Here is a 215,666-nt window from a genome sequence, read left to right as displayed (position 1 = left end):
TGATCAGGTTGATAGGTTCGAGGTGGAAGCATGGTGACATGTGGAGCTGACGAATACTAATAGATCGAGGACTTAACCATATAATATGTAGCAATGTTATCTAGTTTTGAAGGAATATGCCTTCATAGTTTGGTGATGATGGCAGAGAGGTCACACCCGTTCCCATACCGAACACGGAAGTTAAGCTCTCTAGCGCCGATGGTAGTTGGGACCTTGTCCCTGTGAGAGTAGGACGTCGCCAAGCAAGAACCTAAGTTATTTTGACTTAGGTTTTTTTGTGTTTATTTTTATTTACCGAATGCTATAATCCGTAAATTTAATAAAGCTACAGACGAAAAAAGAATGAAGTAGAGACTCTTTAAAATAATAGTAATGATTTTTTGTGTTCCTGATTTTCCTAATGTCGCTAAAGTAATACTTAAAATAGGACACATTATTTCTATCATAAGTATATATTTTAAATAATGAGATGCTATAAATAAATATTTAATAATTACAGAAATTACTGCAATAGAGAAAAATAAATAGGATAATAGCAAAGTTCTTTCTTTAACAGTTATCCTCCTTAGAAATTAAATCGTTATAATAATACAAGAGTGTATATATTTTGATTAAAAACATACTGAAGTGCTATTTAAACGATAAATACATAAAATAGATCTCTAGAAATATATATTCTAATTCCCTTTTCTTCTTGTATATAGTTGCAATTCTTCTTTTGAATATAACTAAAACACGAACGTTATTGACTGCTAATAAAAAAACATTCGATTATTTATTGACATTGTTTATGAAATATTGTTAATATAGCCATAGAAACAATAATATAAGACCTCATATAATCGCGGGGATATGGCCTGCAAGTCTCTACCTAACGACCGTTATTCGTTAGACTATGAGGGAAAGTCACTCGGTATTTTTCTATTCACAAGGGATACGTATGCCTGAGTAGAGCGCTTTCTCTCATAGTAAAAGAGAAACTGTTCTATTTCAGGCTTTTTTTATTTGAATCGGGGGGATTCTAATATGAAATCACTAGTTGGAGTCATAATGGGAAGTACGTCAGACTGGGAAACAATGAAATATGCTTGTGACATTTTAGATGAATTAAATATACCGTATGAGAAAAAAGTTGTATCCGCTCATCGGACTCCGGATTATATGTTTGAATATGCAGAGACGGCTCGTGAACGTGGATTGAAAGTTATTATTGCTGGAGCTGGTGGAGCAGCACATTTACCAGGAATGGTTGCAGCGAAGACAAATCTTCCTGTAATTGGAGTTCCAGTTCAATCAAAAGCATTAAACGGCTTAGATTCATTATTATCCATCGCCCAAATGCCAGGAGGTGTTCCAGTTGCAACTGTTGCAATTGGTAAAGCCGGTTCAACGAATGCTGGATTACTTGCCGCACAAATACTTGGATCATTTCATGATGATATACATGATGCATTAGAATTGAGACGAGAAGCGATTGAAAAAGATGTGCGTGAAGGTAGTGAGCTAGTATGAAGAGAATCATTTTACCTGGAAAAACAATCGGTATTATTGGAGGCGGCCAGCTAGGAAGAATGATGGCATTGGCAGCTAAGGAGATGGGATATAAAATTGCTGTTTTAGATCCTACAAAGCATTCACCATGTGCACAAGTTGCTGATATTGAAATTGTTGCACCATATGATGATTTAAAAGCAATTCAGCATTTAGCAGAGATAAGTGATGTTGTCACATATGAATTTGAGAATATTGATTATAGATGTTTACAATGGCTTGAAAAACATGCGTACTTACCACAAGGTAGTCAGTTGTTAAATACAACACAAAATCGTTTTACAGAAAAGAATGCGATTGAGAAGGCTGGGTTACCAGTAGCAACGTATAGATTAGTTCAAAATCAAGATCAGCTTACAGAAGCAATTGCTGGGTTATCATTCCCTTCCGTCTTAAAAACGACGACAGGTGGATATGATGGGAAAGGGCAAGTTGTTTTAAGAAGTGAAGCTGATGTTGAGGCAGCAAGAAATCTTGTGGATAAAGCAGAATGTATTTTAGAGAAATGGGTGCCTTTTGAAAAAGAAGTATCAGTTATTGTGATTCGTAGTGTAAGTGGTGAAACAAAAGTGTTTCCAGTAGCAGAAAATATTCATGTAAATAACATTTTACATGAATCTATCGTTCCAGCTCGCATTACAGAAGAGCTTTCTCAAAAAGCAATTGCGTATGCAAAGGTACTTGCGGATGAATTAGAACTTGTGGGAACACTAGCTGTAGAGATGTTTGCTACAGATAATGGTGAGATTTATATTAATGAATTAGCGCCAAGACCTCACAATTCAGGACACTATACACAGGATGCATGTGAAACGAGTCAATTTGGTCAACATATTCGAGCAATCTGTAATTTACCTCTAGGAGAAACAAATTTGTTAAAACCAGTTGTCATGGTAAACATTTTAGGCGAACATATAGAAGGGGTCCTAAGACAAGTGAATAGATTAACCGGGTGCTATTTACACTTGTATGGAAAAGAAGAAGCAAAAGCACAGCGAAAAATGGGGCATGTTAATATTTTAAATGATAATATTGAAGTCGCTCTAGAAAAAGCGAAGAGTTTGCATATTTGGGACCATCAAGAACAACTGTTGGAGGGAAAAAGATGATTAGTCGTTATACACGCCCTGAAATGGGTGCGATTTGGACGGAAGAGAACAAATTTAAAGCGTGGTTAGAAGTTGAGATTTTAGCTTGTGAAGCATGGGCTGAGCTTGGCGATATTCCAAAAGAAGATGTTAAAAAAATTCGTGAACATGCATCATTTGATATTGATCGTATTTATGAAATTGAAAAAGAAACACGTCATGACGTAGTTGCATTCACTCGTGCTGTATCAGAAACGCCAGCATTAGGCGAAGAACGTAAATGGGTTCATTACGGTTTAACATCTACAGATGTAGTAGATACAGCATTATCTTACATCTTAAAACAAGCGAATGAAATTATATTAAAAGACTTAGAGAACTTTGTAAGCATTTTAGCTAACAAAGCGAAAGAGCATAAATACACAATCATGATGGGAAGAACACACGGTGTTCATGCAGAACCAACGACATTTGGTTTAAAACTTGGTCTTTGGTATGAAGAGATGAAACGTAACGTAGAGCGTTTCAAACAAGCTGCTGATACAGTTCGTGTTGGTAAACTATCTGGTGCGGTTGGTACATATGCAAATATCGATCCATTCGTAGAAAAATATGTTTGTGAAAATTTAGGATTAGAAGCAGCACCAATTTCAACACAAACATTGCAACGTGATCGTCACGCACACTACATGTCAACACTTGCACTAATTGCAACATCTATCGAAAAGATGGCAGTTGAGATTCGTGGTTTACAAAAGAGTGAAACACGTGAAGTTGAAGAAGCTTTCGCAAAAGGTCAAAAGGGTTCTTCTGCAATGCCACATAAACGTAATCCAATTGGTTCTGAAAATATGACTGGTTTAGCTCGTGTTATCCGCGGTTATATGATGACAGCTTACGAAAATGTTCCATTATGGCATGAGCGTGACATTTCTCACTCTTCGGCAGAACGCGTAATTTTACCAGATGCTACAATCGCATTAAATTACATGTTAAATCGCTTTGGTAATATTGTTAAAAACTTAACTGTATACCCAGAGAATATGAAACGCAATATGACAAGAACATACGGCTTAATTTATTCTCAGCGCGTAATGCTTACACTAATCGACAAAGGTATGGTACGTGAAGAAGCTTATGATATCGTACAGCCTAAAGCGATGGAAGCTTGGGAAACACAAGTACAATTTAAAGAGCTTGTAGAAGCTGATGAGCGTATTACAAGCAAGTTAACACAAGAAGAAATTAATGAATGCTTCAACTATGAGCATCATATGCAACACGTTGATACAATCTTTGAACGCCTTGGATTAAACGAAGCGTAAAATTTCATATGGCACAGAATAGAGTCATTCTGTGCCATTCTTTATAAAAATATTATTCACATTTTTCAAACTACAGGGGGCTTGCGAAATGCAAAAGCTAGAATTGCTGTATGAAGGTAAGGCAAAAAGAATTTATCGTACAGAATCAGCAGATATGGTTTGGGTAGAGTACAAAGATAGTGCGACTGCTTTCAATGGGGAGAAAAAAGAGACGATTACAGGAAAAGGTCGTTTGAACAATGAAATTACAACTTTATTGTTCAGAAAGTTACAAGAAGTGGGAATTAAAACACATTTTGTTGAGAAGTTATCTGAAACAGAACAACTTGTTAAAAAAGTGAGTATTATTCCTTTAGAAGTTGTCACAAGAAATGTAATTGCAGGAAGTCTTTCAAAACGATTAGGAATGGAAGAGGGAACTGTACTTGCAGAACCAATCGTAGAATTTTACTTCAAAGATGATGATTTAGGAGATCCGCTTGTAACGGAAGATCATATTCGTGTATTAAACGTTGCATCGCCAGAGCAAGTAAGTGTATTACGAGATATGGCTCTACAAATCAATCAAGTGTTGATTGATCATTTCGCAAGCTGTCGTGTAAGATTAGTAGATTTCAAATTAGAGTTTGGTGTAACGGAAGAAGGAGAAATCATTTTAGCGGATGAAATTTCACCAGATACTTGCCGTTTATGGGATGAAACGAGCAATGAAAAGTTTGATAAAGATGTATTCCGTCGTGATCTTGGAAATTTAACAGATGCTTATGAAGAGATTTTAAAACGTTTAGGGGGAATTTCACATGTATAAAGTTAAGGTATATGTAACATTAAGAGAAAGCGTATTAGATCCACAAGGAACAGCAGTAAAAGGAGCACTTCATAGTCTTTCATTCACAGAAGTACAAGACGTTCGAATCGGAAAGTACATGGAACTAACAATTGATAAATCTGTATCTGATTTAGATAGCAGGGTAAAAGAAATGTGTGAAAAACTATTAGCGAACGTTGTAATGGAAGACTTCCGTTATGAAGTTGAGGAGGTTGTCGCACAGTGAAATTTGCCGTAATAGTATTTCCGGGTTCGAACTGTGATGTCGATATGTTCCATGCAATTAAAGATGAGCTTGGCGAAGAAGTAGATTACGTTTGGCACGATACAGAGAATTTAGATGAATATGATGCAATTCTACTACCAGGTGGATTTTCTTATGGTGACTACTTACGCTGCGGTGCTATCTCTCGCTTTGCTAATGCAATGAAAGCAGTGCAAAAAGCTGCTGAGCAAGGAAAGCCGATTTTAGGTGTATGTAATGGATTCCAGATTCTTGTTGAATCAGGATTACTACCAGGAGCATTAATAAGAAACGAAAACTTAAAATTTATGTGTCGCACTGTTCAGTTACGTGTTGAAAATAATGAAACGATGTTTACATCACAATATGAAAAAGATGAAATAATTAATATTCCAATCGCGCATGGTGAGGGGAATTACTATTGTGATGAAGCGACTCTTAAACAATTAGAAGAGAACAATCAAATCGCATTCCGTTACGTAGAAAACCCTAACGGTAGCGTTTCAGATATTGCTGGTATTGTAAATGAAAAAGGAAATGTACTTGGTATGATGCCGCACCCAGAGCGTGCTGTAGATGAATTACTTGGCGGTGCTGAAGGGTTAAAAGTCTTTCAATCTATCTTAAAACAGTGGAGGGAAACATATGTCGTTAATGCTTGAACCAAATCCAACACAAATTAAAGAAGAGCGTATATATGCGGAAATGGGGTTAACAGACGAAGAGTTTGCCATGGTTGAAAAGATTTTAGGTCGTCTGCCAAATTATACAGAAACAGGGTTATTCTCTGTAATGTGGTCTGAACATTGTAGTTATAAAAATTCAAAACCAGTGCTTCGAAAATTCCCAACAACAGGTGAGCGTGTTCTACAAGGGCCTGGGGAAGGTGCTGGAATTGTAGATATCGGTGATAATCAAGCAGTTGTATTTAAAATGGAAAGTCATAACCATCCTTCAGCTATTGAACCATATCAAGGAGCTGCAACAGGTGTTGGTGGTATTATTCGTGACGTATTCTCTATGGGAGCACGTCCGGTAGCTCTATTAAACTCACTTCGTTTCGGTGAATTACAGTCACCACGTGTGAAATATTTATTCGAAGAAGTAGTAGCAGGAATTGCAGGATACGGTAACTGCATCGGTATTCCGACTGTTGGCGGCGAAGTACAATTTGATCCATGTTATGAAGGAAATCCACTTGTAAATGCAATGTGCGTAGGTTTGATTAACCACGAAGACATTAAAAAAGGGCAAGCACATGGTGCTGGTAACACAGTAATGTACGTAGGAGCATCAACTGGTCGTGACGGTATTCATGGTGCAACATTCGCGTCGGAAGAACTATCTGAAAGCTCAGAAGCGAAACGTCCAGCGGTTCAAGTAGGGGATCCATTTATGGAAAAACTTCTTATTGAAGCGTGTTTAGAATTAATTCAATCTGATGCACTTGTTGGAATTCAAGATATGGGTGCGGCTGGTTTAACATCATCATCTGCAGAAATGGCAAGTAAAGCAGGAATGGGTATTGAAATGTACTTAGATGATGTACCACAGCGTGAAACAGGAATGACACCATATGAAATGATGCTATCTGAATCACAAGAGCGTATGTTAATTGTCGTGAAAAAAGGTAGAGAACAAGAAATAGTAGATTTATTTGAGAAGTATGGTCTTGCAGCGGTTACGATGGGGAAAGTAACAGAAGATAAAATGCTTCGTTTATTCCATAAAGGTGAAAAGGTAGCTGAAGTTCCAGCAGATGCTTTAGCAGAAGAAGCACCAATTTATCATAAGCCATCAAAAGAAGCAGCATACTTTGCTGAATTCCAAGCAATGAAAATGGAAACGCCAAAAGTAGAAAATTATAAAGAAACGTTATTCGCTTTATTACAGCAACCAACAATTGCAAGTAAAGAGTGGGTATACGATCAATACGATTACCAAGTTCGCACAAGCACAGTTGTTACGCCAGGTTCAGATGCTGCAGTTGTACGTGTACGCGGTACAGAAAAAGGATTAGCAATGACGACAGATTGTAACTCTCGCTACATTTATCTAGACCCAGAGATGGGCGGTAAAATTGCAGTAGCAGAGGCAGCGCGTAATATCGTATGTTCTGGCGGAGAGCCACTTGCAATTACAGATTGCTTAAACTTCGGTAACCCAGAAAAACCAGAAATCTTCTGGCAAATTGAGAAATCAGTAGACGGTATGAGTGAAGCTTGTCGCACATTACAAACACCAGTTATCGGCGGAAACGTATCGATGTATAACGAGCGTAGTGGTGAAGCTGTATATCCAACACCAACTGTTGGGATGGTCGGACTTGTGCATGACTTAAAACATGTAACAACACAAGAGTTTAAGCAAGCTGGTGATTTAGTGTATGTAATTGGTGAGACGAAAGCTGAGTTTGGCGGAAGTGAATTACAGAAAATGATTCACGGCAAAATTTTCGGTCAATCACCAAGTATCGATTTAGATGTAGAATTAAAACGCCAAAAACAAGTATTAGAAGCAATTCAAGCTGGTCTTGTTCAATCTGCACATGATGTTGCTGAAGGTGGTTTAGCAGTTGCGATTTCAGAAAGTGCAATTGGTGCTAAAGGCTTAGGTGCTACTGTGAAATTAGATGGAGAAGCAACAGCAGCATTATTCGCTGAATCACAGTCTCGCTTCGTGATAACTGTAAAACGTGAAAATAAAGAGGCGTTTGAGAAAGTGGTAGAAGCAATCCAAGTTGGAGAAGTAACAAGTACAAATGAAGTAACAATTCATAATGAAGAAAATGAAGTATTACTTACAGCAAATGTAGATGAAATGAGAAAGGCTTGGAAAGGGGCAATCCCATGCTTGCTGAAATAAAGGGGTTAAACGAAGAATGTGGCGTTTTCGGAATTTGGGGGCATGAAAATGCAGCACAAGTTTCATACTACGGATTGCACAGTTTACAGCACCGTGGGCAAGAAGGCGCAGGCATTGTCGTAAATAATGGGGAAAAAATCGTCGGTCACAAGGGGTTAGGTTTAATATCAGAAGTGTTTTCAAGAGGTGAGCTAGAAGGATTAAATGGAAAATCAGCGATCGGACATGTACGATATGCAACAGCTGGTGGAAGTGAAGTTGCTAACGTTCAACCATTGTTGTTCCGTTTTTCCGATCATAGTATGGCGTTAGCTCATAACGGAAATTTAATTAACGCAAAAATGCTTCGTCGTGAATTAGAAGCAGAGGGCAGTATTTTTCAAACTAGTTCAGATACAGAAGTACTTTTACATCTTATTAAACGTAGTACGAAAGATTCTTTAATTGAAAGTGTAAAAGAAGCTTTAAACAAAGTGAAAGGTGCGTTTGCGTATCTTTTACTAACTGGAAATGAAATGATCGTTGCATTAGATCCGAATGGGTTCCGTCCGCTTTCAATTGGAAAGATGGGGGATGCTTACGTTGTAGCATCTGAAACATGTGCTTTTGATGTAGTAGGTGCAACATACATTCGTGATGTAGAACCGGGTGAATTACTTATCATTAATGATGAAGGAATTCACGTAGATCGTTTCACAAACGATGTAGAACATGCAATTTGTAGTATGGAATACATTTACTTTGCACGACCAGATTCTAATATTGCAGGCGTTAACGTTCATGCAGCACGTAAGAATATGGGGAAACGTTTAGCGGCAGAAGCTCCTATTGAAGCAGATGTTGTTACTGGTGTACCAGACTCTAGTATTTCAGCTGCGATTGGCTATGCGGAGGCAACAGGTATTCCATATGAGTTAGGATTAATTAAAAATCGTTACGTTGGACGTACGTTTATTCAACCTTCTCAGGAACTGCGAGAGCAAGGGGTTAAGATGAAGCTTTCCGCAGTAAGAGGTGTAGTTGAAGGGAAACGAGTTGTTATGATTGATGACTCTATCGTAAGAGGAACGACAAGTAAACGAATTGTTCGTATGCTTCGTGAAGCTGGAGCGACAGAAGTTCACGTAAGAATTGCTTCACCACCTCTGAAATATCCATGTTTCTATGGCATTGATATTCAAACGAGAAAAGAATTAATTGCAGCAAATCATACAGTAGAAGAAATCCGTGAAATGATCGGAGCAGATTCTTTAACATTTTTAAGCGAAGATGGATTAGTAGATGCAATTGGACGTCCATATGAAGGGAAATATGGTGGCCTATGCATGGCTTACTTTAATGGGGACTATCCAACAGCTCTTTATGATTATGAGCAAGAGCTTTTAGAAAGTATGAAATAAGAAAAGTGAAACAAGCTTCTACTTCTTTTGATGTAGAAGCTAGCTCCTTTCTTAAAATAGCCCGCCCTGGATGGGGAGAAATTAAAAGACGAGGTGTAAATAACGATGGCGAATGCATATAAGCAAGCAGGAGTAGATATTGAAGCTGGATATGAAGCGGTATCTCGCATGAAAAAACACGTACAAACAACTATGAGAAAAGAAGTACTAGGCGGTTTAGGCGGTTTTGGAGGTATGTTTGATCTATCAAAATTTGCATTAGAAGAACCTGTATTAGTATCTGGAACAGATGGCGTGGGAACGAAATTGATGCTCGCTTTTATGGCAGATAAACATGACACAATTGGTATTGATGCAGTAGCAATGTGTGTAAATGATATTGTTGTCCAAGGAGCAGAGCCGCTTTTCTTCCTTGATTATATTGCTTGTGGTAAAGCTGAACCTAGTAAAATTGAAAACATCGTCAAAGGTATATCAGAGGGCTGTCGCCAAGCTGGTTGTGCATTAATCGGTGGAGAAACAGCTGAAATGCCAGGAATGTATTCTACGGAAGAATATGATTTAGCTGGTTTTACAGTTGGGATTGTTGATAAAAAGAAAATTGTAACAGGTGAAAAGATTGAAGCTGGTCACGTGCTAATTGGCTTAGCATCTAGCGGTATTCATAGCAATGGTTACTCTTTAGTACGAAAAGTGTTACTAGAAGATGGGGAACTATCTTTAGAGCGTATTTATGGCCGCTTAGAACTACCTCTTGGTGAAGAATTATTAAAACCAACGAAAATTTATGTCAAACCTATTTTAGAACTATTGAAGAAACATGAAGTATACGGTATGGCGCATATTACAGGTGGTGGATTTATTGAAAATATTCCACGCATGTTGCCAGAAGGAATCGGTGCCGAGATTGAACTAGGATCTTGGGAAATTCAGCCGATCTTTAGTTTGCTTCAAGAAGTTGGAAAACTGGAAGAAAAAGAAATGTTCAATATTTTTAACATGGGTATTGGTATGGTAGTAGCAGTGAAGGAAGAAGATGCAAAAGATGTTGTTCGTCTTCTTGAAGAGCAAGGAGAAATGGCTCGTATTATTGGACGTACTATACAAGGAGCTGGCGTTACTTTTAATGGGGGCACAGCACTATGAGTAGATTAGCAGTTTTTGCTTCTGGAAGCGGATCTAACTTTCAATCTCTCGTTAATGCGGTAGAAGAAAAAAGATTGGATGCAGAAATTAGTTTATTAGTATGTGATAAACCAGAAGCACGCGCTGTTGGACGGGCAAATTATCATCATATTCCGTGTTTTGCTTTTTCAGCGAAAGCATATGAGTCAAAAGAAGCATTTGAAAAAGAGATATTAAAGAAGCTAGAAGAATATGAAATTGATTATGTTATTTTAGCTGGATATATGCGGTTAATCGGGCCGACGTTACTAGAAGCATACGGCGGGAAGATTATTAATATTCATCCATCATTACTACCGAGCTTTCCGGGTAAAGATGCTGTCGGTCAAGCGTTAGAAGCAGGTGTGAAAGTAACTGGAGTAACAATTCATTATGTAGATGCAGGTATGGATACAGGGCCAATTATTGCGCAAGAAGCAGTGGTTGTTTCTGAAGGGGATACGAGAGAAAGTTTACAAAAGAAAATTCAACAAGTTGAACATAAATTATACGTAAATACAGTGAATCAAATTGTTCAGTCTGTGAAAGAATCAACTGTTAACTAACATACAACCAGGGGTGAAGGATAAATGAAAAAGCGTGCATTAGTAAGTGTTTCAGATAAAACAGGAGTAGTAGAATTTGTTAAAGGGTTACTAGAACAAGGGATTGAAGTTATTTCAACAGGTGGTACGAAAAAGTTATTAGAAGAAAACGGTTTACAAGTAATTGGTATTTCTGAAGTAACTGGTTTCCCTGAAATTATGGATGGCCGTGTGAAAACGTTACATCCAAATATTCATGGTGGTCTATTAGCAGTTCGTGATAATGAAACACATGTAACACAAATGAATGAATTAGGTATGGAGCCAATTGACTTTGTTGTTGTTAACTTATATCCATTTAAAGAAACAATCGCTAAGCCTGATGTAACATTTGCTGATGCAATTGAAAATATTGATATCGGTGGCCCGACAATGATTCGCTCTGCTGCGAAAAATCATAAATTCGTATCTGTAATTGTAGATCCAGTAGATTATGATATTGTGTTAGCAGAACTGAAAGAGAACGGTGAAGTAGCAGAGGAAACAAAACGTAAACTAGCAGCGAAAGTATTCCGTCATACAGCAGCGTATGATGCGTTAATTTCTAACTACTTAACAGAGCAAATGGGTGAAGAAAGTCCAGAAACATTAACTGTGACATTTGAGAAAAAGCAAGACTTACGTTATGGCGAGAACCCACATCAAAAGGCAACTTTCTATAAAGCGCCATTCGCAGCAACTTCTTCTGTTGCATACGCAGAACAATTACACGGTAAAGAATTATCGTATAACAATATTAATGATGCAGACGCAGCACTTAGCATCGTAAAAGAATTTACAGAACCAGCAGTAGTAGCAGTAAAACATATGAATCCATGTGGTGTTGGAGTAGGAACTGATATTCACGAAGCATATACTCGCGCTTATGAAGCAGATCCAGTATCAATTTTCGGCGGTATTATTGCAGCAAATCGTGAAATTGATAAAGCTACAGCAGAAAAGTTACATGAAATTTTCTTAGAAATTGTTATCGCACCTTCGTTCTCGCAAGAAGCTTTAGAAGTGTTACAAAGTAAGAAGAACTTACGTTTATTAACTATAAATATTGAAAAAGCGACAAGTGCAAGCAAAAAACTAACTTCTGTACAAGGTGGACTTCTCGTTCAAGAAGAAGATACGTTATCATTAGATGAAAGTACAATTTCAATTCCAACGAAACGTGAACCTTCAGAGCAAGAATGGAAAGATTTAAAACTAGCTTGGAAAGTTGTAAAACATGTGAAATCAAACGCAATTGTTTTAGCGAAAGATGACATGACAATTGGCGTCGGTGCGGGACAGATGAACCGTGTAGGTTCTGCAAAAATCGCAATTACACAAGCTGGTGAAAAAGCACAAGGTAGCGCACTTGCATCTGATGCTTTCTTCCCAATGCCAGATACATTAGAAGAAGCAGCAAAAGCAGGAATTACAGCAATCATTCAACCAGGCGGATCAATCCGTGATGAAGATTCTATTAAAGTGGCAGATACGTATGGGATTGCTATGGTGTTCACTGGCGTACGTCATTTCAAACACTAATAGAGGATGTTTAAAAAGTCCGGTCGATAACCTTTTATTGATATGAAAAAGCAAACTAGGAGCATAGCTTCTAGTTTGTACTTATTTAATTATTGGGGGATGAAATATGAATGTTTTAGTAATTGGCCGCGGTGGGCGTGAGCATGCTTTAGCTTGGAAGTTTGCACAATCTGAAAAAGTAGAAAAGGTATATGTAGCACCAGGTAATGAAGGTATGAGAGATGTTGCAACACCAGTTGATATTGATGAAAATGATTTTGATGCATTAGTTTTATTTGCAAAAGAGAATAATGTTGAGTTAACTTTCGTTGGACCAGAAATTCCGCTTATGAATGGAATTGTTGATTGTTTTAAAGAAGAGGGACTTCGCGTATTTGGTCCGAATAAAGCGGCTGCTGTTATTGAAGGTAGTAAAGCTTTTACAAAAGAGCTTATGAAAAAGTATGATATTCCAACTGCGGCGTACGAAACTTTTACAGATTATGAAGAAGCAGTACAGTACATTCAAAAAGTTGGTGCACCAATCGTTATTAAAGCTGACGGCCTAGCTGCGGGTAAAGGGGTAACGGTAGCAATGACGCTTGAAGAGGCATTACAAGCTGTGAAAGAAATGCTACAAGATGTGAAATTCGGCGCGGCAAGTAAGAAGATCGTTATTGAAGAGTTTTTAGATGGACAAGAATTTTCATTAATGGCATTCGTGAATGGAACAACTGTACATCCAATGGTAATCGCCCAAGATCATAAAAGAGCTTTTGATGGTGATAAAGGTCCAAATACGGGCGGAATGGGTGCATATTCTCCAGTACCACAAATTCCAGAATCAGCAGTTCAAGAAGCGATTCAAACCGTATTACATCCAACTGCTAAGGCGATGATTGCAGAAAACCGTTCGTTTACAGGTATTTTATACGCAGGTCTTATTTTAACAAATGATGGTCCGAAGGTAATTGAATTTAATGCACGCTTCGGTGATCCTGAAACAGAAGTTGTATTACCTCGCTTAGAAAATGATTTAGTTGACGTATGTAACGCTGTATTAGATGAAAGTGAACTAACGTTACAATGGTCAGAAGAAGCTGTAATCGGTGTTGTACTTGCTTCTAAAGGATATCCAGAAGCATATAAAAAAGGTGATATTATTAGTGGACTAGATGCACTGCAAGATGTGATTGTTTTCCATGCAGGTACAGCAATGAAACATGGGGACTTTGTAACGAACGGTGGCCGTGTATTATTTGTTGCTTGTAAGGCAAATAGTTTACAAGAAGCAAAAGATAAAGTATATAAAGAAATCGGTAAAATTGAGAGTGATGGTCTATTTTATCGAAGTGATATAGGATATCGTGCAATTGGGCATGAGATGACGAAAAGTTAATATGTAAAAATCCCGCTGAGGAATCAGCGGGATTTTTTATGCATCTTTATCTTTTTTTAATTTCCCTTTTTGCTTTGCCATTTCTCGAAGTAAATACTCGATGTGTGCATTGACGCTACGAAATTCATCATTTGCCCATTTTTCGATGACTGCGTGTAATTCAGGATCAATACGTAATGGAAAGCTTTTCTTTTTAGCCATAATTACTTATAGCCCTTAGTATAGGCTTCCTGTATTAATAACTGGTTGCGCACCTTTATCTGAAACGATGGCAACTAATAAGTTGTTTACCATATTTGCTTTACGCTCGTCATCGAGTTCTAGTACGCCTTCTTCATCTAACATATGGATGGAATCTTTCGCCATCTTCACAGCACCTTCAACAATTTCTTTTCTAGCAGCTAATACTGCTTTTGCTTGCTGGCGTTGTAGCATTGCATGGGCAATTTCTGTTGCGTAAGCTAAGTGCGTTAAACGAGTTTCTAATACTTCTACACCAGCAATTTCAAGACGCGCCTCTAACTCACGTTTTAATTCTTCAGAGATTTCTTCAGTATTTCCGCGTAACGTAACGCAGGTTTCATCTTGGAAATTGTCATAAGGATATTTTGTTGCAACATGGCGGATTGCCGTTTCGCTTTGAATTTCTACAAATCGATCATAATGTTCAACACCAAACATTGCTTTTGCAGAATCAACAACTTTATATACGATAACAGCTGCAATTTCAATTGGATTTCCATCAACGTCATTTACTTTTAATTTTTTACTGTTAAAGTTTTCAACACGTAAAGATACAGTTTGACGGAATGCGAACGGAATCGTTAAAAATAAACCGTTTTGACGAATTGTTCCTAAATAATTACCGAAGAACGTAATAACCTTCGCTTGATTCGGTTGAACAATACCGATACCTGTAGCGAGAACTGCGGCTAATATAATAGTTAGTGCCGCTCCTATGAAAATTTCTTGTGCAAGGAAAAATACACCGATAGCAGCTAAAATCAAAATTCCAATAATACCGAGAAAACCATTTACATAAAATACTTGTTTTTCTTTCATATGATCGCCTCCTGATATAAAAATGATATCACTTTTATATCATTTTAAGCAAGAGGTATGCACCTAATTTTCTGAATTTTATTGATTGATATCTTTTATATACATTTTAAGGTCGAAAAAGAGAATGTACGTTCTGTTTTATGGTAAAATAAAGAAGACTTAACCGCCCACTGCAGCAGCTAAGTCCCTTTGAGAGCATCTTGCATCGTGACAAATGATTCAAAGCGGTTTTGCCAGGATTATATTTTCAATCGCTGACTCAATCTCTTTGTCAGAAGCGTCATAACTTCCTTTTGACTTTGGCTTGTCATGAGTGGAAGTTTGATTCACTTCTTCTTTAGCATGTCCTTTTTCAGCAAAATTCATGCTAGGCATTTTAAATGCCCCCATATTCATGTATTTTCCGAATTTCCACATTTCAACAACAGGGCAGAAACGAACAATTCCTTCTGCAACTTTCATTGCACCAATCCATAGAAAAATGTTAGACCAAGTGCACCACGGCTTGCGTACAAGTTTAGTTGCACTACATCCGAAGAGGACAAGCCCAAGTGTAATTCGAATTAGAGCGTTTATTGTCCCGATATTTTGCTTCATTAGAAAAACACTCCTTTTTATGAAAGTTGAAATAGATAATACTATTTCTTTTATTAGTATCCCGTTTGATTTTTGGGATATGTAATCCAACATTTGACGTGGAAAAAGATGTTGGAATGTGCGTGTGTGTAAGTAACTTTTTTTGTTATAATGAAAGAATGCATAAAAGGAACTTCAAAATTAAATCCTCTAGTTTAAAAAATATGGAAGAGGTAATTCCAAACTTAATTCTCCGTTTTAAACAAATATTTAAGATGAAGTTAAAACAATAATGATGAAAATAAACTGTTATTTTGAACAGAAATATATATAACTAGAGAAAAGGAAGGGTGTTTTCATGTACGATATTTCCGGTTGGAAACATGTATTTAAGCTTGATCCAAATAAGGAGTTAAGCGATGAACATCTAGAAATGATTTGTGAGTCTGGAACTGATGCGGTTATTGTAGGCGGAAGTGATGGAGTTACAATTGATAACGTATTACACATGCTAGTTAGCATTCGTAGATATGCAGTTCCTTGTGTATTAGAGGTTTCTGATGTAGAAGCAATTACACCAGGATTTGATTTTTATTACATCCCAAGTGTTTTAAATAGCCGAAAAGTAGAATGGGTAACAGGTGTTCATCATGAGGCATTGAAAGAATTTGGGGATATTATGGACTGGGACGAAATTTTTATGGAAGGGTATTGTGTTTTAAATCCAGAAGCGAAAGTAGCCCAGCTTACAGAAGCGAAATGTGATTTAACAGAAGATGACGTTATTGCATATGCTCGTTTAGCAGACAAGTTATTACATTTACCGATATTTTATTTAGAATATAGCGGTACGTATGGAGATGTTGAACTTGTTAAAAATGTAAAAGCAGAATTGAAACAAGCTAAGTTATACTATGGCGGTGGTATTTCTAATGCAGAACAGGCGAAAGAAATGGCACAATATGCTGATACAGTAGTTGTTGGAAATATTATTTATGATGATATAAAATCGGCGTTAAAAACAGTTAAAGCAGTAAAAGGAGAGTAGGTGCAGGCGTATATGAGTATGACAGATAGATTATTAAACGGTTTAAATCCACAGCAACAAAAAGCAGTCCAAACAACGAATGGACCACTTCTATTAATGGCAGGTGCAGGTAGTGGTAAGACACGTGTGTTAACACATCGTATTGCGTATTTACTTGGTGAAAAAGGTGTAGCACCATGGAATGTACTAGCTATTACCTTCACAAATAAAGCAGCTCGTGAAATGCGTGAGCGTATTGATACACTTGTGGGACCAGAAGCAGAAGATATTTGGATTTCGACGTTCCACTCTATGTGTGTACGTATTTTACGACGGGATATCGATCGTATTGGTATTAATCGTAACTTTACAATCTTAGATTCAGGCGATCAGCTAACTGTAGTCAAAAAAATTATGAAAGAGCGCAATATTGATCCGAAGAAATTTGAGCCGCGCTCTATTTTAGCGGGTATTAGTAATGCGAAAAATGAACTGTTATCTGCGGATAAATATGCAAAAAAAATTACAATGGCTGATCCATATGAAAAATTAACGAGCGATGTATACACAGAGTATCAAAAACGTCTTTTGAAAAATAATTCATTAGACTTTGATGATTTAATTATGACCACGATTCAGTTATTTGAACGTGTTCCAGAAGTATTAGAGTTTTATCAGCGTAAGTTCCAATATATTCACGTTGATGAGTATCAAGATACGAACAAAGCGCAATATCTTCTTGTTAAACATTTGGCAGCGCGTTTTAAAAATCTTTGCGTTGTAGGTGACTCTGACCAGTCTATTTATCGCTGGCGTGGTGCAGATATTTCTAACATTTTGTCGTTCGAAAAAGACTATGAGAATGCACAAGTAATTTTGTTAGAACAAAACTATCGTTCGTCACAAAATATTTTAAATGCAGCGAATGCTGTTATTGAAAAAAATACAAATCGTAAGCCGAAGAAATTATGGACAGACAATCAAGTTGGAAGTAAAATCTCGTATTATCGTGCTGCAACTGAAAAGGACGAAGCGTATTTTGTTGCGAAAAAAATTCGTGACGATATTCAAATGGGGAAACGAAAATATACTGATTTTGCAGTGTTATATCGTACGAATGCTCAGTCTCGTATGGTCGAGGAGATTTTCCTTAAATCTAACATTCCGTACAAAATTGTCGGGGGTACGAAGTTCTACGACCGTAAAGAGATTAAAGATATTTTGGCGTACTTACGTTTAATCGGTAATCCAGATGATGAAATTAGTTTTGCACGTATTATTAACATGCCAAAGCGTGGTATTGGTGCGACTTCTATCGATAAAATTATTAATTACGGTGTGCAAAACGGAATTTCATTAACTGCTGTATTTGATGAAATTGAGCATGTTGGAGTAAGTGCAAAAATTACAAAGGCAGTAAAAGAATTTGCGAATTTATTAAATAACTGGGTAAATATGCAAGAGTATTTATCTGTTACAGAATTAGTAGAAGAAGTTATTGAAAAAACAGGATATCGCGATATGTTGAAAAATGAACGTTCTTTAGAAGCGGAAGGTCGTTTAGAAAACTTAGACGAGTTCTTATCTGTTACGCAAACATTTGAATCTCAAAGCGAAGATAAGAGCCTTGTTGCATTCTTAACAGATTTAGCACTTGTTGCTGATATTGATCGTGTAGATGAAGACCCAACTGCTGGTGAAGAAGTTATTTTAATGACGATGCACTCAGCGAAAGGATTAGAGTTCCCGGTTGTGTTTATTGTTGGCTTAGAGGAAGGGATATTCCCTCATACTCGTTCTCTTATGGAAGAGGATGAAATGCAAGAAGAACGTCGTCTTGCTTATGTAGGTATTACCCGTGCAGAAGAAGAGCTATATTTATCTAACGCGCAAATGCGTACTTTATTTGGTAGAACAAGTATGAACGCTGCGTCTCGATTCATTACAGAAATCCCGACAGAACTAGTGGAATCATTAAATGAAACAGCGCCAAAGCGTGAAACATCGTTTGGTGCAAAAGGCAGAACGGCAAGTAGCGGCAAAACGACAATCACAACGACAACACGCTCTCGTTCAGCTTTCGCGCGCCCTGCAGCTAAGACGACAGGCGGCGAACAAATTGGCTGGGCAGTAGGAGATAAAGCTTCCCACCAAAAATGGGGAGTCGGTACAGTTGTAAGTGTAAAAGGTGAAGGTGATGCAAAAGAATTAGATATTGCATTCCCAAGCCCAATTGGTGTTAAACGTTTGTTAGCAAAATTTGCACCTGTGACGAAACAATAGAAAGGAATGAGGATATGTCAAAAGAGATAGCAAAAAAACGTATAGAAGAACTGCGTGATTTATTAAATACATTTAACTATCAATATCACGTATTAGACAATCCTTCTGTTTCTGATGCGGAATATGACCGTAATATGCAGGAGCTTATAAAATTAGAAGCAGAGAACCCAGAGTTTATGAGTGAAGATTCTCCCTCCGTTCGCGTTGGGGGGACTGTTCTTGATATATTTGAAAAAGTAACACATAAGTCACCAATGTTAAGTTTAGGAAATGCATTTAACGAAGGAGATTTACGTGATTTCGACAGAAGAGTACGTCAAGGAATTGATGGTGCGAATGTAAGATATATATGTGAATTAAAAATTGACGGGCTTGCCGTTTCGCTTCATTATGAAAAAGGACGCTTCATTCAAGGGGCGACACGTGGTGATGGTGTAACGGGTGAAGATATTACTCAAAATTTAAAAACGATTAAAGCTATCCCACTTCGTTTAAATGAAGAAGTAACGTTAGAAGCACGAGGCGAAGCTTATATGCCGAAGCGTTCATTCGTTAAACTAAATGAAGAAAAAGAGCAAAATGGAGAAGATGTATTTGCGAATCCGCGTAATGCAGCAGCAGGTTCAATACGTCAACTTGATCCGAAAATTGCAGCGAAGCGTAACTTATCTATGTTTGTGTATGGTCTTGCGAATGTAGAAGAAAAAACAATTCCATCACATAGTGAATCGCTTGATTTCTTAGGTGAACTTGGATTTAAGACAAATCCAAATCGCCGTACATGTGAAACAATTGAAGAAGTTATAGCTTATGTAGAAGAATGGCAAGAAAAACGTCCGCATCTTGATTATGAGATTGATGGAATCGTTATAAAAGTAGATGATGTTGCCCTTCAAGAAAGTCTAGGAACTACAGCGAAGAGTCCAAGATGGGCGATTGCTTATAAATTCCCGGCTGAAGAAGTTGTAACGAGATTAACAGGCATTGAATTAAGTGTTGGCCGAACAGGAGTTGTAACACCGACTGCAGAACTAGAGCCAGTGAGAGTTGCTGGTACGATTGTTCGTCGTGCTTCTTTACATAACGAAGATTTAATTCGTGAAAAAGACATTCGAATTGGTGACTACGTTGTTGTGAAGAAGGCTGGAGATATTATTCCTGAAGTTGTGAACGTTATTTTTGATAAGCGTACTGGTGAGGAAGAAGAATACCGCATGCCAACTCATTGTCCAGCATGTGAGAGTGAACTTGTTCGTTTAGAAGAAGAAGTAGCACTTCGTTGTATAAATCCAACTTGTCCTGCTCAAATTCGAGAAGGGTTAATCCATTTCGTTTCAAGAAATGCAATGAATATTGATGGACTTGGAGAACGTGTCATTACACAACTCTTTGATGCTGATTACATTCGTACATTTGCTGATTTATATGCATTGACGAAAGAGCAATTATTACAGTTAGAACGTTTTGGTGAAAAATCAGCAACAAAATTAATACAAGCAATTGAAAATTCTAAAGAAAACTCGTTAGAGCGATTATTATTTGGTCTTGGAATTCGCCACGTTGGAGCGAAAGCAGCACGTACATTTGCAGAGCACTTTGAAACGATGGATGAGCTTGTAAAAGCAACGGAAGAAGAACTAAAAGCAATTAATGAAATTGGCGAAAAAATGGCTCAATCTGTTGTGACATATTTTGATAATGAAGATGTATTAGAGTTATTACAGCAGTTTAAAGAGTATGGCGTGAATATGACATACAAAGGTATAAAAATTGCAGATTTACAAAATGTTGAATCTTACTTCGCAGGAAAAACGGTTGTTTTAACAGGTAAGCTAGAAGTTATGGGGCGAAGTGAAGCGAAGAAGAAGATTGAGGCATTAGGTGGAAAAGTAACGGGAAGTGTTAGTAAGAGTACGGATTTAGTTGTTGCAGGTGAAGCGGCTGGTTCGAAATTAGCACAAGCGGAGAAACATAATGTTGAGGTTTGGAATGAAGAGAGGTTCTTACAAGAGCTAAATAAGTAAGAGGTGCAAACTTACCATGAAAAAAATAGCATTAGCGGTATTAAGCCTTGGCCTACTTGTAAGTGGGTGTAGTGCAGGTGCCGACAAAGATGAAAAAGTGGCTGAGAAATCGGGGAAAGCAAAAGAACAATCAGTTGTTCCAAAATACGCTATTTCGGATGAATATTATAAGACGACTATTCCATTTGATGGTGGAAATGCACGTGGTTTAGTGGTGCAAGGGTTAAATAGTCGTCTTGATATAGATGAATTTGAAACAGGGTTAATGCGAATTGCAAAAGAATCATTTAGTACGAAAGATAATTTTTTAAAAGGCGGAAAAGCTCTAGATACTCAAACTATACAGATGCTTGTTAAAAGAAAACGTACAGATGCTGAACAAAAGGAACTAGAGGACAAATTAAAAAAAGATGCAGTTAAATTTCCTAATATAGGATTAAACCCTGCATTAGGAACAGGATCCGAATCACTAGAAGTGAAAAATAAAAAAAATCCAATATATATTTCAAATATTTTAGAGCATGATTATTATGTGAAAAAAGGCGATAACGGCGAGGAACGCGTTGGTATGGTAGTTGGATTAGCAATGAATTCTGTTCAATATTTTAACGAAGAGCATGGTTATCCACGTGAAGCTGCAATCCCGGATGAAAAGATGTTAGCTGAAGGGAAAAAAATGGCGCAAGAAATTTTGAAAGTCATACATCAAAAAGAACCTGAAACCAAAAATATTCCAATAACATTTGCGATTTATCGCCAAGCTCCAAAGTCTTCGCTCGTGCCAGGTAACTTTGTTTCTTATGCGAATGTTGAAAAAGGTAGTGAAACGGTTGAAGATTGGCAACAAATTAATGAAAAATATTATTTGTTCCCATCAGAGCAAGCGAAAACAGATAATAAACGTGAAGACCTTGCAAGAGTATCCAACTTTAAGGCAAAACTAAGCGATTATTTCCAAGGCGACTATACAGCTGTTATTGGTACTGGTATGTATAGAGATGATGAATTAAGAGAAATGAAGCTTGATATTCCTGTCCAGTTTAATGGAAAAGCTGAAATAGTTGGTTTTACACAATATGTGGCAGGGCTTGTTATGGAATACTTCCCGAATTATATGAAAGTACAAGTAACGATTAAATCTGTAGAACGCCCAGAAGCTATTATTATACGTGAAGCAAAACAAGATGAACCACTTGTGAAGATTTTAGATTAAATATGAAGGCTGTTCCTCTATGGAACAGCTTTTTTTCTTATGTAATTTTGTTATAATTTAAAATGTTGTAAAAAATAGGGGTAAGGGGTAAAGCTCATGGAAGAATTAAGTTTTCAAGTCATTATTTTATTAATTGCATTCGGTTTTTTAGCAGCTTTTATTGATTCCGTTGTTGGAGGAGGAGGGTTAATTTCGCTTCCTGCGCTTATGTTTGTTGGCTTATCGCCAGCTTCGGCAATTGCAACGAATAAATTAGCGGCAACAATGGGGACGTTTACGAGTGCGATGTATTTTATTCGATCAGGAAAAGTTGATTTTAAAATTGTAGGAAAGTTAATCCCGTTAACTATTGTTGGAGCTGTTGCAGGTGCTTTAGTAGTAAAATTTATTCCACCGGATATTTTACGCCCATTAGTACTTGTAATGTTGGTATTTATTGCTATTTATATTATTGCAAAAAAGAATTGGGGAAGTGTGTCTACCTATAAGAAGATGACGCAAAGAAAAACATTAATATTTTTCTTTGCTATTTTAATGATAGGATTTTATGATGGATTTTTTGGACCAGGGACAGGATCGTTTTTAATTTTTGCATTTTTATTAATTGGCTTGGATTTTATTCAAGCGGCAGCATCTGGAAAACTTTTGAACTTTGTTAGTAATATTGTATCTTTAATTACTTTTTTATTTTTAGATATAATTCATTTTGAATACGGTATTATCATGGGATTATCAATGATCTTAGGTGCTTATTTTGGATCGAAGTTTGCGGTTCAAAAAGGTGTTGGATATGTAAGGACTTTATTTTTATTAGTTACTATATTATTGATCGGGAAAAATGTTTTGGAATATACTCATATTTTGTAGATTCATACGCATGTATGAATCTCTTTTTTTTATTATATTTTAAAAATTTATTAATTTTTAAAATATAAGTCTAGGAATATTTGAATAAATCTAAATTATCGTGTAGAATAATGTTGTAAAATGTAAACGTTTTTCTAAGGGGAGGCTAAAAAAAATGGTAGTAGCATACAAACATGAGCCATTTACAGATTTTTCAGTGGAGGCTAACAAATTAGCGTTTGAAGAAGGTTTAAAGAAAGTAGAATCTTATCTTGGACAAGACTATCCATTAATTATTGGGGGAGAAAAAATCACTACAGAAGACAAAATTGTTTCTGTAAACCCTGCAAATAAAGAGGAACTTGTTGGTCGTGTTTCAAAAGCAAGCCGTGAGTTAGCTGAAAAAGCAATGCAAGTAGCGGATGAAACATTCCAAACTTGGAGAAAATCAAAGCCAGAAATGCGTGCAGACATTTTATTCCGTGCTGCAGCAATCGTTCGTCGCAGAAAACATGAATTCTCTGCTATTCTTGTAAAAGAAGCAGGTAAGCCATGGAATGAGGCAGACGCTGATACAGCAGAAGCAATCGACTTTATGGAATATTATGGTCGTCAAATGTTAAAATTAAAAGACGGTATTCCAGTAGAAAGCCGTCCAATTGAATATAATCGTTTCTCTTACATTCCATTAGGAGTAGGTGTTATCATTTCTCCTTGGAACTTCCCATTCGCAATTATGGCAGGTATGACAACAGCTGCTTTAGTTTCTGGTAACACAGTATTACTAAAACCAGCTAGTACAACTCCTGTAGTGGCAGCGAAATTTATGGAAGTATTAGAAGAAGCTGGCTTACCAGCTGGCGTAGTAAACTTCGTTCCAGGTAATGGTTCTGAAGTTGGTGACTACTTAGTAGATCATCCTCGTACACGTTTCGTAAGTTTCACGGGATCTCGTGATGTAGGTATCCGCATCTATGAGCGTGCAGCGAAAGTAAACCCAGGACAAATTTGGTTAAAACGCGTTATCGCTGAAATGGGCGGTAAAGATACAATCGTTGTTGATAAAGAAGCAGATCTTGAATTAGCAGCTAAGTCTATCGTTGCATCAGCATTCGGATTCTCAGGACAAAAATGTTCTGCATGTTCTCGTGCAGTAATCCATGAAGATGTATATGATCATGTATTAAATCGTGCTGTTGAATTAACAAAAGAATTAACAGTTGCTAACCCAGCAGTATTAGGTACAAACATGGGTCCTGTTAATGACCAAGCTGCATTCGATAAAGTAATGAGCTATGTTGCAATTGGTAAAGAAGAAGGTAGAATCTTAGCAGGTGGCGAAGGAGACGATTCTAAAGGCTGGTTCATCCAACCAACAATCGTTGCTGACGTTGCAGAAGATGCTCGCTTAATGAAAGAAGAAATCTTCGGACCAGTAGTAGCATTCTGTAAAGCGAAAGACTTCGATCATGCACTTGCAATTGCAAATAATACGGAATACGGTTTAACAGGTGCTGTTATTACTAACAACCGTGACCATATTGAAAAAGCACGCGAAGACTTCCACGTTGGTAACTTATACTTCAACCGTGGATGTACTGGTGCAATCGTAGGTTACCAACCATTCGGTGGCTTTAACATGTCTGGTACAGACTCTAAAGCTGGTGGACCTGATTACTTAGCACTTCACATGCAAGCAAAAACTACTTCTGAAACTTTATAAGAAATAGTAGAGGAGCTCTTCACAGAATGTGAAGAGCTCCTTTTAAAATTGAAATCCTATATATTACCATCGTTCGAAGGGAATGAGCTAAAACCTATTAATAGCGGGATAAACATGTGAACAGAAATAAAATGATGAGAAAAGTTGACTTATTAGTCATATTTTTTAGTATTCATTTTGAGAATTTCCTGTATAATACAATTTGAAAGAAAATCTATGGTTCGACAAGGAACACTCCTTTCGGTTTTGCTCACTGAAAGGAGTGTTTTTTTATGTAGCTAAAAATTCTTGCGTGCTTATTACATTTGCATATACGCCATTTAAACTAGCTAAAATTGTATTGTGAATGTAAACAGCTGGTATAGTAGCGTTCTTAAAAGACAGGTCTTTTGTAGCACAAGCATCATGTATAACGGTACATTGAAAGCCAAAATCGAATGCAGCCCTTACTGTAGCATCGATACACATATGAGTCATCATCCCACATACAACGACATGTTCAATATTTAAACGTTTTAATTGCTCTAGAAGATTAGTTTCTCGGAAGCTATTTGGATAATGTTTGACTATAACTGTTTCTTCTCTAAGTGGACGTACGCTTTCGTGAATATGTACACCTTCTGTATTAGGTAGGAAAAAAGTAGCGTCATCTTTTATAGCTACGTGTTGGATATGAAGAATAGGTTCGCTGTTTGTTCTAAAGTGTTGTAATAACTGATTAGCATATTCGCTTGCTTCTACTGGATTACGCAATTCCATCTTTCCATTTGGAAAATAATCGTTTTGAATATCGACGAGTAAAAGAGCTGTTTTCATATATTTATCTTCCTCCGAGTTTCATATTCAAATAAATTTATTCAATTCGTAGAGAGGATTCTCCTGTTTAAAAATATGAGGAAGAAGAATTTTAAATAACCTTGAAAGTTACTATTTTCTCATGAATTTTCATCTGAAAATTTTAATAAAGGAATAATTAATATTTTTCTAAAAAATGTATTGACTCTTATTATTCTGAGTTCTATAATGAGAATTAATTAAACGACAATTAAATCGATACATTCTTATCCAGAGAGGTGGAGGGACTGGCCCTACGATACCTCAGCAACGGGTTTTTTTAATACCGTGCTAACTCCAGCAAGCCATATAAAGGCTTGGAAGATGAGAAGATGTGAATGAGTACATATAAGTGCTCTCCTTCTTATCTTTATGGTTGATAAGAAGGAGAGCACTTTTTATTTTACCTCGAAAGCTCTGCTTCAAGTTTTTACAGCATATAGGAGGGGAAAAAATGATTTCTTTTAACAATGTAAGTAAAGTGTATGAATCAGCTGGGCAATCTGTTCATGCGGTGGAGGATGTAACATTATCAGTTGAGAAAGGCGAAATTTTTGGCATTATTGGTTTTAGTGGCGCTGGAAAGAGTACGTTATTACGCTTAGTAAATATGTTAGAGAGACCGACGGCAGGAACGATTTCAATAGATGATAAAGATATTACATCATTATCGACGAAAGAATTACGTAAACTGAGACAAAGAATCGGAATGATTTTCCAAAGTTTTAATTTATTTAATTCAAGAACAGTATTTGGAAATATTGCTTATCCATTAAAGTTAGCGAAAGTACCAAAGAATGAGATAAAAGAAAGAGTAAATGAACTGCTGAAGTTTGTAGGGTTAGAAGATAAAGCAAACTATTACCCAGAGCAGCTATCAGGTGGACAAAAGCAGCGTGTGGGCATTGCTAGAGCACTTGCGACATCGCCAGATATTCTTATATGTGATGAGGCAACATCAGCCTTAGATCCAGAAACAACGACAGAAATTCTAAACTTATTAAAGAAAGTAAATAGAGAATACAATTTAACAATTCTTCTTATTACACATGAAATGCATGTTGTGAAAGAAATTTGTCACCGTGTAGCTGTAATGGAGAAGGGAAAAGTTATTGAAGAAGGAAAACTGTTTGATGTTTTCACGCAACCAAAAACAAAGACGACTCAAAACTTTGTACGTTCTGTCATTAATGATCATTTACCGGAAAGTGTTCTAGCGAAAATTCAAAATGGTGGTCAAATTTATCGTCTAACATTTACTGGTGAGGAGACAGGACAGCCGGTACTATCATATATCGCAAAAAACTATAACGTCGATGTAAATGTACTGTACGGAAATATTATTGAACTTCAAAATGTGCTATTTGGAAATCTTCTTGTAGAGTTGCAAGGGGAGCAGAGGGAAATTCAAAAAGCATTACAACATCTAAGACTGCAAGTGCAGCTGAAGGAGGTAGAAGCTCATGCGAGTTGATTGGAGTATATTTTGGCCGCGCATACTAGATGCGACGGGGGATACCCTCTTAATGGTAATTGTAACCCTTATATTCGCTACAATTCTTGGTATACCTCTAGGTTTACTTTTATATGTAACGAGAAAAGGAAACTTTTTAGAAAATAAATGGGTCTTTTCTATTCTTAACATCATAATTAATACAATTCGTCCGGTACCATTCATTATCTTTTTAGTAGCCTTAAGTCCACTAACAAGAAGTGTTATCGGAACGACGATTGGAACAGCAGCGGCAATTTTCCCGATGACGTTAGTCGCATCAATTGGTATTGCTAGAATGGTTGAAACAAACCTTGTTTCCGTTCCGAAAGGAGTAATTGAGGCAGCACAAGCAATGGGCGCCTCGCCAATTAGAATCGTTTTTGAAATCCTTGTACCAGAAGCGTTAGCGCCATTAATCTTAGGTGTCACATTTATGACAGTTGGTTTAATTGAATTTTCTGCAGTTGCTGGGCTTGTCGGTGGTGGCGGTCTTGGTGATTTAGCAATGACATATGGTTATCAACGTTTTGATACATCAGTTATGTTCGTAACGGTCGTGTTACTTATTATTCTCGTACAGATAGCTCAAAATTTAGGGAATTACTTTGCGAAAGTCTTGTTACGCAGATCATAAAAAGGAAGAGAGGAAAAGAAAATGAAGAAAATTTTAGCATTTGCATTATCAGCGATTGTAGGAGTCTCAGCATTAAGCGGCTGCTCAAGTGGAGACACGGGTGCAGGAGCGAAAGAAAAAGTAGTTCGCGTCGGTGTAACTGGAACGGATGGAGACGCTTGGGAAATTTTGAAGAAAAAAGCTGAAAAAGAAGGGATTAAGATTAAACTGGTGGAGTTCTCCGATTACACAACGCCAAATAAAGCGTTAGCTGATGGAGATATTGAACTAAACTCATTCCAGCATATTGCGTTCTTAGAGCAATTTAAAAAGGAACATAAGTTAGATATTACAGCTGTTGGTACAACACAAATTGCACCAATGAGTTTATACTCTGAAAAATATAAGAAATCAAATGAAATCCCAGATGGTTCAGAAATTGCAATTCCAAACGATCCAACCAACCAAGCACGTGCATTAAAACTTCTTGATGCAGCTGGATTATTAAAGCTGAAAAAGGATTTTGGTCTATTTGGAGATCCAAGTGGTATTGCTGAAAATCCGAAGAAATTAAAAATTACACCGGTTATCGCACAGCAAACACCTCGTGTGTTAAAAGATGTAGCGGCATCAGTTATTAATAACGGTGTTGCTGGTCAAGCTGGATTAGATCCAGCGAAGGATCCTATTTTCTTAGAAGATCCAAAGAATGAAAATGCGAAGCCTTATATTAATATTTTCGCAGCTCGTACGAAAGATAAAGATGATCCAACACTGAAAAAAGTAATTGAATTATACCATTCAAAAGAAGTAACAGATGCAATTAAGAAAGAAACAAATGATGGTTCAATTTCAGTAGATCTTTCACTTGAGGAGCTTGAAAAAATCGTAAAATAATGATTGGGTTTAATGGACTAACAGAAGGAACCCCTCCGCTGTTAGTTCGTTCAACATATAAACTTAACAAACAAACCCTAATTCTGTACCTTCCAATTTTGTATAACGTAGAATCCAATGTTTGTTAAGTAGAGTAATGGACCAGGAGTTTTCCTGGTCTTTTTTTATGAATGAAAATAGCTAGCGAACAGTAAGGTAATCCAAATTATAATGGGATAAGAAAATAAGCTGAAAAGGAGTGTAATTACGAATTGCTTTTGATGAATTAAGTGTTTTTTGGATAAAAAAAAGAAAATAGAAAAGAGAGTAATGAAAAATGCTGATATTACGCCGGGGTTATAGGAGCGATAAATGAAAAACAAAATAATATGTTGAACAGAGTTAAAGAAGATGGCCCCTTGTATAAAAATAATCCAGCATATAGAAGACAAGAAGTTAAGTTGATATAGAAAGACGATAAGTAATACAAAGATTGTTAATACGGAAATGGCAATGAAAAATTGTTGGCTAGTTATAAGACGGATTGAAAATTGATTAGCAAGATATTGTGGCATTTGGAAAGCTTCTTCAAGGTTATGAATGAAAAATAATAAGGGAATGATCCAGAGTATAGTAGTGGAATGCTTTTTCATCAACTTACATCACTCCAATAAAGTATAGAAAGCCTAAAAAAGGCTCTCTATACAGAGATAGTTATTCAATTATGATATTTTTTAAATTAACTTCATGATGATCTCGTTCTTTCGGATAAGCAGCTAGCTCCTCTTGCAAAATATTTAATATTTGCTTAGCTGATTGCTGGATTGGATTAGGTAGCTCTTCTAATATATGCATCCCGACTTTTACTTTTGTACGAATTACCCTTCGTAGTAGTTCCTCATGCATGCACTACACCTCCAAACCGAATGTTTAGTATATCTTCTTCAAATTTTGCCCCTTGAATAGAAAGGTGTGTTAACGTTTTTGGCAATGTAATATTTCGTTTCACAGAGCCAGCTCGAATAATTAGCTCATCACCTTTTTGATTTAATGAAAGTTCACTTTTGTTTGAGAAGGGAATAGAAAGAATGAAAATATAATCATCGCCATCTTTTCTTACATATTGTGTGCGGCCGTTAAATTTCACTTCAGTAGGACAATGATCAGTTTTAAATAAAGCATCTCCTACACGCTCTAACATAGGTAAACCAACAACTTCTTGTTCAAACATTGGAGCTTCGTAAATAGGAAGTGGATCAAAACTATTTTGAATTAATGTTTTATATTTCTTTTGCGTATCTTTCCATGCTTGAAAATAAGGATCGGTGACGGTGTTAGGGATGACGCGATTAATCATAATGGCATCTACGTTATAATCGTATAAATTTAAATAAGTAAAGCTACGCTGAGCTTCTTTAATGACCATTTTTTCAGGATTTACAACGATGCGGATACTTGTTACTTCTCGGTTTGATAAAATATCTCTCATTTCTCCGAGCTGTTCAAGTGTATTTGTTAATTCGTCCATAATATCATCGGTTGGAAGAGGGACACCAAGGAGTGGTTGAGCTACAGGACGAACGACTTTTAAAACTTTTCTTTTAATAGGAAACAATTTTTCCATCCACCAGCCGAGCATGTCTGGAAAGCTTAGCATTGCTAATGTTTCTCCTGTTGGAGCACAATCAATAATGATAACATCATATGTGTTTTGTTTATAATAATCGAGTACGCGAAGTAAGCTAATTAAATCTTCCATACCAGGAAACATCGTTAATTCTTCTGTTGTAATATCATCGGCTGCTTTGGAAGTGAAGAGTAGTGTAATATATTTCTGTAATTTTCCCCATCCTTTTTCCATCTCATAAATCGTATTAATTTCTTGTGCCCACAAATTTTCACGAATTTCTAATGGCTCAGAAGATAGCTTTATACCAAATGAATCTCCTAAACTATGAGCGGGATCTGTACTCATGACTAAAGTTTTTAATCCTTGTTTTGCGCTTTGAATTGCTGTTGCTGCTGAAATGCTAGTTTTTCCTACGCCGCCTTTACCTGTATACAAAATAATTCTCATCATTCATATCTCCTTTGTTTCGAACATCGAATATTACGAGTGTCGAAGTAAATGATTGAATAAAAACCCAGATAGGGTTTTATTCAATCGGAATGTTTTTCATTTTAGGTGTAGAAACTTTTTCTTCTGTTTTTTGCTGTGACGTAGCAATGTGATTCATAATCTTTTGGAAGATTTGTAGTAAGAATGCTTTTTCTTCTTCTGACAATGCTTCTGTCACTAAGCTAAAGTAGTGGGCTGCATTTTGTTTTACTTCTTGAACGAGCATTACGCCGTTTTCTGTTAACCGAATTAATACAATACGTCGGTCGTTTTCATCACGGTAGCGCTCAATATATCCCTTTTTTACAAGGCGATTTACAACGCCCGTCGTTGTACTCATCGGTATATCAAGAAGGTCAGCAATTTTCGTCATTGTAATATCTGTATTTCGTTCCATCCAAAGTAAACAAAATACTTCTGTTTTAGAAAGTGTTAAATCTAGGCTTACCCATTCTTCAGGATAGAAAAGTTTCTTGGCGTTATCTAGCAGTAAGTCTAAAAAATGTTCATATTGCAACAATTAATGCCACTCCCGTATATTTCGAGGTTCGTAATATTTATTTTTATTTTATGTAGAATAGAAAAAATTGTCAATGATTTTAATTATTTTTTCAGATTAGACAGAAAACTTCCTTTAAAATAGTATTCTTTTATGATAGATTTATAAATATAAAACTAGAATTTACATAAAAATCCATCATGGTAAATATACTTATCTATAATGGGTATACAGCTAACGAGGGGGAGAACGATGAGAAGACGTAATACGCAAGCGTTCACATTTTTAGCATGGACTTCATTTGTTTGTGCGCTTTCAGGTATGCTAATTGGGATTTATACGTTAGATGAAACGCTTAGTGTAAAAGGATACTATTTAATTGGAACATTATTTTTAACGATGTCTTGTTTTGTATTACAAAAAACAATTCGTGATAATGAAGAAGATAACGAGAGATTTCCAAAAAATAAACCGTTAGATAAAGAGTAAATTGTAAAGAAAGGCATTTGCCTTTCTTTTTTTATGTAAAAATGGCGTAAGTACTCTGTGTTGACTTGCTTGAAGTACTGAAAATTTGGTATCATCAATAGTATTGTAGATTGAACGATATATTATGGAGGTGGCCTAGCCGTGTCAAGAATTTCCGTTGAGAATGTAAAGCACGTAGCACATTTAGCACGTCTTGCAATTACTGATCAAGAAGCAGAAAAATTTCAAAAACAACTAGATGCAATTGTTACATTTGCAGAACAGTTAAATGAATTAGATACAACAGATGTAAAACCAACAACTCATGTATTAACTATGAAAAATGTTATGCGTGAAGATGTACCAGAAAAAGGTTTACCAGTTGAAGAAGTATTAAAAAATGCACCGGATCACAAAGATAATCAAATCCGTGTTCCAGCAGTATTAGAATAGAGGAGGGGAATTTCGATGTCATTATTTGATCATTCAGTATCAGAGTTACATAAGAAGTTAAACAACAAAGAAATTTCCGTTACGGATTTAGTAGAAGAATCTTACAAACGTATTGCGGATGTTGAAGATAACGTAAAAGCCTTTCTTACATTAGATGAAGAAAATGCACGCGCAAAAGCGAAAGAATTAGATGCAAAAATCGGCGCTGAAGATAATGGTTTATTATTCGGTATGCCAATTGGTGTAAAAGATAACATTGTAACTAACGGTCTTCGTACAACTTGTGCAAGCAAAATATTAGCAAACTTCGATCCAATTTATGATGCGACAGTTGTGCAAAAGCTAAAAGCTGCTGACACAATTACAATCGGTAAATTAAACATGGACGAGTTCGCAATGGGTTCTTCAAATGAAAACTCAGGATTCTACGCTACGAAAAACCCATGGAACTTAGATTACGTTCCAGGCGGATCTAGTGGTGGTTCTGCAGCAGCTGTAGCAGCAGGAGAAGTACTATTCTCTCTAGGTTCTGATACGGGTGGTTCTATCCGTCAGCCAGCTGCATATTGCGGTGTTGTAGGTTTAAAACCAACTTACGGACGCGTATCTCGTTACGGATTAGTAGCATTCGCATCTTCACTTGACCAAATCGGACCGATTACACGTACAGTAGAAGACAATGCATACTTATTACAAGCTATTTCAGGTATTGACCGAATGGATGCAACTTCTGCAAACGTTGAAGTTGGAAACTATTTAGCTGGTTTAACAGGCGATGTTAAAGGTTTACGCATTGCTGTACCGAAAGAATACTTAGGCGAAGGTGTTGGCGAAGAAGCTCGTGAGTCAGTACTAGCTGCTTTAAAAGTATTAGAAGGTATGGGTGCAACTTGGGAGGAAGTATCTCTTCCACACTCTAAATACGCTCTAGCAACGTATTACTTACTATCTTCTTCTGAAGCATCTGCTAACCTTTCACGCTTTGATGGCGTGCGTTACGGTGTTCGTTCTGATAATGTAAATAACTTATTAGATCTTTACAAAAACACACGTAGTGAAGGTTTCGGTGATGAAGTTAAACGTCGTATTATGCTTGGTACATTTGCTCTTAGCTCTGGTTACTATGATGCATATTACAAAAAAGCACAACAAGTACGTACATTAATTAAGAACGACTTTGAAAATGTATTTGCTAACTATGATGTTATTATTGGACCAACAACACCAACTCCGGCATTTAAAGTGGGAGAAAAAGTTGACGATCCAATGACAATGTATGCAAATGACATTTTAACAATCCCAGTAAACTTAGCGGGTGTTCCAGCGATTTCAGTTCCATGTGGATTCGGTGCTAACAACATGCCACTTGGTCTACAAATCATTGGTAAACACTTCGATGAAGCGACAATTTACCGCGTTGCACATGCGTTTGAGCAAGCAACAGACTATCATACAAAAAAAGCAAGTCTGTAAGGAGGCGAGCATAGATGAATTTAGAAACAATTATTGGTTTAGAGGTTCACGTTGAGTTAAAAACAAATTCGAAAATTTTCTCTGCGAGTCCAACAGAATTCGGAGCGGAGCCAAATACACAAACAAGTGTAATTGACTTAGGATACCCAGGGGTACTTCCTACTTTAAATAAAGAAGCAGTTAACTTTGCGATGAAAGCTGCAATGGCATTAAACTGTGAAATCGCAACGGAAACGAAGTTTGACCGTAAAAACTATTTCTATCCAGATAACCCGAAAGCTTACCAAATCTCTCAATTTGATAAGCCAATTGGTGAAAATGGTTGGATTGAAATCGAAGTAGACGGTAAAAAGAAACGTATCGGTATTACACGTCTTCATTTAGAAGAAGATGCTGGTAAATCAACGCATACAGCTGATGGTTCATTAGTAGACTACAACCGTCAAGGTATGCCTTTAATCGAGATCGTATCTGAGCCAGATATGCGTACGCCAGAAGAAGCATATGCATACTTAGAGAAGTTAAAATCAATCATTCAATACACTGGTGTATCTGATTGTAAGATGGAAGAAGGTTCCTTACGTTGTGATGCGAACATTTCTCTTCGTCCAGTTGGACAAGAGAAGTTCGGTACAAAAGCGGAACTGAAAAACTTAAACTCATTCACTTACGTACAAAAAGGTCTTGAGCACGAGCAAGTGCGCCAAGAAAAAGAACTGTTATCTGGTGGTATCATCCAACAAGAAACACGTCGTTATGATGAAGCAACGAAGAAAACAATCTTAATGCGTGTGAAAGAAGGATCTGACGATTACCGTTACTTCCCGGAGCCAGACTTAGTTGAACTTTACATCGATGATGAGTGGAAAGAAGCAGTTCGAGCTTCTATTCCAGAACTTCCAGATGCACGTAAAGCTCGCTACGTTGCAGAACTAGGCTTACCAGCTTATGATGCACACGTGTTAACATTAACGAAAGAGATGTCTGATTTCTTTGAAGCAACTGTTGCAGACGGTGCTGATGCGAAATTAACATCGAACTGGTTAATGGGTGAAGTACTTGCATACTTAAACAAACAACAAAAAGAATTAAAAGACGTTGCATTAACGCCTGCTGGTTTATCTAAAATGGTTCAATTAATTGAAAAAGGTACAATTTCTTCTAAAATCGCGAAGAAAGTATTTAATGAATTAATTGAAAAAGGTGGAGACCCAGAAGAAATCGTTAAAGCGAAAGGTCTTGTTCAAATTTCTGACGAGGGTACACTTCGTAAAGTTGTAACAGAAATTCTTGATAATAATGAGCAATCTATCGAAGACTTTAAAAACGGTAAAGACCGTGCAATTGGCTTCTTAGTTGGTCAAATTATGAAAGCTACAAAAGGACAAGCAAATCCACCGCTTGTTAACAAAATCTTACTTGAAGAGATTAATAAGCGATAATAGTAGTAACTTTTAAAGATTAAGCAGAAAAACACCCGTACATGGGTGTTTTTCTAGGTTAATCAAACGTTTGTTTAAATGAGACAAAATCGTTTAAACAAACGTTTGATTAACTGTCAAAAGTGGAAAAATGTTTGTATAGCAACTATGGTATGATAGTTGCAAAAAGGTGGGAATAATGATAAATCTAAACATAGAGGTTTTTTTCATCTCATGAAATAATAGATAGTTATTATTCGTTATATGTAAATTTTTATGGAAGAATGGATAGAAATAAAGTGAAACTTTAATCAGTGGGAGGTTCATCCAACACTGATTATTAGCCCTCACCAATCGGGCATTTACTGCCCGCAAATAGCGGGATAAATTTTGGAGTCAAATAAAAAACCATTGAAATGAATATTTACTTTTGATGGACTACACGAATCGGGTTCTTACTGCCTGTTTGAGCGGGATAAAAGAAGGATAGCAAGATGAGAGGAGGTAGGCATGGGAATACTGAATAGAAGTTCAGTATGTTCTTTTTCGATACATAAAGAAATTTCCTGTGCTAATAAATGATGAAGCGAGCAAGAATTATTTATAATCCTACTTCTGGGCGTGAGCTATTTAAGAAGAGCTTACCAGAAGTATTACAAAAATTAGAACAAGCTGGCTATGAGACATCTTGTCATGCGACAACGGGTCCTGGAGACGCTACTGTGGCGGCGAGGCAAGCTGCGGATCGTAAGTTTGATGTTGTTATTGCGGCTGGTGGCGACGGTACATTAAATGAAGTAGTAAACGGTTTAGTTGGGCATGAATTCCGTCCGAAATTTGGAATTATTCCAGTTGGAACGACAAATGACTTTGCACGTGCAATTGGTGTACCTCGTTCTATTGAAGAGGCAGCAGATATTATTTGCGAAGGAAAAACAGTGCCATTAGACCTTGGTAGAGCGAACGATACATATTTTATTAACATCGCTGGTGGCGGTCGTATTACAGAATTAACATACGAAGTACCGAGTAAGTTAAAGACAGTATTAGGGCAGCTTGCTTATTACCTAAAAGGTATCGAGATGTTACCATCATTGCATCCGACATATGTTGAAATTGAGTATGATGGAAAGTTACTACAAGAAGAAATTACGATGTTTTTAATTACGAATACTCGTTCAGTAGGTGGATTTGAAAAGGTAGCACCGTATGCATCTATTAACGATGGGTTATTTGACCTATTAGTATTGAAAAAAGGTTCTATCGCTGATTTAATTAAAGCAGCAACACAAGCACAACGTGGTGAACATATTAATAATCCAAAAGTGTTATATACACAAGCGAACCGAATTAAAGTACATTCACCAGATAAACTAATGATTAATTTAGATGGTGAGTATGGTGGAGATGCACCGATGGAATTCGAAAATATATATCATTGTTTAGAACTATTTGTTCCTGAACATCAAGAGGATGCCCTGTAAAGGCATCCTTTTTTACTTTGTTAAAATGAATTGTAAATTGGGAGTTAGTTTGATTTTTATGGTATTTTTACAATTCTTTTATTTTACATCCATACTTTATTGATACACTGGAAGAGATAAGAAATGAGAGGTAGGGTGCTATGGAGAAGGTAAAGGCGATATTATTTGATAAAGATGGGACATTAATGGATTTTCATTCAATATGGATAAAAGTAGCTGAAGAACTTGTAGCTGAATGTATAAGTTTATATCATTTACCAAGTACAATGCGGCAGACCTTATTAGAAGAGATTGGTGTAGAGGGAGCATTTGTTAATCCAAGGAGTGCAATAGCTGCTGGAACAAGCCTTGATGTAGCGAAGGGGCTTTGTAATTATATTGAGTCTGCTAGAGAAGAAGAGATGCATCAGTGGGTAAGTGAGAAGTTATTTTCCCTTATGTATGAGCATCGTTCGCATATGAAAATGACAGCAGACTTACCGAAAGTGTTACAGGCATTAAAAGATAAAGGATTTATATTAGGGGTTGTCACGGCGGATGATTTCGCACCAACAGAATTATTTTTAAAACAATATAAGTTGGAGAACTTTTTTGATTATATTATAGCCTCGGATACATTCCCTGCGCAAAAACCAGATAAAAAGATTATAGAAGTGTTTTGTGAGAAATTTAATTTAGAATCATGTGAGGTTGCGGTTGTTGGAGATACGCCAACTGATTTACATTTAGCTAAAAATGGCGATTGCTATGCAATTGGGGTGCTATCTGGTACAGGAGACCGTCCAACATTAGAACCACTTGCTGATTTAGTGTTAGATTCTGTTGGAGAGTTTATTTCTCAATCGGGTGAGTTTTTCTGGGAGAAAGAAAAGTCTAATGTGTAAGGAAAATAAGTCTATAAAGACTCTTAATGAGTCTTTATAGACTTATTTTTTATGCCTGGATACAAAGAATATAGGATAAATGCTAGAAAAGAAAGTTGGCATATATTTTGCAATAAAAAGAGAAAACAATGTAAAGAAAAGGATGGGGTACGCAATGAACACAAAAAAATTTGCTAAAGTAAATGAACAAATTCCAGGACCGAAAGCGGCATCTTTATTAGAACGCCGTCAAAATATAGTACCAAAAGGAGTAAGTAACGGCATCCCAACGTTTGTACAATCTGCCAATGGTGCTCTTGTAACAGATGTTGATGGCAATCAGTACATTGATTTTGCAGGAGCAATCGGGACAATTAACGTAGGGCATTGTCATCCAACGGTTAAAGAAGCGCTCCATAAACAAGTCGATCAATACATTCATACTGGATTTAACGTCATGATGTATGAGCCATATATTGAATTAGCAGAAAAGCTTGCGGCATTGGCACCAGGAAGTTTCGATAAGCAAGTCCTGTTTTTAAATAGTGGTGCAGAAGCAGTTGAGAACGCGGTGAAAATCGCTCGTAAATATACGAAGAGACCTGGTATTATCGCATTTTCTAAAGGTTTCCACGGGCGTACATTAATGACAATGACGATGACAAGTAAAGTGAAGCCATATAAATTTGGGTTTGGTCCCTTTGCTCCAGAAGTATATAAAGCGCCATTTCCATACGAATACCGTCGCCCAGAGGGATTAACGGAAGAGCAGTATGATGATTTTATTATTGAAGAGTTTAAGAACTTCTTCATATCGGAAGTAGCACCAGAAACAATTGCAGCTGTTGTAATGGAACCTGTTCAAGGGGAAGGTGGATTTATCGTCCCAAGTATGAAATTTGTTCAAGAAGTACGCCGCATTTGTTCAGAGAACGGCATCTTATTTGTAGCGGATGAAATACAAACAGGCTTTAGTCGTACAGGAAAATATTTTGCAATTGATCACTATGATGTCGTTCCAGATTTAATTACAGTGTCTAAATCATTAGGTGCTGGTGTACCGATAAGTGGTGTCATTGGACGTAAAGAAATTATGAATGAGTCTGCACCAGGTGAACTTGGTGGAACGTATGCAGGAAGTCCATTAGGATGTGCGGCTGCATTAGCTGTTCTCGATGTAATAGAAAATGAGAAATTAAATGATAGAGCGATAGAATTAGGAAAAGTCGTAATGAACCGATTCGAAGAGATGAAAAATAAATATCATTGCATCGGTGATGTGCGTGGGTTAGGCGCAATGTGTGCATTTGAGGTCGTTCAAGATCGTAAGACGAAAGCACCTGACAAAACGTTAACGGCTAATCTATGTGCAGAAGCAAATAAGCGTGGGTTACTGTTATTATCAGCAGGGACGTATGGAAATGTTATCCGTGTGTTAATGCCTTTAGTTATTACAGATGAGCAACTTGAAGAAGGTTTAACAATAATTGAAGAATCATTGCAAGCTTGTTATGAGCAAACAAACATCGCTCGCGTTTAAAAACTGAAGTATAAATAGCAAACATTCTAGCTGACTCTATATTAAATGCAGAAAATTCACTTTATAATAAAGGTAGTGAAGTGGATCGATGGATTTGAAGTTAGGGGTGGCTAGGATGGTTGCAGAAAAGGAACGAGTGTTAATGGATTTAAAAGATGTATTTGAATATGCGTTTGACGAAATTTTTGTTACAGATGAGCAAGGAATCGTTGTGCGTGTAAATAGTACATGTGAAAGGCACTACCAACTAGCTGCAGAAGAGTTAGTTGGTAAGCATGTAAAAGAACTACAAAAGGATGGAATCTTTTATCCATCAGCGACATTAGAAGTGATTGAAAAAAAGAGGCCAATTGAACTCGTTCAAACGACAAAATCAGGAGAGTATTTACACGTTCGTACAAGGCCTGTTTTTGATGATGAGGGAAATTTAAGAAGAGTGATTAGTTATTCTCGCGACCTTACTGAACTCTATCAATTACGTCAAAAGGTAGAGGAAATGGATAATCAGCTAAAAACATATAAAAAAGAATTAAGAGAAACATATGAGCATGAAGGACTTATTTTTAAAAGTCTAGCTATGCAAAAAATAGTCGATACAATCAAAAAAGTATCTGTAGTGGATAGTACTGTTCTCGTTTTAGGCGAGACTGGAGTAGGAAAAAGTCGATTAGTACGCCATTTACATGAAGTGAGTCACCGTAAGCATGAAAGTTTCTATGAAATTAATTGTGCGGCATTACCAACTAATTTAATTGAATCGGAGCTTTTTGGATATTCAGGTGGATCTTTTACAGGTGCGAATCGTGAAGGGAAAAAGGGACTATTAGAATCCGCGCATAAAGGAACTCTTTTTTTAGATGAAATCGGTGAAATGCCGCTTGAAATTCAAGCGAAGCTTTTGCAAGTATTGCAAGAAAAAACATTTCGTCCTATAGGCGGAAGAGAATTAAAAAAAGTAGATGTTCGAATTGTGGCGGCAACAAATAGAGATTTAAGCGAGATGGTGAAACAAGGAACATTTCGGAAAGATTTATACTATCGTTTGAATGTCATTCCAATTGCAATTCCCCCGCTTAGGGAAAGAACAGAAGATATTTTGCCGCTTATTTATCATTACTTGCAGCACTTTAATAAAAAGTACGGACGTGATGTGAAACTAGCGCCGAGTACGTTACAAATGTTTGTTGGATATCCGTGGGAAGGGAACAATAGAGAAATAGAGAATGTAATTGAGAGAATTGTTATTACTGTTGATGATGTTGTAACGGTAGAGGATTTGCCACTCTCTATGCAAGAGGCTGCAGTTGAACAATCGGGGCAAAGCCTTTATAAAATGCTGGAAGAGGTAGAGAGAAATATAATTCTTAAAGCGTATAAAACGTATGGATCAAGTTATAAAGTGGCTGAGTTTTTGCAAATTAGTCAATCTGCTGCTACTAGAAAAATTAAGAAGTTCATAGAGGAGGAAGAAAACATTGGATAAAAAGGCGACTTTCGTAAGTATAGATAAAAAGGCGATGTATATAAATGGTGAGTGGATTACACTACAAGAACAAATTGAAGTAAATAATCCTGCGACGAAGGAAATATTTGCAACTGTACCAAAAGGCGGAGTAACAGAGGCAAAGCAAGCTGTTGATGCTGCACATGAAGCTTTTAAAACGTGGTCTAAGTTAACGGCAGCAGATCGTGCCACGAAGTTAAAAAAGTGGTTTACGCTTATTGATGAAAATAAAGAAGAGATCGCAGCGATTATGACGAAGGAACAAGGAAAGCCGTTTGCAGAAGCGCTTGGTGAAGTAAATTATGCAAATAGTTTTGTTGAATGGTATGCAGAAGAAGGGAAACGTGTGTATGGTGAAATGATTCCTGCTTCTCATCCGAATAAGCGCATTTTAGTTACGAAGCAACCAGTTGGCGTTATGGCAGCTATTACACCTTGGAACTTCCCGGCAGCTATGATTACGAGAAAGGTAGCCCCAGCGCTTGCAGCAGGCTGTACAGCCGTTGTGAAACCGGCGAGTCAAACGCCATTAACTGCATTGAAATTAGCTGAATTAGCCCATGAAGCAGATATTCCAAAGGGCGTAATCAATATCGTAACAGGTAGTGCAAAAGCAATTGCTGATACATGGATGGAAGATAGTCGCGTTCGAAAAGTGTCCTTTACAGGGTCAACGGAAATCGGGAAAGAGTTAATGGCTAGTGCGGCGCAAACGATGAAAAAAGTTTCGCTTGAGTTAGGGGGTCACGCTCCGTTTATCGTAATGAATGATGCGGATTTAGATAAAGCAGTAGAAGCGGTGATTGGTTCGAAATTCCGTAACGCAGGACAAACGTGTATATGTACAAACCGAGTATTCGTTCAAGAAGAAGTATACGAAGTATTTGTAGAGAAGTTCCAAAAGGCAGTAGGGCAGTTGAAAGTAGGAGACGGTTTCGGTGACGGAACGACTGTCGGGCCACTTATTGATGAGAATGCAGTTTCAAAAGTACAAGAACATATTGAAGATGCTATTCAAAAAGGTGGAACAGTTTTATATGGTGGTCAAAAGGTCGTAGAGTTAGAGGGACATTTCATTCAACCGACTGTAATTGGGTTGGCAAATGATACGATGCTTTGTATGAATGAAGAAACATTTGGGCCAGTGGCACCAGTTGCGAAATTTAAAACAGTTGATGAAGTAATCGAACGTGCAAACAATACACCATACGGTTTAGCTGCGTATATTTTCACGAAAGACATTAGCCAAGCATTCCAAATTAGTGAAGCGTTAGAGTACGGTATTATCGGTCTAAACGATGGTCTTCCATCAGTTGCACAAGCACCATTTGGTGGATTTAAAGAAAGTGGTATCGGTCGTGAAGGAGGCCATTTCGGCATCGAGGAATATTTAGAAATTAAATATATTTCATTGGGACTATAAGTAGTATACTAGAATCTCTATAAGGTAACAGAGAAGGAGATTCTAGTATGGTATATTGGCTATTATTACTTGTTACAATTATTTTTGAAGTAGCTGGAACAATTGCGATGAAACTATCAAATGGTTTAACAAAGCTCGTTCCAAGTGTACTGATTTTCGTGTTTTATGGGATTTGTTTCAGCGTGTTTGCCATCGTTGTGAAAAAGATTCATTTAAGTATTGCTTATGCTATTTGGTCTGGCGTTGGAACATTACTTATTACAATCATTAGTGTGTACTTTTTTAAAGAGCATATTAGTTTATTTCAAGCATTTTGTATTCTTTTTATTGTTTTGGGTGTCATTGGGCTTAAGGTTTCATCGGCATCATGAAAGCTATCTTTTGTAGAAGATAGCTTTTTTCTATTTGTGCAGTTAGCAATTAATACGACAAAATATGACAAGAAAGAGTAAAGCGTTTTGTTATGATACATATGAAATATTGTCTTATGTGGAGGAAAGAGTATGTTAAAAAAGGTAAGTCAAATTGTTTTAATTTTTGGCATAGCTTTTAGTTTAAGTGCTTGCACTGAGACTAAAGATAGTAATGAAAGTAAACAAGAAGATGTTCAAGATAAAGTGTATAAAATAGGGGAGACAGTAGACGTAGATGGTTTGCAAGTAACTATCGATTCAGTTAAATTAGGATATCCGGATTATGATGAGAATAAAAAGAAAGAGGAGATTTTGGGGATTATTTTCAAAGTAGAAAATAATAGTAAAAAGGAAATACCTTTTGCATTTTATGAATTTGAGATTACCGATAAGAAAGGTACAAGATTTAAAGAATATAATAACCCTGATAGCTTTATTAGTAAAAAGTTAGCACCAGATGAAAAAATTCAAGATATCATGCTATTTGACGTAGCGAAAGAAAATACGTATATCGCTACGTATAGACCGGAGTTTACGCATGAAAATAGAACGATAAAATTTGAATTGAGACCAAATAAATAAAGAAACACATTGGATTATCCAATGTGTTTCTTTATGGTAATAAATTTAAAACGCCCAGTTACCTTTACGGAAGATAGGCTCATGTCTGCCATCAGCAGTAATACCGTCAATATCAAGCTCAGCTGATCCAATCATGAAGTCGTTGTGTGTGATACTAGCGTTTGCGCCGTTTTCAGCAAGTTCTTCTTTAGACATTGTTTTTCCGCCAACTAAGTTAAATGCATAAGCATTTCCGATTGCAAGGTGGCAAGATGCATTTTCGTCAAATAGTGTATTGTAGAATAAAACATTTGTGTTTGAAATTGGTGAGTCATGAGGTACTAAAGCTACTTCTCCTAAGAAGTGAGAACCTTCATCTGTTTCTACTAAATGTTTTAAAGCTTCTTCACCAGCTTCAGCTTTATAGTCTACGATACGCCCGTTTTCAAATGTTAACGTGAAATTATCGATAATATTACCTGCAAATACTAACGGTTTTGTACTAGAAACTTGGCCGTTTACACCTGTTTTAAGTGGCATTGTAAATACTTCTTCAGTTGGAATATTAGCCATAAATGGTACGTTCTTTTCATTTAAGCTACCAGCACCAGCCCATACATGTTTTTCTGGAAGTTCGATTGTTAAATCTGTTCCAGGACCTGTATAGTGAAGAGCTTTATAATGCTTTTCGTTTAAGTAATCCACTTTTGTATGTAATGTTTCATCATGTTCTTTCCATGCTTCTACAGGATTTTCTAAATCAGCACGAGTAGCTTTGAAAATAGCATCCCATAACTTTGCTTCTTGTTCTTCTGGCGCTACGTCAGGGAATACTTTCGCAGCCCATTCTTTCGTAGGAACAGAAATGACACACCAACTTACTTTATCTGCTTGTACGTAATCACGGTATACTTTCATTGCTTCTCCAGCTACTTTATGAGCTGTTGCAATACGCGATGCTTCTACACCTTTTAATAAATCAGGGTTTTCTGCATAGATAGACATAAATGCAGCGCCTTCTTTTGCTAATTCTTCACGAGCATGTGCTTTCCAAGATGGAAATTCAGCGAAAGCTTCTTCAGGAGCTAGATCGAACTTTAAGCGTGTTAACGTCTCATCATTCCAATCTACATATACGTGTTTTGCACCAGATTTATATGCTTTTTCTGTAACGAGGCGTACAAATTGTACAGCTTCAAGAGGTGCACTAATTGATAAAGTTTGTCCAGGTTGAATATTAACACCAACATTAACTGCAAGAGCAGCATATTTCTCTAACGTTTGTTCAAATGACATATGTATAATCTCCTTTAATTTGAAAGATTTCTTACTATATATAATACAAGAAAATTCTAAAAATATATATAAATATAAAGTAAAAAGAGAGCTCAAAATGTATTGAGCTCTTACATTTACTTAATTGAGGAAGCAAACTGCTCTACAGTCGTTGTATGGTGTATACGAACGCGCTTCATCTTTAACAATTCATCAGGTTCACCCTTCGTAATGAATTGCCCAGGCTTTGTCGTCGTCGCAAATTGATAATACTTCTTCGTTTCTGCAACACCCTTATCATCTACATGACCGAATGGATAAGCAATCGCGATAACAGGCTTACCTGTTATTTTTTCTAGCTTTTCTTTTGAACCTTTTAACTCTTCCTCATAGTTTGTAATTTTCGGTAAGTCTGCATGTGTTGCAGTATGAGATTGCACCGAGAAAATGCCGGAATTAACCATTTCTTTTATTTCAGAAGTAGACAATGCTCCTTCTACATCAACGTTATCAACAATCATATATTCTGTTGCTGCCGGTTTAAAAGTATCATCTTTTAGCTTTTGTAAAACGCGAAATGCATTCATATTATTTTTCATACCGTCATCAAATGTAACGAAAATCGGCTTATTTACTTTATTTATATCGCCCCAGCGTTCAAACGTTAACAGCGTATAACCATTGCCCTTTAAATGTTTCATTTGTGCTTCAAAGTTAGCTGGTGATACGAATAAGTCTTTAATACCTTGACCATGATAATCATCAATTGCGTGATACATAAGAACAGGAACCTTTTGTTCGAAAGTAATAGTAGATTTCGTAAGCGGGATTGTTTTCCCATCTTCTTTCATTCCTATTGCTTCAATTTGGAACTCACCGCGTTTTCCTTCAAATTCCTTTATATCAAAAGGAAGTGTGAATTGTTTCTCTTTTTCTTTAGAAGAAAAAGATTTAGCACGTTCCTTTCCATCAGCTGTGCGCCAAATTTTATATTGTACTTCATTTAAAGAATCTTTTAAGTCTGTAATATGAATACTTGTGTTTGTAGATTCGTGTGTGATGGGAGTATAAGAAATTTTACCTTGTTCTTGTAGAGTCTCTTTTTGTATAGCTACTTCTTGAACCTTTTTCTCTTTTTTAGGTTCTTGGCTTACATTGCTAGTATTGCAGCCTGCTAGAATGGCAGACGTACATAAAGCAATTGCTGCGTATTTTCTCATAAAAATCACCTTCTATTGTGTAGTATGTTGCATATTGACATTAAAATCCCCACCGCTATAAGAGTGGTGGGGATATACCCTTGTTCATCATATCATTTGAAGAAAATGAGGGGAATATGATTTTTAGGAGGCTATTAAGGTAATAGATTAGTGACTTTGAATAGATGTATTTTTTTGTTTCTTATTAGAATTAATAATAATATAACCGACTACAAAGATAAGAGGAATAATGAAGACATAGATAGGCATTCCCCATACATAATAGCTTTTCAGCGTTAAGACTAGTAAATGTAAGAAATCGAAAATTGCGTGGGCTTTCATAATATCCTCCAATGGTTTTTTGAAAATTATAACATTTTTAACTTGTTATTTGTATAATTTGGAAAGTGATTTAAGCTAATTTTAAAGTAAGAAGAATACATATTAATATGCAATTTTGCATAAGAATATGTATTTTATTAAAATATAAAGATTTTATACTATAATGAAAACCGCTATAAAACTAAGTAAGAATAATGTATGGAGTGGAGAATAGAAATGAAATATAAAAAAATAATATATATCTTTTTCATATCGCTATTTATAGTTGGTTGCCAAAGTGAAGTGAGTAAAGCGAATAGCGTGGAAGAGTATATTCCATCGCATCTTATGAATGCGGAAGTGACGGCGGATATTATGACACTAGAATTTTCTTATGAGATAAAAGAGAAATTAGAGAAAATCGGAAATAAAATGAGCAATAGTATTACAAATAATTTAGATTGGTATTTGAAGTATGCCGAAGAAGAAATTATACCGAAAAAAACGTTTCCTTATCATCAAAACTTAGGTATTACAAAAGAAGAATATGATTTTATGATAGATAAAATGGATAATGCAGAATATATAAATACCAAAGACGGAAAACTCTTTTTTAAAAAGAAAGATCATGAAATTCAAATTCTCTCTGATGAAAATTTGAAGCTAATTAAAAATATTCGAATTGATACAGAGAAGAATACAATTAAAACTCCTTTGGGAGAATGCGAATATGAAGGTGAAATAAAGGCGTCGGATGAACAAAAAGCTACTGGTCCATGGAGTGGGAAGATGTGGACTTTAAAAAGCGATGGATTACTTTATCATTTTTCATTAGGAAAGTTAAAAAACATAAACAAATCTATCATTTACATTTCAATAAAAGGTATATATAAAGATAGGATTATCAATACAGAAGAAGCAGTTGAATTTCACTCGGTTTCATAAAGCATCAAAAAAACACCTTACTCGTTAAAGTAAGGTGTTTTTTTATTAAATAAACAATCCAGCGATTGTCGCAGATAAAATAGAAGCAAGTGTTGATGCAAATAGCATTTTCCAACCAAATTTAGAAACAACGCTTCCTTGCTTTTCAGAAAGGGCACGGATTGTACCAACGATTGCACCAATTTGGCTAATACTTGCGAAGCTAATTAAGAATACTGTAACAATTCCAACTGTACGTGGAGCTAATGTTGTAGCTGTGTCTTTTAAATCAAGGATTGCTACAAACTCATTTAAAACAATCTTCGTACCCATAATACCACCAGCTGGGATAATATCTTGAGTTGGAATACCCATTAAGAATGCGAATGGAGAAAGTACGTAACCGAAGATTTGTTGTAAAGTAACAGCATGTCCCATTGCGCCTGAAGCTGCACTAATTACGTAGTTTACAACTTCCATCACACCGATAAAGGCGATCATTAATGCGGCAACGATACCAGCTACTTTTAAACCATCAAGCGCACCGTTAATCATTGCGCCGATAAAGCTGTCTCCGAATAGAGTTCTATCAAATTTCTGAATCACTTCATCTTCTTTCTTCGTATCAACTGGTGTTAATAACGAACAAACGATTAAGCTTGAGAATAAGTTTAGCGGAAGAGCTGCCAGTACGTATTTTGCATCTAACATCATTACGTATGATGCTGTAACAGAAGCAGAAACGGAGCTCATCGCAGAACAACAAATGATAAACATACGGTTTTTATTGAAATGCTGTAAATCGTTTTTAATAACGATTAACGCTTCACTTGAACCGAAGAATACAGAGTTTACTGCGTGGAATGACTCAACACGTGGTAAACCAGTAATTTTTGAAATAGCACCGCCGACAACGCGAACGATGAATGGTAAAACACCTAAATAACTAAAGATTGAAAGTAGTGCTGAGAAAAATACGATAATTAATAATACGTTTAAGAAAAAGACAAAATCTCTGTGAATTCCATTAAAGAGAAAATCGACACCTGTCGTACCAAGTTTAATTAGTTTGTTGAAAACTTTACTAATGAAAATAATGATTTGTTGACCAATCTTTGTAGCAAACATAAACCAACCGATTAAAATTTGGAAACCAATCATAATTGCAATTGCACGGAAGTTGATTTTACTTTTGTTGTTTGACAAAGCAAAACATAAACCTAACACGGCAATAATACCGATAATGCTCATTACATATTGCATGTAGTTGCCCCTTTCAGAAGTTCGTATAAAGTTTGTACATAAAACGCTCGTTATATTACTAAAAATAAAGGAATGAGGTTTTATGTCATACGTAAGATGTCTGACCTTTTAGAAAAATAAAAATAAAAAAAGACCCATATGGATTCACTTTCATCTATGAGAGAAAGCTAATCAATATGAGTCCTTTTTTGCGCATAGGCTAATATTCATTAGTTTTCCCCATAGTCCAGCAATTTAAGGTTGCCGGGTAGAAACTCTCGATCCATATTATCAAGTATATATGAGGTAACATCGTCCGTATTAAATTAGTAGTAGCGTAACATTAACAGAGAAGTATCGTCAATAGCTTTTTTTCTTCCAATAGAAAAAGACCATATAAGTATGATAAAATGTAACGCAGTGTTATGAAAAAGAGAGGTCGGAAAATGAGTACTAAAATGACGCCACCAGTTGAGAAAAACGAGTTTATAGATGTAGTATTTGAAGATTTAACACATGATGGTGCCGGTGTTGCGAAAGTAAAGGGCTATCCTATTTTCGTTAAAAATGGATTACCAGGTGAAGAAGCGCAAATTAAAATTATTAAAGTGAAGAAAAACTTTGCATTTGGTCGTTTAATGAAGCTTCATACAGAAAGCCCATATCGTAAAGATGCTGAATGCCCAGTATATAATCAGTGCGGCGGTTGTCAGCTTCAGCACTTAACTTATGAAGGACAATTACAAGCGAAAGAAAAACAAGTACGTGACGTTATGCAGCGTATCGGAGGACTAGGTGATGTTCCTGTTCATCCTGTACTTGGCATGAAGAATCCGTGGGTATACCGTAATAAAGCACAAGTACCAATCGGAGAACGTGAAGGCGGACTTGTAGCTGGTTTTTATCGCCAAGGAACGCATGACATCATTAATATGGAATCATGCTTAATTCAGGCAGAAGAAAACGATACATTAATCCAAGAAGTAAAACGTATTTGTGAAAAGCACGGTATCACTGCGTACAACGAAGAGCGTAACAAAGGAACACTTCGTCACGTAATGGCTCGTTACGGACAACTAACAGGGGAAATTATGCTTGTCTTCATTACGCGTACAGCAGAATTGCCGAACAAAAAAGCAATTATTGAAGAAATTGCAGCGAAATTCCCAGAAGTAAAATCAATTGTTCAAAACGTAAATACGAAGCGTACGAATGTAATTTTCGGAGACAAAACGACAGTACTGTACGGATCAGAATACATTTATGACTTTATCGGTGACATTAAATTTGCGATTTCAGCACGTTCATTCTATCAAGTAAACCCAGAGCAAACGAAAGTGCTTTACGATAAAACGTTAGAATACGCAAAATTAAATGGTAACGAAACAGTAATCGATGCCTATTGCGGAATCGGATCAATCTCGTTATTCCTAGCGCAAAAAGCGAAAAAAGTGTACGGCGTTGAAATCGTCCCAGAAGCAATCGAAGACGCAAACCGAAACGCAGCACTAAACAACATGACAAACGCTGAATTTGGCGTAGGAGAAGCAGAAGTAGTCATTCCAAAATGGTACAAAGAAGGCGTAATCGCCGACACAATGGTCGTAGACCCACCGCGTAAAGGCTGTGACGAAGCATTACTAAATACAATCATCGACATGAAGCCAAACCGCGTCGTATACGTATCGTGTAACCCAGCAACATTAGCACGTGATTTAAAAGTACTAGAAGAAGGCGGATATAAAACACAGGAAGTACAACCTGTTGATATGTTCCCGCATACGACGCATGTGGAGTGTGTGGCTTGGCTTAAGTTGGTATAATAGGAAAGCAGTTGATATAGGGGAAATCTATACCACCTGCTTTTTGGTTTACAAAAATACCATTCATAAGCGATTTTAGTTAAAATAAATATTGCTGATTTTCACAAATTATAAATTGAGATTTTGAAATTGTATTCATAGTGAGAGGATTTGAATTTGAAATGATAGATAATTTTTGGCGTGAATTACCACGACCATTTTTCGTACTTGCACCAATGGAAGATGTGACAGACGTTGTTTTCCGTCACGTAGTAAGTGAAGCAGGTCGTCCGGACGTATTCTTCACAGAGTTTACAAACTCGGATAGCTATTGTCATCCAGAAGGTATGAAAAGTGTACGTGGCCGTTTAATTTTTACAGAAGACGAACAGCCGATGGTGGCACATATTTGGGGAGACAATCCCGAATACTTCCGTCAAATGAGTATTGGTATGGCAGAACTAGGATTTAAAGGCATCGATATTAACATGGGTTGCCCAGTACCGAACGTTGCATCAAGAGGAAAAGGTAGTGGCCTTATTCTACGTCCAGACGTTGCGGCAGAACTTATCCAAGCAGCAAAAGCGGGCGGACTACCTGTCAGCGTAAAAACACGACTTGGCTTTAAAGCGTTAAGCGAGTGGGAAGATTGGTTAACGCACATTTTCAAACAAGATATTGCAAACCTTTCTATTCACTTACGTACAAGAGAAGAAATGAGCCAAGTAGATGCGCATTGGGAACTAATTCCGGAAATTAAAAAATTACGTGACCGTATCGCACCAAATACGTTAATAACAATCAATGGAGACATCCTTGATCGTAAAATGGGGCTGGAACTTGCTGAAAAATACGGCATTGATGGCGTAATGATCGGACGAGGCATCTTCAAAAATCCATTTGCTTTTGAAAAAGAGCCAAGAGAGCATAGCAGTAAAGAGCACCTAGATCTTTTAAGACTACAACTTGATCTTCAAGATCAATATGCAGAAGTACTGCCACGCTCAATCACAGGGCTTCACCGCTTCTTCAAAATTTATGTAAAAGGCTTCCCTGGAGCTGCTGAATTGAGAAATCAATTGATGAGTACGAAATCGACTGATGAGGTGCGTGCTTTGTTGGATAAGTTTGAGGATAGTGTTGGTGTGGCTCAGGATAGTGAGACGGTGTAATACTTTGAAGATAGAGGGAAATGGATTGTATTAATTTGTGGGTAGTTATTTTATTTAGTTTTGAGTTTTTTTGTGAATGTAACTTTTTTTGTTGATACAGTCTGCTTGCTGAAAAAAGAAGTCTTTGAGAATATAATGAACTAACGAATACTCGTAAGGAGAAAAATGACAAGAGCTGGAGTAGAGTACATTAGGCTCTATCGAGGTATGAAATGTAATCTGAATAATAGACAGAAATAAAAAATCTCTTTATTTGAGCATGGCCATCAAGTTAAGAAAATGTATGATTTTTATCTAAATAGGACCTCCTTACATGCAGAGTGCATGTAAGGAGGTCCTATTTTATGTTCAAATTAATTAATTTAACAGCGGAAAAATTAAATCTAAATTTCCGATTATAAAAATATTGTTTTTCGACTTCTTTCGACATAATTTATAAAGTTAATTATTTAGTATTGGTATGAAGATCTTTTGAATAATAGTTATTTTTAAATATTCGATAATAATTTTAGAGTACTGTGGAATTTTCTTCTGATTTGAAGATTTTTTCTTATAGGAGCTACCAGAATTTTTTTATTTTAATTGGAGGGAAATTATGAAGAAAGTATTAATAGCTTTACTTACAGCAGGATTAATTACATCGGGTTGTCAAAAATCAACAGAATCAGTACCAACAAAAGAAGTAAGCCAAAATGTTAAGCAAGATGAGAAGAAAATTATGACGAATGAGAGCAATGATATTTCGACTTCAAATTTAAGTGGAATAGCAATGTACCTAAAAAAAACTTATCGACTTGAAGATTTAGAGAGAACGCTTTCATCCCCAAGAACAAAAGAGGAAACTAGATGGTTATATGTAGATAATTATGCTAAATATACATTTGAAAGTGATGGGAAAATTATTAATCATATTAAGATTGAATTATTAGAGCCAAAAGATTTGAAGTATAAGGATGCCTTCAAATTATTAGGTCTTGATATTATGTTAGGTACTAAAATTGAATCAGAAGGCACTGAGGCGGAAGGGTATGCAAAATATGATGTTCGAGGAAATGATGCGGAAAGTGTGCAGATTGAGAAGTTTTCAGGAACTGGGGGCGGTAGCATATCTGTAAGTGTGGATGGGGCTTTCAAAAATAAAGAAGGTACTGTTTGGTTGGATTGTGACCGGGATGGTAATGTGAAATTTATTGAAATGAATTATAAGGGTAAGGCGGTAGGAAATGAAACAAGTGTTGCTAACGAGAAATTAGAACCCTTTGATGCAGAGGCAGGATCGGAAGTAGGAAAGAATATTGCAAATATAAAAGTTTATGATACGAAGGATTTACTTATTGAACAAACCGGATTAGCCCCATTTTTATTTCAAGCAACGCTGTATGATAATCCAAATATGTATTATACAGCTGATTTTCCGATAAAAGTTCGAGTTGATAATAAGTCTACGGTAGAAGAAGCTGTGAAAATCGGAAATGAAATTAACAATTTAGTGGTAAGTGCTGTAAATAAAAAGTTTCCACATAAAAATTTTAGAGTCAAAACGTACATTTATCATACAGAATTGGATTCATCAGGTAATTTTAATGCTACTACATCAAAAAAATTGAAAATAATAGAAAATTAATATGTGAAACTTTGGGGATTTGATTTTAATAATAGGGCAGGGAGAAATAAAATAATGAATTGTACAGCATGTAATAAGAAATTATTGAAAACAAATAAGTACTGTACTAGTTGTGGTACAGAGAGAATAAATTTGGATGAATCAGAAGAACTATTTGATAATGGAGAATTCCATAACGATATTACGCCCCAAAATAGAAATGATAAAAACATAAAATTAATAAGAATTGCAAAAAAATCTCCTTGGTACGTGTGGATAATTGGGATTGTGTTTATAGTTATATTAGTTAACGTTCTAATTCAAAATAATAGTCCACAAGAAACAGTAAAAGGCTTTTTTAAAGCTCTTGAATCAAGAGATTTAAACAAAGCAGGTGAGTATATACATCCGAGTCTCCCTTGGGATGTAGAAGCTGGAAAACGTATTGGAATTCCAAAAAATGCGTCAATAGATATATTAAATATAGAAGAAAGAAAAGTTGGAGATAGAGCAAAATTAAAAGTTACGATAGATATCTCTCCAAAACCTTTATACGGCCCTAATCCTGACAATATTACTATTGATTTGAAGAAAGTTGACGGAAAGTGGCTAATTTATGATATGCAATAGTCTCCTATATGGATAAAATTCATCGAAACCCATAAACTCTAGTTTGTATAGAAGAAATATAACAATGTAAGAGACGAGCAGTGTATTTGAGGAATCAATGCACTGCTTTTATAGTTAACAAATATAAAATAGAATGTAGATCTAATGAACTAAGAAAAAATGAACCGAAAAGTTACTGTAACCCTTCTATAGAATCAAATTATTGCTTGGATTGTAGTATAGCCTCTATAATCATAAATTTGGTTAAGACTACAAAACCTCCCCCTAAAATGTTAAAGTAGTAACTTAACGACATTAATTTACACATGCTAAAAGCATTACTATAATCAACATTTCAGGAGGAAACCCAATGGCAATGAGCAACAACGATATATTAAAAAGAGTACGATACGCTTTAGATATAAAAGATATAGATATGGTAGAAATCTTTAAACTAGGCGGGATGGAAGTAACGAAAGAAGACGTAGTTGATATGCTTACAAAAATAAAGAGAGCTCCTCAGCATGAAGCTGAAAATGATGAGGTAGCTGAAGATGAGTACGTAAAAACATGCGATATGATGATGTTAGAGGCATTTTTAAATGGATTTATTACTTTAAAAAGAGGAAAGCAAGATCCGAAACCAGGGCAGCCTGCACCTGTACAGAGCAAGGAGAGTGCCAATAACCTTCTTCTAAAGAAAATGAAAATCGCACTATCTTTAACGAGTGAGGATGTACTTGATATATTAGATAGCGTAGGCGTTACGGTAACAAAAGGAGAGTTAGGCGCTCTATTAAGAAAGAAAGGCCATAAAAATTACAAAGAGTGTGGCGATAGATACGCAAGGAATTTCATTAAGGGATTAGGTGTAAAGTATAGAGGATAATGAGTTCGTTAAAGCAGTAAATGATATAATAGGTAGAGTAGGACGTTCGTATCCTACTCTTTTTTATTTGTAAAAATACTATGCCAGGTGATGAAATGGTACATACATATTTAGGTGAGACAATTAATTTTCATATAACTTATAAGAAGAAAAAGTCCGTGCGTCTTTTTGTGGATTCGTATGGAAATGTGGAAGTGCAGGCTCCGAAAGGGACACCTGTTGAATACTTAGTTCAGTTGCTAGAGGAAAAGTGGGATTGGATTCAGACAACACGTAAGGAAATGGCGGAGCGAGCGCGTGGACCACAGGAAAAGGATTATGATCAAGGAGAGGGCTTTTTGTATTTAGGGAATACGTATCCGATACAGATTTCCCAAGATGCAAGCATTGAGCAAGACAATGCGATTTTTGAAGGGGATAAGTTACATATTTATGTGAAAGAGCTTAAGGATGAGAAAATACAACAAGCTTTAAAACGATTTTACTATAAGCAGTGTAAATCTTTAGTAGAGAAGAGTATTAAAGTGCATCAAAGTAATTTCAAAACAAAACCACGTTCTATTCGTATTACAGATAGTAGTCGTACTTGGGGTACTTGCGATTCGAATTTACAACTAACATTCAATTGGAAGCTAGCAATGGCACCACAGCGAGTAATTGACTATGTGGTTGTTCATGAAATGTGTCATATGGTTCATTTAAATCATGATCGATCTTTTTGGCGTCTTGTCGGGAAGATAATGCCTGATTATAAAGAAATGGAGAATTGGTTAGCGTTATCTAGTTGGAAGATGACGGTTTAGGAAGGGATATCGATTTTTGTCTGTAAATCGATATTTCTTGTCGAATCGTTGATATATTGTGAGTTTTGATAGATATATTTTAAAAATCGTTGATATATTGTAAGTTATGATAGATATATTCGAAAAATCGTTGATATAATTTCATTTACCACAGGATTGTTCAACAAATCGAAAAGAGAAGAGGTCACAGCAGACATCTCCTCTTTTCGAGTATATAGATTATCGCCCAAACTTCACAATGAAAGTATCTGCTGTTTTCTCCATCTCATACCCACGATACCCCTCCGAAAGCAAAGCCTGCTGTCCACTAGCATCACTCATTAGAATACTTTGAATATCCGTCCAATCGCTTTCTTTATCTCCGCGCAATTTCTTCACAAAAACATACCGCAGACTACCACCATACTTCTCCTTTAGCGCAGCAATCGCCATCCCTTGCGCAAACTTATCCTTCAAACTCGGGATGTTAAAAGGAGCAACGGTGCAGCATACATAATCATATTTGCTATCTTCTTTTTGCAATTCGTCCATGATGACGTTTGCTAATATTTTTTGCATACCATTTCCTCGGCAGTTCGGATGAACGTTTGAGATTTCTTGATAGATGACGCGGTGCAGTTCACTTTCTGATAGACCAATATCAAGCCCTAAATGTTCATCGTCGATAGGAGGGACGAGTAGAGCGCGAAATGCGATGAGTTCGTTTTCGATAAAAGCACCGATCATCATGCCGTTTCCTTCTAGAATGTATTGAAATTCTTCTTGTGAGAGTGGTTGTAAACGACTTTTATCTTCTAGTGCTTCAACTACAATGTTTTGTAGTGATAAAATTTGTTCGATGTGCTCTAGTGATAGTAATGTAACGTGAAATGATTCGTTATTTTGTTTTAATGTTCCTTCGTATAGAACCGTCATATGATAGTCCTCCTTTAGCGTACAACGTCTTGAAAGACGGTTAGTTCTTGTAATGTATCTTCGTTTATTTCAATGCCGAGTCCGGGCTTTTCGTTTAAGCGAATGAATGGTACGTCGTAATGTAAGTTTCCGATGTCTTTTGTGAATTTTAATGGCCCTGTTAGCTCTACGCTCGTAATGATTTTTTTTGAGAAAGCGACATGGAATCCTGCGGAAGAGGCAACAGATGATTCGACCATTGATCCCACTTGGCATTCAATGCCTGCCATTTCTGCTTGATGAGCGAGCTTTACAGCTGGATATATGCCGCCGCATTTCATTAGTTTTATATTTACTTTATCAGCAGCTTCTAATTTAATAATTTGGCGCATTTCACGAGAACTTTTTAATCCTTCATCAATCATAAGCGGGAGGTCTGTTTTAGAACGAATATGAGCCATGGCATCAATATCGTCCGCGATAACAGGTTGTTCAATCCAGTCAATGTTTAAATGTCCTAATGAACGTAGTGCTGTTAATGTGTTTGCGCTATTTTTCCAGCCTTGGTTTACATCAACGCGAATAGCGATGTCATTTCCTACACGTTCTCGTACAACTTCAATACGTTTCACATCTTCTTTTACATTTGTACCAACTTTCATTTTGAAAGATTGGTAACCTTTTTGAATCATAGAAGCAGCTTCTTCAGCCATGTTTTCTGGATCGGCAATACTTAAAACATGAGTGACAGGGAATTCTTCATGGTAGCGCCCGCCAATTAATTGATATACAGGTTGATTTAGTTTTTTGCCCATTATATCAAAACAAGCAATATCAATTGCGGCTTTCGCTGTTGGAACACCGTAAATTGTATTGTCCATCATGTCGTGTATTTTTTCGATATTCATTGGATTTTGCCCGATTAGAGCAGGGGTTAGCGTATGTTTTAAAGTATAGAAAGTACTTTCCCATGATTCACCTGTGACGTGATCATCAGCAACGCCTTCACCGTAACCGATAATACCTTCATCTGTTTCCATTTTGACGATAATAGAGGGCATATCAGAATAAGAGCCATAACTAATAACAAACGGATTGCGAAGCGGTAAACGAATTGCGTAAAGATGAATAGCTGTAATTTTCATTGAATAGAGACCCCTTCCTGTTTACAATAGTTTTATACATTTGATATAGTTGACGTTAAATAGTCGTTAATTAATGATAAGGAGTTAGAGAAAATGATGATAAAAATTGCAGTTGTCGGTTCAAAGGAGTTTATGGAGAACCTTTTTCCTATTGCTCAAAAATTAGAAGGAATAGAAATTGATCCATATATTTACCTTCATCCGGCGGAATCTTCTGAACTATTAAAGTGTTTAAAGCCTTGTGATGTCATCTTTTTCTCAGGTGCTTTACCTTATTATATGGCAAAAGAAATAAGAGAACAATTACAAATTCCAAGTACATACTTACAGCAAGACGAGACAACTGTCGCATCTTCAATTCTTTCTATCATGTATCATCAAAGTATTCAACCACATAACATTTCCATCGATTTAGTAGACCTCTCGTTTATTACAAATGTGTTCCATGATATCGGTATAAAAGAAAGTCCGCAAGTGTTGGATTATGAAAATATGCTGTGGAGTAAGGATGAGATAAATAGAGTTATCGATTTTCATGTAGCTAAATATCAATCTGGAGAGGCTCATTTAGCTTTAACTAGTATTCACGCTGTTTACGACGAGCTTCAAAAAATAGGTGTTCCTTCAGAGCGTATGATTGATCCAACACAATCCGTTATACATGGGCTAAAAGATGCAAAAATAAAAGCTGAGTTAGCAAAAAGCTATTCAGCTACTGTTGGTGCTTGTATTATTTCTTCCTTAGAATTACGAACGAGTTTGCTTGAAAAACTAGATGTCATTTCAAAAGAGCTACGTGGTTCATTTAAACAAGTGGATGAAATGACATGCATTTTGTATACAACTCGTGGTGATATCGAATCAATTATTAAAACAAATGCGATAGATAACTTGTTTGCGAGCGTAGAAGGAACGATAGCTATTGGATTTGGTTATGGGAAAACCGTGAAAGAAGCGGAGCAAAATGCAAAAATTGCTCAAAGTTTTGCAAAGAACAATCCAATAGATCGTTGTTTTTATATACTAACAAGTGATAAAGATTTGTTTGGTCCGTTCCCGAAAGAACAGAGAGTACAAAGTTTGAAAAATGATAATCCGGAACTAATGAAAATAGCGAAGGAAACGAAGCTTAGTCCGGCCAACTTGTCAAAAATCATTCAATTTAGTCAATCGCACCCGTCATTGAAGTTTACAGCAGCTGACCTTTCTGAGTATTTACAAGTGACTCGAAGATCGACAGAAAGGTTGTTAAAGAAATTAGTTGATTACGGGTATGCTCATATTTGCGGCGAGGAAATGCCCTATCAACAAGGGCGACCTCGCGCACTATATGAACTGAATTTACCGCTATTTTTAAGCTTCTAGTTGAGCTTTTTGTTTCTTTAGTAGTTCTGCTTTTTCAATGTCTGATAGTTTTACAATTGTGAAGCCTGTTATACCATAAATGATTGAGATAATAGGTACGATGAAATTTAAAATAGCATAAGGGGCATATTCAAATGCACCTACGCCAAGTGTAGCGAGAATAAATACACCGCACGTATTCCAAGGAACGAAGACAGAAGTTAATGTTCCGCCATCTTCTAATGCTCTGGATAAGTTTTTTGAATGTAGTCCTTTTTCCGTGTATGCATTTGCGTACATTCTTGAAGGGACAACAATTGAAATATATTGTTCAGAGCAAGTAAGGTTTGTTGCAAAACAAGATGCGATAGTAGAAGCGATAAGCCCTTTTGCTGATGTTGCTAACTTTAAAATTTGATTTACAATTGAGCGAAGAATACCTGTATGTTCTAATACTCCTCCGAAAGTCATAGCGACAATTGTCATCGAGACTGTATTCATCATCGAATCTAAGCCACCGCGGTTAAATAGTTCGTCTACTAGCTTGTTTCCAGTGTCTATAACAAATCCAGCTTGGAGTGCACCGACAGATGCTGAGACAGAACCACCTTGAATAAAGACTTGTGATAAAAATCCTAAAATAATACCGACGAGAATCGCTGGTATAGCAGGGACCTTTTTAGCGACCAATACCATAACGACTACGGGTATAATGAGTAGGAAAGGTGAGATAACAAAGTTTTGTTGCAATACTTGTAACGTTTGATCGATGCTCTTCGCATCAATATTGTTAGCGCCGAAGCTTCTTCCTAAGACCGCGTAGACGATAAGAGTAATAATTAAACCTGGAACTGTAGTAAATAACATATGACGAATGTGTGCGAATAAATCTGTATTTGTTAATCCTGCGGCTAAGTTAGTTGTGTCTGAAAGCGGTGACATTTTATCGCCAAAATAAGAGCCTGAAATAATGGCACCAGCAACCATTGGAGCTGGAATTCCCATACTTAGGCCAATTCCCATTCCAGCAACACCAATTGTGCCCATTGTAGACCAAGAGCTACCAATTGCTAATGCTACGATAGAACAAATGACGGTAATGGAAACTAAAAATAGTGATGGAGTTAAAAGTTTTAAACCGTAATAAATCATCGTTGCGACGATTCCACCGCCAATCCAAGCACCAATTGTTAAGCCAACAAGAATAATAATGACGATAGCGGGTAATGCAAGACGAATCCCTTTATACATTGCTTCTTCAAGATCATTCCATTTGTAACCGTAACGCCAAGCGACAATAGAAGCAACGGTTGTACCAATAATAAGTGGAACGTGAGGGGTTTGTTTTAATACAACAATTGTAACCATCATAACTGCAACGGTAATGATAATAGGGATAATCGCTATTCCAAAAGGTATTTCTTTTTTCATAAAGTTCCTCCTTGTTACGTATGTTTGTTTGTATTTTTAGAATTGTCGTAAAATAGACGTTTATTAGGTTATGATAACTAAAAGTTTATGTAAGCGTCAACATAAAAAACAGAAAATAAGGAATGTTCTAGTTGTTTGTTTAGTTTGTAATATAAGTGCAGAGTAAGCTTTTTAAGTATTTAAAAATAAATAATTGACTTTTTTCTTAAAATTCAATATGTTCATAAAAACATCTGTTTTTCATAAGTATAATTAACCCGAATCGTTTGTAATGTGGGAAGGAGACTGGAACGTTGAAAACATTAGAACTACAAGAGCGCTTAACGGAGATTTTTCAGCATTTACACGAAAACCCTGAAGTAAGTTGGAAAGAATATGAAACGACAGCGTATATTACTGACTTTTTAAAAGAAGAAGGAATTTCATATAGAACATTTGATGATTGTCCAGGTGTAATTGCTGAGATTGGAGGCGGGAATCCAGTTATTGCGATTCGTGCTGATATGGATGCACTTTGGCAAGAAGTAAATGGAGAATTTAAAGCGAACCATTCATGTGGCCATGATGCTCATATGACCATTGTAATGGGACTTATTTTACAATTGAAAAATATGAGATGGAAAAGTGGTACGGTTAGATTTATTTTTCAGCCAGCAGAAGAGAAGGGGAATGGTGCTTTGAAGATGGTGGAGAAAGGTGCTGTAGATGATGCTAATTTCTTATTTGGCGTCCATCTAAGACCAATTGAAGAACTATCTTTGAAACAAGCAGCCCCATCTATTCGTCATGGAGCAGCAGGATTTTTAGAGGGTATGATTCATGGGGAGGATGCACACGGGGCAAGACCACATCAAGGTGTGAATGCAATTGATGTCATTTCCATGATTAATATCGGTTTGAAAAATATTTGGCTGCCACCGCAAAGTTCTTATTCAGTAAAAATGACGAGATGCCAAGCGGGTGGTGATAATTTAAATATTATTCCGGGAAATGGTCATTTCAGTTTAGATGTAAGAGCAGAGAGTAATATACTATTAGAAGAATTAAAGAAAAAGATTGAGCATGTAATAGAATCAGCTGCATCGATGGGATCAAAAACTTCATACGAATGGATGGATCTTGCACCAGGAGCAGAGGTTTCCGAAGAAGCAGAGCGCTTTATGCGTAAAGGTATTCTCGAAGTGTATGGGGAAGAGAGATGCACAGGGCCTCTCTATACGACAGGAAGCGATGATTTCCATTACTATACAGTGAAAAGACCACATTTAAAAGCTGTCATGCTTGGACTAGGAGCAGACCTACAACCTGGATTACACCATCCGTATATGAGGTTTGATCATAGTTGTATTATGGATGGGGTAGAAATATTGAAACAAACTGTATTGAAAGTGTTAGAAGACAGGGGCTAGAGAGCTCCTGTTTTTTTGTCGTGAATTGTCGGCAAATCGATATATTTGAAAAAACGTTGATATATTTTGAGTTATGATAGATATATTGAGAAAATCGTTGATATATTTGAAGTTACGATAGATATATTAAGAAAATCGTTGATATATTTGAAGTTACGATAGATATATTAAGAAAATCGTTAATATAATTTCACGTACCTATTAATTTGATGAAAAATGAGCCTCCAGTACATGGTGTATAATAATAAGTACCATTTTTTAATAGGAGAAAACGAATGAACGAACAATATTACGATGCAGTTTTACATATAAAAACAGTCGGTGAGCAAAAAGGGTTTAACAAGTCTATGCATTATCATCGCTATGAACCGACACCGTATAGCGGGTTAGATGAGTTATTGAATCAATATGAAATACGAAGTAGCGACCGAATTGTAGACTTTGGGTGCGGAAAAGGGCGATTAAACTTTTATATGCATCATAAATGTGGTGCTTCAGCAGTTGGAATTGAAATGAATGAAGAGTTTTATAAAGAAGCGATGGATAATCGAGATCGTTATGCACGAAAGGCACGAAACAGTAAGGGGAAAATTCAATTCCAATGTTGTTTAGCGCAGGAATATGAGATTGATCCACATGATAATAGGTTTTATTTCTTTAATCCATTTTCTATACAAGTGTTTATGAATGTAGTAAATAACATTTTGCTTTCAGTAGAAGAAACGGGGAGAGAAGTGGATATTATTTTATATTATCCTTCTGAGGACTATATTTTCTTCTTAGAAAATCAGACTGCGTTTGAGCTGAAGAAAGAAGTTAGATTGCCAGGTGCTTATGAGAAGAATGGGAATGAGAGGTTTTTAGTTTATAGATTGGAGTGTTAATGTATGGGGGCTTGGGGAGTAGCAATATTATCAGACGATATTGCTGAAGATATTAAGTTACTGTATAAGGATTTGTTAGCAAATGAATATTCAAATGAGGACGCAAGTAGGATTGTAATTGAGGAATACAAGAATGAATTAGATAATGAAGAGACTATTGTTTTTTGGTTAGTATTTGCTTCCATACAATGGAGGTTAGGGAGACTTCAAGAGAATGTTAAGCAGGAGGCATTGCAAATAATAGAAAGTGGTGCAGATTTAGCCCGTTGGGAAGAAGAACCTAAATTACAGAAGAAACGTGAAGTAGTTTTAAATAAACTAAGAGAGCAGTTACATTCTCGGCAGCCAGAAGCTAAAAAAGTGCCGAAAAGATTTATAGCTAATACTTCTTTAAAAGCAGGTGATGCTGTTAGTTATGAATTAGTATCAGGGAGTTGTATTATTCTTAAAGTCATTGAGATTATTGAGGAATGGCACGGAGATAGGTATCCTCTATTTGAAATATGTGACTGGGAAGGCAAAGAAGTTCCTTCAAAGGAACAAATTAACCAATTTGGTTTAAAGAAAAGGATTTATGAAGATGGAAAGCAAGAAATGATGAAACTTGCTATTTATCCTTCAGGAAAAAGAGATAATCCAACTAAGAGAATGCAAATAGTAGCAGAAAATGTAAAAGTAGTATTGAATGTAGGTACACCTTATACAGTAATGAGTTGGAAGGAACTTGATAACTATTTACATGAAATATAATAAAAAAGACGCGCTACCAATAGGTAGCGCGTCTTTTTTATTAGTTACGGATTAAGTAATCAAATGCACCTAAAGCTGCGTTTGCACCTGAACCCATAGAGATGATGATTTGTTTGTACGGATTATTTGTACAGTCACCTGCAGCAAACACTCCTGGTACGTTTGTAGCGCCGTGCTTGTCTGTTACGATTTCACCGCGAACGCGTTCAACTGTTTCGCCTAACCAGTCTGTGTTTGGTACAAGACCGATTTGTACGAATACACCTTGTAATTCAACGTGATGAACTTCTTCAGTTTCACGATCGATGTAAGAAATACCGTTTACTTTATCAGTACCAGTGATTTCTTTCGTTTGAACGTTTTTCAGAACAGTTACGTTTGGTAAGCTGTTAAGACGCTCTTGTAATACAGCATCAGCTTTTAATTCTGGCATGAATTCAAGAACAGTTACGTGCTTAACGATACCTGCTAAGTCGATAGCTGCTTCAATACCAGAGTTACCTCCGCCGATAACTGCTACGTCTTTTCCAGTGAATAATGGACCGTCACAGTGTGGGCAATATGCTACACCTTTATTTTTGAACTCAGCTTCACCTGGTACGCCAACATTACGCCAGCGAGCACCTGTAGAAACGATTACGCTCTTACTTTTCAGAATAGCGCCGTTTTCAAGTTCCACTTCAATAAGTTCTTTTTTCTCTAAACGTTTCGCACGTTGTAGATTCATTACATCGATGTCGTATTCTTTTACGTGCTCTTCAAGGCTTGCTACTAGCTTAGGACCTTCAGTCTTTTTCACGCTGATGAAGTTCTCAATGCCCATAGTATCCATTACTTGACCACCGAAGCGCTCAGCAACGATACCAGTGCGGATGCCTTTACGTGCTGCGTAAATTGCTGCACTTGCACCAGCAGGGCCGCCACCAACAACAAGAACATCGTATGGATCTTTATCAGAAAGCTCTGATGCATCTGGACCGTTACCCATTTTAGCTAAAATTTCTTCAAGTGTCATACGACCGCTTCCGAAAGATTCGCCGTTTAGGTAAACAGTTGGTACTGCCATAATGTCTTTGCTTTCTACTTCCTCTTTGAATGCAGCGCCATCAATCATAGTATGTGTAATACCAGGGTTAAGAACGCTCATTACGTTAAGAGCTTGTACAACATCAGGACAGTTATGACAACTTAGGCTGATATAAGATTCAAAATGATATTCGCCTTGAATGTTTTTAATTTGATCGATTAATTTTTGTTCAACTTTTGGAGCGCGTCCACTTACTTGTAGTAAAGCTAACACTAATGATGTAAATTCGTGTCCTAATGGAATACCAGCGAATACGACACCAGTGTTTTCACCAGGGCGGTTTACGCTAAAGCTTGGTGTTCTCTCTAATTCAACTTTTTCTACTGTAATCTTAGATGACATAGTAGCTAATTCGTCTACTAGAGCTAACATATCTTTAGATACGTTATCGTCTCCTGCGCTTACTTTAAGTAAAATATCGTTCTCCATTAATTGAAGGTATTGGGATAGTTGTGTTTTTATATCTGCATCTAGTATCATTTTGATCGAACTCCTTAGATTTTGCCTACAAGGTCAAGGCTTGGTTTAAGTGTTGCAGAACCCTCTTGCCATTTAGCTGGGCAAACTTCACCTGGGTTGTTACGTACGTATTGAGCAGCTTTAATTTTGTTAACAAGAATGCTTGCGTCACGGCCGATACCGTCAGCATTGATTTCCATAGATTGGATAACGCCGTCTGGATCGATGATGAATGTACCACGAGCAGCAAGACCTTCTTCTTCCATTAAAACGTTGAAGTTTGTAGTGATTGTGCGAGTTGGGTCACCAATCATGATGTACTCGATTTTGCCGATAGTTTCTGAGCTATCATGCCATGCTTTGTGAGTGAAGTGAGTGTCTGTAGATACAGAGTATACTTCAACGCCTAAGTCTTTTAGAGTTGCGTATTGGTTTTGTAAGTCTTCAAGTTCAGTTGGGCAAACGAATGTGAAGTCAGCTGGGTAGAAACAAACTACACTCCATTTTCCTTTTAAACTTTCGTCAGTAACTTGGATAAATTCTCCATTATGGTAAGCATTAGCTTTAAACGGTTTTACTTCTGTGCCGATTAATAACATGTTAAAATTCCTCCTAAATGTTGGTTTTGAGCATCAAAAAATAGTGTGCTCATAAAATATATTTTTTAATTAACTATAATAATTCTAATTCGATATTAATTATCATATAGAAGTGGTTATTTTGTCAAGAGAATAAACCAACTTTATACCAATTTAATTAATATTTATTCTCAATTAAGACTAACAGGGAATGGAAAGGTAATTTTAAGTCTATAAATTTTAGATGAGTAGTTGAAAGTTTAGTGTGTATGTTAGAGATAGTGTGTAAGTTTAATTTCTTAGGAAGGAAATATTTCTTAGAAGTTATGTATTTGAAAAGGAACTGCTTATTTCTATTTTACAAAGAATTGTGCGATAAATAAAATAAAATAAAATGAATCGAAATCTTTTTGAACAATTTTTGTCATCTCAAATATATAATTAGGAAGTATATTACGATGATAGTTAGAAATATTGACTCAAAGTGCTAACGAGATATAATAAAACCTAGATATACCTTTCAAAAAGAAGAATACATATTTATAGGATGAAAAAATTCAACCTATTATTTTTTATAGCTTTTAGAAAACGCTTACAATTGGTGTGGAGGGGAAACCATGTCTAAGTTCACAAAGTATTTTTTAATGGAAGCTAAAGATGTGATTGCATATGTGAAAGAGAAATTATCTAAGTTTGAACATGCAAAGGGGTTACAGTGTAAAGAAATAGGTGATGGCAATTTAAATTATGTGTTCCGCGTTTGGGATGAAAAAGAGAACATGTCTGTCATCGTAAAGCAAGCTGGGGATACAGCTCGCATTTCAGATGAGTTTAAGTTGTCGACGAATCGTATTCGTATAGAATCAGATGTTTTGCAGTTAGAGGATGAGTTAGCACCTGGACTTGTTCCTAAGGTGTATTTATTTGATAGTGTGATGAATTGTTGCGTAATGGAAGATTTATCGGATCACACAATATTACGTACAGCACTTATAAATCATCAAATATTTCCGAGGCTTGCGGATGATTTAACTACTTTTATGGTAAATACACTTTTGTTAACATCGGATGTTGTAATGAATCATAAAGAGAAGAAGAAACTTGTGAAGAATTATATAAATCCTGAATTATGTGAGATTACAGAGGACCTCGTATATTCAGAACCATTTACAAATCATAATAAGCGTAATGAGTTATTTCCGTTAAATGAGGGATGGATTAGGGAACATATTTATAGTGATAAAGAGCTTCGTATGGAAGTAGCGAAACGTAAATTTTCTTTTATGACGAATGCACAGGCATTACTTCATGGTGATTTACATACTGGTTCTGTTTTTGTAAGAGATGATTCTACAAAGGTTATTGATCCTGAGTTTGCTTTTTATGGACCTATGGGATATGACGTTGGGAATGTAATGGCGAATTTAATGTTTGCTTGGGTGAATGCAGATGCAACGATGTCACCTGGAGCTGAGAAAGATACGTATATGGATTGGTTACAAACTACGATGGTAGAGGTAATTGATTTATTTAAGCAGAAGTTTTTAGGTGCTTGGGATATTCATGTGACCGAGATTATGGCGAAGGAAGAAGGCTTTAGCGAAGTCTATTTGCAATCTGTATTAGAGGATACAGCTGCAGTGACAGGTCTGGAATTAATTCGCCGTATTGTTGGATTAGCGAAAGTAAAAGATATTACTTGTATTGGGAATGAGGAAGCACGTGCTAGAGCGGAGCGAATTTGTCTTCAAGTAGCGAAGGGTTTTATTTTACGAGCGAATCAATATAGAACGGGCACAAGTTTTGTAGAAACGTTAAAAGAACAGTCAATGCACTACGCGAAGTAAGGGGAGAATATGATGGAAGAGCAATTAATACCAATTCAGTGGAAAGATGATGCTTTAGTTTTGTTAGATCAAACGTTATTACCAAATGAAATTGTCTATGAATCTTTTAAAACAGCTGAAAGTGTGTGGGATGCGATTCAAGTAATGAAAGTACGAGGTGCACCCGCGATTGGTGTTTCAGCTGCTTATGGAGTGTATTTAGGGATAAAGGAATTTGCTGAAAGTACGGAAGAGGGATTTATGGATGAAGTAAGAAAGGTATGTACATACTTGGCGACATCAAGACCGACTGCCGTAAATTTATTTTGGGCACTTGAAAGAATGGAAAGTGTAGCGACAGATAATATTCATTTATCAATCTCACAGCTGAAAAATAGATTACTAGAAGAGGCAAAAGAGATTCATAGAGAAGATGAAGAAATTAACCGTCAAATTGGAGAACATGCATTAACATTATTCCATGATGGAATGGGAGTATTAACACATTGTAATGCTGGTGCGTTAGCGACAACTAAGTATGGTACCGCGACAGCTCCCATGTACTTAGCGAAAGAAAAAGGATGGGACTTAAAAATCTATTCTGATGAAACACGCCCTAGATTACAAGGTTCAACGTTAACAGCATTAGAACTGCAGCGAGCAGGCATTGACGTTACTGTTATTACAGATAATATGGCAGCTATGGTCATGTCACAAGGGAAGATTGATGCGGTAATTGTTGGATGTGATCGTGTGGCAGCAAATGGTGATGTAGCAAATAAAATTGGCACATTAGGCGTATCTATTTTAGCTAAGTACTACAACATTCCGTTTTATGTAGCAGCGCCAACACCGACAATTGATTTAAAGACATCGACAGGAAAAGAAATTCCGATTGAAGAAAGAGATGCTTCTGAAGTGATTAATCGCTTCGGACAATATTCTGCTCCGAAAGAAAGTAAAGTATATAATCCAGCATTTGATGTTACTCCACATGAAAATGTAACAGCGATTATTACAGAAAAAGGGATTGTAAAGGCACCGTTTACGGAGAATTTAAAAAAGCTATTTCAATAAGTAGATAAATGTAAAAGTCAGTCATCATAAGCTTCATACTTAGGGGGATGTATATGTTATTACAAAAAGAAAGAGAAGAAATTGTAGCGTATGGAAAGAAAATGATTTCTAGTGGTTTAACAAAGGGAACGGGCGGTAATATTAGTATCTTTAATCGTGAACAAGGTCTTGTTGCGATTAGCCCAAGTGGTTTAGAGTATTATGAAACAAAGCCTGAAGATGTAGTTATATTAAACCTAGATGGTGAAGTAGTAGAAGGAGAGAGAAAACCATCAAGTGAATTAGATATGCACCTTATTTACTATAGGAAGCGTGAAGATATAAATGCGCTTGTGCATACACACTCTCCTTACGCGAAGACGATTGCATCATTAGGATGGGAGCTTCCTGCTGTATCGTATTTAATTGCTTTCGCAGGACCGAATGTGCGCTGTGCACCGTATGAAACATTTGGTACGAAGCAATTAGCGGAGGCTGCTTTTGAAGGCATGATTGATCGCCGTGCTGTTTTACTTGCAAATCACGGTTTAATTGCTGGTGCAAATAATATAAAAATGGCGTTTACTGTTGCAGAAGAGATTGAGTTTTGTGCTCAAATTTATTATCAAACGAAAAGCATTGGGGAACCAAAGCTATTGCCAGAAGATGAGATGGAGAATTTGGCGAAGAAGTTTGAAGGGTATGGGCAGCAGTAGAATGAAACAAAAACACCCTCAAGAAATCTTGAGGGTGTTTTTTAAGCTTTTTTAAGCAACAAATACATAAAGTAAGGAGCCCCAATTAAAGCAACGACAATACCTGCTGGAATGCCATTAGGATCAACGATATTTCGTCCGATTGTATCTGCTAATAATAATAGCCATCCGCCGATTAAAAGGGCGATAGGCATGAAGATTTGATGTCTTGGACCTACTAAAGATTTCGCGATATGAGGAGCCATTAATCCGATAAAGCTAATTCCTCCTGTTACGGAAACAGCTGCGGCTGCAAGTGCAACGGCTGCAACTAATAAGTACCTGCGTTCTTTTTCAATTTCAATTCCAACGCCAATTGCGACTGGTTCGTTTAATGCTAAAATGTTTAATCGATTTGCTTTATAGAAAACAAACGGAATGAATACGATTAACCATGGGAGCATTGCTAAAACGAAAATCCAGTCATCTCCCCAAATATTTCCGGCAATCCATTTTGAGATAAAGTCCACTTTCATACGATCAGCGGATGAAATAAGGACAATCATCGCTCCAGATAGTGCAAATGCAAAACCGATACCAGTTAATGTTAATCGTATTGGTTGAAGTCCAGTTGATTTACTATATGAAAACACGTAAATTAGAACAGCTGTCAGAAATGCCCCAATAAATCCAACGACAGGTAGTAAGTAAAGAAATGAACCTACGTCTATTGGAAAGTATAAAAAGAAAATAGCAACAGCAACACCAGCCCCAGAGTTAATACCAAGAATACCAGGTTCAGCTAAATCATTTCGGGTAATTCCTTGCAGAATAGCCCCTGATAAAGCGAGAGCCATACCAGCTAATAATGTAATGACAATTCTAGGTAGTCTTAAAGAGTATAAAACAAACTCCTCTTTAAAAGTCCCTTGCCCCATTAATGTTGGGAGTAGTCGATCATAAGATAAAGATGCTGAACCAAGTCCCATTCCAACTACAATGGTTGTGATGATTACTATAAGTAAAGCGAGTATAATGAGACGCTGTTTTCTTAAAATAGATTGCATCATGAGAATGTTTTTCCTCCTTTACGTACAATGAATAGGAAGAATGGTAACCCTACAATCGCAACAATTGCCGCAACTGGTGTTTCGTATGGAGCGTTAATAGTACGTCCGATTGTATCTGCAAGTAGCATAAAGGAAGCTCCAGCAATTGCTGACATCGGTATAACAAATCGGTAATCTGGACCGACAATTGGGCGTACCATGTGAGGTACCATTAAGCCGATAAATGCCATATTTCCAACAAGCGCTACAGATGCACCTGCAAGTAAGATAATAATGATAAATAAAATAGTTTTAATAACAATAATTTTTTGACCTAGTCCAATAGCCACTTCTTCACTGAAACTAAGAACTGTCAATTTTTTTGCTAGTAAGATAGCGATAAAGATACTAATTGAAATGACTGGAATAATAATTTTTAATTGGCTCCAAGTTGTTCCAATTACGCCCCCAGCAGTCCAAAGTGATACATCTTGTGAAATTTTAAAGTAAATGCCGATTCCTTCTGAAATTGCGAGTAGAAATGCTGAAACTGCAGCGCCCGCTAATACAATTCGAAGAGGAGAAAGGCCGCCTTTTTTCACCATACCAATTCCAAATACCATAATTGCGCCAATTGCAGCACCGATAAAGCAAGCTAATGTTAAGTAAAGATAGCTGATGGAAGGGTTGAAAGCAAGTGTCAGTGCAAGCGCAGCATTTGCTCCACCAGATAGCCCTAATAATCCAGGGTCCGCAAGTGGATTTCGTGTTAATCCTTGCATAATTGCCCCAGAAACGGCTAATCCAGCTCCTACAAAAATAGCAGCAACTTCACGTGGTAAACGTATTTCTCGAATAATAGATATTTTGTCTCCTTTAGCGGAGGAAGTGAGTGCTAACCATACATCTTTTATCGAAGTATCTGCAGCACCTAATACCATTGCAACCATAAAAATAAGAAAGAATGCAATTAAGCTTAAAATTAGTTTGTATGTAAAAGCTATAGAACGTGGATTGTCATGATCTTTTGTCATTCGTTTCACATCTTTTCTGTTCATAGAATAAAGGAAGAGGAATTCTTAAATTAAGAATTCCTCATGTTTGTATTATTTACCAAGAAAGCTCTTCTTGAAGAAGTCTAGTTGGAAATCTAATGTAAGTGGATCATTGAAATAGAATTCCATCATGTTTGCTTCATATACGCGATTATTTTTTACTGCTGGGATGTTTTTATATGATTCTGTCTCTTGGAATGAGTTATCAGTATCTTTGTTTTTACTTACGATTAAGTAATCACCAGCAAATTCAGGTAATACCTCAGTAGATAATGCGTAGTAACCTTCTTTTAATGCTTTCTCTTTTACTTTTTCAGGCATTTTTAATTTCATTTCTTGGTACAGGATTTCTGTTCCACGGCCCCAGTTCTCGCCGTATACATAAAGCTGTTTGTTGAAGTTTTCTACAACAGAAACTGTTGCATCTTCACCGATTTTTGCTTTAATTTCTTTACCAGCTTCTTGTGCACGTTTCTTGAAGTCATCAACCCAAGTTTTTGCTTCTTTTTCTTTATTTAATAACTTACCGATTTCTAAATGCTGTGTTAAGTAATCAACTTTTCCGTAAGTGTATGTTACAGTAGGCGCGATTTTCTTTAACTTATCGACATTTTTAACATTTGATAAACCGATGATTAAATCTGGATTTAGTTCAGCGATTTTTTCAACATTTTCATCAGATACTTCAGCAACATCTTTAAGTTTGCTATCAAAACGTGGGTTTTGTTTAGACCATGAATCTACCCCAACAAGATTTACACCTAATGACATTACGTTACCAGCGAATGATGATAATACAACAACGCGTTTTGGATTTGCAGGAACTTCTACTTTTTTACCATCTTCAGATTGGTATGTAATTGTTTCTGATTTGCTACCTTTTGCATCGTTCTTTTTGTCTGTAGAGCTATTGCTACAAGCGCTCATAACAAGAACGAAAAGGACTGTTAGTGAAATAAATAACTTTTTCATCGTCTTTCTCCTTTAACATAGATGATATGTGTATACAATAATTTGTTTAACTGCAATCTTTTTGAAATAGTAGTGGTAATGCAAAAAAATTTATTAAAAATCTTGAATATGAGATTTTATAATATAGTAATAACCATATTAATGAAAGAAGATGTAATCTCAAATTTGCTAATTATTAACAAAATGATAATGATTATCACTATTGATTCTTTAAATAATATAATTTTATATAGGTGTATTGTCAATAGTAATTTTGATTGTAAATTTTGCGGAAACAGGTTATATTTTATTGAGAATGATAATCAACGATTAATAGCTGAGGAGTGAGCACGAATGAATCGAGAAGAATTGTTTGATGTAACCGTGATAGGCGGAGGACCTGCAGGGCTTTATTCAGCTTTTTATAGTGGACTCAGAGAAATGAGAACGAAAATAATAGAATTTCAACCACATTTAGGTGGAAAAATACATGTGTATCCGGAAAAAATGATTTGGGATGTAGGAGGACTATTGCCAGTTACAGGTGATAAGTTAATTGAACAACTTGTACAGCAAGGGTTAACATTTAAGCCGGAAGTTGTATTAGATACAAAAGTAGAATCGATTATTCGTAATCAAGATGGTACTTTTACATTAAAAACAAGTACTGGCGAAGAACACTTTTCAAAAACAGTTATTGTCGCAACAGGAAGTGGTATATTGAAACCGCAAAAGTTATCTATTGAAGGTGCTGAGCGATTTGAAGTATCGAATTTAAATTATACAGTTAAATCTTTAAAGCGTTTTAAAGGTAAAACAGTTATTATTTCCGGTGGAGGCAATTCTGCTGTTGATTGGGCAAATGAATTGGAACCAATTGCGAAAAAAGTGTATGTAACTTATAGAAAAGAAGAATTATCTGGTCATGAAGCACAAGTAAAACAACTTATGAACAGCTCAGCGGAGTGTTTCTTTAATACATCGATTACAAAATTAATTGCCGGTGATAATCATGAAGCGATCGAATATGTAGAATTAACAAATCATGAAACAGGTGAGGTTTCTCATTTACCTATTGATGAAGTTATTATTAATCATGGATATGAACGCGACATTACATTATTAGAAAATAGTGAGTTAGACGTTGCAATTATAGATAATTATTATATTGCAGGTAATGCAAATAGTGAGTCTTCAGTAGATGGATTATATGCTGCTGGAGATATTTTAAAGCACGAAGGGAAACTACACTTAATTGCAGGTGCATTCCAAGATGCTGGAAATGCTGTGAATAAAGCAAAGCAATTTATCCAACCAGATGCAAGTGAGTACGGAATGGTTTCTTCTCATAATGAAGTATTTAAGAAGAGAAATCGCGAACTGATTAAGCAGATGATAAAATAATAAGGAACAAGTATACCCCCACATACTTCTCTATTCAAATGGATGAGAGATGTACGTGGGGGTTTTCCTGTTTACTATATTTTCAATCATTATAATGACACCGGTTTCATCAGTTCATATGATATGAACATTTTATTGGTAAAGCATCCTAGAAAACAATTTAGATATGTTTTGCTTACGCAGAACATGGCTAAATTACGCTGTCCCTTTAGCGCGTTCATTAGGAAATGGCATATTTAGTATAGAAGCAATATACTGTTTTCCGTGTTTTCGAGCCAATGATTCTAATATTTGACGGACGCGTTTTGTAAGATGGCCTTGTTTTTTGATGGCTTCACAATATGCGTCATAGAAAGCATATTTAGCCCAAAGGAAATCATCTTGTTGGAATAAGAAATGATTTTTGTACCATTCACCAATTGTATGATAACAATTGTTTTCATGTATTGCTGTGCTTTGAGAAAGAAAACGATCAGATAAAGATACATTCAAATGAGAAATTGTGTTTTCTGTTTCAACTTGTAGTGTTTTTTCTAACATTGTAATGATGTGACGAGTAGCCATATGTTAACTCTCCTTTGTGTAAATGGGTAATACCATTCTATATTTAAAAAATTCTTACTATATAATACTATACAATATATGGAATGCATCTACCTGCTTTTTGAACTGCATTTACAAAATCTTTTTTATTTGTTTACAAAAATAAAGTAAAGTAAGATACAGTATAGATGAAAAAATAATAAAGGAATGAACGCATTGTATATAACAGTAGAAGAGACTGCGGAGTATTTGAATTTACCAAAATCGTATATTGAAGAGTTAATTCAGCAAAAGAAAATTCGTGCGCTATTCGATGGAGAGCAATATTTAGTAAATAAAGAACAATTTAATACACATTTAGAACAAATGGAGAAATATAAGCAATTAGTGGAAGAAATATTGAACGAACCAATTCCAGAAGATATGGATGTTAAAGACGAAGATTAAACTATGGAAAATCCCTTATGAAGATATGCAGAAATGTATATTCATAAGGGATTTTTTGTTTGAAGATATCAAAAACATAAGGAGTTCTTAGCCTTTCTTCAAATTTTGATAGGTAGTAGTCTACCATGTTAAAAGCATATTTTTTTCTAGCTAGGACAAACATAGAGAACGTAACCTGTACAGATACATATACTATCAGTGCAAAAGCTTATAAATTAATGGAAGGGGTTTTCTCGTGAGTTTATTTCATTGTGATTTTCTGAAAGACTTAATTGGATCTTTTGTGAGAGTAAACAGGGGTGGTCCAGAATCTCAAAAAGGGACAATAGTCGCTGTATGTTCGGATTACTTTGTATTAAAGAATGAAAAAGGAGAGCTCTATTACTATCAGATTCGTCATCTGAAAAGTATTACAAAAAATGTGAAAGATTGTAAAGCAGATGATTGCAGATGGTTGGAATGTGAATGTGAAGATGACTTTGAAAAGTTACTTCAAAGCTTCAAATATTGCTGGGTGAAAATTAATCGTGGTGGCCCAGAGAAAGTTGAAGGTATTTTACAAGATGTTTCTTGTGAATTTGTGACACTAATTGTAAAAGAAGAAGTTATATTAGTTGCAGTATCTCATATTAAGAGTGTAACAGTACCTTGTAGAGAGAGCGAAGAAAGCGAAAGTGAAAGTAATGATTCAGGTCGAGCTCGCGCACAAAGACAGTCAAGAAGAGGAAGATAATAAGAAAGGAGGATACAAATTTGGAAAGTATATTATGCTGTGAACAAATTAAAGGCTTAGTCGGTGAGACTGTAAAAGTAAATCTTCGTGGACCAGAGAGTCGAGTGGGGGTACTTGTATCGTTAGGAAGAGATTACCTTACATTACAACTTCCTCTTGGTGAATTAGTATATTACCAATTGAAACATGTGAAGAGTCTAGTTAAGAAAGTGAAAGAAAGTAAATGTGGCGATGGCTATGTTTCATGTTTCTGCTCTGATGATGATACTTTCGTCGATGTATTACGTGACTTGAAGTATAAGTGGGTAAAGATTAACCGTGGCGGCCCAGAGTGTGTAGAAGGCCTATTAAGTGAAGTGCATGAAGAATGTATTACGCTAGTAAACGGTGATGAAGTTATTTATATCATTAATTATCATATTAAGAGTGTGAGTCAAGTAGTGAAATGTAAAAAGAATGAAGATGAATAATGTTTAATAAATAAGAGGGGCATTATGAGGGAAAGAGAAGAACAATTTCTTATTTCGATAGTATGAAAAGGAATTACTTACTATTAAGACAGAACATTGCCCTGATTATTTTTTTGAAACGGAAGATAGGAAAGCTGAAATTCATAGGAAGGAGGATATAGATGAATGAGTTAAACAAAAGTATTGGGGAAAATATATATGTTAAATTAATCGGTGAAAAAAAGGTTTAAAGGTATATTAATAGACGTAGGAAATGACATTATTGTTCTTTACAATGGACAAGACTATGTATATATATCTTTATATCATGTACAATACTATAAATTTTTAAGACCACATGACGAAGACATACTAAAACCAGATGTTGATTCTGTAATTAAGAGGGAATCCCCTTCAATTTCTTTGAGAAAAGTATTAAGTACTTCTAAAGGGATTTTTACAGAAGTTTATGTAGCAGGAAATGCTCCAATACATGGTTATGTTACAAGTGTGATGAACGACTATATTGTTTTTTATAGTCCGGTTTATAAAACGGTATATATATCTTTAAAGCATTTAAAATGGTTAATTCCGTATAAAGAAAACCAAGTACCGTATGCCCTCAATAAAAATGAACTCCCCGTAAATCCGTTAAATATTACATTAGCTAGAACATTTGAAGAACAGCTTATTAAAATGACTGGGAAAATTATGGTGTTTGATTTAGGTGAGGAGTCCAATAAAATTGGAAAAATGGCGAAAATTGATGAAGGTCATATTGAAATATCAAAAGCACGTGATGCAAAAATGTATGTGAATATTCAACATGTAAAATCCGTCCATTGTCCGTAGATTAGTTGGAAGGGCTGACTTTTTCTTTTATATGCAGAAGAAAAGGTCGAGCCTATTTGTTTTAGTTTAATTTGAAGATGAGGGGAAAAATGAATTGAATATAAACATAGTATAGTGTGATTTTTTAAAAGGTAACTTTACACTAACTTATAAAAATTGTGTACGAGCTATCTTTTTATGTATTCAATTTATTTTTTGAGGAGGAGCTGCTCAACTAATTTATTAAAGGGGTTTTGTTTGTGGAGCAGTTTCCGAATTCGTTATCAATTACATTGCTTGGTAGTGCTGGTGGAGCAGCAAAAGCAGTTTTAGCAATTTTAAATCAAGCGATAGCAAATGAAAAAGATCCAATTTATGAAGTATTAAAGAATGCCAAATTTCATTTGGTGGATATAAAACAAAAAGATAGGACTTATTATGATGAGTTGTTTTCGAATTTGAAAAGTCAATTATATTTATATGAAATAAACCTTCAAAATGTAGTGGAATTTAAACAACATTTAAAAGAAAAAAGAACGAGTGTTGTGATTGATGTTTCAGGGGCAGATACAATTAGAGTATTAAGCTGCTGTAATGAACTAGGAATTTGTTATATTAACTCAGCCTTGGAAAATGAGGCAGTAGATCAGGACGATAGCTTAATCGGCTTTCAGCTTACGGAAAGATATACAAGGTTTGAGAAGGAGAAAGAGAAATTTACAAATACAAAAGCGATTATAGGTTCAGGTATGAATCCAGGTGTTGTTCAATGGATGGTTGTTGAGCTTATGAAGGAACGACCAAATGAAAGGCCAAGAGCATGTTATATTGTAGAACATGACACATCGTTTTTGAATGATACAGCACTTATAAAGCCACATACACTTTATGCTTCATGGGCAGTAGAGCGATTTTTAGATGAAGCAATCTGGAGTTATCCGATGTATATGAGTCATCATCGTCCTCTTTACTTTTATGAAGATGTATATGCTTCAGAGTATAAAGTGAAGTTAGGAGAAAAAGAATTCTATGGTTGTTTAATGCCACATGAGGAAGTATTAATTTTAGGGAAAAACTTTAATATGGAAGTTGGTTTTCTTTACCGAATTAATGAGTATACAACAAATATAATTAGACAGAACTTAGATCAAGTAGAAGATTTATGGAACTGGAATCGTAAAGTGTTTAATCCAGCGGAAGAAGAGGTTGCTGGAGAGGACTTGGTCGGTGTGTTACTCGTTTATGAAAATAGTGAGACATATATGTATAATGTGATGAATAGTAGCCAAGTTTTTCGTAAATATAAAACGAATGCAACGTATTTTCAAGTAGGGTGCGGGATTTATGCGGGCTTGTCCAGTTTACTTTTAGATCAATTTGAACAAGGTGCTTATTACGTTGAGGAGTTGTTATTAAATACAGAAAGTAAGTACGGTGAGTATTTAAATTTATATATGAAGGATTTTGTAATAGGGCATAATAATTTTACGGATGGATTGTTACATGACAGGGTAAGATGGATGTAAGTTGTTACCAAAAGGAAGGAGAGATCTCCTTCCTTTCATTATTATAAGGTTAAATATTGCCCTGAAAGCAATTTCATACTTATACTTTAAGGAGATAACAATGAAAGTTTTTTGTATCGATCAAGGGGAGTTTTTATATGAATAAATACAAGAGCTTGATTTATGAAGAAAGAAGAGCCTTAAAGGTATTTATATTATTATTTTATATTATATTCTTTTTATATGACGCTATATATTATTTTGTATATCCTGCTATGAATATTAGTGGAACAGCGGTAGGTTGGCCAGAAGGTAGTCTTGGGATAGGTGTGCCTATATTTGTAATAGCATTATTTCCTATTTCTATATATCTTCAAAAAAGAGGGTATGTATATTCTGTAAAATATTTATTTTTATTTGGGTACATGTTTATCAATCTTGTGAATAATTTAATGATTTATTTGCGAACGGATAGACCTTTTGAACATGGTAGTATGGTAGAAATGTTATTAATTTTATTTGCCCCAGTTTTCGTGAATAGAAAATACTTTTATTTAGTGTCCTTTAGTGTAATTGGAAAGTACGTATTTTTCACATTGCTATTACAAGATTTAAAAGTGGTAATTCCACTTGTTTTATGTATATTCTATTTCATTATTTCACATTCTTTATTAAAACGATTTCAATCTTATGTAAGAACAGTGGTTGAAATGATGAACAATATGAAAGAGACGGAAAATTTAGCTGTGATTGGGACTATGTCTACAACAATTGCCCATGAAATTCGAAATCCGCTAACAGCGTTAAAAGGGTTTACGCAAATGCAAAAAGAAAGAAATCCAACTGATACGATGAGCTACGACATTATGCTACAAGAAATTGAAAGAGTCAATGGATTTGTTAGTGAATTGATGTTGTTAGGAAAACCAAAGCCAACAAATTATGAAAGGTGTAATATACGAGACATCCTTCTATATGTTGTGCATCTAATGGAAAGTTATGCAACGCAATATAGAGTTAAATGTCATTTACAAGTAGATGGGAATTTACCGGCTATAAACGGTGATGATAAGCAATTAAAACAAGTGTTATTAAATATCATTAAAAATGGAATAGAATCAATGCCAGAGGGTGGGGAAATTCATATCCGTGTATATCAAAAAACGCAAGGACATTTGTGTATTTCTGTTGAAGACCAAGGATTTGGTATAGAGAATGAGAAGTTAGAAAAAATCGGCAAGGCGTTTTACACAACAAAGGAGACTGGTACAGGACTTGGATTAATGATTACATATAAAATTATTAAGGAACATCAAGGGAGTATCACGATCCAAAGTAGTGTAGGAGTAGGAACGAAAGTAGAAATTTTTTTGCCGACCTTTTAATGTATTGGGAGAAAAGATTTTTCAGAAAAGTGTTCTTGTTGTGTAAATATAAACATTTTATAAAATGTTTCAAGAAGGGTTTTTTTTATAAAATACTTCGTTTATAATGGAGGAAAATATCGACATGAGATTGATTGCTCATGTAGCGGTTCAGTAGTGTTATGAAAAGATAAGAAGGGGTGCACACGCATCCTTTTTTCTATGCAGATATTATGAAAGAGGTGGTATGATGGAATTAACATTAAATTCGACTGTATGTTTACACACGATTCAATTTCGAAAAGAGCAAAAGAATTATATTGTAAAAGATACAATTACAGGAGAAAAATATGAAATGCCGCCACTTTGGATTGATGCATTGGCAATGATGCGTGACGGTTTTTTATTGGGGGAAATTGAGGATAAATTAAAAGAAGAGTATCCATCCGAAGAAGTGAATATGTTAGCATTCACGAGGCAACTGTTAGAACTAGAACTTGTTGAAATGGTAGATGGAGAAGAGATAGCTTGCACAAAGAAGAAAGAGATAGATTGTTTAGCTTGGGTGCGTCCTCGTGTGGAACAATTCTTTCTTAATTTAAATAGAAAATATAGAAGCAAAGACCAGTAGTGGCCTTTGCTTTTTTTATAGGCTGTGTTTAAAAAATAACAGCAAATGCTCTTGCGAAAGCACCGTCACTATTTTTAATTTTTAAAGGTGCTGCTGAGAAAAAGAAACGTTTTGCTTCGATAGCATCTAGATTTGTTAAGTTTTCAATTAAGTAAATATCATTCCCTAGTAATATGTGATGAATCGGTGATGTTTCTGTTGTGACTTCATCAGGAGAAATGAAATCTAAACCGATAGATTTTACTTTTAATCGCACTAGTTCTTTAGCTAATTCTTCAGAAAGATAAAATGCTTCCTTCTCATAAGCTTCTGTATTCCATTTTGTGGATAGATTAGAATGAAAAATAACAATATCACCTTCTTTTATGTCAGTATTATGCAATACTGTCTTAGGTAATTTTCGCTCTTGAATATGTGTTACATCTATAAGAACAGCTTCACCTACAAATTGATCCAGCGGTAATTGATCGATGGTCGTTGCGCCTGAAATAAAATGCGCAGGAGCATCACAATGCGTGCCAACATGAACGACAGAATGAAAATCTGTAACTTGATATCCTGATTCTTCAACACTTGTAACAGCTTCTAGTTGTATTTTAGGTGTTCCAGGAAATTGAGACATATTATTTTCAAATGTTTGTGATAAATCAATTACTTTCATTTTACATACCTCCAATATATGTTTTTCAAATAATAAAAAGCTCATCCTTCAGTATCAAGAAAGATGAGCTTTACATGCTAGTTGAGTTTTATCTTCCAAAATGCATTGCATTTTGCAGGAATTAGCACCTATTCAGTTTGTATAAACTGAGGTTGCTGGGCTTCAAAGGGCCGGTCCCTCTGCCTCTCTTGATAAAGAAGTATTCAGTTTTTAAAATCGGAATTTTCCGATATTTAAATTGTAATTCATTTCCTTTTTGCGTGCAATACAAAATAGGTATTCACCCAAATAAAGCTGCTCGCATATTGTAGCTTATGTAAATAGAATGCTGCGAAGGAGTGAGTGCAGTGACAGGAAATGTATTAAATTATTATGCTGGTGGTAATACAGCTAGGGGATTTCACAATTTATACGAAGAGAATTTAAAAGGATTAGACAGATTATTTATCTTAAAGGGTGGCCCAGGAACGGGAAAATCTTCTTTAATAAAGGCAATAGGTCGTGAATGGATTGAAAAAGGATATGATATTGAATTTTTACATTGTTCTTCTGATAATAAATCGGTTGATGGTGTAATTATCCCACAATTAAAAGTAGGAATTGTTGATGGGACATCGCCGCATGTTATTGAGCCAAAAATGCCAGGAGTTGTTGAAGAGTATATAAATTTAGGAATTGCTTGGGACTCAGATAAACTAAGAAAGCAGAAGTTAGAAATTGAAAGATTTGTTTCAGAAGCAAGCAAAGCTTTTCAGTCTGCTTACGCACGTTTTAAAGAGGCATTGGTTATACATGATGAGTGGGAGAAGATATATATTGATAATATAGATTTTAATAAAGCAAATGAACTAACCAATCAGCTAATCCAGAAATTATTTGCAGATAAAAGCGGGAGACAATCGCTTGTAAAACATCGTTTTTTAGGAGCTGCTACACCGAAAGGAGCAGTTGATTTTGTTCCTAATTTAACAGAAGGGTTACCACATCGTTATTTTATAAAAGGGCGCCCAGGCTCTGGAAAATCAACGATGCTCAAAAAGTTAGCTAAGGCAGCTGAAGAAAAAGGGTTTGAAGTTGAAGTATATCATTGCGGATTTGACCCGAATAGTCTTGATATGGTTATCGTAAGAGAATTAGGTTTTGCAATTTTTGATAGCACCGCACCACATGAATATTTTCCAAGTCGCGAGGGTGATGAAATTATTGATATGTATGCCCTTATTGTTACGCCAGGGACGGATGAGAAATATGCGAAGGAAATTCGTGATGTTTCCATTCAATATAAAGCAAAAATGAATGAGGCGATGTCTTTCTTAGCGAAAGCAAAATCGATTCGTGATAAATTAGAACGAATTTATATTGCTGCTATGGATTTTTCAATAGTAGATGCATATAAAGAGGAGATTCAAAAAGAGTTTGAACGAATTGCTGCTACTGTAATTGAAAAGCAACAATAGACGTTTCATTAGGCTGTCAGTAATTTCTGACAGTTTTTTTAGTATGTAGTAAAATTAATAGTGTATTGTCGAATTTCCAGGGAAATAATCAAAAAATGGAGATGTTATGAAATGAGAGAGAAAATCGAGTTGGAGTTAGAAAGAATTGAAAAAGAGAATGATGTAAAAATTTTATTTGCGGTGGAATCAGGGAGTCGTGCTTGGGGGGTTCCATCGAAAGATAGCGATTATGATGTTAGGTTTGTTTATATACATCCGGTAGAATGGTATTTATCAATTCATGACAAACGAGATGTAATTGAATATCCAATTAGTGATGATTTAGATATAAGTGGTTGGGATATTAAAAAGGCGTTGCAACTATTCGCGAAGTCGAATCCTGCTTTACTTGAGTGGATTCGATCACCAATTTTTTATTCGAAAAACTCTAATTTTCCAGAACTACTTCAACAGATGAGTGAGAAGAATTTTGATCCAAAAGCAACGATATATCATTATTTACATATGGCGTCGAAAAATTATCGTGAATTTTTGCAAGGTGAGAATGTAAAGCTGAAAAAGTACTTTTATGTATTACGTCCCATTTTAGCTTGTAAGTGGCTAGAAGAGAAAACGACTTTACCTCCTGTAGAGTTTGACCGATTAATTACAGAATTATCATTAGAACGTAGCGTATTAGATGAAATTGAAAAGTTGTTAATAAAGAAAAAAGCAGGTACTGAATTAGATGTTGGATTGAAAATTAAGGTGCTAAATCAATTTTTAGAAGAACAAATTCATTACTATCAGCAATATGTAAAAGGAATTGAAAAGGGATCAGGAATCGATATTGAGAGTTTAAATACATTGTTTCGAGATATGTTGTTTGAAGCATATGAAAAAGAGCACAAGTAAGTTTGTGCTCTTTTTATTTTGTAGGAATGAAGAAAACAGATATAGCTGCGATAAGACCTGCAAAGGAGAATAAGTAAAAATTCCATGCTAAGTCATATTGCATTGTCATAATAATACCGACGAGAATTGGGCCAGCAATTGCACCAACTCGGCCAAGCCCCAGTCCCCAGCCTAAGGAGGTAGCTCGGATATGTGATGGGAAGTATTGTGTTACATATGCATTTAATATTTGAGTAATACCGACTGATCCAAAACCAGCAAGGCCAATTAAAAGATAAATGATTGTAACAGATGGTTTGATTGTTAATAGTCCGATACATATGGCTGCCATAAGATAAGAGATGCTAATAACAATTTTTGCTCCTATACGATCAGCAATTGCTCCAGCGAATAATGCGCCGATAGCTGCGGTAATATTTAGCATAAGTAGAAATGACAGACTAGACCCAAGAGGATATCCTGCCTGGCGCATCATCTGTGGTAACCAAGTGTTTAAACCATATATTAAAAACATTCCCATTATATAAGTGATCCAAAAAAGTAGCGTTGCTTTTATGTATTCTTTTGAGAATAAAGTAAAAAATCCATTTTTCTTTCGTATAATAGATGGGTCTTGATGAGTTTTATCTTTTACATGAAATTCAATTTGAAAACGATTAAGAATTTGGTTCACTTCTTCTTGGCGATTACGTGATAATAAAAATTGAATGGACTCGGGTAAATAGCGAATAATGAAAGGAATGAGGAGTAGTGGAATCATTCCGATACCAAACATAATTCTCCATCCGAAATCTTCTAACATAAGCATGGACAAAATAGCACCTAACACGATACCTAAAGGATAGCTAGTAAACATAAGAGCATAAATAAAAGATTGCCTTTTTTTGGGTGAATATTCAACAGTAAGTGCTGAAGCTGTTGGGATAACACCGCCTAATCCGATTCCTCCTATAAATCGAGATAATCCAAATAACTCAGGAGAAGGAGCGATAGCCGCTAAACCCATTGTGATAGAAAAAAGTGCTAAACAGCATATAAGCGTCCATTTACGCCCAATTAGATCTGTAATCGTTCCAACTAGAATAGCTCCAATAAACATCCCAAATAAAGCATAGCTTGCAATTGTACCAGCATGCGCTGGTGATAGCGCCCAGCTTTTGTCTTCTAGGAGCTTTGGTAGAACGGCACCGTAAATACCTAAATCATATCCATCAGCTAAAATGGCTAGCCAACAAATAAAAACAACAAGTTTTGTAATAGAGCTTGGAAAGATAGTTTCTGTAGATTCTAGATGAGGTGGAGCTGAAGGTTGCATAATATTCACCCCTTTTAATTTGTAGATGAATATATTATTTTATTTAATGTTAATATTTTCCTCCTTGTGTCGAATTTTATCTGAAAAGGGTTTATAACAAATAAAGAAGTTCAACAGTAATTTTGTTGAACTTCTTTATTAGTTTACTCATTATCAACTCGTTTTAACGGTTGATCTGCTGGGCCTTCAATAACGTCCCCCTCAATAGAAAAACGAGAACCGTGGCAAGGGCAATCCCAAGTACAATCACCATTATTCCATTCAACTTCACAGCCGAGATGTGTACAAGTTGTATCGACGATATGTAATTTTCCTTCTTTGTCTTTATAAGCACCTGCTCGTTTACCGTTAACATGTACGACAGATCCTTCACCAACTTCGAGATCTTCTGCCTTACGTAATGCGGTTTCAATCTTTCCTTCAATTAAATGTTTCGCAACATCAATGTTTTGGGAGAGGAACGTTTTTATATCTGGATTTGCATGGAAGCGTGATGGTGCATACAGTTCTTTATAGGGACTGTGAACTTTTAGGATGGAGTCCTTCAGTAGGTGAGCGGCAGCAGTTCCAGTTGTCATTCCCCATTTGCGATATCCAGTTGCAACAAATATATTTGGATTTCTTTCGTTAATATGTCCGATATAAGGAAGCTTATCTAGAGTGATTAAATCTTGTGCTGACCATCTATAAGGAACTTCGTCTATTCCAAAAGTTGCTTCAGCAAAAGAATAGAGTGCTTCATAATGAAGCATCGTATTTATTCCTTGTCCTGTTTTATGACTCTCTCCGCCAATCAAAATTAATTTTTCTCCATTGTTTGTTATATAGCGTAAGGAGCGCTTTGGATCATCGATACTTAAAAACATACCACCTGGATACTCCGTTTTTGCTTTTATTGCAAGAGCGTAGGAGCGTTCTGCGTACATTCGCGTAAAGAAAAAGCTATTCGCATCATAAAAAGGAAAATGTGAACAAGAGACGACATATTCACAAGTGATATGATGGCCCTCTTTTGTAATTATTTGTGGATAATCTCCCTTTTCCACATCCATAGCTGTTGTTTGTTCGTAGAGCTTTCCGCCCATCTCCACAAACTTTTCTAAAAGTGTTTTTAAATAAAGAAGGGGATGGAATTGTGCTTGATTTTTCATTACAAGCGCAGATTGTACTGGAATAGGAATCGATAGAGATTGAACATAGTCACAAGGTATATTTAATTTTTGATAAGCTTCATATTCTTTCGTTAAATTTCTTAATCCGTTATCGGTAGTTGTATATAAATATGAATCTTCATTTGAGAAATTACAGTCGATTTTATATGTTTGAACAGTTTCATTTATGAATTGTAGAGCCTGATTATTTGATTCATAGTAAAGCCCGGCCTTTTCTACACCGAAATGATTTATTAATTCATCATAAATAAGATCATGTTGTGCTGTTACTTTCGCTGTTGTATGCCCAGTTGTTCCATTTAAAATACGACCAGAATCAATTAAAACAACATCGATGCCTTCTTTTGCAAGTAAATAGGCGGTAGTAATACCTGTAATACCAGCACCGATAATAGCAACTTTCGTCTTTATATTTTCGGATAAACGAGGGAAAGTAGGAAACTGAGTAGATTCAATCCAATAAGATAGCGGCAGTTGTGGAAATGTATCACTTGTCATTGCGGAAACCTCCTGATTTTAGAACAATTTTCCTTTTAATATTTCCATATTATATGAAATTCATGTGTGTTGTTTTAGAAGTAGTCTATTTTTATTAAAAGAGGTTATAAATTATTTTAATATAATTAATTAGATGGGGCATTATGAAGTGGTAGGATTTATATAAAACTAAATTCAAGGGATTCTGTTTGTTGATTACATAGGGAGTTATTGAATGAGATAGAGTCTATGGCGTTTAAGAAAATGTCTATATATAGTGGGTAAATCCTTATGGAATCTATACATTTTCTTTAGTGAAATAAAGTATGATTATAAAAATATAACCACCTTTTATTACTAGGTCATAAAAGGTGTTGACAATATAGAAATTCTATTGTTATGATTCATCATGTGGAAAGGTTGATAGAGAGTAAAAAGAGAAATGTTTTTCATTGATAATAAAAGCGAAAAATAAGTGACGATAGAGTGAGTATATTTTCCTTATAATAGATGCTTTTTGGATCATCTAGTAAAATCAATCTGGAAGCAAGAATTGATATATGTAAGTTGCGCAAGGCGCGGCATAAGAAAGGAGCAAAAGGATGAAGGAGCTTCATACGTTTGGGTGGTATGCAGCACGTGTATCACCACATTTGCCGAAAAAAGCATTTAAACCAGTGCCTACTCGTTTATTTGGTGGACTGGCTTATTTGCTTGTGGCATTGGCGGGGTTAATATCGATTGGTGTATTTGAATTGAATGTGTGGGCGAATCTAGGAATTGCGATTGTTCTTGGGTTATGTTTTGCTTCACTAGGATTTTTAGGGCATGAAATTTTACATGGAACTGTTGTAAGAAAGGCATGGCTTCGTGACTTCTTAGGCGCGATTGCATTTATGCCATTATCAACAGGGCCAAAGCTTTGGAGAAAGTGGCATAATGCAACGCATCATGTTCATACACAGCATGAAGAGAATGATCCAGATGCATGGCCGACACTTGAGAAACTTAAGAAGAGTAAGTTTTTGAGTTGGGTATATCGTATGCCTTTACATGTACGTTCATTCTTTAGTTTTCTGTCACTAACAATTCAATTTACATTGCATTCGACTCGAATGTTCTTTCATTTTATAAAAGAGTTCAAGTCATCCAATCAAAAATCTGTATGGCTTCAACTTCTTTTGCCTTGGACAGTTTGGATTAGTTTATTGTTTATTATGGGACCTGGAAAATGGTTATTTGCATATGTCATTCCGTTGTTAATTGCTAACTTTATTGTAATGGCATATATCGCAACAAATCACCGCTTAAATCCAATTGTTCCAGTAAATGATCCGTTAGCAAACTGTTTGTCAGTAACAGTGCCGCGCTGGGTAGACGTTTTACATTTCAATTTCTCATATCATACAGAACATCATCTGTTTCCCGCTATGAGTTCTAAATACTATCCGTTAGTAAAAGAGAAGATTAAAGAAATGTGGCCGGAACGCTATCATGAGATGCCGATGACAAAAGCTTTGGCAGCGCTATGGAATACACCACGTGTGTATTATCAAGGAAGTGAATTAGTGGATCCGCATAGAGAGCATTTCTATGGTTCTTTAGGAAATGGACTAGATCCTCATAATATTTCATATCGTGAGGAACATATAGAAGAAGAAAAGAGTATTAAAAAAGTAAATCAGTAAAAATTAATATATTTTTGCAATGAAAAAGCAAGCCATCTCAGGCTTGCTTTTTCTTATAAAGAAACTTCCTTTTTGTTCCTTTTATGGACTTGGACGGAGTTAGTTTCTTTTCGTTGTAGTCGTTTTTCTAAAAGATTAACAAAATAAGTAAATAGAAGAACAAGTATGAGATAGTATGCACCAACGATTATGTAAGTATCTAATTGTTGGAAATTACCTGCTGCAATTGATAAACCTGAACCCCATAATTCGGACATTCCTACATAAGCAACAAGTGAAGAATCTTTTAATCCGATAATAAATTGGTTTCCTAGAGGAGGAAGAGACAGACGAAATGCTTGTGGTAATATAATTCGTCGCATAGCTAAAGGATAAGGCATGCCTAAAGAGCGAGCTGCTTCTAATTGTCCCCGGTCAACGGATTGAATAGATCCACGGAAAATTTCCGTAATATATGCTCCGTTATGAATTGCTAAAGCGATTGCACCTGCCCAAAAAGGGGTGAAAACAACAACGGATGTAATTCCAAAATAGAGAATGGCAATTTGAACAATTAAAGGTGTACCACGAATAATAGCAATGTAGACATGAGCGATACTATTTAAAACTTTATTGTTAGAGATTCGAAAGAAAGCGAATAATAATCCAATTAATGAACCGAGTACTAGGGAAGTTAATGTTAATTGTAATGTGACAATAGTAGCCTTTAAGAGTGTGGGATAGGAAGAGATAAAAATTTCAAACATGCGTTTCACCTCATATTGTATGGATTTTAGTAGAGAATGAAATGCCCCACATAAAATGAACATTTAATCAGTGGGGCATTGTTTATGAATCTTTTGAATGGCTAACTTACTTCGTTTTTTCCTCTTCACCGAGAATATTACGCCCGAACCATTTTTTACTGATCTTTTCATACGTACCATCTTTAATGATTTCATCTAACGCTTTATTTACTTTCTCAACCATTTCTTTATCATCTTTGTGAATAGCAATTCCCATTTCATCAAGATTTAATGGTTTTCCGGCTTCTTTTATCTTCGATTTTCCTTCTTTTATCATACGTAGACCAACCATTTGATCCGTAATTACTGCGTCAACACGCCCAGGCTCTAAGTCCATAAGAGCAGTAATATCGCTGTCATATTCTGTGATTTGATCTGTATATTTTGCAACAAGATTTTTAAAGGTACTAGCTTTTACAACACCAATTTTCTTACCTTTTAAATCTTCTGGAGAAGAGATAGCGGTATTCTTTTTAGCCACAAAAATTTGGGCGCCAGAGCGATAGTACGGATTTGAGAAACTAACAGCTTTTAAGCGCTCCTCTGTAATTGCCATACTACCCAGTATTACATCATATTTCTTCGCTTGAAGACCTTGAATCAGCGTTTCCCATGGGTTTGTAACGGGCGTAGCCTTCATGTTCATCTTTTTAGCAAGAGCTTCACCGATTTCTACATCAAAGCCGACAAGTTTGCCGTCATTTTCTTTATAGTTAAAAGGTTTGTATAATCCACTCATCGCATAGCGAAATTCTTTTTCACTATTTGATGAAGTAGTAGAGCTTTCTTTGCTACAAGCTCCTAGTATGAAGGATGTACATAGTGTAATGCTCGCAACAATGGTTAATAGTTTTCTTTTCATAAAACCCCTCCTATATATTGATCATACGGATGGTTTTTTAGTATGTTATTGAAATTTTTTATTTGGATGATTAGTTGTGCACCGTATGAATGTATTCTTTTTCGTTTGAAACAAAAGTTACATTATAAAACGTTGCGTAAAAATTGTTTTGCCCGTTCATGTGATGGAGCTGAAAAGAATTGTACTGGCGGAGCATCTTCTACAATCTTTCCATCGTCCATAAAGATGACGCGATCAGCTACATCTTTTGCGAAATTCATTTCATGAGTAACAATAACCATTGTCATCCCTTCTTCAGCAAGTTCTTTCATAACTTGCAATACTTCTCCAACAAGTTCAGGGTCTAAAGCTGAGGTAGGCTCATCAAATAGCATAATCTTAGGGCTCATTGCAAGAGCTCGTGCAATGGCAATGCGCTGTTTTTGACCACCTGAAAGAAGATGAGGAGTTACATCCGCTTTATCTTGAAGGCCGACTTTTTGGAGAAGTTGATTTCCAATATCCTGTGCATTTGCTTTCTCTAATTTTTTTACGTGAATAGGTGCTTCTATGATGTTTTCTAGTGAGGTCATATGAGGAAAGAGGTTAAAGTGCTGAAAAACCATACCGACATTTTCACGGACTTTATTTAAATTTGAATGCTTTGGATCAATTCGCTCACCTTGTAAGTGAATTTCGCCTTCATCGTACATTTCTAAAAAGTTAAGACAGCGAAGTAATGTACTTTTACCAGAACCACTGGCACCAATTAAAACAACAACTTCTTTTTCCTTTACTTCTAAATCAATTCCTTTTAACACATCAAGTGAACCGAATGATTTTACTAGATTTCGAACTTGAATCATACAAAACCCCCAGTTAAAAATATATTTTACAAATGTTGCCCTGTATTTCTGTTATTAGTCATAAATTGTCAGAATCCTTTATTTTTTTCGTGCAATTTGATATTCAAAGAAATAATGATTTTTAAAATCTCTATATCCTTCTATAATGAAAATATGGATAATAATATATAGGTAGTATTTATATTGCTTATAAAAAGGGGGAAAGGGAAGATGGAAAAAGAAAGAAAAACATTTTCTTTTGGATTACGTACACAACTTATGCTATTCACTACAGTTTTAGCTTTCATTACATATTCAACAAGTATATTTTTTATTTACGTGATATACGATTATTTTCAAAGTTATGTAAGTCAAACTGTATATAATATTATCGTTATGTTATTAGGGGTAGTATGGTCTGGAATTTTAGCATATGGAGCAGCCGTATTTTTAATTAAACCGCTTCGCAAGTTAGAGGAAGCGGCAAGAAAAGCAGCTGAGGGTGATATTCGTGAAGATGTTCCATTACCGAAGACAGATGATGAAATTAAATCTTTAAGTGTTGCATTTAATATGATGTTAGGAAACTTAAGGGGCATGGTAAAAAATATTGATACAACATTTTCGTATACAAATAATCAAGTACAGCAGATTAGAAAACAAACAGGCGAAGCAACGAGACAAGCGCAAGGTGTATCTGAGACACTTGCAGAGATTTCTTCAGGCGCTGAGCAATCAGCGGCATCAATTCAAGCAATTGTTTCTGCTGTTGATACAACGACTTCTATTGCAAGTGAAGTAGAAGAAAAAGCGAAGCAGTCTGATACATTGTCTTCAGAAATGGTTGAAGCTTTAGGGCATAGTACTCGTGTCTTTACGTCTTTAATTCAAGGTATTCAAACATTGGCAAAAGAAAATGAAGATTCAATGCAAAATGTACAGAAGTTAGAAGAACGAATGAAACAAGTAGAACATATTGTGTCTGTTGTGAGTGCGATTGCTAGCCAAACGAATTTATTAGCACTAAATGCTTCTATTGAGGCAGCTCGCGCAGGAGAGCATGGAAGAGGCTTTGCGGTTGTTGCGGAAGAAGTACGTAAACTTGCTGATGAAAGTGATCATTCTGCAAGAAACATATCGCAGTTATTACGGAATATGCAAGATGAAGTACAACAAGTTGCAATGAAAATGACAGAACAAGTGAAAATAGCTAAAGAAGAGGCGAAACGTGGGGAAGCTACGGAATTAATTTTAAAAGAAATGTCATCAAGTGTTATGGAAGTAGCCGATGCAACTCAGCAAATTAGTAGTTATATGAATGAACAAGTGAGCCACATTCATCAAACAGGAGCACAAACAAAAGCTGTAGCAGCAATTGCTGAAGAAACGTCAGCTGGTTCGCAAGAAGTAGCACGTGTGACGCTACAACAATCTAAAAATATGATAGTAATCGATCAATTATTAAAGGATTTAGAGAAGCAAGCAACTGATTTGAAACAAACAATTGAACGATTTTCAATGTAAAAGGAAGAACAGAATATTGTTCTTCTCTTTTTTATTTAGCTTGATTTAATATTTACAGTTAAACTATGAACGTTTCCGCAACATTCTTTTCTGTCCCTTTCGGATGAAAATTATAGCGAGCTATAATATTAAAAGGGGTGTCTTTTATGAAAAAAGAAAAAAGACAACGGTTAATTAAACAATTTGTAAAGGAGTATGAAATAGATAAGCAAGAAAGATTAGTAGAATTGTTAGCAAAAAAAGATGTATTAGTAACACAAGCTACGGTTTCTCGCGATATTCGTGAGTTAAACTTAACGAAGGTACCTTCTCAAGAAGGATTAATGATATATAAAGTTTTCTCAGAAGAGCATTTACAAACTGATATAAAGTTAAAGAAAAAATTACGAGAAGTTGTTGTAAAAATTGATTGTGTAGATCAATTAATGGTTATTAAAACATTACCTGGTAATGCACATGTTATTGGTGTTTTATTTGATGAGTTAGATTGGAAAGAAAAAATAGGATGTATATGTGGAAATGATACATGCCTTATAATTTCACAGTCGAAATCAGATAGGGAGATTATAGAAGAAAGATTAAATTTAATTATTTAGATGCGAAAATCCTGTTTTTAATAAAATTAAAAACAGGATTTTTGTTTAAATACGGAAGTTAAATATTCAATATATATGCGTAATATATGTATTTTTTATTGAGAAAGCAAGATAGTTTGTTATAAAAATACATATTCGTATGATTTTAAAAAAATAACTTGTTTAATATTTCACAATGATAATGTGGATGCTTTCACAAAGATGAAAGTACAGAGCATTTATTATGTACTTGTAAGACATCAAACATATTTAAAAGGAGGTACAACAAATGAAACATCCGATACATGTTACTTCAGAAATTGGGGAATTACAAACTGTTTTATTAAAACGACCGGGTAAAGAAGTGGAAAACTTGACGCCAGATTATTTGCAGCAATTATTATTTGACGATATTCCATACTTACCAATTATTCAAAAAGAGCATGATTATTTTGCACAAACGTTACGCAATCGGGGTGTTGAAGTTCTTTATTTAGAAAAACTAGCCGCTGAGGCGTTAGTAGATAAAAAACTTCGAGAAGAATTTGTTGATCGTATTTTAAAAGAAGGACAGGCCGACGTAAATGTTGCACATCAAACTTTAAAAGAATATTTACTTTCCTTTTCAAATGAAGAATTAATTCAAAAAATTATGGGCGGTGTACGGAAAAACGAAATTGAAACAAGTAAGAAGACACATTTATATGAATTAATGGAAGATCACTATCCGTTTTACTTAGATCCAATGCCTAATTTATATTTTACTCGTGACCCAGCAGCTAGCGTGGGCGATGGCTTAACGATAAATAAGATGAGAGAACCAGCGCGTAGACGTGAATCATTATTCATGGAGTACATCATTAAATATCATCCAAGATTTGCAAAACATAATGTACCAATCTGGTTAGATCGTGATTATAAATTTCCAATTGAAGGTGGCGACGAGCTAATTTTAAATGAAGAAACAATTGCGATTGGAGTATCTGCTCGTACTTCAGCTAAAGCAATTGAACGTTTAGCTAAAAATCTTTTTAGCCGACAAAATAAAATTAAGAAAGTGTTAGCAATAGAAATTCCAAAATGTCGAGCATTTATGCATTTAGATACAGTATTTACAATGGTTGATTATGACAAGTTTACAATTCACCCAGCCATTCAAGGGCCAAAAGGGAATATGAATATTTATATTTTAGAAAAAGGATCAGATGAGGAAACTCTTAAAATTACACATCGTACTTCTTTAATGGAAGCATTAAAAGAGGTATTAGGCTTAAGTGAATTAGTTCTTATTCCATGTGGAGGAGGAGATGTAATTGCTTCTGCTCGTGAACAATGGAATGATGGCTCGAACACATTAGCAATTGCGCCAGGTGTAGTTGTTACATATGATCGTAACTATGTATCTAATACGTTATTACGTGAACACGGTATAGAAGTGATTGAGGTGCTAAGTTCGGAATTATCTCGTGGTCGTGGGGGTCCACGTTGCATGAGTATGCCAATTATTCGTAAAGATATTTAGTATAAATAACGGAGAAAGTAGGGATGAATTATGTTAATGACTAGACCAAATTTAAAAGGAAGAAGCTTTCTAGCAGAAAAAGATTTTACACAAGAAGAATTGTTATATTTTCTAGATTTGGCAGCAGAATTAAAAGAGAAAAAGAAAAACGGTATCCCGCATCATTATTTAGAAGGTAAAAATGTAGCGCTCTTATTTGAAAAAACTTCTACTCGTACGCGTTGTGCATTTACAGTAGCATGTACAGATTTAGGGGCAAATCCTGAATATTTAGGGAAAGGTGATATTCAACTTGGGAAAAAAGAATCTGTAGAGGATACAGCAAAAGTGTTAGGGCGTATGTTTGACGGAATTGAGTTTCGTGGATTTAATCATGAAACTGTAGAATCTTTAGCACAAAATTCTGGTGTGCCAGTTTGGAATGGATTAACAGATATGTGGCATCCAACACAAACACTAGCAGATTTATTAACAATTAGAGAACATATAGGGAAATTGAAAAATGTGAAGCTCGTTTACGTTGGCGATGGGCGAAATAATGTTGCTAATAGCTTACTAGTTGGTGGAGCAATCGTTGGAATGGATGTACGTATTTGTACACCGAAATCTTTATGGCCTGCACAAGAAGTAATTGATTTAGCAAAAAAATATAATGAACAAGTAATGATAACAAGTAATGTGGAAGAAGCTGTTGCGAATGCAGATGTAATTTATACAGATGTATGGGTGTCTATGGGGGAAGAAGAAAAATTTGCTGAACGTGTCGAGTTATTGAAACCTTATCAAGTAAATATGAAAATGATTAAAGCAACAGGGAATGAAAACGTGATTTTCTTACATTGTTTACCTGCATTTCATGATGTTGAAACGATGTATGGCGAAGAAGTTTATGAGAAATATGGGTTGAAAGAAATGGAGGTAACTGACGAAGTATTCCGCAGTAAACATTCAAAAGTATTTGATCAAGCTGAAAATAGAATGCATACAATTAAAGCGGTTATGGCAGCTACTTTAGGAAACATGGAGTAAAGAAGAAAGGGAGTCTTCCTTTCTTCTTTCTCCTCCTTTAGACACGATCATTCACTATTGCTTTTGTATTGTTATTGCAATTAAAGAGAGGTGAGTGGAATGGGTGAAGATAAGAAATTAGGGTTGTTTACACTAACGGCTCTTGTAGTTGGGTCTATGATTGGCGGTGGAGCCTTTAATTTAGCGAGTGATATGGCAAAAGGTGCTGGTGCTGGAGCCATTATTATTGGCTGGGTTATAACAGGAATTGGGATGATTGCACTTGGATTATCTTTTCAAAATCTAACTGTAAAACGGCCAGATTTAGATGGTGGTATTTTTAGCTATGCAAAAGCAGGGTTTGGTAATTTTATGGGGTTTAATAGTGCGTGGGGATACTGGCTATCTGCTTGGCTTGGGAATGTAGCTTACGGTACATTATTGTTTTCTTCATTAGGATATTTCTTCCCGATCTTTGAAGGCGGTCAAAATGTAGAATCCATTATTGGTGCAAGCGTATTATTATGGTGTGTTCACATGTTAATTTTACGTGGAGTTCAATCAGCAGCCCTTGTGAATTTAGTAACTACAATCGCAAAATTAGTACCTGTATTTGTATTTATTGTCATAGGAATCTTTGCGTTTCATATTGATACGTTCTTAGATGGATTTTGGGGGCAAACTGGTTCTTTTTCATGGGGAGCAGTTGGCAGCCAAGTTAAAAGTACAATGCTTGTAACTTTATGGGTATTTATTGGGGTAGAAGGGGCTGTTGTTTTATCCAGTCGAGCAAAAAATAGAAGTGATGTAGGGAAAGCAACCGTTATTGGCTTAATTGGTACACTCATCATTTACATTTTAATCACATTATTGTCTCTTGGACTTATGCAGCAAGCAGACATTGCAGGTGTGAAAAATCCGGCTATGGCTTATTTATTTGAAAGTGTTGTTGGAAAATGGGGTGCTATCTTTATTAATTTAGGTTTAGTCATCTCTGTATTAGGTGCTTGGTTAGGTTGGACTTTGCTCGCTTCTGAAATTCCATATTTAGCGGCTAAAGATGGAGTATTTCCAAAATGGTTCGCAAAAGAAAATAAAAATAAGGCTCCAGTAAATTCATTATGGATAACAAATGGTTTAATACAAATATTCTTGTTAACATTCGTCGTTTCTGATCAGGCGTATAACTTTGCATTCTCTTTAGCATCTTCAGCTATTTTAATCCCATATGCTTTTTCAGCATTTTATCAACTGAAGCATAGCTTAAAGTCTGAAGAAGCAGATCGAAATAAAAATATAATAATTGGCTTGATCGCAAGTATTTATGGCGTGTGGTTAGTTTATGCAGCCGGTTTAGAGTATTTATTATTAACAATGACTTTATATGCGCCAGGTATTTTTATTTTTTACAATGTTCAAAAGCAAAAGAGTTCGAAGCAAATATTTACTCGAGTGGAATTAGCATCATCCGTAGCAATTGGTGCTTTAGCATTCTTTGCGATTTATGGATTAATTACAGGCAGTATTACTTTATAAAGCGCTGTGAAAGCGAAATCAACTGGAGGGCTGGAATATGGCACGAAGAAAAATTGTAGTTGCACTAGGGGGAAATGCGATACAGTCTGGAGAAGCTACTGCGGGAGCGCAGCAAGAAGCGTTGGAAAAAACGGCAGAACAACTTGTGAAAATAATGGAAAATGATGTGGATATAGTAATTGCGCATGGAAATGGCCCACAAGTGGGGAATATTTTATTACAGCAAAAAGCTGCAGAAACGGAAAAGACACCTGCAATGCCATTAGATACTTGTGGGGCAATGAGCCAAGGGATGATTGGATATTGGATGGAAAATGCAATTGAAAAGGCATTGAAAAAACGGAATATAAACAAAGATGTAGCAACGGTTATAACACGTGTTGTTGTGGATAAAAAAGATGAGGCATTTAAAAATCCAACTAAACCAATTGGTCCTTTTTATACAGAAGAAGAGGCCAGAAAATTAATGGATGAAACAAAAGCAGTGTTTAAAGAAGATGCTGGTAGAGGATGGAGACGTGTTGTTCCATCACCGAAGCCTGTAAGTATTCATGAACATAAAGTGATTAATTCTTTGGTCGAAGATGGAAACATAGTGATAGCTGTGGGCGGAGGTGGAATTCCAGTAATTGATTCTGAAGAAGGATTAAAAGGAACTGAAGCGGTTATCGATAAAGATTTCGCTGCGCAGAAATTAGCAGAATTAGTAGATGCCGATACGCTCGTTATTTTAACTGCAGTTGATTATGTGTATGTAAATTATAATCAACCGAATCAAAAAAAATTAGAGCATGTCACAGTGAATCAATTAGAAGAATATATTGAAGAACAACAATTTGCTGCGGGAAGCATGCTTCCAAAAATCGAAGCTGCTATTAATTTTGTTAATACAAATCCAAAAAGAAAAACGATTATTACGTCTTTAGAAAAAGTATATGAAGCACTAGAAGAAAAAGCCGGTACTATTATTTCAAAACAGAATGTATGCATGTATGTTTAAATTATTATGTACGCTACTTAGTAGTAAAAAAAGAATGAGGTTAATAACTTCATTCTTTTTATTTATTAATATTTTTTGTACTCATTGTTCATAAAGTTTTCATGATGAAATCTGAATATACAAGTTAATTATGATAAAATTCAAATTGAATACGCTTTCTTGATTTTTCGCTCCAACATACAGCAAGAGAGAGGGAATTTTATGAATAGACGGAACGTAGTGAAAGACTTAAAGCAGTTCGAATTATTTGCTCATTTAACAGAAAAAAAATTGAAAGGCTTAACAGAGTTTGTTTATTGGCGAACTTATAAAAAAGGTCAATTTTTATTTTTAGAAGGGGATTCAAGGGAAAGAATTTACTTCATGTTAGATGGTTTTGTAAAGTTAGAGCGGGTTAATCAAAATGGGAACTTATTATACGATGACTATGTAAAGCGGTATTCTATTTTTCCTTATGGTGGTATGTTTACAGACAGAGGATATAACTATACAGCAGAAGCAATGACGGATGTGGAGGTATATTATATTCCAACGGTAATCTTTGAAGATATGGTAAAGTCCAGCAGAACACAATTGATGTACGTTGTTCAGCAATTATCATCTATATTAAAATTGAACGAAAATCGAGTGCAAAATATTACAATTCCTAATGCACAAGATCGTGTTATCCAAACGTTAAATTATTTAATGCAGGATTTAGGAGAACAGAGTGGAGAAAAGATTGTAATTTCATGTCCACTTACAACAATTGAAATATCCAAAATATCTGGAACATCTCGAGAGACAGTTAGCAGCGTATTAAAACAATTAAAAAATGATAGCATTGTTACAATTTTAGATAAAAAAATTACAATACATGATCCAACATATTTTGAAGAAATCTCTATGTGAAAATTGTATATTGATTTTTTAATTCATATTGTATATTAATAAGGTTCTTTATATATTTATAAGGAACTTTTTTACGTTATCCTCTATAAAAAGATTGTATAGTATGGTAATAATAGCTAAAATCGATAATAAAATACAAAGTGAAGGGGAGAAAGAATGATTCGTATTGAGTATGATCGATTAGTAGCTATTTGTTACAGTATAGGGGTTTTGTTATTATTAAAAATTCCAAATGATAATGAATTAATTGGGGAAAAACTATTCAATGTCTATAAGATTCCGATACATACGTATGTTTATATGGATTATAAATTCTCAAATATATTGATTGTTTCTTTCATACTACATGTAATTGCATTTATATTATTTTTAAAATGGCTAGGAAAAAAGAAGTCTAGTACATTTAGAAAAATGAATAAGATAAAAGTAGTAGGTACTAGTATTTTGATTGTAATGATGCCGTTTATTTTAAATACAATCCTCCAGACATTGAATAAAACATGGTATTATGCAGGAAAAACAGGGGTAGAAGCAATAGAATATAAAAAAGAAGATAGCCAGTGTAGAATGGAGAAAAATGGAGAGAATATCCAACCGAAGTGCATTGTTACTTTAAAAAATTATCGTAATCATTCACAAGCATTAAAAGTTGTTTTATATGATAATGCAAACGAGAATTCAAAAAGCTATCCAGTACCGAAACCAGTCTATTTACAAAAACATGAGACAAAGCAATTTGAATTTCAAGTTCCTGTTTCTTATAATAGAGGTATTGAAAAAGATAAAGTACCAAATATTAAATTACATTCATTGCATGAAAATGATACGAAATACAATTAATCTGTAAGTAAAAGTTTATGAGTAGGAGCAAGAATTTGAAACGATATAGAAAATCAACTTGAATCATCCAACATACTGCGAGGTAACGGTATATTGGATGATTTTTTTATGTTATCCCCTTTTTTCACGTATGAAAAGGAGGAATACTTTGTTGGAAATGAAAAACATCACAAGGATCATACATGGTTTTTACTTTACGTAATCTGTGAAAGTTAGAGCCATAATAACTAGTTTGCCAATTTTTAATGTCGATATCGGGCCAGTTCACATAGTCACCTAGTGTATAAGGATCTAAGCTTTCTCGTAAACCTTTAACCCAGCGTATATTTCGATTTTCTTCATCATCGCATTTCCAAGAGGTAATGTATTCTTGAGCAATAATTGCTTTACGATGAAAATAAGCCGTTTCATTCGGCGAAATATTTTCAACAGCACCTATGAGCGATTGATGCCAAATACTAGCATCTTTATTTGGTGCATGAGAAAGAAAGGATTGCATGATTTGAATGCCTTTAAGGGGAATAGGTGTATAGACATAGGAACCAGAGCGCTTGAAATTTTCAGGGATGTTACCTCCATTAAAAAATTCAACAGCCTTTATATAAGGAACTTCTTCTATAAAGAGAGAGGGGCTACCAGTTTCAAGAAGAGGGGATAATAGGGAATGGAGTTCAGAGGGAGAACCGATAAACTCGCCTTGTGCTTCGATTTTATTTCGTTGCTTGGCGAATAATTCGATCGATGAAGTGAGACGTTCATCTATATAAGGTGCCCAGTTTTGCCACGCTTGAAATGCAGCAATAAAGTCTTCCCATTCCCATGTAATTGAAAAAATTGATACATTTTTTATCGGGTGGACTCGAAAAGTTAATGAAGTGACAATTCCGAAGTTTCCACCACCGCCACCACGGCATGCCCAAAAAAGGTTAGAGTTCTCTTGTTCATTTGCACGAATGAGTTTTGCACCAAATTTTCCACATGCTTGTACCATTTCCACTTCCATTAATTGATCACATGTTAATCCATATAAGCGCGAAAGCATACCAATACCACCACCAAGTGCTAATCCAACAATTCCAACGCTTGCACTTGTACCAGCAGGAATTGTAACACCGTAATTCCAAAGTTCTTTATAAACAGTGCCAAGATTTGCACCAGCCTCAATTGTTGCTGTTAATTTCTCTGTATTAACAGTAATGCGATGCATTTCACTCACATCAATAATAAGTCCTCTATTTAAAAGAGAAAAATTTTCATAGCTATGACGTCCACTTCTTAACCGAAATGGTATATGACGTTCACCTGCCCATTTTAAGGCGTTACAGACATCCTTGTTATTTTGACAAAAAACAATAATACAAGGGAGTTTTGGAATACTTAAATTTAAATTCATTCGGGCTACGTCGTAGTCAGGATCTGTGGGAACAACGATACGACCTGTTAATTTTGTTTGCTTCAATTTATTACTCCTTTCTAAAATAATCAGAGTTTTTTATTAATATATGAAAAATGTCTGTAATACGCGTGGACAAGGAGAGGTGAAGAATGAGATTTACCTTTGTGAGAAATAAATAAAGCATAAGAATAAAGAATCTACATAGAGTTCAATGAAAACAGTTGCAAACTATTCATATTTTGTTATGATAGTGTTACGAAAACGTTTGCATAAAATTTCCGATGGGATGCAAAAGGAGAGAATGACTATGAATAAGACATGGTGGAAAGAAGCGGTTGCTTATCAAATTTATCCACGAAGCTTTATGGATTCAAATGGTGATGGTATTGGAGATTTACAAGGTATTATTGCAAAACTGGATTATTTAAAAGATTTAGGTATAGATGTAATTTGGATTTGTCCAATGTATAAGTCGCCTAATGATGATAATGGTTATGATATTAGTGATTATCAAGATATTATGGATGAGTTTGGTACAATGGCAGACTTTGATGCTTTACTAGATGAAGTTCATAAGCGTGATATGAAGCTTATTATTGATTTAGTTATTAATCATACGAGTGATGAACATCCATGGTTTATTGAATCACGTTCATCTAAAGATAATCCGAAGCGTGATTGGTATATTTGGCATGATGGTAAATATGGTGCGGAGCCAAACAACTGGGAAAGTATTTTTAATGGTTCGGCATGGGAATATGATGAAGAAACAGAACAATATTATTTACATTTATTCTCACGTAAACAACCAGATTTAAACTGGGAGAATAAAGAAGTTCGCGAAGTACTATACGATACGGTTAATTGGTGGCTTGATAAAGGTATTGATGGTTTCCGCGTTGATGCGATCAGTCATATTAAAAAAGAAGAAGGCCTCAAGGATATGCCAAATCCAAAAGGGTTAAAATATGTGCCATCTTTTGATAAACATATGAATGTGAAAGGTATTCAACCTTTATTAGAAGAGCTAAAAGAAAATACATTCTCTAAGTACGATATTATGACTGTTGGTGAAGCAAATGGTGTTAAGATTGAAGATGCTGAGCTTTGGGTTGGAGAAGAGCAAGGTAAGTTCAATATGGTATTCCAATTTGAACATTTAAGTTTATGGGATGCAGAGAAGAAGAAAGACCTTGATGTTGTAGGATTGAAAAAAGTATTAACGAAATGGCAAAAAGGATTAGAAAATAAAGGATGGAACGCTTTATATATTGAGAATCACGATAAACCACGTATCGTTTCAACATGGGGAGATGATAAACAATATTGGCGTGAAAGTGCAACAGCTCTAGGGGCGATGTATTTCTTTATGCACGGTACACCTTTTATTTATCAAGGCCAAGAAATTGGTATGACAAATGTTCAGTTACCAAATATTGAAGATTACGATGATGTAGCAATTAAAAATTTATATCGCGAGAAAATTGCAGAGGGCGTACCACATCAAGATATGATGGAGATTATATGGGCTTCTTGCCGCGATAATTCACGTACACCTATGCAGTGGAATGATGAGATGAATGCTGGTTTCACAACAAGTACACCTTGGTTTAGCATGAATCCAAATTACAAAGAAATTAATGTTGAAAAGCAAAAAAATGAAGAAAAGTCTATTTTTAATTTCTATAAGAAAATGATTGCCCTGAAAAAAGAGCACGATGTACTGAACTATGGTACGTATGATTTACTTTTAGAAGACGATCCACAAATTTATGCATATACACGTACGTTACAGGATGAAAAAGTCATTGTAATTAGTAATATCTCAAAAGAGGAAGCTGTGTATAATGAGGGTTCATTTGCACTAGAACGCAAACGTTTGCTTTTAAATAACTATGAAGTTGCGGAACATGAAGAAGTAACAACAATTGCTTTAAAGCCTTATGAAACAAGGGTTTATCGCATTTCATAATAAAAAAGGATGCTCTTTGAGCATCTTTTTTTATGAAAAAAAATAAATTTCTATTGCAAAGTGAAAACGCTTTTATTAAAATAGATCTATGAAAACGGTTGCGTAAAGATAAAAATAAAGTAACATAAGGAATCGTTTTCATAAAGGGAACAGAAATTATAATTTAAATCATTATGTTTTTATAAATAAAGGGGAGGAAGAACAGATGAAAATTACGTCTTTTGATTTTTGGCAAAAGTTCGGGAAAGCGTTATTAGTTGTTGTAGCCGTAATGCCAGCAGCTGGTTTAATGATTTCCATCGGTAAGTTAATTGGTATGTCTGCTGGGGATGTTAACGCAGTTCATACAATCGCTCGCGTAATGGAAGACATCGGTTGGGCAATCATTACAAATCTACACATCTTATTCGCAGTAGCAATTGGGGGATCTTGGGCGAAAGATCGCGCGGGTGGTGCATTTGCAGCGCTATTAGCATTCGTCTTAACAAACCGAATTACAGGAGCTATATTTGGGGTAAACGCTGAAATGTTAGCGGATTCAAAAGCGAAAGTTTCTTCAGTAATAGCGGGAGATTTAATTGTAAAAGATTACTTTACTTCTGTACTTGGTGCACCTGCATTAAACATGGGAGTGTTCGTAGGGATTATCACAGGTTTCTTAGGAGCTACTTTATATAACAAATATTATAACTATAATAAACTGCCACAGGCATTAGCATTCTTTAATGGAAAACGATTTGTACCATTCGTTGTAATTCTTTGGTCTACAGTTACTGCGATTGTATTATCACTTCTATGGCCATTCATCCAAAGTGGGTTAAATGAATTTGGTCGCTGGATTGCAGCTTCAAAAGATAGTGCACCAGTTGTTGCACCGTTTGTATATGGAACGTTAGAGCGTTTATTATTACCATTTGGTTTACACCATATGTTAACGATTCCGATGAACTATACAGAGCTAGGCGGAACATATACGATGCTAACTGGTTCAAAAGTTGGACAAGTTGTAGCAGGACAAGATCCATTATGGCTTGCATGGATTACAGATTTAAATAATTTATTAGCAAATGGAGATACGAAGGCATATAACGATTTATTAAATAACGTTGTACCAGCTCGTTTCAAAGCTGGACAAGTTATCGGCTCAACAGCAGCGTTAATGGGGATTGCATTTGCGATGTTCCGTAACGTTGATAAAGAAAAGCGTGCAAAATATAAACCAATGTTTTTATCAGCAGCATTAGCAGTATTCTTAACAGGTGTAACAGAACCAATTGAATTCATGTTCATGTTTATTGCTCCAGTATTATATGTTGTATATGCTATTACAACAGGACTTGCATTCGCGCTAGCTGATTTAATTAACTTACGTGTTCATGCATTTGGATTTATTGAGTTAATTACTCGTACGCCAATGATGGTTAACGCAGGTTTAACAAGAGACTTAATCAACTTTGTTATTGTTTCATTAGTGTTCTTCGGTCTTAACTTTACACTATTTAATTTCTTAATTAAAAAATTCAATTTACCAACACCAGGGCGTGCAGGTAACTATATTGATAATGAAGATGAGGCATCAGAAGGAACAGGAAATGTACAAGACGGTTCATTAGCAACAAAAGTTATCGATTTATTAGGTGGAAAAGAAAATATTGCTGACGTAGATGCTTGTATGACGCGCTTACGTGTAACAGTAAAAGATTTAGATGTTGTTGCACCAGAAGCACAGTGGAAACAAAATGGTGCTTTAGGGCTTATTGTAAAAGACAAAGGTGTACAAGCGGTATATGGTCCGAAAGCTGACGTATTAAAGTCAGACATTCAAGATATGTTAGGTGCGTAATAATATGAAATTGCTAACTTTAAACTGTCATTCTTGGCAAGAAGAGAATCAAATAGAAAAGATACAATACCTTGCTAAAGTAATTCAAGAAGAAGAGTACGATGTCATCGCATTGCAAGAAGTAAGTCAGTCCATACAAGCTGAAAATGTATGCGGTAACAAGAAAAAAGATAATTTTGGACTTTTACTATTAGAAGAGTTAAAAGCGCTACATGTAAAAGATTACAATATTACTTGGGATTTCTCTCATATTGGTTATGACGTGTACGAAGAAGGATTAGCGATTATAACGAAGCATAATATTATAAAAGAAGATACGTTCTTCATTTCAGAAAACGAGGATACAACGTATTGGAAAACGCGTAAAATTGTAAGTACAACAATTGCTTATAATGGTAAGGATATAACGTTTTACTCTTGTCATCTCGGTTGGTGGAATGATGAAGAAGAGTCATTCAAAGGTCAAGTCGATCGTTTGATGGAGCGTGTAGATAGCAATAAGCTCGCCTTCTTAATGGGGGATTTTAATAACAATGCTCGATTGAAAGGCGAAGGTTATGAGTATATGATGCAAAAAGGGTTGTATGACACATATGAATTAGCAATAGAGAAGGATGAAGGAACGACTGTCCAAGGTGAGATTGCTGGTTGGGATGAAAATAAACATAATTTGCGAATCGATCTAATATTGTGTAACCAAAGTAAAAAAGTTCATTCTTCAAAAGTTATTTTTAATGGTACAAACAGAAATGTAATTTCAGATCATTTCGGTGTAGAGGTTCAATTGGATATATAATAGAAGAAATCCTCACAGAGAATAAAAGCTGTGAGGATTTTTTTTAGGAATACAAGTATTTCCAAGAGAAAATACTTGTATTTTTTATGACATTTCATATATATTTGTTATTATTGAATGTAAAACCGATTTGGTCATTTTGTATTCATACTTTGACTCACTTCGTTATATAATGAAGTAAGTGAAAGTTAATGGGAAAAAATAGTACGTTTTTGGTTAATACACGATGTAGAAAGTGATATAATTGCAAAATGTATGTATCATTTTCTAAAGAAGGAAAAATATATAATTAGGTGATAACTTCTATGAAACAGATTTGGCGTATTTATAAGACAGATTTACGGAATGTAGCCAAACATTGGGCTGCAATTGTTATTGTTTTAGGATTAATGATTTTACCATCGTTATATGCATGGTTTAACATTAAAGCTTCTTGGGATCCATATGGAAATACAAAAGAGGTTCCCATTGCAGTTTCTAACCAAGATGCAGGTTCTAATTTAAGAGGGAAAGATATTAATATCGGGAAAGAGATTGTAGACTCCCTTAAGAAAAACAAAAATCTTGGCTGGAAATTTGTAGATGAAAAACAAGCAATTTACGGAGTTGAGCGTGGAGATTATTATGCAAGTATTACGATTCCAAAAGATTTCTCTGAAAAAATTGCAACTGTTCTGGATGAAAATCCACAGAAACCAGAACTTGATTACTATGTAAATGAAAAGGTAAATGCGATTGCACCGAAAATTACAGCAAAAGGTGCATCAGGTATTACGGAAGAAATTAGTAAAAACTTCGTTAAAACAGCGAACGGTGAGATTTTTAAAATCTTCAATGACCTTGGAATCGATTTAGAAACAAACTTACCAAGTATCGAGAAAGTAAAAGATCTTGTCTTTAAGTTAGAAGCGCAGTTCCCAGAAATGAATACATTGATGGATAAGGCGTTAGATGATGCGACTCGAGCAGAGGATATTGTGAAAGTGGCGCAAAAAGATTTACCTGTTGTAGAGAGTGTCATAAATGATGGGCAGGAAGCATTGGCGAATTTAGATAAGTTCTTTGCAAGACAAGATCAAACATTAAAAAATGCTCCAGGGACGATAAGAAATGATTTAGTAGTAGCACAAAGTGTTATGGATAGTGCAGCTGCATTTACCGACTTTTTAATGAATCCAGGTGTTGATTTAAACATCCCTGATTTCTCTGGAATGAATGGACTACCTGAATTCCCTGCAAGACCAGACCTTTCTAAGTTGAATAGTGATGGTTACAAGGGGATAGCACAAAATATTAATCAAACAGTAAATAATGTTTTAAGCTCATCACGTGCAGGAACAGCTTATGGGAAAAGTGTTGTAAATGGATTGCAAAATGGACAATTTGATCCAGAGCAAGCAAAGAAAGATTTAAATGCAGTATCAGATCAACTGCAAGCTCGTACAGAAAATATTTCATATCTTATTAATATATTTACTGAACTTCAAAACTCAGCCACGACTGATTTTGGAAAAAGCTTCTTCCAAGGGCGAGTGGATCGCTTAACCAAGCTTAAAGGTAGTATGGAAAATGCAAATAACGGCATTAAAGATATTGTAAGTGTTATCGGTACAGGACAAGAAGTAAAGAAAGATGTAACAGATGTAGCAAATCAAAAGTTAGATGCAGCAAATGCATTAATTGATCAAGCGGAAAAAGATTACAATGAAACATTTGTAGCAGATTATAAAAAAGCAGTTAGCACAGTAGATCAAGCTAAAGCAGATGCAAATGAAATATATGATAATGCAAAAGCGGATTATGAGAAAGCAAAGAATAGTCTTGAAAGTACTAAATCTAGTGTACAAAAAGCATTAGAGGATGTACAAAATAGAGGTGTTAATGGTTTAGAAGGTTCGAAGGAAGCCTTAAAAAGTTTAAATGGTCAATTCCAAGCTGGAATCGGTTTAATCGATGATATGATTCCAGTTCTAGAAAGTACAAATAAGGTTTTAGCTGATGTAAATAGTGATAAAAATCTTAATAATGGAATTGCAAAATTAAATAAAGCGAAAAGTAGTCTGCAAAAAGGTGTAGATGCAACGAATAAGGGAATTACACTTCTTAACAATGGACAGAAACCTACAAAAGATGTAATTGAAAGTATTAACAACGCTGCGAAGAGCGGATCAGCTCAATTAACAGATGTATTATCGACGTATGATTCAGAAATTGTACCTAATTTCAATACAGCAATTGCTCGTACAAAAGAGATGTCGAAAAATACAACTCAAATTTTAAATGATGCAGACAAAAAGCTTCCAGATGTTAAAAAATTACTAGAAGATTCATCAAAAGGCTTAGTAGACGGTAGAAAGAAATTAGCAGATATTAAAGCTGACATGCCGGAAACTGAGAAAAAGGTTAAAGAATTAGCAGATAAAATTCGTGATTTTGAATCTGAAGAGGATTTAAAAGACATTATACGCTTATTGAAAAATGATGTTGAAAAGCAAAGTGATTACTTTGCGAATCCAGTAAATTTAAAAGAAAATAAATTATTTGCGATGCCGAACTACGGTTCAGCGATGTCACCATTCTATACAGTGCTTGCATTATGGGTAGGCGCATTATTAATGGTTTCATTATTAACGGTAGAAGTACACGAAGAGGGCGCGAATTATAAGAGCCATGAAATTTACTTCGGACGTTTATTAACATTCTTAACGATAGGTCTTTCACAAGCGTTTATCGTATCGATGGGAGATATATTCTTACTCGGTACGTACGTAGTCGATAAGTTCTGGTTTGTGTTATTTAGTTTATTTATTGGTGGAGTCTTCGTTTGTATCGTATACTCACTCGTTTCTATTTTCGGAAACGTTGGGAAATCGATGGCGATCATTTTACTTGTACTACAAGTAGCAGGATCGGGCGGAACATTCCCAATCCAAATGACACCAGCGTTCTTCCAAGCGATTTATCCGTTCTTACCATTCACATACGCAATTAGCGCAATTCGTGAAACAGTTGGCGGAATGCTTTGGGATATCGTAACGCGAGATTTACTTGTGTTAAGTGCTTTCGTAGTAGTTATGATTGTTGCTGCGTTATTACTGAAAACACCAATTAACAAATCAAGTGAAAAATTTGTTGAGAATGCAAAAGGAAGTAAAATCATTCACTAAAATAAAAGGTTCCTACCGATAGAGGTAGGAACCTTTTTGTTTAATCAAATTTTAATTTTTTTAATGCTTCTGCGAACGGGTTGTTTAATGGTTCTTCTTCTTTGTTCTGTTGTTTCATATATTTTTGAACGTCGCGCTTATCAGCTTTGTTTCCAGATTCTTTTTTACGTCTTTCTTGGAATGTTGATAATTTCTCGCGATAGCCACATTTACATGCAAAGATTTGTCCTGCACCCTCACCACGTAATTCTAGTTTCTTCTTACATTGCGGACAGCGAGCGTTTGTTGTACGAGATACATTTTTACGATGACCACATTCACGATCTTGGCATACGAGCATTTTTCCCTTTTTGCCGTTTACTTCTAGCATTGGTTTACCGCAATCTGGACAAGACTTCGTTGAAATGTTGTCATGTTTATATTTTTTATCGCTTGATTTAATTTCAGAAACGATTTCTTTCGTATAGTTCTTCATTTCAGAAATGAATACTTCTTTTTTCAATTTACCTTTTGCGATAGCCTCAAGTTTTTGTTCCCATTCACCAGTTAGTGTAGGAGATTTTAATTCTTCTGGTACTAAATCAAGTAACTGGCGACCTTTTGAAGTAATGTGAATATCTTTACCGCGTTTTTCAATTAAGAATGAATTGAATAGCTTGTCGATAATGTCTGCACGTGTCGCTACAGTACCTAATCCACCAGTCGATTTTAACGTATCAGCAAGTTGTTTATTTTGCGTATCCATATATTTTGTAGGATTCTCCATTGCTGAAAGTAAAGTCGCTTCGTTAAATCGTGCAGGTGCTTTTGTTTGACCTGATGTTTGCATAATTAACTTTACAGCTAATGTATCGCCTTTCTCAATGTGAGGTAGAAGTTGCTCTTTTACGTCATCAGTTACATCATCATCTTCAAAGCGATTTTCATATACTTCTTTCCAACCGGCATGTAGAATTGTTTTTCCGCGCGCAATGAACGTTTCATTGCCAACCTTTGTGCGTAACGTTAGTTGCTCATATTCGAATGCCGGGAATAACACAGCTAAGAAACGTTTTACAACTAAATCATAAATTTTGCGTTCTTTATCTGTGAATGCTGAGAAGTTAACGTATCCTTCTGTTGGAATAATCGCATGATGATCGCTTACTTTACTATCATCAACAAATGATTTGTTAGGTTTGATAGGCTTTTGTAATACTTTATGTGCGAAGGGACGGTATTCTCCAACACCACATGCTTTTAGACGTTCTGGAAGTGTTCCAACGATATCAGATGAAATGTAGCGTGAATCTGTACGAGGGTACGTTAGTACTTTATGCTGTTCATACAATTTTTGCATAATATTTAATGTTTCTTTAGCAGAGTAACCGAACTTTTTATTCGCATCACGTTGCAATTCAGTTAAATCGTAAAGACCAGGAGAGAATGACTTCTTCTGTTTCTTATCAATTTCCACAACAGTAGCATTTTGTTTATCTAAACGTTTTACAATACCATCGATTTTTTCTTTATTAAAACTACGGCTATTGCCATTTGCATCTTGCCAAGTAAGTTTGAGCTTCTCCATTGTTTGAGCTTCGATGCCGTAGTAAGTTTGTGCTTTGAAGTTCTTTATTTCATCCTCACGACTAGCAATCATAGCAACAGTAGGGGTTTGTACACGGCCGCAATTTAACTGGGCATTAAAGCGAGTCGTTAAAGCACGAGTTGCATTAAGACCGATATACCAGTCAGCTTCTGAACGCGCAACTGCTGAAGCGTATAAATTGTCATAGGCTTTACCTGGTTTTAAATTTGCAAAACCATCTTTAATTGCTTTATCGGTTACAGAAGAAATCCATAAACGTTTGATTGGTTTATTTAGCTTAACTTTATCGATAATCCAGCGTGCGACTAATTCCCCTTCACGTCCAGCGTCTGTTGCTACAATAATTTCATTTACATCTTTTCTAAGTAGCTGACTTTTTACAGCATTAAATTGTTTACCAGTTTGTTTAATAACCGTTAATTTCAAACGCTCAGGTAGCATCGGTAAATCTTCTAAATTCCACTTTTTATATTTCACATCATAACTTTCTGGATCTGCTAATGTAACGAGATGACCTAAAGCCCAAGTTACAATATATTTACTACCTTCAAGATAGCCGTTTCCTTTTTTATCACACTTCAGTACACGAGCAATATCTCGTGCAACGGAAGGTTTTTCAGCGATTACAACGCTTTTTGACATATTAAAAACATCCTTTCAAATTTCCATAAGTTAAATATAGCATACATCTTCTTGAGATTCAGTTTCGCTCCATATTTCAGCTGTTTTTAATGGAGTTAACAAAATCCCAACTGATTAAAGTTTCACTTTATCAGTTGCTTCTATATTAAATAGAAAAGTAAAGAACTTGTTATTTTACTAGAATAAGAGTAGACTTTGAAGTAGAAGAATACTAAACACATGGGAGTTTGTGGATACAAACTGAGAGTATGACTAGTCCGTCATTGACCATTTGAACCTGTTGGATAATGCCAGCGTAGGGAGAGTGTAAAAGCACATGTTCAGGCACTTTGCGTACGCGCAAAGTGCCTTTTTGTGTATCTCCCATAACTATAGTTAGGAGATGAGAAGGATGAATATGAAAGAAATTAGTAAAGTAGTGGATTTGGTGAGAGAATCTAATCCGCTTGTTCATAATATTACAAATGTTGTTGTAACAAATTTTACAGCTAACGGTTTGTTAGCGTTAGGGGCATCGCCTGTAATGGCGTATGCAAAAGAAGAAGTGGCAGAAATGGCTAGCATTGCTGGAGCGTTAGTATTAAATATGGGAACACTTCGTCCTGAAGAAGTAGAAGCGATGTTACTTGCCGGTAAATCAGCAAATGTGAACAATGTACCAGTACTGTTTGATCCAGTTGGTGCAGGAGCAACATCGTATCGAACAGAAGTTGCGAGACATATTCCGGCTGAAATTGAATTAGCGAGTATTCGCGGAAATGCAGCTGAAATAGCGAACGTTATTAATGAGAGATGGGAAATTAAAGGGGTAGACGCTGGTGCTGGAAATGGTAATGTCGTAAGTATTGCAAAGCAGGCAGCAGATGAACTAAATACAGTTGCAGTAATTACTGGAGAAGAAGATGTTGTTACAGATGGAGAGAGAACGATTGTTATTCGAAATGGTCACTCTATTTTAACGAAAGTTACGGGAACTGGTTGTTTACTAACTTCTGTAATAGGAGCATTTGTAGCAGTGGAAAAAGATTATGTAAAAGCAGCAGTAGCAGCATTAACGTTTTATGGTGTAGCTTCGGAACTGGCAGCTGCTAAGACCGTGGAAAAGGGACCTGGTAGTTTCCAAATTGAATTTTTAAATCAGTTAGCGAATACTACTTCTGGTGATATTGAGAAGTATGGAAAGATTGAGGAGTTAGAGTAAGAGGGAGTGAAAGAAATGGCACGCATTGAAATAGATAAAATGTCTAAGCTATTGCAAGTGTATTTTATTATGGGAAGTAATAACTGCACGAGGGATCCTTTAGCTGTATTGAAAGAAGCGTTAGATGGTGGAGTGACAATTTTTCAGTTTCGCGAGAAGGGGGAAGGTTCTTTAATCGGAGAAGATAGAGTGCGCTTTGCAAAAGAATTGCAGACGCTTTGTAAGGAATATAGTGTTCCTTTCATTGTAAATGATGATGTAGAATTAGCCATTGAATTAGATGCAGATGGTGTTCATGTAGGACAAGATGATGAAGGAATTACATCTGTTCGTGAAAAAATGGGAGATAAAATTATCGGTGTATCTGCTCATACAATTAAAGAAGCACGCTTTGCAATCGAAAATGGAGCAGATTATTTAGGCGTTGGACCTATTTTCCCAACAAGTACGAAAAAAGATACGAAAGCGGTTCAAGGAACGAAAGGATTAGCTTATTTTAGAGAACAAGGAATTACAGTGCCAATCGTTGGTATTGGTGGGATTACAATTGAAAATACAGCGGCAGTTATAGAAGCGGGTGCGGATGGTGTTTCAGTTATTTCAGCAATTAGTTTAGCTGAATCTGCGTATGAAAGTACGAGAAAATTAGCTGAAGAAGTAAAGAGAAGTTTGTAGGGAAGGACGTGTAGTATTTTAAGTGCTACATGGAGAAATAGACTGCCCCAAAATTTAAACAAGCATTTGATTAAAAAAGCACAAACCTTTTTAAATAAAGGTTTGTGCTTTTTCTTTAAAACATAATTGAAATTAAGAGCATTCCAATTCCGATAGAAGTAAATGTTGCGATTAAGCCTGGAATCATAAAGCTATGATTTAATACGTATTTACCAATACCTGTTGTACCAGTACGATCAAAGTTAATGGCAGCAACGATTGTTCCATAGTTTGGAATGAAGAAGTATCCATTTACTGCAGGGAACATAGCGATTAGTAGTGCTGGTGGAATACCGAGTGATAATCCAAGAGGCATTAAAGCACGTACTGTGGCTGCTTGGCTATATAGTAAAATAGATAGAATGAATAATGCGATGGCAAATAGCCAAGGTGCACTTGTTACTAAATGCTGAATGGATCCTTGAATCATATTTAAGTTTCCATTAAAGAAAGTATCTCCCATCCAAGCGATACCGAAAATAGCAACAACTGCTGTTGCTCCTGCTTTAAAGACGTTACCAGACACAATGCTTTCTACATTTGGTTTACAGAAAATAATAATAAGAGCCGCGATAGTTAACATAACCATCTCAATTGTATTCGGCATGGAAAGACGGGCTAACTTCCCATCAACTATCCATCCTGGACGAAGTGCTTCAAATGAACCAAGAAGTACAACAAGGAAGGTTCCTACAAGGAAAAGGATAACTGATAATTTTGCGCCCTTTACACCTACAAATTCTTTTTTCTCTTCAAGCTTAGGAATCATTCCTTCTTTTAATCGTTTTAAGTATTCAGGGTCTTCATTTAATTCTTTTCCCATCTTACTAGCAACGAATGCTGCTAACATACAAGCAATGAAAGTGGAAGGAATACTCACTTTTAAAATATCTAATAAAGTGATTTTATAGTCAGCTAACATTGCTAAAAGAGCAACTGTGGCAGCTGAAATTGGACTAGCTGTAATTGCTTGTTGAGAAGCGATTACGGCAATCGACATTGGGCGTTCCGGTCTAATCCCTGATTCACGAGAGACTTCTGCAATAACAGGAAGTACAGAATAGGCAACGTGACCAGTACCTGCACATAGTGTGAATAAATAAGTAACAATTGGAGCAAAAAAAGTAATACGCTTTGGATTTTTTCGTAATGCCTTTTCAGCTAGATGAACAAGATAGTCCATTCCTCCAGCAGCTTGCAAAGCACCAGCAGCTGTAATTACTGCCAAAATCATAAGCATTACATCGATAGGAGGCGCGGTTGGTTGTAGGTGGAAGACAAAAACGAGTATTGCCATGCCAACTCCACCCATTACTCCTAAACCAACTCCGCCTAGGCGTGCACCAATAAAAATACAGAGTAACAAGGTAAGAAATTGTAGCCAAAACATGATAAACTACCTCCGAAATTCATTAGTTAAGATATATTCGAATAGTTTAATTTGAATGAAAATTAAATAAATACCCGAAGAAATCCTTGTTATTTATACATTTTTTATTATATAACACAAAAAAAGTAACATTCACGTACTTTTTGAAATTATTTTGAAAAAGCAATGCATTAAAAATTTGTATTTATATCTCTAAATAAGTAGACATTTTGATTTATATGTTGTAACCTTTGAAAGAGAATAAATTAATTCTCATAGAACTCCCATATCGTTCAACTCGTTCAGCGAGAAAGGCAAACTGATGGAAACATGAGGACGCAAAACTACAGGAGCTAAGGTCGAAAGGCTACGCTAGCCAGTTACCGGACGGATAGGGTTGGTCTTGGCCAATGCTTTTACATTGGCTTTTTTTTATTCTCGAACATATTGAGAAACATTTTCAAACAAAATATTCATATATTTTGTTTTTTTGTTTATGTTGATTAAGGAAGGTGGATATTAATGAAAAAATATTGGCATAAGTTATCGTTCCTTCAAAAGAACGTCTTATTAACCGTATTAGTTATTTTGACACTTGTTGGAAGTATGGGTGCGTTAAGTTTCAACATGTTTCAAAATAGTATGATGTCTTTATTTGAAAGGCAGTCTATTGAAACAGGAGAAATAGTATTGAAAAAACTGGATGTAGAATTAGTTAGAGACATGGCGAAAGATCCTACAGCCGAAAAAGTGAAAAAAGAAAAGTTAACAGAGAAATTAGATGAAGTGTCAAAAGAATTGAAAAGCGTTGGACAAACGTATGTTACAGGAGCAAAGCCGAATGAAAAGCGAGAATTACAACTCGTTGGTTTGACTACAGAGTTAACAAATGCGTTTCCTATAAAGCCGGGAGATTATTATGAACAACCCGCTCATTGGATGAAGGCATACGATAAAGTGATTGATACGAAAAAGGCTCAAATGACAGAAGTATATGAAGATGAAATAGGTTCGTGGGTGACAATATTAGAACCAATTACAGATGGAGAAAACAATATTGTTGCAATTGTTGCGGCTGACTTAGATGCTTCCATTGTTCCTATTACAAAAGAGAAGTTTATGATACAGGGCTTACTCTTTATCATTATTTCATTAGCAATTGCGACTATTACTCAATTCTTTATCGTGCGTCACTCGTTAGCTCCATTAAAAGATTTACGAGAAGGGTTACGTAAAATTGGTGAAGGTGACTTGAGTATTAAATTAAAAGAAAGACCAGATGATATTGGAATTATTAATGTTTATTTCAATAACACGATTGAAAAATTTAAAGGGATTATAGATAAAGTAAGGCAAACTGCTGAGCAAGTTTCTTCTTCTTCACAAGAATTGTCGGCGAGTACAGAGGAAAACAGCATGGCAGTTCAAGAGATTGCAAGTTCTATTGAAGGTTTAAGAGTAGGGGCACAGTCTCAAAAAACTTCAGTACAACAATGTTTAGGAATTGTACATGGAATGGAAGATAAGGTAGAAGAAATAACTGGGGCTGCAAAACAAGTTGCGGTTGCTTCTGAAGGTATGGAACAACATTCAATTGAAGGTAATGAAGTGATTGGACAAATTATTAATCAAATGAGTTTAATCCAAAATGCAGTACAAGATTTATCTTCCATCATTTATTCGTTAGAAACAAGGTCAAAAGAAATTAGTGATATCGTAACTGTAATTACAGGCATTTCAAATCAAACAAATTTATTAGCTTTAAATGCTTCTATTGAGGCTTCACGTGCTGGAGCAGCTGGAAGAGGGTTTGCAGTTGTTGCTGATGAAGTACGAAAATTAGCAGAACAAACTGAAGCGTCTGCAAAAGATATAGCGAAATTAATTGGTGAAACACAAGCTGAGACAGAAGATGCTGTAGTTTCCATGCAAAAAGGTTCAAAAGAAGTAGAAACTGGAATTTCGCTTGTTCAAAGTAGCGGAGATTTCTTTGAAAAAATCTCAAAATCAGCGCAATCTGTTACAGATCAAGTAAAAGCTGTTTCTGGTAATTCGAGTGATATTTTACAAAATAGCCAGAATATTGTTCAAGTCGTAAATGAATTATCACATATTGCAAATACTTATGCCAACAGCAGTAGTAATGTTGAAGAAAGCATGAAAGAGCAAGAAATATCAGTACAAGATATTGCAGAATTAGCGACTTCTTTAAGTTGGCTTTCTCAGGAATTACAAGAGCTTATTGGTGAGTTTAAAAGCGAATAAGGAGAAAGTTCAATTCTAATCAAGGGGGTATCTCCGCTACTGATTATGAATTGAACGAATCTGCCCTTTAATAAGGGATAAAAAAGGTGTGAATTTTCACACCTTTATTATATTTAAGAGAGGAATTTACATAAATATGAAATTAGCAATTTCTTATAGTGAGATGGTAAAAGAATTTTTAGGAAAAGTAGAAGGAAGTATTAAAATACCTAAAGATGTGCAAGGAACAGAACTTAGGATAAAAAGGAAAACGGAACTGTTTTCAAATTTGACTCACATTGTAGATTTAATAGGAGCGACTGCAACGTGGTTATATCATATTTCTAAAGAAAAACATATTGTCGTGCTTTATCATGTAAGAGGAAGTTTATTTCCGATTACTATTGAAGTTTCTAATTTTCTCTCCTATGAAAGTTTAAATTTACAAATTGAAGAGCAACTGGAGCAAATTAAAGAAATGAATGAGGAAGAAATAGAAGAGTTTCAAAACGGTAATACGTTATATGAAATGTCACCTATTATTATTGGTGAAACATATTATGAGCTAAAAGACACGAATACATTACAATTTGTATTTAGTAAAAATATGCAAAGTGTAGAAATAATATTTAATAGTGTTAATTGGAAAGAGACAACAATTACTCGTTATGCACAACAAATACAAGGTGTTTTAATTAATAAATCACAAAATAAGAGTAATCATATAAATAATTTTAATATTATTACAGAGGCCGAGATGGCACTTTATAGTCAAGTGAATGATACGACAGCAGTATATCCTGAGAAAAGTATCGTCGATATGTTCTATAATACTGTTACTCAATTTCCAAATCGTATAGCTTTATCTTCAAGGGAAGGTACTTTAACTTATGAGGAGCTAAATAAAAAAAGTAATCAAATAGCTCATATGTTAATCAAAAACGGCGTCCAATTAGGAGACTATGTTGGAATATTTATGAAACGTAGCATAGACACAGTAGTAAGTATGGTAGCTATATTAAAAGCTGGTGCAGCGTATGTTCCGATTGATCCAGATTATCCGGAAAGTAGAATACAGTACATTATTCAAGATAGCCAAGCGAAAGTTATATTGATGAAAGAGACGCCTATAACATGTGATGGGGTTCAAACAGTTTCAATGTATGATAGTGAAACTTATGAAGATATAGATGTAAAGTTGTCTATTCATTGTGATGATGTAGCTTATATGATTTATACATCTGGTTCAACAGGGAATCCAAAGGGAACGATGTTAGCACATAGAGGCGTTGTTAATCTGTATACTTGGATGAAAAAGCAATATGAATTGACAGAAGAGGATGTATTTGCCCAATTTCCATCCTTTAGTTTCGATGCTTCTGTATGGGAGTCATTTGCTTCTTTATTCTGTGGAGGAAACTTATATGTACTATTAGAGGAAGAGCGATTGTCTGTAGAAGCATTTGCAAATGCAATCTATAAAGTGAAAGCAACTTCAATCTTGGCATTAGCAACAATTTTTGTTCGACAAGTAGCAACTTATTTAGCAGAAGAAGATATATATAAGCTAGCTTCCCTAAAAAGAATTGCGATTGGCGGTGAAATGTTGCCTGTAGAGGTTATTAAATTGTGGAGAGAAAGAATAGGTACAAATGTTGAAATTCATAATGTATACGGACCGACAGAATGTACTGTAGTGACGACAACCTATAAAATACCTAGTCAGTTAAATGAGGATGTTGCGAGTATTCCCATCGGTAAACCATGTGCTAATTATCAAGTTATGATTTTGGATGAGAATATGAATCTTTGTCCAATTGGTGTACCTGGTGAATTATATATAGATTCAGTGGGATTAGCAAAAGGGTATTTTAATAAGCCTAATAAAACAATTGAAGCTTTTATTCCGAACCCTTTTAATCCTATAGTTAATATATATAAAACAGGTGATATCATTAAGTTGCTAGAGGATGGAAATATAGAGTTTTTACATCGGAAAGATGACCAAGTAAAAATTAGAGGACATCGTATTGAACTAGGCGAAATCCAAAGTAAAATTTCTCAAAATCATAATATAAAAGAAAATGCTGTTTTTGCTAAGAAGAGTAAGGAAGGTAGCCAATATTTAATCGCGTTCTATACAACTTTAAATAAAAAAGAAATACCAGAATTAGTTTATCAGTTACAAGAGCAATTACCAGATTATATGGTGCCATCTAAACTAATTTATATTAATGAATTGCCACTTACACCTAATAAAAAGATTGATGTTAAGAAGTTAGCTCAGTTAGAAGAAAAGTATGAACCGGTTCGGCTACAAGAATATGTTGCACCTTCTAATAAAGCAGAAAAACAAATAGCGAACGCCTGGGCGGAAGTATTAGGAATTTCAAAAGTTGGAGTGCATGATGATTTCTTTACAATTGGTGGACATTCATTAAAAGTATTACGAGTCTTAACATTGTTAAAAGAAGATTTCTCACATTTAACAATTCAAGATTTCTTTAAAGAAAGAACGATATATGGATTAGCTCGAATTGAGCGAGAAGTAAAAGTAGAGAAAGAAGAAGTATTTCGTGAATATAAAGTGATTCACGAACCAGATACTATCACGTATGCAAACGTTTTGGAAGAAAACCAGATTTCAAATGTCTTTTTAACAGGAGCTACTGGTTATTTAGGATCACACATATTATATGAATTGTTGAGAGATACATCTGCTACTATTTATTGTTTAGTAAGACCAACTAAAGATGTGCAGCAAAGAATTATAGATACATTAACAGGCTACTTTAATGATATATGTGAAGAATGGTTACAGCGTATACAGGCCGTAGCTGGTGATCTGGGAGAAGAGTATCTTGGGATGAGCGAAGAAGAATTTATGTTCATCAGTTCTAAGATGGATACGATAATTCATTGCGGTGCAGATGTAAGACATTTTGGAGATGTAAAACAATTTGAAAATATAAATGTCCAAGGAACTAGCCGTATGCTAACATTAGCGGAGAAAGGTGCTACATTCCATTTTATTTCTACAATTGGTATCCCGTTAGAATTAGCGGTAGATCAATGGGATACATACATGAAAACTGGTGATTTTAATTACAGTGTAGACTTAGAGAATGTATATTCAAATAGTAAACTACAAGCGGAAAACATTGTTCGTGAAGCAATGAAAAATGGTTTGCGTGGAAATATTTATCGTGCAGGTAATTTAGCATGTCATTCAGAAACAGGTTCGTTCCAACAAAATATTGAAGGAAACGCATTTTATCGTCTTATTAAAACAATGCTATTAATTGGGAAAGCACCAAATGTGAAGTGGAAAGTTGATTTCACACCAATTGATTTTGCTAGTAAATCAATTGTATCGTATTTGCAAGATTCGCAAATTATAGGAGAGACGTTACATATTTGTCATCCACATCAAATTGAGTTTGAACAATTTATACAGCTAATTGGAGATTGTGGATACAATCTTGAAATGGTTCCACTTTCAGAATATGTAAATACCGGACTTGCATTAGCGAAGGGAAATGAAGTAATAGCAGAGTTAATTGCTTCTCAAGTTGCAGGAGATGGAGCGCAGCAATCTGAAATTGTAATGGGTACGCGTAGAACGAATAAATGGATTAAGAAAAAAGAATTGATAGTACCAGCAATTAATAAAGAATTTATTCAGCAGTTATTAGCTCATGGTGAAAAAGTTGGTTATTTTCCAAAAATAATGAAATGATTATGCATGCTTTTGTTTGTTCAATAAAATAAATCATGCTACAATGAAAACGAATTAAGGACCGGGGAGCCAATTGGCTGAGAGGATGTAAGTAAACATCGACCCTCAACCTGATCTGGATAATGCCAGCGTAGGGAGTTACTTAAAGTGATGTAGCATATGTTATTCTGTAATAACTTGCATACAAGGCTTTCCTACGCAGTAGGAAAGCCTTTTCTTATTTTTGAAATTTATTTTTATAAGGGGGATTTTATTATGTCACAACAAGTTACAATGTCATTTTCAGTAGTACCACAAGCAAAAACGAAAGATGTATATTCTGTTGTCGATAAAGCAATTGAAGTTGTGCAACAATCGGGAGTTCGTTATGAAGTAGGGGCAATGGAAACAACTTTGGAAGGAGAATTAGATGTACTTCTTGATGTCGTTAAACGTGCGCAACAAGCTTGCGTCGATGCTGGAGCAGAAGAAGTGATTACTTCTATTAAAATCCATTATCGTCCAAGCACTGGTGTAACGATAGATGAAAAGGTTTGGAAGTACCGTGATGAATATGCAAAACCAGAAGCAATCTAAACTTATTACAACTATTTGGCTTATCCTTCTCATTGCGATATGGGAAGGATCTGTTTCATTATTTAAAATCGAACCGTGGATTTTACCAAAGCCTTCTGCCATTGTTCAAGAATTAATTGGGATGAAAGATTTACTATTACCAAATACGATGCAAACACTGCAGGAAGTTATAATTGGACTATTTTTTGCAATTTTATTGGGGACGAGCATCGCAATTATTATGGACGTTATACCGTTATTTCGTATTTTAATAAATCCATTGCTCGTTATTTCGCAAACAATTCCAATTGTTGTACTTGCACCGCTATTTATTATTTGGTTTGGATATGGGATGTTGCCGAAAGTAATGGTCGTAATACTCGTTTGTTTCTTCCCAATTGCGCTTAGTATTTTAGAAGGTTTTCAAACAGTAGATAAAAACATGCTGAAACTGTTACAAACAATGAAGGCGACAAAATGGCAAGTTTACCAGAAAGTAAAATTTCCAGCAGTGCTTCCATACTTTTTCTCAGGTTTAAAAATTGCAGTTACATATAGCGTAATGGGGGCAATTATCGGAGAATGGCTCGGTGCAAGTGAAGGATTAGGCGTTATGCTTACGAGGGCTACAAAATCCTTTTTGACTGCCCGAGTATTTGGTGTTGCAGCAATCATCGTTATGGTGACATTATGCCTGTATTTTATCGTAGAGTTTATGGCAAGAATAACAGCACCATGGATATATAGAAAGGACGGCAGAAAATGAAAAAAGGTTTGAAAGTTATGTTAGCTGCCTTAGTAGCGGTAGGTGTGGCTGGATGTAATCCGGCGAAGAAAGAAGAAAGTGCAAGTAAAGATCAAAAAGTAAAAGTAGTATTAGATTGGTTTCCAAATACGAATCATACTGGCTTGTATGTAGCGCAAACGAAAGATTATTACAAAAAGCAAGGATTAGATGTAGAAATTATTCAACCAGGTGACAATGTAACAGCAGAGCAAATGATAGCATCAGGAAAAGCAGACTTCGCAATAAGCGCACAAGAAAATGTAACGTTAGCTCGTGTGGAAGGAATTCCTGTTGTATCTGTAGGAGCGATTATTCAGCATAACACTTCAGCGTTTGCATCGCTTAAGAAAGATAATATGACGTCACCGAAAGATTTTGAAGGTAAACGTTACGGCGGCTGGGGAGGACCAGCGGAAGAAGCGACATTAAAGACGATTATGGATAAACATCAAGCTGATTTTAATAAAGTTGAAAAAATCATCTTAGGACAAACAGATTTCTTTAAATCAATCGGTCGTGATGCAGATTTCGAATGGATTTATTACGGTTGGGATGGTATTGAAGCGAAGCGCCAAGGAAAAGAGTTAAATACGATTATGGTGAAGGACTTAGATCCAGCGCTTGATTTCTATAGTCCTGTTATTATTACGAGTGAAAAACATACGAAGCAAGATAAAGACTTTGTGAAAAAGTTTATGAGTGCAACGACAGAAGGTTATAATTTTGCAATTAAGGAACCGAGAGAGGCTGCTGATATTTTAATTAAAGCTGTTCCAGATGTAAATAAAGATTTAGTTCAAGAAAGCCAAAAATGGTTAAGTACGAAGTATCAAGATGATGCTAAAGCATGGGGAGTACAGAAGGAAGAAATTTGGACGAATTACATGAATTTCTTATATGACAACAAAGTTATTAAAAAGAAAATCGATGTAAAAGATGCTTTTACAAATGAATTCCTTCCAAGTGAAAAATGAGCGGATTACAAATAAAAAATATAGTGAAATCTTTTGACGGAAAGAATGTATTAGAGAATATTAGTGCCTCTATACAAGAGGGAGAGTTTGTTTCCTTTGTAGGACCGAGTGGTTGCGGGAAAAGCACATTATTAAACATGATTGCAAATGTTGAAAAACCAACAAGCGGGAACGTAACGTATAACGATAAGCAAGTACAAGAGCAAGATGTTGTTAGTTATATGCCACAACAAGATTTATTACTACAGTGGCGATCAGCTTTGCAAAATATCGTTCTTCCGTTAGAAATTGAAGGAAAGCCGAAAAAACAAAGGCTGACAGAAGGAATGGAAGCATTAAAGCAGTTCCAACTAGATGAATATGCAGACCATTATCCAGATGAATTATCTGGTGGTATGCGTCAAAGAATTAGTTTTCTGCGCACATATTTATGTGAAAAGCCAATTATGCTGCTGGATGAGCCTTTTGGTAAATTAGATGCATTTACAAAAATGGAAGTACATAGCTGGCTTTTAAACTCTTGGCATCAAGAAAAGCAAACAATCGTTATGGTGACACATGACTTAGATGAGGCAATCTTGCTTTCAGATCGCGTATTTATTTTATCTCAAAGACCAGCGTCAATAGTTGGCGAGGTACAAGTGAAATTACCTAGGCCGAGAACGATGGATATGTTAACATCACTCGAATTAAAAAAGGATAAAGAAGAGATTTTAAGTGTGTTAGCTCCTTATATGAAAAAATAGAAAAAGCCTTTTAACAGTTTTTAGTATAATTACTGTTAAGAGGCTTTTTTTAGAATATGAAAAGATGGAGAAGGAACAAAAGGGAAAATAGAGAATAGAATATAACAGAGTAGTTTATACTCTTAATATAACAAATGTTAAAGGAGTGAAAGGATAAAATGACTTTATCAACTGTTCTTCAAATGGTTTTAGCTTGATATGGGAGAAGTCTGCCCATTTTTTAAGATTAAGCTAAATTGAAGACAGCAGGTAAAGAACCTTAATCCTTTTTTACGATAATATGTAATGGGTAAGGTGTATTCACCTTACCCATTTTTATATGCATAATTAAATAAGGCTTCATACTGTTGGTCTCTCTATTTAGCTTATGGACGATAAGTAAAGGAGAGAAAAAAATGAGTATATTAACAGTAGAAAATTTAAGTCATTCGTATGGTGAGAAAACCATCTTATATAATGTGTGCTTTCGATTATTAAAGGGGGAGCATGTTGGGTTAGTAGGGAAAAATGGGATTGGAAAATCAACACTGCTAAGAATTTTAACAGGAGAACTTATACATGATGATGGGAACATTGAATGGTTTCCACATGTGAAGGTTGGATTTTTGCAGCAGCATATAGATTTACAAGAAGGAATAACAATTGAAGGATACTTGCAAAGTGCATTTTCTAACTTGTATGCGATTGAATACGAAATGTTAAAAATTGCAGAAGAGATGGCTGAAGCAGTAGAAGTAGAAAAATTGTTAGTAAGGTATGGAGAGTTACAAACTATATTGGAAAACTCTAATTTCTATCAAATTCATACAGAAATTGAAGAAGTAGCAATTGGTTTAGGGCTGTTTGAAATAGGATTGGAAAAGGATGTTTCAAAGTTAAGTGGAGGACAGCGGACAAAGTTATTACTAGGAAAGCTTCTTCTAGAAAAAGCTGATGTTTTATTGCTAGATGAACCAACGAACTATTTAGATACAGCACATATAGAATGGTTGCAATCGTACTTGAAGTTGTATGAAAAAGCTTATATTATTATTTCGCATGACGAAGTGTTTTTGAACAATATTACGAATGTCATTTACCATCTAGAAGAACGAAAAGTTAAGCGATATGTAGGGGATTATGAAAAGTTTTTACAAAGTTATCAAGTGCAAAGGAAACAATTACAATCGGCGTATGTGAAACAACAAAAAGAAATTGCTCAGTTAGAAACATTTATTCAAAAAAATAAAATTCGAAAAGCAAAACAGGCAAAAAGTCGAGAGAAAGTATTGGAGAAAATGCGAAGGGTTGAAAAGGTAAATAATGTACCTCAGTCCTGTTTTGCTTTTACTGTTTATAATGAACCAGTAAGTCGTATATTACAGGCTGAGAAACTAAGAGTGGGTTATAGTGAGCCGTTATTTCCAGACTTGAATTTACAAGTGAAAAAAGGAGAAAAGATAGCTATTGTTGGTCAGAATGGTATTGGAAAAACGACAATATTAAAAACGTTATTAGGTCAAATAAAGCCGCTAAGCGGTTCGATTTTTGTTGGGGACCGAGTAAATCCTGCTTATTTTGCACAGGAAGAGTTTGCTTCAGAAATAACACCGTTAGAGAAAATTTGGGCAGAACGACCAGATATGACAAAGAAAGAAGCGCGCCAAGCATTAGCGAAGTGTGGATTGAAAGAAGAACACGTATTAAAACCTATTCGTTTATTAAGCGGTGGAGAGCAAACGAAAGTGCGTTTATGTGAACTTATCGTAACGAAAAGCAATGTTTTAATTTTAGACGAACCGACTAATCATTTGGATGTAGAAACTAAGATGGCTTTACAGGAAGCGTTACAACAATACAAAGGAACGATTTTAATTGTCTCACATGAACCTTCTTTCTATGAATCGTGGATAACAAAAGTATGGAATATAGAAGATTGGAATGCTGAACAATATGAATAAAGAAAAGGCATTAGCTTTTATGAGCTAATGCCTTTTCTTTGTGATTAACATGATTTTCGAGAACTCTTACATGAGAATTGTATGAAGAAGCACTCTTATGGTGCGCTTATAAGCGTGCTTTTTCTTTTGTTATATTTATAATAATACGAAAGCCTTTCCCTAACAGGTGACTATCTTTCTTTATATATATAGATAGTTCAAAACGGAATGAAAATAATTCCTATATGTAAAGGATAATGTGGATATTATAGGAAGACAATAGAAATTAAAGGAAATTCATGTAAAATTCAAATGAACTTCATATAAACTTCATATTAGAAACTAAATATAATCATAATAGGTTATTGTAATATTTTTGATTTTTCATAAAATTAAAAGTTTGAATTTAGGAAGTCTTGCTCGAACCTAAATTCAAACTTTAGTGAAATAATTAATGGATATTACGTCTAGTTTTCGCTAATGACGGCATTTAAAATTTCGGCAGGATTACCTGTTCCTGCACCGCCAATTGTAATAGATCCACCAGGAGGAATTTCACCATTCCATCCTGCGTTCGTAATTACATAATGATTATTTGTTTTACTACTAATTTTAGAATCCCAAACTTGTGTTAAATTACCGCTATAATCAAATTCTAATTTCCAATTTTTAATAGGAGTCGTTCCATTATTTTTGATTATAATCGAGAAGTTATAACCGCTGCCCCAATTCGAAGTGACTGAAAATGTAGCAGTACCATTTCCATCAGGAGGTGTCGTATTAGCTTCATCCGTTTTGACAGTAAGAGCGGTAGGTTGTGATTTATTTCCAGCAGCATCTTTGGCAATTATTGAAAATGTGTATTCCGTATTAGGTTTTAAGTTTTTAATTGTAATGCTATTTGTTGTTGTACTCCATTTCTCTTCTCCAGCAGTAATTTCATATTCCATAACTCCTACGTTATCAGTAGATGCAGTCCAGTTTAATTGAACTGAGTTTGAATTTTTATTCGTAACTACAACGTTTTTAACATTCGTTGGTGGCTCAGTATCTTTTTGACTAATAGGTCCACCAAGTAATTCTTTTACTAGCGTATCAAGTAATTTTGGACCACTGCAACTATATTTTGGACTTGTACGGCAATCTCCGCTTAGTTCCCAAAACATTGCTCCACTTAAACCTTTCGTCTTTATATAGTCTGTTTTGTATTTCATAGATTCATTGTCATCGTAGCTAATAAATGTGCCTGTAGTTGCATTATATAAATAAGGTACTTTAGCTGTGTCATTCCAGTAGCGTACAAAACCATTTTTATTAACGTAATTGGCTGCTAAATCACCGTAATCATACACACCTGTGTCACCGGTAGAATAATCATCCCAAGTACCTTTAGAAGCAAGTTTCCCATCACTACCTGGTTTGCAAGGTTGATATTGTCCGTTATTTTCTTTGCCACAACTTTTCCAGCCACGTCCGTAAAAGGGTACGCCTAATACTAGTTTATCGACTGGAACACCTTCATTTGTATAAACATTTATAGCACCATCTACGTAAAAATTCGTATTTGCTGCTGGGTCATTTGGATCCTTATATAGAGCTGCATTATGATTAGAAGTAGCTTCCCATCCACCGTGGAAATCATATGTCATAATATTAATCCAATCGAGTATTTGAGAAATTTTCTTTAGCTCTGTATGATCAGCGTAGCGTTGGCTTGCGCCTGAAGCGATTGTTAGTAAATATTGTTTGCCATCTTCAGTACCTGCTTTATTCAAAGCATTTCGGACGTCTTGAAGAAGGAGAGTGAAATTTTGTTTATCTTCAGGACGATAACTACCACCAGGAATCGTTTCAACGCCCGGATATTCCCAGTCTAAATCTACACCATCAAACCCATATGCGCGAAGAAAAGCTACTGTAGATTCAGCAAATACTTTTCTTGTTTTTTCATCAGCGGCCATATCAGAAAAGCGGTTAGACCAAGTCCAGCCACCAACGGAAATAATTGTTTTTAAGTGAGGATATTTAGCTTTTAATCGTTTTAGTTCTCCGAAATTTCCGCAACGGGCATATTTATCGCAATCTTCCCAAGTTGTACCTGAGCCAGGATACGATTTGGTAACATCAGCCCATGGTTCCCCGAGTACGAGAGTACCATTAGGAACCTCTTTATTTTGCAATGGTACACCAGATTCTTTACAGTTCCACGTTTGTTTATTTGGATTATCAGGATGAGTAGAAGGGTTTCCATGTTTTCCATTCCAACAAATATCCGCGAAAGCATAGTTAAGGTGAGTAAGTTTTGATGCATCAATGTCAGCAACTTGATAATTACGTCCGTAAACGCCCCACGAAGGAAAGTACCCAACAATTTTTTGATTTTGCTTTGGTGAATCTGCTAATGCGAGATTTGGAGTAATAAAATTTGTGAGAAAAAGAGGTAAGAAAAGTAGTAGAGATAGTAATAGCAGTGTGAATTTTTGAGACCTCATAGCCATTTCTCCTTTCAAAATAAAAGATATATTTAAAGGCATACGCCAATAAATCAAAATGAATCTAGACGTATGAAACGTCTAGATAAAATGATCAGACATCACGAAGTCTATACAAGGGAGCTGGGGGTGATTAAATCGTAACAAATGTAAGATTTAGTGTAAACGCTTTATTCAGTTGTAAAAGACTTTCTCAATACAAAAAGGCTTGAATACAAACTATATATGAAAACGAAAGATCGGTATGGGAGGAAATAGCTCATTATAAATAAATTTGAGAAAAAATTGTATGGAGCCAATTATTAAAGACGTAGAAAGATAAGGAAATATCATGTAAAATAATAGTAAAAATATGTAAAGGAGGGAATAGTGTGGATGTGTTTTTGAACATTGCTGAAGAAAAAATTCGAAAAGCAATACGGAACGGTGATCTTGATTATCTTCCGGGAAAAGGAAAACCACTACAATTAGAAGATTTTTCAATGGTACCTCCAGAACTTAGAATGAGTTATAAAATTTTAAAAAATGCGGGAATGATTCCACCAGAAATGGAACTACAAAAAGATATATTAAAAATAGAGGATCTGATTGCTTGCTGTTATGATGAAGAAGAGAGAAAGAAATTAAGAGAAGAGTTAACAGTAAAAACGCTTCGTTTTCAGCAGGTAATGGAAAAGAGAAAGATTAAAGATAGTTCAGCTTTTCGTATGTATCAAGAAAAAGTATTTCGTAAATTACGCTAAGAGGGATAATATGACTACATTTAAAACGATAGAAGAATTAGCGACCTATATCGAAGAACAACAATTGGTACTTCTGTTTATTAAAACGGAAAATTGTGGTGTTTGTGATGTTATGCTAAGAAAAGTAAATTGCGTATTAGAGAATTATGATTACGTAGAGAAAATAGAAATATTACTACAAGACATGCAAGAGATTGCGGGGCGATATGGAGTATTTACAGGGCCAACAATTTTATTATTTCATAATGGAAAAGAAATTCTTCGTGAATCACGCTTCATTTCACTTGAAAATCTAGAGAGAATCATTCAATTATTCGAGGAATAGGGGAGGCTTTTATATGGGATTTATTATTGTCATACTATTATTTGTTGTAGTTGGAATAATCGTAACAGCAGTTCGATCGAACAAAAAGAAGGTGAACTTGGCGAAACAAAATAACATACATAATTCATCTAACAGCTCATCACCATTATTTTTCTTTGCTGGATCGGATAATGATAGCTCGCATGATGGCGGTTCACATGATTGTGGAGGCTCTTTTGGGGGAGATAGCGGAGGAAGCTGCGGTGGCGGTGGGGATTGATGAAAATGCGCCTTATATAGGCGTATTTCTTTTTAAACAAACGTTTGATTAGTCGGCTTACATATACATAAACACAGTTAAACAAACGTTTGATTAATATTTTTAACATACTAAGGGGAATGGAAATGAAAAGGGAACCGAAAGTGAAAAATAAGGGGAAAGTAGTGTTATTTTTATTAGCTGCGGGAGGCGTATTTCTTGTTAAATTAGCATTTAAATTTGGAACAATACATATGATTCGAACTTGGTTTGAAAGTACGTTTTCTTAAATAAGGAATATAGCCTCTTGCGATAGAGGTTTTTGATTTGTTATTATTAGACTGAACGGTCGGTTTAAAGAGGTGTGAATATGAGAAGAAGCGCAGAAGAGATAAAGAAAGAAATTGCATACAAAGCAGAAAGTCTATTTTCACAGAAGGGCTACGCAGCTACATCTATGGAAGAGATTTGTGAAATTACAGAGCGAAGTAAAGGAAGTATTTATTATCACTTTAAAAGTAAAGAAGAATTATTTTTATTTGTAGTGAAACAGCATACGTATGATTGGCTTGAAAAATGGAATGAAAAAGAGAAGTTGTATAGCACTAGTACTGAAAAACTATATGGTCTCGCGGAATATCATGTAGAGGACATACAGCAACCAATTTCAAATGCCATAGAGGAATTCTCTATGAGTCAAGTTGTAAGTAAAGAGATTTTGGAGGAACTATTAGCTTTAACTAGAGAATCATATGTTATGTTTGAGAAATTAATTGAAGCAGGTATACAGTCTGGAGAGTTCCGTGAAGATAATACTCGTGATCTTATGTATATTGTGAATGGATTATTATCAGGGCTTGGAGTACTTTACTACGAGCTAGATTATAAAGAGTTGAAGCGTATTTATAAAAAGGCAATAGATGTATTGTTAAAAGGAATGGCAGCTGAATAATAGGTCAGTTGCTTTTCTTACAAAATAAATTAGACTGAACGGTCGGTTTGTGAAAGGGGAATGAAAATGAACGCTTTATTTAAAAACCGAGCATTTATGCTCGTTATGGCGTCTGATATTTTACAACAATTTGCAATTTGGATCAGAAATATGGCTCTTTTGTATTTTATAATGGAGCGAACGAATAATGATCCGGTTTCTGTTTCTTTGTTATCAGTTATGGAATATGCACCTATTTTTATTTTCTCGTTTATCGGTGGTGCGCTAGCTGATCGCTGGAATCCGAAAAGAACAATGGTCGCTGGAGATGTGTTGAGTGTACTGTCTATTATAGGAATTGTCCTGTTGTTAAAGCTGGATTATTGGCAGGCTATATTTTTTGCAACACTCATTTCCGCGATTGTAGGTCAGTTTTCTCAGCCCTCATCTTCGCGTATATTTAAGCGCTATGTAAAAGAAGAACAGGTAGCAAATGCGATTGCATTTAACCAAACATTACAGTCATTATTTCTGATTTTTGGACCAGTGGTAGGATCGCTTGTGTATACACAACTTGGTTTATTTACGTCACTATATAGCTTAATCATTTTATTTTTGTTATCTGCTATCGCCCTTTCATTTTTACCAAAATGGGTTGAAAAAGAGCAAGTGGCGAGAGATTCATTAAAAAATGATATAAAAGAAGGTTGGAAGTATGTTCTTCATACGAAAAATTTAAGTATGATTACGATCACTTTCACCATTATAGGCTTAGCTGTTGGATTAACAACTCCATTAGAGGTGTTTCTTGTAATAGAACGCCTTGGAATGGAAAAGGAAGCAGTTCAATATTTAGCTGCAGCTGATGGAATAGGTATGTTAATTGGTGGTATTGTTGCTGCAATTTTCGCTTCAAAAGTGAATCCGAAAAAAATGTTTGTATTCGGTATGGGCATATTAGCAATGTCATTTTTAGTAGAAGGGCTATCTACATCATTTTGGATTACTAGTTTCATGAGGTTTGGAACAGGTATTTGTTTAGCTTGTGTTAATATTGTTGTCGGTACGCTTATGATTCAACTTGTACCAGAAAATATGGTTGGAAGAGTAAATGGGACGATTTTACCACTGTTTATGGGGGCAATGCTAATTGGAACTTCACTAGCTGGAGGATTAAAGGAACTAACTTCACTAGTTACTGTGTTTTGTATAGCAATGGTACTTATTTTATTAGCGATAGGGCCAGTTCTACGTATGCAAATAAAAAAAGAAGATGTTGCTAATAAAGAGGCACTAACAAATTCGTTAGCTTCGAAATAACTATTGTAAGGGAGCAATATTGCTCCCTTTTTCTTTGAGGAACTTTTGACAACTATATGAGCCAATTATATACTGATGTTGTAAAAACGATTTTACAGGTTAGGAGCAATGGTGTGAAAAATCAAATCTATGAATTACGCACTGAAAATAATATTTCACAAGGCGCATTAGCTGATAAATGTAAAGTTTCTAGACAAACGATAAATGCAATTGAGAATAATAAATATGATCCAAGTTTAGCGTTAGCATTCCGTTTAGCTGAAGTATTAGGAACAACTGTTGATAAATTATTTTTGTACAAGCAGTAGAGTCGTTCATTATAAGTCGCACCTTTAAAAATAAAAAAGATCCTCTTCTTATGAGAAGAGGATCTTTTCTTATAGCGTTTTAGTCTTTGGACTAGGTGGTGTAACGGATGTATTATTTTCTGGAACTCTAGTTAGTAAAAATCCTCCGATAATAAACAGAACAATAATACTAAGAACACCAGCGTTTGTTTTTCCTGTTAATTGGGTTGTAACACCGACTAATACCGGACCCATAATTGCGGCAAACTTGCCAAATATATTATAAAATCCGAAGAATTCATTAGCAGATTCTTTAGGTACTAGTTTTGCAAAGTATGAACGACTTAGTGCTTGAATACCACCTTGAGATGTAGCAACTAACATTGCTAAAATCCAAAAATCAAGTGTCGTTTTTAAAAAATAAGCATATGTGCAAATAATGATATAAATAATGATACCGACATATAACATTTTTTTACCAGTAAATGTTTCAGATAATTTTCCGTATAGTAAAGCAAATGGACAAGCGACAATTTGTGTTACAAATAATATGATTAATAGATTCGTTGCACTAATACCGAGATCGGTTCCGTAAGCGGTAGACATAGTAATAATTGTGTCGACTCCGTCAATATAGAAAAAGTAAGCGATTAGAAACATAAATACAGTTTTATATTCTTTAATATTTTTAAAAGTATCAGCAAGACGTTTGAAGCTCATTCTAATAGGTCTTGGATGACGCTCAATATAGTGTGTTTGCTCTACGTTTTTTAGCATTGGAATTGTAAATAATCCCCACCAAAGAGCTGTTATTGCAAAGGAAATTTGACTAGCAATGCCGACCGATAAGGGAATAGTTCCTTTTTGGGAAAGAATAATAAGAGCGATACAACCGATAAAAGGAATTGTACTCCCGATATAACCTAATGCAAATCCTCTTGTAGAAATTCGGTCCATTCTATCTTCAGAAGTGACGTCTACTAAAAATGCATCATAGAAAATGTTTGCTCCAGCAAAGCCGATTAAGGCGAGCATATAGCACCCTAGCAATAAGTACCACTGAGAGGTTGGAACGACTGCTAACATACTTGTAAATACGATACCGAGTCCAAAGAAGAATGTGAAAAAACGTTTTTTAAATCCTTTATAATCAGCAACTGTGCCAAGAATAGGAGCAAGTATAGAAATTAAAAGTGTTGCGAATGAGTTTGCATATCCCCAATATGCTGTTGAAGTTGCCCCAGATAGTCCAGCTTCTTTTGCAGCTGCTTTAAAGTAAATTGGAAATAATGCAGTTGTAATGACGAGCGAGTATACAGAGTTCGCCCAATCGTATAATATCCAGCTTTTTTCTTGTCTGGACATTTTTTTCATATAATGTTCCCCCTTAAATTTGTTTTACTAACAGTGTACAAAAATAAAAATTATAAAAAGAGAAACAGTGATGAATTTTACATAACTTTTACATATATACACTGTTCTTTACAATTGGAGTAAATCCTCTACAATTGCTCCGTCTGTTTCACCTAAGTGTAAACCGAGTAGTCTAGCGATAGTTGGGCCCTCATCAATAAGTCTCATATACGGTATGGTAATGCCGCTTTTTATCCCTTTCCCAGCAGCTATAAAAATTGTTTCATAGTTAGGTTTTGTTGGAGAGTATCCATGCGTACCAAATGTATATTTTTTACTGGGCGTAACATCTTTTTCGGTAATTTCTTTTATAAAATCTCCTGTATAGTTTTCAGTGAAATAATACCCTTCTCGTGCTTCTAACATGAATAAACAATTACCGTCTGCACCGCAGTCTTTCGCAGCTTCATCATGAAGTATAAATTCAATTCCGTTTTGTTTATTTTGAAGTAGTTCTTCAAAGAGTAGTTGTACCTCCCGAATTGTATCCGTATCATTTTTGTCCTTTACATATACATAGGCAGAGCCGTCGCAACTTTGGCAATAGGCTTTCCAGTCTACTAATTTTCTTTTTTTATTAAGAGATATAAGTCCTCTTTGATGGAATAGCACATTTAATTGTATGGATTTGTTTTCACTTAAAGCGCTATGATCACCAAGGGCAATAATTGTACTTTCTTCGTATAAGTCACTTTCTTTTAGTGCTTGAATAATTTTCCCTAGACGTTCGTCGTGTCTCTGGATAGCAGCTATTGTTTCGTTAGATTCAAAGCCGTGATAGTGTCTTTGTGTGTCTAGATCGGTGAAATGTACGAACATGATATTAGGCTTTTTCGTCTGGATTGTATGCACAGCAGAGGCGAGGACGAAATCATCCAGCTCTGGTTGTGATAAACCATTTCTTATATGGCCGAAACGACGATTTAAATCTAATTGGTATAGTGGGCTACCGCTAAATAAGGAAACTAACACTTGATTTTGCCAAGGTCTATTTGGAAAAATTTCTGGTAAATTGTAATCGATGTTCGCTCTTCCAGTAACAGGCCATAGAAGGGCAGCTGTCGTTAAATTTGCTTTGCGCGCTTCATCATACAATGTTGTTCCTTTTATTGATTTTCGGTACCAATGCCAATCAGGTGATTCACGCCCTGGTTGAAGTAACGTATTGCTAACAACACCGTGCTTGTTAGGGTAATTACCGGTTACGATTGTTGAGTGGCTTGGATATGTTACAGAAGGATAAATTGGTTCTACTTTTTCGACAACCGTGCCCTTTTTTATTAGAGATTGGAAATGAGGTAGTTTTTGTAGTATAGGAAAATCTAAAGCTGATAAACAGTCGAATGATAAAATAATGACATGGTTTGTTAATGCTTTATCCATAAAGTTCCCTCCTGATTATATAAAACCTATTCTTATATATTACTATTAATACCTAGTAATAAAAATATATTTTTATGTGAAAATTTATTTTTATTTTCAGAAAAATTAAACATATAATTAAGTATAGAGGAATCTATGGAAGGAGGAAACACTATGGATTGGTTAGATGGATTTGGTATCTTTTACATCATTGGCGGAATCACGATTATCCTTGTATTTGCTATTTCATATTTACTAAAGAAACGGTTTCCAGACAAACAGTTCGATATTATATTTGCACTTAGTTTAATACTTCTTTGCTTAGCGTCCTTTCCCGTTACAATGATTGTTATTGGTGGGTGGGAAGGAATGGGATATGGATTTATTGGTTTCTTCGTCCTACTTGGTACACTTATCGGTATGATTGCACATCAACTTGTGAAAATTACGCGGAAAAGCTACGTATAAAACTGCAAAAAATGAAAAGAATATATAAAAATAAGAAAATTAGCTATTGTTTTAAAAAAGAATTTGTATTATGATAATCAACAAATTTATTTCGTTATAACGATGAAAAAGGACTAGTACATGTTCAACCTTTTTAGCAGAGAGAGAATCCGTCAGGCTGAAAGATTCTTAAAAAGGCAATATGGAACCTGCCTTTGAGTTCTGCATATGCAGCGGGAATTTCCCGTTATCAAAAAGAGAGCATGCGCAATTTTTGTGCATGAATCAGGGTGGTAACGCCGACAAAGCTCGGTCCCTATTTAGGGACGCGGGCTTTTTTGTATTTTCTAGAAGGAGGAAGACTGACTATGGCAAAAGAACAAGTGCAAGCCATTACGAAGATGGAAGAGGACTTTGCGCAGTGGTATACCGATATTGTAAAAAAAGCCGAACTTGTTGATTATTCAAGTGTAAAAGGATGCATGATTTTACGTCCGTATGGTTATGCCTTATGGGAGAATATGCAGAAGGTGATGGATGAGAAGTTAAAAGAAACTGGCCATGAAAATGTATATATGCCAATGTTTATCCCAGAGAGTTTATTGCAAAAAGAGAAGGATCATGTTGAAGGATTTGCTCCTGAAGTAGCATGGGTTACGCATGGTGGAGATGAAAAGTTAGCGGAAAGACTTTGTGTACGTCCTACATCTGAAACTTTATTCTGTGAGCACTTTTCAAAAATTGTGCAATCCTATAATGATTTGCCAAAGTTATATAATCAGTGGTGTTCAGTAGTTCGTTGGGAGAAGACAACTAGGCCGTTCCTTCGTACGACTGAATTTTTATGGCAAGAGGGTCATACAATCCATGAAACGGCAGAAGAATCGCAGGCTGAAACATTAAATATTTTAAACTTATATGCTTCTTTCTGTGAGGATTATTTAGCAATACCAGTTATTAAAGGACAAAAAACAGAAAAAGAGAAGTTTGCTGGAGCAAAGGCAACTTATACAATTGAAAGTTTAATGCATGATGGAAAAGCACTTCAAACAGGAACCTCTCATAACTTTGGGACGAATTTCTCAGAAGCATTTGATATTAAGTTTTTAGATCGTAACGGTAAGTGGCAATATGTGCACCAAACATCTTGGGGTGTATCAACAAGAATGATAGGCGGGCTAATAATGGTTCATAGTGATAATAATGGACTTGTAATGCCACCAAAAGTCGCTCCAGTGCAAGTTGTTATTGTACCAATTGCTCAGCATAAAGAAGGAGTTTTAGCAAAAGCAACAGAGTTACAAGCACATATTCAAAAGGTTGCACGAGTAAAAATAGATGCTAGTAATAAAACACCAGGCTGGAAATTTAATGAGTATGAAATGAAGGGGATTCCAATTCGATTAGAAGTTGGCCCTAAAGATATTGAAAAGAATCAAGTTGTACTTGTAAGAAGAGATACGAAGGAAAAAGAGTTTGTACCAATGGATCAATTAGAAGAACGTATTCCAGCATTACTTGAAGAAATTCATATTGCTTTATTTAATAAAGCAAAAGCATTTCGCGATGAGAATACGTATGTTGCGACAAATTTCGAAGAGATGAAAAAAATAGCTGACGAAAAGCAAGGCTTTATTAAGGCAATGTGGTGCGGGGAATTAGCTTGTGAAGAAAAACTAAAAGAAGAAGTTGGCGTATCTTCACGTTGTATGCCTTTTGAGCAAGAGCATTTAGCTGAAGAATGTATTTGTTGTGGTAAAGAAGCTAAACAAATGGTGTATTGGGGAAAAGCGTATTAATACTTTTTCTGATAGGTGATAAAAGGACTTTGGGCTGCATAATAAAATGTAATCCAAAGTCCTTTTTAGTTTTATACAGTATTTCATGTACTTTTTAGATGGAAGGATGTTGTTCTTATTTTACGTTTTTACGACGAATAAACAGTAACATACCAATTAGGAATGTTGAAAGCCCCATTAAAATAGATATAGGATAATGCGTTGCAGTATTAGGTAATTTATCACCTTGTTTTTTCGTATTATCTTTTACATTACCCCCTTGAGAACCGTTGCCCTCCTGAGAATTGCTATCGCCTTTAACACGATTGCCACCTTGAGAGCCATTACCCCCTTGAGAACTGCTATCACCTTTAACACGATTGCCGCCTTGAGAGCCATTGCCGCCAGAACCGTTACCACCAGAACCGTTACCGCCAGAACCATTGCCACCAGAGCCATTGCCGCCAGAACCGTTACCGCCAGAACCATTGCCACTAGAGCCATTGCCGCCAGAACCATTGCCACTAGAGCCATTGCCGCCAGAACCGTTGTCACCGGAACCATTGCCACCAGAGCCATTGCCGCCAGAACCGTTGCCACCAGAACCATTGCCACCGGAACCGCTGCCGTCAGAGCCACTACCACCAGAACCGTTACCGCCAGAACCATTGCCACCAGAACCGTTACCGCCGGAACCATTACCGCCAGAACCGTTACCGCCGGAACCATTACCGCCAGAACCGTTGTCACCAGAGCCACTGCCGCCAGAGCCGTTGCCACCAGAACCATTGCCACCGGAACCGCTGCCGTCAGAGCCACTACCACCAGAACCGTTACCGCCAGAACCATTGCCACCAGAACCGTTACCGCCGGAACCGTTGTCACCAGAACCGTTACCGCCGGAACCATTGCCACCAGAGCCACTGCCACCAGAACCGTTACCGCCAGAACCATTGTCACCAGAACCAGTATCGTCCTGAGAACCGTTATTTCCTGGAGGTATATTATTATCCTTTGAGTTTCCTTCTGCAAAATGATCGCTATTTTGTACAATAGCGTTTGTTAATGGTTGGAAGTTTTCAGTTGCAGCATTACCGATATTTAAACCGCTAAAAAAAGATAAAGAGAGTGTTGATGCTAAAATGAAGATTTTCGTCATGGTTTTCCTCCTAAGAGATTAATGTTCCATCTAAAATACATCCCTTTGTAATATTTCTTAGGAAAAAGAGTTTTATGCAAAAAAACTATATATAGAAAAAGGTGGTGTATTTGTCAAAGCAGAAAAGAATTAATGTAGATTTCCTACAAATAGTAGAGGGGGAGAATTTACATTCATAACGGTAGAGGAAGTGGCAGCAGATGAAAGAGTATATAGCGTTTGATATTGGCGGTACGCAAATTAAGTATGGTATTGTTTCAGAAATAGGGAGAGTATTAAAGCGTCAAACAGTTGCAACAGAAATTCATTTAGGCGGAGAACAAATTATTCAAAAACTTATATATGTATCCAAAAAAATAATGAATGAACATACTATTGCCGGAATCGGTATTAGCACTGCGGGAATTGTTGATATTAATAAAGGAATTGTGACGGGAGGCGCGGATCATATTCCGGGATATAGTACTATTCCTATTATTGATAGATTGCAAGAGATATTAAAAGTTCCAGTATCGATTGACAATGATGTGAATTGTGCAGCGTTTGGAGAAAAGTGGAATGGTAGTGGAAGAGAGAAAGATAACTTTATTATGCTCACCCTTGGAACAGGGATTGGAGGAGCAATTTTTATAGATGGAAAATTGTACCGAGGACATTCATTTAGTGCTGGTGAATGGGGGAATATGTTAATAGAAGGAAAAACGTTTGAAGAGGTTGCTTCGATTTCAGGATTAATTCGACTTGTAAGCAAATATAAAGGCAAAGGCAAGTGGAATGGGAAAAGAATTTTCGAGTTGTATGATAAAGGAGATCGGGAAGTTGCTCAAGCAGTTGGGATTTTCTTTAAACATTTGGCAATCGGAATTAGTAATCTTGCTTATATTTTTAATCCAGAAACGATTATTATTGGTGGAGGAATTACCGATAGAGGAAATGAGTTTTTAAAAGAAGTAAAAGAAGAGGTCAGTAAATACTTAAATCAAGAGATTTATAATAATTGTGAGATTGAACTTGCGCAAAACGGTAATTGTGCAGGAATGATTGGTGCTATTTACCACTTCTTACATCATCATAAGTAAATTATATGAATGTTTTCATATAACTGAGAATTTATCCTTTTTATCGCTAGGTAAATAATGCTACAATATAAGAGAAGAATACAATATTTTCCGATTCGGAAAATGCTTTGTAGAAAGGGAGAAACTTCATGCCTATTATTTTAGAAAAAGGTCAAAAGATCGATTTAACGAAAGGACAACCAAAAGTAGCAAAACTACAGGTTGGCTTAGGCTGGGATCCAATTGGGCAATCAGGTGGATTTCTGTCTTCATTATTTGGAAGTAAACCAAATGTAGATTGTGATGCATCTGTTGTTATGTTAGAAGGAGATCGTTTTTTAAACAAAAATGATTTAGTTTACTTCGGAAATAAACTTTCTACTTGTGGTAGTATTATTCATTCAGGAGATAATTTAACAGGTGAAGGCGCTGGTGATGACGAAACAATTTTCGTAGAATTACATAAAGTTCCAAGCCGTATTAATCGTTTAGTATTCGTTGTAAATATTTATGACTGTGTAAATCGTCGTCAAGATTTCGGGATGATTCGTAATGCATATATTCGTATTCAAAACCCGCAAACTGGTGAAGAATTAGCACGCTATAATTTATCGGATAATTATGCTGGCAAAACAACTCTAATTGCAGGTGAAATGTATCGTCACGGAAGTGAATGGAAGTTTTCAGCAGTTGGAGAAGGCACGCAAGATAAAAACTTAAGTGAGATTGTATCACGTTATCAATAAAATAACCGAGGAGGAATTGTATATGGCATCAATTTCATTGAAAAAGGGACAAAAGGTAGACTTAACAAAAACGAATCCAGGTCTTTCGAAAGTTCTTGTAGGACTTGGTTGGGACACGAATCGTTATGACGGACAAAACGATTTCGACTTAGATGTTAGTATTTTCTTAGTAGGCGCGAATGGTAAAGTTTCAGGAGCTGAAGATTTCGTTTTCTATAATAATCCAAAAGGTGCGAATGGTGCTGTAGAGCATTTAGGAGATAACCGCACTGGTGAAGGTGAAGGCGATGACGAAGCGATTAAAGTAGATTTGAAAAATGTTCCTGCTCACATCGAACGTATTTGTTTCACAATTACAATTTATGATGGAGAAGGCCGTAGCCAAAACTTCGGACAAGTTTCTAATTCTTTCGTACGTATTCTTGATGAAGAAAAGAATGCAGAATTAATTCGTTACGATTTAGGAGAAGATTTCTCTATTGAAACAGCCGTAGTAGTAGGTGAATTATATCGTCATGCAGGTGATTGGAAATTCAATGCAATCGGAAGTGGATTCCAAGGTGGATTAGCGTCTCTATGTAATAACTTTGGTTTAGATGTAGAGTAATAGATTTGATTTATATATCCATCGGTGAAATGTATGTTTACTGATGGATATATTTTTAAAGATAAAAATATAGAGGTGAATATAGATGGTTATTCAATTACAAAAAGGCCAGAAAATCGATTTAGGTAAGACAAGCCCTGGTTTAACAAAAGCAGTAATTGGTCTTGGATGGGATATTAAATCTTATGACGGCGGAGCCGATTTCGATTTAGATGCATCTGCCTTTTTATTAGATGCAAACGGAAAATGTACGAAGGAAACTGATTTTATCTTCTATAATAATTTACAGTCTCCTTGTGGATCTGTTTTACATACAGGAGATAACCGTACAGGTGAAGGTGAAGGTGACGATGAGCAACTTGTTGTGGATTTGAAGAAAGTTCCAGCAGATGTGCACAGAATTGCTATTACAGTTACGATTTATGATGCAGAAGGCCGTATTCAAAACTTTGGGCAAGTAGGAAATGCGTTTGTTCGTTTAGCGAATGAAGAAACGAGTGAAGAAGTTCTTCGTTTTGATTTAGGGGAAGATTTCTCCATCGAAACAGCAGTTGTCTTTTGTGAATTATACCGTCATAATGGACAGTGGAAGTTTAATGCAGTAGGAAGTGGATTCCAAGGTGGTTTAGGTGCGCTTGTAAGAGCGTATGGCTTGGATGCATAGAAAGGAAACGATATTCGTTTCCTTTTTTTGACCTTTCTATAAATCTAGCAAAGAATAGGGGATAAAGGTAAGATGAGTATTTTGCAAGGAATCCTTGATACGTATGCTCAGTTTTTCGACTTGGACATGTGGATTAAAGTGTTGCAGGATCCAGTATCTTGGGGATTAATTGGTACACTTGTTGTACTTGAAGGATTATTATCTGCTGATAACGCACTTGTGTTAGCGGTAATGGTAAAACATCTTCCGGAAGAAAAACGTAAAAAAGCATTATTCTATGGACTTATTGGAGCTTATGTGTTCCGCTTTATTGCGATTGGAATCGGAATGTTCTTAATTAAATTATGGTGGGTAAAACTTCTTGGTGCACTTTACCTTGCTTGGTTATCAGTAAAATACTTTATTGATAAGCGTAAAGGTGCAAGTGAAGAAGACGAAGCTCACGGTATGAATCAAAATAGTATTCTCTTTAGAATGTTTGGTGTCTTCTGGGGAACAGTTGCGATGGTTGAATTAATGGATATCGCATTCTCTGTAGATAGCGTACTTGCTGCATTTGGTGTATCTAATGAAGTTTGGATTTTACTATTAGGCGGAATGCTAGGTATTTTAATGATGCGTGGTATTGCTGGTGTATTCTTAAAATTGTTAGAGCGTATTCCAGAGCTTGAAACGACAGCATACATTTTAATCTTAATTATTGCAGCAAAAATGTTACTGTCTTTAATCGAGATTGAGATTAGTCATACACTATTCTTTATTATTTTAGTTGTAGCATTTGGAGCAACATTTATACTTCACTACATGAAGAATTCTGGACAAGCTAGAGAAGAAGTTGCAGCTACTAAAGAAGACAATAAATAATTGAAATGGGTTTGCTCGTTTTGCGAGCGCCCATTTTTTATAACCAAAAATAGTTTATAATAGAAGAAGGACTTAGAAAAAACGTAAATGTTTTTGGAGGTGAACTGTTGTGTTTTCACGTTTTACACTTCAACCATATGCATTAAAAGATGAATCAGATTTAAAGCAATTTGAAACGCTTTTAGAAAAACGCCCACAATATGAGCTGACAGAGAATGAGATGAAATTTAGTTATATAGCATGTCGAATCCTTGGTGTTCCTAATGATGTAGATGAATATTTTAATGAACTGTTTGATTATAGTGAAGCTAAAGGAATCGAAGTTTTACACGAACAAAATTTAAACAAAGTGATTGATTCGGAAAAGCTTCGTCATATTCAAGAAGTGTTCGGATTACATCAAGAAGCGCCAAATGGTCTGACAGTAAATAGGCTAGTTGCACACTTATCTGGGAAACAACTTTTACCGAAAGTAGACAATCCTGATTTACAGCATTACATACATACGACGTTTATTTCACTATTGAAATTATATGAGAAGCAACATAATCAGTCGTTAAAGACAGAAGGCTTCCGTCGTTTCTTAATCGACATAATTAAACTAAGCGAAAATTACGTAGCGAAGTGGTTCTCTACGATTAATTATAAGAAACAAATGCCGCGTATCATTTGGTACGGTGATGCACAGGAAAGCCGTATATATTTCTTATACTTTCTTATTATGCTCGGTTGTGATGTGCTTTATTATCACCCAGAAGGAAAAGATGGATTTGAAAATATTGATGAAGAGGGAAGAACTTTTGTTGTATCTCATTCAAGTCGCATTTCGCTTGAACCATTCCCTGATCGTCGCCGTGAGCGTGTTGCAACAGTAGCGTATCAAGCTTCGAAAGAAATTGAACAAGTACTTCACCACGATAATTCACTGCTGTACAAGCCGTGGCAATTCCGTTCCTATACGCCTGTAGCACGTACGTTAAAAACGACATATGATGAACTCTTTTTAATTACGAAAGAAAAGGCGTTTGTACGCCCGACATTCTTTGTTGAAAATAAACACATTTATATTCCTTCTTTATTTGCGAAAATATCAGGCGTTTCAAAGAATGATAAAGAATATTTTCAACGATTAAAGGCTGTTACATCATTTGATAACAGTTTATTAATTAATACCTTCCCGTTTACGAAAGAGCAAAAAGCAAACTTCCAATATCATTATCGAGATGCATTGGACCGGGCTGGAAAATTGCATCCTGATCTAATTATGAATAGCCATTGGTGGCCGCATAAGCGTTTACCGGAAGGTTTACAGCATGGGATTGCAGAGGCGATTATCCATACGTGCGAAAGTGAAATGTGCAAACCAATTGCGAAAGAGACGAAACAAGATGTAGCGCTATATGTTTTCGCGCAACTTTCTCAAATACCACCGAATATTTTAGAACAGCTTGAGAAATTTGATTATTCACAAGATGTACCGAAAATTGTTATATTTAATAATGAGAAGAGTGGAGAGTTAACTCGTTCTGATGCTGTTTTATTACTATTTTTGAATCAAATTGGAGTAGATGTATTCCATTTCAATCCAACGGGAAGAAACGATATTGAACCGTATATTGAAGCGGGGGCATTTGATTCACATTGGCTTGAAGAGGTTAATTTCGATCTTGAGTTTCATGGTTCATCAGCCTATAAAAATTTATCACAAACAATAAAAGGACTATTTCGTCCATTTTTATAAGGAAAGGGAGAATACCATATGAATAACCCAGTCGTACTAGATCCGAAAACAGAATTAAATGAACAAACAGCACAAGATGTTCGCTTACAACTTAGACAAGATGCGGATGTACAACGTATTTATAATGCGGTAGATATTAAAGATCAATTAGAATTAATTGAACTTGGAAAAGAACCTTCTATGGAAATTTCACGTTTTGCTGATCAAATTTTACATACAATGTCATTATCAAAGATAGAAGATTCTGGTGAATTATTAAAACAGCTTGGTAAAATTATGGACCGATTTGATAGTAAAGACTTTGCGGAAGAAAAAAGTGGTTTCTTCTCACGTATGTTCAAAAAAGCGGATAAAATGATAGAACAAATCTTTAGTAAATATCAAACGATGGGCCGCGAAATTGATAAAGTTTATGTGGAAATTACGAAGTACCAAGATGAGATGAAAAAATCAATTGGTACGTTAGATGGCTTGTATGAGCAAAACTTAAAATATTATTTAGACTTAGAGAAGTACGTAGTAGCAGGAGAAATGTTATTAGAGCGTTTAAATACAGAGTTAGTTCCGATGTATGAAGAGCGTGTACGTAATAATGATCAATTAGCAGGTATTGAATTAGAGTCGCTTAAAAACTCTGTTGAAATTTTAGAACAGCGTATTGACGATTTAGAAAAAGCACGTATGGTTGCGTTACTTACAGCACCACAAATTCGTATGATTCAACGTGGTAATAATAAATTAATTGGTAAAATCAATACAGCATTTATTACAACGATTCCTATCTTTAAAAATGGTATCATTCAAGCGGTAAATGCCAAGCGCCAAAAGCTTGTTGCAGATTCTATGGCTGAACTGGATCGCCGTACAAATGAATTACTTAAGAAAAATGCACAAAATATCGCAACGCAAAGTGTAGAAGTAGCGAGATTATCAGGTTCTTCTAGTATTAAGATGGAAACACTTGAGGAAACTTGGAACATTATTTCAAGAGGTATGCAAGAAACACAACAAATTGAAGAACAAAATAAACGTGAGCGTGAAGAAAGCCGCAAGCGTATGGCTACATTAACAGAGAATATCAAAAAAGAATTACAAGGATAAAGTGAAACTTTAATCAGTGGGGTTTTGTTCATCCCCACCGATTATTACCCTTCACCAATTGGACATTTATGGGCAGTTAATCCATCACCTAACTTCTTTGCTCAAACTGAATTTTGAGGTGGGAGTTTTACTGCACGGAAAATAGTAGGATAAATGAAAAGGCAATGAGGACTATTCCTCATTGCCTTTTAGTTTCTCTTCACTAATTTAATAATCTCATTCACAATAAGTGGAATGATACTTAATAAGAGAACAAATCCCCAATCTCGCATCGTTAATGCATGTACACCGAATATATTTGCAAGGGGCGGGATGGAGATGATACAAACTTGCATAAGAACACCGATAAGAAGAGAGAAAACTAAATATTTATTTGTAAAGATCCCAATTGAAAAAATTGATTTCGTTCTTGAACGCAAGTTAAATGAATGAACGAGCTGAGAAAAACTAAGAACGACAAATGCCATCGTTTGAGCGTGTAATAGAGCATCGTCATCAATTCGCTCTGGGAAAAGAGGAAATAAATTTGTATCTCCAGTATAGAATTTTGCTCCGGCGATAAAAGCTATTAGCGTTAAAAGTCCAATGATAACTCCATTGAAAATCAGGAAAGGAACGCTGCCACTAAATAAGCTTTCTTTCGCATGTCGTGGTTTTTCCTTCATCACATCTGGATCTTCAGGATCAACCCCAAGTGATAATGCAGGCAGTGTATCTGTAATTAAATTCACCCACAAAATATGAATAGGTCGTAGTGGTGTTGCCCAGCCGAGTAAAATCGCTAAAAATAAAGCGATAATTTCTCCGAAGTTACAAGAGAGTAGGAAGAGAATTGATTTTTTTATGTTACGATAAATATTTCTACCTTCTTCAACGGCTTTCACAATAGATGAGAAATTATCATCTGTTAACACGACGTCTGCTGCCCCTTTTGCAACGTCTGTTCCTGTAATGCCCATCGCAACGCCAACATCAGCTTGCTTTAAAGATGGTGCATCATTGACACCATCACCAGTCATAGAAACGATATTTCCTTTCGCGCGTAATGCCTTTACAATTTTCACTTTATGCTCTGGAGAGACTCTAGCGAATACATTTAAATGATTAATTTTGCTAGCTAGTTCTGTATCAGAAATGTTATCTAATTCAGTTCCAATCATAATTTCCGATATTTCTTCAGCAATGCCAAGTTCTTTGGCAATTGCAAAGGCGGTATCTTTATGGTCACCAGTAATCATAACTGTGCGAATACCGGCTTTTTTACATTCTTTAATTGAATCTTTCACTTCAGTTCGTGGTGGATCAATCATACCGACAAGACCAATAAAGATAAGATTTTTTTCAAGATGATTTATATCCACATCGTTTGAATCGTATTGTTTAAATGCGAATGAAAGTACTCTTAAAGCTTCTTGAGACATTGCTCGGGCAGCTTCTAATATTTGATTTTTATCAGAATCAGTTAAAATCTCGATTTTGCCGTTTTTAAAAATATGGGTACATCGAGGTAAGAGCTTATCAATAGCGCCTTTCGTCATGCTATAGTAGCTTTCATCGTATGTATGTACAGTTGACATCATTTTACGATCTGAATCGAAAGGTACTTCGTTAACACGTTCATGTATTTTTTCTAAATGATCTTTTTGCATGTTAAAAGTGGTTCCAGCAACGAGAAGTGCAATTTCAGTCGGGTCTCCCGTTTGTGATTCGTTATTGTAAGATGCATCATTACATAGCACCATATTTTCTAACAATAGACGTTGCGCATCATTATTTACATTTAAACTTTCTAAGCGATCGTATGTGTTATCACTATAAAAGTGAGTAACGGTCATTTTATTTTGCGTTAACGTACCTGTTTTATCTGAACAAATAATTGTGACAGAACCGAGGGCTTCAACAGCTGGTAGTTTGCGAATGATAACGTTTTGTTTAATCATACGTTGCACACCAATTGCAAGAACGATGGAAACGATAGCTGGCAAGCCTTCTGGGATAGCTGCAACGGCTAAACTAATAGCAGTCATAAACATTTCTAACGTATCCCGGCCTTGTAAAAAACCGATGAGGAACATAACGATACAAATAGCTACAGCGACAAAGCCTAAATATTTTCCGACTTGTGCTAAGCTTTTTTGAAGTGGTGTCATATCATCGTCTGCTTCATGTAAAAGGGTAGCAATCTTACCAATTTGTGAGTTCATTCCAGTTTCAACAGCAACACCGACGCCTCTTCCATATGTTACAAGAGTAGACATAAAGGCCATGTTTTTTTGATCGCCGAGTGGTACTTGCTCATCACGTTGCATGGAAGGGTGGTAGATTGCATCTTTATCAACAGGGACAGATTCACCAGTTAGAGCAGATTCTTCAACTTTTAAATTTGCGGTTTCGATAAGGCGTAAATCGCAGGGGATATATCGTCCGGCGTCGAGCATAACGATATCCCCTGGAACGACGTGCTCAGATGGAATTTCTTTTAGTTCACCATTTCTCTTGACGATAGCTTTAGGTGTTGCCATCTTTTTCAATGCCTCTAAAGCTTGTTCTGCTTTCGATTCTTGGACAACACCGATAACAGCATTTAAAACTACAACAAGCGCGATAATACTGGCATCCGCCCATTCACCTACAAAGGCAGAAATAAGGGCAGCAATAATAAGGACATATACGAGGACGTCATTAATTTGGGCGAAAATACGCTGCCATAAAGTGCGTTTTTGTTTTGTAGCTAATTCATTAGAACCGTATTGCTTTAAACGTTCACTTACAATCTCATCTGTTAAACCGTTTTGTTCGTTTGTTTCTAGGTCAATCAATGTTTGATCTTTCGTCTTACTGTACCAATTGCTCATAAGTAAGCACCTCCAGTAAAAACAGTTAGCAATGGTAGTGTTGCTATTATTTGTGAGTAGTATGTATGGAGAAAAAATCTAAGGTGAGGTTCTACTTCTATTGTACAATATTTTACAGTTGGTTGAGGGAAAGAGAAGAGTTGTCATGAATTTGTTGGAAATAAAAAAGAGCCTCATAATAAGAGAGGCTTTTTTACTTTTTAATTAATGTACCTAATTCTTCTGTAATAGCTTGCATTTCACTAATGCTGAATGTTTCACGTTTCATAACATGATCATAAATGTCACGTAAATCTTCGTACATTTCTTCGTTAAAACTAGCAGCTCTCATCGCTCCAGCATTAACCATACGTAATTTTTCTTTAATAGCTTCGACCATGTATTCAACGTTTTCTTCTGACTTTACGGATAAATCCACCGAAGTGTCCCCCTTTAAAATAACATAAGGCTATCTTAACATTTTTTATCATTTTCGTTAATGGATCTTTTCAATCCTATTAAATTAGTAGGGATTTCCTTTATATTTAATAATTGGTTGTTTATACTATAAGTATATATTAAGAAATGCACCAAGAAGGGAAGAAACAAAAATATGGTTCAAGTATTGTTTGTTTGTCTTGGGAACATTTGCCGTTCTCCGATGGCAGAAGCGATTTTTCGAAATCTTGTCGTAAAAGAGGGACTTGAAGAGAAAATTGTCATTGATTCTGCAGGAACTGGAGATTGGCATGTTGGCCATCCGCCACATAAAGGAACACAAAAAATTTTAAAAGAAAATGCAGTCACTTTTGAAGGAATTAAAGCAAGGCAAGTAGAAAAAGAAGACTTAACAAAGTTTGATTATATTATTGCCATGGACAACAAGAATATAGCAGATTTAAAAAGTTTAGGTAAAACTGGAGGCTATATTGGTAGGCTGTCCGACTTTGTTCCAGACGGTGGCTGGACAGACGTTCCTGACCCTTACTATACAGGGAATTTCCAAGAAGTATATGACCTTGTAACAGAAGGGTGTGCAAAGCTATTAGCTTTCATTCGAAATGAACAAGGAATATGAGGAAGCTTAGAAAGAAATACTTTCTAACATAAGAAATGAAAGGGTGAAGGAATATGGCAAAGAAAAATAATATTGCTCGAAACATTGCGATTGGTGTAGCTGCAGGTGTAGCTGTATCCATGTTAAAGAAAGAAAACCGCGAAAAAGTAAAAAATACAGCAGAAAAAGCAAAAACAAAGATGATTGAAATTGGTGAAAATGCAAAGATCAAAGAAAAAGTGCAAACTGTTACAGATAAAGGACGCGAACTTGCTGATTTCAATGTGGTAAAAGCGAAAGTAGCAGAAATTAAAAAATTAACGCCATCTGTTGTAGAGACGTTAAAAGAAACGAAAGAAATTTTTAGTAAGAAAAAAGTTGAGCCAGAAGAAAAGCCAGAAACGATTGAAATTCAAGCTGTATCTCCAAAGGTAGATGAGTTGAAAGTAGAAGAAGAGCCAATAGTTGCTGAAGATGGTGGTATGAAAGAAGCACGTGAATTATTTATGAAAGACTCAAATGCAGTGGAAAAAAAAACTGAAGCGTACATTGAGTTAAAGCAAGATAAAGAAGAGAAGAAAAGCGTTTAAACATATATGAGAAAAATTTTAGAAAAGGTGAGAAGAAATCGTACTTATTCGTTTGGTAAAGATTTATATGACCGGACGATGCGCGATGATGTAGCGGGCTTGGCAGCACAGCTCGCTTATTTCTTCTTGCTTGCAATTTTTCCTGGGCTCGTTTTCTTAATTACGCTTCTTGGATTTATTCCCATTCAAACAGAGGATGTGCTTAGTTTATTAGAGGTTTATGTACCAGATGATGCAATGAACTTAATTGAGGTAAATGTAGATAAAGTTGTAAACCAGCAAAATGGTGGTTTATTATCATTTGGTTTATTATCCATGTTATGGTTTGCCTCAAATGGTGTTAATGCGGTTATGAATGCTTTTAACCGCGCTTATGACGTGAAGGAAACACGTTCTTTTATTACAACAAGAGCGTTATCAATTGTGTTTACATTAGCTATTATTTTTATGATTGTCTTTGCGTTAATTGTTCCGGTATTCGGACAAGTTATTGGAGCAGCAGTGTTTAAAGCACTCGGTTTATCAGATAGTTTTTCTTTCGTATGGAGCATTACACGATTAGTAGCGAGTTTCTTCGTGCTATTTGCTTTGTTTAGTTTCTTATATACATTTGCACCAGATCGAAAGTTAAAAAGAAGAGAAGTTATTTCAGGGGCGTTATTTGCTACTGTAGGATGGATTGTGGTATCGTACTCATTTGCTTATTATGTAGATAAGTTTGCGAATTACGCCAATACATATGGTGGTCTCGGTGGTATCATTATTTTAATGTTATGGTTTTACTTAACTGGATGGGTAATTTTACTTGGCGGTGAAATTAATGGTTTACTCCACCATTATAGAACCGGTGACAATAATTCCCGTAATGAATAATGAGCTCTTGTTCCATAATAAAAAGGAACAGGGGGGATATTTCATGAGTAATAATAAAAAGAACCATAATAATAAAAGTAATAATAAACAAAAGAGCAGTTCGCATCCAAAGCATAAAACGAGTAGCAGTGCGAACGGTCATAATAGCTATCATTAAAAAAAACGGGTCCTCTATGAGGGACCCGTTTTATTTGCTTCCTTTTAATAATCGTAAGCCATTCAAAATGACAAGAATCGTACTTCCTTCATGGCCAATAACACCGAATGGAAGAGCTAAAAATTGCAAGAAGTTTGAACAAATTAGCATGGCAATAACGGCTAGCGAAAAGATTACGTTTTGCTTCACAATACGATTCATTCGTTTTGATAGACGGATCGCTTGAGAAAGACGAGATAGTTCGTTCTTCATCAGTACAACATCCGCAGTTTCTAAAGCTACATCTGTTCCTTCTCCCATTGCGACACCAATGCTAGCAGTAGCTAGTGCAGGTGCATCATTTATACCGTCTCCGACCATTGCTACTGTACCGTATTTTTCTTTTAACTTTTTAATCGTTTCAACTTTTGTTTCTGGTAAGCATGATGCGTAATATTCCTTTATATTACTTTCAGAGGCAATTGCTTTTGCCGTTTCTTCATTATCTCCAGTAATCATAATTGCTTCGACACCAATGCTTTGTAAATCACGAATAGCAGCTATTGTTTCTTGGCGAAGCGTATCTTTTAAAGCGATAAGTCCAAGAATGCCTCCCTCATCACTAATATAAACGACAGTTTTACCTTCCTTTTCAAGTGAGGCAGAAATACCATTATGAAATGTTTTTGTTTCTTCACCGATAAAATCAGCTTTACCTATTTTATAAGCGTTGTTTTCGAATATTCCTTTTAGCCCAAAACCAGTTACATCTTCAACCTTTTCTGGTTTTTTTAATGTAATGTCGTACGCATGTTGTGCATATTTAACAATAGATTCAGCCAAAGGATGTGTAGAGTGACTTTCAATTGATGCTGTAATAGAAAGTACTTCTTTTTCTGTCATATTTTCTCGAACATATATATCTGTTACGGTAGGTTTACCTTCCGTTAATGTTCCTGTTTTATCAAAGGCGATTGCTTTTACTGAAGCGAGGCGTTCTAAATGTATGCCACCTTTAAAGAGAATTCCATTTCTTGCTCCGTTAGAAATGGCTGATAACGTTGCTGGTGTAATGGCAGCAACGAGTGCACAAGGAGATGCGACTACAAGTAAGATCATAGCGCGATAAAACGTTTCATTCCAGCTCCAGTCAAGTAAGAAATGAGGAACGAACATCATAAGCGCAACAACGAGTAGTACACCTTTTACGTATGTTCCTTCAAACTTTTCGATGAATAGTTGTGATGGTGATTTTTCACTTTGTGCACTTTGTACGAGACGAATAATCTTTTGGAATAATGTTTGATCGCTCGGCTTCGTAATTTTAACTTCGATAGCACCACGTAAATTTACAGTACCTGCAAATACTTCATCGCCATATCTTTTCTCATTTGGAATAGGTTCTCCCGTGATTGCTGCTTCATCGATATTTGTTTCACCGTTATGAATCGTACCGTCAGCAGGAACACGTTCACCTGGTTTAATTAAAATAATGTCGTTAATTTGTAACTCTCCAACAGGAATACGTTCCTCTGTTCCGTTGGAAATGCGTAATGCTTCTTCGGGTTGTAAGTCAAGAAGAGCGGAAATCTCTTTTTGGCTCTTACTTAATGTATAAGATTCCATAGCACCGCTGAGCGCAAAGATGAAGATTAAAATAGCCCCTTCTGCCCAGTAGCCAATAATTGCAGCACCGATAGCTGCAAAGAGCATTAGCATTTCAACATTTAGCTCTTTTTCTTCAATCGTATCTTCAATGCCTTCTTTAGCTTTTGCATATCCACCAACTATATAAGCAAGGATATAGCAAGTAATACCTACATTCATTGCATCGTTCTTTGTGAATAGCCAGCCAGCTAAAATAAAAATACCAGATGCCACTGCAAATACAAGTTCATAATGTTTTTTTAATGTGTCCCATAAAGAGGGATGAGAAATTGTTTCTTTTGCGTGTAACGTTTTTACTTCTGAGTTCATTACTACTCGCTCCTTCCGAATTCTTATTGAGAAAAATAATCAAAATCGAAACCCCTATAAAACGACGAAAGCTGCCATCCATAATGGATAGCAGCATTTCTGTTGAATCTGTTTTTAATAGTTATTATGTTGTAATTATTCTATAGTATATCATATGTTTTTATGAGATGGTACGGTTTTGTTTCAAGTATAAACGGAAAACTTGTGTTTTCGCAATTCCTTTGGTATATATGAATATTGTTCATAAAAAGGTCGGAAAGGAAGACAACAAGTGAAGACAGAGAAATTTTTTACCCATCCGATTGGCGTATTTATTGCTGCAATAGTAGCAACTTTTTTATGGGGAAGCGCATTTCCTTTTATTAAGTTAAGTTATGCTGAACTTGGAATTCAACCACAAGAAGTTGGAGAACAAATATTATTTGCCGGTTATCGTTTCTTGTTATCTGGAGTCATGCTCTTATTATTCTTTAAAGTGTTAGGAAAAGATATGAGCTTCAAAAAAGGAACGGGGAAACAGTTAATACAAATTGGTTTATTCCAAACGTTTCTTCAATATATCTGTTTTTACATTGGAATGAGTTATAGTTCAGGAATTGAAGGAGCTATCATTTCAGGGACATCATCATTCTTTCAAATTTTACTCGCCCATTTTTTATATAAAGATGATGCTCTCAATATAAGAAAAATAATTGGGGTATCGATTGGTTTTTGTGGCGTCATTTTAGTAAATGTGCCGAGTGATGGTAGCTTATCATTTCATTTTGGAATCGGAAGCTTATTACTTCTTAGTGCAGCAATGCTGTATTCATATGGAAACATATTAGCAAAAGAAGGTAGTAAAACATTAGATGTTGGCTATATGACAGCATACCAAATGATGTTTGGTTCTATAGGATTATTATGTATAGGGGCTTTACAAGTTGGAGTCATGCCATTTACATTTAGTCTACATGCACTACTTATGCTGATTTATTTATCTTTCTTATCTGCAGCTGGTTTTTGCATTTGGAATACAATTATGAAGTACAACAAGGTTGGAAAAGTATCTATGTATATGTTCTTTATACCCGTATTTGGTGTGTTATTATCGAGCATGATTTTAGGTGAAGCAATTCATTCATTTGTGCTACTCGGTTTAGCATGTGTAGCCGCGGGAATTATTGTGGTAAATCGAACGCCAGCTAAGCAAAAAATGGAGCAAGAAAAACAAGTAGCATAGAGAGCAGAAAAGCGATTACAATGGAAGAACAGTACTGTTCTTCTTTTTTTCATAGAAAAAGGATAATAGACTAAGTGTAACGAAAAAAGATACAAAAAGCATTTATTGAGGAGAACATGTTATGAATCTACTTTACGTGGTGTTAATTGGGCAAATACTTCTTTTTTTAATTGGTGCAATTTATGCAATGCGGCAGACAAAAAGAACGAAAGATAATATGCCGTTACCTTTAGTAATCCGTCTTATTCTTAGTTTTTCTTTAACAGGTAGTGCAATTTGGATATGGTTACAAGATCCATCTGTAGAGTATAGTACGTGGGTTGCACTTGGTATGACTTTATCGACTGTGGGAGATTTGTTTATGGCTGGGCTGATTCCAATTGGTCACAGGTTAATTGGAGGGATGGTTACTTTCGCTCTTGCTCATTGTTTTTATGTAAAAGCATTTTTGCAAACAGGAATTTCGTGGAATGGTTTTTGGATTGGTTTACTCGTATATGGGCTCTTTCTAATTGTAGGATGGTTCTTCTTTATCCGAAATGATAAACAGGATAAATTGTTTACGATAGGAGCTCTAATTTACGGATTGTGGGTTGGAGGAATGGCTTGCTTTGCATTCGCCTTATATTATGAAAATACAGGGATATGGTGGATACCAGCGTTTGGTGGTTTACTATTTGTGATTTCTGATTTTATTATTGGCGTGACAGATATCGGAGGGCGTAAATTGAAGTATGAGCCACTTTGGATTTGGTTTACATATGTAGCTGCTCAAATGTGTATTGTATATGTGGGATTATAAAAAGATACTCTCAAAATAGTGAATAGACTATTTTGAGAGTATCTTTTTTGCTTGTTTAATTTGATCAGTATTACCATTTTGAAATTTCTAATATTATAATTTTATAATTCGGAATTTTGTAGAAAAATATCGGTTGTATTATTTATAATAAAAGTAAAAAGATGATGAGATGGTGAAATGATGCAAAAGAAAAAACATTGGCGTGAATTCTTTGGAACTATTGCAATCGCATGTTTATTGGTGTTTTTGGCGAAAATTTTTGTGTTTTTCCCTACGACTGTAAAAGGAGCATCTATGAGGCCAACGTTGCAAGATGGAGATAAGGTGATTGTTAATAAGTTAGCAAAACAATTTGAAAGCTATGGGAGAGAAGATATTATTGTTATGAAAACAGATAATTTTTATGTCAAAAGAGTGATTGGATTACCTGGAGATATAATTGAGATGAGAAATGATCAATTATATGTAAATTCTGAAGTGAAAGATGAAGAGTATTTGGATAGTAATAAAAAACAAGCAGAAAAAAAACTTATGAATTTAACAGAGGACTTTGGACCAATTACAGTTCCCGAAAATAAGATTTTTGTTATGGGAGATAATCGCTTAATAAGTAAAGATAGTAGAAATGGTTTAGGTTTTATTGATAGAGAAGATGTGTTAGGAAAGTTGGCAGGCATTTATTATCCGTTTGAACATATGAAAATAATAAAGTAAAAAACCAAGCAAATTTTAGTTTGCTTGGTTTTTTTGGTTAAACAGTAGGAGATTCGTTTGATACAAAAATATCTTCATGTTTCTTTGTAGTACTTAAAACGAATTTATGTTGTAGCAATTGTAGTTTAAATAACGCCAAAGGATCATGATATGTTTCTGGATTGCTTCTTAGCGTTGCTAATGTTTGCTCGTCTTCCTTTATCTCAAGTTGAGCTGCATCTACATTTTGTTTCAATATATTAAGTGGATCTTTGAAGAACATCATGATATCACGTTCTAATGCACCTTCAAATACTTCAAATTGAAGGAAGAATTGTTTTGAAATTGTGTGAGCAATTTCTGTATAGTCTTCTGTTTCAATATATTGTTTATATTTGTTGGCGAGCATAGATTGGTTTTTTTGCATATTACCAAATAATTTTCCGGCACTTTTTAAGAAAAACTGTGTCGGTGTAAAGCGTAATAAAATATTGATGTTCGTTACTGTAATTCGATTTGTCATTCGTACAACATCTCGATTCCAATCATCTAATAATTTGAAATCGCAAGGAAGTTTCATACGTTCTTCTTTATATAATTTATTAAACGTTTCACTCATTTCATCTAAATAAGCTTGAGCTTGAATAAATTCATTATGTGCTGTTTCAATCCATTCTTGAATAGACCCAGTAAATTTAGGAAGAAGTACCTGTTGTACATGCTTTTGAACTCGTTCATTCATTGCAGCATTTAATTCTTCATGAACTAATTTGAAATCACTATCTTCTTGAACAAGATCAGAGCAGCTCTGTAATAATTCAGGAATTTGAGAATGTATATCTCGTGTAATTTCTTCTTTCGTTAAAAGATAGGATTCGGTAATAGAACGAATTTTATCTTTTTCAAGAGCAGTAAGGTTATTAATAAATCCAGTAAGTTTCACTGAGATGTGTTTATTCCAGCGTACGGATTTTACTAATGTATTTTCTAATTCCACACGTTCATTTATGAGATAAGCAATTGTCTTTTGCGTAAACCATATTAGCTTTTCTATACGTTCTTTTTCTATATCGCGTTTTGCAAGATTAGAAAGAATAGATTCTGTTACATCTCCAAGTTGCTGGCTACTCTCTTGCGAAGGAGAGTATGGGAAGAACTGTGCATCTGGAAAATGTACTTTAAGTTTACTAATTAGTTTTTCATCAGTAGTCGTATTATTTGTGTGTGATACGAAGTGAATTTGTAAGTTTGGTACTTGTTCACGTAAATAAATTAACGTATCAATTTCTTGACTATGCAATGGTGAAGAAGAATTTAATACGTATACAAGGCTATCTGCTGCTTGTAAGTATTCAAAGTATGCATTGTTTTTATCCAATTGTCCTTGAATAGATGGTGTAATAAGAAATGTAAACTTATTTTTTCTTAAAAACCTACTTGGTAGCTTAATTTCTATACATTTTTTCTCAAGTTCTGACTGAGCAGATGTAGCCGTTATTTGATGGAATTCATCAAGGTTAGGGATATTTCTTATATCTAACTCGGTAAATTCTGTTATTTCAGTTTGACTAGCGTCTTTAAATAGAATAGGAGTTGTTAAAGTTTCAGTTAAGATGTTCTCTCCCAATATTGAATTAACAAATGATGTTTTATCATGGTCACTAGTTCCAGCTATTAGTATTGGTGTGACATTTAAATCACATAGTTCATGGACGAGTAGCGTAAATTGATGACTTAAATCTACATCATTTTTCTCAGCCCATACAGCGATTGTTTCGAATAAATGAGAAACTGTTTCCATATTTACATCTGCTTCAGCTGATGTATTAGAAAGTAAGGATCCAGCACTTTTTACGAGTAATGATTCTAAAGTTGTAGGTGAGACTTCATTCCATGCTAACACTGCTGCAGAGACAACTAGAGAATCTTTTGCTTTCGTTAAACTGAACCAATTTGTTAATAAATTTGGTACAAGTCCGTTTAATTCATGCATAAAATGATTTCCGGTAATTAATGCAAAGTATGTTTCTTGGTAGCGAGTAGAGATTTCATTCCAATCGTCATTATTGTCTGTTTCAATATGCAAGAATAAATGATTAATACTTTGAATCCAAGGAAGGTATAAGGATTCATGTTGATAGCTATTCCAAAGAGCAATAACAAGTTCTTTAAATTGAGCTTGATCAACAGCATATAGAGCTTTTAAAGACTCATAGAAATATTCAGGCTTAATATTTTTTGTAAATCCTTTGTTTATGTAAGTTATTAACGTATCAAACCAGTGTAAAGATTGTGTTCGGATACCTTCTTGAACAGCTAGTTCGATAGCGTTGTTCCAATCTTCTTGTTTTTCATAGAAAGAACGTGCAATTGCAGTAATATTTGGGTAATCCGGTTGGAATGCAACAGCTTCACTAATCGTCTTAAAAGCGAGTCCTAAACGATCTTGTTCGATATAAAGAGAAAGAAGTTGTAAGGAAACCTCCATCGTAAGAGTCGTATCTTCCGTTTGAATAGATTGATAAATTTCTTCTGCCTTTGGTAAGAATCCTAGTTCAAAATAAGCATCTGCAATATTTTTTGTCGCCCAAAGTGCAAGAGCATTATTTACTTTTTCCCATTTAAATATAGCTGCTTCAAAATCTTTATTTTGATAATAAAATTCACCTTGAGCAAATCGAATATTAGAAATGTTGGAGAATTCATTTTTAGATTCATTTATATATGCTTCACCGAGTACTTCCGATGCAGGAGTAGAAGTTTCTTCTGTTAAAAATGTTTTATAGTAAACTTTTTGAATAAATTGATTTTCAATGGTCATGTTCGTTCCCCCCTGTATAATTTAGAAAAATGATGTTGTATGTAAAAGGGTGTATGTTCTTTTAATAGGTAGAAGTTGCATTATATAGACCAAACTATGTTTTTGCTAGATATATCATTTTTCTTGAGAGTTAAACCGTTGCGAAAAGTAACTTTCCTTTATTGTAACAAAAAAACACGCATATGAATTTTTATTTTTTATCGGGTTATTTGCGGGCAATAAGAATCTAATCTCAAAATTGGTGAATGTAAGTGAGTTATGTGGAGTCGGGATGTCTGTAAAAGCAAGATTGGCATAGGTTAATAATTAGTAGAGGATGAACAAAACTCCCACTGAGTAAAGTTTTTCTTTATCTCTGTTAAAGGAAAGAATAGAAGTAGAGTTCATTATAAAAACAATGTATAGTGAATATGTATACCATGTTTGCCTTAAAGATAGAAAGGGTACAATGTGGAATAACGACCGTGCATAGGATGTGTCTTCCGAATGGAACAACATATTGGCGAGTTAATCGCGCATTATGGCTATTTTGGAATTGTTATAGCTTTGGCTGGTGGGATTGTCGGATTACCGATACCAGACGAGTTTTTATTGACCTTTGTTGGTTATAATGTTTCAAAAGGAGTTATGTCAGGAACTGCTGCTTTTTTAAGTGGGCTGGCTGGTGCGATGTTAGGGATCACGTTAAGCTACATATTAGGTTTAAAACTTGGGCTCCCTGTTTTAAAGAAATATGGGCCGAAAATTAGAATTAAAGAACATCACATTGAAAAAACACATATTTTATTTGAAAAATATGGGCCATTTCTTTTAATGATTGGTTATTTTATACCGGGCGTACGTCATTTAACAGCATATTTTGCTGGGGTATCAAATTTGACACTTTGGCGTTTTTGTTTGTACGCTTACGGTGGTGCGCTCATTTGGATAAGTGTTTTTATTGGGCTTGGCTGGAAGTTAGGCGAGAAGTGGCGCTTCGTTGAGTATAGTTTACATCATTATGGAATATGGATTTTATTAATTTCAGCAGTTGTTACATGTTTTGTATGGTTGTACATAAAGAAAAAGAAAAACCGCTAATAGCGGTTTTTTTAGCTGAAAGCAATAAATAATACACCAGCTGTAATAAAGACTACACCAACGCCGGTCATAAAGTTTAACTTTTCACCGAGGATAATCATAGCGAGAATGATAGAAAATACGACGCTTAATTTATCGACAGGAGCTACTTGTGAAACCTTTCCTGTTTTGAGGGCAAGAAAATAAAATAGCCATGAAGAAGCACCTGCAATCCCACTTAATGTGATAAATAGCAGTGCTTTTTTATTTAGCAGTACGTCGCCGATATTTTGAAATTTACCTTGTATGATAATAACGCCTATCATAAATAATGCCATAATAATAGATCGAATTGTTGTTGCAACGTTTGCATCGATGCCGTCTAAACCAAACTTTCCAAAAATCGATACAAGGGCAGCAGCAATTGCTGATAATAGTGCAAATAAGAGCCACGAACTCATAGTAAAATTCCTCCAATCTTACAGTATTATACATGAAAATGATTCTCATGTATAAAGTTGAAGCAATTGAGCTTATAGGAAGCACGACTTCAACTTAACTTCTTGCTCCACCTGAATTTTAAGGTGGGAGTTTTACTGCCTGTAAATAGTGGGCTAAATAGCGAAATAATCCCCACCTTATATTTTTAATAAGGTGGGGATTATTATACTACTCTGCAATTTCCTCATATAAAAAGTACGTTACATTATAAATATGTTCTACTTCATCGTCTGTCATAAACAGTAATTCGTCACGCTCAATCCCTTTTTTCTTTTCAATAAACTCAATCATGTTTTTGCGTTCTTCTCTCTTCATCAATTTTATTTCTCCTCTCAATCTGTTTTAATACAGTTTATTTAAGTTAATGCTATTATATAACAGAATCTTTAGAAAGTTCCACCTATTTTATTTTTTTTTTCAAAAGAACTTTTCGACAAAACAAGCCCACCTAAGGGGGGCTTGTTTTATTTTATAGTCGTAAAAACTCAGGCTCCGTCGTACCGGCACCATCGATGTAATAAATTGTGTCGGGGTTGATTTTTATCAATACGTAATTAGGGTCTTCAGGGCCGAGTAACCAACGTTTTAAGCTATTATTCCAAAACTTGTTTTTTAATGTCGAGTCTTCCTCAATTGAAGCCAATCCTTCAACTTCAATATAATCTTCATCTAATTTTTTCCCTTCTCGTCCGAGTAGTACATGGACATTAGGATTTTGTTCAATATCTGTTATCTTTTTTGATTGTCGATCTGTTGCAACATACAGTACAAAATCTTCATGGAAAAACATCATAAAGGCGCTATGAGGTTTCTCATTTCGTACTGTAGATAATACACCAGTACGTTGACCTTGAATAATAGTTGCGATTTTTTCTTTTAAGTGCATAATTTTAACCCCTTTTCACAATTTATAATTCTGTCTGTTTAAACAAGATAATTTAAATATCTTTCATACTGTTTTCTTCAATCCGATTTTTTAAACGTAATTGTGATGAAATCGGACAAGTTAGGAGAAGAATAATAATAATATTGAGGAGAAATACATACGATGGAAGGATGAAAAACATGTTTAATAAAATATTTCTTATAGTAGCGCTTATAGGTGTACCACTATCTGTACTTGGAAAAACACTTCATTGGCCAGAAACAATTATGTTCGCTGTGTATTGTGTTACGATTATCGCATTAGCTGGTTTTATGGGTAGAGCAACAGAGAGTCTAGCAATTGTTTCTGGTCCTAGAATAGGCGGATTATTAAATGCTACTTTCGGTAATGCTGTTGAACTTATCATTTCAATTTTTGCACTTCAAGCAGGGTTAATTGAAGTGGTGTTAGCTTCTTTAACGGGATCTGTACTTGGAAATTTATTATTAGTAGGAGGGTTATCCTTCTTTGTTGGAGGTCTTAAATACAAAAGACAAAGTTTTAATGTATATGATGCAAGGCATAATTCAGCTTTATTAATATTTGCTGTTGTTGTGGCCTTTGTTATTCCAGAGATCTTTTCAATGAAGATGGACGCTGGCAAGACGTATCAATTAAGTATAGGTGTTTCTATTATTATGATTATCATGTACCTTGCTGCATTACTATTTAAGTTAGTTACGCACCGTGGTGTATATCAACATAAAAGTGACGAAGTAGCGCATGAAGAAGAGCCAGAGTGGTCGAAAGGGAAGGCGCTACTTATTTTAGCGATAGCAACACTAGCGGTAGCTTATGTGTCAGAGGCACTCGTGCATACTTTTGAAACTGTTGCAAAGTCATTTGGCTGGTCAGAGTTATTTATAGGGGTTATTATCGTTGCAATTGTTGGGAATGCAGCGGAACATGCGTCTGCAATTATTATGGCTTATAAAAATAAAGTAAATATTGCAGTTGAAATTGCAATAGGCTCTACATTACAAATCGCCATGTTTGTTGCTCCTGTATTAGTATTACTATCTATGTTCTTCGCGCAAAGGATGCCTTTAGTATTTACCATACCAGAACTTGTGTCTATGATTACAGCCGTTTTCTTAACGATTGCGATTTCCAATGATGGAGATACAAACTGGTTTGAAGGAGGCACTTTACTAGCGGCGTATGTCATTATGGGAATTGGTTTTTATTTATTATGAAAAATAGGCATAACAATTGCGCTCAGAGAAAACAATAAACGAAGTAGTATATATACCTACATAGGAAGGAGCCAGACAGGTGAAACGAGTATACAGCATATGTCTTTCAACTATGGTCTCGTTTATTTTATTATTTCCTAACATGAGTTTTGCAAAGACAACAGTAGGAACAAAAATGCCTTCATCTGTTTTAAATATTTCAAAAGACAATACATTTCCAAATGATGCGCAAGATCTGCCACGTTTACAACCAAGTAAATTTGCTCAAGAGCTATTGAAAACGGCTAATATTAAAATTGAAAATCCAGACTTAATTCGGATGTTTAATGAAACGACAATTTCAAATGCGCCACTTGCAGTAGGGTATCGGGCAAAAATTTATTTAGGTCAATGGGCCTTACATTATGAATCAGTAGACACATCGATTAATTGGGAATATAAACAAGTGAATCGAAATGTGTATGATAATCGCGGAGGAGACCGTTTATATCCACTTCGCTATAAGCAAGAAACACAAAAGACGGTTGAAGGCGATTTAACAGCAGATATGAAAGATGCTGCAGATGTGAAAAAAATGATGCTTCTCAAAGCACTTGAAAAAGTACAATTACCTCTTTCGTTTAAGACAACTATTGGTTATGGTACTGGGCATGAGCGTGTGTATAATATTAGTCCGAGTCAACTTGGATATTTATACGCTTATACACCAGCAGTAAATGAAAAGGGAAAAGTAACATTTGGAGAAGTGTATCTTGTATTAAAGGGAAATCAAAAAAGACTTGTTGTGAAAAATATTACTTCTCAAGGAATTGGAGCGGCAATTCCAATTCATGATCATTTGTTTTTTAAATTTATTTCTTCTTCTCACTCGCAATAACATAAAAAACGTCAGCTTATAAGCTGACGTTTTTTTTATAATGTAATGTTTGCTGTTTTTGATAAGAAATCTTCTGTCGGATAGTAGCTGTTTTTTACAAGAACATTTGGTCCAAGACATTTTACTGCAGGACAGTGGCAGCTTAATGATTTTGCTGTTTTTGAAGTGCTCCATTTTTCATACGCTTCTTGTAATGTGTTTGTTTGTATGTTTCCTAGAAGTGGAACATCACCAAAGTCCGTCACAATAATATTTCCATCGAAAATATTTACATTTAAACGAGAACGGCCATCTGGATCATTACGAACAGTTACATTTTTGCTCTCTTGCAATTTTTTAAATGTAGCTATGTCTTTTTCGTCATCGCTACAAGCATAGAAAGGTAAAGTTCCAAATAGCATCCATACATTTTCATCGCGAATTTCTAGTAAATGTTCAATCGCATCACGAATTTCAGCTTTTGTTAAAATCTCTAGATTACTCGCGAAGTCACTTGGATACATTGGATGAACTTCATGACGTTTACAGCCCATCTCTTCGACGATTTGGCGGTGAATATGTTCAATATGTGGTAGAGTTCTTTTGTTTAGCATTGTTTCGGCCGATACAAGTACACCTGCATCTGATAGAGCCTTACTATTTGTAATCATTCTTTCAAATAATTTTGCACGTTGTTCGTAAGTAGGCTTACGCTCCATCATTGCAAATCCGCCTTCAACGAAGTCATCAATTGTTCCCCAGTTATGAGATATATGCAATACGTCTAAATAAGGAATAATCTGTTCGTAACGTGCTAAATCTATAGTTAAGTTAGAGTTGATTTGAGTGCGAACGCCTCGTTCATCGGCATATTTTAAGAGTGGTGTTACATAGTTGTCGACGGATTTTTTTGAAAGCATAGGTTCGCCGCCAGTAATACTTAAAGAACGTAAATGAGGAATCTCATCTAATCGTTTTAATAAAAGATCCATCGGAAGCGGATTTGGGTCTTTCGGCTGTAACGTGTAACCAACAGCGCAATGCTCACAGCGCATGTTGCATAACGTCGTCGTTGTAAATTCAACATTTGTTAATAGTAGTTTGCCGTACTCTTCAAGGTCCATATACGCTTCCCATGGATCGTAAGAAGGAGTAATCGGCTTCATTTTTTGTGATATCGTCATATGAAATACTCCTTTGACTATTGAAATAACAATTTGTCCATTCTCTATAATAGAAGAATATGTGCTTTTTATAAAGTGAAACTTTTTAGCATGGAAAGAGAGAGGGCTTACATTATAGTGGATGACTGTGACAAAATTGATGAAATTTCATGCCCATAGCAATCGTTTTTGCGGTATAATAAAAGCAACTCGAATTAAAAGGAGAGTGCCTTCATGGGAAAAGCAATTCAAGATAAAGATACACAATTAGTATATTTAAAAGAACGTTTAAATATGTTCATTGAAGTAATTGATACAATTGAACCTGAAGAAGTAGAATTAGAAGATGTAGATCGTCTTCTTGCAATGTTAGATGAATTAGAATTAAAATGTGAGCAATTTAAAAAAGACGAATAATATATTAAAAAGGCTACCAATTCCAATTTGGTAGCCTTTTTCTGTTCGGGTAATAGAAGGACGATAGAAAAAGAGGTATAATCAAGTTGTGAAAAATTTCATTTATGCTCTAATAGCGTGAAACAAATAAATAGCTAAAGAGCATAACAATTGAATTTTCAGCTCATAACGTTTTGGTAGCGTTCACAATTGAGGGGGAAGTAACAATGGAAAAGCTTCAAGAAAGCATGTATCAACTAATTGTTGAAACGTCAACGAACTTACCGAAAGATGTTCGTCGTGCGATTCAACAAGCGAAAGAGCGAGAAAATGCAGGGACTCGTTCTGCGATGGCACTTGGCACAATTACAAATAATATTAAAATGGCTGATGATAACATCTCGCCGATTTGCCAAGATACAGGGATGCCAACGTTTAAAATTTATACACCAGTTGGTGTGAATCAATTAAAGTTGAAGGAAGCTATCTATAATGCGCTTGAGCGGGCGACAAAAGATGGTAAACTTCGTCCCAATTCTGTTGATTCTCTTTTTGGAGATAATAGTGGAAATAATTTAGGACCAGGTACACCGGTGATTAAGTTTGAACAATGGGAAAAAGATTATATTGATGCACGTTTAATCCTAAAAGGTGGTGGCTGTGAGAATAAAAATATTCAATATAGCTTACCGTGTGAACTAGAAGGACTTGGACGAGCTGGCCGTGATTTAGAAGGGATTCGTAAATGCCTTCTTCATGCAGTATATCAAGCACAAGGGCAAGGATGTAGCGCTGGTGTAATTGGTGTTGGTATCGGGGGAGACCGCACATCAGGTTATGAATTGGCAAAAAATCAATTATTCCGTACATTAGATGATGTCAATCCAGTACCAGAGTTACAACATCTTGAAGAGTACGTATTAGAAAATGCGAATAAGCTTGGCATTGGTACGATGGGATTTGGCGGAGAAACAACTTTACTTGGTTGTAAAATTGGCGTCTATAATCGTTTGCCAGCTAGTTTCTATGTATCTGTTGCGTATAATTGCTGGGCATATCGTCGCCTTGGTGTGAAAATCCATCCTGAAACAGGAGACATTATGGATTGGCTATATCAAGAAGGTGAAGATACACTTCAGCATGAAGTACAAGAAAAAACAGAGCAACGTGAGATTGTATTACAAGCACCAATTACAGAAGAGCAAATTCGTGAACTTCGCGTTGGTGATGTTGTAACAATTAATGGCATGATGTATACAGGTCGTGACGCAATCCATAAGCATTTAATGGATAATGATTGTCCAGTAGATTTAAATGGACAAATTATTTACCACTGTGGTCCAGTTGTTGTGAAAGATGAAAATGACAATTGGCAAATTAAAGCGGCAGGTCCAACGACAAGTATTCGTGAAGAACCGTACCAAGGCGATATTATGAAGAAATTCGGTATTCGCGCTGTCATTGGAAAAGGCGGTATGGGTGCGAAAACATTAGCGGCTTTAGAAGAACACGGCGGTGTATATTTAAACGCAATCGGTGGTGCAGCGCAATATTATGCTGAATGTATTAAAGAAGTGAAAGATGTTGATTTCTTACAATTTGGTATTCCGGAAGCAATGTGGCATTTACGTATCGACGGGTTTAAAGCAGTTGTAACGATGGACTCTCATGGTAATAGCTTACATGCAGATGTTGATAAAACATCACTTGAAAAATTAGCTAGCTTTAAAGAGCCAGTATTTAAGTAAATAAAAAATGCATCTCGAATGATTCGAGATGCATTTTTTTGGTATATATAGAAAAACATGTTCAGCATGAAAGAATGTGTAGCAACAGAAACTACAAGTACGATTATATATGGAAAGGAGACTATTTATGAAATATAAATGGTTATATATCGGTCTCATTTTTTCAATTATGATGGCACTTGTTCCAGTTTCAGCACTGGCTTATACAAATACTCCACATAACTGGGGAATCCCGCGTCCTAAAAATGAAACAGTACCAGATGCAGGAAAGTTATATACAGATTTACTACAAAAAAATGGCGGGTTTTATTTAGGAGATACGAAGAAAAAAGATATTTATTTAACATTTGATAATGGATATGAGAATGGATACACAGGGAAAATATTAGATGTATTAAAAGAGAAAAAAGTACCAGCAACTTTCTTTGTAACGGGGCATTACATTAAAACACAAAAAGATTTATTGTTAAGAATGAAGGATGAAGGACATATTATTGGAAACCATTCTTGGAGTCATCCTGATTTTACAGCGGTAAATGATGAGAAACTTCGTGAAGAATTAACAAGTGTAACGGAAGAAATTAAAAAAGTAACTGGGCAAAAAGAAGTGAAATATGTACGTCCTCCGCGCGGTGTATTTAGTGAAAGAACGTTAGCTCTTACGAAAGAAATGGGCTATTATAATGTATTTTGGTCACTTGCATTTTTGGATTGGAAAGTGGATCAGCAAAGAGGATGGCAATATGCGCATAATAATGTTATGACGATGATTCATCCAGGATCTATTTTATTACTTCATGCAATATCAAAAGATAATGCAGAAGCACTTGCGAAAATCATTGATGATTTGCGCGAGAAAGGGTATCATTTTAAAAGTCTAGATGACTTAGTAAAAGGCAATCAACCGTAAGCATGTATGCTTACGGTTTTCTCATGCTATAATGATGTGTAAAAAGGATGGGGAAACGTATGTGGAGCGAACATGTTACGTTAGAGTATCCGTATCATTTTGAAGAAGTATTAAAACGTTTATCTTTTGATCCTCTTAACGTCATTCAATTAGATGAGAAAGTTATTTATATCCCGCTTTGTATAGACGAGGAACAGGTTGTTGTTCGCTTACAAGGGATTGGTACTGTTCAAAATCCACAGTTTTGGATTTCTAGTCAGACAGGAGATCCAGAGAAAGTCATGAAACGAATGAGGGCCATTTTTCATTGGAATGAACCGTTTCAAGATATACAAAATCATTTTTTAAACACATCATTACGTCCACTATTTGAAACATATGCTTATACTCCAATTATTTTAGAATTTGATTATTTTGCTTGTCTGCTTCGCTGTATCATTCACCAACAAATAAATTTGAAATTTGCTACTGTGTTAACAGAACAATTTGTGAAACGGTATGGAACAGAGAAGAACGGTGTATTCTTTTTCCCCACTCCGGAAATAGTAGCAAATATTTCAATAGAAGAATTGAGAGAGCAGAAGTTTAGTCAGCGAAAGGCTGAATATATAGTAGGATTAGGTCGAAGTATTGTCAGTGGTACATTAAATTTAGCGAGTATAGAAAATGGGACGGAAGAAGACATTTCAGCACAATTGTTGCCAATTAGGGGAATTGGTGCATGGACAGTGCAAAACTTTTTAATGTTTGGGCTTGGACGGAAAAATATGTTCCCGAAAGCGGACATTGGGATTCAGCGTGCAGTGCAAGGTATATTTCAATTAGATGATAAACCTGATGATGCATTTTTAGAAAAAGTGAAACAAGAGTGTGAACCATACTGCAGTTATGCAGCGTTATATTTATGGAAAAGTATAGAGTAGAGGTGTAATAATGATACAAAAGCAACATGAGAGTAAGTTGGAAGTTGGTCAAACGTTTCCTGTGACAATTAAACGTCTTGGGATTAACGGAGAAGGCGTTGGTTATTTTAAGAGACAAGTTGTTTTTATTCCAGGGGCATTACCAGGAGAAGAAGTTGTTGCAGAAACAACGAAAATTCAGCGTGGCTTCGCTGAAGCGAAAGTGAAAAAAGTTCGTAAAGCTTCACCGCATCGTGTGAAAGCACCGTGTCCAGTATATGAGGAGTGTGGCGGTTGTCAGCTGCAACATTTAGATTATAAAGAACAATTGAATCAAAAGCGTGATATCGTTGTACAAGCATTTGAGAAGTACATGAAAAATAGTATGGAAGAGAAAATTCGCCCAACGCTTGGCATGGAAAATCCATGGCATTATCGTAATAAGAGTCAATTACAAGTGGGGCGTAAAGACGAAAAGGTTATTACAGGGCTGTATAAACAAAGCTCACATCAGTTAATTGATATCGCTCACTGTATGATTCAACATAAAGCAACGAATGAAGCGACAAAAGTTGTAAGACGTATTTTAGAAAAATTAAATGTTTCTATTTACAATGAGAAAAAACAAAAAGGTTTAGTACGCACAATTGTAACACGTACTGCAGTTCAAACAGGGGAAGTACAAGTTACACTTATTACAACAAAAGAAGAATTACCAAATAAAGAACAATTTATTGCAGAAGTACAAAAACAGATGCCAGCGGTTAAATCAATTATGCAAAATGTAAACTGGCGTAAAACATCTGTTATTTTTGGCGACAAAACATTTAAATTAGCTGGAAAAGAAGTCATTCAAGAAACACTTGGCGATTTATCATTTGAATTATCAGCACGTGCATTCTTCCAGTTGAATCCAGAGCAAACAGTTGTTTTGTATAATGAAGCGAAAAAAGCAGCTGCGTTAACAGGAAACGAGAAGATTGTGGATGCATACTGTGGTGTTGGTACAATCGGTCTTTGGCTTGCAAATGATGCAGCGGAAGTACGTGGTATGGATGTAATTCCAGAAGCAATTGCAGATGCAAGAAAAAATGCAAAGCGTCACGGATTTACAAATACGAAATATGAAGCAGGTAAAGCTGAACAATGGTTACCGAAATGGGTAAAAGAAGGATGGCGTCCAGATGTAATTGTTGTCGACCCACCACGTACAGGTTGCGATGATAAATTACTGGAAACAATTTTAAAAGTGAAGCCGAAACAAGTTGTGTACGTGTCTTGTAATCCTTCTTCATTAGCACGTGATGTACAAGCATTAATGAAGAGCTATGAAGTGGAGTATGTGCAACCAGTTGATATGTTCCCGCATACAGCTCACGTAGAAAATGTAGTGAAGCTTGTTAGAAAGTAAAGTTTATTAATATTCCCTCATGGTATGAGGGAATATTTTCTATGAAGGAGAATATTATGCATAATTATAAATTAACGATTCAGTACGACGGCGCACGTTTTAAAGGATGGCAACGTCTCGGTAATAACGATAATACAATTCAAGGAAAAATCGAAAGTGTCATATCTGAAATGGTCGGAAAAGAAATTGAAATTATCGGTTGTAGTAGAACAGACGCTGGTGTACATGCTTTGAATCAAGTTGCTAACTTTCAAAGTGATGAGAAGTTAGTGGAACATAAAGTGAAAAAATATTTAAATCAATATTTACCTAACGATATTAGCATTACGAATGTGGAAGAAGTACATGATCGTTTCCATGCTCGTTACAATTCTAAAGCAAAAACATATCTGTATAAAATTTGGAATGAAGAGCATACAAATCCATTTATGCGTAAATACAGCATGCATGTGAATAAAAAATTAAATGTGAAAAGCATGAAAGCAGCTGCAAAACATTTAGTTGGTTCACATGACTTTACTGCTTTTTCAAATGCGAAATCAAAGAAAAAATCTATGGTTCGAGAAGTATATACACTTGATGTGATGGAAGAGGCAGGGTTTGTACAAATTAGAGTAAGTGGTAACGGCTTCCTTCATAATATGGTAAGAAAAATTGTCGGGGCATTAATTGAAGTTGGATTAGGACAATTAGATGCTGAAGCAATTCCAAACATTTTAGAGGAAAAGCAGCGCAATCAAATTAATTGTCTTGCTGAGGCAAGTGGGTTGTATTTAGAGAATGTTGAGTTTTAATGGCAAATAAAAAAATCGGGCTAAGTAGCTCGATTTTTTTAGTATTAAGAAGATTTTTCGTTTTTTATACGTATCTTCAAATTCCAAAAAGCAGCAAGCATAATAGCTGCAAAGGAGCCAAAAATTGTTCCTAATAGCTTTGCATAAGGAGAGCTGCTTACATCGGCATTAATGAATAACATCATACAGAGCATGACAGGGAAAAAGTATAAGTATTGTAATAACTTTAATTTTTTATCATTACTCATATATATAGCCCCTTTCTAGCATGTTATATGTTTATTATAACATATTTTACCAAGTCATTTTTACACTTGGAGACATGTTTATTTCATATGTGTAAATGCAGTTTTTTAATTCGATATTGTAAGTTTTGCCTACTTAATCCTAAAAATTTTGCAGCTTGTGAGATGTTGCCATGATTCTCTTTAAGAATTTGATTAATGTAGTTCTTTTCCATTTTTTCTATTGTGTGTTTTAAAGTTTTAGGTGCATCAGTATTGTGAGTAGTTAGTGCATGTTGCATATTGAATTCTGTTTTTATTCGTTCGCGAAAGCGAGTAGGAAGATGAAACGCTGTAATGATGGTTTCATCTTCTATCAAGTTCATGGAACCTTCAATTATATGTTCCAACTCCCGTACGTTTCCAGGCCAATCGTATGCATAGAAAAATTCTCTTACATTTACATCTACATCGGTTACGTTGAGCCCGAATTGAGTATTATATTTTTCAATAAAGTGCTGAACAAGAGCTGGAATATCTTCTTTTCTTTCACGTAAAGGCGGAAGACATAAAGTAACGACGCTTAATCGGTAATATAAGTCTTCTCTTAATCGATTATGTGCGATGGCTTCAAAGGGATCTTCATTGATAGTTGCTATAATGCGAACATCAATTTCTTTTTCGTGTGTACCTCCGATTCTTCGTATTGTTTTTTCTTGTATAGCCCGCAGCAACTTAGCTTGAAGTATTGGGCTTAATGAATTGATTTCATCTAATAACAAAGTTCCTCCGTTTGCTTCTTCGAATAAGCCTGATTTATCTATTGCTCCTGTAAAGGCACCTCGATTTGTGCCAAATAGTAGGCTTTCCATTAAGGTATCAGGTATAGCGGCACAGTTTTGTGAAATAAAGGGTTTTGTTGAACGCTGACTTTCATTATGGATGCTTTGTGCAAATAGTTCTTTACCAGTGCCTGTTTCTCCTACTAGAAGTATGGAGGATGATGTACGAATTACTCTTTTTCCTTCTGTAATGATTGATTGAATGGCTTCAGAATCACCAATTATGTGATCAAAGGTAAATTTAGTGCTTTGTTTTCGAGAAGGACCTATTTTTATCGTTTGCTTTAAGTTACTAATTTCTTTTGATATTTCAATAGCGCCTTTAATTTTTCCATTTTCTATTATAGGGAAAGTATCGTTAATCGTTGTAATTTCTTGTCCTTTATTGTTAAAATACGTTTGTTTTATATTTTTCTTTGTTTTTCCAAATTTTAATGCCTCTATAAGAGTACTATTTTTATTTTCCTCAAATGCGAATACTTCTAAAGGACTTTTATATAGCACATCTGAGCGCTCCATTGATTCAATTTCCATCATTTTGCGGTTATAGATAATCGTCTTACTTTCCTCATTAATAATATGAATTCCGATGTCGAGTTCATTGAGTAAAGTTTCATATAGCATATTCATTTCAATGATCTGTTTTAAATTAATTTCTTCTGTACGCATAGATTATCTTCTCCTCATTCCACCCTATGAAGACTGACTTTTTATAATTTTATTAAAATTCTTATAAAATCGCAAAAATTTTTTGCTATTTTCCTTTTAAAATCTCTGAAATGATAGAAAAATTTTGCGGTTATGAAGTTTTTTTTTTGAGAAACCTTCATTTTAAATAGGAATTGGAGATTGGTACGCATTTTGCATAAATAATAATTGATATATCTAAAGGAGGGATATGCAACGTTTCAGTACCAACTAATAAGAAGGAGGAGTGTATAAAGTGAAGACGGTTATAGAATGCGTGTATAGTCCTTGTTACGGGAAAGTAGAGAAGTTATTTGTTACGGAAAGTTCTTACGTATATGAGTGGGAGAAATTAGCATTAATTGAAACAATAGATAAACAGAAAGTAGAAATTAAGATAGGGATCAGTGGTTATATTGAATCATTAGAAGTAGTAGAAGGACAAGCTATTGCTGATCAAAAGTTATTAATAACAGTAAGGGATGACCTTTTAGTAACAGGCAGTGATTAATGTAAGTGACGTGTATTTTTGCTCTTTTAAATCATTATTTTTACGGTGAATAATTTTAAAAACGCTTACATTAAATGGGTTTACAAAGTGAAAAGGGGGGATTTATATGATGAATCAAAATCAAGGATTAAAAAGAGAATTGAAAAGCAGGCACATATTTATGATTGCACTTGGAGGCGTTATTGGTACCGGTCTTTTTTTAGGATCTGGGTATACAATTCATGAAGCTGGGCCTGGAGGAGCGATTGTAGCATATCTTGTTGGAGGATTTGTTATGTATTTAACGATGCTCTGTCTCGGAGAGTTAGCTGTTGCAATGCCTGACGCAGGATCTTATCAAACGTATGCGACAAAGCATATTTCTCCTGCAGCAGGTTATGTAGTTGGATGGATGTCATGGTTAAACTGGTCAGCTACGATAGGGATTGAACTAATTGCAGTTAGTATTTTAATGAAACGATGGTTTCCTGATGTACCTTCATGGATTTGGTGCGTAGTGTTTGCGGTACTCCTCTTTGCTATTAATGCGTTATCTTCAAGAAGTTTTGCGGAAGTTGAATTTTGGTTTGCAAGTATTAAAGTAATTACGATTATTGCATTTATTATTTTAGGCGGGGCAGCAATGTTTGGTTTTCTAGATATGAAAGGAAATGAACCAGCGCCGATGTTCTCTAGTTTTACTGATTATGGTGGATTGTTCCCCAATGGATTATCAGCCATTTTAATTACGATGATTGCAGTTAATTTTTCTTTCCAAGGAACAGAATTAGTTGGTATTGCAGCAGGTGAGAGTGAAAATCCAGAGAAAACAATCCCGAAGGCAATTAACAATACAGTTTGGCGTATACTTGTTTTCTTTGTACTATCTATTTTTATTCTTGCTGGACTATTCCCTTGGCAGCAAGCGGGAGTAATTGAAAGTCCATTTGTAGTTGTATTTGATAAAATTGGTATTCCTTATGCAGCAGATATTATAAATTTTGTTATCATTACAGCAGTGCTATCCGTTGCGAATTCAGGGTTATATGCAACTTCTCGTATGCTATGGTCTATATCTAATCAAGGAATGATTAGTCCGATTTTTGGTAAGTTATCTAAAAACGGTGTTCCTATTTATGCATTGATTGTAAGTACAATTGTAGGTTGCCTTTCATTACTATCAGGTATTTATGCGGAAGATACAGTTTATTTATGGCTACTTTCTATTGCCGGGTTCGGGGCGATATTAGTTTGGGCATCTATTGCTCTATCTAACTTATTAGCTAGAAGGTCATACATAAAGCAGGGCGGGGATGTGAAAGAATTGAAATTTAAAACACCATTGTATCCATTTGTACCACTTCTTGCGTTAGTATTAAATTTAACAGTAATCGTTGGAATGGCCTTTATTCCAGAACAAAGAATGGCATTGTATTGTGGTATTCCATTTATGATTGTTTGTTTACTGTTTTACCGTGCGACAAGAAATAGGGCACGTAAAGTAGAACATATTGAAAAGACAAATACGACGGAAGTAGAGAGCTTATAATATGAATTAATTTGGAGACTGTAAGATTTGTAAACAGTCTCTTTTTTTGTGAAAATAAAGCTGGAAACATACTATGTATGCAAAGGGGAATTAGCGATGAATCCAGAAGTTTCGCAGTTGTTAAAACAAATAGATTCAAGGAAAGAGGAATTGTTAGAACTTACAAAAACATTAATTCGTTTTGAAACACCAGCACCACCAGCGAGAAATACAAATGAAGCGCAAGAATTTGTTGCAGATTTTTTAAGAAAACGAAATTTTAGTATTGATAAATGGGATGTATATCCGAATGATCCGAACGTTGTCGGAGTTAAAAAAGGAATAAAAAGTGACTCATATAAAAGTCTTATTATTAATGGTCATATGGATGTAGCTGAAGTGTCAGCAGATGAGGCGTGGGAAACGAATCCATTTGATCCATTTATAAAAGATGGCTGGTTAGTTGGACGTGGCGCAGCAGATATGAAAGGTGGGCTGGCTGGAGCGCTATTTGCCATTCAACTTTTACAAGAAGCTGGTATTGAATTACCTGGAGATTTAATCTTTCAATCCGTAATTGGAGAAGAAGTTGGAGAGGCAGGTACACTTCAATGCTGCAGGCGAGGTTACGATGCTGATTTTGCAGTAGTAGTGGATACGAGCGATTTACATATGCAAGGACAAGGCGGTGTCATTACTGGATGGATTACAGTGAAAAGTCCGCAAACGTTTCATGATGCAACGCGCAGACAAATGATCCATGCTGGAGGATGTTTATTTGGAGCGAGTGCGATTGAAAAAATGATGAAAATTGTGCAAAGTTTACAAGAATTAGAGCGCCACTGGGCAGTTATGAAAACATATGAAGGCTATCCATCTGGAACAACAACAATTAATCCAGCTGTTATTGAGGGTGGAAGACATGCAGCTTTTATTGCGGATGAGTGCCGGTTATGGATAACAGTGCACTTTTATCCGAATGAAACACATGAACAAATAATAAAAGAAATTGAAGAGTATATTGGAAAGGTGGCAGTTGCCGATCCATGGTTAAGTGAAAATCCGCCACAATTTAAGTGGGGCGGAGAATCAATGATTGTGGATCGTGGCGAAATTTTCCCTTCTTTAGAAATAGATAGTGAACATACAGCTGTAAAAACGCTTAGCTCAGTACATGAATCAATTCTTTCTAAAAATGCAATTTTAGATATGTCTGCAACGGTAACGGATGGTGGTTGGTTTAGTGAATTTCATATTCCAGCGATTATATATGGACCAGGTACATTAGAAGAAGCACATTCTGTAAATGAGAAAGTTGAAGTTGAACAGTTAATTGAATTTACAAAAGTGATAACAGCATTTATATATGAATGGTGCCACACGAAAAAATAGATTTGTACAGTAAAATCGTACGAGTATGTATACTTGTACGATTTTTTATTGAACTATTTCAGTGTTGAATATAAACAACTGAAATAGTTCTTTATTTTTCTATGTCTTTCGTTTCATTTCAATTAATTTCTCTTTCGCTAATTCAACGGCAATCGCATCATCTAAATAGCCAATTGGAAAGAGATAGTCGGGAATAATATCTGTCGATAATATGAAATAAAGTAATGCGCTCCCAAGAACTGCACGTTCTTCTTTTGAAATGGTTTCATTACAAAATTGTTGATACATATCTGTTAATTGTTCAATAAAAGGACCAGCACTATCAATTTGCTCTAATTTGCTTGCAAAACTGTCATGAATACGTTTTTCGCCTTCTGTTGTCTGGGCATAGCGTTCGTAATTTTCGAGTTCTTGTTTTACGCGAGTTGTAGTGTAATCGAAATCGAATAAGTTAGAGGATTGTAAAGTTTGCTGAATGGTATCAAGAGATGTGTACATATCCGTCTTTTCTTTATTAATGTGAGGAGAATCAGGATACATTTCATCAAATAACAATTGGGGTGGAACTTGCAGACATTCTGCAAATTTTTGTAGGTGTTTTTGTTTTGGCGGTTGTTTACCATTCATAATTCTTGAGATTGTTGCGGGATCAATATTTGTAAGCATTCCGAGTTGGCGCATAGATAAGGCACGTTCTTTTAAAAGTTTTTTTATTAATCTACTAAGCCGCTCATTTGGATTTTCTTTAGGCATAGCGAAGGCACTCCTTTTTATTGTTGAAAAAATGTTGAGCATTTATTACATGTATATGAAACAGACAGGCACAGTTGCTCAACATTTTCATAAGATGCATGGAAAAGTGAGGAAAAGGGGTGGCTATTTATGAGTACGGCAGGTCTATTTTCAATTTTTTTAATCGGGATTGCTTCTAATTTAGATAATGCAGGTGTTGGGATTGCATATGGCATTCGTAAAATTAGAATTTCGTGGTTCAACAATTTTATCATCGCATTTTTTGGGTTTTTATTTACTTTATTAGCTGGATTTTTTGGGAACTGGATTGCGTTATTTATTTCAGAGTTTACAGCAAACCTGATTGGAGCAATCGTTTTAGGGATAATCGGGGTGTTTATTTTGTGCCAGCCTTTCTTGGGGCAAAGAAATACCGTAGGCTCTAAAGATGGTAATGTACTTATGGGAATTTTACGTGATCCAGAAAAAGCAGATTTTGATGGTTCTAAAACAATTAGTTTTTCAGAAGCAATTGTATTAGGGATTGCGTTGTCTATTAATAATATTGCAGGTGGATTTGATGCTGGAGTAACAAACCTGAACCTTTGGGTTACAGCAACTATTTCAGGGGTGTTTAGTTTTATTTGTATTAGTAGTTTTGCGTATGTAGGGAAACGATTTTTAGCAGAATACTTAGGAAAGTGGGCGACAGTTATCGCAGGAGTGTTATTAATTCTTATTGGGATTGATCAGTTGTTGTAAGGAGAGTAGAAAACAAGGTTCGAGTATTTCCTTGGAAATACAGCAAGGGATTGCATATATCGACGTACTTTTCTCCATACTAATACGGATTTCTTTTAAGAAAGGGGGATTTGTATGGGACGCGGGAAAGCATTTGATCATAAGAAAAAAGGGCATGATCATCAACCACCTAAAGGTGCGTTCATTCATAAAGATGTAAATGAACATACTTTGGAAGAGGAAGAGCTACCAGTAAATATTGAGGCGTATAAAAATAGTTTAAAAAAACATTAAAAGCACCTACATAGGTGCTTTTTTACCGTATATCTTCAATTAATTGTTCCGATTCTTCATGCATACTGTACTCACTTAATACTTGAATGCAAAGCCACTTTAATTCCTCAATCGTATGCTCAAGTTCTTCGGGAAGCACATGATAAATGTCTTCAAGTCCCATCCCGAAATGAATAAGTTCAAGTACTTGATCATCGATGTTCCGGTCCATTAATAATTCAAGTACTTCTAAATTGAATATGTATCGGTGAGCTTCGTCGAGTGAAACAACTTTTAACTTCAAGCTTTCTACAATACTCAATATAAAAAGAAGGATTGTTTTTTCAAGAACAGGTTGTTTTCCCATTTGAAATATTAGTTTCATCTTTCACACCTCCACATATAGCGCTAGGTTGTACTATATTATTCGGGAGGGGGGAACAAATATGCATGATATAGAGAAACTTTCAGCACTGTTTTTGTAAGAGTATTGATAACTGACAAAAGGGAGGTTTTGGCGAAATAAAAAATCCTGCTAGTATAGCAGGATAACTCGCGATTAAAAAATGCTCCAACCTTCTTGAGCAGAAAGAAGTTCAAGAATTTTAAAACCAGCAATACTATTTCCGTTTGCATCTAAAGCTGGTCCGAAAATACCGATTCCCATGTCTCCTTTTACGCAGCCAAAAATACCACCGGCTACACCACTTTTTGCAGGAATACCAACACGAATTGCAAATTCACCAGATTCGTTATACATACCACATGTGACCATAAATGTTTTGCAAATTTTTGTAATATGCTTAGGGATAATTTGTTTTTTCTTATATGGGTCATATCCATCCATTGCAAAAATTAAGCCGATACGTGCTAAATCGATGCAGTTTACTTCAACTGCGCATTGACGAGTATATAAATCCATAAGTTCTTCAATATCACAATCGATAATTCCGTTTTGTTTCATATAATAACAAAGTGAACGGTTTAGATAAGCTGTCTCTAATTCTGAATCGGCAACTTTAGAGGAATAATTAATAGTAGGATTATCTGTTATTTCACGTACAAAGTGAAGAATACGTTCCATTTTTTCCTCGTTATCTTTTCCTGCTAACATGCTTGTAATAGCTAATGCTCCTGCATTTATCATTGGATTAAGGGGTTTGGACGGACTTGTCGTTTCTAACTTAATAATAGAATTAAATGGGTCACCCGTTGGTTCCATTCCAACTTTAGAAAATACATATTCTTCACCACGGTCTAAAAGGGCAAGGGCAAGTGTAATTACTTTGGAAATACTTTGAAGAGTAAATAGTGTTTGTGAGTTGCCTGCATGGATATATTCTGTTTCTTTATGGAAAATGGCAATCCCTAAATCGTCTGGATTTGCATTTCCTAGTTCGGGGATATAAGTAGCAAGTTTGCCTTTTTTCGTATATGGTTTTACTTGTTCTAACAACTGTTGTAAGTTGTTTGTTTCAATGCACTGCATAGTACCAACGCTCCTATTTTGAATTAACTAAGTTTACTTTTCCCGATATGCTCGGAAATAAATAATAACATGAAAAAGTGGAATGATAAAACGAAAGTTCAATGTGATATAATAGGTCTTTCGTTTCGAGTATTCTGTATTTTAAAAAGGAGAATTTTCCTTTTATATAACAGTTTGGAAATAGGAGATTTATCCATAAAAAGTTCAGAAATAAAAACTACACATCTATACAACTATATGTTATTATGGTTATGTAATAGAAAGCGTTTTCTAAAGCGTACTTATAATGATAACGATTTCATAAATTTGATTAGGGGGAATTAAAATGTTGCAGTTTTTACAACGTATTGGTAAAGCTTTAATGCTTCCAATCGCAGTACTACCAGCAGCAGGATTATTGCTTCGTTTAGGGCAACCAGATGTATTTGATATTCCTGTTATGGCACAGGCCGGCGCAGCAGTTTTTGATAACTTGGCACTTATTTTTGCAATTGGTATTGCAATCGGTCTTTCAGTGGATGGTAGTGGTGCAGCAGGTCTTGCAGGTGCAATTGGTTATCTTGTTATGAAAAATAGTATTGATGCACTTAGCAAAGGGTATTCAACTGCTGAATTACAAGGTAAATTAGGTAAAGTTCAAGATTTAATAGGTAATAGCGCAAATGTAGATCCATCTAAGCTTGCGGATACAATGACACAAGTATCTAAGGCTGCTGAATTATCGACTAAAGTAGATATGAAAGTTTTAGGTGGTATTATTGTTGGTGTTATAGCAGGACTTCTTTATAATAAATTCCATAAGATTAAACTTCCAGAATGGTTAGGTTTCTTTGCTGGAAAACGTTTCGTTCCAATTGTTACATCAGTTGTGATGCTAATATTAGGAATTCTATTTGCACAAATTTGGCCAACAATTCAAAATGGTATTGATGCATTAGCTCATGGAATTGTTAATTTAGGTGCAATTGGTTCAGGATTATTTGGTTTATTAAACCGTTTATTAATCCCAATTGGTTTACACCACGTAATGAACACATACTTCTGGTTTGTATTTGGAGACTTTACAAATGCAGCAGGTAATGTTGTTAATGGTGATATTGCTCGTTTCCTTGCAGGTGACAAAACAGCAGGTATGTTTATGACTGGTTTCTTCCCAGTTATGATGTTCGGTTTACCAGCAGCATGTTTCGCAATGATTGCAGCTGCTAAACCAGAAAAGCGTAAAGCAGTTACTGGTATGTTAGCTGGTCTAGCATTAACTTCATTCTTAACTGGTATTACAGAGCCTATTGAATTCTCATTCATGTTCTTATCACCAGTATTATATGGTATTCATGCTGTACTAACAGGTCTTTCTTTATTCATTACAACATCACTTGGCATTCATGATGGTTTCTCATTTAGTGCCGGTGCAATCGATTATGCTTTAAACTTCGGTATTGCAACAAAACCAGTCTTACTAGCAGGTATCGGTTTAATTTACGCAGCAATTTATTTCGTAGTATTCTACTTCTTAATTAAGAAGTTCGATTTAAAAACTCCTGGTCGTGAAGATGACGATGAGTTAGTTGAAGATGGTGATGCACCAGTTGCAGGTTCAATTGGTGAAACTTACGTAGCAGCTCTAGGCGGAAAAGAAAACTTAACAGTTATTGATAACTGTGCAACACGTCTACGCTTACAAGTAAAAGATGCTGGTCAAGTAAATGAAGCAGCATTAAAACGTGCTGGTGCAAAAGGTGTTATGAAATTAAGTAATACTAGTGTACAAGTTATCGTAGGTACAAATGTTGAATCTGTTGCCGATGATATGAAAAAACACGTATAAATAATGAGATTAGAGGATATTCAAAAAGATTGATAATATCAATTTTTTAGAGGATATCCTCTTTTTTTGTTAATAATTTAACGGGAATCTTACTTTTGTAAATTTTCTTTTTCTTTTTTGTACATATAGGTTGGTAATATGTGCAGTGCGTGATAAAGTAGGGATGATATAGAATGGATTATCCATAATCTACTAAAATAAATCTTTAGTAGAGGAATTAAATTATTGGTGAGTAAGGGGAAAAAAGCAATTATGGATCAGGAAAAAAATAATGCGAATGGGAAAGCACATCGGCCGATGGTATACATAAAAAGAACAATCATTCTCGTCTTACTATTATCACTTGTATATTTCATGTATACAAAAATTGTTGCGCACAATAAGAAAGAAGAAACTTTAAAAGCGGCAGCAGAAATGAAGAAACAAGAAGAGCTAAAAAAGAAAGAAGAAAAAAAGAAACAAGAAGTACAGAAGCAAAAACAAAAAGAGCAGGAAGAACAAGTGAAGCAAGCGCAAGCTGCGGAACAGCCTGCTGAAGGACCACCTCAAGAAATTAATGAAAACGCTCAATTGGACCAGTATTTAAAAAACGCAGGATTTAGTGGGACGGCTGTTATTGTGAAGAATGGAAAAGTTCTTTTGAATAAAGGGTACGGTATGGCAAATAAAGAGCAGCAAGTACCGAATAATTCAGAGACGACTTTTTATATTGGTTCTATTTCAAAGGCGTTTGTAGCAACTGCTATTATGCAGTTGAAAGATCAAAATAAATTGCAAGTAGAAGATACTGTTGCGAAGTATATTCCAAATTTCCCACAAGGTAATAGTATTCAGCTAAAACATCTATTAACACATACATCAGGGATTCCCGAATATGAGCAGGGAAAAGAAGATATTTCTCATGAAGAACTGATAAAGCGGATAGGTAATCAAAAGCGTATTGGTGGTCCAGGAGAGAAGTGGAAGTATTCCGATTCGAACTACTCTATACTTGCATACATTGCCGAGAAGGTAAGTGGGCAGTCACTCGAAGAATATATTAAACAACATATTTTTGCCACTGCCGGTATGAAACATTCTGGCTTTGGCACAGCGTTAGAACAAACAAGATTCCCATCAACGGGTTATAAAATAGTAAATAATAATATGACAACACCTAATATTCCAAGCATGTCACAACTTTATGGTTGTGGTGATATATATACGAGTGCACATGATTTATATTTATTTAATGAGGCGTTATACTCTGGAAAATTAATTTCAAAAGAGAGTTACGATCAAATGTTTACGGGTGGAAAAAAGGATTACGGGTTTGGATGGTACGTAGACCCAGGAAGCTATTCGAATCATGGTGTAATGCCAGGTTGGAATTGCTTAAACGGATTTAGTAAAAATGGCAGTGTATATGTTGTTTTATTATCTAACATTCAAAATAATATTAAATCATTTGGTAAAGTGAATAATGACATTTATTCGATATTGCGGAATATTGAAGTGTAAGAAACTATCCTTTTGGATAGTTTTTTTATGCTCTGAAACAAATATTTCTTTTAGAAAATGTATGTCTTACCTATCACAAAAATATCCATTTTGTATACATTAAGATGTATGGATGTAAAATTTTATAATCTAAAAATAATAGGAGGAGAAGTGTATGTGTCTGTTCAGAAAATATTGGCATAAATTATCAAGATTGTTTAATAGACAATTAGATTATTTTTTAGATAATAAGTTATTGCCTGCTGTGGAAAGACTTTTATTTTCACAAAACTTCGCGAGATTTATTCAAAGAAACTCTAAGCAAGCTACGGAAGAAGTTATTGAATCAAGTAGATTTCAATCTATTATTTGTAACATTTTAAAAGAATGCAATACATCACCTTTTAAAGAAATTGCAAAGCAGTATTTAGGTAAAAGCGTAGAGATTACGGTGACAGTTGGACAATTAACAGGTGTTATTGTAGCAGTTGGTGATGACTTTTTAACATTGCAAGAAGGAATAGGAACTGAAGTTTTATTACCATTTACAAGTATTATATCAATTAAAGAAGCTTAAGAAAGGAGAGTTATATATGTTATTTACTGATGAATTACGTAACCATGTTGGAGAACTAGTGCAAGTTGTGACAGCTGTAGAAATCATTGTAGGCGTTCTTTTATCTGTGACGGATGGGGCAGTAATTGTTCGTACTTCTCCTTCTTATGGACCACCAGAAGATGTAGTTGTGCGTATTCCTATTATTGCTTATGTTCGCTTGGAAGGGTAAGAGTGATACAAGTATGAGAGTGTCAGTTGTTATTCCAGTGCATAATGAAGCAAGTACTTTATCAAAAGTTTTAGTAGAGGTAAGAAAGCTCGAACCATATGAAGTTATCATAGTAGATAATGGATCGACAGATGGGACGAAGGAAATAGCATTACAGCATAATTGCCGTGTGATTTATTATAGATATTCTCTTGGTAATGATGTGGGACGGGCAATTGGTGCTAGAGAAGCAAAAGGCGAGATTGTTTTGTTTTTAGATGGTGATATCGTCATGAAAAGTGAAGAATTATACAATTTTATTAAAGGAATACGACAAGGACATGAGATTGTTTTAAATAATTTAACATGGTCCGTTTACTTGAAGATGAGACCGCATTATACGACGGTTGGAAAATATATGTTAAATCGTTATTTGAACAAGAAAGAGTTTGTTGTAGGTTCTTTAATTGCAATACCACATGCGATAAGTCGTAAAGTGATTGAAAAACTGGGGTGGTGGAATTTAGCAGATCCAGCATTATTTCAAGCGATGGCGATGTCTAGAGGAGTAGATATTTCTGATATGGCTTCAGTTGATGTCATCTACACAAATAAAGTTCGTCCTGTGCATACTGGTACATCGCCTGGCTCTCCTTATCCGAAAGCGACTAGTCGTATTATGGGTGATCATTTGCGAGCTTTACAATACGTAATCGAAACATATGGTAAACGCGGTGGTTTTTCAGAGGACAATAGAGATAGAGAGTTTGTAGGAAAGTATAAACCAGTTTTATTACAAAAGAATAAAGCGAAATATAGTGCCATTATCCCAGTATCAGAAGAGAAAATAACCATAAGGTCTGTTATAAAAGAAGTGAAAGAAGCAGGTGTAGATGAAATTATAGTTGTCGCGAATGGAGCAGATGTTGAGACTGTTAAACAGGCAAAGCTAGAGAATGTTATTGTTGTTGAGTTTACGAAGGCGCTTGGACATAATGTAGCACGAGCAATAGGTGCCATGCATGCTACGGCAGATATTTGTTTATTCGTTGATAGTGATCTTGTTATTCCAGCAAAAAAACTCACTCTATTTTTACATGCTGTTGAAGATGGAAATGACGTGGTGTTAAATGATTTACAATGCTTATTAGATATGTTTCATCCAGCAGATCCAATTAGTATGGGAAAATACTTTGTGAATTTGATAGCGAAACGACCAGATTTATGGAATAACTCACTAACTGCTGTACCACATGCCATTCATAAGAAGGTAATAGAGAAAATAGGATATGATTCCCTTATCATTCCGCCATTAGCACAAGTGAAAGCTATTTTAGAAGGATTCTCTATTACAACAGTAGAGTTAGTAGATGTTATAAAAACAAATCGCGTACGTCCAGAGCAACACGAATTTGTAAATGGGCGTATTTCAGCATTTGATCGTATTTTCGGTGATCAACTTGAAGCGGTTGCGTATTTATTACAATGTACGGACGAACGTGGTGGTTTTACAGATGGAGATAGAGATAGAGATGTAATTCAACAATTGAGAAGGGAAGAAGAGAATACAAATGAATAGTAGTAAAGTAGCTATTATTGGGCTAGGGTATGTTGGCCTTCCTTTAGCGGTACATTTTGCAGAAAGAGGGCATACAGTACTTGGATTAGATAAAGATATTAGAAAAATAGACTCAATTATAAAAGGAGAAAGTTATATTCCGGATGTTTCTTCTAAAGAGTTACAAAGTTTATTGACGAAAAAAAAATTAACAGTAAATACACCGGATCAAGGCATTGCTGATTTTCAAAATAGTGATTATGTTATTGTCACTGTCCCGACTCCAATTAATGAACAAAGAGAACCAGATTTAAGTGCCCTCATTTCAGCTTCGCATTATATACAACAAAACCTTCAAAAAGGACAAACCTTCATTTTTGAAAGCTCCACATATCCAGGTACACTTGAAGAAGTCATCCTACCTATTATTTCTCAAAATGGTAAAAAGGTAGGGGAAGATTTCTATATCGGATATTCCCCTGAGAGAATTGATCCAGCAAATAGTCAATATTCAGTTCAAGCTATTCCAAAAGTTATTAGTGGACAAACAGAAAAGTGTAAACAAAAGGTACAGGATTTATATAGTACCATTTTTGACGAAGTTGTACCTGTTAGCTCTCCGAAAGTAGCAGAGATGTGCAAGCTATTTGAAAATATTCAGCGCTTAGTTAACATTTCTTTAGTAAATGAACTAAACACACTATGTGAAAGTTTAGGCATTGATTTTTATGAGGCCATTGAAGCGGCATCTACAAAACCATTTGGGTTTACTCCGTATTGGCCAGGGCCAGGGATAGGGGGACACTGTATTCCCGTAGACCCTTTATATTTTCAATGGAGAATAAAAAAGAATGGGGCAATTAGTCAATTAATTGAGGCTGCACATATAATTAATGAAGAAATGCCAGAGAAAATGGTCCGGAAAGTAAAAAGTGTGGTGCAATTACCTGCAACGGTGTTAATTGTAGGGATTGCGTATAAAAAAGATGTAAATGATTTGAGAGAATCACCAGCGTTACCGATTATTCAATTATTAAGAAATCAAGGATACGAGATAGAATATCATGATCCTTATATTTCTTCCGCGGAAATTGGAGATAAGGTGTACCAATCTGTTTCTTTAGATGAAGAAAAAGTTAAAAAAGCGGATTGTATTTTAATTTTAACGGATCATTCTAATATTGATTGGAAGCTTTTTAAAGGAATGGATCGAGTAATAGATACACGCGGGATTGTAAAGAAGGTGAGTAAATGAGTAAGAAATGTTTAATTACAGGTGGGGCCGGATTTATCGGGTCGCATTTAGCTGAAGAGTTGATGAGAAGAGGTTATGAGGTCACTGTTGTGGATAACTTTTATAAAGGTAAAAATAAGTACCATAAAGAGTTAATGAAAGAAATCCGTGTTATTCCAATAAGTGTTTTAGATAAAAATTCTATTTATGAATTAGTAGATCAGCATGATGTCGTGTTTCATTTAGCAGCAATTTTAGGTGTGAAAACAACAATGGAAAAAAGTATAGAGCTCATAGAAACGAATTTTGATGGGACGAGAAATGTTTTACAAGCAGCGTTAAAAGGAAAGAAGAAAGTAGTTTTTGCTTCTACTTCAGAAGTATATGGTAAGGCCAAGCCGCCTTTCTCTGAAGAGGGAGATCGATTGTACGGGGCAACTTCTAAAATTCGTTGGAGTTATGCAGTTTGTAAAACGTTGGAAGAGACATTATGTTTAGGGTACGCATTAGAAGGTTTACCAGTAACGATTGTTCGATACTTTAATATTTATGGTCCAAGAGCGAAAGATGGTCCATATGCAGGAGTAATCCCGCGATTTATCCGCGCGGCACTGCAAGGAGAAGACATTCTCGTATATGGAGATGGAAAGCAGACACGTTGTTTTACGTATGTAAGTGATGCGGTAGAGGCAACGATTCGGGCAATGGATGAGAAGGTAAATGGTGAGATTATTAATATAGGTTCTGAGAATGAAAAGAGCATAAAAGAAGTAGCAGAAGTAATTAAAAAATTAACGAATTCTTCTTCGAAGATTGTCCAAGTGCCTTTTGAAGAAGTATATCCTCATGGTTTTGAAGAAATTCCAAATAGAAGACCAGATGTAACAAAATTAAAAGAGCTTGTTCAATTTCAGGCGAAAGTAACGTGGGAAAACGGATTGAAGGAAACAATTAAGTGGTTTCGTGAACAAAACAATGGCTAAGTCATTATCTGTTATTATTCCTGCATGTAATGAGGTCGATACGATTTCAGACGTTATTCAATCGGTAAGACCATTAAATCCAGTAGAAATCATTGTAGTAGCAAACGGTTGTAATGATGGAACAGAAGATGTTGCAGATCGTTTAGGGTGTAAAGTAATCAAGCATACAGAGCTACTAGGGAACGATGTTGGACGTGCAGTCGGCGCAAAACATGCGATAGGCGATGTATTACTATTTATAGATGGTGATTTTGCTATTCCAACTTCAAAATTAAAATTATTCCTTAATCCGATTTTATACGATCAGGCAGATGTAGTTTTAAATAATTTGGATGCATTATTTTTAAAAAGGCAAAAAACCACTTCTATTACAGTATGGCGCCAAATATTAAATGCAATGTTAGAGCGTGAAGAATTAAAAATGAATTCTTTATTAGATGTACCTCATGCGCTGACGAAAGAAGTCGTTCAAAGCATCGGATATGAATGTTTTGTTAATCCTATTGTGGCTCATTTACGCCTAGTTCAAAGTAAATGGAGAATTAGTCGTCATTGTGCTATTGACGTTATTACGCCGAATAAATTTCGTCCATTCCAGCATGCTGCATATGGGACAAATCTTTCCCAATCTGAAAAAAGAATGATAGGTGATCATATAGAAGCAGTAGCAGAACGGATATTAAGCAGTGATGAGCGCGGAGGATATTATGATGGAAATAGGAAAAGGGATAGTGTCTATCATACTTTAAGTTTTGAAGAGTTTTATCAAGGGTGGGGTGTTACATCTGATTTCTATAAAGGAAAGCAACTATCGGTTGTTATTCCCGTACAAGATGAAGAGAAAACAATTGGAAACGTTATAGAAGAGCTTCGCAAAATTGAACCCTTCGAAATTATCGTTGTCGTAAATGGTTCGTCAGATAAAACGAAAAAAATTGCAAAAGACAAAGGGGCAACGACAATTGTATATAAAGAAGCACTCGGAAATGATGTGGGGCGCTCACTTGGAACGTATTTTGCAAAAGGAGAAATTGTGTTATTTATAGATGGCGATTTTGTTATTCCAGCGAGTGAGCTATATCCTTTTGCGAAAGCTATTGCAGATGGAACAGATGTTGCATTAAATGATCTAAATCATTATTTAGATTTAAGAGTACCGCTTCATCTTGTAACTGCATTTAAATATGCATTAAATTTAGCTTGTGATAGAAAAGATCTAGGCGTAGGCTCTCTTATCGCTGTACCGAATGCGTTTAGCCGTAAGTGTTTGAAAGAAATTGGGTATAGATCTTTACTGGCGCCGTGTGTAGCCCAAGTGAAAGCTATTCTTTCAGGATTTGAAGTTGCATGTGTAAGTCGTGTTGAGGTCGATAAGATGAACCGTATTCGTCCCAGTGAACATTTTGCTAAAATAGGTCATCCACCAGCTGTACTTCGAATTATAGGTGATCATATAGAAGGACTAGATCAAATAATTGCATTAACAGACAATCGTGGCGGATTCTATGATGGCAATAGAAAAAGAGATGTTTTATAGAAGTAACAAAAAAAGTGTACAACATGTGTACACTTTTTTGTTCTGTTATAAAAACTATAACAGATTAGGAGATAAGAGTATTACAGCTCTACAATGGGTATTGTTCTTATATTACAAAATAGGACTCGTATATAAGGATACCAAAAAAATACAATTAAGGAAAGGGTTAATTTTAAAGACTTTTAAATGAAGTTAACACTATATATATAGTAGTTTGCTCAATATTTCACAAACATGTCACAACTATTTCGTTCACTTTCGTAAAAAAGTAGTATTCTAAGTGTGTAAGCTGTTATATAAAAAATCTTAGTCCTGTACTAATCAAAAATGGAGGAGATTAGGATGACTCAAGTATTAGAAAATGTTAAAAACGCATGGGAAAACTTTAAAGGTGAAAAATGGAAAGCAGAGATTGATGTTCGCGATTTCATTTTAAATAATGTAAACGTTTTCGAAGGGGACGAATCTTTCTTAGCAGAAGCAACTGAAGCAACGAAACAACTTTGGGATCAAGTAATGGATTTAACAACGAAAGAACGTGAAAACGGTGGCGTTCTTGATATGGATACAAAAATTGTTTCTTCTATTACATCACATGACCCAGGATACTTAAATAAAGATATTGAAAAAGTAGTCGGTTTCCAAACTGATAAACCATTTAAACGTTCTTTACAACCATATGGTGGTATTCGTATGGCAGAACAAGCTTGTGAATCTTATGGATACGAAATGGATAAAGAACTTAGTCGTATTTTTAGAGAGTGGAGAAAAACTCATAACCAAGGTGTATTTGATGCATACACACCAGAAATGAGAAATGCACGTAAATCAGGTGTTATTACTGGTCTTCCAGATGCATACGGACGTGGACGTATTATCGGTGACTATCGCCGAGTAGCGTTATATGGTATTGATCATTTAATTGAAGCGAAAAAAGCTGATTTGAATTTAACTGGTGGTGTAATGAGCGAAGATACGATGCGTTTACGCGAAGAGTTATCTGAGCAAATGCGTGCACTTCAAGAGTTAAAAGAAATGGCTGCTTCTCATGGCTTCGATATTTCTAAGCCAGCAACAAATGCACAAGAAGCATTCCAATGGTTATACTTCGCATACCTTGCAGCGATTAAAGAACAAAACGGAGCTGCAATGAGTCTTGGACGTACTTCTACATTCTTAGATATTTACATTGAAAGAGATTTAGCAAATGGTACTTTAACAGAAGAAGAAGTACAAGAAATTGTAGATCACTTCATTATGAAATTACGTCTTGTGAAATTCGCAAGAACACCTGATTATAATGAATTATTCTCTGGTGACCCAACTTGGGTAACTGAATCTATCGGTGGTATGGCATTAGATGGTCGTCCATTAGTAACAAAGAACTCATTCCGTTTCTTGCATACATTAGATAATTTAGGACCAGCTCCAGAACCCAACTTAACTGTTCTTTGGTCTAAACAATTACCAGAGAACTTTAAAAACTACTGTGCGAAAATGTCTATTAAAACATCAGCAATTCAATATGAGAATGATGACATTATGCGTCCTGAATACGGCGATGATTACGGTATTGCATGTTGCGTATCTGCAATGAGAATCGGTAAACAAATGCAGTTCTTCGGAGCTCGTGCAAACTTAGCCAAAGCATTATTATATGCGATTAACGGTGGCAAAGATGAAAAGTCAAAAGCACAAGTTGGTCCTGAGTACGCACCAATTACTTCTGAAGTATTAAATTATGAAGAAGTTATGCATAAGTTTGATATGACAATGGAATGGTTAGCGGGTCTATATTTAAACACATTAAATGTTATCCATTACATGCATGATAAATATAGCTACGAACGTATTGAAATGGCACTTCATGATACAAACGTTCTTCGTACAATGGCAACAGGTATCGCTGGTCTATCTGTAGTAGCAGATTCATTAAGTGCAATTAAATACGCAAAAGTAAAACCAATTCGTGATGAAAATGGTATTGCAGTTGACTTCGAGATTGAAGGAGATTTCCCTAAATACGGTAACAATGATGATCGTGTAGATGAGATTGCTGTAAATCTTGTAAAAACATTTATGAATAAACTTCGTAAACATAAAACATACAGAAACTCTGTTCATACAATGTCAATCTTAACAATCACATCTAACGTTGTTTACGGTAAGAAAACTGGTAATACTCCAGATGGCCGCCGTACTGGAGAACCATTTGCACCAGGTGCGAACCCAATGCATGGACGCGATAAAAAAGGTGCATTAGCTTCATTATTATCTGTGGCTAAATTACCATATGAAGATGCACAAGATGGTATTTCTAATACATTCTCTATTATTCCGAAAGCACTTGGTAAAGAAGATGATGTACAAGTACGTAACTTAGTATCAATGCTTGATGGCTATGCAGTAAAAGAAGGGCACCACTTAAATATTAACGTATTTAACCGTGAAACATTAATGGATGCAATGGAACATCCTGAGAAGTATCCACAATTAACAATTCGTGTATCTGGTTATGCTGTAAACTTTATTAAATTAACTCGTGAACAACAAATTGATGTAATTAACCGTACAATGCATGAAAGCATGTAAATGAAAAAAGGTGTCCCTTCGCTCTTAATATATAGCGAAGGGAGGCTGTTTCAATAAAGGAGGAAGTAACATGGTAAAAGGAAGAATACATTCTGTAGAGTCTTGTGGTACTGTTGATGGCCCGGGGATTCGTTATGTCATATTTACACAAGGGTGTTTATTACGTTGTCAATATTGTCATAATGCTGATACGTGGGAAATCGGTAAAGGTAAAGAAATAACAGTTGAAGAAGTGATGCAGGATGTGACATGTTACCTTCCATTTATTGAAGCTTCCGGAGGCGGTATAACAGTTAGCGGTGGAGAGCCATTATTACAGCTAGACTTTTTAATTGAGTTGTTTAAAAAGTGTAAAGCGGCTGGTATCCATACAACAATCGACTCTTCGGGTGGTTGTTATTCTGAGGAACCAGAATTCCAAAATAAGCTAGATATTTTAATGGATTATACAGATTTAGTTTTATTGGATCTGAAACATATCGATTCCAAAAAGCATCGTAAATTAACAGGGAAACCAAATGAACATATTTTACAATTTGCTCGTTATTTATCGGATAAGAATAAACCGATTTGGGTACGACACGTATTAGTTCCTGGTGTTACGGATAATGAAGAGGATCTACAAAAACTATCTAGCTTTATTCAAAGTCTGTCTAATGTTCAAAAAGTTGAAGTGTTACCATATCATAAGCTTGGTGTATATAAATGGGAGGCGCTTGGACACAAGTATCCACTCGCAAATGTAGAACCACCTACTGAGAAAAATGTAGAACATGCTAAATATATTTTACAAGCGGTCTAATCCAAATATTGGATTAGGCTTTTTGCTTTCTTTACAATAAAATCTAGAGTATATATTGATAAAAGATTATACTGAAAGTAGAATATCCATAATTTTGTACGGAATAAATGGAGAAATTTACATAATTGTAAAGGGAAATCAAAATAGTAAAAAGAATTAAGAAGTAAAAGAGTGAGTATCATGGAATAGAGAACACTTGTAAGTTATTGCGAAAGCTCTTATAGGAAAGTATAATGTAAAGATATGAGCACAGATAGGATTAAGGGGTCAATCTTATATGCTTTGCATATCCACGACAGGTACATAGCTGAAAGGGAATTATTAGAATCTGTTTATGTAATTTTTAAGGAAAATGTTTTTCCTATTGTCGTATATGCAATATGGAGAAACAAAAAGCTAGGAGTGGATTTGTTTGATAAAAAACCCCAAGGTTTTAATATTAACTGCACATTACGGTAATGGTCATGTGCAAGTAGCAAAAACATTAGAACAAACATTTCGCCAAAAAGGAATTGAAGATGTTATTGTATGCGACTTGTTTGGAGAATCACATCCATTTATAACTGACATTACAAAATATCTATATTTAAAAAGTTATACAATAGGAAAAGAATTATATCGTTTGTTTTATTACGGGGTAGAAAAAATTTATGATAAGAAAATAGCATCTTGGTATGCGAACTTTGGAAGAAAACGTTTGAAAACACTATTACAGGTGGAGAAACCAGATATTGTAATTAATACATTTCCAATTATCGCTGTACCAGAATTGAAGAAACAAACAGGTATTTCAATTCCTGTCTATAACGTATTAACGGATTTTTGCGTGCACAAAATATGGATTCATCGAGAAGTAGATCGTTATTTTGTTGCAACGGATCATGTGAAAGAATTGATGGTTGATATCGGTGTACCTGCGGAACAAATTGTTGAAACAGGAATTCCAATTCGGAGTAGTTTTGAGTTAAAGGTAAATCCAGAAATCATATATACTAAATATCAGTTATGTAAGAATAAAAAGATTTTACTAATTGTAGCAGGTGCTCATGGGGTATTAGGAAATGTAAAAGAACTATGCCAATCATTTATGTCAGTGCCTAATTTACAAGTAGTTGTCGTTTGTGGGAAAAATGAAGCTTTAAAACAGGATTTATTAAGTTTACAGAAGCAAAATTCCGATGCATTAAAAGTGTTTGGGTATGTTGAAAATATTGATGAATTATTCCGTGTTACTTCTTGTATGATTACGAAGCCAGGCGGAATAACATTAAGTGAAGCAGCAGCGTTGCAAGTACCTGTCATTTTATATAAGCCTGTTCCAGGACAAGAAAATGAAAATGCGATGTACTTTGAAAGAAAGGGAGCAGCAGTTGTCATTCGCGATGATAGTGAGGTTTTTGCAAAAACAGAGGCATTATTACAAGATGATGTGAAGCTTCTTCAAATGAAAGAAGCAATGAAAAGCATCTATCTTCCAGAGCCAGCTGGTCATATTGTAGATGCAATTTTGGCAGAAAATCATGCAGAACCGCGTCATATACCTATTAAATCACCTGCTCTTGCACAATCTTTTACTTAATATGAAACCCTCTTTGTATATGTAAAGAGGGTTCTTTATTATTTTCAAAGAAAATTCAGCCAGTTATCCACAAAAGGATTGCGCTTTCATTAAACAGTAAAGTCGGAATATTAACAACTATATCCACATTGTCCACAATTTTTAGAAAAATATCCACAATTAAAACAGCTGATATATGCTTTAATATAGAAAAATATTAAATGTTTTTGAAAATTACTAACAATTCTGTTGGTTTTGTGGATAAAGTTGTCCACAGCAAAAAAAGCCCCTTATGTATAAGGGGCTTTTTTTGCTTACTTCTATCAATCGAGAAAATTATGTAATGAAAATGAATAATTAGGGGGGAAACTTCTAATTATTCATTTTCACTTTAAATGCTTTTCGAGCGATATCCTGCTGCACGATCTGCTTTTTGAAATTCGCGTTGATAGAGAACTTCTTGTGTACTAGATAATGTGTTTTTTGCTTTATCACGTTTCTTTTTATCCATTACAAATCACCTCGTGTCTTAAAGTTACTATTTATCGTTTCCAAAGACATGAGGGGATATACGCATATGGAAAATGTTAATGATTGATTATCATTTCAGAAAATTTAGATTATGCTTCTTTTAATTGATGAGCATCTTGGAAGGTTGTATCTCGCATTGTAGCAAGTGTGTATTGATCTTTTGGAATTTCATATAAGTTATATACTTCTTCGTTTGCGTTAATTTCATCATATACGGCTTTTCTTGTTTCGTTTGCTAGATTCACATATTGCAGTTTTTCTGCAGCTTTAATAGAACGAATATTTATTTTACGAATACGCATGAAAATTGTTTCAATATCTAATTCATAGAAAAGTTCACTAAAAAATGAATCTTTTGCCAATTTATTATAGCCTTTTCCATGATATGGTTTGCCGAGCCATGTCCCGAGAAATCCAGCTTTTTCTTGCACATCAAATAAAGTAATTGTTCCGATAGGGTTACCCCATTCATCTAAAATTGTGCGTGAAATTAATTCACCACGCTCTTCAGCTTCAATCGTTTGTTTTGTTAAGAATAAATATTCTTCATAAGAATAAGCCTTTTGACGCACAAAAGGGAAGACAGCTGGATCCACCATTAACTCGTATAGAACGTGGCTGTCGTGTAAGTCGCGTTTTTTCAACATACTAACTCCTCCTCACACGAGGGTAGCATGACGAAAAAACACCCCACCCTCGAAATTTTTATATCAATCTTTAAAAAATTTCGGGGTGGGAATCGAACCCACTAGAACCAGTTTCTAACGCTGGTGGCGCACCATTTGCCTTCCCCATTCATCAATTTGAAAATGATAATCACGACACAAATTGATTATGGTTTCATTCAGTTTATAATCGTATAATACTTTATCTAGTCAAAAAAATAAACTAGTTTTTTTTATTTTTTTTGTAAATTATTTTTCCATCAATCATAGTTAGTACAGGCTTGGCTAAATAATGGAAAGGATGATGAGTCCATAACACGAGATCGGCGTCTTTTCCAACCTCGATGCTTCCAATTCTATCCTCTAAACGCAAATTTCGCGCTGGGAATATGGTGATTCCTTCTAGTGCTGTTTTCTCGTCTAATCCTTCTCTTACTGCGACAGCGGCACAAATATTTAAATATTGAATGGGTGTATAAGGATGATCTGTTGTTATAGAAACTTCCACACCATTTTTAGATAATATATGGTAAGTATCCCATGTCTTGTTTTTTAGTTCGATTTTAGAACGACGTGTCAGAGTGGGACCAACTGAAACCTTCAAATTATGTTTCGAAAGCTCTTCAACAAGAAAGTGTCCTTCTGTACAATGTTCAATACGTAGATCGAGGTTGAATTCCGTTGCAAAGCGTAGCGCAGAACTAATATCATCTGCTCGGTGAGCGTGGATACGTACGGGTATTTCACGACGTAATGCTTTTAAAATAGGAAGCATTCGAAAATCAGCTTCGTGCCCGTAGTGTTGTGCTTCATAGAATGATTCCCGAAGTAACCCCATAATCCCCATACGTGTAATGGATTCTTTTGTTCCATTACTATGGACTTTTTTAGGATTTTCTCCAAAGGCAATCTTTAAACCAGCAGGTTCTTGAATAATCATATGATCAATACAAGTTCCAGCTGTTTTTATTACACAAGTAGTCCCCCCGATAATATTTTGACTGCCAGGCATAACGTGAACGGTTGTAATTCCGTTTTGTACAGCGTCTTGAAAGGCGATATCCAAAGGGTGGATTCCATCTAAAGAACGAATATGTGGTGTTGAAACTTCAGATGTTTCATTGGCATCATTTCCAGCCCAACCAGTGCCTTCATCATAGAGACCAAGGTGAGTATGGACATCAATAAAGCCAGGTAAGAGATGGAGTGCTCGTGCATCTATAACGGTCATATCTTGAGTAGGTTGAATAAAAGATTTGACCTCGGTAATTCGCTCTCCTGTAACGAGTACATCGCCTTGAAACTTTTGAGATGTAATAGGGTATACAATGGCTTGTTTGAGCAATATTTTCATAGGTACCTCATTTCTGTTACTTTATAATGCTAATGGAAGTTAAGGGAAAGTAACTGAAAGGTTATTTGTATGGTAATGCTTCGGATCCTAGAAAATGAAAGTTTTGAAAGAGCCCATGTAAAATTGTGTTTTAGAAGTACTACATTGTATGCGAAAGTATATTTTGTAATGCATGGTCTATTGCCGGAAATGTGTATTGGTATCCATGTTCAATTGCCTTAATGGGTAATACACGTTGCCCTTCTAGTACAAGTATGCTCATTTCACCTAATAAAGTTTGAATGATAAATGAAGGTACAGGCAACCAATGAGGCTTGTTCATTATAGTTGCAATGTTTTCTCCAAATTCCTTCATTCTTATGGGTGTTGGTGCTGTCATATTAAGAGGGCCATCAATTTCTTTTTTGTGTATGATGAAATCCATCATACGAACGACGTCGTCTATATGAATCCATGATAACCATTGCTTCCCAGAACCAATGGTGCCGCCGATATAGAATTGATAGGGAAGTAGCATTTTTGGAAGAGCTCCTCCATTTGCACCTAATACGACTCCAAATCTTGCGTAGATTGTTCGTATTCCGAGAGAACGTGCTTTAGATGCTTCTTGTTCCCATGAATATACTGTATTTGCTAAAAAGTCATTTCCAGGAGTCTCATGCTGTTCTGTAAAAGACTCTATTTCAGATGTTCCGTAGTATCCAATAGCACTTGCGTTAATAAATGTGTGTGGCTTTGTATGGAGTCCCTGCAATTGTTTAATGAGTCCTTTTGTTGTTTGAATTCTACTGTTTAAAATGGCTTTCTTTTGTTGCTTTGTCCATCTACTATTAATAGACTCTCCGGCTAGATTAATAACTACATCAATAGAAGAGAGGGGGAAGGTTTGTAAATCTGGTGTCCATTGAACATACTGAAGGTTAGGGTCGGAAGTTTCAGTAGTTTTTTTTCGTGTGAGAATGTAAACAGTATATCCTTTTTGAATAAAAAAAGTAGAAAGGGATTTACCGATAAAGCCTGTACCACCAGAAATTGCGATTTTCACAAGTATTTCCTCCTCATTATATATATTCTTGAAAAGAAAAAATGTTCCTCGACTATGTTAAAATAATAGAGAGGTGAGAGTATGGCTGTCATTACAAAAATAGAAGTACAAAAACGATCGAAAGAACGATTTAATATTTATATTGATAAAGGTCAAGGCGAAGAGTACGGATTTAGTGTGGATCAAGTAATCTTAATAAAACATGGATTACAAAAGGGCTTAGAAATTGATGAAATCGAGTTAGGGAATATTTTGTACAATGAAGAAGTACAAAAAGCATATTTACAAGCAATCTCCTATTTATCCTATCAAATGAGAACAAAACAAGAAATAGAAGATTTTTTACGAAAAAAAGAAGTGGGACAGGCCATCATCTCTGAAGTCGTTTCGAAATTATTACATGACCGATATATTAATGATAAAGAGTATGCTGTTTTATATACGCGAACGCAAAGTAATGTGAATCGAAAAGGTCCAACTGTTATTAAAAGAGAGTTATTAAATAAAGGTGTTCAGGATTTAATTATTACACATAGTTTACAAGAATATCCGAAGGAAAAGCAAATTGAGAATGCCTTGTTTCTCATAGAGAAGAAGAAAAAATCTTATCAAAAACATTCTTTTTTACAAATGAAACTAAAGTTAGATGAGATGCTTGTTCGAAAAGGATATTCTAGAGAAGTAATTCAAATTTGTTTGGAAGAATTGAAAGACGAAAAAGATGACGAAAAGCAACAAGAAGCGTTACACTATCATGGGAATAAATATTATGAGAAATATAAGAAGCATGATGGATGGACATTTGAAAACAAGATGAAACAAGCGTTATATCGAAAAGGATTCTCTATTGATGAAATCGAGATATTTTTGCAAATGAAACGCGAAGAGGAATGAGGAGAATAAGATGAATATGCCAAAACGCTACAGTGAAATGACACCGCATGAGCTAAGGGAAGAAATTGGCGCTTTGAAGGAGCAAGCAGTAAAAGCTGAGCAGCTTGGGATTGTCAATGAATTTGATGTATTAATGAGAAAAATGGCAATGGCTCGTGCTTATATGACGGATATAAACAAGTTCCATATTGGTGAAACATATGAATTAGTAGAAGAACCTGGTGTATTATTTAAAATTACGTATTTCAATGGGGTATTTGCTTGGGGATATAAGCAAAATGATAATGAAGAGATTGGCATACCAATTTCCTTATTGCAAGAAAAATAAAAACCAGAGAGCACATATCTCTCTGGTTTTCATCTTTGGTAGGCGTTAAAGGAGATAGGAGATTCTAAAATTGGCGTTTTTTACATTCATTTGCCAATATAATGAGAGACTGGGTTTGTTGCGTCTGTCCGTTAACTTGCGCTTTCGCATGTTTTGGACGAGTCCACGTATGGTTAAATAATTCAGAACGACTATCTAAGCGATCACGGTAGCTCATCTTTATCACCTCGTGTAGGAAGTTAATTTAATTTGTACTACTCTTCCTGCTGATTTGCAGCACGCATACGTTCTTGTGGGTGCGTGTTAATTGTGCCGTTAGGTCGTTTCGAAGCGAAGCGTGATTTCGCTTTCGGTTGACCGTCGATTTTGCTGTTGTTTTTTGACTCAGACCAAAATTCGGCTTGTTTACCCATTGCGAACGCCCTCCTCATTATCGGTTGATACCTTTTTAAGAAGTATCAATTATAGAATGTGCAAAATTGAAGAAACTATCCTTTAGAAATGAAGGGATAAATAGGTAAAAGGAGATTATAATATGAATGATATTTATGAAACATTAACGAAAGAATTATTAGACAAGAATGACAAGCTTTCTTACGCACAAGCTCGTGCGTGGGTTGAGTTACTATGGGAAGATTTTCAAACAACTTATGCAAAATCAGGTCGTTATCAAGGCGATGAAATGACGGAACAAGTGGTACGATCATGGATTAATAATCATGGTGTACGCCTTCATGAAATGCGGACAAATAATCCGAAGTATAGTCATTTAATTAATCAAGAAGATCATTTGAAACATTAAAAAAAGCGACTTAAGTCGCTTTTTTTAATGTGGAAGTAATTCCAGTTTTTTTCGAAGCTTTTCTTCACTAAAGATCCATCCTGTATAGGAACTAATAATATTTAAATTGTGGTCGAGCTGAACGATTGCAACAAATGGATAATAATCTTTACTTCGATATCGTAAATCAATGAATCGTACTTCATAATAATGGTCATGATCAAAAATATCCCAGCGATATACAGGAGAGAAAGATAGGAAGGCTGAGATGTTTTCATCTTGTTTAGCTGCTCGCATAATATTATTGTCTGGGAACGGTACCCGATCGAACTTGTCATATATCATGATGTTACCACGGTGCCATCTCGCAACGTAGTAATAATCAGCCGTAACGACTGCTAAATGGTAATGATAAAATCGGTAAGAAGGAGAAATGATAATCTTTTCGACATTTTTGAAACGTTTGTGTACAACGCTTCTTATATTTCTGTGCATCATAATCCGTCCGATATAGTAAACAATCATTAATATATATGCCGCTAAAGCTGTATATCCCTTATGAGAACCGACGAGCATGCAAGCAATTGCAAGTATATGGATAAAGAAAATTACGGTATCGAATGTATTAATTATGCCAAGTGCGACCCATTTTTTTGTGAAAGGTCGTAATGCTTGTGTACCATAGGCGTTGAAAATATCTACAAAGACGTGAAGAAAGACGGCAATAAATGACCAAAGTAGTAGATGAAGATATGGAGCTTCTGAAAAGAAGGCGAAAGAGATGCCACTTATAAGGAATGACCAAAGAATTACCGCGGGAATAGAATGAGTAATCCCACGATGATTTCTTATATATTTAGCGTTATTACGCAATTTTAGAACTGTGTCAATGTCAGGAATGTTGGAACCAGCAATTGTAGCAAGCATAACAGCTTGGGGGCCAATATCACTTTGTGCTATGGCTGGATCTAATGTTGCTAAGCTACCTAAAGTGATACCCATAACAAGGTGAGTGGCTGTGTCCATAGAAATCCACCTCCGTTTTTTATTAATGTAACTCTTTTTATTCGATACCTCAAGTCCTTTGCCTTCTATTTCCTATGTCATCTTACTTAAATTTTTTCCTAAAATCTTTATAATAGTACTTATATGCAAAAAAATGAGGGGGATCAAGTTTGACACTTGAAATACTAAACAATTTTAATATAGAACAGTTTCAAAATGATTTAATTGGTTGGTTTGAAGAAGAACAGCGTGACTTACCGTGGAGAAAGAATAAAGATCCATACCGTGTTTGGGTTTCTGAAATTATGTTGCAGCAAACAAGAGTAGAAGCTGTAAAACCATATTACGCAAATTTTATGGGGAAGTTTCCTACACTTGAAGCGTTAGCGAACGCAGATGATGAAGAAGTATTAAAAGCATGGGAAGGTTTAGGATATTATTCTAGAGCACGTAATTTACATGCGGCAGTAAAAGAGGTAAAAGAAGTATACGGCGGGGTTGTACCAAGTGATGTAAAGAAAATTGAAAAGTTAAAAGGAGTAGGACCATATACAAAAGGTGCTATTTTAAGTATCGCATATGGTATACCAGAGCCGGCAGTTGATGGAAATGTTATGCGTGTATTATCTCGTATTTTATCAGTATGGGATGATATTGCAAAACCAAAGACTCGAAAAGTTTTTGAAGAGATTGTGCGTGAAATTATTTCAGTAGAAAACCCATCTTATTTTAATCAAGGATTGATGGAATTAGGTGCATTGATTTGTATTCCTAAAAATCCATCGTGCTTACTTTGTCCTGTGCGTGAGCATTGCAGAGGATATGCTGAAGGTGTTCAAAAAGAATTACCAGTAAAAAGTAAAGCGAAAGCTCCTAAAATGGTACCTATTGTTGCAGGCGTACTTCAAACTGAAGACGGTCGTTACGTTATTAATAAACGTCCAAGTACAGGTTTGTTAGCTAACATGTGGGAGTTTCCTAATGCTGAACTTGGAGAAGGTATTCGAAATCAGAAGGAACAGCTTATAGATTATATGAAAGAAAAATATGAGCTCGAGATTTCTATTGATGAATACGCAATTAATGTACAACATACGTTTACACATCGTACTTGGGATATATTTGTATTTTACGGAAAAGTAACCGGTAATATTGTTGATACAGATACATTAAAATTTGTATCGAAAGAGGTATTTGAGCAATTACCTTTCTCAAAATCACACCGTACTATTTATGAAAATTGTGTGGAGAAAATTACAATGCAATAAATAAAAAAGTGTTCCCAATCTAGGGAACACTTTTTTAATCGTAAGAAATTTTTGTCCCATGAGTCCAACTAGCTTCACCTTCTTGTAAGCCGCCTCTTGATTCGATTTCTACTACAATTTCTTTGTAAATACTTTGCCCTTCTACATTTAAATAAGGCAGAACTTGTTGTAGTGAGTGATGAAAATAAGCTAATTCATCTTCTTTCCATTCATTTTTTGAAATCATCGTTAGTTCAGTCATATCGCGTCCTATATACATATTTCCACCTCCATTTCTTATAGTTTGAATAAGTAACAAAAGATATATGCGGAAATTATTCAAAAGAAAATTACGGATAGCTTCTAAGTGAATTGGTTACATTATTGATTGTGGAGGTGAGAAAGATGAGTAAAAAACAACAAGGTTATAACAAAGCAACTTCTGGTGCTAGCATTCAAAGTACAAATGCTAGTTATGGTACAGAGTTTGCAACTGAAACAGATGTACAAGCTGTAAAACAAGCAAACGCACAATCAGAAGCAAAGAAAGCACAAGCTTCTGGTGCACAAAGTGCAAACGCTAGTTATGGTACAGAATTTGCAACTGAAACAGACGTGCATTCTGTGAAAAAACAAAATGCTAAGTCAGCTGCAAAACAATCACAATCTTCTAGCTCAAATCAGTAATGAAAGAAAAACACTTCTCTAATTCGGGAGAAGTGTTTTCTTTTTGCGTGGATCGTTGTAATGAAAAGAAAGCGAACGACATAACTTCTAATAAGTCAACAAATGTAGTCAAAGGAGAAGGAAGTTAACAATTAGAATTATGTAATTAGGAACAATAACTGATGAATAAGTCCAAAAGGGGGTAAGTAATGAACGATTTTGATAAGTTGGTAGGGGAGCAATTAGAAACGATGGATGAGTTGTTAAAGTTACAAGCACATCTAGAGAAGTATCAACAAATTGAAATGAATGAAAAAGATACGTGCGATAAAAAAGAACTGCATTTTATCCGCCAGGAAATATATAGAACAGAAGTAGCGTTGAAGATGTTACATGAGAAATTTGAAGAACAAACGAATAGTGTAATCCAATCTTTTGCAACTGAAAAAATGATTTCAAATTTAGGATAAGATATATTGTTATCTTTAGGTGAAAAGTCCTTCTTTGTATGGAAATAGAGAAGGGCTTTTTCTATTACATGTCCTCGCTTATAAATAATACAGTACAATCCTTTTATCTCCTAAGAAGTGGTGGGGCATAGTATTCAACGATAAACCTCCTGCATATTCAGTTTGAAAAATAGAGTCTTATCCCTTTAGTTTTAAAATTTCGACAAAAAAGTTATAATAGAAAAAAAGTGAATGCCGTTCAAAGGGCATTTGCAGTTGAAAGAAGGGAGCATATATGGGATTTCCCAAAGAAGGAGAAAAAGTACAAATACATAGTTATAAACATAATGGCTCCATTCATAGAATGTGGGAAGAAACAACAATTTTAAAAGGGACACAGAGTCTTGTAATCGGAGCGAATGATCGTACAGTAGTTACAGAATCGGATGGCCGAACATGGATTACTCGTGAACCAGCAATTTGTTATTTTCATGCCAACTATTGGTTTAATGTGATTGGGATGCTTAGGGAAGATGGCGTATATTATTATTGTAATTTAAGCTCACCTTTTGCGTATGATCCTGAAGCATTAAAGTATATTGATTATGATTTAGATATTAAAGTATATCCAGATATGACATATACGCTTCTAGATGAAGATGAGTATGAAAAACATAGTGAAATTATGCAGTATCCACCTGTTATTGATACAATTTTAAAACGAAATGTAGCACATTTAACACAGTGGATTCATCAAAGAAAAGGTCCATTTGCACCAGATTTCGTAGATATGTGGTATGAACGATATTTAATGTACAGAAATTAAAACAAACCTGCAGGGGGCTTCCCGGCAGGTTTGTCCTATTAGAGGGGGGATTATGTGCAAGGCATAAAAAGATATTTACAATTTGTTAAACCATATCGATGGCTTATTGCTATTACAATTATTATTGGACTAGTTAAGTTCGGTATCCCACTTATTATGCCGTGGTTATTAAAGTATATTATCGATGATGTAATTCAAGGCGCTGGCTCACTTCAAGATAAAACATCTCAATTAATAACAGCGATTGGAATTGCTTTCTTTATTTTTGCGGTATTAAGACCACCGATTGAATATTATCGTCAATATTTCGCCCAACGTATCGCAAATACAATACTGTATGATTTGCGGAAGCATATTTTCGGTCACTTACAAAAGTTAAGTTTACGTTATTACTCCAATACGAAAACAGGGGAGATTATTTCGCGTGTCATCCATGATGTAGAACAAACGAAAGATTTTGTAATTACTGGTTTGATGAACGTCTGGTTAGATACTGCAACAATTGCTATTGCTATCATTGTTATGTTTTCTATGAATATAAAATTAACATTTGTTGCTTTATTGATTTTACCTATTTATGTAATTGCAGTGAAATATTTTTTCGGACGTCTTCGGAAATTGACAAAAGAGCGTTCACAAGCGTTAGCGACGATGCAAGGGTATTTGCATGAACGTATTCAAGGAATGCAAGTGACACGTAGCTTTGCGTTAGAAGAGTATGAGGGGAAGCAGTTTGAAAAAAGAAATAATGAATTTTTAACGAAAGCATTAACCCATACAAGTTGGACGGCAAGAACATTTTCGGCAGTAAACACGTTAACCGATTTAGGTCCGTTACTTGTGATTGGTTTTGCAGCATATGAAGTAATTCAAGGGCAGTTAACGCTAGGAACGATGGTAGCTTTTGTTGGATATATGGATAGTTTATATAGTCCGCTTCGCCGCCTTGTTAATTCATCTACAACATTAACACAATCTTTTGCATCGATGGACCGTGTGTTTGAACTGTTAGATGAAAAATACGATATTGTTAATGTACCAAATGCGGTACAAACGAAAAAATTAAATGGAGAAATTGTATTTGACAATGTTTCTTTTCGTTATAATGTAGATGAAAAAGAGATATTACACAACTTGTCATTAACTATGCAGCCTGGAGAGAAAGTAGCGCTTGTAGGAGCAAGTGGGGGAGGAAAGTCATCTCTTGCTAGTTTGATCCCGCGTTTCTATGATGTTTCTGAAGGCACGGTTTATGTAGATGGCATAGATGTAAGAAAGTATAATATGAGAAATTTGCGTAGTCATATTGGAATTGTACTGCAAGATAATTTATTGTTTAGCGATACAATTGGAGCTAATATTTTATATGGAAATCCGAAGGCTACAGAGAAAGAGGTGATTGCAGCTGCTAAAGCTGCGCAAATTCATGATTTTATTATAGACTTACCAGATGGTTATAATACTGTCGTTGGAGAACGTGGTGTGAAGCTATCGGGCGGGCAAAGACAACGCGTGGCAATTGCACGAGTGTTTCTAAAGAATCCTTCGGTACTTATATTAGATGAAGCAACTTCAGCATTAGATTTAGAAAATGAAAGGTATATTCAAGAGGCGCTTCAGACGTTAGCTGCTGACCGGACAACGATTATAATTGCACATCGATTAGCGACGATTACGCATGTTGATACGATTATTTACATTGAAGACGGTGAGATTAAAGAGACTGGTTCTCATGAAGAGTTAATGCAAAAAAGAGGATTTTATTACAATTTATATCAACTTCAACATATAACAGAAACAGCTCCTTTAGCATAAAAGGAGCTGTTTTTTTATTCGTCTTCTTTTTTATCATCGATTTGGAGTTCTTTTTCTGGTTTATGGTATGTGTAGAAGCTATCTACAAGCAAATCTAAATGCTCTACTTCTTCACTATAGTTAATGATGGAAGAAATAAGAGGGAAGAGATGTAACCATGTTTTATATGCTTCTTCATCGTCTTTATTTTGATATTCCATAAAGATATCAATTAATTCTTGTTTACCTGTTTCAACTTCATCAAGCATTTCGACTGATTGTTGTTTTTTTGCTTTACCAATAAATTTTAATAAAACTTGTTCATGATAATGCGTTAATGAGTCAAGTTCGTTTTGGATAGATTCCTGAAATTCTTCCGGCATATAGCGCAGTTCATTTTCAGTACGGTGTAATGATTTTAACGTACTTAAAGCACGGCTTGTTGTCGCTAACATTTGTCTGAATAAAACGAGCTTACGAATTTTTGCGAACTTTACTTTTTTCGTGTAGCTTCTTTCTTCTTTATACAGCAAATAGTAATGGTTTAGTTTGATCATTTTTTCTTTCATACGATCAATATCAGTTTTTAGCGTTGTAAAATCAGAAGCCTGCCTGCTATTCATTCGAATCCATTTTACAATTTCTTCTGTATTATCAACGATACGATGATAAAGTTTTGTTTCATATTTTGGCGGCATAAATACTAAATTTACAAGTGAAGCCGCAATAATACCAATCATAATCGTCGCAAATCGAAGTAAGGCAAAACTAAAGAAATCTTCGCCTTGATACTCCATAATGGCGATAACTGTTACTAAAGCAATTGATATTGTGTTTTCTAATCGTAATTGTAATGTAAGAGCAATTACTAATATACATGTTAATCCAATAATAAAAGGATTATGTCCAAAAGCAGTAGCAAATGCGATAGCAAATATCGCACCAATTACATTTGCTTGAATTTGTTCAAGTGCTGTTAAATAAGAACGGTATACAGACGGTTGAACAGCAAAGATAGCTGAAATTCCCGCAAATACCGGACTCGGTAATTGAAGTAAAATACAAGCAAATAAAGCTAACGTGATGGCAATACCCGTTTTTAAAATGCGAGCACCAAGTTTCATACCCTTAATAAGATCCTTTCTCTTGTCATAATGAATGTACAACATGATACTATACATTCATTACAATATGTTAGCAAGTGATATTTTAGTGACGTTAAAAGAAATTAGTGTTCATTTTATCCCGCTAATTGTGAGTAGTAAGATTCACGCCTCAAAATTCAGAAGCTGGATGCCGGTAAACGTCCGATTGGTGTAGGCTAATTAAAGTTTCACTTTATAATTTTTCCTAATTCCTTTTAAACATCAGTTTTTAGTAAAAAAACCTGCTGAATTTCAGCAGGTCTCAAATTGTTACTATAGATTACTATGAGAAGCGTACTTCGTCAATTTTTTCTTAATAATGAAAATTACTCATTTTACTCTGTTGAGATAGATGGATCTGCCTGTTCTTTTTTCGGGATAATCTCAAAAAACTTGTTCTGTATATCATCTAATAATGGTGTTAACAAAGCAACTTCCTCATATTGCTCGTGCTCGTTTAGTACACGAATATAGTCTAGCAATAATTCAGTTACATCTTTCAAACCATTTTTACTAATTGGTTGTAATGTAACATTTGCGCCTTTTGCGATTCTTCTTTTTAAGGCCTGTTCTGTTAAGCCTAAGTTTGAATCACGACGCAAATAAACAACACCGCCAGTCATGCCAGCGCAAATCCATGGACCAGGGTCACCTAAAACAAGCGCTCGCCCGTTTGTCATATATTCAAAAGCAAAACCTTTAATATTGGAGTATGCACCTATATTTCCTTGCTCTTTTTCACGGAGTGGTTTTGTTATTCTACCTCCAATTATCATGTCTGCCCCAGAAAGGCGAATGCCAGCGCGAGCATCAGCGTTCCCTTGTACGTATAGTGCCCCTTTTTGTGCACCATATCCAAATCCTTTTCCGACAGAACCGTTATAATATACTCCGTCTTTTCCTTTTGATTTCGTTATATAAATCCCACCACCAAAGGAAGTTTTACCAATGCCATCTTGTGCGCCGCCATTTACGTGTATAAATAAATTTTCACTATTGTAAGCACCTAACCCATTTCCGGGAATAGAACCATTCGTATACTTTAATGTAAGTGGTTCAAGTTGAGTAGCTTCATATAGTTTACTGCGAACGCGATAACATGATTCTAGACCACCCATAACGCGTTGCTCTACACCAACGCCTACCAATTCTTTTGAGTCAGCGGAATGAACTGTCTTAAATTGTTTTTCCGGTACGCCTTCTGTTGTTGTAACAGATGGATGTTCTATTATTTGTAGTAAATTACGTAAGTTTAATAAATTTTCGCCTCGAACTTGCTCTAATAAATCAGAACGCCCAACAATTGCTTGTAAATTTGTATAACCAAGCTGTCCTGTTAATCGTTTTAGTTCTACACCGAAAGAGGTGAATAAATTTAGCAGGCCAGCAACTGCGCTTTCTAATTCGCGTGGGACGAAGCGGCGTAACCCATGTTCTTTTGCTTGTGCTTCAGACTCGATTTGTGTCGCAATTCCAACATGGCAAGTATCTAGATGGCACCCACGGCAAGTAGTACAGCCGATTGCAATCATTGATAGTGTGCCAAATCCAATACGGTTTGCTCCGAGGAGCATGATTTTCAAGGCATCATTTACACTTCGAATACCACCATCTGCCCAAATCTCTACTTTATGTCTCATGCTTGCTTCTAATAAAGCGTTGTGAGCGGCTTTAACACCAATTTCTACAGGGAGACCTACATGCTGCAATGCGTGAATACGTGCAGCGCCTGTTCCGCCATCGAATCCGCTAATGTTAATAAAATCAGCGCCAGCTTTGGCGATACCGACAGCAATTGTTCCGATATTAGGAACAACAGGGACTTTCACGGCTACTTTGGCAAGTTGATTAGCTGTTTTAATTTCTGTAATCATTTGAGCTAAATCTTCAATTGAATAAATATCATGGTTATTAGAAGGCGAAATTAAATCTGAGCCGATTGTCGCATTACGTGCTTCAGCGATTTTGGCTGTCACTTTTGAACCAGGTAAATGCCCACCTTCCCCAGGCTTTGCGCCTTGACCGATTTTGATTTCAATTAAGTTTGATGAGTTTAGTAGTTCGGCATTTACTCCAAATCGCCCAGATGCTACTTGTTGTCCACGTGTATGTGGATATTTTCCAATCATATCTTTAATTTCGCCGCCTTCACCGTTCAAGCTAATCATATTTAGCTGATCGGCTGCTTCTGCATATGCGCGAAAGGCAATTTCGTTTTGAGAACCAAATGACATAGAACTAATAATAAATGGTAGATTATGATTTTTGATGCCGATAGATACTTCTTCAGTTGGAACGACATGTTTTGTTTGTTTCGTTTGAACAAGGTGTCTGATTGCGATTGGATTATTCTCTTCTAGTTCACTTAACTTGTCACGGTAATCATCATAAGAATTTCCTTTTGCAACATCGCCGATTGCTTTCCAAATTCGCGGGAATATATGAAATGATTTTCGCATTCTAATTTTAGGATTGTTATAATCCTCTGCTCGTATTTTTGCATCTTCAACAAGTGATTCAAGTGAAAAGGCTAAATCATTTGAACCGAAGAAATTTGTAATCTGTAATATATTTGCGATTTCTTCATGTAATCCAATAGATGAATAGAGACGTCCGTAACCACGTAACTCATGAATTCCAATTGTTGAAATGACTTTTTCTAATCCTTTATTAAGTGCATTATATAGATTCGTAATTGGTGTTTTTGTTCCATCATTTACAGTCGCGAATAATAAATATGGATTAATACCATCTGCTCCTAATCCATATAGCGTGACAATGTCATGTAAGGAGCGAAGAGCACCAGAACGTATAACGAGAGAACAATTGCGGCGTAATTTATTTTCACTTAATGCTTGATGTACTTTAGCAGTAACTAAATGTGGATCAATCCACAATCGTTCATTTAGATGGGCTTTTGCGTCATCTAATACTAGTAGGGAAGCGCCATTGTTAACAGCAGCTATCGCTTCAGAACTAATGCGGCTTAATGCGCATTGCAGAGTTTCTGACGAGCTGAATGTAGCAGAGATTGTGGCGATAGAGTTATGAGTCTTAAATAGCTCTATGAGTTGTTCGTACGTAATTGTGTGTAATTCCTCTGCAATAGGTTGTGCCACGCTGCCTTCTAAAATAATTGGTGAAAGCATTTCAACTACAAATGGCCGTTTTGCGCCGCTTAATAAACTTGGACGCTCTCCAAGTACAGTACGTGTAGAGAAGTGTTCAATTTCACGGTCACGGTCAATTGCAGGGTTTGTAACAACAGCTACACTTTCTTTAATAAAGTCAGCGATATTTCGTCTATCAGTATCGAGTGCGGCAAGTGGTGAGTCATGCCCAAGTGAGCGTATTGGCTCAACGCCTTTTGTTGCCATCTGTTCAAGAAGTTGAATATGTTCTCGGTCCCATCCGAAAGCGACGTATTCTTTCGTTTCAACTTGAACAGAATCACATAGCCTTTGGATTTTTTTCGTTTCAGGGATAGATAAATTTAAATGGTAATTGGTAGTATCAATTCGCTTTTTAAAACGGTTATATACTTGGATTTGATATTTGTCATATTCATAAAGAACAAGTTCATCTTGTTCATTCCATTTTAATCCGACTTTTTCTCCAGGAGCGAGTGGTTTTGGTTCTGCTACATATTTAGTTGGTGATACAACTCCAGGTTCAGAAGAGAAAATATAAGAGCTCTCTGTCTCTACTTTCCATACTGGGCGTAATCCAAGGGAATCAACGCTGAAAACAGCTTCATCTTTAAAACGGGAAATGATGCCAGCTGGTCCTTGTGCAAAATGTCCCCATGCTTCACGTATATACGTATATAAATCTTGTAAAGGTGTTTCATAAAGTTTAATTTCATTAATAATTGGTGGGAATAGAATTTCCATTGCTTCAAATAAGCTGTAGCCGTATTGAACAAGTAGGGTTTCTAAGGTGCGGTTTAAATCTTGAGAGTCACTGCCTCCTGCAGTAAGTGGTACATCAATCATTTCAGCTTGATCGCGTAATTTCGCAATTGTGTTAATTTCACCATTATGTCCGAGAATGCTAAATGGTTGTACACGAAAAAAATTAGATAATGTATTAGTAGAGTAGCGGTTATGTCCTAATGTCATAGTTGAAGCGATAAGCGGATGTTGTAAATCATTATAGTAGGCAACAAGCGTATCACCAGCACCTAGAACTTTATATACAACATGATCATGACTTAATGAAGCAACATGAATTGCTTCGTTTTTCTCTATTTTTATTGTGACAGAAAATAATGTTTGCTCAATATTTATAATTTCGTTTTCTGCGATAAGGGCAACTTGCCAAAATAAAGGTTCTTCTTGTTTACCAAGTGGACCGAGCGCATCTGAGTTTGTTGCATCGTCACTTTCGAAAATAATAGTAAAGTTTTTGTTGTTTAATTGCGTACGAATATAATCTTTTAAGGCAGTAATGTTTTCTTTTTTATTTAGAAAAAAATGTCCAACGATAAAGTGGGGATGATCCACAATCGTTGGATTATATCCGCTACTTTTTAGTTTTTCATTCCAAAGTGTTTTTGGTATATCAATGTGAATGCCGATGCCATCGCCCTCGCCATTAATGAAACCAGCTCTATGATTCATTTTGACGAGTGATTGTATGCAAAGGTCAATGTTTTCTTTTGTAGCAATTTTTCGTTTCTCCATAACGGAAACGATTCCACACGCATCATGTTCTGCATTTCTATAATCTCGAAATAAAGACGGTGTCCATGTATTTTTTTTATTGAGCATCCGTCAATCCCCCCTCTTGTAAAAGTTAGAATAATCTTACTATTTAAGGCGCAAATCACCTTGTACACAGAGATAGTAATGCTGTAAAAGAATATAAAACAGATAATTATGAATAATTATACTATTAATACGTAATTTATGAAATAGAAAAAAGGAAAAAAGAAAGGTGAGCTTTCTTTTTTCCTTTTAATGACGGGATTATTTATTGTCTGCTAGGGCAGCAAATGCTCTGCCGACAGCTTCGATTGTATATTCAATATCTTCTTTTGTATGTTCTGTAGTTAAGAACCATGCCTCGTATTTAGAAGGTGCTAAGTTAACTCCTTCTTGAAGCATAAGCTTGAAGAATTTACCGAACATTTCACCGTCTGTATCTTGTGCGGCATCGTAATCTTCAATTGTATTAGTTGTGAAGTATACAGTTAAAGCCCCTTTTAGACGATTTAATGTAATGTCGATATTATGTTTCGCTGCTTGCTCTAAAATTCCTTTTTCAAGCATTGCACCAAGTTCATCTAATTTCTCATAAAGCCCTTCTTGTTGAAGTACTTCTAGACAAGCGATACCTGATGCCATAGAAGCAGGGTTTCCTGCCATTGTACCAGCTTGGTATGCAGGTCCAAGCGGAGCAACTTGTTCCATAATTTCTTTCTTACCACCGTAAGCACCGATTGGTAAGCCACCGCCAATAACTTTACCAAGCGCTGTTAAGTCAGGTGTAACACCAAGTAAGTCTTGAGCACCGCCGTACATAAAGCGGAAAGCAGTAATAACTTCATCATAAATTACTAGTGCGCCAGCTTCGTGAACAAGTTCATTCACTTTTTCAAGGAATCCAGGTTTAGGCTCTACAATACCGAAGTTTCCAACGATCGGTTCTACAAGGATAGCTGCTACTTCATGACCCCATTTATCTAAAGCTTCTTTTAAAGTTTCTACATTGTTAAATGGAACGGTAATAACTTCTTGTGCGATACTTTGTGGTACGCCAGCTGAGTCAGGAGTTCCTAAAGTAGAAGGGCCAGATCCAGCTGCCACAAGTACTAAATCAGAATGACCGTGGTAACAACCAGCAAATTTCATGATTTTTGTGCGACCTGTATAAGCACGAGCAACACGAATCGTTGTCATCACTGCTTCTGTACCAGAGTTTACGAAACGGACTTTATCTAATGCAGGCATTGCTTCTTTTAACATTTTTGCGAATTTTACCTCTAGCGCTGTTGGTGTTCCATAAAGTACCCCATTTTCAGCAGCTGTTGTAATTGCTTTTGTTATATGCGGATGAGCATGTCCAGTAATAATAGGACCGTATGCTGCTAAATAATCGATATATTTATTTCCGTCTACATCCCAGAAATAAGCGCCTTTCCCACGTTCCATAGCAACAGGAGCGCCGCCGCCAACTGCTTTAAAAGAACGAGAAGGACTGTTAACACCGCCAACGATATGCTCTAAAGCTTCTTTATGTAATGCTTCTGACTTTGTGAAATTCACTACAATTCATCTCCTTACAAAAATCTATGTATTATTCTAACATGTTTTTCGAAAAGACGTATTGTTTGTGATAGCGAAGGCAGTTGGGTAAACTATTCGTTGTGACATTTAGGAGGGGGGTCCGATTATGAAATCGGTAATTGAGGTACAAGGGTTACGTAAAGAGTTTACAGCCTATTCAAGTCGTCCGGGCTTAAAGGGTGCATTTCGCGATTTATTAAATCGTAATTATAAAATAGTACCAGCAGTAAATGATGTATCTTTTACTGTAAAGCAAGGTGAAATGGTTGGTTATATCGGTGAGAACGGTGCTGGTAAATCAACAACAATTAAAATGCTTACGGGGATTTTAACTCCGACATCAGGGCAAATCACAGTAAATGGAATGAACCCACATAAACAAAGAGAAGAATTTGTAAGAACAATTGGTGTTGTTTTTGGACAGCGTTCGCAACTTTGGTGGGATATTGCAGTACAAGAATCGTTTCGTTTATTAAAGAAAGTGTATGGTGTATCAGACGCTCAGTATAAGGAGCATATGGAGCACGTAATTGAAACGTTAGATATAGGGCCCTTATTAGATAAACCAGTTCGAAAATTATCTCTTGGTCAAAGGATGCGTTGTGAATTAGCGGCAGCCTTAATTCATAATCCACCGTTATTATTTTTAGATGAGCCAACAATTGGGTTAGATGTACTTGTGAAATTGAAAATACGTGAATTTTTAAAAGAAATGAATGAACGTTATAAAACAACAATTTTATTAACAACACACGATATTACTGATATTGAAGCTTTATGTGAGCGCGTTATCATGCTGGATGAAGGAAATATTATGTATGACGGTTCTTTAAATAATCTTCGTACGCAGTGGGGAGCGGAGAAGGAAATTCACTTTCAGTTTGTTGCACCAGTTTCCTATCAGGCTTTATCAATGGTTATGCCAGATAATCATGTCGTTTGGTCGAAAGCAAAAGAGGAAAATGCATGGGTTGCAAAAATTCCGAATGAAGAAGTTATTATTTCAATGCTTATTTCTAAAGTAGTACAAGCCTTTCAAATTAAAGATTTAAAAATTAACGAAGTGTCTACAGAGGAAATTATTCGTAACATTTATGAAGAGGGTATTACGCATGGGTAAGTATATTGAAATGATTCGAATTCGCTTTTTAATGATGCTTGCGTATCGTACAAATTACTATAGCGGGATTTTAATTTATACGATTAATATCGGTGCTTACTATTTTTTATGGCAAGCAATTTATAGCGGAAAAGAGAATATTGAAAGTTTATCTATTTCGCAAATGACCACGTATATCGCAATCGCGTGGATGGCACGTGCCTTCTATTTTAATAATATAGATAGGGAAATTGCGATGGAGATCCAAGAAGGACGTGTGGCTGTAGAATTAATTCGTCCGTATAACTATTTGGGAATGAAAGTTATGCAAGGTCTTGGCGAGGGAATATTCCGTTTTGCCTTCTTTTCCATTCCAGGCATGGTTATCGTTACGTTATTATTTTCGTTGCAAATTACAACAAATTTTCAAACTTGGTTATATTTCTTCTTATCTTTAATATTTAGTTTTATTATTAATACACAAATTAATTTAATGACGGGAATGCTTACGTTTTTCCTATTTAATAATAGTGGGATTATGTATGCAAAACGCGTTGTTATTGATTTATTTTCAGGTCTATTATTACCAATTAGTTTTTATCCGCTATGGGTCCAAAAAGCAATGATGTTTTTACCGTTTCAGGCTATTAGTTATATTCCAAGTATGATTTTTTCTGAAGGTATACAGGGGAGTAAGTTGTATGAGGCTTTAGTATTTCAAGTGATTTGGGCGATTGTACTTATTATTCCAATTGTACTCATGTGGAGAACGGCGAGAAAACGTCTAATTGTACAAGGGGGATGATGAGATGCTATATATAAACTTATTTTTACAATATGCAAGTCAATATATAAAAACAAAATTGGAGTATCGAGGCGATTTTATCGTTGGTTTACTTTCTGATTTATCGCTTCAAGCAGTTAATTTAATATTTATTCTCGTTGTATTTGGGCATACACAAGCATTGAAGGGATGGAGTCGAGAAGAAGTAATCTTTATTTATGGTTTCTTTTTAGTACCATTTGCCATCTTTTCAGCTTTCTTTAATATATGGGATTTTAATGATCGATACATTATTAAAGGGGAGATGGATCGTGTATTAACGCGGCCGATCCATAGCCTATTTCAAATTATATTAGAAAGAATGGAACTTGAATCTTTAATTGGAGCTATTACAGGGATTGTTGTAATGGGATATGCAGCTGTGGAGTTACAATTATCTTTTTACTGGTATGATTTCTTCTTATTTATATTGATGGTAGGAGGAGGAGCACTTGTATATGGAGGGATATTTGTTACGCTGGCGAGCCTTGGTTTTTGGTCGGATGCGAAAAGTTCAATTATGCCTCTTATGTATAACATAGGTAATTACGGGCGCTATCCTGTTAATATTTATAATCGTGTAATTCGTTTCATTTTAACGTTTGTTTTACCGTTTGCGTTTGTTGGAGTATATCCAGCGGCATACTTTTTAAGAAAAACAGAATGGAATAGTTATGCATTTGCGACGCCAATTGTTGGTGTTATCTGTTTTACGATTGCAATCACCCTCTGGAACCAAGGGGTAAAAAGGTATCGTGGCGCGGGTAATTAATTATAGAAGCTTGTTCGTTTCTAAGGGATAAATCAGTTCTCCACCTCATACATATAAAATGAGGTGGAGGACATGTTATGGGGATTTATTCTATTAATTGCAGCAATCGCTATTTTGAAAAGTGTCCAATTATTATGGAGTTCCTATTCGGATTCAACGCGTTTTTTTTCGCTCTATAATTTGGCCACATTATTTTTAATCTATACAACAGTACTAATCGCATTTGGATTAAGTTACGTTGTATTAGAGGAAATGGGTTTCGCAGTTTTGAAAGAGGACGGAGAAAGTTTGAACGCTCATTCTTTTCAACTCGTCGAAGTTTGTTTATATTTTAGCGCAGTTACTTTATTGTCTGTTGGATATGGTGACATATCTCCGATTGGAATTGGGCGATGGATTGCAATCGCAGAAGCGCTAATTGGATATACACTCCCTTTTGCTTTTGTGATGAGGTCTGTAATAGACAATGAAAAATAAGGAAGCATTTGTTATAGTAAAGGAAAAGAGTAGGAGTGATAACTATGATTACAGTAGGAGAAATGGCACCAGAATTCACATTAGAGGGAAGTAACGGAGAAGAAGTTCGCCTAGCTGATTTCCGCGGTAAAAATGTAGTTCTCTATTTTTATCCGAAAGATATGACGCCAGGATGTACAACTGAAGCATGTGATTTTCGTGATGCGTATGGAGTATTTCAAGAGAAGGATACGGTTATTCTTGGAGTAAGTCCTGATTCAGCGAATAGACATTTGAAATTCATTGAGAAACATGAATTGCCATTTACACTTTTAGTAGATGAAGATCATAAAGTAGCAGAGTTATACGATGTTTGGAAGTTAAAAAAGAACTTTGGGAAAGAGTATATGGGAATCGAGCGTTCTACATTCCTTATTAATAAAGACGGTGAACTTGTAAAAGAGTGGCGTAAAGTGAAAGTGAAAGGACATATTGAGGATGTTCTTTCTTATATAAAATAAATCTACATTGGAGATAAAATATGCAGAAACAAGGCAAGTGTCTATACATATTTTACTGCCTTACATAAAGTGGAAGTGTAGGGCATACCTCCTCAGATGATAGTATTCCAAGTGCGATTATGTCGCACTTTTTTCTATGGAATATATGAAGAAAAAAGGGAAAGATACATAAAAACAAGTCCTGAATATAAAAATAAACTACATACTTATAGTAGAAATATTGACGATTTATAAGAAAAGGAGTACACTCTTTATAAGAATTATAAAATAATAATCCGTATAGAATCGGGGTGCATGACGGTGGTCAAAGAAGAATTAAAAGAAGCGCTAGAAATGCTGAAAAATACGGGTGTACGCATTACTCCACAGCGTCATGCTATTTTAGAGTACCTTGTGGAATCAATGACGCACCCAACAGCGGATGATATTTATAAAGCATTAGAAGGTAAGTTTCCAAATATGAGTGTTGCAACTGTCTATAATAACTTACGTGTGTTTAAAGAGGTTGGACTTGTAAAGGAATTAACTTATGGAGACGCTTCAAGTAGATTTGATTATGTTACAAGTCAACATTATCATGTGATTTGCGAAAAATGTGGTAAGATTGTTGATTTTCCTTATGGAGGCTTGGAAAAGCTGGAAGAGGAAGCTGCGAAAACGACAGGCTTCGTTATCAATAGTCATCGCTTAGAAATTTATGGCGTTTGTCCAGAGTGTCATAAGGCGTAATATATAATAAAGAAAGAGGCTGACGGCTATACGTCAGCCTCTTTCTTTATTATATAAGGATTAGCGTGAGGTTAATCAGGATTTACAGTGCTAAGTTAGTAAGAAGGGTTAGATAAAAGTTTGTCGAATTTACTTTGTATTGGTGGAAATGAATTCTTGGAGGGGACATTTTGAAGAAATATGAGATTAAAAATAACATTCCAACATTGGAAGAATATAAATATTTATGTGATTCTGTGGGATGGACTAACTATATGAACTTTGAGGTGGCGGAAATATCACTTCAAAATTCGATTTACTGTATAACAGTCAAGGATAATAATCAAATCATCGGCATGGGGAGAATTGTTGGTGATGGGGCTATCTATTTCTATATTCAAGATATAGTGGTTCATCCAGATTATCAAAAGAATGGTATTGGAAAGAAAATAATGAATACTTTAGTAGAATACTTAAATGGGAATACTCCAGATAAAGCATTCATTGGTTTGTTTGCGTCGCAAGGTAAAACATCATTCTACGAAAAATATGATTTTAAAGATTATTCGCCTAATATGACAGGGATGTTTACTGTTATTTCGAAAAAATAGGTGTAATAAATTTAATAAAACAATTAAAAAGTTGATTTTTTAAGAAATCAACTTTTTAATGAGTTGAAACGTTTGTAGTGTTGCAAATTCGTATTTCCCTTGATACTTATGATTTATAACTCTTCTTATTATACTTTTCATCAAATTCTTTTCCTTCTAGATCTCGATCTAGTGTTAAAGGTTGATTGCAGTGCATACATGCATCGACACGGCCGAGCATTTTGGTTGGCTTATCACAGCTTGGACAAATAATTTGGATAGTCTTAGTAGATAACATACCAATCCAAAAGTAAACGACAGTGCTAGCGATAACAGCTAAAAAGCCAACCATCATAAACGTTGTCATAATAATAATGTTTTCGCGGAAAAAGACACCTAAGTATGCAATGAAGAGGCCGATAAATACTAAACTTAATGCAAAGGTCCGGATTTTATTGATTTTGTTTGAATACTTAATGCTCATTCTCACCACGCTCCTATACTAATAATATAACATAAAATTTAGAATTTTCACTCTCATGTAAATTGATATAGAGATAAGATATGAAATGAATAGGAGGGGAGCCAAGAATGAATGGACGCTATAATGATTTTTACAGCGGTTTTTAAGTTTTTAACGGGATGTGAAATTTTTTTATAAAAAGTATTGACCCTGTATATACTGCATGATATATTAATAACCGTCGCTGATGCGGAAACGCAGAAAACGACAAAAAAGAAATTAAAAAACTTAGTTGACATTGAAAAATGAAGATGTTAACATAAGGAAGTCGCGAATGAGCGACCAAGTAGTTCTTTGAAAACTGAACGAAACAAACAACGTGAAACGTCAATTTTTATTTTAGATGCTAGACAAACTAACTTTATTGGAGAGTTTGATCCTGGCTCAGGATGAACGCTGGCGGCGTGCCTAATACATGCAAGTCGAGCGAATGGATTAAGAGCTTGCTCTTATGAAGTTAGCGGCGGACGG

General features: G+C 35.5%; 198 protein-coding genes, 2 rRNA genes, 5 pseudogenes, 7 riboswitches and 1 other annotated feature. Of the genes and pseudogenes, 145 read left to right on the top strand and 60 right to left on the bottom strand.

Annotated elements, in window-relative coordinates:
• The first annotated feature begins 128 nt into the window (after window positions 1-128).
• A 5S ribosomal RNA gene (gene rrf, locus ACUN13_RS22025) occupies window positions 129-244 on the top strand.
• 43 nt (window positions 245-287) lie between these two features.
• Here rrf and ACUN13_RS22020 read toward each other — a convergent pair.
• Complete coding sequence (locus ACUN13_RS22020) at window positions 288-539, bottom strand: hypothetical protein (protein ID WP_000927500.1); 252 nt, start codon at window positions 537-539, stop codon at window positions 288-290.
• Window positions 540-814: 275 nt separating this feature from the next.
• A riboswitch (purine riboswitch) is annotated at window positions 815-916 on the top strand.
• 110 nt (window positions 917-1,026) lie between these two features.
• Between ACUN13_RS22020 and purE the strand changes: the two genes are divergently transcribed.
• The 12 genes from purE to purD all read left to right on the top strand — a co-directional run bounded on the left by purE (window position 1,027) and on the right by purD (window position 13,970).
• Entirely contained in the window at window positions 1,027-1,512 is a 486-nt protein-coding gene (gene purE / locus ACUN13_RS22015) for a 5-(carboxyamino)imidazole ribonucleotide mutase (RefSeq protein ID WP_000839365.1), read from the top strand.
• Complete coding sequence (purK, locus tag ACUN13_RS22010) at window positions 1,509-2,660, top strand: 5-(carboxyamino)imidazole ribonucleotide synthase (protein WP_025689902.1); 1,152 nt, start codon at window positions 1,509-1,511, stop codon at window positions 2,658-2,660. The genes purE and purK overlap by 4 nt, the downstream gene beginning before the upstream one ends.
• Complete coding sequence (gene purB, locus ACUN13_RS22005; protein WP_000625682.1) at window positions 2,657-3,964, top strand: adenylosuccinate lyase; 1,308 nt, start codon at window positions 2,657-2,659, stop codon at window positions 3,962-3,964. Before purK ends, purB begins: the two co-directional genes overlap by 4 nt.
• Window positions 3,965-4,052: 88 nt before the next feature.
• Window positions 4,053-4,772 carry a phosphoribosylaminoimidazolesuccinocarboxamide synthase gene (purC, locus tag ACUN13_RS22000; RefSeq protein ID WP_001170544.1) on the top strand — a complete coding sequence of 240 codons (720 nt, stop codon included), beginning with the start codon at window positions 4,053-4,055 and terminating at the stop codon, window positions 4,770-4,772.
• A complete protein-coding gene (gene purS / locus ACUN13_RS21995; RefSeq protein ID WP_000278825.1) occupies window positions 4,765-5,019 on the top strand; it encodes a phosphoribosylformylglycinamidine synthase subunit PurS in 255 nt (84 codons plus the stop codon). Before purC ends, purS begins: the two co-directional genes overlap by 8 nt.
• The gene (gene purQ, locus ACUN13_RS21990) at window positions 5,016-5,699 is read left to right on the top strand and encodes a phosphoribosylformylglycinamidine synthase subunit PurQ (RefSeq protein WP_000666774.1); all 684 of its coding nucleotides are present in this window, start codon (window positions 5,016-5,018) and stop codon (window positions 5,697-5,699) included. The genes purS and purQ overlap by 4 nt, the downstream gene beginning before the upstream one ends.
• Complete coding sequence (purL, locus tag ACUN13_RS21985; protein WP_000055564.1) at window positions 5,683-7,902, top strand: phosphoribosylformylglycinamidine synthase II; 2,220 nt, start codon at window positions 5,683-5,685, stop codon at window positions 7,900-7,902. Before purQ ends, purL begins: the two co-directional genes overlap by 17 nt.
• A complete protein-coding gene (purF, locus tag ACUN13_RS21980; protein WP_000879025.1) occupies window positions 7,887-9,302 on the top strand; it encodes an amidophosphoribosyltransferase in 1,416 nt (471 codons plus the stop codon). Before purL ends, purF begins: the two co-directional genes overlap by 16 nt.
• Before the next feature lie 105 nt (window positions 9,303-9,407).
• Complete coding sequence (gene purM / locus ACUN13_RS21975; RefSeq protein WP_001262439.1) at window positions 9,408-10,448, top strand: phosphoribosylformylglycinamidine cyclo-ligase; 1,041 nt, start codon at window positions 9,408-9,410, stop codon at window positions 10,446-10,448.
• Window positions 10,445-11,032: a phosphoribosylglycinamide formyltransferase gene (gene purN / locus ACUN13_RS21970; protein WP_000088589.1), complete on the top strand. Its 588-nt coding sequence runs from the start codon at window positions 10,445-10,447 to the stop codon at window positions 11,030-11,032. The genes purM and purN overlap by 4 nt, the downstream gene beginning before the upstream one ends.
• A 24-nt stretch (window positions 11,033-11,056) precedes the next feature.
• On the top strand, window positions 11,057-12,592 hold the full coding sequence (purH, locus tag ACUN13_RS21965; RefSeq protein ID WP_000745439.1) for a bifunctional phosphoribosylaminoimidazolecarboxamide formyltransferase/IMP cyclohydrolase: 1,536 nt from the start codon (window positions 11,057-11,059) through the stop codon (window positions 12,590-12,592).
• A 106-nt stretch (window positions 12,593-12,698) separates the two neighbouring features.
• Window positions 12,699-13,970: a phosphoribosylamine--glycine ligase gene (gene purD / locus ACUN13_RS21960; protein WP_001101962.1), complete on the top strand. Its 1,272-nt coding sequence runs from the start codon at window positions 12,699-12,701 to the stop codon at window positions 13,968-13,970.
• 36 nt (window positions 13,971-14,006) lie between these two features.
• Here the strand turns inward: purD and ACUN13_RS21955 are convergent, their stop codons facing one another.
• The 3 genes from ACUN13_RS21955 to ACUN13_RS21945 all read right to left on the bottom strand — a co-directional run bounded on the left by ACUN13_RS21955 (window position 14,007) and on the right by ACUN13_RS21945 (window position 15,629).
• Window positions 14,007-14,171, bottom strand: coding sequence for a toxin-antitoxin system HicB family antitoxin (locus ACUN13_RS21955; RefSeq protein ID WP_001085171.1), 165 nt, complete (start codon window positions 14,169-14,171; stop codon window positions 14,007-14,009).
• 15 nt (window positions 14,172-14,186) lie between these two features.
• Window positions 14,187-15,032: an SPFH domain-containing protein gene (locus ACUN13_RS21950; protein ID WP_000660669.1), complete on the bottom strand. Its 846-nt coding sequence runs from the start codon at window positions 15,030-15,032 to the stop codon at window positions 14,187-14,189.
• A 219-nt stretch (window positions 15,033-15,251) separates the two neighbouring features.
• Complete coding sequence (locus ACUN13_RS21945) at window positions 15,252-15,629, bottom strand: YgaP family membrane protein (protein ID WP_000812346.1); 378 nt, start codon at window positions 15,627-15,629, stop codon at window positions 15,252-15,254.
• A 337-nt stretch (window positions 15,630-15,966) separates the two neighbouring features.
• Between ACUN13_RS21945 and ACUN13_RS21940 the strand changes: the two genes are divergently transcribed.
• The 6 genes from ACUN13_RS21940 (at window position 15,967) to pruA (ending at window position 24,724) form a co-directional block, all read left to right on the top strand.
• On the top strand, window positions 15,967-16,656 hold the full coding sequence (locus ACUN13_RS21940) for a heptaprenylglyceryl phosphate synthase (protein ID WP_000272099.1): 690 nt from the start codon (window positions 15,967-15,969) through the stop codon (window positions 16,654-16,656).
• Window positions 16,657-16,668: 12 nt separating this feature from the next.
• The gene (gene pcrA / locus ACUN13_RS21935; protein WP_002164784.1) at window positions 16,669-18,918 is read left to right on the top strand and encodes a DNA helicase PcrA; all 2,250 of its coding nucleotides are present in this window, start codon (window positions 16,669-16,671) and stop codon (window positions 18,916-18,918) included.
• 14 nt (window positions 18,919-18,932) lie between these two features.
• The gene (gene ligA, locus ACUN13_RS21930; RefSeq protein ID WP_445423956.1) at window positions 18,933-20,942 is read left to right on the top strand and encodes an NAD-dependent DNA ligase LigA; all 2,010 of its coding nucleotides are present in this window, start codon (window positions 18,933-18,935) and stop codon (window positions 20,940-20,942) included.
• Window positions 20,943-20,958: 16 nt separating this feature from the next.
• Window positions 20,959-22,155, top strand: a complete 1,197-nt coding sequence (locus ACUN13_RS21925) for a CamS family sex pheromone protein (RefSeq protein ID WP_000717031.1) — start codon at window positions 20,959-20,961, stop codon at window positions 22,153-22,155.
• A 96-nt stretch (window positions 22,156-22,251) separates the two neighbouring features.
• Window positions 22,252-23,022 carry a TSUP family transporter gene (locus ACUN13_RS21920; protein ID WP_000391974.1) on the top strand — a complete coding sequence of 257 codons (771 nt, stop codon included), beginning with the start codon at window positions 22,252-22,254 and terminating at the stop codon, window positions 23,020-23,022.
• A gap of 154 nt (window positions 23,023-23,176) precedes the next feature.
• The gene (gene pruA, locus ACUN13_RS21915; RefSeq protein ID WP_000259555.1) at window positions 23,177-24,724 is read left to right on the top strand and encodes an L-glutamate gamma-semialdehyde dehydrogenase; all 1,548 of its coding nucleotides are present in this window, start codon (window positions 23,177-23,179) and stop codon (window positions 24,722-24,724) included.
• A gap of 250 nt (window positions 24,725-24,974) precedes the next feature.
• Here the strand turns inward: pruA and ACUN13_RS21910 are convergent.
• Window positions 24,975-25,540: pseudogene (locus ACUN13_RS21910) on the bottom strand (cysteine hydrolase family protein).
• Window positions 25,541-25,782: 242 nt separating this feature from the next.
• A riboswitch (SAM riboswitch) is annotated at window positions 25,783-25,889 on the top strand.
• 123 nt (window positions 25,890-26,012) lie between these two features.
• Here ACUN13_RS21910 and ACUN13_RS21905 point away from each other — a divergent pair.
• From ACUN13_RS21905 to ACUN13_RS21895, 3 genes are read left to right on the top strand one after another with little or no spacing between them, the layout of a single operon-like run.
• Window positions 26,013-27,032, top strand: a complete 1,020-nt coding sequence (locus tag ACUN13_RS21905; RefSeq protein WP_000622969.1) for a methionine ABC transporter ATP-binding protein — start codon at window positions 26,013-26,015, stop codon at window positions 27,030-27,032.
• Window positions 27,022-27,687: a methionine ABC transporter permease gene (locus tag ACUN13_RS21900; RefSeq protein ID WP_001261865.1), complete on the top strand. Its 666-nt coding sequence runs from the start codon at window positions 27,022-27,024 to the stop codon at window positions 27,685-27,687. Before ACUN13_RS21905 ends, ACUN13_RS21900 begins: the two co-directional genes overlap by 11 nt.
• Before the next feature lie 21 nt (window positions 27,688-27,708).
• Window positions 27,709-28,563 (top strand): MetQ/NlpA family ABC transporter substrate-binding protein, encoded by an 855-nt coding sequence (locus tag ACUN13_RS21895; protein WP_445423955.1) that lies wholly within the window; start codon window positions 27,709-27,711, stop codon window positions 28,561-28,563.
• Between the two features lie 164 nt (window positions 28,564-28,727).
• Here ACUN13_RS21895 and ACUN13_RS21890 read toward each other — a convergent pair whose 3' ends face one another.
• The 4 genes from ACUN13_RS21890 to ACUN13_RS21875 form a co-directional block, all read right to left on the bottom strand.
• On the bottom strand, window positions 28,728-29,195 hold the full coding sequence (locus tag ACUN13_RS21890; protein ID WP_002182395.1) for an HXXEE domain-containing protein: 468 nt from the start codon (window positions 29,193-29,195) through the stop codon (window positions 28,728-28,730).
• A 61-nt stretch (window positions 29,196-29,256) separates the two neighbouring features.
• Window positions 29,257-29,448 (bottom strand): DUF3926 domain-containing protein, encoded by a 192-nt coding sequence (locus ACUN13_RS21885; RefSeq protein ID WP_000544106.1) that lies wholly within the window; start codon window positions 29,446-29,448, stop codon window positions 29,257-29,259.
• Entirely contained in the window at window positions 29,441-30,622 is a 1,182-nt protein-coding gene (locus ACUN13_RS21880; protein ID WP_002182396.1) for an ArsA family ATPase, read from the bottom strand. The genes ACUN13_RS21885 and ACUN13_RS21880 overlap by 8 nt, the downstream gene beginning before the upstream one ends.
• A gap of 76 nt (window positions 30,623-30,698) precedes the next feature.
• The gene (locus tag ACUN13_RS21875) at window positions 30,699-31,181 is read right to left on the bottom strand and encodes a MarR family winged helix-turn-helix transcriptional regulator (protein ID WP_000942482.1); all 483 of its coding nucleotides are present in this window, start codon (window positions 31,179-31,181) and stop codon (window positions 30,699-30,701) included.
• 231 nt (window positions 31,182-31,412) lie between these two features.
• On the opposite strand from ACUN13_RS21875, the gene ACUN13_RS21870 reads away from it, so the two are divergent.
• The 11 genes from ACUN13_RS21870 to ACUN13_RS21820 all read left to right on the top strand — a co-directional run bounded on the left by ACUN13_RS21870 (window position 31,413) and on the right by ACUN13_RS21820 (window position 42,784).
• Complete coding sequence (locus tag ACUN13_RS21870; protein ID WP_001254393.1) at window positions 31,413-31,649, top strand: YiaA/YiaB family inner membrane protein; 237 nt, start codon at window positions 31,413-31,415, stop codon at window positions 31,647-31,649.
• Window positions 31,650-31,790: 141 nt separating this feature from the next.
• Window positions 31,791-32,081: an Asp-tRNA(Asn)/Glu-tRNA(Gln) amidotransferase subunit GatC gene (gene gatC / locus ACUN13_RS21865; protein ID WP_000086999.1), complete on the top strand. Its 291-nt coding sequence runs from the start codon at window positions 31,791-31,793 to the stop codon at window positions 32,079-32,081.
• Between the two features lie 15 nt (window positions 32,082-32,096).
• Window positions 32,097-33,554: an Asp-tRNA(Asn)/Glu-tRNA(Gln) amidotransferase subunit GatA gene (gatA, locus tag ACUN13_RS21860; protein WP_000051433.1), complete on the top strand. Its 1,458-nt coding sequence runs from the start codon at window positions 32,097-32,099 to the stop codon at window positions 33,552-33,554.
• A 14-nt stretch (window positions 33,555-33,568) separates the two neighbouring features.
• Window positions 33,569-34,996, top strand: a complete 1,428-nt coding sequence (gene gatB / locus ACUN13_RS21855) for an Asp-tRNA(Asn)/Glu-tRNA(Gln) amidotransferase subunit GatB (RefSeq protein ID WP_001047685.1) — start codon at window positions 33,569-33,571, stop codon at window positions 34,994-34,996.
• 557 nt (window positions 34,997-35,553) lie between these two features.
• Window positions 35,554-36,459 carry a diacylglycerol kinase gene (locus ACUN13_RS21850; RefSeq protein WP_000977679.1) on the top strand — a complete coding sequence of 302 codons (906 nt, stop codon included), beginning with the start codon at window positions 35,554-35,556 and terminating at the stop codon, window positions 36,457-36,459.
• Window positions 36,460-36,599: 140 nt separating this feature from the next.
• Entirely contained in the window at window positions 36,600-37,343 is a 744-nt protein-coding gene (locus ACUN13_RS21845; protein ID WP_000416672.1) for an HAD family hydrolase, read from the top strand.
• 154 nt (window positions 37,344-37,497) lie between these two features.
• A complete protein-coding gene (gabT, locus tag ACUN13_RS21840) occupies window positions 37,498-38,862 on the top strand; it encodes a 4-aminobutyrate--2-oxoglutarate transaminase (RefSeq protein ID WP_025689708.1) in 1,365 nt (454 codons plus the stop codon).
• Window positions 38,863-38,977: 115 nt separating this feature from the next.
• Complete coding sequence (locus ACUN13_RS21835; RefSeq protein ID WP_000225136.1) at window positions 38,978-40,345, top strand: sigma-54 interaction domain-containing protein; 1,368 nt, start codon at window positions 38,978-38,980, stop codon at window positions 40,343-40,345.
• Window positions 40,338-41,789 (top strand): NADP-dependent succinate-semialdehyde dehydrogenase, encoded by a 1,452-nt coding sequence (gene gabD / locus ACUN13_RS21830; RefSeq protein ID WP_025689704.1) that lies wholly within the window; start codon window positions 40,338-40,340, stop codon window positions 41,787-41,789. Before ACUN13_RS21835 ends, gabD begins: the two co-directional genes overlap by 8 nt.
• A 47-nt stretch (window positions 41,790-41,836) precedes the next feature.
• Window positions 41,837-42,160, top strand: a complete 324-nt coding sequence (locus ACUN13_RS21825) for a DMT family transporter (protein WP_000263262.1) — start codon at window positions 41,837-41,839, stop codon at window positions 42,158-42,160.
• A gap of 132 nt (window positions 42,161-42,292) precedes the next feature.
• A complete protein-coding gene (locus tag ACUN13_RS21820) occupies window positions 42,293-42,784 on the top strand; it encodes a DUF4352 domain-containing protein (RefSeq protein ID WP_000915110.1) in 492 nt (163 codons plus the stop codon).
• Window positions 42,785-42,829: 45 nt separating this feature from the next.
• Here ACUN13_RS21820 and ACUN13_RS21815 read toward each other — a convergent pair whose 3' ends face one another.
• From ACUN13_RS21815 to ACUN13_RS21805, 3 genes are all read right to left on the bottom strand, one after another.
• Window positions 42,830-44,059 carry an aminopeptidase gene (locus ACUN13_RS21815; protein ID WP_000007349.1) on the bottom strand — a complete coding sequence of 410 codons (1,230 nt, stop codon included), beginning with the start codon at window positions 44,057-44,059 and terminating at the stop codon, window positions 42,830-42,832.
• 116 nt (window positions 44,060-44,175) lie between these two features.
• Window positions 44,176-45,258 carry a polysaccharide deacetylase family protein gene (locus ACUN13_RS21810; RefSeq protein WP_445423954.1) on the bottom strand — a complete coding sequence of 361 codons (1,083 nt, stop codon included), beginning with the start codon at window positions 45,256-45,258 and terminating at the stop codon, window positions 44,176-44,178.
• 147 nt (window positions 45,259-45,405) lie between these two features.
• Window positions 45,406-45,579 (bottom strand): hypothetical protein, encoded by a 174-nt coding sequence (locus ACUN13_RS21805; RefSeq protein WP_000643592.1) that lies wholly within the window; start codon window positions 45,577-45,579, stop codon window positions 45,406-45,408.
• Between the two features lie 216 nt (window positions 45,580-45,795).
• Here ACUN13_RS21805 and ACUN13_RS21800 point away from each other — a divergent pair, with 216 nt between their 5' ends.
• Window positions 45,796-46,503 carry a hypothetical protein gene (locus tag ACUN13_RS21800; RefSeq protein WP_088346582.1) on the top strand — a complete coding sequence of 236 codons (708 nt, stop codon included), beginning with the start codon at window positions 45,796-45,798 and terminating at the stop codon, window positions 46,501-46,503.
• 45 nt (window positions 46,504-46,548) lie between these two features.
• Here the strand turns inward: ACUN13_RS21800 and ACUN13_RS21795 are convergent, their stop codons facing one another.
• Window positions 46,549-47,745, bottom strand: a complete 1,197-nt coding sequence (locus ACUN13_RS21795; protein ID WP_001200484.1) for a NupC/NupG family nucleoside CNT transporter — start codon at window positions 47,743-47,745, stop codon at window positions 46,549-46,551.
• Between the two features lie 202 nt (window positions 47,746-47,947).
• A riboswitch (purine riboswitch) is annotated at window positions 47,948-48,049 on the bottom strand.
• A gap of 121 nt (window positions 48,050-48,170) precedes the next feature.
• On the opposite strand from ACUN13_RS21795, the gene rlmD (ACUN13_RS21790) reads away from it, so the two are divergent.
• The 6 genes from rlmD (ACUN13_RS21790) (at window position 48,171) to ACUN13_RS21765 (ending at window position 54,602) form a co-directional block, all read left to right on the top strand.
• A complete protein-coding gene (rlmD, locus tag ACUN13_RS21790) occupies window positions 48,171-49,547 on the top strand; it encodes a 23S rRNA (uracil(1939)-C(5))-methyltransferase RlmD (protein ID WP_445423953.1) in 1,377 nt (458 codons plus the stop codon).
• Between the two features lie 161 nt (window positions 49,548-49,708).
• Window positions 49,709-50,698: a tRNA dihydrouridine synthase gene (locus ACUN13_RS21785; protein ID WP_000566701.1), complete on the top strand. Its 990-nt coding sequence runs from the start codon at window positions 49,709-49,711 to the stop codon at window positions 50,696-50,698.
• A gap of 595 nt (window positions 50,699-51,293) precedes the next feature.
• The gene (locus ACUN13_RS21780) at window positions 51,294-52,322 is read left to right on the top strand and encodes a hypothetical protein (RefSeq protein ID WP_000756602.1); all 1,029 of its coding nucleotides are present in this window, start codon (window positions 51,294-51,296) and stop codon (window positions 52,320-52,322) included.
• A 54-nt stretch (window positions 52,323-52,376) separates the two neighbouring features.
• Window positions 52,377-52,931: a zinc ribbon domain-containing protein gene (locus ACUN13_RS21775; protein ID WP_000995851.1), complete on the top strand. Its 555-nt coding sequence runs from the start codon at window positions 52,377-52,379 to the stop codon at window positions 52,929-52,931.
• 349 nt (window positions 52,932-53,280) lie between these two features.
• Window positions 53,281-53,799 carry a YehS family protein gene (locus tag ACUN13_RS21770; RefSeq protein WP_001251702.1) on the top strand — a complete coding sequence of 173 codons (519 nt, stop codon included), beginning with the start codon at window positions 53,281-53,283 and terminating at the stop codon, window positions 53,797-53,799.
• A gap of 95 nt (window positions 53,800-53,894) precedes the next feature.
• The gene (locus tag ACUN13_RS21765; protein WP_000233760.1) at window positions 53,895-54,602 is read left to right on the top strand and encodes a M48 family metallopeptidase; all 708 of its coding nucleotides are present in this window, start codon (window positions 53,895-53,897) and stop codon (window positions 54,600-54,602) included.
• Window positions 54,603-54,821: 219 nt separating this feature from the next.
• On the opposite strand, the gene ACUN13_RS21760 is transcribed toward ACUN13_RS21765, so the two are convergent.
• Entirely contained in the window at window positions 54,822-55,517 is a 696-nt protein-coding gene (locus ACUN13_RS21760; protein ID WP_000217554.1) for a hypothetical protein, read from the bottom strand.
• 14 nt (window positions 55,518-55,531) lie between these two features.
• The gene (locus tag ACUN13_RS21755; protein ID WP_445423952.1) at window positions 55,532-56,641 is read right to left on the bottom strand and encodes a mandelate racemase/muconate lactonizing enzyme family protein; all 1,110 of its coding nucleotides are present in this window, start codon (window positions 56,639-56,641) and stop codon (window positions 55,532-55,534) included.
• A 93-nt stretch (window positions 56,642-56,734) separates the two neighbouring features.
• Between ACUN13_RS21755 and ACUN13_RS21750 the strand changes: the two genes are divergently transcribed.
• Window positions 56,735-58,006: a transcriptional regulator gene (locus ACUN13_RS21750; protein WP_445423951.1), complete on the top strand. Its 1,272-nt coding sequence runs from the start codon at window positions 56,735-56,737 to the stop codon at window positions 58,004-58,006.
• Here the strand turns inward: ACUN13_RS21750 and nhaC are convergent.
• Complete coding sequence (gene nhaC, locus ACUN13_RS21745; protein ID WP_017657392.1) at window positions 57,995-59,416, bottom strand: Na+/H+ antiporter NhaC; 1,422 nt, start codon at window positions 59,414-59,416, stop codon at window positions 57,995-57,997. The genes ACUN13_RS21750 and nhaC overlap by 12 nt on opposite strands.
• 293 nt (window positions 59,417-59,709) lie before the next feature.
• On the opposite strand from nhaC, the gene ACUN13_RS21740 reads away from it, so the two are divergent.
• The 3 genes from ACUN13_RS21740 to ACUN13_RS21730 all read left to right on the top strand — a co-directional run bounded on the left by ACUN13_RS21740 (window position 59,710) and on the right by ACUN13_RS21730 (window position 62,459).
• The gene (locus ACUN13_RS21740; protein WP_445423950.1) at window positions 59,710-60,825 is read left to right on the top strand and encodes a M20 peptidase aminoacylase family protein; all 1,116 of its coding nucleotides are present in this window, start codon (window positions 59,710-59,712) and stop codon (window positions 60,823-60,825) included.
• 275 nt (window positions 60,826-61,100) lie between these two features.
• Window positions 61,101-61,709 (top strand): SAM-dependent methyltransferase, encoded by a 609-nt coding sequence (locus ACUN13_RS21735; RefSeq protein ID WP_001005621.1) that lies wholly within the window; start codon window positions 61,101-61,103, stop codon window positions 61,707-61,709.
• Between the two features lie 3 nt (window positions 61,710-61,712).
• On the top strand, window positions 61,713-62,459 hold the full coding sequence (locus ACUN13_RS21730) for a hypothetical protein (RefSeq protein ID WP_000501503.1): 747 nt from the start codon (window positions 61,713-61,715) through the stop codon (window positions 62,457-62,459).
• A 40-nt stretch (window positions 62,460-62,499) separates the two neighbouring features.
• On the opposite strand, the gene ahpF is transcribed toward ACUN13_RS21730, so the two are convergent.
• Window positions 62,500-64,026 (bottom strand): alkyl hydroperoxide reductase subunit F, encoded by a 1,527-nt coding sequence (gene ahpF, locus ACUN13_RS21725; RefSeq protein WP_000599508.1) that lies wholly within the window; start codon window positions 64,024-64,026, stop codon window positions 62,500-62,502.
• 14 nt (window positions 64,027-64,040) lie between these two features.
• Window positions 64,041-64,604, bottom strand: a complete 564-nt coding sequence (gene ahpC / locus ACUN13_RS21720; RefSeq protein WP_000924420.1) for an alkyl hydroperoxide reductase subunit C — start codon at window positions 64,602-64,604, stop codon at window positions 64,041-64,043.
• A 596-nt stretch (window positions 64,605-65,200) separates the two neighbouring features.
• On the opposite strand from ahpC, the gene mtnK reads away from it, so the two are divergent.
• Genes mtnK through ACUN13_RS21705 form a run of 3 tightly spaced genes read left to right on the top strand, consistent with a single transcriptional unit; the run spans window position 65,201 to window position 68,181 of the window.
• Complete coding sequence (mtnK, locus tag ACUN13_RS21715) at window positions 65,201-66,430, top strand: S-methyl-5-thioribose kinase (protein ID WP_000033226.1); 1,230 nt, start codon at window positions 65,201-65,203, stop codon at window positions 66,428-66,430.
• Window positions 66,431-66,439: 9 nt separating this feature from the next.
• The gene (mtnA, locus tag ACUN13_RS21710; protein WP_025690395.1) at window positions 66,440-67,486 is read left to right on the top strand and encodes an S-methyl-5-thioribose-1-phosphate isomerase; all 1,047 of its coding nucleotides are present in this window, start codon (window positions 66,440-66,442) and stop codon (window positions 67,484-67,486) included.
• 53 nt (window positions 67,487-67,539) lie between these two features.
• Window positions 67,540-68,181, top strand: coding sequence for an L-fuculose-phosphate aldolase (locus ACUN13_RS21705; RefSeq protein WP_000926557.1), 642 nt, complete (start codon window positions 67,540-67,542; stop codon window positions 68,179-68,181).
• Window positions 68,182-68,222: 41 nt separating this feature from the next.
• Here the strand turns inward: ACUN13_RS21705 and ACUN13_RS21700 are convergent, their stop codons facing one another.
• Genes ACUN13_RS21700 through ACUN13_RS21690 form a run of 3 tightly spaced genes read right to left on the bottom strand, consistent with a single transcriptional unit; the run spans window position 68,223 to window position 71,236 of the window.
• Window positions 68,223-69,230, bottom strand: a complete 1,008-nt coding sequence (locus tag ACUN13_RS21700; RefSeq protein ID WP_000983751.1) for a FecCD family ABC transporter permease — start codon at window positions 69,228-69,230, stop codon at window positions 68,223-68,225.
• A complete protein-coding gene (locus ACUN13_RS21695; protein WP_002025239.1) occupies window positions 69,227-70,267 on the bottom strand; it encodes a FecCD family ABC transporter permease in 1,041 nt (346 codons plus the stop codon). Before ACUN13_RS21695 ends, ACUN13_RS21700 begins: the two co-directional genes overlap by 4 nt.
• A gap of 48 nt (window positions 70,268-70,315) precedes the next feature.
• Window positions 70,316-71,236 carry an iron-hydroxamate ABC transporter substrate-binding protein gene (locus ACUN13_RS21690; protein ID WP_000732597.1) on the bottom strand — a complete coding sequence of 307 codons (921 nt, stop codon included), beginning with the start codon at window positions 71,234-71,236 and terminating at the stop codon, window positions 70,316-70,318.
• Between the two features lie 333 nt (window positions 71,237-71,569).
• Here ACUN13_RS21690 and ACUN13_RS21685 point away from each other — a divergent pair, with 333 nt between their 5' ends.
• Window positions 71,570-72,619, top strand: coding sequence for an NAD(P)/FAD-dependent oxidoreductase (locus ACUN13_RS21685; RefSeq protein ID WP_001078298.1), 1,050 nt, complete (start codon window positions 71,570-71,572; stop codon window positions 72,617-72,619).
• 195 nt (window positions 72,620-72,814) lie between these two features.
• On the opposite strand, the gene ACUN13_RS21680 is transcribed toward ACUN13_RS21685, so the two are convergent.
• Window positions 72,815-73,183: a hypothetical protein gene (locus ACUN13_RS21680; RefSeq protein ID WP_000235474.1), complete on the bottom strand. Its 369-nt coding sequence runs from the start codon at window positions 73,181-73,183 to the stop codon at window positions 72,815-72,817.
• Between the two features lie 186 nt (window positions 73,184-73,369).
• Here ACUN13_RS21680 and ACUN13_RS21675 point away from each other — a divergent pair, with 186 nt between their 5' ends.
• From ACUN13_RS21675 to ACUN13_RS21645, 7 genes and pseudogenes are all read left to right on the top strand, one after another.
• Window positions 73,370-73,609, top strand: coding sequence for a helix-turn-helix domain-containing protein (locus ACUN13_RS21675; RefSeq protein ID WP_001998970.1), 240 nt, complete (start codon window positions 73,370-73,372; stop codon window positions 73,607-73,609).
• Window positions 73,610-73,844: 235 nt separating this feature from the next.
• On the top strand, window positions 73,845-74,342 hold the full coding sequence (locus tag ACUN13_RS21670; protein WP_098519471.1) for a spore coat protein: 498 nt from the start codon (window positions 73,845-73,847) through the stop codon (window positions 74,340-74,342).
• Between the two features lie 20 nt (window positions 74,343-74,362).
• Window positions 74,363-74,812 carry a hypothetical protein gene (locus ACUN13_RS21665; RefSeq protein WP_000443836.1) on the top strand — a complete coding sequence of 150 codons (450 nt, stop codon included), beginning with the start codon at window positions 74,363-74,365 and terminating at the stop codon, window positions 74,810-74,812.
• A 161-nt stretch (window positions 74,813-74,973) separates the two neighbouring features.
• A pseudogene (locus tag ACUN13_RS21660) lies at window positions 74,974-75,643 on the top strand (DUF2642 domain-containing protein).
• A gap of 239 nt (window positions 75,644-75,882) precedes the next feature.
• Complete coding sequence (locus ACUN13_RS21655) at window positions 75,883-77,148, top strand: hypothetical protein (protein ID WP_000434728.1); 1,266 nt, start codon at window positions 75,883-75,885, stop codon at window positions 77,146-77,148.
• A gap of 137 nt (window positions 77,149-77,285) precedes the next feature.
• Window positions 77,286-78,512: an ATP-binding protein gene (locus tag ACUN13_RS21650; RefSeq protein ID WP_088345713.1), complete on the top strand. Its 1,227-nt coding sequence runs from the start codon at window positions 77,286-77,288 to the stop codon at window positions 78,510-78,512.
• 229 nt (window positions 78,513-78,741) lie between these two features.
• Window positions 78,742-79,122 (top strand): hypothetical protein, encoded by a 381-nt coding sequence (locus ACUN13_RS21645; RefSeq protein WP_025688459.1) that lies wholly within the window; start codon window positions 78,742-78,744, stop codon window positions 79,120-79,122.
• Window positions 79,123-79,150: 28 nt separating this feature from the next.
• Here ACUN13_RS21645 and ACUN13_RS21640 read toward each other — a convergent pair whose 3' ends face one another.
• The gene (locus tag ACUN13_RS21640; protein ID WP_006926178.1) at window positions 79,151-79,783 is read right to left on the bottom strand and encodes a cyclase family protein; all 633 of its coding nucleotides are present in this window, start codon (window positions 79,781-79,783) and stop codon (window positions 79,151-79,153) included.
• Window positions 79,784-79,868: 85 nt separating this feature from the next.
• A riboswitch (SAM riboswitch) is annotated at window positions 79,869-79,981 on the bottom strand.
• 149 nt (window positions 79,982-80,130) lie between these two features.
• On the opposite strand from ACUN13_RS21640, the gene ACUN13_RS21635 reads away from it, so the two are divergent.
• Window positions 80,131-81,240, top strand: a complete 1,110-nt coding sequence (locus tag ACUN13_RS21635) for a PRK06851 family protein (RefSeq protein ID WP_006926177.1) — start codon at window positions 80,131-80,133, stop codon at window positions 81,238-81,240.
• A 111-nt stretch (window positions 81,241-81,351) separates the two neighbouring features.
• On the top strand, window positions 81,352-82,134 hold the full coding sequence (locus ACUN13_RS21630; protein WP_445423949.1) for a nucleotidyltransferase domain-containing protein: 783 nt from the start codon (window positions 81,352-81,354) through the stop codon (window positions 82,132-82,134).
• Between the two features lie 13 nt (window positions 82,135-82,147).
• On the opposite strand, the gene ACUN13_RS21625 is transcribed toward ACUN13_RS21630, so the two are convergent.
• Together ACUN13_RS21625 and ACUN13_RS21620 are read right to left on the bottom strand one after the other, a co-directional pair.
• Complete coding sequence (locus ACUN13_RS21625) at window positions 82,148-83,449, bottom strand: MFS transporter (RefSeq protein WP_025688463.1); 1,302 nt, start codon at window positions 83,447-83,449, stop codon at window positions 82,148-82,150.
• 143 nt (window positions 83,450-83,592) lie between these two features.
• Window positions 83,593-85,119 (bottom strand): FAD-dependent oxidoreductase, encoded by a 1,527-nt coding sequence (locus ACUN13_RS21620; RefSeq protein WP_025688465.1) that lies wholly within the window; start codon window positions 85,117-85,119, stop codon window positions 83,593-83,595.
• A 581-nt stretch (window positions 85,120-85,700) separates the two neighbouring features.
• Here ACUN13_RS21620 and ACUN13_RS21615 point away from each other — a divergent pair.
• Window positions 85,701-86,786 carry a fatty acid desaturase family protein gene (locus tag ACUN13_RS21615; RefSeq protein WP_000661226.1) on the top strand — a complete coding sequence of 362 codons (1,086 nt, stop codon included), beginning with the start codon at window positions 85,701-85,703 and terminating at the stop codon, window positions 86,784-86,786.
• A 53-nt stretch (window positions 86,787-86,839) separates the two neighbouring features.
• On the opposite strand, the gene ACUN13_RS21610 is transcribed toward ACUN13_RS21615, so the two are convergent.
• The 3 genes from ACUN13_RS21610 to ACUN13_RS21600 all read right to left on the bottom strand — a co-directional run bounded on the left by ACUN13_RS21610 (window position 86,840) and on the right by ACUN13_RS21600 (window position 89,278).
• Window positions 86,840-87,595: an amino acid ABC transporter permease gene (locus ACUN13_RS21610; protein ID WP_002025246.1), complete on the bottom strand. Its 756-nt coding sequence runs from the start codon at window positions 87,593-87,595 to the stop codon at window positions 86,840-86,842.
• Window positions 87,596-87,638: 43 nt separating this feature from the next.
• Window positions 87,639-88,433 (bottom strand): ABC transporter substrate-binding protein, encoded by a 795-nt coding sequence (locus ACUN13_RS21605; protein ID WP_025687821.1) that lies wholly within the window; start codon window positions 88,431-88,433, stop codon window positions 87,639-87,641.
• 122 nt (window positions 88,434-88,555) lie between these two features.
• A complete protein-coding gene (locus ACUN13_RS21600) occupies window positions 88,556-89,278 on the bottom strand; it encodes an amino acid ABC transporter ATP-binding protein (protein WP_000616927.1) in 723 nt (240 codons plus the stop codon).
• Window positions 89,279-89,488: 210 nt separating this feature from the next.
• On the opposite strand from ACUN13_RS21600, the pseudogene ACUN13_RS21595 reads away from it, so the two are divergent.
• The 9 genes and pseudogenes from ACUN13_RS21595 to ACUN13_RS21555 form a co-directional block, all read left to right on the top strand.
• A pseudogene (locus tag ACUN13_RS21595) lies at window positions 89,489-89,839 on the top strand (HAMP domain-containing protein); the annotation flags it as partial.
• A 369-nt stretch (window positions 89,840-90,208) separates the two neighbouring features.
• Window positions 90,209-90,781 (top strand): annotated as a pseudogene (locus ACUN13_RS21590) (methyl-accepting chemotaxis protein); the annotation flags it as partial.
• Between the two features lie 146 nt (window positions 90,782-90,927).
• The gene (argR, locus tag ACUN13_RS21585) at window positions 90,928-91,377 is read left to right on the top strand and encodes an arginine repressor (RefSeq protein ID WP_000711826.1); all 450 of its coding nucleotides are present in this window, start codon (window positions 90,928-90,930) and stop codon (window positions 91,375-91,377) included.
• A gap of 268 nt (window positions 91,378-91,645) precedes the next feature.
• A complete protein-coding gene (gene arcA, locus ACUN13_RS21580) occupies window positions 91,646-92,878 on the top strand; it encodes an arginine deiminase (RefSeq protein ID WP_025687822.1) in 1,233 nt (410 codons plus the stop codon).
• A gap of 30 nt (window positions 92,879-92,908) precedes the next feature.
• Window positions 92,909-93,907, top strand: coding sequence for an ornithine carbamoyltransferase (gene argF / locus ACUN13_RS21575; protein WP_025687823.1), 999 nt, complete (start codon window positions 92,909-92,911; stop codon window positions 93,905-93,907).
• 99 nt (window positions 93,908-94,006) lie between these two features.
• Window positions 94,007-95,422 (top strand): arginine-ornithine antiporter, encoded by a 1,416-nt coding sequence (gene arcD / locus ACUN13_RS21570; protein WP_025687824.1) that lies wholly within the window; start codon window positions 94,007-94,009, stop codon window positions 95,420-95,422.
• A gap of 37 nt (window positions 95,423-95,459) precedes the next feature.
• Window positions 95,460-96,422 (top strand): carbamate kinase, encoded by a 963-nt coding sequence (arcC, locus tag ACUN13_RS21565; protein ID WP_000113951.1) that lies wholly within the window; start codon window positions 95,460-95,462, stop codon window positions 96,420-96,422.
• 201 nt (window positions 96,423-96,623) lie between these two features.
• Entirely contained in the window at window positions 96,624-97,313 is a 690-nt protein-coding gene (locus ACUN13_RS21560; protein ID WP_001081905.1) for a Crp/Fnr family transcriptional regulator, read from the top strand.
• 156 nt (window positions 97,314-97,469) lie between these two features.
• Complete coding sequence (locus tag ACUN13_RS21555) at window positions 97,470-98,153, top strand: ABC transporter permease (RefSeq protein WP_445423948.1); 684 nt, start codon at window positions 97,470-97,472, stop codon at window positions 98,151-98,153.
• Window positions 98,154-98,277: 124 nt separating this feature from the next.
• On the opposite strand, the gene ACUN13_RS21550 is transcribed toward ACUN13_RS21555, so the two are convergent.
• Window positions 98,278-99,612 (bottom strand): FAD-dependent oxidoreductase, encoded by a 1,335-nt coding sequence (locus tag ACUN13_RS21550; protein WP_025687826.1) that lies wholly within the window; start codon window positions 99,610-99,612, stop codon window positions 98,278-98,280.
• Between the two features lie 244 nt (window positions 99,613-99,856).
• On the opposite strand from ACUN13_RS21550, the gene ACUN13_RS21545 reads away from it, so the two are divergent.
• From ACUN13_RS21545 to ACUN13_RS21530, 4 genes are all read left to right on the top strand, one after another.
• Window positions 99,857-101,521 carry a glycoside hydrolase family 13 protein gene (locus tag ACUN13_RS21545; RefSeq protein ID WP_445423947.1) on the top strand — a complete coding sequence of 555 codons (1,665 nt, stop codon included), beginning with the start codon at window positions 99,857-99,859 and terminating at the stop codon, window positions 101,519-101,521.
• Between the two features lie 205 nt (window positions 101,522-101,726).
• Window positions 101,727-103,364, top strand: a complete 1,638-nt coding sequence (locus ACUN13_RS21540) for a PTS transporter subunit IIBC (RefSeq protein ID WP_000705560.1) — start codon at window positions 101,727-101,729, stop codon at window positions 103,362-103,364.
• Window positions 103,365-103,368: 4 nt separating this feature from the next.
• Window positions 103,369-104,160: an endonuclease/exonuclease/phosphatase family protein gene (locus ACUN13_RS21535; RefSeq protein ID WP_000771997.1), complete on the top strand. Its 792-nt coding sequence runs from the start codon at window positions 103,369-103,371 to the stop codon at window positions 104,158-104,160.
• 305 nt (window positions 104,161-104,465) lie between these two features.
• Complete coding sequence (locus tag ACUN13_RS21530; protein WP_025687828.1) at window positions 104,466-107,327, top strand: YhgE/Pip domain-containing protein; 2,862 nt, start codon at window positions 104,466-104,468, stop codon at window positions 107,325-107,327.
• 40 nt (window positions 107,328-107,367) lie between these two features.
• On the opposite strand, the gene topB is transcribed toward ACUN13_RS21530, so the two are convergent.
• A complete protein-coding gene (gene topB, locus ACUN13_RS21525; protein ID WP_000047293.1) occupies window positions 107,368-109,557 on the bottom strand; it encodes a DNA topoisomerase III in 2,190 nt (729 codons plus the stop codon).
• A 209-nt stretch (window positions 109,558-109,766) separates the two neighbouring features.
• A riboswitch (TPP riboswitch) is annotated at window positions 109,767-109,876 on the top strand.
• Window positions 109,877-109,948: 72 nt separating this feature from the next.
• On the opposite strand from topB, the gene thiM reads away from it, so the two are divergent.
• Both thiM and thiE read left to right on the top strand, forming a co-directional pair.
• Entirely contained in the window at window positions 109,949-110,758 is an 810-nt protein-coding gene (thiM, locus tag ACUN13_RS21520; protein WP_017657403.1) for a hydroxyethylthiazole kinase, read from the top strand.
• Between the two features lie 15 nt (window positions 110,759-110,773).
• Window positions 110,774-111,433 carry a thiamine phosphate synthase gene (gene thiE, locus ACUN13_RS21515; RefSeq protein WP_017657404.1) on the top strand — a complete coding sequence of 220 codons (660 nt, stop codon included), beginning with the start codon at window positions 110,774-110,776 and terminating at the stop codon, window positions 111,431-111,433.
• A 115-nt stretch (window positions 111,434-111,548) separates the two neighbouring features.
• Here thiE and ACUN13_RS21510 read toward each other — a convergent pair whose 3' ends face one another.
• Window positions 111,549-112,862: an anaerobic C4-dicarboxylate transporter family protein gene (locus tag ACUN13_RS21510; RefSeq protein ID WP_000498704.1), complete on the bottom strand. Its 1,314-nt coding sequence runs from the start codon at window positions 112,860-112,862 to the stop codon at window positions 111,549-111,551.
• A 282-nt stretch (window positions 112,863-113,144) separates the two neighbouring features.
• A riboswitch (cyclic di-GMP riboswitch) is annotated at window positions 113,145-113,229 on the top strand.
• Window positions 113,230-113,363: 134 nt separating this feature from the next.
• Between ACUN13_RS21510 and ACUN13_RS21505 the strand changes: the two genes are divergently transcribed.
• The 7 genes from ACUN13_RS21505 (at window position 113,364) to ACUN13_RS21475 (ending at window position 123,826) form a co-directional block, all read left to right on the top strand.
• Window positions 113,364-115,106 carry a methyl-accepting chemotaxis protein gene (locus ACUN13_RS21505; protein WP_000761084.1) on the top strand — a complete coding sequence of 581 codons (1,743 nt, stop codon included), beginning with the start codon at window positions 113,364-113,366 and terminating at the stop codon, window positions 115,104-115,106.
• A 136-nt stretch (window positions 115,107-115,242) separates the two neighbouring features.
• Complete coding sequence (locus ACUN13_RS21500) at window positions 115,243-118,824, top strand: non-ribosomal peptide synthetase family protein (protein WP_445423946.1); 3,582 nt, start codon at window positions 115,243-115,245, stop codon at window positions 118,822-118,824.
• 52 nt (window positions 118,825-118,876) lie between these two features.
• A riboswitch (TPP riboswitch) is annotated at window positions 118,877-118,978 on the top strand.
• A gap of 101 nt (window positions 118,979-119,079) precedes the next feature.
• The gene (locus ACUN13_RS21495) at window positions 119,080-119,400 is read left to right on the top strand and encodes an MTH1187 family thiamine-binding protein (RefSeq protein ID WP_000082906.1); all 321 of its coding nucleotides are present in this window, start codon (window positions 119,080-119,082) and stop codon (window positions 119,398-119,400) included.
• Complete coding sequence (locus tag ACUN13_RS21490; protein ID WP_001057166.1) at window positions 119,372-120,145, top strand: ABC transporter permease; 774 nt, start codon at window positions 119,372-119,374, stop codon at window positions 120,143-120,145. Before ACUN13_RS21495 ends, ACUN13_RS21490 begins: the two co-directional genes overlap by 29 nt.
• Window positions 120,142-121,140, top strand: a complete 999-nt coding sequence (locus tag ACUN13_RS21485) for an ABC transporter substrate-binding protein (RefSeq protein ID WP_017657406.1) — start codon at window positions 120,142-120,144, stop codon at window positions 121,138-121,140. Before ACUN13_RS21490 ends, ACUN13_RS21485 begins: the two co-directional genes overlap by 4 nt.
• On the top strand, window positions 121,137-121,886 hold the full coding sequence (locus tag ACUN13_RS21480; RefSeq protein WP_000016090.1) for an ABC transporter ATP-binding protein: 750 nt from the start codon (window positions 121,137-121,139) through the stop codon (window positions 121,884-121,886). Before ACUN13_RS21485 ends, ACUN13_RS21480 begins: the two co-directional genes overlap by 4 nt.
• A gap of 395 nt (window positions 121,887-122,281) precedes the next feature.
• On the top strand, window positions 122,282-123,826 hold the full coding sequence (locus ACUN13_RS21475) for an ABC-F family ATP-binding cassette domain-containing protein (RefSeq protein ID WP_000025957.1): 1,545 nt from the start codon (window positions 122,282-122,284) through the stop codon (window positions 123,824-123,826).
• Between the two features lie 446 nt (window positions 123,827-124,272).
• On the opposite strand, the gene ACUN13_RS21470 is transcribed toward ACUN13_RS21475, so the two are convergent.
• Window positions 124,273-126,297, bottom strand: coding sequence for a glycosyl hydrolase family 18 protein (locus tag ACUN13_RS21470; protein ID WP_089607219.1), 2,025 nt, complete (start codon window positions 126,295-126,297; stop codon window positions 124,273-124,275).
• Window positions 126,298-126,668: 371 nt separating this feature from the next.
• Here ACUN13_RS21470 and ACUN13_RS21465 point away from each other — a divergent pair, with 371 nt between their 5' ends.
• The 7 genes from ACUN13_RS21465 to ACUN13_RS21435 all read left to right on the top strand — a co-directional run bounded on the left by ACUN13_RS21465 (window position 126,669) and on the right by ACUN13_RS21435 (window position 130,162).
• The gene (locus ACUN13_RS21465; protein ID WP_017657409.1) at window positions 126,669-127,040 is read left to right on the top strand and encodes a DnaJ family domain-containing protein; all 372 of its coding nucleotides are present in this window, start codon (window positions 126,669-126,671) and stop codon (window positions 127,038-127,040) included.
• A 10-nt stretch (window positions 127,041-127,050) separates the two neighbouring features.
• Window positions 127,051-127,365 carry a thioredoxin family protein gene (locus tag ACUN13_RS21460; RefSeq protein WP_000206515.1) on the top strand — a complete coding sequence of 105 codons (315 nt, stop codon included), beginning with the start codon at window positions 127,051-127,053 and terminating at the stop codon, window positions 127,363-127,365.
• A gap of 13 nt (window positions 127,366-127,378) precedes the next feature.
• Window positions 127,379-127,624, top strand: coding sequence for a hypothetical protein (locus tag ACUN13_RS21455; protein WP_000505774.1), 246 nt, complete (start codon window positions 127,379-127,381; stop codon window positions 127,622-127,624).
• A gap of 125 nt (window positions 127,625-127,749) precedes the next feature.
• Window positions 127,750-127,893, top strand: coding sequence for a hypothetical protein (locus ACUN13_RS21450; protein WP_000817981.1), 144 nt, complete (start codon window positions 127,750-127,752; stop codon window positions 127,891-127,893).
• Window positions 127,894-127,973: 80 nt separating this feature from the next.
• Window positions 127,974-128,555 (top strand): TetR/AcrR family transcriptional regulator, encoded by a 582-nt coding sequence (locus ACUN13_RS21445; protein WP_001254439.1) that lies wholly within the window; start codon window positions 127,974-127,976, stop codon window positions 128,553-128,555.
• Between the two features lie 66 nt (window positions 128,556-128,621).
• Window positions 128,622-129,854 carry an MFS transporter gene (locus ACUN13_RS21440; protein WP_025687832.1) on the top strand — a complete coding sequence of 411 codons (1,233 nt, stop codon included), beginning with the start codon at window positions 128,622-128,624 and terminating at the stop codon, window positions 129,852-129,854.
• Window positions 129,855-129,910: 56 nt separating this feature from the next.
• The gene (locus ACUN13_RS21435) at window positions 129,911-130,162 is read left to right on the top strand and encodes a helix-turn-helix transcriptional regulator (protein ID WP_002023181.1); all 252 of its coding nucleotides are present in this window, start codon (window positions 129,911-129,913) and stop codon (window positions 130,160-130,162) included.
• A gap of 69 nt (window positions 130,163-130,231) precedes the next feature.
• Here ACUN13_RS21435 and ACUN13_RS21430 read toward each other — a convergent pair whose 3' ends face one another.
• Entirely contained in the window at window positions 130,232-131,515 is a 1,284-nt protein-coding gene (locus tag ACUN13_RS21430) for an MFS transporter (protein ID WP_000738812.1), read from the bottom strand.
• 108 nt (window positions 131,516-131,623) lie between these two features.
• Window positions 131,624-132,937, bottom strand: a complete 1,314-nt coding sequence (locus ACUN13_RS21425; RefSeq protein WP_025687833.1) for an alkaline phosphatase family protein — start codon at window positions 132,935-132,937, stop codon at window positions 131,624-131,626.
• Between the two features lie 153 nt (window positions 132,938-133,090).
• Between ACUN13_RS21425 and ACUN13_RS21420 the strand changes: the two genes are divergently transcribed.
• Both ACUN13_RS21420 and proS read left to right on the top strand, forming a co-directional pair.
• Window positions 133,091-133,384, top strand: coding sequence for a YesK-like family protein (locus tag ACUN13_RS21420; RefSeq protein ID WP_000383850.1), 294 nt, complete (start codon window positions 133,091-133,093; stop codon window positions 133,382-133,384).
• A 93-nt stretch (window positions 133,385-133,477) separates the two neighbouring features.
• Window positions 133,478-133,684: a binding site (T-box leader), on the top strand.
• 47 nt (window positions 133,685-133,731) lie between these two features.
• Window positions 133,732-135,162 (top strand): proline--tRNA ligase, encoded by a 1,431-nt coding sequence (gene proS, locus ACUN13_RS21415; RefSeq protein WP_001040977.1) that lies wholly within the window; start codon window positions 133,732-133,734, stop codon window positions 135,160-135,162.
• Window positions 135,163-135,277: 115 nt separating this feature from the next.
• Here the strand turns inward: proS and ACUN13_RS21410 are convergent, their stop codons facing one another.
• Window positions 135,278-136,300, bottom strand: coding sequence for an LPXTG cell wall anchor domain-containing protein (locus tag ACUN13_RS21410; protein WP_445423945.1), 1,023 nt, complete (start codon window positions 136,298-136,300; stop codon window positions 135,278-135,280).
• A gap of 200 nt (window positions 136,301-136,500) precedes the next feature.
• Here ACUN13_RS21410 and ACUN13_RS21405 point away from each other — a divergent pair, with 200 nt between their 5' ends.
• The 7 genes from ACUN13_RS21405 to ACUN13_RS21375 all read left to right on the top strand — a co-directional run bounded on the left by ACUN13_RS21405 (window position 136,501) and on the right by ACUN13_RS21375 (window position 143,081).
• Window positions 136,501-137,379: an ROK family protein gene (locus tag ACUN13_RS21405; RefSeq protein ID WP_000666117.1), complete on the top strand. Its 879-nt coding sequence runs from the start codon at window positions 136,501-136,503 to the stop codon at window positions 137,377-137,379.
• Between the two features lie 128 nt (window positions 137,380-137,507).
• On the top strand, window positions 137,508-138,104 hold the full coding sequence (locus ACUN13_RS21400; RefSeq protein ID WP_001121586.1) for a TerD family protein: 597 nt from the start codon (window positions 137,508-137,510) through the stop codon (window positions 138,102-138,104).
• A 22-nt stretch (window positions 138,105-138,126) separates the two neighbouring features.
• Entirely contained in the window at window positions 138,127-138,711 is a 585-nt protein-coding gene (locus tag ACUN13_RS21395; RefSeq protein ID WP_000146726.1) for a TerD family protein, read from the top strand.
• An 85-nt stretch (window positions 138,712-138,796) separates the two neighbouring features.
• Window positions 138,797-139,375, top strand: a complete 579-nt coding sequence (locus ACUN13_RS21390) for a TerD family protein (protein ID WP_445423944.1) — start codon at window positions 138,797-138,799, stop codon at window positions 139,373-139,375.
• Window positions 139,376-139,447: 72 nt separating this feature from the next.
• On the top strand, window positions 139,448-140,239 hold the full coding sequence (locus ACUN13_RS21385) for a TerC family protein (protein WP_000025704.1): 792 nt from the start codon (window positions 139,448-139,450) through the stop codon (window positions 140,237-140,239).
• Window positions 140,240-140,348: 109 nt separating this feature from the next.
• A complete protein-coding gene (locus tag ACUN13_RS21380; protein WP_000492859.1) occupies window positions 140,349-141,980 on the top strand; it encodes a YceG family protein in 1,632 nt (543 codons plus the stop codon).
• Between the two features lie 18 nt (window positions 141,981-141,998).
• Window positions 141,999-143,081, top strand: coding sequence for a toxic anion resistance protein (locus ACUN13_RS21375; RefSeq protein ID WP_001064409.1), 1,083 nt, complete (start codon window positions 141,999-142,001; stop codon window positions 143,079-143,081).
• 188 nt (window positions 143,082-143,269) lie between these two features.
• On the opposite strand, the gene ACUN13_RS21370 is transcribed toward ACUN13_RS21375, so the two are convergent.
• Together ACUN13_RS21370 and ACUN13_RS21365 are read right to left on the bottom strand one after the other, a co-directional pair.
• A complete protein-coding gene (locus ACUN13_RS21370) occupies window positions 143,270-145,936 on the bottom strand; it encodes a cation-translocating P-type ATPase (protein WP_025687049.1) in 2,667 nt (888 codons plus the stop codon).
• 193 nt (window positions 145,937-146,129) lie between these two features.
• Window positions 146,130-146,354: a DUF1128 domain-containing protein gene (locus ACUN13_RS21365; protein WP_000366196.1), complete on the bottom strand. Its 225-nt coding sequence runs from the start codon at window positions 146,352-146,354 to the stop codon at window positions 146,130-146,132.
• Window positions 146,355-146,528: 174 nt separating this feature from the next.
• Here ACUN13_RS21365 and ACUN13_RS21360 point away from each other — a divergent pair, with 174 nt between their 5' ends.
• Genes ACUN13_RS21360 through ACUN13_RS21350 form a run of 3 tightly spaced genes read left to right on the top strand, consistent with a single transcriptional unit; the run spans window position 146,529 to window position 148,435 of the window.
• Window positions 146,529-146,993, top strand: coding sequence for a low molecular weight protein-tyrosine-phosphatase (locus ACUN13_RS21360; RefSeq protein WP_000250916.1), 465 nt, complete (start codon window positions 146,529-146,531; stop codon window positions 146,991-146,993).
• 53 nt (window positions 146,994-147,046) lie between these two features.
• A complete protein-coding gene (locus ACUN13_RS21355) occupies window positions 147,047-147,562 on the top strand; it encodes a DUF4075 domain-containing protein (RefSeq protein WP_001085389.1) in 516 nt (171 codons plus the stop codon).
• 6 nt (window positions 147,563-147,568) lie between these two features.
• Window positions 147,569-148,435 carry a YihY/virulence factor BrkB family protein gene (locus ACUN13_RS21350; RefSeq protein WP_001226536.1) on the top strand — a complete coding sequence of 289 codons (867 nt, stop codon included), beginning with the start codon at window positions 147,569-147,571 and terminating at the stop codon, window positions 148,433-148,435.
• 187 nt (window positions 148,436-148,622) lie between these two features.
• On the opposite strand, the gene ACUN13_RS21345 is transcribed toward ACUN13_RS21350, so the two are convergent.
• Window positions 148,623-150,548: a heavy metal translocating P-type ATPase gene (locus ACUN13_RS21345; RefSeq protein WP_001083750.1), complete on the bottom strand. Its 1,926-nt coding sequence runs from the start codon at window positions 150,546-150,548 to the stop codon at window positions 148,623-148,625.
• Between the two features lie 271 nt (window positions 150,549-150,819).
• Between ACUN13_RS21345 and ACUN13_RS21340 the strand changes: the two genes are divergently transcribed.
• The 3 genes from ACUN13_RS21340 (at window position 150,820) to lepB (ending at window position 153,286) form a co-directional block, all read left to right on the top strand.
• Complete coding sequence (locus ACUN13_RS21340; RefSeq protein WP_000845696.1) at window positions 150,820-151,770, top strand: DMT family transporter; 951 nt, start codon at window positions 150,820-150,822, stop codon at window positions 151,768-151,770.
• A gap of 121 nt (window positions 151,771-151,891) precedes the next feature.
• Window positions 151,892-152,572, top strand: coding sequence for a lysoplasmalogenase (locus ACUN13_RS21335; protein WP_001051082.1), 681 nt, complete (start codon window positions 151,892-151,894; stop codon window positions 152,570-152,572).
• A gap of 177 nt (window positions 152,573-152,749) precedes the next feature.
• Window positions 152,750-153,286 (top strand): signal peptidase I, encoded by a 537-nt coding sequence (lepB, locus tag ACUN13_RS21330; RefSeq protein ID WP_025687051.1) that lies wholly within the window; start codon window positions 152,750-152,752, stop codon window positions 153,284-153,286.
• A gap of 37 nt (window positions 153,287-153,323) precedes the next feature.
• Here the strand turns inward: lepB and ACUN13_RS21325 are convergent, their stop codons facing one another.
• A complete protein-coding gene (locus ACUN13_RS21325; RefSeq protein WP_000151418.1) occupies window positions 153,324-156,086 on the bottom strand; it encodes a tetratricopeptide repeat protein in 2,763 nt (920 codons plus the stop codon).
• Window positions 156,087-156,572: 486 nt separating this feature from the next.
• Here ACUN13_RS21325 and ACUN13_RS21320 point away from each other — a divergent pair, with 486 nt between their 5' ends.
• On the top strand, window positions 156,573-157,166 hold the full coding sequence (locus tag ACUN13_RS21320; protein ID WP_000434872.1) for a DedA family protein: 594 nt from the start codon (window positions 156,573-156,575) through the stop codon (window positions 157,164-157,166).
• Between the two features lie 11 nt (window positions 157,167-157,177).
• Here the strand turns inward: ACUN13_RS21320 and ACUN13_RS21315 are convergent, their stop codons facing one another.
• From ACUN13_RS21315 to ACUN13_RS21305, 3 genes are all read right to left on the bottom strand, one after another.
• A complete protein-coding gene (locus ACUN13_RS21315; RefSeq protein WP_000100295.1) occupies window positions 157,178-157,606 on the bottom strand; it encodes an EamA family transporter in 429 nt (142 codons plus the stop codon).
• Between the two features lie 208 nt (window positions 157,607-157,814).
• Window positions 157,815-157,961 (bottom strand): BH0509 family protein, encoded by a 147-nt coding sequence (locus ACUN13_RS21310; protein WP_000817786.1) that lies wholly within the window; start codon window positions 157,959-157,961, stop codon window positions 157,815-157,817.
• A 154-nt stretch (window positions 157,962-158,115) separates the two neighbouring features.
• Window positions 158,116-158,532 carry a pyridoxamine 5'-phosphate oxidase family protein gene (locus ACUN13_RS21305; RefSeq protein WP_000550220.1) on the bottom strand — a complete coding sequence of 139 codons (417 nt, stop codon included), beginning with the start codon at window positions 158,530-158,532 and terminating at the stop codon, window positions 158,116-158,118.
• Window positions 158,533-158,711: 179 nt separating this feature from the next.
• Between ACUN13_RS21305 and cax the strand changes: the two genes are divergently transcribed.
• The gene (cax, locus tag ACUN13_RS21300; protein ID WP_000482137.1) at window positions 158,712-159,767 is read left to right on the top strand and encodes a calcium/proton exchanger; all 1,056 of its coding nucleotides are present in this window, start codon (window positions 158,712-158,714) and stop codon (window positions 159,765-159,767) included.
• Between the two features lie 79 nt (window positions 159,768-159,846).
• Window positions 159,847-160,644, top strand: a complete 798-nt coding sequence (locus ACUN13_RS21295) for a YfkD famly protein (RefSeq protein ID WP_002083605.1) — start codon at window positions 159,847-159,849, stop codon at window positions 160,642-160,644.
• Window positions 160,645-160,679: 35 nt separating this feature from the next.
• Here the strand turns inward: ACUN13_RS21295 and yfkAB are convergent, their stop codons facing one another.
• Window positions 160,680-161,807: a radical SAM/CxCxxxxC motif protein YfkAB gene (gene yfkAB, locus ACUN13_RS21290; RefSeq protein ID WP_088346430.1), complete on the bottom strand. Its 1,128-nt coding sequence runs from the start codon at window positions 161,805-161,807 to the stop codon at window positions 160,680-160,682.
• 213 nt (window positions 161,808-162,020) lie between these two features.
• On the opposite strand from yfkAB, the gene ACUN13_RS21285 reads away from it, so the two are divergent.
• The 6 genes from ACUN13_RS21285 (at window position 162,021) to truA (ending at window position 167,947) form a co-directional block, all read left to right on the top strand.
• Window positions 162,021-162,203, top strand: coding sequence for an SE1561 family protein (locus ACUN13_RS21285; protein WP_000513558.1), 183 nt, complete (start codon window positions 162,021-162,023; stop codon window positions 162,201-162,203).
• Window positions 162,204-162,409: 206 nt separating this feature from the next.
• Window positions 162,410-163,930, top strand: a complete 1,521-nt coding sequence (fumA, locus tag ACUN13_RS21280; protein ID WP_000413523.1) for a class I fumarate hydratase — start codon at window positions 162,410-162,412, stop codon at window positions 163,928-163,930.
• A gap of 127 nt (window positions 163,931-164,057) precedes the next feature.
• Window positions 164,058-164,840 (top strand): delta-lactam-biosynthetic de-N-acetylase, encoded by a 783-nt coding sequence (gene pdaA / locus ACUN13_RS21275; RefSeq protein WP_000875956.1) that lies wholly within the window; start codon window positions 164,058-164,060, stop codon window positions 164,838-164,840.
• Between the two features lie 59 nt (window positions 164,841-164,899).
• Window positions 164,900-165,763 carry a DNA-3-methyladenine glycosylase family protein gene (locus tag ACUN13_RS21270; protein WP_000269422.1) on the top strand — a complete coding sequence of 288 codons (864 nt, stop codon included), beginning with the start codon at window positions 164,900-164,902 and terminating at the stop codon, window positions 165,761-165,763.
• Window positions 165,764-165,773: 10 nt separating this feature from the next.
• Entirely contained in the window at window positions 165,774-167,153 is a 1,380-nt protein-coding gene (rlmD, locus tag ACUN13_RS21265; protein ID WP_025687068.1) for a 23S rRNA (uracil(1939)-C(5))-methyltransferase RlmD, read from the top strand.
• 56 nt (window positions 167,154-167,209) lie between these two features.
• Entirely contained in the window at window positions 167,210-167,947 is a 738-nt protein-coding gene (gene truA, locus ACUN13_RS21260; protein WP_000553118.1) for a tRNA pseudouridine(38-40) synthase TruA, read from the top strand.
• 44 nt (window positions 167,948-167,991) lie between these two features.
• On the opposite strand, the gene ACUN13_RS21255 is transcribed toward truA, so the two are convergent.
• Together ACUN13_RS21255 and ACUN13_RS21250 are read right to left on the bottom strand one after the other, a co-directional pair.
• On the bottom strand, window positions 167,992-168,195 hold the full coding sequence (locus tag ACUN13_RS21255; protein WP_025687069.1) for a hypothetical protein: 204 nt from the start codon (window positions 168,193-168,195) through the stop codon (window positions 167,992-167,994).
• A gap of 83 nt (window positions 168,196-168,278) precedes the next feature.
• Window positions 168,279-169,682 carry a sigma-54 interaction domain-containing protein gene (locus ACUN13_RS21250; protein ID WP_001258445.1) on the bottom strand — a complete coding sequence of 468 codons (1,404 nt, stop codon included), beginning with the start codon at window positions 169,680-169,682 and terminating at the stop codon, window positions 168,279-168,281.
• Window positions 169,683-169,956: 274 nt separating this feature from the next.
• Between ACUN13_RS21250 and ACUN13_RS21245 the strand changes: the two genes are divergently transcribed.
• The 3 genes from ACUN13_RS21245 to ACUN13_RS21235 all read left to right on the top strand — a co-directional run bounded on the left by ACUN13_RS21245 (window position 169,957) and on the right by ACUN13_RS21235 (window position 173,110).
• Entirely contained in the window at window positions 169,957-170,211 is a 255-nt protein-coding gene (locus tag ACUN13_RS21245) for a biotin/lipoyl-containing protein (protein WP_000859480.1), read from the top strand.
• Window positions 170,212-170,317: 106 nt separating this feature from the next.
• A complete protein-coding gene (locus ACUN13_RS21240; RefSeq protein WP_445423943.1) occupies window positions 170,318-171,739 on the top strand; it encodes an amino acid permease in 1,422 nt (473 codons plus the stop codon).
• A gap of 96 nt (window positions 171,740-171,835) precedes the next feature.
• The gene (locus tag ACUN13_RS21235; protein WP_025687070.1) at window positions 171,836-173,110 is read left to right on the top strand and encodes an acetylornithine deacetylase; all 1,275 of its coding nucleotides are present in this window, start codon (window positions 171,836-171,838) and stop codon (window positions 173,108-173,110) included.
• A 99-nt stretch (window positions 173,111-173,209) separates the two neighbouring features.
• On the opposite strand, the gene ACUN13_RS21230 is transcribed toward ACUN13_RS21235, so the two are convergent.
• The gene (locus tag ACUN13_RS21230) at window positions 173,210-173,863 is read right to left on the bottom strand and encodes a helix-turn-helix domain-containing protein (protein ID WP_025687072.1); all 654 of its coding nucleotides are present in this window, start codon (window positions 173,861-173,863) and stop codon (window positions 173,210-173,212) included.
• A 129-nt stretch (window positions 173,864-173,992) separates the two neighbouring features.
• Between ACUN13_RS21230 and ytaF the strand changes: the two genes are divergently transcribed.
• The gene (gene ytaF, locus ACUN13_RS21225) at window positions 173,993-174,604 is read left to right on the top strand and encodes a sporulation membrane protein YtaF (protein WP_025687073.1); all 612 of its coding nucleotides are present in this window, start codon (window positions 173,993-173,995) and stop codon (window positions 174,602-174,604) included.
• Window positions 174,605-174,718: 114 nt separating this feature from the next.
• Complete coding sequence (locus ACUN13_RS21220; protein ID WP_000532409.1) at window positions 174,719-174,877, top strand: hypothetical protein; 159 nt, start codon at window positions 174,719-174,721, stop codon at window positions 174,875-174,877.
• Between the two features lie 22 nt (window positions 174,878-174,899).
• Here the strand turns inward: ACUN13_RS21220 and ACUN13_RS21215 are convergent, their stop codons facing one another.
• Together ACUN13_RS21215 and glsA are read right to left on the bottom strand one after the other, a co-directional pair.
• Window positions 174,900-175,241, bottom strand: coding sequence for a DUF3969 family protein (locus ACUN13_RS21215; protein ID WP_000766604.1), 342 nt, complete (start codon window positions 175,239-175,241; stop codon window positions 174,900-174,902).
• Window positions 175,242-175,415: 174 nt separating this feature from the next.
• On the bottom strand, window positions 175,416-176,345 hold the full coding sequence (glsA, locus tag ACUN13_RS21210; RefSeq protein WP_001149850.1) for a glutaminase A: 930 nt from the start codon (window positions 176,343-176,345) through the stop codon (window positions 175,416-175,418).
• Between the two features lie 69 nt (window positions 176,346-176,414).
• Between glsA and ACUN13_RS21205 the strand changes: the two are divergent.
• The 13 genes and pseudogenes from ACUN13_RS21205 to ACUN13_RS21145 all read left to right on the top strand — a co-directional run bounded on the left by ACUN13_RS21205 (window position 176,415) and on the right by ACUN13_RS21145 (window position 190,704).
• Window positions 176,415-176,529 (top strand): annotated as a pseudogene (locus ACUN13_RS21205) (transcriptional regulator).
• A gap of 141 nt (window positions 176,530-176,670) precedes the next feature.
• Window positions 176,671-178,173, top strand: a complete 1,503-nt coding sequence (gene nagE, locus ACUN13_RS21200) for an N-acetylglucosamine-specific PTS transporter subunit IIBC (protein ID WP_025687074.1) — start codon at window positions 176,671-176,673, stop codon at window positions 178,171-178,173.
• Between the two features lie 252 nt (window positions 178,174-178,425).
• Window positions 178,426-179,673 (top strand): serine hydrolase domain-containing protein, encoded by a 1,248-nt coding sequence (locus ACUN13_RS21195; RefSeq protein WP_088346426.1) that lies wholly within the window; start codon window positions 178,426-178,428, stop codon window positions 179,671-179,673.
• Window positions 179,674-179,827: 154 nt separating this feature from the next.
• The gene (locus ACUN13_RS21190; protein ID WP_000335532.1) at window positions 179,828-180,229 is read left to right on the top strand and encodes a hypothetical protein; all 402 of its coding nucleotides are present in this window, start codon (window positions 179,828-179,830) and stop codon (window positions 180,227-180,229) included.
• Between the two features lie 16 nt (window positions 180,230-180,245).
• Window positions 180,246-180,440, top strand: a complete 195-nt coding sequence (locus ACUN13_RS21185; RefSeq protein ID WP_000899470.1) for a hypothetical protein — start codon at window positions 180,246-180,248, stop codon at window positions 180,438-180,440.
• Between the two features lie 13 nt (window positions 180,441-180,453).
• Entirely contained in the window at window positions 180,454-181,998 is a 1,545-nt protein-coding gene (locus tag ACUN13_RS21180; protein WP_025687076.1) for a glycosyltransferase family 2 protein, read from the top strand.
• Window positions 181,991-183,232, top strand: a complete 1,242-nt coding sequence (locus ACUN13_RS21175; protein ID WP_001088925.1) for a nucleotide sugar dehydrogenase — start codon at window positions 181,991-181,993, stop codon at window positions 183,230-183,232. The genes ACUN13_RS21180 and ACUN13_RS21175 overlap by 8 nt, the downstream gene beginning before the upstream one ends.
• Window positions 183,229-184,194, top strand: a complete 966-nt coding sequence (locus ACUN13_RS21170) for an NAD-dependent epimerase/dehydratase family protein (RefSeq protein WP_000037020.1) — start codon at window positions 183,229-183,231, stop codon at window positions 184,192-184,194. Before ACUN13_RS21175 ends, ACUN13_RS21170 begins: the two co-directional genes overlap by 4 nt.
• On the top strand, window positions 184,187-185,731 hold the full coding sequence (locus ACUN13_RS21165; protein WP_013141734.1) for a glycosyltransferase family 2 protein: 1,545 nt from the start codon (window positions 184,187-184,189) through the stop codon (window positions 185,729-185,731). Before ACUN13_RS21170 ends, ACUN13_RS21165 begins: the two co-directional genes overlap by 8 nt.
• Complete coding sequence (locus tag ACUN13_RS21160; RefSeq protein ID WP_002094217.1) at window positions 185,700-185,921, top strand: hypothetical protein; 222 nt, start codon at window positions 185,700-185,702, stop codon at window positions 185,919-185,921. Before ACUN13_RS21165 ends, ACUN13_RS21160 begins: the two co-directional genes overlap by 32 nt.
• A gap of 152 nt (window positions 185,922-186,073) precedes the next feature.
• Window positions 186,074-188,323, top strand: a complete 2,250-nt coding sequence (pflB, locus tag ACUN13_RS21155) for a formate C-acetyltransferase (protein ID WP_025687077.1) — start codon at window positions 186,074-186,076, stop codon at window positions 188,321-188,323.
• A 70-nt stretch (window positions 188,324-188,393) separates the two neighbouring features.
• Entirely contained in the window at window positions 188,394-189,125 is a 732-nt protein-coding gene (gene pflA, locus ACUN13_RS21150) for a pyruvate formate-lyase-activating protein (RefSeq protein WP_000238458.1), read from the top strand.
• 412 nt (window positions 189,126-189,537) lie between these two features.
• Window positions 189,538-190,704 carry a diglucosyl diacylglycerol synthase gene (locus ACUN13_RS21145; protein ID WP_000594691.1) on the top strand — a complete coding sequence of 389 codons (1,167 nt, stop codon included), beginning with the start codon at window positions 189,538-189,540 and terminating at the stop codon, window positions 190,702-190,704.
• 370 nt (window positions 190,705-191,074) lie between these two features.
• On the opposite strand, the gene ACUN13_RS21140 is transcribed toward ACUN13_RS21145, so the two are convergent.
• From ACUN13_RS21140 to ACUN13_RS21125, 4 genes are all read right to left on the bottom strand, one after another.
• Window positions 191,075-191,194 (bottom strand): YfhE family protein, encoded by a 120-nt coding sequence (locus tag ACUN13_RS21140; RefSeq protein ID WP_000358482.1) that lies wholly within the window; start codon window positions 191,192-191,194, stop codon window positions 191,075-191,077.
• 109 nt (window positions 191,195-191,303) lie between these two features.
• Window positions 191,304-191,861, bottom strand: a complete 558-nt coding sequence (locus tag ACUN13_RS21135) for a GNAT family N-acetyltransferase (protein ID WP_000914737.1) — start codon at window positions 191,859-191,861, stop codon at window positions 191,304-191,306.
• A gap of 241 nt (window positions 191,862-192,102) precedes the next feature.
• Entirely contained in the window at window positions 192,103-193,233 is a 1,131-nt protein-coding gene (locus tag ACUN13_RS21130) for an amidohydrolase (protein ID WP_025687079.1), read from the bottom strand.
• A gap of 139 nt (window positions 193,234-193,372) precedes the next feature.
• On the bottom strand, window positions 193,373-194,278 hold the full coding sequence (locus tag ACUN13_RS21125; RefSeq protein WP_000684382.1) for a TIGR01777 family oxidoreductase: 906 nt from the start codon (window positions 194,276-194,278) through the stop codon (window positions 193,373-193,375).
• Between the two features lie 81 nt (window positions 194,279-194,359).
• Between ACUN13_RS21125 and recX the strand changes: the two genes are divergently transcribed.
• Window positions 194,360-195,172 carry a recombination regulator RecX gene (gene recX / locus ACUN13_RS21120; protein ID WP_000268502.1) on the top strand — a complete coding sequence of 271 codons (813 nt, stop codon included), beginning with the start codon at window positions 194,360-194,362 and terminating at the stop codon, window positions 195,170-195,172.
• Between the two features lie 10 nt (window positions 195,173-195,182).
• Window positions 195,183-195,500: a YfhH family protein gene (locus tag ACUN13_RS21115; RefSeq protein ID WP_001057020.1), complete on the top strand. Its 318-nt coding sequence runs from the start codon at window positions 195,183-195,185 to the stop codon at window positions 195,498-195,500.
• A gap of 64 nt (window positions 195,501-195,564) precedes the next feature.
• Here ACUN13_RS21115 and ACUN13_RS21110 read toward each other — a convergent pair whose 3' ends face one another.
• Both ACUN13_RS21110 and ACUN13_RS21105 read right to left on the bottom strand, forming a co-directional pair.
• Window positions 195,565-195,717 (bottom strand): YpzG family protein, encoded by a 153-nt coding sequence (locus ACUN13_RS21110; protein ID WP_000122093.1) that lies wholly within the window; start codon window positions 195,715-195,717, stop codon window positions 195,565-195,567.
• 37 nt (window positions 195,718-195,754) lie between these two features.
• Window positions 195,755-195,913, bottom strand: a complete 159-nt coding sequence (locus ACUN13_RS21105) for a small, acid-soluble spore protein K (RefSeq protein WP_000517891.1) — start codon at window positions 195,911-195,913, stop codon at window positions 195,755-195,757.
• A 122-nt stretch (window positions 195,914-196,035) separates the two neighbouring features.
• On the opposite strand from ACUN13_RS21105, the gene ACUN13_RS21100 reads away from it, so the two are divergent.
• Window positions 196,036-196,302, top strand: coding sequence for a YfhJ family protein (locus ACUN13_RS21100; protein ID WP_000998166.1), 267 nt, complete (start codon window positions 196,036-196,038; stop codon window positions 196,300-196,302).
• A 24-nt stretch (window positions 196,303-196,326) separates the two neighbouring features.
• Here ACUN13_RS21100 and ACUN13_RS21095 read toward each other — a convergent pair whose 3' ends face one another.
• On the bottom strand, window positions 196,327-197,307 hold the full coding sequence (locus ACUN13_RS21095) for a metal-dependent hydrolase (RefSeq protein WP_000379112.1): 981 nt from the start codon (window positions 197,305-197,307) through the stop codon (window positions 196,327-196,329).
• A 149-nt stretch (window positions 197,308-197,456) separates the two neighbouring features.
• Here ACUN13_RS21095 and mutY point away from each other — a divergent pair, with 149 nt between their 5' ends.
• On the top strand, window positions 197,457-198,554 hold the full coding sequence (gene mutY, locus ACUN13_RS21090; RefSeq protein WP_445423942.1) for an A/G-specific adenine glycosylase: 1,098 nt from the start codon (window positions 197,457-197,459) through the stop codon (window positions 198,552-198,554).
• Window positions 198,555-198,588: 34 nt separating this feature from the next.
• Here mutY and ACUN13_RS21085 read toward each other — a convergent pair whose 3' ends face one another.
• Complete coding sequence (locus ACUN13_RS21085) at window positions 198,589-198,813, bottom strand: hypothetical protein (RefSeq protein ID WP_000275436.1); 225 nt, start codon at window positions 198,811-198,813, stop codon at window positions 198,589-198,591.
• Window positions 198,814-198,938: 125 nt separating this feature from the next.
• On the opposite strand from ACUN13_RS21085, the gene ACUN13_RS21080 reads away from it, so the two are divergent.
• The 4 genes from ACUN13_RS21080 to ACUN13_RS21065 all read left to right on the top strand — a co-directional run bounded on the left by ACUN13_RS21080 (window position 198,939) and on the right by ACUN13_RS21065 (window position 202,289).
• The gene (locus ACUN13_RS21080) at window positions 198,939-199,220 is read left to right on the top strand and encodes a gamma-type small acid-soluble spore protein (RefSeq protein ID WP_025687085.1); all 282 of its coding nucleotides are present in this window, start codon (window positions 198,939-198,941) and stop codon (window positions 199,218-199,220) included.
• 188 nt (window positions 199,221-199,408) lie between these two features.
• Window positions 199,409-199,669, top strand: coding sequence for a YgaB family protein (locus tag ACUN13_RS21075; protein ID WP_000997575.1), 261 nt, complete (start codon window positions 199,409-199,411; stop codon window positions 199,667-199,669).
• 274 nt (window positions 199,670-199,943) lie between these two features.
• Window positions 199,944-200,474: a nucleoside tri-diphosphate phosphatase gene (gene ntdP / locus ACUN13_RS21070; RefSeq protein ID WP_000506622.1), complete on the top strand. Its 531-nt coding sequence runs from the start codon at window positions 199,944-199,946 to the stop codon at window positions 200,472-200,474.
• 54 nt (window positions 200,475-200,528) lie between these two features.
• Window positions 200,529-202,289 carry an ABC transporter ATP-binding protein gene (locus ACUN13_RS21065; protein ID WP_001161599.1) on the top strand — a complete coding sequence of 587 codons (1,761 nt, stop codon included), beginning with the start codon at window positions 200,529-200,531 and terminating at the stop codon, window positions 202,287-202,289.
• A gap of 14 nt (window positions 202,290-202,303) precedes the next feature.
• On the opposite strand, the gene ACUN13_RS21060 is transcribed toward ACUN13_RS21065, so the two are convergent.
• The 3 genes from ACUN13_RS21060 to hemL form a co-directional block, all read right to left on the bottom strand.
• Window positions 202,304-203,392 carry an aromatic acid exporter family protein gene (locus tag ACUN13_RS21060; RefSeq protein WP_000765787.1) on the bottom strand — a complete coding sequence of 363 codons (1,089 nt, stop codon included), beginning with the start codon at window positions 203,390-203,392 and terminating at the stop codon, window positions 202,304-202,306.
• 356 nt (window positions 203,393-203,748) lie between these two features.
• Entirely contained in the window at window positions 203,749-208,185 is a 4,437-nt protein-coding gene (locus tag ACUN13_RS21055; RefSeq protein WP_025687086.1) for a glutamate synthase-related protein, read from the bottom strand.
• Window positions 208,186-208,383: 198 nt separating this feature from the next.
• Complete coding sequence (gene hemL, locus ACUN13_RS21050) at window positions 208,384-209,682, bottom strand: glutamate-1-semialdehyde-2,1-aminomutase (RefSeq protein WP_001011863.1); 1,299 nt, start codon at window positions 209,680-209,682, stop codon at window positions 208,384-208,386.
• A 127-nt stretch (window positions 209,683-209,809) separates the two neighbouring features.
• Here hemL and ACUN13_RS21045 point away from each other — a divergent pair, with 127 nt between their 5' ends.
• The 7 genes from ACUN13_RS21045 to ACUN13_RS21015 all read left to right on the top strand — a co-directional run bounded on the left by ACUN13_RS21045 (window position 209,810) and on the right by ACUN13_RS21015 (window position 214,693).
• A complete protein-coding gene (locus tag ACUN13_RS21045) occupies window positions 209,810-210,823 on the top strand; it encodes an ABC transporter ATP-binding protein (RefSeq protein WP_000843655.1) in 1,014 nt (337 codons plus the stop codon).
• Window positions 210,816-211,607 (top strand): ABC transporter permease, encoded by a 792-nt coding sequence (locus ACUN13_RS21040; protein ID WP_445423941.1) that lies wholly within the window; start codon window positions 210,816-210,818, stop codon window positions 211,605-211,607. Before ACUN13_RS21045 ends, ACUN13_RS21040 begins: the two co-directional genes overlap by 8 nt.
• A gap of 4 nt (window positions 211,608-211,611) precedes the next feature.
• Entirely contained in the window at window positions 211,612-212,397 is a 786-nt protein-coding gene (locus tag ACUN13_RS21035; RefSeq protein ID WP_000965773.1) for an ABC transporter permease, read from the top strand.
• A 72-nt stretch (window positions 212,398-212,469) separates the two neighbouring features.
• The gene (locus ACUN13_RS21030) at window positions 212,470-212,874 is read left to right on the top strand and encodes a potassium channel family protein (RefSeq protein ID WP_000964343.1); all 405 of its coding nucleotides are present in this window, start codon (window positions 212,470-212,472) and stop codon (window positions 212,872-212,874) included.
• Window positions 212,875-212,918: 44 nt separating this feature from the next.
• Window positions 212,919-213,374, top strand: coding sequence for a thioredoxin-dependent thiol peroxidase (gene bcp / locus ACUN13_RS21025; RefSeq protein WP_000633710.1), 456 nt, complete (start codon window positions 212,919-212,921; stop codon window positions 213,372-213,374).
• A gap of 300 nt (window positions 213,375-213,674) precedes the next feature.
• Window positions 213,675-214,103: a peroxide-responsive transcriptional repressor PerR gene (gene perR / locus ACUN13_RS21020; RefSeq protein ID WP_000237829.1), complete on the top strand. Its 429-nt coding sequence runs from the start codon at window positions 213,675-213,677 to the stop codon at window positions 214,101-214,103.
• Between the two features lie 170 nt (window positions 214,104-214,273).
• Entirely contained in the window at window positions 214,274-214,693 is a 420-nt protein-coding gene (locus tag ACUN13_RS21015; RefSeq protein WP_000759735.1) for a GNAT family N-acetyltransferase, read from the top strand.
• Between the two features lie 106 nt (window positions 214,694-214,799).
• On the opposite strand, the gene ACUN13_RS21010 is transcribed toward ACUN13_RS21015, so the two are convergent.
• The gene (locus tag ACUN13_RS21010) at window positions 214,800-215,156 is read right to left on the bottom strand and encodes a YgzB family protein (RefSeq protein ID WP_000025058.1); all 357 of its coding nucleotides are present in this window, start codon (window positions 215,154-215,156) and stop codon (window positions 214,800-214,802) included.
• Window positions 215,157-215,556: 400 nt separating this feature from the next.
• On the opposite strand from ACUN13_RS21010, the gene ACUN13_RS21005 reads away from it, so the two are divergent.
• Window positions 215,557-215,666 (top strand): 16S ribosomal RNA (locus ACUN13_RS21005); the annotation flags it as partial.

The organism is Bacillus cereus group sp. Bce041 (assembly GCF_052646455.1).
This window is presented reverse-complemented; position numbering and strand designations above follow the sequence as displayed.

Coding starts and splice junctions, on each gene's coding strand:
- ACUN13_RS21755 (WP_445423952.1), bottom strand. CDS start 56,641: ATGAAAATTACAGCTATTCATCTTTACGCAATTCGTTTACCGCTTCGC.
- ACUN13_RS21355 (WP_001085389.1), top strand. CDS start 147,047: ATGGCAAAGAAAAATAATATTGCTCGAAACATTGCGATTGGTGTAGCT.
- ACUN13_RS21495 (WP_000082906.1), top strand. CDS start 119,080: ATGTCACAACAAGTTACAATGTCATTTTCAGTAGTACCACAAGCAAAA.
- ACUN13_RS21800 (WP_088346582.1), top strand. CDS start 45,796: ATGAAATATAAAAAAATAATATATATCTTTTTCATATCGCTATTTATA.
- purM (WP_001262439.1), top strand. CDS start 9,408: ATGGCGAATGCATATAAGCAAGCAGGAGTAGATATTGAAGCTGGATAT.
- ACUN13_RS21130 (WP_025687079.1), bottom strand. CDS start 193,233: ATGAAAATATTGCTCAAACAAGCCATTGTATACCCTATTACATCTCAA.
- ACUN13_RS21510 (WP_000498704.1), bottom strand. CDS start 112,862: ATGTTTTGGCTACAATTTCTTACCTTGTTACTCTGTATTTTTATTGGT.
- ACUN13_RS21175 (WP_001088925.1), top strand. CDS start 181,991: ATGAATAGTAGTAAAGTAGCTATTATTGGGCTAGGGTATGTTGGCCTT.
- thiE (WP_017657404.1), top strand. CDS start 110,774: ATGGCACGCATTGAAATAGATAAAATGTCTAAGCTATTGCAAGTGTAT.
- ACUN13_RS21440 (WP_025687832.1), top strand. CDS start 128,622: ATGAACGCTTTATTTAAAAACCGAGCATTTATGCTCGTTATGGCGTCT.
- purH (WP_000745439.1), top strand. CDS start 11,057: ATGAAAAAGCGTGCATTAGTAAGTGTTTCAGATAAAACAGGAGTAGTA.
- ACUN13_RS21955 (WP_001085171.1), bottom strand. CDS start 14,171: ATGGCTAAAAAGAAAAGCTTTCCATTACGTATTGATCCTGAATTACAC.
- ACUN13_RS21825 (WP_000263262.1), top strand. CDS start 41,837: ATGGTATATTGGCTATTATTACTTGTTACAATTATTTTTGAAGTAGCT.
- ACUN13_RS21305 (WP_000550220.1), bottom strand. CDS start 158,532: ATGCACTTAAAAGAAAAAATCGCAACTATTATTCAAGGTCAACGTACT.
- ACUN13_RS21650 (WP_088345713.1), top strand. CDS start 77,286: ATGAATAAATACAAGAGCTTGATTTATGAAGAAAGAAGAGCCTTAAAG.
- purF (WP_000879025.1), top strand. CDS start 7,887: ATGCTTGCTGAAATAAAGGGGTTAAACGAAGAATGTGGCGTTTTCGGA.
- glsA (WP_001149850.1), bottom strand. CDS start 176,345: ATGCAGTGCATTGAAACAAACAACTTACAACAGTTGTTAGAACAAGTA.
- ligA (WP_445423956.1), top strand. CDS start 18,933: ATGTCAAAAGAGATAGCAAAAAAACGTATAGAAGAACTGCGTGATTTA.
- ACUN13_RS21490 (WP_001057166.1), top strand. CDS start 119,372: ATGAATATGCAAAACCAGAAGCAATCTAAACTTATTACAACTATTTGG.
- ACUN13_RS21165 (WP_013141734.1), top strand. CDS start 184,187: ATGGCTAAGTCATTATCTGTTATTATTCCTGCATGTAATGAGGTCGAT.
- nhaC (WP_017657392.1), bottom strand. CDS start 59,416: ATGAAAAAAGAAATACCTTTTGGAATAGCGATTATCCCTATTATCATT.
- ACUN13_RS21815 (WP_000007349.1), bottom strand. CDS start 44,059: ATGTCATTTGAACAAACGTTAGAGAAATATGCTGCTCTTGCAGTTAAT.
- argR (WP_000711826.1), top strand. CDS start 90,928: ATGAAAAAAGAAAAAAGACAACGGTTAATTAAACAATTTGTAAAGGAG.
- ACUN13_RS21390 (WP_445423944.1), top strand. CDS start 138,797: ATGGTTATTCAATTACAAAAAGGCCAGAAAATCGATTTAGGTAAGACA.
- ACUN13_RS21610 (WP_002025246.1), bottom strand. CDS start 87,595: ATGTTCATTTTATGTGGGGCATTTCATTCTCTACTAAAATCCATACAA.
- gatB (WP_001047685.1), top strand. CDS start 33,569: ATGAATTTAGAAACAATTATTGGTTTAGAGGTTCACGTTGAGTTAAAA.
- ACUN13_RS21060 (WP_000765787.1), bottom strand. CDS start 203,392: ATGAAACTTGGTGCTCGCATTTTAAAAACGGGTATTGCCATCACGTTA.
- purD (WP_001101962.1), top strand. CDS start 12,699: ATGAATGTTTTAGTAATTGGCCGCGGTGGGCGTGAGCATGCTTTAGCT.
- ACUN13_RS21605 (WP_025687821.1), bottom strand. CDS start 88,433: ATGAAAAGAAAACTATTAACCATTGTTGCGAGCATTACACTATGTACA.
- ACUN13_RS21485 (WP_017657406.1), top strand. CDS start 120,142: ATGAAAAAAGGTTTGAAAGTTATGTTAGCTGCCTTAGTAGCGGTAGGT.
- ACUN13_RS21235 (WP_025687070.1), top strand. CDS start 171,836: ATGAATCCAGAAGTTTCGCAGTTGTTAAAACAAATAGATTCAAGGAAA.
- ACUN13_RS21780 (WP_000756602.1), top strand. CDS start 51,294: ATGAAGAAAGTATTAATAGCTTTACTTACAGCAGGATTAATTACATCG.
- ACUN13_RS21285 (WP_000513558.1), top strand. CDS start 162,021: ATGGGAAAAGCAATTCAAGATAAAGATACACAATTAGTATATTTAAAA.
- purL (WP_000055564.1), top strand. CDS start 5,683: ATGTCGTTAATGCTTGAACCAAATCCAACACAAATTAAAGAAGAGCGT.
- ACUN13_RS21075 (WP_000997575.1), top strand. CDS start 199,409: ATGAACGATTTTGATAAGTTGGTAGGGGAGCAATTAGAAACGATGGAT.
- ACUN13_RS21445 (WP_001254439.1), top strand. CDS start 127,974: ATGAGAAGAAGCGCAGAAGAGATAAAGAAAGAAATTGCATACAAAGCA.
- ACUN13_RS21950 (WP_000660669.1), bottom strand. CDS start 15,032: ATGAAAGAAAAACAAGTATTTTATGTAAATGGTTTTCTCGGTATTATT.
- proS (WP_001040977.1), top strand. CDS start 133,732: ATGGCAAAAGAACAAGTGCAAGCCATTACGAAGATGGAAGAGGACTTT.
- ACUN13_RS21430 (WP_000738812.1), bottom strand. CDS start 131,515: ATGAAAAAAATGTCCAGACAAGAAAAAAGCTGGATATTATACGATTGG.
- ACUN13_RS21105 (WP_000517891.1), bottom strand. CDS start 195,913: ATGGGTAAACAAGCCGAATTTTGGTCTGAGTCAAAAAACAACAGCAAA.
- ACUN13_RS21765 (WP_000233760.1), top strand. CDS start 53,895: ATGGTACATACATATTTAGGTGAGACAATTAATTTTCATATAACTTAT.
- rlmD (WP_445423953.1), top strand. CDS start 48,171: ATGAGTACTAAAATGACGCCACCAGTTGAGAAAAACGAGTTTATAGAT.
- ACUN13_RS21360 (WP_000250916.1), top strand. CDS start 146,529: ATGGTTCAAGTATTGTTTGTTTGTCTTGGGAACATTTGCCGTTCTCCG.
- rlmD (WP_025687068.1), top strand. CDS start 165,774: ATGATACAAAAGCAACATGAGAGTAAGTTGGAAGTTGGTCAAACGTTT.
- ACUN13_RS21885 (WP_000544106.1), bottom strand. CDS start 29,448: ATGCATGAGGAACTACTACGAAGGGTAATTCGTACAAAAGTAAAAGTC.
- ACUN13_RS21890 (WP_002182395.1), bottom strand. CDS start 29,195: ATGAAAAAGCATTCCACTACTATACTCTGGATCATTCCCTTATTATTT.
- ACUN13_RS21410 (WP_445423945.1), bottom strand. CDS start 136,300: ATGACGAAAATCTTCATTTTAGCATCAACACTCTCTTTATCTTTTTTT.
- ACUN13_RS21810 (WP_445423954.1), bottom strand. CDS start 45,258: ATGAGAAAATACGCAGCAATTGCTTTATGTACGTCTGCCATTCTAGCA.
- ACUN13_RS21055 (WP_025687086.1), bottom strand. CDS start 208,185: ATGCTCAATAAAAAAAATACATGGACACCGTCTTTATTTCGAGATTAT.
- ACUN13_RS21455 (WP_000505774.1), top strand. CDS start 127,379: ATGGGATTTATTATTGTCATACTATTATTTGTTGTAGTTGGAATAATC.
- ACUN13_RS21835 (WP_000225136.1), top strand. CDS start 38,978: ATGGTTGCAGAAAAGGAACGAGTGTTAATGGATTTAAAAGATGTATTT.
- ACUN13_RS21335 (WP_001051082.1), top strand. CDS start 151,892: ATGAATCTACTTTACGTGGTGTTAATTGGGCAAATACTTCTTTTTTTA.
- pflA (WP_000238458.1), top strand. CDS start 188,394: ATGGTAAAAGGAAGAATACATTCTGTAGAGTCTTGTGGTACTGTTGAT.
- ACUN13_RS21270 (WP_000269422.1), top strand. CDS start 164,900: ATGTGGAGCGAACATGTTACGTTAGAGTATCCGTATCATTTTGAAGAA.
- ACUN13_RS21920 (WP_000391974.1), top strand. CDS start 22,252: ATGGAAGAATTAAGTTTTCAAGTCATTATTTTATTAATTGCATTCGGT.
- ACUN13_RS21220 (WP_000532409.1), top strand. CDS start 174,719: ATGGGACGCGGGAAAGCATTTGATCATAAGAAAAAAGGGCATGATCAT.
- gatA (WP_000051433.1), top strand. CDS start 32,097: ATGTCATTATTTGATCATTCAGTATCAGAGTTACATAAGAAGTTAAAC.
- ACUN13_RS21385 (WP_000025704.1), top strand. CDS start 139,448: ATGAGTATTTTGCAAGGAATCCTTGATACGTATGCTCAGTTTTTCGAC.
- ACUN13_RS21735 (WP_001005621.1), top strand. CDS start 61,101: ATGAACGAACAATATTACGATGCAGTTTTACATATAAAAACAGTCGGT.
- ACUN13_RS21880 (WP_002182396.1), bottom strand. CDS start 30,622: ATGATGAGAATTATTTTGTATACAGGTAAAGGCGGCGTAGGAAAAACT.
- ACUN13_RS21315 (WP_000100295.1), bottom strand. CDS start 157,606: ATGAGTTCGTGGCTCTTATTTGCACTATTATCAGCAATTGCTGCTGCC.
- ACUN13_RS21760 (WP_000217554.1), bottom strand. CDS start 55,517: ATGACGGTTCTATACGAAGGAACATTAAAACAAAATAACGAATCATTT.
- arcC (WP_000113951.1), top strand. CDS start 95,460: ATGGCACGAAGAAAAATTGTAGTTGCACTAGGGGGAAATGCGATACAG.
- argF (WP_025687823.1), top strand. CDS start 92,909: ATGTTAATGACTAGACCAAATTTAAAAGGAAGAAGCTTTCTAGCAGAA.
- pdaA (WP_000875956.1), top strand. CDS start 164,058: ATGAAATATAAATGGTTATATATCGGTCTCATTTTTTCAATTATGATG.
- ACUN13_RS21895 (WP_445423955.1), top strand. CDS start 27,709: ATGAAGAAAATTTTAGCATTTGCATTATCAGCGATTGTAGGAGTCTCA.
- recX (WP_000268502.1), top strand. CDS start 194,360: ATGGCTGTCATTACAAAAATAGAAGTACAAAAACGATCGAAAGAACGA.
- fumA (WP_000413523.1), top strand. CDS start 162,410: ATGGAAAAGCTTCAAGAAAGCATGTATCAACTAATTGTTGAAACGTCA.
- ACUN13_RS21555 (WP_445423948.1), top strand. CDS start 97,470: ATGATTCGTATTGAGTATGATCGATTAGTAGCTATTTGTTACAGTATA.
- bcp (WP_000633710.1), top strand. CDS start 212,919: ATGATTACAGTAGGAGAAATGGCACCAGAATTCACATTAGAGGGAAGT.
- ACUN13_RS21085 (WP_000275436.1), bottom strand. CDS start 198,813: ATGTATATAGGACGCGATATGACTGAACTAACGATGATTTCAAAAAAT.
- ACUN13_RS21230 (WP_025687072.1), bottom strand. CDS start 173,863: ATGCCTAAAGAAAATCCAAATGAGCGGCTTAGTAGATTAATAAAAAAA.
- ACUN13_RS21405 (WP_000666117.1), top strand. CDS start 136,501: ATGAAAGAGTATATAGCGTTTGATATTGGCGGTACGCAAATTAAGTAT.
- ACUN13_RS21695 (WP_002025239.1), bottom strand. CDS start 70,267: ATGAACAGAAAAGATGTGAAACGAATGACAAAAGATCATGACAATCCA.
- truA (WP_000553118.1), top strand. CDS start 167,210: ATGCATAATTATAAATTAACGATTCAGTACGACGGCGCACGTTTTAAA.
- ACUN13_RS21240 (WP_445423943.1), top strand. CDS start 170,318: ATGATGAATCAAAATCAAGGATTAAAAAGAGAATTGAAAAGCAGGCAC.
- ACUN13_RS21675 (WP_001998970.1), top strand. CDS start 73,370: ATGAACGCATTGTATATAACAGTAGAAGAGACTGCGGAGTATTTGAAT.
- ACUN13_RS21035 (WP_000965773.1), top strand. CDS start 211,612: ATGCTATATATAAACTTATTTTTACAATATGCAAGTCAATATATAAAA.
- ACUN13_RS21425 (WP_025687833.1), bottom strand. CDS start 132,937: ATGGATAAAGCATTAACAAACCATGTCATTATTTTATCATTCGACTGT.
- ACUN13_RS21255 (WP_025687069.1), bottom strand. CDS start 168,195: ATGAGTAATGATAAAAAATTAAAGTTATTACAATACTTATACTTTTTC.
- ahpC (WP_000924420.1), bottom strand. CDS start 64,604: ATGTTATTAATCGGCACAGAAGTAAAACCGTTTAAAGCTAATGCTTAC.
- ACUN13_RS21750 (WP_445423951.1), top strand. CDS start 56,735: ATGATGATAAAAATTGCAGTTGTCGGTTCAAAGGAGTTTATGGAGAAC.
- ACUN13_RS21870 (WP_001254393.1), top strand. CDS start 31,413: ATGAGAAGACGTAATACGCAAGCGTTCACATTTTTAGCATGGACTTCA.
- ACUN13_RS21505 (WP_000761084.1), top strand. CDS start 113,364: ATGAAAAAATATTGGCATAAGTTATCGTTCCTTCAAAAGAACGTCTTA.
- purB (WP_000625682.1), top strand. CDS start 2,657: ATGATTAGTCGTTATACACGCCCTGAAATGGGTGCGATTTGGACGGAA.
- ACUN13_RS21535 (WP_000771997.1), top strand. CDS start 103,369: ATGAAATTGCTAACTTTAAACTGTCATTCTTGGCAAGAAGAGAATCAA.
- arcA (WP_025687822.1), top strand. CDS start 91,646: ATGAAACATCCGATACATGTTACTTCAGAAATTGGGGAATTACAAACT.
- ACUN13_RS21685 (WP_001078298.1), top strand. CDS start 71,570: ATGAATCGAGAAGAATTGTTTGATGTAACCGTGATAGGCGGAGGACCT.
- lepB (WP_025687051.1), top strand. CDS start 152,750: ATGATGCAAAAGAAAAAACATTGGCGTGAATTCTTTGGAACTATTGCA.
- purN (WP_000088589.1), top strand. CDS start 10,445: ATGAGTAGATTAGCAGTTTTTGCTTCTGGAAGCGGATCTAACTTTCAA.
- ACUN13_RS21180 (WP_025687076.1), top strand. CDS start 180,454: ATGAGAGTGTCAGTTGTTATTCCAGTGCATAATGAAGCAAGTACTTTA.
- ACUN13_RS21705 (WP_000926557.1), top strand. CDS start 67,540: ATGTTATTACAAAAAGAAAGAGAAGAAATTGTAGCGTATGGAAAGAAA.
- ACUN13_RS21560 (WP_001081905.1), top strand. CDS start 96,624: ATGAATAGACGGAACGTAGTGAAAGACTTAAAGCAGTTCGAATTATTT.
- ACUN13_RS21845 (WP_000416672.1), top strand. CDS start 36,600: ATGGAGAAGGTAAAGGCGATATTATTTGATAAAGATGGGACATTAATG.
- ACUN13_RS21925 (WP_000717031.1), top strand. CDS start 20,959: ATGAAAAAAATAGCATTAGCGGTATTAAGCCTTGGCCTACTTGTAAGT.
- ACUN13_RS21435 (WP_002023181.1), top strand. CDS start 129,911: ATGAGCCAATTATATACTGATGTTGTAAAAACGATTTTACAGGTTAGG.
- ACUN13_RS21010 (WP_000025058.1), bottom strand. CDS start 215,156: ATGAGCATTAAGTATTCAAACAAAATCAATAAAATCCGGACCTTTGCA.
- ACUN13_RS21310 (WP_000817786.1), bottom strand. CDS start 157,961: ATGAAGAGAGAAGAACGCAAAAACATGATTGAGTTTATTGAAAAGAAA.
- ACUN13_RS21770 (WP_001251702.1), top strand. CDS start 53,281: ATGGCAATGAGCAACAACGATATATTAAAAAGAGTACGATACGCTTTA.
- ACUN13_RS21140 (WP_000358482.1), bottom strand. CDS start 191,194: ATGGATAAAAAGAAACGTGATAAAGCAAAAAACACATTATCTAGTACA.
- ACUN13_RS21375 (WP_001064409.1), top strand. CDS start 141,999: ATGAATAACCCAGTCGTACTAGATCCGAAAACAGAATTAAATGAACAA.
- pruA (WP_000259555.1), top strand. CDS start 23,177: ATGGTAGTAGCATACAAACATGAGCCATTTACAGATTTTTCAGTGGAG.
- ACUN13_RS21850 (WP_000977679.1), top strand. CDS start 35,554: ATGATGAAGCGAGCAAGAATTATTTATAATCCTACTTCTGGGCGTGAG.
- ACUN13_RS21250 (WP_001258445.1), bottom strand. CDS start 169,682: ATGCGTACAGAAGAAATTAATTTAAAACAGATCATTGAAATGAATATG.
- pflB (WP_025687077.1), top strand. CDS start 186,074: ATGACTCAAGTATTAGAAAATGTTAAAAACGCATGGGAAAACTTTAAA.
- mtnK (WP_000033226.1), top strand. CDS start 65,201: ATGTCTAAGTTCACAAAGTATTTTTTAATGGAAGCTAAAGATGTGATT.
- ACUN13_RS21460 (WP_000206515.1), top strand. CDS start 127,051: ATGACTACATTTAAAACGATAGAAGAATTAGCGACCTATATCGAAGAA.
- purE (WP_000839365.1), top strand. CDS start 1,027: ATGAAATCACTAGTTGGAGTCATAATGGGAAGTACGTCAGACTGGGAA.
- ACUN13_RS21100 (WP_000998166.1), top strand. CDS start 196,036: ATGAATGATATTTATGAAACATTAACGAAAGAATTATTAGACAAGAAT.
- ACUN13_RS21620 (WP_025688465.1), bottom strand. CDS start 85,119: ATGACAAGTGATACATTTCCACAACTGCCGCTATCTTATTGGATTGAA.
- pcrA (WP_002164784.1), top strand. CDS start 16,669: ATGAGTATGACAGATAGATTATTAAACGGTTTAAATCCACAGCAACAA.
- ACUN13_RS21645 (WP_025688459.1), top strand. CDS start 78,742: ATGGAATTAACATTAAATTCGACTGTATGTTTACACACGATTCAATTT.
- nagE (WP_025687074.1), top strand. CDS start 176,671: ATGTTGCAGTTTTTACAACGTATTGGTAAAGCTTTAATGCTTCCAATC.
- ACUN13_RS21160 (WP_002094217.1), top strand. CDS start 185,700: ATGATGGCAATAGAAAAAGAGATGTTTTATAGAAGTAACAAAAAAAGT.
- ACUN13_RS21350 (WP_001226536.1), top strand. CDS start 147,569: ATGAGAAAAATTTTAGAAAAGGTGAGAAGAAATCGTACTTATTCGTTT.
- ACUN13_RS21370 (WP_025687049.1), bottom strand. CDS start 145,936: ATGAGCAATTGGTACAGTAAGACGAAAGATCAAACATTGATTGACCTA.
- ACUN13_RS21170 (WP_000037020.1), top strand. CDS start 183,229: ATGAGTAAGAAATGTTTAATTACAGGTGGGGCCGGATTTATCGGGTCG.
- yfkAB (WP_088346430.1), bottom strand. CDS start 161,807: ATGACGATATCACAAAAAATGAAGCCGATTACTCCTTCTTACGATCCA.
- ACUN13_RS21615 (WP_000661226.1), top strand. CDS start 85,701: ATGAAGGAGCTTCATACGTTTGGGTGGTATGCAGCACGTGTATCACCA.
- ACUN13_RS21600 (WP_000616927.1), bottom strand. CDS start 89,278: ATGATTCAAGTTCGAAATCTAGTAAAATCATTCGGTTCACTTGATGTG.
- ACUN13_RS21320 (WP_000434872.1), top strand. CDS start 156,573: ATGGAACAACATATTGGCGAGTTAATCGCGCATTATGGCTATTTTGGA.
- ACUN13_RS21500 (WP_445423946.1), top strand. CDS start 115,243: ATGAAATTAGCAATTTCTTATAGTGAGATGGTAAAAGAATTTTTAGGA.
- ACUN13_RS21940 (WP_000272099.1), top strand. CDS start 15,967: ATGTACGATATTTCCGGTTGGAAACATGTATTTAAGCTTGATCCAAAT.
- gabT (WP_025689708.1), top strand. CDS start 37,498: ATGAACACAAAAAAATTTGCTAAAGTAAATGAACAAATTCCAGGACCG.
- ACUN13_RS21110 (WP_000122093.1), bottom strand. CDS start 195,717: ATGAGCTACCGTGATCGCTTAGATAGTCGTTCTGAATTATTTAACCAT.
- ACUN13_RS21690 (WP_000732597.1), bottom strand. CDS start 71,236: ATGAAAAAGTTATTTATTTCACTAACAGTCCTTTTCGTTCTTGTTATG.
- ACUN13_RS21345 (WP_001083750.1), bottom strand. CDS start 150,548: ATGAACTCAGAAGTAAAAACGTTACACGCAAAAGAAACAATTTCTCAT.
- ACUN13_RS21480 (WP_000016090.1), top strand. CDS start 121,137: ATGAGCGGATTACAAATAAAAAATATAGTGAAATCTTTTGACGGAAAG.
- mtnA (WP_025690395.1), top strand. CDS start 66,440: ATGATGGAAGAGCAATTAATACCAATTCAGTGGAAAGATGATGCTTTA.
- ACUN13_RS21450 (WP_000817981.1), top strand. CDS start 127,750: ATGAAAAGGGAACCGAAAGTGAAAAATAAGGGGAAAGTAGTGTTATTT.
- ACUN13_RS21190 (WP_000335532.1), top strand. CDS start 179,828: ATGTGTCTGTTCAGAAAATATTGGCATAAATTATCAAGATTGTTTAAT.
- ACUN13_RS21195 (WP_088346426.1), top strand. CDS start 178,426: ATGGATCAGGAAAAAAATAATGCGAATGGGAAAGCACATCGGCCGATG.
- ntdP (WP_000506622.1), top strand. CDS start 199,944: ATGGGATTTCCCAAAGAAGGAGAAAAAGTACAAATACATAGTTATAAA.
- ACUN13_RS21185 (WP_000899470.1), top strand. CDS start 180,246: ATGTTATTTACTGATGAATTACGTAACCATGTTGGAGAACTAGTGCAA.
- ACUN13_RS21795 (WP_001200484.1), bottom strand. CDS start 47,745: ATGCAATATGTAATGAGCATTATCGGTATTATTGCCGTGTTAGGTTTA.
- ACUN13_RS21775 (WP_000995851.1), top strand. CDS start 52,377: ATGAATTGTACAGCATGTAATAAGAAATTATTGAAAACAAATAAGTAC.
- ACUN13_RS21625 (WP_025688463.1), bottom strand. CDS start 83,449: ATGCAACCTTCAGCTCCACCTCATCTAGAATCTACAGAAACTATCTTT.
- ACUN13_RS21325 (WP_000151418.1), bottom strand. CDS start 156,086: ATGACCATTGAAAATCAATTTATTCAAAAAGTTTACTATAAAACATTT.
- cax (WP_000482137.1), top strand. CDS start 158,712: ATGTTTAATAAAATATTTCTTATAGTAGCGCTTATAGGTGTACCACTA.
- ACUN13_RS21475 (WP_000025957.1), top strand. CDS start 122,282: ATGAGTATATTAACAGTAGAAAATTTAAGTCATTCGTATGGTGAGAAA.
- ACUN13_RS21700 (WP_000983751.1), bottom strand. CDS start 69,230: ATGATGCAATCTATTTTAAGAAAACAGCGTCTCATTATACTCGCTTTA.
- topB (WP_000047293.1), bottom strand. CDS start 109,557: ATGTCAAAAAGCGTTGTAATCGCTGAAAAACCTTCCGTTGCACGAGAT.
- arcD (WP_025687824.1), top strand. CDS start 94,007: ATGGGTGAAGATAAGAAATTAGGGTTGTTTACACTAACGGCTCTTGTA.
- ACUN13_RS21400 (WP_001121586.1), top strand. CDS start 137,508: ATGCCTATTATTTTAGAAAAAGGTCAAAAGATCGATTTAACGAAAGGA.
- ahpF (WP_000599508.1), bottom strand. CDS start 64,026: ATGATACTAGATGCAGATATAAAAACACAACTATCCCAATACCTTCAA.
- ACUN13_RS21395 (WP_000146726.1), top strand. CDS start 138,127: ATGGCATCAATTTCATTGAAAAAGGGACAAAAGGTAGACTTAACAAAA.
- ACUN13_RS21095 (WP_000379112.1), bottom strand. CDS start 197,307: ATGGACACAGCCACTCACCTTGTTATGGGTATCACTTTAGGTAGCTTA.
- ACUN13_RS21900 (WP_001261865.1), top strand. CDS start 27,022: ATGCGAGTTGATTGGAGTATATTTTGGCCGCGCATACTAGATGCGACG.
- ACUN13_RS21785 (WP_000566701.1), top strand. CDS start 49,709: ATGATAGATAATTTTTGGCGTGAATTACCACGACCATTTTTCGTACTT.
- ACUN13_RS21470 (WP_089607219.1), bottom strand. CDS start 126,297: ATGAGGTCTCAAAAATTCACACTGCTATTACTATCTCTACTACTTTTC.
- ACUN13_RS21630 (WP_445423949.1), top strand. CDS start 81,352: ATGAGAGAGAAAATCGAGTTGGAGTTAGAAAGAATTGAAAAAGAGAAT.
- ACUN13_RS21640 (WP_006926178.1), bottom strand. CDS start 79,783: ATGAAAGTAATTGATTTATCACAAACATTTGAAAATAATATGTCTCAA.
- ACUN13_RS21820 (WP_000915110.1), top strand. CDS start 42,293: ATGTTAAAAAAGGTAAGTCAAATTGTTTTAATTTTTGGCATAGCTTTT.
- ACUN13_RS21215 (WP_000766604.1), bottom strand. CDS start 175,241: ATGAAACTAATATTTCAAATGGGAAAACAACCTGTTCTTGAAAAAACA.
- purS (WP_000278825.1), top strand. CDS start 4,765: ATGTATAAAGTTAAGGTATATGTAACATTAAGAGAAAGCGTATTAGAT.
- ACUN13_RS21420 (WP_000383850.1), top strand. CDS start 133,091: ATGGATTGGTTAGATGGATTTGGTATCTTTTACATCATTGGCGGAATC.
- ACUN13_RS21045 (WP_000843655.1), top strand. CDS start 209,810: ATGAAATCGGTAATTGAGGTACAAGGGTTACGTAAAGAGTTTACAGCC.
- purK (WP_025689902.1), top strand. CDS start 1,509: ATGAAGAGAATCATTTTACCTGGAAAAACAATCGGTATTATTGGAGGC.
- ACUN13_RS21805 (WP_000643592.1), bottom strand. CDS start 45,579: ATGAAAGCCCACGCAATTTTCGATTTCTTACATTTACTAGTCTTAACG.
- thiM (WP_017657403.1), top strand. CDS start 109,949: ATGAATATGAAAGAAATTAGTAAAGTAGTGGATTTGGTGAGAGAATCT.
- ACUN13_RS21540 (WP_000705560.1), top strand. CDS start 101,727: ATGAAAATTACGTCTTTTGATTTTTGGCAAAAGTTCGGGAAAGCGTTA.
- ACUN13_RS21945 (WP_000812346.1), bottom strand. CDS start 15,629: ATGAAGCAAAATATCGGGACAATAAACGCTCTAATTCGAATTACACTT.
- ACUN13_RS21545 (WP_445423947.1), top strand. CDS start 99,857: ATGAATAAGACATGGTGGAAAGAAGCGGTTGCTTATCAAATTTATCCA.
- ACUN13_RS21030 (WP_000964343.1), top strand. CDS start 212,470: ATGTTATGGGGATTTATTCTATTAATTGCAGCAATCGCTATTTTGAAA.
- purC (WP_001170544.1), top strand. CDS start 4,053: ATGCAAAAGCTAGAATTGCTGTATGAAGGTAAGGCAAAAAGAATTTAT.
- ACUN13_RS21115 (WP_001057020.1), top strand. CDS start 195,183: ATGAATATGCCAAAACGCTACAGTGAAATGACACCGCATGAGCTAAGG.
- ACUN13_RS21680 (WP_000235474.1), bottom strand. CDS start 73,183: ATGGCTACTCGTCACATCATTACAATGTTAGAAAAAACACTACAAGTT.
- ACUN13_RS21730 (WP_000501503.1), top strand. CDS start 61,713: ATGGGGGCTTGGGGAGTAGCAATATTATCAGACGATATTGCTGAAGAT.
- ytaF (WP_025687073.1), top strand. CDS start 173,993: ATGAGTACGGCAGGTCTATTTTCAATTTTTTTAATCGGGATTGCTTCT.
- ACUN13_RS21080 (WP_025687085.1), top strand. CDS start 198,939: ATGAGTAAAAAACAACAAGGTTATAACAAAGCAACTTCTGGTGCTAGC.
- ACUN13_RS21530 (WP_025687828.1), top strand. CDS start 104,466: ATGAAACAGATTTGGCGTATTTATAAGACAGATTTACGGAATGTAGCC.
- ACUN13_RS21135 (WP_000914737.1), bottom strand. CDS start 191,861: ATGTTGAAAAAACGCGACTTACACGACAGCCACGTTCTATACGAGTTA.
- ACUN13_RS21040 (WP_445423941.1), top strand. CDS start 210,816: ATGGGTAAGTATATTGAAATGATTCGAATTCGCTTTTTAATGATGCTT.
- ACUN13_RS21905 (WP_000622969.1), top strand. CDS start 26,013: ATGATTTCTTTTAACAATGTAAGTAAAGTGTATGAATCAGCTGGGCAA.